Source organism: Pedobacter sp. V48, assembly GCF_000523515.1.
Lineage (GTDB): Bacteria > Bacteroidota > Bacteroidia > Sphingobacteriales > Sphingobacteriaceae > Pedobacter.
On sequence record NZ_AWRU01000032.1, the window covers coordinates 1 to 230,686 of the forward strand.

General features: G+C 37.3%; 210 protein-coding genes, 6 tRNA genes and 27 pseudogenes (1 of these 243 cut by a window edge). 83 read left to right on the forward strand and 160 right to left on the reverse strand.

The window, feature by feature from the left end; genetic code table 11:
• The first annotated feature begins 83 nt into the window (after positions 1 to 83).
• The 4 genes and pseudogenes from N824_RS21875 (at position 84) to N824_RS21890 (ending at position 2,899) form a co-directional block, all read left to right on the forward strand.
• A pseudogene (locus N824_RS21875) lies at positions 84 to 632 on the forward strand (RNA polymerase sigma factor).
• A 50-nt stretch (positions 633 to 682) separates the two neighbouring features.
• A complete protein-coding gene (locus N824_RS21880; protein WP_048907279.1) occupies positions 683 to 1,210 on the forward strand; it encodes a hypothetical protein in 528 nt (175 codons plus the stop codon).
• 13 nt (positions 1,211 to 1,223) lie between these two features.
• Positions 1,224 to 1,670, forward strand: a complete 447-nt coding sequence (locus tag N824_RS21885; RefSeq protein ID WP_048907280.1) for a hypothetical protein — start codon at positions 1,224 to 1,226, stop codon at positions 1,668 to 1,670.
• A 35-nt stretch (positions 1,671 to 1,705) separates the two neighbouring features.
• Complete coding sequence (locus tag N824_RS21890) at positions 1,706 to 2,899, forward strand: aspartate aminotransferase family protein (RefSeq protein WP_048907281.1); 1,194 nt, start codon at positions 1,706 to 1,708, stop codon at positions 2,897 to 2,899.
• On the opposite strand, the gene N824_RS21895 is transcribed toward N824_RS21890, so the two are convergent.
• The 4 genes and pseudogenes from N824_RS21895 to N824_RS21910 form a co-directional block, all read right to left on the reverse strand.
• Positions 2,896 to 3,816, reverse strand: coding sequence for a DUF58 domain-containing protein (locus N824_RS21895; protein WP_048907282.1), 921 nt, complete (start codon positions 3,814 to 3,816; stop codon positions 2,896 to 2,898). The genes N824_RS21890 and N824_RS21895 overlap by 4 nt on opposite strands.
• 64 nt (positions 3,817 to 3,880) lie before the next feature.
• Positions 3,881 to 4,201, reverse strand: coding sequence for a thioredoxin (gene trxA, locus N824_RS21900; RefSeq protein ID WP_048907690.1), 321 nt, complete (start codon positions 4,199 to 4,201; stop codon positions 3,881 to 3,883).
• Positions 4,202 to 4,351: 150 nt separating this feature from the next.
• Positions 4,352 to 8,786 (reverse strand): annotated as a pseudogene (gene dnaE, locus N824_RS21905) (DNA polymerase III subunit alpha).
• Positions 8,787 to 8,880: 94 nt separating this feature from the next.
• Entirely contained in the window at positions 8,881 to 9,363 is a 483-nt protein-coding gene (locus N824_RS21910) for a lipocalin family protein (RefSeq protein WP_048907283.1), read from the reverse strand.
• 148 nt (positions 9,364 to 9,511) lie between these two features.
• Between N824_RS21910 and mdh the strand changes: the two genes are divergently transcribed.
• Both mdh and N824_RS21920 read left to right on the forward strand, forming a co-directional pair.
• Positions 9,512 to 10,450 carry a malate dehydrogenase gene (gene mdh, locus N824_RS21915; RefSeq protein WP_048907284.1) on the forward strand — a complete coding sequence of 313 codons (939 nt, stop codon included), beginning with the start codon at positions 9,512 to 9,514 and terminating at the stop codon, positions 10,448 to 10,450.
• A gap of 24 nt (positions 10,451 to 10,474) precedes the next feature.
• Positions 10,475 to 10,897: a retropepsin-like aspartic protease gene (locus tag N824_RS21920; RefSeq protein ID WP_048907285.1), complete on the forward strand. Its 423-nt coding sequence runs from the start codon at positions 10,475 to 10,477 to the stop codon at positions 10,895 to 10,897.
• Positions 10,898 to 11,022: 125 nt separating this feature from the next.
• Here the strand turns inward: N824_RS21920 and gyrB are convergent, their stop codons facing one another.
• On the reverse strand, positions 11,023 to 12,981 hold the full coding sequence (gene gyrB / locus N824_RS21925) for a DNA topoisomerase (ATP-hydrolyzing) subunit B (protein WP_048907691.1): 1,959 nt from the start codon (positions 12,979 to 12,981) through the stop codon (positions 11,023 to 11,025).
• 214 nt (positions 12,982 to 13,195) lie between these two features.
• On the opposite strand from gyrB, the gene N824_RS21930 reads away from it, so the two are divergent.
• The 4 genes and pseudogenes from N824_RS21930 to N824_RS35895 all read left to right on the forward strand — a co-directional run bounded on the left by N824_RS21930 (position 13,196) and on the right by N824_RS35895 (position 15,143).
• The gene (locus N824_RS21930; RefSeq protein WP_048907286.1) at positions 13,196 to 13,792 is read left to right on the forward strand and encodes an OmpH family outer membrane protein; all 597 of its coding nucleotides are present in this window, start codon (positions 13,196 to 13,198) and stop codon (positions 13,790 to 13,792) included.
• 65 nt (positions 13,793 to 13,857) lie between these two features.
• Positions 13,858 to 14,340, forward strand: coding sequence for a nucleoside deaminase (locus tag N824_RS21935; protein WP_048907287.1), 483 nt, complete (start codon positions 13,858 to 13,860; stop codon positions 14,338 to 14,340).
• Positions 14,341 to 14,416: 76 nt separating this feature from the next.
• Positions 14,417 to 14,965: pseudogene (locus tag N824_RS21940) on the forward strand (EcsC family protein).
• The gene (locus tag N824_RS35895) at positions 14,943 to 15,143 is read left to right on the forward strand and encodes an EcsC family protein (protein WP_255327470.1); all 201 of its coding nucleotides are present in this window, start codon (positions 14,943 to 14,945) and stop codon (positions 15,141 to 15,143) included. The pseudogene N824_RS21940 and the gene N824_RS35895 overlap by 23 nt, the downstream one beginning before the upstream one ends.
• On the opposite strand, the gene N824_RS21945 is transcribed toward N824_RS35895, so the two are convergent.
• Positions 15,144 to 15,545, reverse strand: coding sequence for an RNA-binding S4 domain-containing protein (locus N824_RS21945; protein WP_048907288.1), 402 nt, complete (start codon positions 15,543 to 15,545; stop codon positions 15,144 to 15,146).
• A 129-nt stretch (positions 15,546 to 15,674) separates the two neighbouring features.
• On the opposite strand from N824_RS21945, the gene N824_RS21950 reads away from it, so the two are divergent.
• Positions 15,675 to 16,493 (forward strand): 2,3,4,5-tetrahydropyridine-2,6-dicarboxylate N-succinyltransferase, encoded by an 819-nt coding sequence (locus N824_RS21950; RefSeq protein WP_048907289.1) that lies wholly within the window; start codon positions 15,675 to 15,677, stop codon positions 16,491 to 16,493.
• 16 nt (positions 16,494 to 16,509) lie between these two features.
• Here N824_RS21950 and N824_RS21955 read toward each other — a convergent pair whose 3' ends face one another.
• Positions 16,510 to 17,670: a glycosyltransferase family 1 protein gene (locus N824_RS21955; RefSeq protein WP_048907290.1), complete on the reverse strand. Its 1,161-nt coding sequence runs from the start codon at positions 17,668 to 17,670 to the stop codon at positions 16,510 to 16,512.
• Positions 17,671 to 17,769: 99 nt separating this feature from the next.
• On the opposite strand from N824_RS21955, the gene N824_RS21960 reads away from it, so the two are divergent.
• The 4 genes from N824_RS21960 to miaA are packed head-to-tail and all read left to right on the forward strand — an operon-like array spanning position 17,770 to position 21,397.
• Positions 17,770 to 18,336: an L-threonylcarbamoyladenylate synthase gene (locus N824_RS21960; protein WP_048907291.1), complete on the forward strand. Its 567-nt coding sequence runs from the start codon at positions 17,770 to 17,772 to the stop codon at positions 18,334 to 18,336.
• Between the two features lie 26 nt (positions 18,337 to 18,362).
• A complete protein-coding gene (locus N824_RS21965; RefSeq protein ID WP_048907292.1) occupies positions 18,363 to 19,769 on the forward strand; it encodes a CCA tRNA nucleotidyltransferase in 1,407 nt (468 codons plus the stop codon).
• 57 nt (positions 19,770 to 19,826) lie between these two features.
• Positions 19,827 to 20,480 carry a hypothetical protein gene (locus tag N824_RS21970; RefSeq protein ID WP_048907293.1) on the forward strand — a complete coding sequence of 218 codons (654 nt, stop codon included), beginning with the start codon at positions 19,827 to 19,829 and terminating at the stop codon, positions 20,478 to 20,480.
• 8 nt (positions 20,481 to 20,488) lie between these two features.
• A complete protein-coding gene (gene miaA / locus N824_RS21975) occupies positions 20,489 to 21,397 on the forward strand; it encodes a tRNA (adenosine(37)-N6)-dimethylallyltransferase MiaA (protein ID WP_048907294.1) in 909 nt (302 codons plus the stop codon).
• Here the strand turns inward: miaA and N824_RS21980 are convergent.
• The 20 genes and pseudogenes from N824_RS21980 to rpsU all read right to left on the reverse strand — a co-directional run bounded on the left by N824_RS21980 (position 21,394) and on the right by rpsU (position 36,790).
• On the reverse strand, positions 21,394 to 21,708 hold the full coding sequence (locus tag N824_RS21980; RefSeq protein WP_048907295.1) for a DUF3467 domain-containing protein: 315 nt from the start codon (positions 21,706 to 21,708) through the stop codon (positions 21,394 to 21,396). The two genes, miaA and N824_RS21980, sit on opposite strands and share 4 nt — an antisense overlap.
• 85 nt (positions 21,709 to 21,793) lie before the next feature.
• Positions 21,794 to 23,791 (reverse strand): annotated as a pseudogene (locus N824_RS38865) (DNA-directed RNA polymerase subunit beta'); the annotation flags it as partial.
• A gap of 85 nt (positions 23,792 to 23,876) precedes the next feature.
• Positions 23,877 to 26,091: pseudogene (gene rpoC / locus N824_RS38870) on the reverse strand (DNA-directed RNA polymerase subunit beta'); the annotation flags it as partial.
• A gap of 89 nt (positions 26,092 to 26,180) precedes the next feature.
• The gene (rpoB, locus tag N824_RS38875) at positions 26,181 to 29,984 is read right to left on the reverse strand and encodes a DNA-directed RNA polymerase subunit beta (RefSeq protein WP_048907296.1); all 3,804 of its coding nucleotides are present in this window, start codon (positions 29,982 to 29,984) and stop codon (positions 26,181 to 26,183) included.
• Between the two features lie 154 nt (positions 29,985 to 30,138).
• Positions 30,139 to 30,236, reverse strand: a pseudogene (locus N824_RS38880) (ribosomal protein L7/L12); the annotation flags it as partial.
• A gap of 94 nt (positions 30,237 to 30,330) precedes the next feature.
• Positions 30,331 to 30,519: pseudogene (locus tag N824_RS38885) on the reverse strand (50S ribosomal protein L7/L12); the annotation flags it as partial.
• Positions 30,520 to 30,581: 62 nt separating this feature from the next.
• The gene (gene rplJ / locus N824_RS22000; protein WP_048907298.1) at positions 30,582 to 31,103 is read right to left on the reverse strand and encodes a 50S ribosomal protein L10; all 522 of its coding nucleotides are present in this window, start codon (positions 31,101 to 31,103) and stop codon (positions 30,582 to 30,584) included.
• Between the two features lie 2 nt (positions 31,104 to 31,105).
• Positions 31,106 to 31,804, reverse strand: a complete 699-nt coding sequence (gene rplA / locus N824_RS22005; protein WP_048907299.1) for a 50S ribosomal protein L1 — start codon at positions 31,802 to 31,804, stop codon at positions 31,106 to 31,108.
• A gap of 23 nt (positions 31,805 to 31,827) precedes the next feature.
• Positions 31,828 to 32,271 (reverse strand): 50S ribosomal protein L11, encoded by a 444-nt coding sequence (rplK, locus tag N824_RS22010; protein ID WP_008243137.1) that lies wholly within the window; start codon positions 32,269 to 32,271, stop codon positions 31,828 to 31,830.
• A 71-nt stretch (positions 32,272 to 32,342) separates the two neighbouring features.
• Positions 32,343 to 32,885, reverse strand: a complete 543-nt coding sequence (gene nusG, locus N824_RS22015; RefSeq protein WP_048907300.1) for a transcription termination/antitermination protein NusG — start codon at positions 32,883 to 32,885, stop codon at positions 32,343 to 32,345.
• A 9-nt stretch (positions 32,886 to 32,894) separates the two neighbouring features.
• Complete coding sequence (secE, locus tag N824_RS22020) at positions 32,895 to 33,092, reverse strand: preprotein translocase subunit SecE (RefSeq protein ID WP_048907692.1); 198 nt, start codon at positions 33,090 to 33,092, stop codon at positions 32,895 to 32,897.
• Between the two features lie 13 nt (positions 33,093 to 33,105).
• Positions 33,106 to 33,176: transfer RNA gene (locus N824_RS22025), tRNA-Trp, on the reverse strand.
• 117 nt (positions 33,177 to 33,293) lie between these two features.
• A complete protein-coding gene (gene tuf / locus N824_RS22030; RefSeq protein WP_048907301.1) occupies positions 33,294 to 34,481 on the reverse strand; it encodes an elongation factor Tu in 1,188 nt (395 codons plus the stop codon).
• A gap of 124 nt (positions 34,482 to 34,605) precedes the next feature.
• Positions 34,606 to 34,677: transfer RNA gene (locus tag N824_RS22035), tRNA-Thr, on the reverse strand.
• Between the two features lie 85 nt (positions 34,678 to 34,762).
• A tRNA-Gly gene (locus N824_RS22040) sits at positions 34,763 to 34,835 on the reverse strand.
• A 10-nt stretch (positions 34,836 to 34,845) separates the two neighbouring features.
• Positions 34,846 to 34,928, reverse strand: a tRNA-Tyr gene (locus N824_RS22045).
• An 8-nt stretch (positions 34,929 to 34,936) separates the two neighbouring features.
• Positions 34,937 to 35,009: transfer RNA gene (locus tag N824_RS22050), tRNA-Thr, on the reverse strand.
• Between the two features lie 209 nt (positions 35,010 to 35,218).
• Complete coding sequence (hpf, locus tag N824_RS22055; RefSeq protein WP_048907302.1) at positions 35,219 to 35,566, reverse strand: ribosome hibernation-promoting factor, HPF/YfiA family; 348 nt, start codon at positions 35,564 to 35,566, stop codon at positions 35,219 to 35,221.
• Between the two features lie 16 nt (positions 35,567 to 35,582).
• Positions 35,583 to 36,467 (reverse strand): tyrosine-type recombinase/integrase, encoded by an 885-nt coding sequence (locus tag N824_RS22060; RefSeq protein WP_048907303.1) that lies wholly within the window; start codon positions 36,465 to 36,467, stop codon positions 35,583 to 35,585.
• Positions 36,468 to 36,595: 128 nt separating this feature from the next.
• Positions 36,596 to 36,790, reverse strand: coding sequence for a 30S ribosomal protein S21 (gene rpsU, locus N824_RS22065; protein ID WP_008243148.1), 195 nt, complete (start codon positions 36,788 to 36,790; stop codon positions 36,596 to 36,598).
• A 156-nt stretch (positions 36,791 to 36,946) separates the two neighbouring features.
• On the opposite strand from rpsU, the gene N824_RS22070 reads away from it, so the two are divergent.
• Positions 36,947 to 37,318: a hypothetical protein gene (locus N824_RS22070; RefSeq protein ID WP_048907304.1), complete on the forward strand. Its 372-nt coding sequence runs from the start codon at positions 36,947 to 36,949 to the stop codon at positions 37,316 to 37,318.
• 102 nt (positions 37,319 to 37,420) lie between these two features.
• Here the strand turns inward: N824_RS22070 and N824_RS22075 are convergent.
• Positions 37,421 to 38,594 (reverse strand): annotated as a pseudogene (locus N824_RS22075) (acyl-CoA dehydrogenase family protein).
• A 197-nt stretch (positions 38,595 to 38,791) separates the two neighbouring features.
• Between N824_RS22075 and N824_RS22080 the strand changes: the two are divergent.
• Positions 38,792 to 39,841, forward strand: a complete 1,050-nt coding sequence (locus N824_RS22080) for an ATP-binding protein (RefSeq protein ID WP_048907305.1) — start codon at positions 38,792 to 38,794, stop codon at positions 39,839 to 39,841.
• Here N824_RS22080 and N824_RS22085 read toward each other — a convergent pair whose 3' ends face one another.
• The 5 genes from N824_RS22085 to N824_RS38895 all read right to left on the reverse strand — a co-directional run bounded on the left by N824_RS22085 (position 39,842) and on the right by N824_RS38895 (position 42,014).
• A complete protein-coding gene (locus N824_RS22085) occupies positions 39,842 to 40,579 on the reverse strand; it encodes a LuxR C-terminal-related transcriptional regulator (protein WP_048907306.1) in 738 nt (245 codons plus the stop codon). It abuts the gene before it with no gap.
• A 246-nt stretch (positions 40,580 to 40,825) separates the two neighbouring features.
• Positions 40,826 to 41,353, reverse strand: coding sequence for an adenine phosphoribosyltransferase (locus N824_RS22090; protein WP_048907307.1), 528 nt, complete (start codon positions 41,351 to 41,353; stop codon positions 40,826 to 40,828).
• A gap of 2 nt (positions 41,354 to 41,355) precedes the next feature.
• The gene (locus tag N824_RS38890) at positions 41,356 to 41,520 is read right to left on the reverse strand and encodes a helix-hairpin-helix domain-containing protein (RefSeq protein WP_161662351.1); all 165 of its coding nucleotides are present in this window, start codon (positions 41,518 to 41,520) and stop codon (positions 41,356 to 41,358) included.
• Positions 41,521 to 41,546: 26 nt separating this feature from the next.
• The gene (locus N824_RS22095; protein ID WP_048907308.1) at positions 41,547 to 41,804 is read right to left on the reverse strand and encodes a helix-hairpin-helix domain-containing protein; all 258 of its coding nucleotides are present in this window, start codon (positions 41,802 to 41,804) and stop codon (positions 41,547 to 41,549) included.
• A 54-nt stretch (positions 41,805 to 41,858) separates the two neighbouring features.
• The gene (locus tag N824_RS38895; RefSeq protein ID WP_161662352.1) at positions 41,859 to 42,014 is read right to left on the reverse strand and encodes a helix-hairpin-helix domain-containing protein; all 156 of its coding nucleotides are present in this window, start codon (positions 42,012 to 42,014) and stop codon (positions 41,859 to 41,861) included.
• Positions 42,015 to 42,398: 384 nt separating this feature from the next.
• Here N824_RS38895 and N824_RS34765 point away from each other — a divergent pair.
• From N824_RS34765 to N824_RS22105, 3 genes and pseudogenes are all read left to right on the forward strand, one after another.
• Positions 42,399 to 43,433, forward strand: a pseudogene (locus N824_RS34765) (lysophospholipid acyltransferase family protein).
• 28 nt (positions 43,434 to 43,461) lie between these two features.
• Entirely contained in the window at positions 43,462 to 44,151 is a 690-nt protein-coding gene (locus N824_RS34770; protein WP_235207267.1) for a GNAT family N-acetyltransferase, read from the forward strand.
• 222 nt (positions 44,152 to 44,373) lie between these two features.
• The gene (locus tag N824_RS22105; protein ID WP_048907309.1) at positions 44,374 to 45,576 is read left to right on the forward strand and encodes a hypothetical protein; all 1,203 of its coding nucleotides are present in this window, start codon (positions 44,374 to 44,376) and stop codon (positions 45,574 to 45,576) included.
• 3 nt (positions 45,577 to 45,579) lie between these two features.
• Here the strand turns inward: N824_RS22105 and N824_RS22110 are convergent, their stop codons facing one another.
• From N824_RS22110 to rpsT, 16 genes and pseudogenes are all read right to left on the reverse strand, one after another.
• Positions 45,580 to 46,119 (reverse strand): hypothetical protein, encoded by a 540-nt coding sequence (locus N824_RS22110; protein ID WP_152542442.1) that lies wholly within the window; start codon positions 46,117 to 46,119, stop codon positions 45,580 to 45,582.
• A 155-nt stretch (positions 46,120 to 46,274) separates the two neighbouring features.
• The gene (locus N824_RS22115) at positions 46,275 to 47,483 is read right to left on the reverse strand and encodes a hypothetical protein (protein ID WP_152542443.1); all 1,209 of its coding nucleotides are present in this window, start codon (positions 47,481 to 47,483) and stop codon (positions 46,275 to 46,277) included.
• A 1-nt stretch (position 47,484) separates the two neighbouring features.
• Complete coding sequence (locus tag N824_RS22120) at positions 47,485 to 47,808, reverse strand: hypothetical protein (protein ID WP_048907312.1); 324 nt, start codon at positions 47,806 to 47,808, stop codon at positions 47,485 to 47,487.
• Between the two features lie 187 nt (positions 47,809 to 47,995).
• The gene (locus N824_RS22125) at positions 47,996 to 49,456 is read right to left on the reverse strand and encodes a hypothetical protein (RefSeq protein WP_235207239.1); all 1,461 of its coding nucleotides are present in this window, start codon (positions 49,454 to 49,456) and stop codon (positions 47,996 to 47,998) included.
• 86 nt (positions 49,457 to 49,542) lie between these two features.
• The gene (locus N824_RS22130; RefSeq protein WP_084498422.1) at positions 49,543 to 52,338 is read right to left on the reverse strand and encodes a TonB-dependent receptor; all 2,796 of its coding nucleotides are present in this window, start codon (positions 52,336 to 52,338) and stop codon (positions 49,543 to 49,545) included.
• A gap of 112 nt (positions 52,339 to 52,450) precedes the next feature.
• The gene (locus tag N824_RS22135; protein WP_048907314.1) at positions 52,451 to 52,951 is read right to left on the reverse strand and encodes a DUF962 domain-containing protein; all 501 of its coding nucleotides are present in this window, start codon (positions 52,949 to 52,951) and stop codon (positions 52,451 to 52,453) included.
• A 103-nt stretch (positions 52,952 to 53,054) separates the two neighbouring features.
• The gene (rny, locus tag N824_RS22140; protein ID WP_048907315.1) at positions 53,055 to 54,608 is read right to left on the reverse strand and encodes a ribonuclease Y; all 1,554 of its coding nucleotides are present in this window, start codon (positions 54,606 to 54,608) and stop codon (positions 53,055 to 53,057) included.
• A gap of 274 nt (positions 54,609 to 54,882) precedes the next feature.
• The gene (locus N824_RS22145) at positions 54,883 to 55,173 is read right to left on the reverse strand and encodes a cell division protein ZapA (RefSeq protein ID WP_048907316.1); all 291 of its coding nucleotides are present in this window, start codon (positions 55,171 to 55,173) and stop codon (positions 54,883 to 54,885) included.
• A 33-nt stretch (positions 55,174 to 55,206) separates the two neighbouring features.
• Entirely contained in the window at positions 55,207 to 55,497 is a 291-nt protein-coding gene (locus N824_RS22150; RefSeq protein WP_048907317.1) for a hypothetical protein, read from the reverse strand.
• A gap of 53 nt (positions 55,498 to 55,550) precedes the next feature.
• A complete protein-coding gene (gene pheT, locus N824_RS22155; RefSeq protein ID WP_048907318.1) occupies positions 55,551 to 57,950 on the reverse strand; it encodes a phenylalanine--tRNA ligase subunit beta in 2,400 nt (799 codons plus the stop codon).
• A 77-nt stretch (positions 57,951 to 58,027) separates the two neighbouring features.
• Entirely contained in the window at positions 58,028 to 58,225 is a 198-nt protein-coding gene (locus tag N824_RS22160; RefSeq protein ID WP_048907319.1) for a hypothetical protein, read from the reverse strand.
• A 2-nt stretch (positions 58,226 to 58,227) separates the two neighbouring features.
• A complete protein-coding gene (locus N824_RS34775; RefSeq protein WP_235207240.1) occupies positions 58,228 to 58,620 on the reverse strand; it encodes a hypothetical protein in 393 nt (130 codons plus the stop codon).
• Positions 58,621 to 58,630: 10 nt separating this feature from the next.
• Positions 58,631 to 59,635: pseudogene (locus N824_RS22165) on the reverse strand (radical SAM protein).
• Positions 59,632 to 60,369: a prolipoprotein diacylglyceryl transferase gene (locus N824_RS22170; RefSeq protein WP_048907320.1), complete on the reverse strand. Its 738-nt coding sequence runs from the start codon at positions 60,367 to 60,369 to the stop codon at positions 59,632 to 59,634. Before N824_RS22170 ends, N824_RS22165 begins: the two are co-directional and overlap by 4 nt.
• A 6-nt stretch (positions 60,370 to 60,375) precedes the next feature.
• Positions 60,376 to 61,076: pseudogene (radC, locus tag N824_RS38900) on the reverse strand (DNA repair protein RadC).
• A gap of 72 nt (positions 61,077 to 61,148) precedes the next feature.
• Entirely contained in the window at positions 61,149 to 61,403 is a 255-nt protein-coding gene (rpsT, locus tag N824_RS22180; RefSeq protein ID WP_048907321.1) for a 30S ribosomal protein S20, read from the reverse strand.
• Positions 61,404 to 61,823: 420 nt separating this feature from the next.
• Here rpsT and purN point away from each other — a divergent pair, with 420 nt between their 5' ends.
• From purN to rodA, 7 genes are all read left to right on the forward strand, one after another.
• Positions 61,824 to 62,402: a phosphoribosylglycinamide formyltransferase gene (purN, locus tag N824_RS22190; protein ID WP_048907323.1), complete on the forward strand. Its 579-nt coding sequence runs from the start codon at positions 61,824 to 61,826 to the stop codon at positions 62,400 to 62,402.
• Positions 62,403 to 62,475: 73 nt separating this feature from the next.
• A complete protein-coding gene (purH, locus tag N824_RS22195; RefSeq protein ID WP_048907324.1) occupies positions 62,476 to 64,002 on the forward strand; it encodes a bifunctional phosphoribosylaminoimidazolecarboxamide formyltransferase/IMP cyclohydrolase in 1,527 nt (508 codons plus the stop codon).
• Between the two features lie 88 nt (positions 64,003 to 64,090).
• Positions 64,091 to 65,113 (forward strand): rod shape-determining protein, encoded by a 1,023-nt coding sequence (locus N824_RS22200; protein ID WP_048907325.1) that lies wholly within the window; start codon positions 64,091 to 64,093, stop codon positions 65,111 to 65,113.
• A gap of 43 nt (positions 65,114 to 65,156) precedes the next feature.
• Complete coding sequence (gene mreC, locus N824_RS22205; RefSeq protein ID WP_048907326.1) at positions 65,157 to 65,996, forward strand: rod shape-determining protein MreC; 840 nt, start codon at positions 65,157 to 65,159, stop codon at positions 65,994 to 65,996.
• Positions 65,986 to 66,501 carry a hypothetical protein gene (locus tag N824_RS22210; protein WP_048907327.1) on the forward strand — a complete coding sequence of 172 codons (516 nt, stop codon included), beginning with the start codon at positions 65,986 to 65,988 and terminating at the stop codon, positions 66,499 to 66,501. Before mreC ends, N824_RS22210 begins: the two co-directional genes overlap by 11 nt.
• Positions 66,501 to 68,444 (forward strand): penicillin-binding protein 2, encoded by a 1,944-nt coding sequence (gene mrdA / locus N824_RS22215; RefSeq protein WP_048907328.1) that lies wholly within the window; start codon positions 66,501 to 66,503, stop codon positions 68,442 to 68,444. Before N824_RS22210 ends, mrdA begins: the two co-directional genes overlap by 1 nt.
• Positions 68,437 to 69,705, forward strand: coding sequence for a rod shape-determining protein RodA (gene rodA / locus N824_RS22220; protein ID WP_048907329.1), 1,269 nt, complete (start codon positions 68,437 to 68,439; stop codon positions 69,703 to 69,705). The genes mrdA and rodA overlap by 8 nt, the downstream gene beginning before the upstream one ends.
• Here rodA and N824_RS22225 read toward each other — a convergent pair.
• Complete coding sequence (locus tag N824_RS22225) at positions 69,702 to 70,748, reverse strand: hypothetical protein (protein ID WP_048907330.1); 1,047 nt, start codon at positions 70,746 to 70,748, stop codon at positions 69,702 to 69,704. The genes rodA and N824_RS22225 overlap by 4 nt on opposite strands.
• A 98-nt stretch (positions 70,749 to 70,846) precedes the next feature.
• Between N824_RS22225 and N824_RS22230 the strand changes: the two genes are divergently transcribed.
• Positions 70,847 to 71,437: a thymidine kinase gene (locus tag N824_RS22230; RefSeq protein ID WP_048907331.1), complete on the forward strand. Its 591-nt coding sequence runs from the start codon at positions 70,847 to 70,849 to the stop codon at positions 71,435 to 71,437.
• A gap of 229 nt (positions 71,438 to 71,666) precedes the next feature.
• On the opposite strand, the gene N824_RS22235 is transcribed toward N824_RS22230, so the two are convergent.
• The 5 genes and pseudogenes from N824_RS22235 to N824_RS22255 form a co-directional block, all read right to left on the reverse strand.
• Complete coding sequence (locus N824_RS22235) at positions 71,667 to 72,197, reverse strand: ferritin (protein ID WP_048907332.1); 531 nt, start codon at positions 72,195 to 72,197, stop codon at positions 71,667 to 71,669.
• 101 nt (positions 72,198 to 72,298) lie between these two features.
• Positions 72,299 to 72,664, reverse strand: coding sequence for a hypothetical protein (locus N824_RS22240; RefSeq protein WP_048907333.1), 366 nt, complete (start codon positions 72,662 to 72,664; stop codon positions 72,299 to 72,301).
• A 393-nt stretch (positions 72,665 to 73,057) separates the two neighbouring features.
• Positions 73,058 to 74,473 (reverse strand): annotated as a pseudogene (locus tag N824_RS22245) (SusD/RagB family nutrient-binding outer membrane lipoprotein).
• A gap of 11 nt (positions 74,474 to 74,484) precedes the next feature.
• Positions 74,485 to 77,733, reverse strand: coding sequence for a SusC/RagA family TonB-linked outer membrane protein (locus N824_RS22250; RefSeq protein WP_048907335.1), 3,249 nt, complete (start codon positions 77,731 to 77,733; stop codon positions 74,485 to 74,487).
• Positions 77,734 to 77,869: 136 nt separating this feature from the next.
• Complete coding sequence (locus N824_RS22255; protein ID WP_048907336.1) at positions 77,870 to 80,206, reverse strand: glycoside hydrolase N-terminal domain-containing protein; 2,337 nt, start codon at positions 80,204 to 80,206, stop codon at positions 77,870 to 77,872.
• A 330-nt stretch (positions 80,207 to 80,536) separates the two neighbouring features.
• On the opposite strand from N824_RS22255, the gene N824_RS22260 reads away from it, so the two are divergent.
• From N824_RS22260 to N824_RS22275, 4 genes are all read left to right on the forward strand, one after another.
• Positions 80,537 to 81,439 (forward strand): AraC family transcriptional regulator, encoded by a 903-nt coding sequence (locus N824_RS22260; RefSeq protein ID WP_048907337.1) that lies wholly within the window; start codon positions 80,537 to 80,539, stop codon positions 81,437 to 81,439.
• Between the two features lie 124 nt (positions 81,440 to 81,563).
• Positions 81,564 to 81,636, forward strand: a tRNA-Phe gene (locus N824_RS22265).
• A 310-nt stretch (positions 81,637 to 81,946) separates the two neighbouring features.
• On the forward strand, positions 81,947 to 82,528 hold the full coding sequence (locus N824_RS22270) for a Crp/Fnr family transcriptional regulator (RefSeq protein WP_048907338.1): 582 nt from the start codon (positions 81,947 to 81,949) through the stop codon (positions 82,526 to 82,528).
• Between the two features lie 72 nt (positions 82,529 to 82,600).
• Complete coding sequence (locus tag N824_RS22275) at positions 82,601 to 83,032, forward strand: DoxX family protein (protein ID WP_235207241.1); 432 nt, start codon at positions 82,601 to 82,603, stop codon at positions 83,030 to 83,032.
• Between the two features lie 52 nt (positions 83,033 to 83,084).
• Here the strand turns inward: N824_RS22275 and N824_RS22280 are convergent, their stop codons facing one another.
• On the reverse strand, positions 83,085 to 83,450 hold the full coding sequence (locus N824_RS22280) for a helix-turn-helix domain-containing protein (RefSeq protein ID WP_048907340.1): 366 nt from the start codon (positions 83,448 to 83,450) through the stop codon (positions 83,085 to 83,087).
• Between the two features lie 88 nt (positions 83,451 to 83,538).
• On the opposite strand from N824_RS22280, the gene N824_RS35915 reads away from it, so the two are divergent.
• The 7 genes from N824_RS35915 (at position 83,539) to N824_RS22310 (ending at position 88,457) form a co-directional block, all read left to right on the forward strand.
• Complete coding sequence (locus tag N824_RS35915) at positions 83,539 to 83,787, forward strand: SDR family NAD(P)-dependent oxidoreductase (RefSeq protein ID WP_200869924.1); 249 nt, start codon at positions 83,539 to 83,541, stop codon at positions 83,785 to 83,787.
• Positions 83,762 to 84,280 carry an SDR family NAD(P)-dependent oxidoreductase gene (locus N824_RS22285; protein ID WP_200869925.1) on the forward strand — a complete coding sequence of 173 codons (519 nt, stop codon included), beginning with the start codon at positions 83,762 to 83,764 and terminating at the stop codon, positions 84,278 to 84,280. Before N824_RS35915 ends, N824_RS22285 begins: the two co-directional genes overlap by 26 nt.
• 210 nt (positions 84,281 to 84,490) lie before the next feature.
• Positions 84,491 to 84,736, forward strand: coding sequence for a hypothetical protein (locus tag N824_RS22290; RefSeq protein ID WP_048907341.1), 246 nt, complete (start codon positions 84,491 to 84,493; stop codon positions 84,734 to 84,736).
• A 41-nt stretch (positions 84,737 to 84,777) separates the two neighbouring features.
• Positions 84,778 to 85,470, forward strand: a complete 693-nt coding sequence (locus tag N824_RS22295; protein ID WP_048907342.1) for a uracil-DNA glycosylase family protein — start codon at positions 84,778 to 84,780, stop codon at positions 85,468 to 85,470.
• Between the two features lie 69 nt (positions 85,471 to 85,539).
• Positions 85,540 to 86,835: a 4Fe-4S dicluster domain-containing protein gene (locus N824_RS22300; RefSeq protein ID WP_048907343.1), complete on the forward strand. Its 1,296-nt coding sequence runs from the start codon at positions 85,540 to 85,542 to the stop codon at positions 86,833 to 86,835.
• A 31-nt stretch (positions 86,836 to 86,866) separates the two neighbouring features.
• Entirely contained in the window at positions 86,867 to 87,667 is an 801-nt protein-coding gene (locus tag N824_RS22305) for a (Fe-S)-binding protein (protein ID WP_048907344.1), read from the forward strand.
• Positions 87,657 to 88,457 (forward strand): MBL fold metallo-hydrolase, encoded by an 801-nt coding sequence (locus tag N824_RS22310; protein WP_048907345.1) that lies wholly within the window; start codon positions 87,657 to 87,659, stop codon positions 88,455 to 88,457. Before N824_RS22305 ends, N824_RS22310 begins: the two co-directional genes overlap by 11 nt.
• Here the strand turns inward: N824_RS22310 and N824_RS22315 are convergent.
• Positions 88,420 to 88,902, reverse strand: coding sequence for a hypothetical protein (locus N824_RS22315; RefSeq protein ID WP_048907346.1), 483 nt, complete (start codon positions 88,900 to 88,902; stop codon positions 88,420 to 88,422). The genes N824_RS22310 and N824_RS22315 overlap by 38 nt on opposite strands.
• Positions 88,903 to 88,953: 51 nt before the next feature.
• Here N824_RS22315 and N824_RS22320 point away from each other — a divergent pair, with 51 nt between their 5' ends.
• Complete coding sequence (locus N824_RS22320; protein WP_048907347.1) at positions 88,954 to 89,433, forward strand: hypothetical protein; 480 nt, start codon at positions 88,954 to 88,956, stop codon at positions 89,431 to 89,433.
• 17 nt (positions 89,434 to 89,450) lie between these two features.
• On the opposite strand, the gene N824_RS22325 is transcribed toward N824_RS22320, so the two are convergent.
• From N824_RS22325 to N824_RS22380, 11 genes and pseudogenes are all read right to left on the reverse strand, one after another.
• Positions 89,451 to 90,326, reverse strand: a complete 876-nt coding sequence (locus tag N824_RS22325) for a cyanophycinase (protein ID WP_235207243.1) — start codon at positions 90,324 to 90,326, stop codon at positions 89,451 to 89,453.
• Positions 90,323 to 91,348 (reverse strand): isoaspartyl peptidase/L-asparaginase family protein, encoded by a 1,026-nt coding sequence (locus N824_RS22330; RefSeq protein ID WP_084498423.1) that lies wholly within the window; start codon positions 91,346 to 91,348, stop codon positions 90,323 to 90,325. Before N824_RS22330 ends, N824_RS22325 begins: the two co-directional genes overlap by 4 nt.
• Before the next feature lie 10 nt (positions 91,349 to 91,358).
• Positions 91,359 to 92,762: pseudogene (locus N824_RS22335) on the reverse strand (RagB/SusD family nutrient uptake outer membrane protein).
• Between the two features lie 10 nt (positions 92,763 to 92,772).
• Positions 92,773 to 96,123: a TonB-dependent receptor gene (locus N824_RS22340; protein WP_235207245.1), complete on the reverse strand. Its 3,351-nt coding sequence runs from the start codon at positions 96,121 to 96,123 to the stop codon at positions 92,773 to 92,775.
• 47 nt (positions 96,124 to 96,170) lie between these two features.
• Positions 96,171 to 96,875: a FecR family protein gene (locus N824_RS22345; protein WP_306413928.1), complete on the reverse strand. Its 705-nt coding sequence runs from the start codon at positions 96,873 to 96,875 to the stop codon at positions 96,171 to 96,173.
• Between the two features lie 454 nt (positions 96,876 to 97,329).
• Entirely contained in the window at positions 97,330 to 97,881 is a 552-nt protein-coding gene (locus tag N824_RS22355) for an RNA polymerase sigma factor (protein WP_048907350.1), read from the reverse strand.
• Between the two features lie 43 nt (positions 97,882 to 97,924).
• Positions 97,925 to 98,671 (reverse strand): monofunctional biosynthetic peptidoglycan transglycosylase, encoded by a 747-nt coding sequence (gene mtgA, locus N824_RS22360; protein WP_235207246.1) that lies wholly within the window; start codon positions 98,669 to 98,671, stop codon positions 97,925 to 97,927.
• An 88-nt stretch (positions 98,672 to 98,759) separates the two neighbouring features.
• Positions 98,760 to 99,203: a 50S ribosomal protein L9 gene (gene rplI / locus N824_RS22365; RefSeq protein WP_048907352.1), complete on the reverse strand. Its 444-nt coding sequence runs from the start codon at positions 99,201 to 99,203 to the stop codon at positions 98,760 to 98,762.
• 10 nt (positions 99,204 to 99,213) lie between these two features.
• Entirely contained in the window at positions 99,214 to 99,477 is a 264-nt protein-coding gene (gene rpsR / locus N824_RS22370) for a 30S ribosomal protein S18 (protein ID WP_012780908.1), read from the reverse strand.
• Complete coding sequence (rpsF, locus tag N824_RS22375) at positions 99,477 to 99,836, reverse strand: 30S ribosomal protein S6 (protein ID WP_048907353.1); 360 nt, start codon at positions 99,834 to 99,836, stop codon at positions 99,477 to 99,479. Before rpsF ends, rpsR begins: the two co-directional genes overlap by 1 nt.
• Before the next feature lie 271 nt (positions 99,837 to 100,107).
• Positions 100,108 to 100,698 (reverse strand): hypothetical protein, encoded by a 591-nt coding sequence (locus N824_RS22380; RefSeq protein WP_048907354.1) that lies wholly within the window; start codon positions 100,696 to 100,698, stop codon positions 100,108 to 100,110.
• 164 nt (positions 100,699 to 100,862) lie between these two features.
• On the opposite strand from N824_RS22380, the gene N824_RS22385 reads away from it, so the two are divergent.
• Both N824_RS22385 and N824_RS22390 read left to right on the forward strand, forming a co-directional pair.
• Positions 100,863 to 101,735: an AraC family transcriptional regulator gene (locus tag N824_RS22385; RefSeq protein WP_048907355.1), complete on the forward strand. Its 873-nt coding sequence runs from the start codon at positions 100,863 to 100,865 to the stop codon at positions 101,733 to 101,735.
• A gap of 87 nt (positions 101,736 to 101,822) precedes the next feature.
• Positions 101,823 to 103,643 carry a DNA polymerase III subunit gamma/tau gene (locus tag N824_RS22390; RefSeq protein WP_048907356.1) on the forward strand — a complete coding sequence of 607 codons (1,821 nt, stop codon included), beginning with the start codon at positions 101,823 to 101,825 and terminating at the stop codon, positions 103,641 to 103,643.
• Here N824_RS22390 and N824_RS22395 read toward each other — a convergent pair.
• Positions 103,640 to 104,068, reverse strand: a complete 429-nt coding sequence (locus N824_RS22395; protein ID WP_048907357.1) for a hypothetical protein — start codon at positions 104,066 to 104,068, stop codon at positions 103,640 to 103,642. The two genes, N824_RS22390 and N824_RS22395, sit on opposite strands and share 4 nt — an antisense overlap.
• A gap of 175 nt (positions 104,069 to 104,243) precedes the next feature.
• Positions 104,244 to 106,468, reverse strand: a pseudogene (locus N824_RS38905) (NADP-dependent isocitrate dehydrogenase).
• Between the two features lie 192 nt (positions 106,469 to 106,660).
• Here N824_RS38905 and N824_RS22410 point away from each other — a divergent pair.
• Both N824_RS22410 and N824_RS22415 read left to right on the forward strand, forming a co-directional pair.
• Positions 106,661 to 108,733: a TonB-dependent receptor gene (locus N824_RS22410; protein WP_048907358.1), complete on the forward strand. Its 2,073-nt coding sequence runs from the start codon at positions 106,661 to 106,663 to the stop codon at positions 108,731 to 108,733.
• A gap of 57 nt (positions 108,734 to 108,790) precedes the next feature.
• Positions 108,791 to 109,336 (forward strand): annotated as a pseudogene (locus N824_RS22415) (DUF6141 family protein).
• Position 109,337: 1 nt separating this feature from the next.
• On the opposite strand, the gene N824_RS22420 reads toward N824_RS22415, so the two are convergent.
• The 3 genes from N824_RS22420 to N824_RS22430 all read right to left on the reverse strand — a co-directional run bounded on the left by N824_RS22420 (position 109,338) and on the right by N824_RS22430 (position 111,142).
• Entirely contained in the window at positions 109,338 to 109,898 is a 561-nt protein-coding gene (locus N824_RS22420) for an HPP family protein (RefSeq protein ID WP_048907360.1), read from the reverse strand.
• A 121-nt stretch (positions 109,899 to 110,019) separates the two neighbouring features.
• Positions 110,020 to 110,670: an NAD(P)-dependent oxidoreductase gene (locus N824_RS22425; RefSeq protein ID WP_048907361.1), complete on the reverse strand. Its 651-nt coding sequence runs from the start codon at positions 110,668 to 110,670 to the stop codon at positions 110,020 to 110,022.
• A gap of 61 nt (positions 110,671 to 110,731) precedes the next feature.
• Positions 110,732 to 111,142, reverse strand: coding sequence for an Rrf2 family transcriptional regulator (locus N824_RS22430; RefSeq protein WP_048907362.1), 411 nt, complete (start codon positions 111,140 to 111,142; stop codon positions 110,732 to 110,734).
• Positions 111,143 to 111,309: 167 nt separating this feature from the next.
• On the opposite strand from N824_RS22430, the gene N824_RS22435 reads away from it, so the two are divergent.
• Positions 111,310 to 112,158 carry a methylated-DNA--[protein]-cysteine S-methyltransferase gene (locus N824_RS22435; protein WP_048907363.1) on the forward strand — a complete coding sequence of 283 codons (849 nt, stop codon included), beginning with the start codon at positions 111,310 to 111,312 and terminating at the stop codon, positions 112,156 to 112,158.
• Between the two features lie 7 nt (positions 112,159 to 112,165).
• Here the strand turns inward: N824_RS22435 and N824_RS22440 are convergent, their stop codons facing one another.
• On the reverse strand, positions 112,166 to 113,068 hold the full coding sequence (locus tag N824_RS22440) for a DNA-3-methyladenine glycosylase (protein ID WP_048907364.1): 903 nt from the start codon (positions 113,066 to 113,068) through the stop codon (positions 112,166 to 112,168).
• A gap of 79 nt (positions 113,069 to 113,147) precedes the next feature.
• Complete coding sequence (locus tag N824_RS22445) at positions 113,148 to 114,809, reverse strand: glycoside hydrolase family 28 protein (protein WP_048907365.1); 1,662 nt, start codon at positions 114,807 to 114,809, stop codon at positions 113,148 to 113,150.
• Between the two features lie 185 nt (positions 114,810 to 114,994).
• Between N824_RS22445 and N824_RS22450 the strand changes: the two genes are divergently transcribed.
• Entirely contained in the window at positions 114,995 to 115,486 is a 492-nt protein-coding gene (locus N824_RS22450; RefSeq protein ID WP_235207248.1) for a hypothetical protein, read from the forward strand.
• A 1-nt stretch (position 115,487) separates the two neighbouring features.
• Here N824_RS22450 and N824_RS22455 read toward each other — a convergent pair whose 3' ends face one another.
• Entirely contained in the window at positions 115,488 to 116,174 is a 687-nt protein-coding gene (locus N824_RS22455; protein ID WP_048907366.1) for an RluA family pseudouridine synthase, read from the reverse strand.
• The gene (gene panB / locus N824_RS22460; protein WP_048907367.1) at positions 116,174 to 116,989 is read right to left on the reverse strand and encodes a 3-methyl-2-oxobutanoate hydroxymethyltransferase; all 816 of its coding nucleotides are present in this window, start codon (positions 116,987 to 116,989) and stop codon (positions 116,174 to 116,176) included. The genes N824_RS22455 and panB overlap by 1 nt, the downstream gene beginning before the upstream one ends.
• A gap of 321 nt (positions 116,990 to 117,310) precedes the next feature.
• On the opposite strand from panB, the gene carA reads away from it, so the two are divergent.
• The 5 genes from carA (at position 117,311) to eno (ending at position 122,696) form a co-directional block, all read left to right on the forward strand.
• Positions 117,311 to 118,423 carry a glutamine-hydrolyzing carbamoyl-phosphate synthase small subunit gene (gene carA, locus N824_RS22465; RefSeq protein WP_048907368.1) on the forward strand — a complete coding sequence of 371 codons (1,113 nt, stop codon included), beginning with the start codon at positions 117,311 to 117,313 and terminating at the stop codon, positions 118,421 to 118,423.
• Between the two features lie 94 nt (positions 118,424 to 118,517).
• Positions 118,518 to 119,288, forward strand: a complete 771-nt coding sequence (locus N824_RS22470) for an ABC transporter ATP-binding protein (RefSeq protein ID WP_048907369.1) — start codon at positions 118,518 to 118,520, stop codon at positions 119,286 to 119,288.
• Positions 119,289 to 119,296: 8 nt separating this feature from the next.
• Positions 119,297 to 120,388: an ABC transporter permease gene (locus N824_RS22475; protein ID WP_048907370.1), complete on the forward strand. Its 1,092-nt coding sequence runs from the start codon at positions 119,297 to 119,299 to the stop codon at positions 120,386 to 120,388.
• Positions 120,389 to 120,533: 145 nt separating this feature from the next.
• On the forward strand, positions 120,534 to 121,232 hold the full coding sequence (aqpZ, locus tag N824_RS22480; protein ID WP_048907371.1) for an aquaporin Z: 699 nt from the start codon (positions 120,534 to 120,536) through the stop codon (positions 121,230 to 121,232).
• Positions 121,233 to 121,400: 168 nt separating this feature from the next.
• Positions 121,401 to 122,696, forward strand: a complete 1,296-nt coding sequence (gene eno / locus N824_RS22485; protein WP_048907372.1) for a phosphopyruvate hydratase — start codon at positions 121,401 to 121,403, stop codon at positions 122,694 to 122,696.
• A gap of 82 nt (positions 122,697 to 122,778) precedes the next feature.
• On the opposite strand, the gene N824_RS22490 is transcribed toward eno, so the two are convergent.
• On the reverse strand, positions 122,779 to 123,765 hold the full coding sequence (locus N824_RS22490; protein ID WP_048907373.1) for a nucleoside hydrolase: 987 nt from the start codon (positions 123,763 to 123,765) through the stop codon (positions 122,779 to 122,781).
• A gap of 170 nt (positions 123,766 to 123,935) precedes the next feature.
• Between N824_RS22490 and N824_RS22495 the strand changes: the two genes are divergently transcribed.
• Positions 123,936 to 124,235 carry a septum formation initiator family protein gene (locus N824_RS22495; protein ID WP_048907374.1) on the forward strand — a complete coding sequence of 100 codons (300 nt, stop codon included), beginning with the start codon at positions 123,936 to 123,938 and terminating at the stop codon, positions 124,233 to 124,235.
• On the opposite strand, the gene N824_RS22500 is transcribed toward N824_RS22495, so the two are convergent.
• Positions 124,232 to 124,843, reverse strand: coding sequence for a trimeric intracellular cation channel family protein (locus N824_RS22500; RefSeq protein ID WP_048907375.1), 612 nt, complete (start codon positions 124,841 to 124,843; stop codon positions 124,232 to 124,234). The genes N824_RS22495 and N824_RS22500 overlap by 4 nt on opposite strands.
• Before the next feature lie 10 nt (positions 124,844 to 124,853).
• Positions 124,854 to 126,938, reverse strand: coding sequence for a VWA domain-containing protein (locus N824_RS22505; protein ID WP_048907376.1), 2,085 nt, complete (start codon positions 126,936 to 126,938; stop codon positions 124,854 to 124,856).
• Positions 126,939 to 127,021: 83 nt separating this feature from the next.
• On the opposite strand from N824_RS22505, the gene N824_RS22510 reads away from it, so the two are divergent.
• Positions 127,022 to 127,756 carry a murein L,D-transpeptidase family protein gene (locus tag N824_RS22510; protein ID WP_048907377.1) on the forward strand — a complete coding sequence of 245 codons (735 nt, stop codon included), beginning with the start codon at positions 127,022 to 127,024 and terminating at the stop codon, positions 127,754 to 127,756.
• Between the two features lie 65 nt (positions 127,757 to 127,821).
• Here the strand turns inward: N824_RS22510 and fabG are convergent, their stop codons facing one another.
• The 10 genes and pseudogenes from fabG to N824_RS22555 form a co-directional block, all read right to left on the reverse strand.
• Positions 127,822 to 128,565, reverse strand: coding sequence for a 3-oxoacyl-[acyl-carrier-protein] reductase (gene fabG, locus N824_RS22515; RefSeq protein WP_048907378.1), 744 nt, complete (start codon positions 128,563 to 128,565; stop codon positions 127,822 to 127,824).
• Between the two features lie 52 nt (positions 128,566 to 128,617).
• Positions 128,618 to 129,682, reverse strand: a complete 1,065-nt coding sequence (locus N824_RS22520) for an agmatine/peptidylarginine deiminase (RefSeq protein ID WP_048907379.1) — start codon at positions 129,680 to 129,682, stop codon at positions 128,618 to 128,620.
• Positions 129,683 to 129,691: 9 nt separating this feature from the next.
• Positions 129,692 to 130,567: a carbon-nitrogen hydrolase gene (locus tag N824_RS22525; RefSeq protein WP_048907380.1), complete on the reverse strand. Its 876-nt coding sequence runs from the start codon at positions 130,565 to 130,567 to the stop codon at positions 129,692 to 129,694.
• 75 nt (positions 130,568 to 130,642) lie between these two features.
• The gene (locus N824_RS29550; RefSeq protein ID WP_235207249.1) at positions 130,643 to 130,906 is read right to left on the reverse strand and encodes a cysteine-rich CWC family protein; all 264 of its coding nucleotides are present in this window, start codon (positions 130,904 to 130,906) and stop codon (positions 130,643 to 130,645) included.
• A gap of 234 nt (positions 130,907 to 131,140) precedes the next feature.
• Positions 131,141 to 133,519, reverse strand: a complete 2,379-nt coding sequence (locus N824_RS22530) for a ribonucleoside-diphosphate reductase subunit alpha (protein WP_048907701.1) — start codon at positions 133,517 to 133,519, stop codon at positions 131,141 to 131,143.
• A 106-nt stretch (positions 133,520 to 133,625) separates the two neighbouring features.
• Positions 133,626 to 134,602 (reverse strand): annotated as a pseudogene (locus N824_RS37680) (ribonucleotide-diphosphate reductase subunit beta).
• Between the two features lie 380 nt (positions 134,603 to 134,982).
• Entirely contained in the window at positions 134,983 to 135,390 is a 408-nt protein-coding gene (locus tag N824_RS22540; protein WP_048907381.1) for a septal ring lytic transglycosylase RlpA family protein, read from the reverse strand.
• Between the two features lie 136 nt (positions 135,391 to 135,526).
• Complete coding sequence (locus N824_RS22545; RefSeq protein ID WP_048907382.1) at positions 135,527 to 136,006, reverse strand: methionine-R-sulfoxide reductase; 480 nt, start codon at positions 136,004 to 136,006, stop codon at positions 135,527 to 135,529.
• 136 nt (positions 136,007 to 136,142) lie between these two features.
• The gene (gene sucD, locus N824_RS22550; RefSeq protein WP_048907383.1) at positions 136,143 to 137,015 is read right to left on the reverse strand and encodes a succinate--CoA ligase subunit alpha; all 873 of its coding nucleotides are present in this window, start codon (positions 137,013 to 137,015) and stop codon (positions 136,143 to 136,145) included.
• A gap of 67 nt (positions 137,016 to 137,082) precedes the next feature.
• Positions 137,083 to 137,655 carry a TMEM175 family protein gene (locus tag N824_RS22555; protein ID WP_048907384.1) on the reverse strand — a complete coding sequence of 191 codons (573 nt, stop codon included), beginning with the start codon at positions 137,653 to 137,655 and terminating at the stop codon, positions 137,083 to 137,085.
• Between the two features lie 96 nt (positions 137,656 to 137,751).
• Between N824_RS22555 and N824_RS22560 the strand changes: the two genes are divergently transcribed.
• The gene (locus N824_RS22560) at positions 137,752 to 138,183 is read left to right on the forward strand and encodes a hypothetical protein (RefSeq protein ID WP_048907385.1); all 432 of its coding nucleotides are present in this window, start codon (positions 137,752 to 137,754) and stop codon (positions 138,181 to 138,183) included.
• A gap of 6 nt (positions 138,184 to 138,189) precedes the next feature.
• Here N824_RS22560 and N824_RS22565 read toward each other — a convergent pair whose 3' ends face one another.
• Positions 138,190 to 139,014, reverse strand: coding sequence for a DUF1080 domain-containing protein (locus tag N824_RS22565; RefSeq protein WP_048907386.1), 825 nt, complete (start codon positions 139,012 to 139,014; stop codon positions 138,190 to 138,192).
• 44 nt (positions 139,015 to 139,058) lie between these two features.
• Positions 139,059 to 140,333 (reverse strand): C4-dicarboxylate transporter DctA, encoded by a 1,275-nt coding sequence (gene dctA / locus N824_RS22570; RefSeq protein ID WP_048907387.1) that lies wholly within the window; start codon positions 140,331 to 140,333, stop codon positions 139,059 to 139,061.
• A gap of 45 nt (positions 140,334 to 140,378) precedes the next feature.
• On the opposite strand from dctA, the gene N824_RS22575 reads away from it, so the two are divergent.
• The 3 genes from N824_RS22575 to N824_RS22585 all read left to right on the forward strand — a co-directional run bounded on the left by N824_RS22575 (position 140,379) and on the right by N824_RS22585 (position 141,725).
• On the forward strand, positions 140,379 to 140,645 hold the full coding sequence (locus N824_RS22575; protein WP_048907388.1) for a hypothetical protein: 267 nt from the start codon (positions 140,379 to 140,381) through the stop codon (positions 140,643 to 140,645).
• A complete protein-coding gene (locus N824_RS22580) occupies positions 140,646 to 141,218 on the forward strand; it encodes a Crp/Fnr family transcriptional regulator (protein WP_048907389.1) in 573 nt (190 codons plus the stop codon).
• A 72-nt stretch (positions 141,219 to 141,290) separates the two neighbouring features.
• The gene (locus tag N824_RS22585; protein WP_048907390.1) at positions 141,291 to 141,725 is read left to right on the forward strand and encodes a carboxymuconolactone decarboxylase family protein; all 435 of its coding nucleotides are present in this window, start codon (positions 141,291 to 141,293) and stop codon (positions 141,723 to 141,725) included.
• Here N824_RS22585 and N824_RS34785 read toward each other — a convergent pair.
• Together N824_RS34785 and N824_RS22595 are read right to left on the reverse strand one after the other, a co-directional pair.
• Positions 141,726 to 142,190: pseudogene (locus tag N824_RS34785) on the reverse strand (gluconate 2-dehydrogenase subunit 3 family protein).
• A gap of 184 nt (positions 142,191 to 142,374) precedes the next feature.
• Positions 142,375 to 144,108 (reverse strand): annotated as a pseudogene (locus N824_RS22595) (GMC family oxidoreductase).
• A gap of 267 nt (positions 144,109 to 144,375) precedes the next feature.
• Here N824_RS22595 and N824_RS22600 point away from each other — a divergent pair.
• The gene (locus tag N824_RS22600) at positions 144,376 to 145,032 is read left to right on the forward strand and encodes a DsbA family oxidoreductase (RefSeq protein WP_048907392.1); all 657 of its coding nucleotides are present in this window, start codon (positions 144,376 to 144,378) and stop codon (positions 145,030 to 145,032) included.
• Positions 145,033 to 145,317: 285 nt separating this feature from the next.
• On the opposite strand, the gene N824_RS22605 is transcribed toward N824_RS22600, so the two are convergent.
• Both N824_RS22605 and truA read right to left on the reverse strand, forming a co-directional pair.
• The gene (locus N824_RS22605) at positions 145,318 to 147,090 is read right to left on the reverse strand and encodes an ABC transporter ATP-binding protein (RefSeq protein ID WP_048907393.1); all 1,773 of its coding nucleotides are present in this window, start codon (positions 147,088 to 147,090) and stop codon (positions 145,318 to 145,320) included.
• Positions 147,091 to 147,093: 3 nt separating this feature from the next.
• The gene (gene truA, locus N824_RS22610) at positions 147,094 to 147,858 is read right to left on the reverse strand and encodes a tRNA pseudouridine(38-40) synthase TruA (RefSeq protein ID WP_048907394.1); all 765 of its coding nucleotides are present in this window, start codon (positions 147,856 to 147,858) and stop codon (positions 147,094 to 147,096) included.
• Positions 147,859 to 147,947: 89 nt separating this feature from the next.
• On the opposite strand from truA, the gene N824_RS38910 reads away from it, so the two are divergent.
• Complete coding sequence (locus N824_RS38910; protein WP_048907395.1) at positions 147,948 to 148,484, forward strand: DUF4293 domain-containing protein; 537 nt, start codon at positions 147,948 to 147,950, stop codon at positions 148,482 to 148,484.
• A 13-nt stretch (positions 148,485 to 148,497) separates the two neighbouring features.
• Positions 148,498 to 150,382, forward strand: a pseudogene (locus tag N824_RS38915) (DEAD/DEAH box helicase).
• Between the two features lie 63 nt (positions 150,383 to 150,445).
• Here the strand turns inward: N824_RS38915 and N824_RS38920 are convergent.
• The 4 genes from N824_RS38920 to N824_RS38935 all read right to left on the reverse strand — a co-directional run bounded on the left by N824_RS38920 (position 150,446) and on the right by N824_RS38935 (position 154,695).
• Positions 150,446 to 150,787 carry a hypothetical protein gene (locus tag N824_RS38920; RefSeq protein ID WP_048907396.1) on the reverse strand — a complete coding sequence of 114 codons (342 nt, stop codon included), beginning with the start codon at positions 150,785 to 150,787 and terminating at the stop codon, positions 150,446 to 150,448.
• 46 nt (positions 150,788 to 150,833) lie between these two features.
• Positions 150,834 to 151,832, reverse strand: coding sequence for an NAD(P)H-dependent glycerol-3-phosphate dehydrogenase (locus tag N824_RS38925; RefSeq protein WP_048907397.1), 999 nt, complete (start codon positions 151,830 to 151,832; stop codon positions 150,834 to 150,836).
• Positions 151,833 to 151,914: 82 nt separating this feature from the next.
• A complete protein-coding gene (locus N824_RS38930) occupies positions 151,915 to 153,255 on the reverse strand; it encodes an efflux RND transporter periplasmic adaptor subunit (protein ID WP_048907398.1) in 1,341 nt (446 codons plus the stop codon).
• Positions 153,256 to 153,324: 69 nt separating this feature from the next.
• Complete coding sequence (locus N824_RS38935) at positions 153,325 to 154,695, reverse strand: TolC family protein (RefSeq protein ID WP_048907399.1); 1,371 nt, start codon at positions 154,693 to 154,695, stop codon at positions 153,325 to 153,327.
• Between the two features lie 151 nt (positions 154,696 to 154,846).
• Here N824_RS38935 and N824_RS38940 point away from each other — a divergent pair, with 151 nt between their 5' ends.
• From N824_RS38940 to N824_RS38950, 3 genes and pseudogenes are all read left to right on the forward strand, one after another.
• Positions 154,847 to 155,464, forward strand: coding sequence for a polysaccharide deacetylase family protein (locus N824_RS38940; protein WP_048907702.1), 618 nt, complete (start codon positions 154,847 to 154,849; stop codon positions 155,462 to 155,464).
• Positions 155,465 to 155,950: 486 nt separating this feature from the next.
• Positions 155,951 to 156,560: pseudogene (locus N824_RS38945) on the forward strand (aconitase family protein); the annotation flags it as partial.
• An 84-nt stretch (positions 156,561 to 156,644) separates the two neighbouring features.
• Positions 156,645 to 158,042, forward strand: a pseudogene (locus N824_RS38950) (aconitase family protein); the annotation flags it as partial.
• Positions 158,043 to 158,109: 67 nt separating this feature from the next.
• On the opposite strand, the gene N824_RS38955 reads toward N824_RS38950, so the two are convergent.
• A complete protein-coding gene (locus N824_RS38955) occupies positions 158,110 to 160,074 on the reverse strand; it encodes a glycoside hydrolase family 97 protein (protein WP_048907400.1) in 1,965 nt (654 codons plus the stop codon).
• A gap of 197 nt (positions 160,075 to 160,271) precedes the next feature.
• Between N824_RS38955 and N824_RS38960 the strand changes: the two genes are divergently transcribed.
• Positions 160,272 to 160,709: a DoxX family protein gene (locus N824_RS38960; RefSeq protein ID WP_048907401.1), complete on the forward strand. Its 438-nt coding sequence runs from the start codon at positions 160,272 to 160,274 to the stop codon at positions 160,707 to 160,709.
• Positions 160,710 to 160,721: 12 nt separating this feature from the next.
• On the opposite strand, the gene N824_RS38965 is transcribed toward N824_RS38960, so the two are convergent.
• The 3 genes from N824_RS38965 to N824_RS38975 form a co-directional block, all read right to left on the reverse strand.
• A complete protein-coding gene (locus N824_RS38965) occupies positions 160,722 to 161,129 on the reverse strand; it encodes a DUF2007 domain-containing protein (protein ID WP_048907402.1) in 408 nt (135 codons plus the stop codon).
• A gap of 136 nt (positions 161,130 to 161,265) precedes the next feature.
• Positions 161,266 to 162,609: a GH1 family beta-glucosidase gene (locus tag N824_RS38970; RefSeq protein WP_048907403.1), complete on the reverse strand. Its 1,344-nt coding sequence runs from the start codon at positions 162,607 to 162,609 to the stop codon at positions 161,266 to 161,268.
• A 36-nt stretch (positions 162,610 to 162,645) separates the two neighbouring features.
• Positions 162,646 to 164,487 (reverse strand): DNA mismatch repair protein MutS, encoded by a 1,842-nt coding sequence (locus N824_RS38975; RefSeq protein ID WP_235207250.1) that lies wholly within the window; start codon positions 164,485 to 164,487, stop codon positions 162,646 to 162,648.
• A 64-nt stretch (positions 164,488 to 164,551) separates the two neighbouring features.
• On the opposite strand from N824_RS38975, the gene rlmH reads away from it, so the two are divergent.
• Entirely contained in the window at positions 164,552 to 165,025 is a 474-nt protein-coding gene (rlmH, locus tag N824_RS38980; RefSeq protein WP_048907404.1) for a 23S rRNA (pseudouridine(1915)-N(3))-methyltransferase RlmH, read from the forward strand.
• Positions 165,026 to 165,283: 258 nt separating this feature from the next.
• Here the strand turns inward: rlmH and N824_RS38985 are convergent, their stop codons facing one another.
• Together N824_RS38985 and N824_RS38990 are read right to left on the reverse strand one after the other, a co-directional pair.
• Entirely contained in the window at positions 165,284 to 165,823 is a 540-nt protein-coding gene (locus tag N824_RS38985; protein ID WP_048907405.1) for a DUF5606 domain-containing protein, read from the reverse strand.
• Between the two features lies 1 nt (position 165,824).
• The gene (locus N824_RS38990; protein ID WP_048907406.1) at positions 165,825 to 166,262 is read right to left on the reverse strand and encodes a peptidylprolyl isomerase; all 438 of its coding nucleotides are present in this window, start codon (positions 166,260 to 166,262) and stop codon (positions 165,825 to 165,827) included.
• Positions 166,263 to 166,480: 218 nt separating this feature from the next.
• Between N824_RS38990 and N824_RS38995 the strand changes: the two genes are divergently transcribed.
• The gene (locus N824_RS38995) at positions 166,481 to 167,662 is read left to right on the forward strand and encodes an asparagine synthetase B (protein WP_200869933.1); all 1,182 of its coding nucleotides are present in this window, start codon (positions 166,481 to 166,483) and stop codon (positions 167,660 to 167,662) included.
• A 37-nt stretch (positions 167,663 to 167,699) separates the two neighbouring features.
• On the opposite strand, the gene N824_RS39000 is transcribed toward N824_RS38995, so the two are convergent.
• The 3 genes from N824_RS39000 to lpxK are packed head-to-tail and all read right to left on the reverse strand — an operon-like array spanning position 167,700 to position 171,563.
• Positions 167,700 to 169,715, reverse strand: coding sequence for a putative porin (locus tag N824_RS39000; RefSeq protein WP_048907408.1), 2,016 nt, complete (start codon positions 169,713 to 169,715; stop codon positions 167,700 to 167,702).
• A complete protein-coding gene (locus N824_RS39005) occupies positions 169,715 to 170,530 on the reverse strand; it encodes a purine-nucleoside phosphorylase (RefSeq protein ID WP_048907409.1) in 816 nt (271 codons plus the stop codon). The genes N824_RS39000 and N824_RS39005 overlap by 1 nt, the downstream gene beginning before the upstream one ends.
• Entirely contained in the window at positions 170,502 to 171,563 is a 1,062-nt protein-coding gene (gene lpxK / locus N824_RS39010; protein WP_048907410.1) for a tetraacyldisaccharide 4'-kinase, read from the reverse strand. The genes N824_RS39005 and lpxK overlap by 29 nt, the downstream gene beginning before the upstream one ends.
• Before the next feature lie 113 nt (positions 171,564 to 171,676).
• Here lpxK and pruA point away from each other — a divergent pair, with 113 nt between their 5' ends.
• On the forward strand, positions 171,677 to 173,305 hold the full coding sequence (gene pruA, locus N824_RS39015) for an L-glutamate gamma-semialdehyde dehydrogenase (protein ID WP_048907411.1): 1,629 nt from the start codon (positions 171,677 to 171,679) through the stop codon (positions 173,303 to 173,305).
• Positions 173,306 to 173,381: 76 nt separating this feature from the next.
• Here pruA and N824_RS39020 read toward each other — a convergent pair whose 3' ends face one another.
• From N824_RS39020 to N824_RS39030, 3 genes are all read right to left on the reverse strand, one after another.
• Positions 173,382 to 174,053 carry a carbonic anhydrase gene (locus tag N824_RS39020; RefSeq protein WP_048907412.1) on the reverse strand — a complete coding sequence of 224 codons (672 nt, stop codon included), beginning with the start codon at positions 174,051 to 174,053 and terminating at the stop codon, positions 173,382 to 173,384.
• A 6-nt stretch (positions 174,054 to 174,059) separates the two neighbouring features.
• Positions 174,060 to 175,664 carry a SulP family inorganic anion transporter gene (locus N824_RS39025; RefSeq protein WP_048907413.1) on the reverse strand — a complete coding sequence of 535 codons (1,605 nt, stop codon included), beginning with the start codon at positions 175,662 to 175,664 and terminating at the stop codon, positions 174,060 to 174,062.
• 76 nt (positions 175,665 to 175,740) lie between these two features.
• On the reverse strand, positions 175,741 to 176,079 hold the full coding sequence (locus N824_RS39030) for a hypothetical protein (protein ID WP_048907414.1): 339 nt from the start codon (positions 176,077 to 176,079) through the stop codon (positions 175,741 to 175,743).
• 199 nt (positions 176,080 to 176,278) lie between these two features.
• Here N824_RS39030 and N824_RS39035 point away from each other — a divergent pair, with 199 nt between their 5' ends.
• Genes N824_RS39035 through N824_RS39055 form a run of 5 tightly spaced genes read left to right on the forward strand, consistent with a single transcriptional unit; the run spans position 176,279 to position 181,836 of the window.
• Positions 176,279 to 177,514, forward strand: a complete 1,236-nt coding sequence (locus tag N824_RS39035; RefSeq protein ID WP_048907415.1) for a porin — start codon at positions 176,279 to 176,281, stop codon at positions 177,512 to 177,514.
• A gap of 25 nt (positions 177,515 to 177,539) precedes the next feature.
• The gene (locus N824_RS39040) at positions 177,540 to 179,081 is read left to right on the forward strand and encodes an acyl-CoA carboxylase subunit beta (RefSeq protein ID WP_048907416.1); all 1,542 of its coding nucleotides are present in this window, start codon (positions 177,540 to 177,542) and stop codon (positions 179,079 to 179,081) included.
• Complete coding sequence (locus N824_RS39045) at positions 179,082 to 180,269, forward strand: MFS transporter (protein WP_048907417.1); 1,188 nt, start codon at positions 179,082 to 179,084, stop codon at positions 180,267 to 180,269.
• Complete coding sequence (locus N824_RS39050) at positions 180,250 to 180,669, forward strand: GNAT family N-acetyltransferase (protein WP_048907418.1); 420 nt, start codon at positions 180,250 to 180,252, stop codon at positions 180,667 to 180,669. The genes N824_RS39045 and N824_RS39050 overlap by 20 nt, the downstream gene beginning before the upstream one ends.
• Before the next feature lie 51 nt (positions 180,670 to 180,720).
• Entirely contained in the window at positions 180,721 to 181,836 is a 1,116-nt protein-coding gene (locus tag N824_RS39055; protein WP_048907419.1) for a M42 family metallopeptidase, read from the forward strand.
• A 73-nt stretch (positions 181,837 to 181,909) separates the two neighbouring features.
• On the opposite strand, the pseudogene N824_RS39060 reads toward N824_RS39055, so the two are convergent.
• Positions 181,910 to 182,154 (reverse strand): annotated as a pseudogene (locus N824_RS39060) (IS3 family transposase); the annotation flags it as partial.
• 67 nt (positions 182,155 to 182,221) lie between these two features.
• Between N824_RS39060 and N824_RS39065 the strand changes: the two are divergent.
• Together N824_RS39065 and N824_RS39070 are read left to right on the forward strand one after the other, a co-directional pair.
• A complete protein-coding gene (locus tag N824_RS39065) occupies positions 182,222 to 183,766 on the forward strand; it encodes a helicase HerA-like domain-containing protein (RefSeq protein WP_048907420.1) in 1,545 nt (514 codons plus the stop codon).
• Between the two features lie 103 nt (positions 183,767 to 183,869).
• A complete protein-coding gene (locus tag N824_RS39070; RefSeq protein ID WP_048907421.1) occupies positions 183,870 to 184,772 on the forward strand; it encodes a sugar phosphate nucleotidyltransferase in 903 nt (300 codons plus the stop codon).
• Positions 184,773 to 184,835: 63 nt separating this feature from the next.
• On the opposite strand, the gene dnaK is transcribed toward N824_RS39070, so the two are convergent.
• From dnaK to N824_RS39235, 33 genes and pseudogenes are all read right to left on the reverse strand, one after another.
• Positions 184,836 to 186,752: a molecular chaperone DnaK gene (gene dnaK / locus N824_RS39075; RefSeq protein ID WP_048907422.1), complete on the reverse strand. Its 1,917-nt coding sequence runs from the start codon at positions 186,750 to 186,752 to the stop codon at positions 184,836 to 184,838.
• Between the two features lie 164 nt (positions 186,753 to 186,916).
• Positions 186,917 to 188,107, reverse strand: a pseudogene (locus N824_RS39080) (SAM-dependent methyltransferase).
• A gap of 91 nt (positions 188,108 to 188,198) precedes the next feature.
• Positions 188,199 to 188,741, reverse strand: coding sequence for a 50S ribosomal protein L17 (rplQ, locus tag N824_RS39085; RefSeq protein ID WP_048907424.1), 543 nt, complete (start codon positions 188,739 to 188,741; stop codon positions 188,199 to 188,201).
• Between the two features lie 92 nt (positions 188,742 to 188,833).
• Positions 188,834 to 189,826, reverse strand: a complete 993-nt coding sequence (locus tag N824_RS39090; RefSeq protein ID WP_048907425.1) for a DNA-directed RNA polymerase subunit alpha — start codon at positions 189,824 to 189,826, stop codon at positions 188,834 to 188,836.
• A gap of 76 nt (positions 189,827 to 189,902) precedes the next feature.
• Positions 189,903 to 190,511: a 30S ribosomal protein S4 gene (gene rpsD, locus N824_RS39095; protein ID WP_048907704.1), complete on the reverse strand. Its 609-nt coding sequence runs from the start codon at positions 190,509 to 190,511 to the stop codon at positions 189,903 to 189,905.
• A gap of 65 nt (positions 190,512 to 190,576) precedes the next feature.
• Entirely contained in the window at positions 190,577 to 190,966 is a 390-nt protein-coding gene (gene rpsK / locus N824_RS39100; protein WP_048907426.1) for a 30S ribosomal protein S11, read from the reverse strand.
• A gap of 22 nt (positions 190,967 to 190,988) precedes the next feature.
• A complete protein-coding gene (rpsM, locus tag N824_RS39105; RefSeq protein WP_048907427.1) occupies positions 190,989 to 191,366 on the reverse strand; it encodes a 30S ribosomal protein S13 in 378 nt (125 codons plus the stop codon).
• Positions 191,367 to 191,449: 83 nt separating this feature from the next.
• On the reverse strand, positions 191,450 to 191,566 hold the full coding sequence (gene ykgO / locus N824_RS39110; protein ID WP_008244551.1) for a type B 50S ribosomal protein L36: 117 nt from the start codon (positions 191,564 to 191,566) through the stop codon (positions 191,450 to 191,452).
• Position 191,567: 1 nt separating this feature from the next.
• Complete coding sequence (gene infA / locus N824_RS39115; protein ID WP_048907428.1) at positions 191,568 to 191,786, reverse strand: translation initiation factor IF-1; 219 nt, start codon at positions 191,784 to 191,786, stop codon at positions 191,568 to 191,570.
• A gap of 71 nt (positions 191,787 to 191,857) precedes the next feature.
• A complete protein-coding gene (map, locus tag N824_RS39120) occupies positions 191,858 to 192,643 on the reverse strand; it encodes a type I methionyl aminopeptidase (RefSeq protein WP_048907429.1) in 786 nt (261 codons plus the stop codon).
• A gap of 11 nt (positions 192,644 to 192,654) precedes the next feature.
• Positions 192,655 to 193,989: a preprotein translocase subunit SecY gene (gene secY, locus N824_RS39125; RefSeq protein WP_048907430.1), complete on the reverse strand. Its 1,335-nt coding sequence runs from the start codon at positions 193,987 to 193,989 to the stop codon at positions 192,655 to 192,657.
• Positions 193,990 to 193,992: 3 nt separating this feature from the next.
• A complete protein-coding gene (rplO, locus tag N824_RS39130; protein ID WP_048907431.1) occupies positions 193,993 to 194,439 on the reverse strand; it encodes a 50S ribosomal protein L15 in 447 nt (148 codons plus the stop codon).
• 111 nt (positions 194,440 to 194,550) lie between these two features.
• Positions 194,551 to 194,730 carry a 50S ribosomal protein L30 gene (gene rpmD / locus N824_RS39135; protein WP_048907432.1) on the reverse strand — a complete coding sequence of 60 codons (180 nt, stop codon included), beginning with the start codon at positions 194,728 to 194,730 and terminating at the stop codon, positions 194,551 to 194,553.
• 4 nt (positions 194,731 to 194,734) lie between these two features.
• Positions 194,735 to 195,253, reverse strand: a complete 519-nt coding sequence (gene rpsE / locus N824_RS39140; RefSeq protein WP_008244566.1) for a 30S ribosomal protein S5 — start codon at positions 195,251 to 195,253, stop codon at positions 194,735 to 194,737.
• 18 nt (positions 195,254 to 195,271) lie between these two features.
• Positions 195,272 to 195,625 (reverse strand): 50S ribosomal protein L18, encoded by a 354-nt coding sequence (gene rplR / locus N824_RS39145; RefSeq protein ID WP_048907433.1) that lies wholly within the window; start codon positions 195,623 to 195,625, stop codon positions 195,272 to 195,274.
• Between the two features lie 5 nt (positions 195,626 to 195,630).
• On the reverse strand, positions 195,631 to 196,188 hold the full coding sequence (rplF, locus tag N824_RS39150) for a 50S ribosomal protein L6 (RefSeq protein ID WP_048907434.1): 558 nt from the start codon (positions 196,186 to 196,188) through the stop codon (positions 195,631 to 195,633).
• An 18-nt stretch (positions 196,189 to 196,206) separates the two neighbouring features.
• Positions 196,207 to 196,605, reverse strand: coding sequence for a 30S ribosomal protein S8 (gene rpsH / locus N824_RS39155; RefSeq protein ID WP_048907435.1), 399 nt, complete (start codon positions 196,603 to 196,605; stop codon positions 196,207 to 196,209).
• Between the two features lie 112 nt (positions 196,606 to 196,717).
• The gene (gene rpsN / locus N824_RS39160; RefSeq protein WP_048907436.1) at positions 196,718 to 196,987 is read right to left on the reverse strand and encodes a 30S ribosomal protein S14; all 270 of its coding nucleotides are present in this window, start codon (positions 196,985 to 196,987) and stop codon (positions 196,718 to 196,720) included.
• A complete protein-coding gene (rplE, locus tag N824_RS39165) occupies positions 196,987 to 197,553 on the reverse strand; it encodes a 50S ribosomal protein L5 (protein WP_048907437.1) in 567 nt (188 codons plus the stop codon). The genes rpsN and rplE overlap by 1 nt, the downstream gene beginning before the upstream one ends.
• The gene (gene rplX, locus N824_RS39170; RefSeq protein ID WP_048907438.1) at positions 197,553 to 197,891 is read right to left on the reverse strand and encodes a 50S ribosomal protein L24; all 339 of its coding nucleotides are present in this window, start codon (positions 197,889 to 197,891) and stop codon (positions 197,553 to 197,555) included. Before rplX ends, rplE begins: the two co-directional genes overlap by 1 nt.
• A 1-nt stretch (position 197,892) precedes the next feature.
• A complete protein-coding gene (gene rplN, locus N824_RS39175; protein ID WP_008244575.1) occupies positions 197,893 to 198,261 on the reverse strand; it encodes a 50S ribosomal protein L14 in 369 nt (122 codons plus the stop codon).
• Position 198,262: 1 nt separating this feature from the next.
• Positions 198,263 to 198,517 carry a 30S ribosomal protein S17 gene (gene rpsQ / locus N824_RS39180; RefSeq protein ID WP_048907439.1) on the reverse strand — a complete coding sequence of 85 codons (255 nt, stop codon included), beginning with the start codon at positions 198,515 to 198,517 and terminating at the stop codon, positions 198,263 to 198,265.
• A 13-nt stretch (positions 198,518 to 198,530) separates the two neighbouring features.
• Positions 198,531 to 198,740: a 50S ribosomal protein L29 gene (rpmC, locus tag N824_RS39185; RefSeq protein WP_048907440.1), complete on the reverse strand. Its 210-nt coding sequence runs from the start codon at positions 198,738 to 198,740 to the stop codon at positions 198,531 to 198,533.
• A 74-nt stretch (positions 198,741 to 198,814) separates the two neighbouring features.
• Positions 198,815 to 199,237, reverse strand: a complete 423-nt coding sequence (rplP, locus tag N824_RS39190; RefSeq protein ID WP_048907441.1) for a 50S ribosomal protein L16 — start codon at positions 199,235 to 199,237, stop codon at positions 198,815 to 198,817.
• Positions 199,238 to 199,275: 38 nt separating this feature from the next.
• Positions 199,276 to 200,124: a 30S ribosomal protein S3 gene (gene rpsC / locus N824_RS39195; RefSeq protein WP_048907442.1), complete on the reverse strand. Its 849-nt coding sequence runs from the start codon at positions 200,122 to 200,124 to the stop codon at positions 199,276 to 199,278.
• Between the two features lie 5 nt (positions 200,125 to 200,129).
• Entirely contained in the window at positions 200,130 to 200,492 is a 363-nt protein-coding gene (rplV, locus tag N824_RS39200) for a 50S ribosomal protein L22 (protein ID WP_037442604.1), read from the reverse strand.
• A gap of 7 nt (positions 200,493 to 200,499) precedes the next feature.
• Positions 200,500 to 200,766, reverse strand: coding sequence for a 30S ribosomal protein S19 (rpsS, locus tag N824_RS39205; protein ID WP_008244581.1), 267 nt, complete (start codon positions 200,764 to 200,766; stop codon positions 200,500 to 200,502).
• Positions 200,766 to 201,590 carry a 50S ribosomal protein L2 gene (rplB, locus tag N824_RS39210; RefSeq protein ID WP_048907443.1) on the reverse strand — a complete coding sequence of 275 codons (825 nt, stop codon included), beginning with the start codon at positions 201,588 to 201,590 and terminating at the stop codon, positions 200,766 to 200,768. The genes rpsS and rplB overlap by 1 nt, the downstream gene beginning before the upstream one ends.
• 23 nt (positions 201,591 to 201,613) lie before the next feature.
• Entirely contained in the window at positions 201,614 to 201,904 is a 291-nt protein-coding gene (rplW, locus tag N824_RS39215) for a 50S ribosomal protein L23 (RefSeq protein WP_048907444.1), read from the reverse strand.
• Between the two features lies 1 nt (position 201,905).
• Positions 201,906 to 202,535 carry a 50S ribosomal protein L4 gene (gene rplD / locus N824_RS39220; RefSeq protein WP_048907445.1) on the reverse strand — a complete coding sequence of 210 codons (630 nt, stop codon included), beginning with the start codon at positions 202,533 to 202,535 and terminating at the stop codon, positions 201,906 to 201,908.
• 4 nt (positions 202,536 to 202,539) lie between these two features.
• Positions 202,540 to 203,157, reverse strand: coding sequence for a 50S ribosomal protein L3 (gene rplC, locus N824_RS39225; protein ID WP_048907446.1), 618 nt, complete (start codon positions 203,155 to 203,157; stop codon positions 202,540 to 202,542).
• Between the two features lie 180 nt (positions 203,158 to 203,337).
• Entirely contained in the window at positions 203,338 to 203,730 is a 393-nt protein-coding gene (locus N824_RS39230; RefSeq protein WP_048907447.1) for a DUF1634 domain-containing protein, read from the reverse strand.
• Positions 203,727 to 204,563, reverse strand: coding sequence for a sulfite exporter TauE/SafE family protein (locus tag N824_RS39235; protein WP_048907448.1), 837 nt, complete (start codon positions 204,561 to 204,563; stop codon positions 203,727 to 203,729). Before N824_RS39235 ends, N824_RS39230 begins: the two co-directional genes overlap by 4 nt.
• A gap of 130 nt (positions 204,564 to 204,693) precedes the next feature.
• Here N824_RS39235 and N824_RS39240 point away from each other — a divergent pair, with 130 nt between their 5' ends.
• Positions 204,694 to 205,302, forward strand: coding sequence for a hypothetical protein (locus N824_RS39240; protein WP_048907449.1), 609 nt, complete (start codon positions 204,694 to 204,696; stop codon positions 205,300 to 205,302).
• Between the two features lie 83 nt (positions 205,303 to 205,385).
• Here the strand turns inward: N824_RS39240 and rpsJ are convergent, their stop codons facing one another.
• The 5 genes from rpsJ to N824_RS39265 all read right to left on the reverse strand — a co-directional run bounded on the left by rpsJ (position 205,386) and on the right by N824_RS39265 (position 209,321).
• A complete protein-coding gene (rpsJ, locus tag N824_RS39245; protein ID WP_008244591.1) occupies positions 205,386 to 205,691 on the reverse strand; it encodes a 30S ribosomal protein S10 in 306 nt (101 codons plus the stop codon).
• A gap of 59 nt (positions 205,692 to 205,750) precedes the next feature.
• Complete coding sequence (gene fusA / locus N824_RS39250; protein WP_048907450.1) at positions 205,751 to 207,865, reverse strand: elongation factor G; 2,115 nt, start codon at positions 207,863 to 207,865, stop codon at positions 205,751 to 205,753.
• A 17-nt stretch (positions 207,866 to 207,882) separates the two neighbouring features.
• The gene (rpsG, locus tag N824_RS39255) at positions 207,883 to 208,350 is read right to left on the reverse strand and encodes a 30S ribosomal protein S7 (protein ID WP_048907451.1); all 468 of its coding nucleotides are present in this window, start codon (positions 208,348 to 208,350) and stop codon (positions 207,883 to 207,885) included.
• Positions 208,351 to 208,366: 16 nt separating this feature from the next.
• Positions 208,367 to 208,780, reverse strand: a complete 414-nt coding sequence (gene rpsL / locus N824_RS39260) for a 30S ribosomal protein S12 (protein WP_008244597.1) — start codon at positions 208,778 to 208,780, stop codon at positions 208,367 to 208,369.
• Positions 208,781 to 209,063: 283 nt separating this feature from the next.
• On the reverse strand, positions 209,064 to 209,321 hold the full coding sequence (locus N824_RS39265) for a VF530 family DNA-binding protein (protein ID WP_373419295.1): 258 nt from the start codon (positions 209,319 to 209,321) through the stop codon (positions 209,064 to 209,066).
• A 12-nt stretch (positions 209,322 to 209,333) separates the two neighbouring features.
• Here N824_RS39265 and N824_RS39270 point away from each other — a divergent pair, with 12 nt between their 5' ends.
• The gene (locus N824_RS39270) at positions 209,334 to 209,975 is read left to right on the forward strand and encodes a hypothetical protein (protein WP_048907452.1); all 642 of its coding nucleotides are present in this window, start codon (positions 209,334 to 209,336) and stop codon (positions 209,973 to 209,975) included.
• Between the two features lie 100 nt (positions 209,976 to 210,075).
• On the opposite strand, the gene N824_RS39275 is transcribed toward N824_RS39270, so the two are convergent.
• The 3 genes from N824_RS39275 to N824_RS39285 all read right to left on the reverse strand — a co-directional run bounded on the left by N824_RS39275 (position 210,076) and on the right by N824_RS39285 (position 213,294).
• Positions 210,076 to 212,040 (reverse strand): M1 family metallopeptidase, encoded by a 1,965-nt coding sequence (locus N824_RS39275; RefSeq protein WP_048907453.1) that lies wholly within the window; start codon positions 212,038 to 212,040, stop codon positions 210,076 to 210,078.
• A gap of 75 nt (positions 212,041 to 212,115) precedes the next feature.
• The gene (locus N824_RS39280; RefSeq protein ID WP_048907454.1) at positions 212,116 to 212,853 is read right to left on the reverse strand and encodes a hypothetical protein; all 738 of its coding nucleotides are present in this window, start codon (positions 212,851 to 212,853) and stop codon (positions 212,116 to 212,118) included.
• 93 nt (positions 212,854 to 212,946) lie between these two features.
• A complete protein-coding gene (locus tag N824_RS39285; protein WP_200869926.1) occupies positions 212,947 to 213,294 on the reverse strand; it encodes a Spx/MgsR family RNA polymerase-binding regulatory protein in 348 nt (115 codons plus the stop codon).
• 147 nt (positions 213,295 to 213,441) lie between these two features.
• Between N824_RS39285 and N824_RS39290 the strand changes: the two genes are divergently transcribed.
• The 6 genes and pseudogenes from N824_RS39290 (at position 213,442) to N824_RS39315 (ending at position 221,726) form a co-directional block, all read left to right on the forward strand.
• Positions 213,442 to 214,944 carry a sensor histidine kinase gene (locus tag N824_RS39290; RefSeq protein WP_048907456.1) on the forward strand — a complete coding sequence of 501 codons (1,503 nt, stop codon included), beginning with the start codon at positions 213,442 to 213,444 and terminating at the stop codon, positions 214,942 to 214,944.
• A gap of 85 nt (positions 214,945 to 215,029) precedes the next feature.
• Positions 215,030 to 215,716: a LytTR family DNA-binding domain-containing protein gene (locus N824_RS39295; RefSeq protein WP_048907457.1), complete on the forward strand. Its 687-nt coding sequence runs from the start codon at positions 215,030 to 215,032 to the stop codon at positions 215,714 to 215,716.
• A 90-nt stretch (positions 215,717 to 215,806) separates the two neighbouring features.
• Complete coding sequence (locus tag N824_RS39300; RefSeq protein ID WP_048907458.1) at positions 215,807 to 219,280, forward strand: response regulator; 3,474 nt, start codon at positions 215,807 to 215,809, stop codon at positions 219,278 to 219,280.
• 1 nt (position 219,281) lies between these two features.
• Positions 219,282 to 220,106: a protein-glutamate O-methyltransferase CheR gene (locus N824_RS39305; RefSeq protein WP_048907459.1), complete on the forward strand. Its 825-nt coding sequence runs from the start codon at positions 219,282 to 219,284 to the stop codon at positions 220,104 to 220,106.
• A gap of 25 nt (positions 220,107 to 220,131) precedes the next feature.
• Positions 220,132 to 220,656, forward strand: a pseudogene (locus tag N824_RS39310) (two-component system response regulator).
• Between the two features lie 26 nt (positions 220,657 to 220,682).
• Entirely contained in the window at positions 220,683 to 221,726 is a 1,044-nt protein-coding gene (locus N824_RS39315) for an ATP-binding protein (protein WP_235207251.1), read from the forward strand.
• On the opposite strand, the gene pth is transcribed toward N824_RS39315, so the two are convergent.
• From pth to N824_RS23020, 3 genes and pseudogenes are all read right to left on the reverse strand, one after another.
• Positions 221,716 to 222,276 (reverse strand): aminoacyl-tRNA hydrolase, encoded by a 561-nt coding sequence (gene pth / locus N824_RS39320; protein WP_048907460.1) that lies wholly within the window; start codon positions 222,274 to 222,276, stop codon positions 221,716 to 221,718. The two genes, N824_RS39315 and pth, sit on opposite strands and share 11 nt — an antisense overlap.
• A gap of 109 nt (positions 222,277 to 222,385) precedes the next feature.
• Positions 222,386 to 222,969: pseudogene (locus tag N824_RS39325) on the reverse strand (50S ribosomal protein L25).
• Between the two features lie 60 nt (positions 222,970 to 223,029).
• Complete coding sequence (locus N824_RS23020; protein WP_048907461.1) at positions 223,030 to 223,971, reverse strand: ribose-phosphate pyrophosphokinase; 942 nt, start codon at positions 223,969 to 223,971, stop codon at positions 223,030 to 223,032.
• Positions 223,972 to 224,540: 569 nt separating this feature from the next.
• Between N824_RS23020 and N824_RS23030 the strand changes: the two are divergent.
• Positions 224,541 to 227,567 (forward strand): annotated as a pseudogene (locus N824_RS23030) (DUF2723 domain-containing protein).
• 268 nt (positions 227,568 to 227,835) lie between these two features.
• On the opposite strand, the pseudogene N824_RS23035 reads toward N824_RS23030, so the two are convergent.
• The 3 genes and pseudogenes from N824_RS23035 to N824_RS23045 all read right to left on the reverse strand — a co-directional run.
• Positions 227,836 to 228,803 (reverse strand): annotated as a pseudogene (locus tag N824_RS23035) (acetyl-CoA carboxylase carboxyltransferase subunit alpha).
• Positions 228,804 to 228,902: 99 nt separating this feature from the next.
• Positions 228,903 to 230,312: an MFS transporter gene (locus N824_RS23040; RefSeq protein WP_048907463.1), complete on the reverse strand. Its 1,410-nt coding sequence runs from the start codon at positions 230,310 to 230,312 to the stop codon at positions 228,903 to 228,905.
• Positions 230,313 to 230,361: 49 nt separating this feature from the next.
• Positions 230,362 to 230,686: the end of a glycoside hydrolase family 65 protein gene (locus N824_RS23045; protein ID WP_048907464.1), read on the reverse strand. The gene runs 1,994 nt beyond the window's last position; only the last 325 of its 2,319 coding nucleotides appear in the window; its start codon lies beyond the right edge, outside the window; the stop codon is at positions 230,362 to 230,364.

Genomic DNA, 230,686 nt, shown 5'->3' on the forward strand with positions numbered 1-230,686 from the left:
GATTCAATTAATATTATTGAAGCAGCTCAAAAAGTAATTAAAAGAGCAAAAAAATAATATCACCTACAACCAAAATAGAATAAATGAAGCAGGTTGAAGACTCAGAGATTTTAGAGAAGTTCTCAAACACAAAAACTCGCGATGAAGCCTTTAACCTGCTTTTAAATAAATATCAACAAAAAATTTACTGGCACATCCGACGCCTAGTAATTGATCACGACGATGCGGATGATCTGGTGCAGGATGTGTTCATTAAGGTTTGGAAAAATCTCGATTCTTTCCGCAGTGACTCGCAGCTTTATACCTGGATCTACAGGATTGCTACCAACGAATCTATCACCTTTCTCAATAAAAAGAAACAAAGAAACAATACTCCTTTAGACGAGGTATCTGATGAACTGGCAGAGACCCTGGTGGCTTCATCTTATTTTAATGGGGATAAAGTACAGCTAAAACTACAGCAGGCATTATTAACTTTACCTGAAAAACAAAGACTGATATTTAATATGAAATATTTTGATGAACTTAAATATGAGGAAATTTCAGAKWTMAMWRRYWSCARKSYARRWGSTTTAAAAGNSTMWTKTCNWCATNKYWGYAWAAAAAMTTSAANNKTTTTTANWGCTAWRTGAAGACATTACCTTTTAAACCTTTTGGCAATTAATGCATCAATACATTTGTAATGAAACAAGATTTTGAAAACGATGAATGGATGAAGGGAGTTCGGGAAACCGGGTTTACTACTCCTGCGCATTATTTTGATGAATTGAGCGAAAGTATCAATGCCAGAATTAGTGCTGAAAAATTAAAATCTGTTATTCAAAATGACGGGCATATTGTACCAGATCATTACTTTGAAAAATTGCAAGCCAATATTTTAGCAAAAACAGTAGGTGAAACAAAACCAATTGCAAAACCTAAAGTTATACGCTTATGGAATTCCAATCTCGTTAAGTATGCTTCGGCAGCCTGCTTTTTATTAATAACTGGAGTAGGTTTGTATTTCAACCAACAACAAAGCCCTGCTCAACAAACAGTTTCTTCAGATTTGGCGACAGAGCAAATGTTATACGACATTGATGAGCAAGTAATTATAGATCATATTAGCAGTACCGATATTACACAGCCTAAGTCGACAGTGGCTGATACTGATTTAGAAAATTATATACTAACTAACTATTCGCAGAATGAGCTTGCAACAAGTTTATAATTTATAGAAAGAAATGAAAAATTTAACCATTATAACATTCCTTTTCGCATTTCCATTTCTTGCAATGGCACAAAAGCCAGATGACAAGAAACGCGAAGAAATTGAGTCTTATAAGATTACTTATTTAACCCAAAAACTTGAGCTTTCGGCTGAAGAAGCTAAGATCTTCTGGCCAATCTACAATGATTACCAAAAAGAACAAGCCCAGCTGCGCAAAGAGCGTGGACAAAAAATGATCAGTTTTAGAAAAATGCCTGAAATTGATGAACTATCTGATAGCGAAGTACAAACACTTATTGTTAATGATTTTAGCTTTAAACAAAGAGAACTAAACCTCGACAAGAAATATTACGCAAAACTAAAAGCGAGCTTACCGATTAAGGTTATAGGAAAATACTATAGGGCACAGGAAACCTTTAAACGCGAACTACTATCAAGGTACCGTAATAAAAGGCCTTAAAAAGGTGTGTAGCGAAATAATTCTTACCTTTGTGCATGCTTACACAACGTCAGTTATTTCTTCACCATAACGCTCAAACCACATTAGAGCCTCTTCTTTTAGAATTCAATAAAGCCAGCGGAATGTATCTTTATGATACTGAGGGCAAAAAATATCTCGACTTAATTGCCGGCATTGGCGTTAGCAATGTTGGTCATTGTCATCCTGCCGTTGTGAAAGCAGTAAAAAATCAGGCCGAAAGTTACATGCATATCATGGTATATGGTGAGTTTGTTCAAAGTCCACAAGTCAATTTTGCCAAAGCCCTTGCAGATGTTCTTCCTGCCAATTTAAATTGCACTTATTTTGTAAATTCTGGGGCAGAAGCCGTTGAAGGCGCAATGAAGCTTGCAAAACGCTATACAGATCGTACAGAAATTATTTCCTGCAACAATTCCTATCATGGCAGCACTCAAGGTGCTTTAAGTTTAATGGGAAATGAGGAGTTCAAACAAGCTTATCGCCCGTTATTACCTCATATTAAATTTATTGAATACAACTCTCTACCTGATCTGGATCTCATCACTACAAATACCGCAGCAGTATTTATTGAAACCATACAGGGTGAAGCAGGAATTAGAATTGCCGATAAAGCCTATTTTAAAGCGCTTAGAGAGAAATGCACTGCTACAGGCACCTTATTAGTGCTTGACGAAATACAATGCGGTTTTGGACGAACTGGCAAGCTATTTGGTTTTGAACATTTTGACATTGTGCCTGATATTCTTTTACTGGCCAAAGGTATTGGTGGCGGGATGCCTATCGGTGCATTTATCAGTTCAAAAGAGATTATGATAGCACTGGCAACCAACCCGATACTTGGCCACATTACAACCTTCGGCGGTCACCCTGTTAGCTGCGCTGCTGGTCTGGCAACATTACAGGCCATTCTTCACGAAAATATTGTTGACGGAGTAACTGAAAAAGGTGAGCTGTTTAAGAAATTACTGGTACATCCGGCAATAAAGGAAGTGCGTGGTAAGGGTTTAATGATTGCGATCGAGTTTGAAAACTTCGAAACAAACAAAAAGATCATTGATGCTTGCATTGCTGATGGCGTAATAAGCGACTGGTTTTTACATTGTAGCAACTCTATGCGTGTAGCCCCTCCACTAATTATTAGCAGCGAGGAAATTGAATACGCCTGTTCTGTTATTTTAAAGAATACCGAACTGATAACAAATTCTTAGCTCATCTTTTGTCTTTTAATGAGGTAGGCCTGCAATATGGGATTGAACCCGGCAGAGATATCGGCATCAATCATATCGATCTTATATTGAGTACACTTAAGCTGAATGGATTGTCTGTAACTACTCATTTTTAACAGATATGCTTCTTTTACTTTGGACGTATGCGCCTTAAGAGTGGCACCGGTTTCCATATCTACAAACTCATAGGGTCTGTTTTCAAAGCCGAAATCTACTTCCTTTGATTTATCGGTAACATTAAAAATAATTACTTCGTGCTTGTTAAACTTTAAATGTTGCAGTGCAGAAAACAACGCTTCAGTTTCATTCTCATCCTGCATGGTATTCAGCATATCACTGAAAACTACCACTAATGAGCGTTTATGAATCAGTTCCGCTATCTGATGCAATGCCTGATCAACATTAGTTTTTACATCCATCTTTTGAGATTTCAATATCCCTTCCAGATGTGTAAATAAATATTTTTGATGTGTTGTAGTAGATTTTGCCGGAGTATTTAATAACAAATGATCTGTAAAAAGACTAAGGCCAAAGGCATCACGTTGCCGTTTTAATAAGTAAATTAATGCTGCAGTGGCTTGTATTGAAAAATTAAGCTTATTGTATTCGTTTATTGGGAAATACATAGAAGATGATACATCTATGATAAACTGGCACCGAAGGTTGGTTTCCTCTTCGTACCTTTTACTGAACAGTTTATCTGTTCGGGCAAACAATTTCCAATCAATATTCTTAACACTATCGCCTACATTGTAAAGCCTGTGTTCTGCAAATTCAACGGAAAAGCCATGAAACGGACTCTTATGAAGACCGGTAATAAAGCCTTCTACCACCTGTCGGGCAAGAAGTTCTAAATTACTGTTAAAGTGTAAGGCTTGTTCATCAAATGGCGACTGCATAGTGTAAATATAAAAAAAGCGTTCATAAGTTATGAACGCTTTTTTTAAACTAGTATATGTTGAGTTATAATAACTGCTTATCTAATTTCTGTGCTAATACAGATTTTGGAACTGCACCAACTTGCTTATCTACAACCTGACCGTCTTTAAAGTACAACAATGCAGGAATGTTGCGGATTCCGAACTGAGTTGAGATCTGAGGGTTGTTGTCTACATTCACTTTACCCACGATTGCTTTTCCTTCGTATTCTTTTGAGATCTCATCTACTGATGGTCCAACCATGCGACATGGACCACACCATTCTGCCCAAAAATCAACCAAAACGGGTTTATCTGATTTTAATACAACTTCCTCGAAGTTTGCATCTGTAATTTCCAAAGCCATAATTCTTATTTTTATTTTATTTTTTTCTATTGAAATCAACGGTTAAAAGCCTGTGACATAAACTCTGTGAGTATAAACTTATCAGGCTATTGCTGATGCAAATATATAATCAATTGTAGTGCCATCTACTTTACTAATGCCAAAATGACATTAGTTCAACTTAGGGTGAACATCCAAACTCTGTAATTGTTCTAAAAGTTGATTACTAGGATTGATTTTAACCGACTTAGAAGGCATTTTAATGTTCACATTCTGTTCCCTATCATAAACCTCAAAAAGTAGCTGGCAATTTTGCTGATCAGTATTGGCCTTATTGTCTTCTAATATAGCATTAATTTGAGTCATAAAGTCATCGTCTATCCTTTCAAGTGGCACCTGAATGGTGACAGACTTGGCCAACTTATCTCTTAATTCCGAAAGCAAGTTAATCGAAGTGATCTTAAACTCCCAGTCTCCCTCTTTTCTAAACCGTTCTCCAACCCTCCCGCGAATCTGCAGAAAATAGCCATCAGTAAGAAACTGCTTAAATTTAATGAAATCATCACCAAACAACGCAAGCTCACAACTGTCATCATAGTCTTCAAAAACCATAGTTCCAAAAGGCTTTCCGGTTTTAGTCATCCTTTGAGCCGCTACCACTACTAACCCTCCTACAACCAGTTCCCTGTTCTTTATTCCTTCAAACTCTGCAAGTACCTCTTCGTTTGTATCGCCGGTTCTTATCTTGTTAACCACAGAAAGGTGTTTAACCTTTTGCTGGCAAAATTCTTTTAATTCTAAACGGTAATTGTCAAGCGGGTGACCACTCAGGAATATCCCAATGGCATCCTTTTCAAATTTCAACCGATCAATTAAACTCCATTCCGGTGCAACCGGAAGCGATGGTTCTGAAATCATATCGGCAACCGAACCTCCAAATAGAGACGATTGAGACGAGGATTCATTATTCGAAAAATCATTGGCAAACTTGATAAGCTTCTCAATACCGTTCATTTTCTCANNTNAACCCRCANNRWRAARTNNRTTKTGSYYKANNTGRTAWYMRARGMSWTNSWRATRMRSCAYTGKAWRCAAARSYCTCSYATGCTTTTTTATTTACTGTCCGGGTATTAGATCTTTTGGCAAAATCATGAACATCTTTGTACATCCCATTAACATTACGCTCTTCAATGATACTTTCTACCGCCTTATCACCAACTCCTTTAATACCAGATAAACCAAAACGGATTTCACCCTGCGGGTTTACAGAAAACTTAATATCCGACTCATTGACATCCGGACCTAGTACCTGAACCCCCATTTGCTTACACTCTTCCATAAAAAAGGCAACCTGTTTAATGTCACTCATATTATTTGACAGTACTGCAGCCATATATTCAGCAGGATAATGAGCCTTTAAATACGCCGTTTGGTAAGCGATCCATGCATAACAGGTGGAGTGAGATTTGTTGAAGGCATAGGATGCAAAGGCCTCCCAGTCTTTCCAAATCTTTTCAAGCGTAGCAGGGTCGTGTCCTTTCTCTGCAGCCTGGGCTACAAATTTGGGTTTCATCTTATCCAATACGTCCTTTTGCTTTTTACCCATGGCCTTACGCAAAACGTCAGCCTCACCTTTGGTAAAACCCGCAAGTTTTTGCGATAAAAGCATCACCTGCTCCTGATATACGGTGATACCGTAGGTTTCCTTTAAATATTCTTCGCAGGCATCAAGGTCATACTGAATCTCTTCCTCTCCGTTTTTCCGGCGTACAAAGCTTGGAATATACTCCAAAGGTCCGGGGCGATACAGTGCGTTCATAGCAATTAAGTCACCAAAAACGGTAGGTTTCAGCTCCTTCATGTATTTCTGCATTCCATTACTCTCGTACTGGAAAATACCTATGGTTTCACCGCGTTGGAAAAGCTCATATGTCTTTTCATCATCGATAGGGAAATTATCAGGAYYWWKRTCKMMWMMAYGSCCWAGTTTTACAAGCTTTACCGTATCCTTAATAAGGGTTAGCGTTTTTAACCCCAAAAAGTCCATCTTTAACAAACCAGCACTTTCTACAACAGAGTTATCGAACTGTGTTACATAAAGATCAGAATCCTTAGCTGTAGAAACAGGAACGAAGTTCGTAATATCATCAGGCGTAATAATTACCCCACAAGCATGTATACCTGTGTTGCGTAAAGATCCTTCCAGAATCTGTGCCTGCAGGATGGTTTCGGCACTTAAGTTTTTAGCCTCAGATAATACCTTTAATTCTAAAACCTTTTCGTATTCGTCTGCCCTTAAAGCCCCTTTTAAGGTCTTTTCGTCAAGCGTAAATATCTTGGCCAACTTCATGTTGGGTATGAGCTTGGCTATTTTATCAGCTTCAAAAAGTGGCAGATCCAGTACACGTGCAGTATCTCTGATAGAAGATTTTGCAGCCATGGTACCATACGTAATGATCTGCGCAACCTGGTTTGAGCCGTATTTTTTAATTACATAGTCCATTACCCTACCACGGCCCTCATCGTCAAAATCGATATCAATATCGGGCATGGATACACGATCCGGATTCAGGAAACGCTCAAAAAGGAGGTCGTATTTAATGGGATCTATGTTGGTGATCCATAAGCAATAGGCAACAACCGATCCCGCAGCAGAACCACGGCCCGGCCCAACAGAAACATCAAGGTTTCTGGCCTCAGCAATAAAATCCTGTACAATAAGGAAGTAGCCTGGATAACCTGTTTTTTCGATCGTCTGCAGCTCGAAATCAAGTCGCTCAGTAATTTCAGGCGTAAGCTCGCCATAGCGTTTTTTAGCACCTACATAAGTAAGATGGCGCAGGAATTTGTTTTCTCCACGTTTTCCTCCATCTTCTTCATCCTCGGCAACTAAAAACTCTTCCGGGATATCGAACTTAGGTAAAAGCACCTCACGGGCAAGTTTATAGATCTCAATTTTATCTACAATTGACTGTATATTTAAGATTGCTTCGGGAAGATCAGCAAAAAGTGCCTTCATCTCATCCGAAGATTTGAAATAGTATTCCTGATTAGGCAAACCATAACGAAAACCCCGGCCACGACCTATTTGTGTAGCTTGTTTCTCGCCATCTTTTACACAAAGTAAAATATCATGCGCATTTGCATCCTTTTTACCAATGTAATAGGTATTGTTGGTAGCCACCATTTTCACTTCATGCTTACGTGCCAGAGAAACAAGAGAGACATTTACAATATTCTCATCATCCTGGTTGTGACGCATCAACTCGATATAAAAATCGTCGCCAAATTGTTCTTTCCACCATAGCAAAGCTTCTTCTGCCTGGCGCTCTCCAATATTCAGCAATTTGCTGGAAATCTCTCCGTAAAGGTTTCCGGATAGTACAATAATATCTTCCTTATATTGCTCTATCACCGCCTTATCTATCCTTGGCACATAGTAAAAACCTTTGGTATAGGCAATGGACGACATTTTTGCCAGGTTATGATAGCCATTTTTATTCTTGGCCAGCAATACCATCTGATAACCATCATCTTTACGTTTTTTATCTTCGTGGTTTTCACATACAAAAAACTCACATCCAACTACTGGTTTTAAAATAACATCAGTAGGTTCCTCTCCTTTTTCTAAAGCAGCAGCATTTTTAGCCTCAATAGCTTTATTATGATTGAGTACCTGAGTTACAAAATGAAAGGCCCCCATCATATTTGCATGATCGGTCATCGCAACAGCAGGCATTTTCTCTGCAGCCGCCGCCTTTATAAGTGCAGGAATATTGATGGTCGACTGTAGAACAGAAAACTGCGTATGGTTGTGTAAATGTGCAAAAGAGGCAGTTTTAAGCTCTTCTTTATTACCTGCAAGTTCCTGTTTAGAAGGTCCACCGCTGCTTTTTTGCAACCTTTTTCTGATATCATCAGAGGCCGACTTAAGGTTTATATGTGTTAAACCGATGCGGTTTATTACTCCAGGGTTCTTTTCTTTAAAAAGCCGTAAATAGTTCTGGTCTGCCTGTAACTGATCAGGTCTGAAGGTATCAATTTTCAGAAGTTGAAAAAAGCAACGTGTAGTTGCCTCTACATCGGCAGTAGCATTGTGTGCTTCCGAAAATGGCTCACCAAAAAGGTATTCATGAAGTTCAGTTAAATTAGGTAATTTAAACCTGCCCCCTCTACCACCTGGAAGACGCAACAGCTCGGCCGTAGTTTCTGTGCAGGTATCAAGAACAGGCATCTGTGTCATCGGACTTTCTACCCCCATCCTATGAAACTCACAGCCCATAATATTAACATCGAAACCAATGTTTTGACCTACAATAAATTTTGCCTTAGAAAGTGCAATATTAAATTTACCTAACACTTCCTGCAGCTCAACACCTTGCTCCTGAGCAAGTTCAGTTGAAATGCCGTGAATACGCTCGGCATCATATGGAATATTAAATCCGTTCGGATTTACAAGATAATCCTGGTTTTCGATTAGATTACCAAACTCATCATGAAGCTGCCAAGCAATTTGAATACACCTGGGCCAATTATCAGTATCAGTAATCGGGGCATTCCAATTGCGTGGTAAACCTGTAGTTTCGGTGTCAAAAATCAAATACATATTGTAATTAAATTACTCGTTTCGGAATTCAAGAATGGAAGTCCAAAAATACGTATTTTTTGCCGGCGATGTAAGGTGTTTCTAAATTTTAAGATCAGGCCAGTGCGGTATCAGCAGAAGAAAGAATGTGATGTTCCTGAGAAACAAGCTTTGAGGTATCATAACCACGCCGCCCACACCTGTCAATAATTTCTGCAAGTAGTTTATCAGCCATGCCTGGTTTACGCGATAGAATAGAAAGATGCCTGTGCTTAGGATGCCCAACTACAGCATACGAATAATCATCGGCCAGTTCCACTACCCAATAATCAACCTTAAAAGGCCAAACATATTGAGCCTTTAAAATAGCATTATTACTGCCCCTGGTTACAAAAAGTTTTGATCGGGTATATCTTTGCTCATCAGTTCCAACAACCTTATATGTAGTAAATACAGCGTAGTAACCATCGGGGTGTATTACATAAGTTTCCGTAGTTTGATACCAGTCTTTATCCATAATAGTAGGTATGGAACATAGCGAATACCATTTGCCTGCATAAGACATTATATCAACTTTTTGTACTGGTATATTTTCCATAAGCCCCCCTATTTTTTCACTCGATTAGCAAATGTAAATTCTTTATCATAAAACCAGCAATAAAGAATAAAGTTTTAAAAACCATTTTTTAAACTCATGTATTTTTCTAACTTCGAAGGTAAGGTAACATATGTAAAAAACTATATTTATGAAGATAACGGTTGTGGGTGCAGGTGCCGTTGGCGCTACTTGTGCAGATAATATTGCCAGAAGAGAATTAGCTGAAGAGCTAATTTTACTGGACATTAAAGAAGGTTTTGCAGAAGGCAAGGCAATTGATATGATGCAAACGGCCGCTCTATTAGGCTTTGACACTAAAATTACCGGTGTTACCAACGATTATGCCAGCACGGCAGGATCTGAAGTTGTGGTTATAACTTCGGGCTTACCGCGTAAGCCGGGAATGACCCGTGAAGAGTTAATTGGCATCAACGCCGGAATTGTAAAGGGTGTTGCCGAAAATATCTTAAAATACTCTCCGGACACCATTATCATCGTGGTTTCGAACCCAATGGACACCATGAATTATCTGGCCTTAAAAACTTCAGGACTACCTAAAAACCGTGTAATAGGAATGGGTGGTGCTTTAGATTCATCAAGGTTTAAATATTACTTAAGTCAGGAATTAAGCTGTTCTCCAGCTGATCTGAATGCCATGGTTATTGGCGGTCATGGAGATACGACTATGATTCCTTTAATTAACCATGCCACCTGGAATAGCATCCCTGTTACCCAATTCTTAAGCAAAGAGCAACAAGAAAAAGTTGTTGCCAGCACTATGGTAGGCGGCGCTACTTTAACTAAACTAATTGGCACATCTGCATGGTACGCGCCCGGTGCAGGTACTGCTGCAATGGTTGAAAGCATTGTACGGGACCAGAAAAAACTGATCTCATCTGGGGTGTTCCTGGAAGGCGAATACGGACAAAAAGATATTTCATTAGTTGTTCCGGTAATTCTTGGTAAAAACGGTGCTGAAAAAATACTAGACATTCAATTAAGTGATACTGAACAAGCCACCTTTAACAAAAGTGCTGATGCTGTTCGTAACATGAATGACGTACTTCATGAGATGAAACTCGTTTAAACTAGGGTATACAGATCTGCTTAAATGAGACCAATCTCAATACCCTTAATATTAATAAGCTTACAAGACGACGGTTTCCACCTACTGGTGGAAATTGTTGTTTTTGGACAAAAATTATTTGCAGTCGTTGATACAGGGGCATCCAGATCGGTTTTTGACAAAACCTTTGTTAAAGAACACCTAAAGGAACTGGAACACAGCGAAGAGACACAGGCGACCACATTATTCTCTACCTCAAGTACATTACAGGCGATAATACCAACTATAAAAATTGGCAGCCTTGTATTAAAGGATTATGAAACTGTAGCACTAGATTTGGAAACAGTAAACCAGGCTTACGAAAACCTTGGGCACCCACCCATTATAGGCATTCTAGGCAGTGATTTACTCTTGAAATATCAGGCAGTAATTAACTATAAAAAGATGAAACTATACCTTTATAGATAAGTATATCTAATATATGTATAAGATTTCCAACCTTAGCCGGGAACTTAAAAACAGTCTACAAAAAAAGGGTGTATCATAAACTTTTTTATGATACACCCTTTTTAGTATTCTTGAAAGCTTAAAAATTAAGCATCAATTTTAGCATATTTTGCGTTTCTTTCAATGAACTCTCTTCTTGGAGCAACATCATCGCCCATAAGCATAGAGAATGTATGGTCGCACTCTGCAGCATTTTCAATTGTTGCCTGCATTAATGTACGTTTTGCCGGATCAAGAGTTGTGTCCCACAGTTGTTCTGCATTCATCTCTCCCAAACCTTTGTAACGTTGAATATGTACGCTTTCTTCTTTACCAGCACCTTTTAAACGCTGTACCGCAGCATCACGTTGCTGATCATTCCAGCAATATTCAAATTCTTTACCTTTTTTAACCTGATACAACGGGGGAGCAGCGATATAAACATATCCAGCCTCTATCAATGCTTTCATATACCTAAAGAAGAAGGTAAGAATAAGCGTAGTGATGTGAGATCCGTCGATATCCGCATCCGTCATGATTACGATTTTATGATAACGAAGTTTGGTAAGATTTAAGGCTTTATCATCCTCTGGAGTACCAATACTTACGCCAAGAGCAGTAAACATATTTTTGATCTCATCATTTTCGTAGATCTTATGTTCCATTGCTTTTTCAACATTCAGGATCTTACCTTTTAGAGGTAGGATAGCCTGAAAATTACGATCTCTACCTTGTTTGGCAGTTCCACCTGCGGAGTCTCCCTCCACCAGGTATAGTTCACATTTTTCCGGATCGCTATCTGAACAATCGGCAAGTTTACCTGGAAGGCCTGAACCTCCCATAACACTCTTGCGTTGTACCATTTCGCGAGCTTTACGCGCCGCAGCACGGGCAGTAGCCGCAAGAATTACTTTATTAACAATTGATTTAGCTTCTCTGGGATATTCTTCCAGGTAAATACCAAGGGCCTCACCCACAGCAATATCAACCGCACCCATAACCTCAGAGTTACCTAATTTGGTTTTGGTTTGGCCCTCAAACTGAGGCTCCTGAACCTTCACAGAAATTACTGCAGTTAAACCTTCTCTAAAGTCATCACCTGTGATTTCAAATTTAACTCCTTTAAGCAATCCTGATTTATCAGCATATGCTTTTAATGTTCTGGTTAAACCTCTTCTAAAACCGGCAATGTGTGTACCACCCTCATGTGTGTTAATATTGTTTACATAAGAGTGAACGTTTTCTGCGTAGCTGTCGTTGTACTGCAAAGCAAGTTCAACAGGAATACCATTTTTGATTCCTTCAACATAAATTGGTTCAGCAATTAAAGACGGGCGGTTACCATCAAGAAACTGAACAAATTCTTTCAATCCACCTTCAGAATGGAAAAGTTCTGTACGGAAAGTTCCATCATTATTTACTTCACGCTCATCAGTAAGTGTTAAACTGATGCCTTTATTTAAGAAAGATAGCTCCCTTAATCTTGAAGCCAGGGTATCATAACGATACTCTGTTGTTTGGGTAAATATGGTAGCATCTGGTGTAAAGGTTACTATGGTACCGCGTTTATCGGTATCACCGATAGATTTTACTTCGTATAGCGGTTTACCAATATTGTATTCCTGTACCCAGATTTTTCCTTCCCTATGTACTTCTGCTCTTAAATGGGTCGACAATGCGTTTACGCAACTTACCCCCACACCGTGTAAACCACCAGATACTTTGTAAGTATCCTTATCGAATTTACCACCTGCGTGCAGAACTGTCATTACAATTTCTAGTGCAGATTTCTGCTCTTTTGTGTTAATTCCTGTTGGAATACCACGTCCGTTATCTTCAACTCTTATCGAGTTATCTTCAAGAATATTTACATAAATGGTATCGGCGTGTCCTGCCAATGCCTCATCAATCGAGTTATCTACAACCTCATACACCAGGTGATGTAAACCTTTAACTCCTGTATCGCCTATATACATCGAAGGGCGCTTACGCACCGCTTCTAAACCTTCTAAAACCTGTATATTATCTGCCGAATAATTTGAATTAGGATCCTTTTCTTCGCTCATATTTTTAAATAAAACAATTAGACTCAAATTTAACCATTTATGGCCAATTAACGGCAAATGTGGATAACTATTTGACTTAAAACAGCCAAAAATCATCCGAAAAAAAACAGTTCTTTAGGATACTAAATTTGAAATTTTATATTTGTTGAAATTTATCACTCAGAAATGGGCAAGAGGATAGGTTTATAACCCAGAAAAAACAAATTAAACACTAATGAAAACAAAATCAACATTAGGCAGTATAGCTACTGCTGTAGCCATAGTTTCTTTAATGGCATCTTGTCAGAATAAAGAAGAGAAAGCTGGCGCAGCTATTAAATCTGAGCCAACTACTGTTTCAAATAACGAGAAAATCGTTTACGTGAACTCTGATTCATTGCTAACAAAATATCAGTATTTTAAAGACATTAAAGTAAAATTAGAAGCAAAATCTAAAACAGCTCAAGCTGATCTTGGATCTAAACAACAAGCGTTTCAACGTGAAGTTGCTGCTTATCAACAACAGGCAAATACTTTACCTGCTGATCAAAGAGCTAAAACTGAAGAAAGATTAGCACGTAAACAACAGGAATTACAGGCTTATCAGCAAAATGCAGGTGCTGCACTTCAAACTGAACAGGCTACTGAAAACGAAAAACTTTACGACAAAGTTGCTGATTACCTGAAAGGTTATGCAAAAAAGAAAGGTTATAAAATGGTGTTGACTTATTCTAAAGGAAACAGCGCAATTTTATTTGCTGACGAAAGTTTAGATGTAACCAGTGAAGTTATTATTGGATTAAACGATACTTACAAACCAGCAACAAAATAATGCCGGTTTATTAACATACAAGGTGCCCCGAATTATCGGGGCATTTTTTTTGCACCACAATTTATATGGAAAAATTAAAAGAGCACGAAAAATTCATGAAGCTGGCAATTCAGCTTTCTGAAGAAAATGTTTTAGAAAAGATGGGTGGACCTTTTGGTGCCGTTGTAGTAAAGAACGGGAAAGTTATTGCGAAAAGTGCCAATATGGTTACCGCAAGTAACGATCCTACTGCACATGCAGAGGTTGCTGCGATAAGGCTGGCCTGCAAAAAACTAAAAACATTTGATTTAAGTGGATGTGTGATCTATACCAGTTGCGAGCCATGCCCGATGTGCCTGAGCGCTGTTTACTGGGCAAGGATTGATACCATCTATTACGCAAATACAAAAATAGATGCAGCAGATATAGGCTTTAGCGACAAATTCATTTATGATGAAATTCATAAATCTATGGCCGATCGTGTACTTCCTTTTAAGCAAATGCTTAGAGACGATGCGCAAAGAGCCTTTAAGCTTTGGAGTAAAACTGCAGAGAAGACAGAGTACTAGCCTTTTCTGTAACTTATGACTGCCTTGTCACGTCTTATATTAAACAACGTAACGACAATGCATAAAACCCTGCAGAATGGATAATTATAAGCAAAAAGTAGAGATTGAACTGGAGTTTTGGAAAAGGGATATTCTTAAAAAACCATCTGTTTTGAGCAAGGTTACAGATGGCATTCAGAAAAAGATAAACACTTATATTCCCGACAAGGTTCATAATGCAATTACTGCTGCCATTAAGGGAATGACAAAGGCCGTTCTTTTTGGTTCTACTTATACTACTTCTTCCATCCCTCCAATGGGAATGAGTTTGATTCATAGGGAAGCCCTGGTGCGCGAAAAAATAGACAGTTACTGTAAAACCGGAGCTGCTGAAGGTGGTATAACCGGGGCCGGAGGTTTTTTAATGAGTATGGCCGACTTTCCAATTCTTGTCGGCATAAAGATGAAAATGCTTTTTGAAATAGCTTCATTATATGGTTTCGATGTGAAAGATTTTCGGGAACGCTTATACATCCTTTACATTTTCCAATTGGCTTTTTCAAGTAAGGAAGGCGCTGCTAAGGTATTTCTGCATAWGCNARGAYYGGGATCAAAAATTAATTGTGCTACCAGAAAGTTCCGATAATTTCGACTGGAAAACGTTTCAACAGGAATATCGTGATTATATTGATATTGCTAAGCTGGCTCAGTTGCTACCCGTAGTAGGTGCCGCCGTTGGGGCCGTTGCCAATTATCAGCTGATTAAAAAATTAGGGAAAACGGCCACCCAGGCTTATCGGATGCGTTTGATAAAAAAGGAATAACTATTCTTCTGCTTTAAACATCCCCCCTATCAAATCATCGGTTTCGCGCCTATCCTTTTTAGTTGGTCGGCCAGATCCTCTGTCTCTTTTTAATGCAGGAGCATGGAACATGGATTTGAATGCATGCGTTTCTTCGACCGGGGTGATGTCTTTGTATTTAGTTACGGCAATTTTAGATTCTACCCTGTTATACAAAAGTTCCACTACCTCTATTAATTTTTTTTCTATCCCTTTTGATACCTGATAAACATCACCCGGTTTTACAATAGCAGAAGGCTTAAGATTTTGGCCATTAAATTTAACGCGGCCTGCTTTACAGGCCTCTGTGGCTAAACTTCTGGTTTTAAATAATCTTATTGCCCACAAGTATTTATCAATTCGTAATTTTTCCTTTTCAGTCATAAAAAATCAAAAATACATAAGAACCATCAGGAATTGATAAATACGAATAAAAAAAACAATAATTATATGGCAAAAAACAATGCGCTATACATAAAATTCATTTATTTTGTCAAAAAATAAACAAACAACATGATAGCAGAATTAAAAAAGTTAGTAGAAGCCGCTTGGGAAGACAGAACTTTATTAGAATATACGGAACATTGTGAAGCAATTGAAACCGTAGTTATGCAGTTAGATAAAGGTGAATTGCGCGTGGCTGAACCTATTCTAAATTCATGGGGTGTAAATGAATGGATCAAAAAAGCTGTTATTCTTTACTTCCCCATCAGACAGATGAAAGTAACTGAAACAGGACCTTTTGTGTTTCATGATAAAATGAAACTAAAAACCAATTATAAAGAACTTGGAGTACGAGTAGTACCTGGTGCTAGTGCACGTTATGGAGCTTATCTTGCTAAAGGTGTAATTATGATGCCTTCTTATGTAAACATTGGTGCTTATGTAGATGAAGGTACTATGGTTGATACATGGGCTACTGTTGGTTCATGTGCTCAGATTGGAAAACATGTTCACTTAAGTGGTGGTGTTGGTATTGGTGGCGTTCTTGAACCTATCCAGGCTGCACCGGTGATTATTGAAGACAACTGCTTTTTAGGATCAAGGGCTATAGTTGTTGAAGGTGTTCGTGTTGAAAAGGAAGCTGTATTGGGAGCTAACGTAGTGCTAACTGCATCTACAAAAATTATAGACGTTACCGGAAGCACTCCGGTTGAGTATAAAGGTATTGTACCGGCTCGCTCTGTAGTTATTCCGGGAACTTATGCTAAACAATTCCCGGCCGGTGAATATCACGTTCCATGTGCTCTAATTATTGGCAAACGTAAAGAATCAACTGATAAAAAGACTTCGCTTAATGATGCATTAAGGGAAAACAACGTTTCAGTATAAGAAGGTTAAATTTATATTAAGAGCCTGTATCATTGAAATTTTGATCAGGCTCTTTTATTATAGCCTGATAGGTTTTCATTACCTGTTCTGCGCAATTTTTATTGCTGAACTTTTCGGCATGTACAAATCCTTTTTTGATCATGTTCTGTACTTCCTCTCCTCCCTTTAATATCTTTAACATGCAATCTGCAATTTCAGCATAGCTATCAGGATTAACGTATAATGCTGCATCGCCACCTGCTTCCGGCAAACAACTAACTGAAGAGGTAATAACGGGCACACCTACGCTTAAAGCCTCTAGCACCGGGATACCAAAACCTTCAAAATAAGAAGGATAAACTAATGCCTCCGAGAGGCTGTATATTGCAGGCAGATCAGCAGAGCTAATATCAGAAAGGAAGGTTATTTTATTACTCAGTTTGTTTTTTTCAATAAAACTGTCAACCTCGTTTTTATATTTACCACTCCCTTTTCCAACCACAATTAAATTAATTTCCGTATCCTTTGCTAACATCTGAACCGCTTTACAGATATTGAGCAGGTTCTTTCTTTCTATAATAGAGCCGACGGAAAGGAAAAACTTTTCTGGCAGGCTAAATTTATCAGCTACTAATCGCTTATGCTTATCCGAAATTGATGGGTTAAAGCTGTTATCGCAACTTTGGTAACAAACATCTATTTTATTTGGATCTGTTTGATAAAAGTTAACGATATCTCTCTTGGTTTGCTCACTAATAGCAATTACCCGGTCCGAATGCTGGCAGGCATGTTTAAATTTTCTTCGATAGATTTTAACATCTAAAAGGTTATGCTGTTCAGGGAAGTGCTCATAAATCAGATCGTGTATGGTAACTACCGATTTAATACGCGTTTTATCAATACCTACCGGAATTTCGTGACTTAGTCCATGATAAAGCTCGATACCAAGATCCAGTAAATCCTTTATCATCCATTTGCTCCTCCATAACGATGAAAGTTTTTGGGAGAAAAATCCTTCAGGTAAAACCTGATGTATATTATTATTTTCTAAAGAATACGCTTTTGAGGGTTTAGGGTTGAACAAAAAATATTCATTATCAGGATAAAACTGAGACAGATCCTGGATCAATGTCCTGCTATAATTTCCTAACCCTGTATTGTTATGATAGGCTCTCTTTGCATCGAAGGCAATTTTCATATCACATTTAAAATTGAGGCGAAATATACAACAAATTAAAAACTGAGGTCAATAAAAAACGAAATTTGCCTACTTTTATGGGCTAAAAGAGACTCATATATGTTAAATGATCAGATTAAACGGGCACTGGCTGTACTAAAGGATGGTGGTGTAATCCTTTATCCTACCGATACAGTATGGGGTTTGGGCTGTGATGCTACCAATGAGCAGGCTGTAGAAAAAATAAATGCAATTAAAGGGCGTAGCAATGATAAGAGTTTTATCATCTTATTGGATACTGATGCTAAACTACAGAGCTATGTTACTGAAATACCTGATGTTGCATACGATTTGATTGAATATGCTGAAAGTCCGCTAACTATTATTTTTTCAGGTGCAAAAAACCTGGCGAAGAAAGTAATTAATGTTGATGGAAGCGTAGGGGTAAGAGTTGTGAAACATGATTTCTGTGAACAGTTAATACAACGCTTCCGTAAACCCATCACCTCCACCTCTGCCAATATATCTGGAGAACCTACTCCGAAGTTTTTCGATGAGATAAGTGATGAGATTAAGGAGGCGGTTGATTATATTGTTGACTGGGAGCAAGACCTAAACGTTGATAAAAAACCATCAACCATAATGAAATTAGCTCCCGGAGGACAGTTTTCCTTTATTAGAAGGTAAGTTTTACTACTTTTGCAAACTCAGTAATGGAAAAACACCTACAACATCCTGTTTTTAAAGTTCTTGCAGACATAGCTGCGAAGCACAACATTGAAGCTTATGTGATTGGCGGATATGTACGCGATATTTTCTTGCAAAGGCCATCAAAAGACATCGACGTAGTTGTACTTGGAAATGGAATCAATTTTGCCGAATTAGTAGGTGCACAACTGAAAACTAAAGTAGCTGTTTTCAAGAATTTCGGCACGGCAATGCTTAAATTTCAGGATCTGGAAATTGAATTTGTAGGTGCAAGGAAAGAATCTTACCGCGCAAATTCACGCAAGCCTATAGTAGAAAATGGTACAATTGAAGATGATCAGCTCAGACGTGATTTTACCATAAATGCACTGGCAATTTCTTTGAACAAAGGTAATTACGCAAGTCTGATTGATCCTTTTAACGGCACAGTAGATCTTAAGAATAAATTAATCAGAACTCCTCTGGATCCTGAACTTACTTTTTCTGATGATCCTTTGCGTATGATGCGTGCCGTCCGTTTTGCCAGTCAGCTGGGTTTTAGTATTGATGAGGCTGCAATAAACGCAATCAAAAAACAAAAAGAACGTATTAGTATCGTTTCAAAAGAACGTATTACGGATGAACTTAATAAAATCATTTTATCTCCTTTACCCTCAATAGGCTTTAAGTATTTATTTGATACCGGTTTATTACATCTGATATTTCCTCAAATGGCCAACTTATATGGAGTTGATCTCATTAACGGGAAAGGGCATAAAGATAATTTTTACCATACGTTACAGGTACTCGATAATATTTGTACCGTAACTGATGATCTTTGGTTGCGCTGGGCTGCAATTCTACATGATATTGCCAAACCGGCAACCAAACGCTTTGAAGAAGGTCATGGCTGGACTTTTCATGGTCATGAAGACAAGGGCGCACGTATGGTACCTCAAATCTTTGGTCAGCTTAAACTACCTCTTAATGAAAAGATGAAGTATGTTCAAAAGCTGGTCCAACTGCACCTTCGCCCTATTGTGCTGGCCCAGGAGGTAGTAACCGACTCGGCAGTTAGAAGGCTTTTATTTGATGCCGGAGAGGATATTGAGAGTTTGATGCTTCTCTGTAATGCTGATGTAACCACCAAAAATGAGTACAAGGTGAAAAAGTATAGAAACAACTTTGAACTGGTTAAGCAAAAGCTCAAAGATGTTGAAGAACGCGACAAGATCAGAAACTGGCAGCCACCAATTACAGGAAATGACATTATGAAGGCATTTGGTCTGGGAGCAGGAAAAGAAGTAGGAATCATCAAAAATGCCATTCGTGAGGCCATTTTGGAAGGAGAAATAACCAATTCCTACGAGGAAGCGCTACAGTTTATGCTTAAAAAAGCAAAGGAACTGGGGCTTTTACCAGTAACTCATTAATACAATTATATAAAGTATATTTTATTTTTTAATTTTATAGCTAGAAAATAAGCTCAAATGGCAATTTATAGATTTAGAATAAGTTTCGAAGATTTCGATGAAGTAGTAAGGGAAATAGATATTAAATCGACCCAAACATTTGAAGATTTGCATAAAGCAGTTCACCGCTCTACGGGGTATTCTGCTGAAAAATCTTCTTCCTTTTTTGTGAGTACAGATAATTGGATAAAAGGCGATGAAATAGCTTATTTACCTAATCAGCGTAAAACTGATCGCGGTGTAGCTTTAATGGAAAACTCCAAATTAAGCAGCTTTATTGAAGACCCGCATCAAAAATTCTATTACATATATAATTTTGACCGCCCTTTTGATTTTCATGTTGAACTGATAAAGATCATCCTGGAAACAGATCCTAACATCGAATACCCATACCTTGTTAAAAGTACCGGAGAGGCTCCTAAAATTATCGACAAGAATAATTTTGGGTCGGTTGCCGTATCTTCGAATCCGGTGTCTACAGATTTCGATTTCTTAAATGAAATGGATTTTGTACCTGAAGACACAGATGAAATCGAAGCAATGGGTGGCAGAGGAATTAACACTGAAGAGAAAGATGAGGATGCTGAAGAGGAATCGGAAGAAGGAGCAGATGAATTCTCTGATAATGACAACTACGAAGACGAAGAATACAATAGCAAAGAGGATTATTAGTGCCGGCTATGGCATCAGGTAAAACCTTAATTGTTATTGTAGGCCCAACGGCAATAGGTAAAACTGCTTTAGCTATCGAAATAGCTAAACAGTTTTGTACCGAAATAATTTCTKCAGACTCCAGACAATTTTTTAAAGAAATGGAAATTGGTACAGCTAAACCTTCTGCCGAAGAATTAGCTGCCGCGCCACATCATTTCATCAATTCACACAGTGTAAATACATTATTTAGTACCGGCGACTTTGAAATACAAGCGCTTAAATTAATGGATGAATTGTTTAAAAAGCATGATCTTTTGGTTATGGTTGGAGGTTCTGGTCTTTATATAGATGCTGTATGTAAAGGTTTGGACGATCTTCCAGCAACTGATATTAACATTCGTGAACAACTCAATCGACAACTTGCAACAGAGGGGATCGAAGCAATAAAAGATCAGTTAAGCAGGAATGATCCTGAATATTATGCTAAAGTGGATCAATCTAATCCCCAACGAATGATAAGGGGATTGGAATTTTTCCTTTCAACCGGAATGAAACTATCGTCTTTTCTTACCAACAGTAAAAAAACAAGACCTTTTAATATCATTAAAATTGGATTAAATACAGACCGTGCAATGCTTTACAATAGAATCAATTCAAGGGTTGATCTGATGATGGATGCAGGTTTACTGGATGAAGTAAGGGCTTTAATGGATTATAGAAGTTACAATGCTTTAAATACCGTAGGCTATTCTGAACTTTTTGCGTATCTGGACGGAGAAATTGATCTGGAACAGGCAGTAGATAAGATCAAACAAAATACACGGCGCTTTGCCAAAAGGCAATTAACATGGTTCAGAAGAGATGACCACACCACCTGGTTTGAACCAAACCACACTGATGAAGTCATCACTTACATTAAACAGGCATTGGCTTAAGCCTGAGCCGTTGGCCCACCAAAGTTCATGGGAAAACCCGGAGGCTCTTCCTGAGTCTTAATACGTCCGTTTATAGCCTCATATTTTTCTATATTGTCCTGCATTGCCGCCAATAATCTCTTTGCATGCTCTGGGGTAAGAATAATACGTGACTTTACCCTTGCTTTAGGAACACCCGGCATTACTCTTATAAAATCGAGCACAAACTCTGTATTTGAATGAGTAATAATAGCCAGATTAGAAAATATACCCTCTGCTATTTCTTCAGAAAGTTCTATGTTTAGTTGGTTCTCGTTATTTTGTTCTTCCATATAACAAACTTAGATATTTTTTATAGTATAAAAAAAGTCCCCCGACTTTTAAAGAAGGGGGACTTGTGGATAAAATGTATTAAAATTAAGCTTCTATTTCTTCTTGTTTAGAAGCTAATAATTTATCGTATTCTTCCTGAGAACCAACAATGATACGCTCATATCCACGTACACCAGTACCTGAAGGGATTAAATGTCCAACAATTACGTTTTCTTTCAGTCCAAGCATACTGTCACGTTTACCAGCAATAGCTGCTTCGTTCAATACTTTTGTTGTTTCCTGGAACGATGCTGCAGAGATAAATGATTTCGTACCTAATGATGCACGTGTTATACCTTGCAGAACTGAACTCGCAGTTGCAGGTCTTGCATCACGAACTTCAATTTGTTTCAAATCTTTACGTTTCAATTGAGAATTTTCGTCTCTTAGTTTACGTAAAGAAAGAATCTGACCAGGTTTAACTGTGTTTGAATCACCAGCTTCTACAACAACTTTTTTGTCATAGATCTCATCATTTTCGATCATAAAGTCCCAACGATCTACAGAGTTATTCTCTAAGAAACTGGTATCACCCGGATCTTCGATATGTACTTTCTGCATCATTTGGTGCACAATAACCTCAAAGTGTTTATCATTGATTTTCACACCTTGTAAACGGTAGACCTCTTGAATACCATTAACAAGATATTCTTGTACAGCTGCAGGGCCTTTAATTGCAAGGATGTCAGCAGGCGAGATAGAACCATCAGATAATGGCATACCAGCTTTCACAAAATCGTTATCCTGAACAAGGATGTGTTTAGACAATGGAACAAGGTATTTTTTAATCTCTCCGTCTTTAGATTCGATGGTCATCTCACGATTACCACGTTTCACACCACCTAAAGTTACCACACCATCAATTTCTGTTACTACAGCAGGGTTAGATGGGTTACGTGCTTCGAATAACTCAGTTACACGTGGTAAACCACCCGTAATATCCCTTGTTTTTCCAGTTGCACGAGGTATCTTAACTAGGATCTGACCTGTTTTAACAGCATCACCTTCGTCAATTGCAATGTGAGCACCTACCGGGATGTTATATCCTCTGATTAGTTCACCTTTTTTATCAACAACTCTTACAGAAGGGTTTTTAGTTTTATCACGTGTATCTATAATTACTTTTTCACGGTGACCAGTTTGCTCATCTGACTCTTCACGGAAGGTTACACCTTCAATAATTGCATCAAATTCAATCTTACCGGCAAATTCCGAGATAATTACAGCGTTATATGGATCCCACGAACAAATCCTGTCACCTTTAGTTATTTTAGCTCCATCCTCTACGTACAAGAATGCACCGTAAGGAATATTGCTGGTCATGATAATTTTATTTGTTTCCGGCTCAACAATTTTGAACTCTCCTGAACGGCCTAAAACAATTTGTTTTACTCCATCTTCAGTATCATTCTCAACGGTACGAACGTTTTCAAATTCGATAACACCATCAAACTTCGCCATAATCTGAGATTCAGCAGCAATGTTCGACGCAGTACCACCCACGTGGAATGTACGTAGTGTTAACTGAGTACCAGGTTCACCGATTGACTGTGCAGCAATTACACCCACAGCTTCACCTTTTTGAACACGTTTACCAGTTGCTAAGTTACGTCCATAACAAAGGGCACAAACACCTCTTTGATTTTCGCAGGTTAATACGGAACGTATTTCAATACCTTCCAGCGGAGACTCTTCGATTGTTTTAGCAACCTCTTCGTCTATGTCCTGTCCAGCTCCTACTAATAATGCTCCATCCAATGGATTGAATACATCATGTAGAGAGATACGTCCTAAAATTCTGTCATATAATGGCTCAACGATATCTTCATTGTCTTTCAATGCAGTAGTATACATACCTCTCAATGTACCGCAATCCTCAGAATTAACGATCATATCCTGTGCCACATCATGTAAACGACGTGTCAAGTAACCAGCATCGGCAGTTTTTAACGCCGTATCCGCCAAACCTTTACGAGCACCGTGAGTAGAGATAAAGTATTCTAGTACCGACAATCCTTCTTTAAAGTTAGATAAGATCGGRWKWKCNRTMRTSTMRSSANMAGANWSYAGATYTYKGWGGNNTYGCCNNATCAWWMMAMRMAWAMMGYACAAYWGRMKAWYCTNNGTWCTWTCGAACCACGGGCACCAGAATCCAACATCATATATACAGAGTTAAATCCTTGGTTATCGTTCGATAACTGATTCATCACGAATGATGTTAAACGGTTATTGATACGAGTCCAGATATCGATAATTTGGTTGTAACGCTCGTTGTTGGTAATGAATCCCATGTTATAGTTATTCCTTACCTCTTCAACTTCTGCAGAAGCTTGTTCCAATAAAGTATGTTTCTCAACAGGAATGTTTACGTCTTGTAAATTAAACGATAAACCTCCTCTGAACGCCATTTGGAAACCTAATTCTTTAATATCATCAAGGAATCTTGATGCACGAGCCATACCAGTGATTTTAACAACTTCACCAATAATGTCTCTTAAAGATTTTTTAGTTAACAGCTCATTGATATAACCAACTTCTTCCGGAACCATTTGATTAAAKWGYANCAMGNTYCMNYWGWTGWTNTYWRWSAATTNNKWTTMMMWATRGNRTYCANSMKCTATTTTAACATTTACTTTAACTTTAATAAATGCGTGAAGATCAATTCTTTTCTCATTGTAAGCAATGATTACCTCTTCAGGAGAATAGAATATAGAATCTTGTCCTTTAACGACACGTCCTTCGTCGGTTCTACGGCCTTTAGTAATATAATAAAGACCCAAAACCATATCCTGTGAAGGCACAGTAATAGGAGTACCGTTTGCAGGGTTTAGAATGTTGTGTGCAGCAAGCATTAATACCTGTGCTTCTAATATTGCAGCGTGCCCTAATGGTAAGTGTACTGCCATCTGGTCACCGTCAAAATCCGCGTTAAATGCGGTACATACTAACGGGTGTAATTGAATTGCTTTACCTTCAACCAATTTAGGTTGGAAAGATTGTATACCCAATCTGTGCAACGTAGGTGCACGATTCAGTAATACAGGGTGTCCTTTTAAAACATTTTCAAGAATATCCCAAACTAATGGATCTTTTCTATCTACAATTTTCTTAGCAGATTTTACTGTTTTAACGATACCTCTTTCTATCATCTTACGGATGATAAACGGTTTAAATAGCTCAGCAGCCATATCTTTAGGCAAACCGCATTCATGTAATTTAAGGTTAGGGCCTACAACAATTACCGAACGAGCAGAATAATCCACACGTTTACCTAATAAGTTCTGACGGAAACGACCTTGTTTACCTTTCAGAATATCTGAAAGAGATTTCAAAGCACGGTTACCTTCAGTTTTTACTGCGTTTACTTTACGTGAGTTATCAAATAACGAGTCAACCGCTTCCTGTAACATACGTTTTTCGTTACGTAAAATTACTTCCGGAGCTTTGATCTCGATCAAACGCTTCAAACGATTGTTACGGATAATCACACGGCGATAAAGATCATTTAAATCTGAAGTCGCAAAACGACCACCTTCAAGAGGTACTAACGGACGCAATTCTGGTGGAATAACCGGAACGATCTTAATGATCATCCACTCTGGATTATTCTCAATACGTGATCTTGAACCACGGAATGCTTCAACAACCTGTAAACGTTTTAATGCTTCGTTTTTACGTTGTTGAGAAGTTTCATTAGCAGCCTGGTGACGTAAGTTATATGATAATGTATCTAAATCAATACGTTTTAATAAATCTTCTAATGCTTCAGCACCCATTTTGGCTACGAATTTATTAGGATCTTTATCATCCAGATATTGGTTCTCTTTAGGTAATTTATCAAGAATATCTAAATATTCTTCCTCAGTAAGGAAATCCATATACTGAATACCTTCCTCAGCCATTAAACCTGGTTGAATTACTACATAACGCTCGTAGTAAATGATCAGATCTAATCTTTTAGTAGGCAAACCTAATAAGTAACCGATTTTATTTGGCAATGAACGGAAATACCAGATATGCGCAACAGGAACTACCAGGTTGATATGTCCCATACGCTCTCTACGTACTTTCTTTTCAGTTACCTCAACACCACAACGGTCACAAACAATACCTTTATAACGGATACGCTTGTATTTACCGCAATGACATTCGTAATCTTTTACAGGACCAAAAATACGCTCGCAAAACAAACCATCACGTTCAGGTTTGTAAGTACGATAATTGATGGTCTCAGGTTTCAACACCTCACCACTTGAGCGCTCTAAAATAGCCTCAGGCGATGCCAAACTAATGGTGATCGATGTGAAATTGCTTTTTAATTTATTATCCTTTTTGTAAGACATAGCTCTTTTGTTTGAAAGTTGAAAAATTTAAAAAGTTGAAGTGTTTTTCTGACAAGCATCTGAACACTCCAACAAAATAACTTTCAACATTAGTCTAACGTAATATCTAAACCTAATCCTCGTAACTCATGTACCAATACGTTGAACGATTCTGGTACACCCGGTGTAGGAAGGTTTTCGCCTTTTACAATCGCTTCGTAAGTTTTAGCTCTACCGATAACATCATCCGATTTAACAGTTAATATCTCTTGTAGAATGTTGGCAGCACCAAATGCTTCCAATGCCCAAACCTCCATCTCACCAAAACGCTGACCACCAAATTGAGCTTTACCACCCAATGGTTGTTGTGTAATTAATGAGTATGGTCCGATAGAACGAGCGTGCATCTTATCATCAACCATGTGTCCTAATTTCAACATGTAGATAATACCTACAGTTGTTGGCTGATCAAATTTCTCGCCTGTTAAACCGTTATTTAAGTAGGTTCTTCCAGAAGCAGGTAATCCAGCCTTAGCGATCCAGTCCTCAACCTCATTGTGCTTAGCACCATCAAAAATCGGAGTTGCAAATTTAACACCCAATTCTTTACCGGCCCATGCCAATACAGTTTCATAGATCTGACCAAGGTTCATACGTGAAGGTACACCCAGTGGATTCAACACGATATCGACAGGAGTTCCATCTTCTAAGAATGGCATATCTTCATCACGTACAATACGAGCTACAATACCCTTATTACCGTGACGACCAGCCATCTTATCACCCACTTTTAACTTACGTTTTTTAGCTACATAAACCTTAGCCATCTGAACAATACCTGAAGGCAGCTCATCACCCACACTAATCGCAAATTTATCACGTTTGTAAGCACCAAGTTCTTCATTTACACGAATACCATAGTTGTGCAATAACAATTTGATCTGCTCATTCTTGTCATCATCAGTAGTCCATTTGTATGGATTAATGTGCGCATATTCTAAATCAGCTAAACTCTTTTGAGTAAACTTAGCTCCTTTAGGGAATAATAATTCCTTATAAACGTTGTATACACCTTGAGATGTCTTACCGTTTACAATCTGGAATAATTTATCTACAAGCTCATTTTTAAGATTTGTTGTAGCAAGTTCATATCTCTTGTCTAATTTCTCTATTGCTGATTTTTCCTCAGCTTTAGTAGTTTTCTTAGCTCTAGAGAATAACTTAGTGTCAATTACAACACCTTTAATAGATGGAGGAGTTTTTAATGATGCATCTTTAACATCACCAGCTTTATCTCCAAATATCGCACGTAGTAATTTCTCTTCTGGTGAAGGATCAGATTCTCCTTTAGGAGTGATCTTACCGATAAGAATGTCGCCCTCCTTAACTTCAGCACCGATACGGATAATACCGTTCTCATCTAAATCTTTAGTAGCTTCTTCAGAAACGTTAGGGATATCTGGTGTTAATTCCTCTTCTCCACGTTTCGTATCACGTACTTCCAATTCAAACTCTTCAATGTGTAAAGAAGTAAAGATATCTTCACGAACAATACGCTCGTTAATTACGATCGCATCCTCAAAGTTATATCCTTGCCAAGGCATGAAAGCAACTTTTAAGTTTCTTCCTAATGCCAACTCACCATTTTCAGTAGCATAACCTTCACAAAGTACTTGTCCTTTAACAACTTTCTGACCTTTCTTAACAATTGGTTTCAAATTGATACAAGTATTCTGGTTCGTTTTCTTGAATTTGATTAATTTATAAGTTTTGCTATCACCTTCAAACGATACTAAACGATCTCCATCGTTTCTTACATATTTAATAGTGATCTCATTTGCATCAACATATTCAACAACACCATCGCCTTCAGCATTGATCAAAGTTCTTGAATCGCGGGCTACGCGACCTTCCAAACCTGTACCAACGATTGGAGCTTCAGGACGTAACAAAGGTACGGCCTGACGTTGCATGTTCGATCCCATCAAAGCCCTGTTCGCATCATCATGCTCAAGGAAAGGAATCAATGAAGCAGCGATTGAAGTAATCTGATTTGGTGCCACGTCCATTAAGTCTAACTTCTCAGGCTCAATAATTGGGAAGTCACCCTCATAACGCGCTTTTACACGAGGAGTAGTGAAATTACCTTTATCATCATACTCGGCATTTGCCTGTGCAATTGTTTTACCATCCTCATCCTCAGCAGAAAGGTAAATAACCGGTTCATCAACAGACACAACACCATTATCTACTTTTTTATAAGGGGTTTCAATAAAACCTAAGTTGTTTATTTTCGCATGCACACAAAGAGACGAGATCAAACCGATGTTTGGTCCCTCTGGAGTTTCAATTGTACATAAACGACCGTAGTGAGTATAGTGAACGTCACGCACCTCGAAACCAGCACGCTCACGTGAAAGACCACCTGGGCCTAAGGCTGACAAACGACGCTTGTGCGTAATCTCTGCCAAAGGATTTGTCTGGTCCATGAACTGAGACAACTGGTTAGTACCAAAGAAAGAGTTAATAACCGACGATAACGTACGGGCATTAATTAAGTCTGTTGGAGTAAACACCTCGTTATCACGAATATTCATACGCTCACGGATAGTACGCGCCATACGTGCTAAACCAACACCAAATTGAGCGTATAATTGCTCACCTACTGTACGAACACGACGATTCGACAAGTGATCAATATCATCCACTTCTTCTTTAGAGTTGATCAACTTGATCAGGTATTTAACAATAGCAATAATATCAGCTTTTGTCAAAACCTTTACGTGATCAGGAGTATCCATTTTCAACTTACGGTTGATACGGTACCTACCTACATCACCTAGATCATAACGTTTATCCGAGAAGAACAAACGCTCGATAATACCTCTTGCAGTTTCCTCATCAGGTGGTTCTGNWTKACGCAAAGCACGATAGATGTTTTCAACAGCCTCTTTTTCAGAGTTAGAAGTATCCTTTTGTAATGTATTATATATAATGGTATAATCAGCCTGGCTTGCACCATCATCTTTAGATAAGATAATAGTTTTAACACCAGCATCAATGATCATATCAATATGGTCATCTTCTAAAACAGTATCCCTGTCTAAGATCACTTCATTACGATCTATAGAAACTACCTCACCAGTATCTTCATCAACAAAATCTTCAACCCATTTTCTTAATACTCTTGCAGCAAGCTTACGACCGATATATTTCTTCAATCCCGATTTGCTAACCTTAACCTCATCAGCTAAGTCAAACAATTCAAGGATATCTTTATCAGAATCGTAACCAATGGCACGCAATAAGGTGGTAACCGGGAACTTTTTCTTACGATCGATGTATGCATACATGACGTTATTTACGTCGGTAGCAAACTCAATCCAAGATCCTTTGAAAGGAATTACACGGGCAGAATAAAGCTTAGTTCCGTTAGTGTGACGGCTTTGACCGAAGAACACACCCGGAGACCTGTGTAACTGAGAAACAATTACACGCTCTGCGCCGTTAATCACAAAAGTACCTTTAGGAGTCATATAAGGTATGGTTCCTAAATATACATCTTGAATGATCGTTTCAAAATCTTCGTGTTCAGCATCATTACAAGAAAGCTTAAGCTTTGCCTTTAATGGAACACTATAAGTTAACCCACGGTCAATACACTCAGGTATATCATAACGTGGTGGGTCAATAAAATAATCAAGGAACTCAAGAACAAAGATGTTTCTTGAATCGGTGATTGGGAAGTTTTCAGCAAACACCTTAAATAAACCCTCAGTGTGACGGTTATCTGAAGTTGTCTCGATCTGAAAAAATTCTCTGAATGATTGCAACTGCACATCTAGAAAATCTGGGTAATCTATGATATGCTTACTACGTGCAAAATTTACTCTTTGGTCGACTTTATTTGCCAATGGACTAAAGTTAATTTACTTTAAGAATAAACTATTTGTTTGGTTAGCCGTTAAACAATTCCACCAACCAAACAAGATGAAATGTTTATAAACAGGTATAGACTCCGACTATACAGTCGGAGTCTATGGTTAAAGTTATATTAAAATTAAGTGATTACTTAATTTCAACTACAGCTCCAGCTTCTTCTAATTGTTTTTTCAAAGCTTCTGCTTCGTCTTTAGCAACACCAGCTTTTAATTCTTTAGGTGCRCNCWTCNNAWCTWAGNCNTWAGNNWMKYTMAARMCTWARYYRRTKRWGYMYYTWAMSAATTWAANNCWRSTGYTNRYTWMWGACNMASCAGMWKCTTTCAAGATTACATCGAAAGTTGATTTTTCTTCAGCCGCAGGAGCAGCATCACCAGCAGGGCCTGCAACAGCAACTGCAGCAGCAGCTGGTTCAATACCATACTCGTCTTTTAAGATTTGAGCTAATTCGTTAACTTCTTTAACTGTTAAGTTTACCAATTGCTCAGCAAACGCTTTTAAATCTGCCATTTTTATAGATTTTAAAAATTTACGTAAAAATAATTTGTTTAATATGAACTTTTAAGGTGTCCTTAACCTTCTCTTTCTTGAAGAGTTTTAACAATTCCTGCAATTTTGTTACCGCCAGACTGTAAAGCCGAAATAACGTTTTTAGCTGGTGACTGTAATAATCCAATGATATCTCCAATAAGCTCTTCTCTTGATTTCAAGCTTACTAAAGTATCTAATTGGTTGTCCCCAATAAATACCGTTGAATCGATATATGCAGCTTTAAGCTGAGGTTTATCAGATCCTTTTCTCAGGGCTTTGATCAGCTTAGCTGGACCATTACCTACTGTTGAGAATAATAATGCTGATTGGCCTTTAAGCGCAACAAAGATCTCTGATGCATCGCCTTCTAATCCTTCAATCGCTTTTCTGATTAAAGTATTTTTAGCAACCTGCATTTCAATCCCACTTTCGAAACATTTGCGACGGATACTGTTTACTTTCTCAACAGATAAGCTTGATGTATCGGCAATATAAAAATTACCGAATTCCTGCATCTTCACTTGAAGAGCCGAAACGACTTCGTGTTTTTCTTCTCTGTTCATAATTAGATCCCCGCTACTGATTTAGTTTCGATTGCAATTCCAGGACTCATAGTTGAAGAAACATGTATGCTCTTAAAATAAGTTCCTTTTGCAGCAGATGGTTTTAGCTTAGAAATTACTTGAAGAACTTCTAAAGCATTTTCATATATTTTATCTGCTGGGAATGATACTTTTCCTACTGAAGCGTGTATAATACCACTTTTGTCAACTTTAAAATCAATCTTACCGCCTTTTACGTCAGTTACTGCTTTACCAACTTCGTTAGTTACAGTACCTGATTTCGGGTTTGGCATAAGGTTACGTGGACCTAAAACGCGGCCCAGTTTACCTACTTTTGCCATACAAGCAGGAGTAGTGATAATAATGTCAACATCAGTCCATCCACCTTCAATCTTGGCTACATATTCGTCTAAACCTACAAAATCTGCGCCAGCCGCTTTAGCCTCTTCTTCCTTATCAGGAGTACAAAGAACTAAAACACGAACAGTTTTACCTGTACCGTGTGGTAAAGTTGCAATACCACGTACCATTTGATTGGCTTTACGTGGATCTACACCTAAACTAACATCGATATCAACCGATGCATCAAATTTAGTAGTAGTTATTTCTTTAACCAAAGCAGCCGCATCCTTTAAAGAATACGTTTTACCAGATTCTAGTTTAGCATGTGCCTTTTTTTGATTTTTTGTTAATTTAGCCACTGTTGTAAACTGTTATTTGTTAATTAATTTGTCCAAGGTGCATCACCGCTAACGGTGATTCCCATACTGCGTGCTGTACCGGCAACCATACTCATTGCCGATTCGATAGTGAAAGCATTTAAATCAGTCATTTTATCTTCAGCAATTGACTTAACCTGATCCCAAGTCACCGAACCAACTTTCTTACGGTTGGGCTCAGCAGAACCACTCTGTAATTTAGTAGCATCCTTTAACTGGATAGCAACCGGAGGGGTTTTGATGATGAATTCGAAAGACTTGTCAGCATAAACAGTAATTACAACAGGTAATACTTTACCAGGCTTATCTTGGGTACGAGCATTGAATTGTTTGCAAAACTCCATTATGTTCACCCCCTTAGCACCTAAAGCAGGTCCTACTGGTGGCGATGGATTTGCAGCTCCACCCTTGATCTGTAATTTAACAAGTGCACTGACTTCTTTTGCCATTTTCTGTTTTTGTTAATTTGTAATACTCAATGTTAAAATGTTGGAAGCATGTAACAATTAAGATCTTTATTCTATTCCTTTTCTACTTGCATATAATTAAGTTCTAACGGAGTTTTTCTTCCGAAGATCTTAACCATAACCTTTAATTTCTTTTTCTCTTCGTTAACCTCTTCGATAACGCCGGTAAAACCGTTAAACGGTCCGTCCATTACTTTAACGTTCTCTCCAACATAATAAGCAACATTCATGATTTCGCTTTGTTGGCTCATCTCATCAACTTTACCTAAAATACGGTTAACTTCCGCCTGGCGCATAGGAACAGGATTTCCACCCTTATCTCCTAAGAAACCAATAACGCTATTAACATTCTTAATAATATGCTCTAACTCACCATCTAAAATAGCTTCAATCAAAACATAGCCAGGATAAAAATTGCGCTCTTTTGCAATCTTTTTCCCGTCTTTCATTTGGTAATATTTTTCCATCGGTATTAAAACCTGAGGAACCAAATGTGAAAACCCTAAACGGCTAATTTCAGAATCAATATACTGTTTTACTTTCTTCTCTTTTCCACTAACGGCCCTAACTACATACCATTTCAACTGATCGTTCATTTAGCTATATTAATTAGAAAGTGATTTATAAAAAGTATCCAAAACGAATGTAGAACCCTTATCCATTGCAAAAACAACACATGCAATAATAAGCGAAGCTACCAAAACCAACACTGCAGAATTTTGCAATTCTCCCCATGTAGGCCAGGTAACCTTCTGGGTCATTTCTTCATATGATTCTTTAACAAATTGAACTACTTTAGCCATAATTAATTTTTTGCACGGGAACAAGGATTCGAACCCTGATCAAAGGTTTTGGAGACCTCTATTCTACCGTTGAACTATTCCCGTGTATAATTTCCGCTCTTCCAAGCGAATCGTTTTGCTATTAGAACAAAGTACTCAGGCTATTAAAGCCCAAGTACTTTGCTTTATAAATTTGTCCGATATCTTTTGGATACCTAAGAACTATTTTACAATTTCAGTTACCTGACCAGCACCTACCGTTCTACCACCTTCACGGATAGCGAAACGTAGACCTTTTTCCATTGCGATTGCGTTGATCAATTTAACATTGATAGTAACGTTATCACCCGGCATAACCATTTCAGTTCCTTCAGCTAGTGTAATCTCACCAGTAACGTCTGTAGTACGGAAATAGAATTGTGGACGGTATTTGTTAAAGAATGGAGTGTGACGTCCGCCTTCTGCTTTTGATAATACATAGATCTCAGCTTTGAAATCTGTGTGAGGAGTTACTGAACCTGGTTTACAGATAACCATACCACGACGGATATCAGTTTTCTCAATACCACGTAACAATAAACCTACGTTATCACCTGCTTCACCATAATCAAGGATCTTACGGAACATCTCAACACCTGTTACAGTTGATTTAAGATTTTCTGCACCCATACCCAAGATCTCAACTGGATCTCCAGAGTTGATTACACCACGCTCAATACGACCAGTTGCAACAGTACCACGACCAGTGATCGAGAATACGTCCTCAACAGGCATTAAGAATGGAAGATCAGTTAAACGTGGAGGAATTGGAATGTAGCTATCAACAGCATCCATTAATTCCATGATTTTAGCTACCCATTTCGGATCTCCGTTCAAACCACCAAGAGCTGAACCTTGAATAACAGGAATATCATCACCAGGGAATTCATAGAATGATAACAATTCACGAACTTCCATCTCTACTAATTCTAATAACTCAGGATCGTCAACCATATCCACTTTATTCATGAATACTACCAACGAAGGAACACCTACCTGACGAGCCAATAGAATGTGCTCACGAGTTTGTGGCATTGGACCATCTGTAGCAGCTACAACAATGATAGCTCCATCCATTTGTGCAGCACCAGTAACCATGTTTTTCACATAATCCGCGTGACCTGGACAGTCAACGTGTGCGTAGTGACGGTTAGCAGTTGAATACTCAACGTGTGCTGTATTAATGGTGATACCTCTTTCTTTTTCCTCAGGAGCTGAGTCAATTGAATCAAATGAACGCGCCTCAGATAAACCAGCATCAGATAGCACTTTAGTGATAGCTGCTGTTAAGGTTGTTTTACCGTGGTCAACGTGACCGATTGTGCCGATGTTTAAGTGCGGCTTGCTGCGGTCAAACTTTTCTTTTGCCATGTTTTTATACTTATTAGTAGGTTATAACTTTTTATTTATTTATTGTTTTGATACAATTCAATACAAAAAACCTTGTTCACCCTGCGTTTAAACAGATTCAACAAAGCCTATTTTTATTTTTTTGAGCCAAAGATGGGACTTGAACCCACGACCTCTTCCTTACCAAGGAAGTGCTCTACCGCTGAGCTACTTCGGCTTTTAATCTCTAGCAGCTTATTACTTAATTCTTTTTAGAATCAATTTTCACAATCCCTGCCGACTGCCCACCTTTTTCCATTTAGAGCGGAAGACGAGGTTCGAACTCGCGACCTATAGCTTGGAAGGCTATCGCTCTACCAACTGAGCTACTTCCGCTTCTTTATTGTGGGGGGAGAAGGATTCGAACCTTCGAAGTCTTGCGACAACAGAGTTACAGTCTGTCCCATTTGGCCACTCTGGTATCCCCCCAAAAAAAGAGCCTCCTATCGGGATCGAACCAATGACCTACTGATTACAAGTCAGTTGCTCTACCAGCTGAGCTAAGGAGGCTTATATCATATGCTGCTTATAAATGAAGCAACAAATTTTATAATATTAATCTTTCATAGAACATTCCATTTTAGTTGTTGAGGTAACGCCCTCTCTGAAATGGAATGCAAATCTACAAGAATTTATGATAGACGCAAAATTTATTTCAAAAAAAAATTGGCGAAACTAACTCCGCCAATTCAATATTAAAATATCGCTAAAATATGTACCTAATAATCAGATACTTCATTCGCGTTTAAAATTGCCTTATGTTCACTTAATTTTATTCTCGTCTTGTCTTTATGTTTGGTGATTTGCTTTCTTAACGACTCAATTGCTAAATCTGTGGCCTCTTCAAATGATTTACACTGTTCCTTTGCGAACATTGTTCCGCCCGGTACGATCAATTTTATCTCACTTATTTTATTGGCTTCATCATCTACATTCTCTAATTTTAAATAAACTTCGCCACTAATAATCTGATCAAAAAATTGATCTAGCTTATCTACTTTCTTTTGAATGAAATCTAATAACTTCTGGTCTGCATTGAAATGGATCGATTGAACTGTAATTTTCATATTTTCCTCCTCTTTTTTATGCCTTTGGATGGGCTTGTTTATATATTGATTTTAATCTTTCTACTGAACTGTGGGTATAAACCTGAGTAGCAGCCAGGCTTGCATGCCCCAACAATTCTTTTATTGCATTTAAGTCTGCCCCCCTATTCAACAAACTGGTGGCATAAGAATGGCGCAATACATGCGGACTTTTCTTATCCTGTGTTGAAATGAAACTTAAATAACGCTGAACTATTCGGTATATCAATTTAGGATATGCATCCGCTCCTTTATCTGTAACGAATAAGCCTCCCGTTTTGTTATCAAATTTTTGTAATGTTTTTAACTCCATGTAGGTTCTTAACTGATCCTCAAGCGGTTTGCTTATCGGAACTATCCGCTCTTTATTTCTTTTCCCCAAAACCCTGATATTTGAGTCATAAAAGTTAATATCGGATTCCTTCAATGCCAACAGCTCTGCAAGTCGCACACCCGTTCCAAATAAAGCTTCAATAACCAATCTGTCTCTTACTGACGAAAAGCTTCCATCAAAAAATTCTTCAGAATCAAGCAACAGATCTAACTTCTGGTCATCTACAAATACAGGAATACGTTTGGGGACTTTAGGAGCTTTTACAAGCGTCATTGGGCTCGATTGAAGTATTTGCTCGCGAACAAGATATTTGTAGAAACTGCGCAAGGTAGATAGCTTCCTTCCTATAGAATTCTCAGCAACACCTTCCTCCATCAGCCAAACCATAAAATTCCTTACGTGAATATAAGCTGCATCATTAAGCTGCAGTTCAAATGTCTCGAGCATAAAATCTCTAAACTGAATCAGGTCGGTTCTGTAGGACTGGACTGTGTGTGGAGAATATCGCTTCTCGTGCTGGAGATATGTTAGAAATTGGTCAACAGTCATAGAAACTATTTGTATTGCTCGATAGAGTGAATATACAAAACATTATCTTAACAATTCCTTTTTATTTGAACAAAAAAAAGCCATCAAACAATTGATGGCTCTAATGTTATTATGTTAAACTACAAGAACTATATTGTTCCTTCTAGTTGCATATTTTGCTTATAAATAGCGTGTTTCACTAACGTACGACGTGCTACAGATTTTTTCTCGTAAGCTTGGCGGCTACGTAATTCTCTTAACACTCCTGTTTTTTCAAATTTCTTTTTGAAACGTTTTAACGCTTTATCTAGTGATTCACCGTCTTTAATATTAATAATGATCATAACGTAAAATACCTCCTCTCGTTGTTTTTAGGACTGCAAAGATAGGCATTTCATTTGATAATCAAAACACTATGTTTAATTTTTTATTAATAATATTGGATTGAAAATACATGGTACACTTTTTATACTTATTTTTAATATAAAAACAACTCTATCATGAAATCTAAAAAGCCGCTGTTTATTACTCTTGCTATAATAATTGTTATCCTATCGGGATTTATTTATTATCGTTATTATTTTGTGTTTGGCGATGGCGTTAAAGCCGGTGAACTGAACTATGTGGTAAGAAAAGGTTATGTATTTAAAACCTACGAAGGCAAACTGATCCAAACAGGGCTTCGATCCAAGCAAACCGGCACCATACAATCAAATGAATTTGAATTTTCTGTGGACGACAAGGCCATCGCCGAAAAAATGATGATGAACAGCGGAAAGACATTCGAGCTGCACTATAAAGAATACGTAAGTACGCTTCCATGGAGAGGCTACAGTCCTTATGTAGTAGACCGTATCATATCCATTAAATAGAGCTATAGCCCTTTAAAAACAAAAATCCGGCATATTTAAATATGCCGGATTAATTGGTTTTATATTTGGTTAGAATATTCTCTTTTATTTTGTTACACTAATCTAATGTTTTAAAACTTCTCTTGCAATAACTATTTTCTGAATTTCTGAAGTTCCTTCTCCAATAGTACATAATTTGCTGTCTCTATAGAATTTTTCTACTGGAAAATCCTTAGTATAACCATACCCTCCAAAAATCTGCACTGCCTCAGTTGCCGTCCTTACTGCAACTTCCGAAGCAAAATATTTGGCCATAGCCGATTCTTTGGTCATAGGTAAACCACGGTTCTTTAAATCAGCTGCCTGTCTAATCAACAGCTCCGCTGCCTCAATCTCAGTAGCCATATCTGCCAGCTTAAAACTAATGCCTTGAAAACTTGCTATTGGCTGTCCGAACTGATGTCGTTGCTTGGCATAAGCAACAGCCGCCTCATAAGCACCTTTTGCAATACCTAACGCCAATGCGGCAATGGAGATCCGTCCGCCATCTAAAAMYTKSATTRCYYRTNKTAAARCMCCCACCTATAGTCCCTAAAAGATTTTCTTTTGGAATACGGCAATTGTCAAATATCATTTCGGTTGTTTCAGAGGCTCTCATACCTAATTTATTCTCCTTCTTGCCTGCTGCAAAACCTGGCGTTCCCCTTTCAACAACAAAAGCCGAAATGCCATTAGAATCTCCTTTTTCTCCAGTTCTTGCCATAACAACCGCAATATCTCCTGTTTTACCATGAGTAATCCAGTTTTTAGACCCGTTAATAACATAATCATCTCCATCCAATGTAGCAACGGTCATCATACCCAAAGCATCAGACCCTGTATTTGCTTCAGTTAAGCCCCATGCTCCTATCCATTCTGCTGTTGCTAATTTAGGCAACCATCTCATTTTTTGTTCCTCATTGGCAAAAGCAAGGATATGACCAGTGCATAAAGAATTGTGAGCGGCTAACGAAAGACCTATTGAACCGCAAACTTTGGATACTCCAACAATCACATCTACATATTCCTGATAGCCCAAACCAGATCCACCATAAACCTCAGGAACTAGAACTCCCATCAGACCTAATTCACCAAGTTTTTTAAAAACTTCTATCGGAAAATGCTGTACTTCATCCCATTCCATTACATTTGGACGAATATTCTTCTCCGCAAAATCATGTACCACCTTTCTTATCATTTCCTGATTTTCTGAGATGCTAAAGTTATAGCCTACAGAATTATCCATTGTTTCTAACATAATTTTATCGATTGAATCCCGACAATTATAAACAAATAAAATAACAGAAACACAAGTTTAAATTTGCAGAATACTAGAACGAAATGGTATTTAGTTCATTAACCTTACCTCCTTATTTTAAGTAAGTCAAATACGCTTAAAACTTTTTTTATTTTTTTTAGCTTTACCCCCTTAGAACTATCTAAATAAAGCATCTCATGAAGTCCATTACCGTAAAAGCTCTTGTCGCTCAATTAAAGAACGACCTCATAGGCAAAGATTCTTACAGAGGAGTAACGCTTACTTACTCCTGGCTGGCAAACCAGTTTGGTCACTTTTCTTTAGGTTTTATTCCAACAATACTGCTTTACAATGTACTTAAAGCAAAGACTAATATGTCTCAGCCTGAATTGTGGGCGGCATTTGGTGTTTGGGCTGGCTGGATTTTGTTTGAACTTTTTAATTTCCTATGGCCGTTATTGTTTAAAACAGAATCAATACGTAAGGCTCTTGGAACAGGCAAATACACATTTCAACCAGCGTGGACAAATGTTGCGTTCGATACTTTAACAGATCTGGTTTATTTTGGAATGGGTGCACTTGCTGCAAGTCTGATCTGTGAGTTTCACCAAGGTATGTTAATTGGTCTTATTGTGTTAGTATTATTGGTTATTTACCCCTTCTACTATTGGTACACTACAAAAATGTTTATCCAAAATGCCGATTATCCTTTTCAGTTACGACTAAGTCAATGGAACCAACAAATAAAAGAAGACAACAAAGCATTGATTTTAGACTTCCTAAAGCATAATGAACCCGGAAAACATATGTTACTATTTGGCTCCAGAGGCAGTGGTAAAACAATGCTATCAGTCGGAATTGCAACAGAGTCATCTATTAAAAATAACAGTTGCAGTTACATTACAGCCGTAAAATTACTTTGTTTGTTTTTTGAGGATGAAGACAACCCGCCAATTACAAAACCCGGAGCCTGGTCGTGGCGAAACTCTTCATTACTGGTAATTGACGATATTAATCCCGGTGGAAATGTACAAGATGACATTTTAAGTGCAAAACAATTCTATACTATACTTAATAATTTAAGCTGTGGCGAATTAAATAAAAAAGCTATTAAAGAAAAAAGTATTATCTGGGTTATGGGTAATGACGACCCAGATAGACAGGCTGAAGAACGCTGGGAAACATTATTAGAAAATATAGGTGTAGAGAGATCAAATATTACAACCGTAAACCTCGATGCAGTTTAATTAAGGAAGTATGTTATTGTCATACGCAAAGCTTACCAGGTGTGTTAAACTTTTAACATCAAAGCGCTTGTACAGTGGAATTATCCTTTTTTCAATTGCTGAGTGCGAAACACCCAATTCATGCGCAATTTCTTTGAAGGAGTAGCCTTTTGCCACAAGCGAAAGTGCCTCCTTCTCTTTATTGGATATAGCCAGATGGTAAAACAATATCTTGTTTAATTCCTCTTCAAATTTTTCCTTATCAGGGCCATAAGCCGCATATCTCATTATTTTTCCAAAAATAAGACTCCTGTTAATTTGAAAACGACCGATAATGGATTCGATTTTACCATTCTCAGAACTAAAAACGCCTACTCTTGCCGAGATAGGAACTTCCTGACCATTTTTATGAATCTTTTTAAGCTCTATAGTAAAGCTATACTTCTCCAGGTCTTTTGACTTGTTATGAATAAATTTGAGTGCCTTATCATTAAGATCATGTGAGAAAGGGGCAAATTCAGGTGCCGACATATTTACTATTGCCAGCATATTTATTTCATCATCTGTATATCCAACAACCTCTTCCCAGCCGCTGGCAAAAATCATTCTGTTCTCTTTAAATGAATAGATATAAATGGCTTCTTCAGCAAACCTCGGAATAGTTTGCTCAAAGAACAATGCTTGTTCACTCTTTAAGTCGGCTGGAACATCCGTAATAAAGTTCCTTGAATAGTCTCCAAAATTCCCTTTCGATTTCATTTTATATCAATTTTGAGAAATCCTTTCAATAAAACCTGCGTATTTACTCAGTTGATTTTAATTAAAAGCACTGCTAATTTTGCAACAAGTTTAAAAAAAATACCTCTCATTTCAGCATACAAAAAAAAGCTGCAAAATTATGCCTAGTCTTACTCCTCGCTTTTCTATTCTAATTTTAAAATTGATTGCAATTTCTCTGTTAATCTTGTGCTTATATCAAGCCAGCAATTTAATCGTTTAAGAAAACTAGTAAGAGGCTAAAGAAAAAACCTCATTTCCATATGGGGTTAATCGCTCCCTACCATTTAAAAAATCTAACGATATAATAAAAGAATAAGCTACTACTGTTGCTTCCATCTGCATAACAAGTTTAGATGCGGCTACAACTGTGCCTCCTGTAGCCAGTAAATCGTCATGAATTAAAACCCTTTGCCCCTTAAGCAATGCGTCCTGATGACATTCTATCGTTGCGCTGCCATATTCTAGATCATATGATTCCTGCACAGTTTTGTAAGGCAACTTACCTGCCTTTCTAATTGGAATAAAAGGTACATTTAACACCTGAGCCAACGATGGACCAAACAAAAAGCCCCTGCTCTCTATACCTGCAACCACGTCAATCGCCACATTCGAAAGTTGCATAGCCAAGGCGGCGGTAATATCAATGCATAAGCCCGGGTCCTTTAGAATCGGAGTGATATCTTTAAAAATGATCCCCGGCTTTGGAAAATCATGTACATCGCGTACAGTTTGTTTTATTCTGGATTCTATCATGACTAAAAAGTAAGGTAAGGTACCAAGCGTCCCACCGTTTCCGGATCTAAAATAGCAACCTTATTTAAGTCAGCAATATTACTATAATTTCCGTGTTGTTTTCTATACTCAATAATAGCATTTACCTGTTTATACCTTATAGATGGATGTCCTTTAAAATCCTCCAACCTTGCAGCGTTAACATTAATCCTTTTTAATCTTGATCATCCGCAGAAACCTGATTTCTGATCTCGTCATATTTTACTGAATCCAGTCCAAATACTTCAAGCAACTGCTCCTTTTTGTAAAAGCCTCCAATCCGTTCCCTGTATTTTATTATCCTCCTAGCAAAAGCCCACCCAATTACTTCTACCTCAATAAGCGCCGCACTATCAGCCCCCTTTAATTCAATTATTTTATGCTCCCGGGAAACTGGGCTTTTAGCATTACTCTTAAAATTTTTCTCCGGCACTTTTATGTTTCCGGCATACTTATCTTCAATTCTTACATAGGGAGATAACCTTTCTTACATTTTCTCAGTAATCGTATACATCTTCTTTAAATCTTCAGTTTTTTTAAACTTCCCTCCTTTCTCTAAATACTTCAAAATAGCTGCAGATTGTTTAAAAGACAAGCCCAACCTTTGCCAATCATCAACGCTTATGGTATTCGGATCAAACACGAACAACGAATAATGATTCTCTTTTTAGCATTGCACTTTAATTTCACATTATTAAAAATGGCAGACTTTTTAACCGGTAGTATTAACCTTTTGATGGCTAATTGTTCAGCTACAAAATTATCCGGTTCGGTTTTCACAAATCTTTACGGGCAGGGAACAGTACTAATTAACACGAAAAGCACTATTAAAACTAAAAGGCCATTAAATTCCTGTTTACTAAAATTAAAATAAGCATTCAACCATTTTCTCATTGCCTAATCTATAGCAGAATATTACAAATACCAACCACAATAGCAATAGTATTATATTTTAGTATGTCGCCAACGATTAAAAATATAAATCTTACTTTTGAGGTTGGATAATGTTTCACAAACTGGAATTTAAATGAAGATCATAACTACCCAAGAGTTTGCAAAAGCTACTAAAATAGATAAACTGGGCGTACCCGGACTTGCTGCTTTACTCATGGAGATGATGAAACTTAATGACATCAACAAAGTTTTTTCGCAGAATGAGCACTTTAGTGGTTTAGAATTTGTCGATAAGATTTTAGAAACCATAGGCGTCAGTATCGACTTTGACGAAGACGACCTTAAAAACATTCCCAAAACCGGAGGTTTTATTGCAATAGCTAACCATCCTTACGGTGGTGTTGAAGGCCTTGCCCTTGTAAAATTACTGTGTACTGTAAGGCCCGAGGCAAAGGTGATGGTTAACTTTATACTTAAAAAGATCCCTAATCTAAGTGAGTTCTTTGTAGCAGTAAATCCTTTTGAGAATGTTCAGCACACCTCAAGTATCAGTGGTCTAAAAGCTACTTTCGATCTTCTTCAAAGCGGCACACCAATAGGAATATTTCCAGCAGGTGAGGTTTCAACCTTTAGTTTAGATAAGCAGGAAATTACAGATAGGATATGGCACCCGGTAGTAGGTAAATTAATTGCCAGGGCTAAATTACCTGTAGTACCAATCTATTTCCATGGCAACAACGGGGTTTTATTCAATATCCTTAGCTTTATCCATCCTACGTTAAGAACAGCTAAATTACCTTCAGAATTTTTAAACAAACAAGGTTTAAAAATAAAAGTAAGAATTGGTAAGCCTATTAATATAGAAGATGTTTCTTACAGAAATAACACCAATAAACTACTTGATTTTCTTAGGGCACGTACCTATGCCCTTGGAACCGGTTTAGAACAAGAAAAGAAATTGTTCAACCCAATCAATCTGTTTAAAATAAAGAAAAAGCCAGAAGAAGTTATTGTTGAAACGGATAGGAATAAAATTGTAGAAGAAGTTGATCAGCTCGAAAACTTCAGGGTATGGCAAGAAAAGAACTACGAAGTATATATTGCTCCTACAGTAGCCAYTCYWMMKATNTTTAAGGGAAATTGGCCGTTTAAGGGAAATAACTTTTAGAGAAGTTGGTGAAGGAACAAATAAAAAGATTGATCTCGACAACTACGATATTTATTATAACCATCTTTTCATCTGGGATAAAGACCTGCAAAATATCGTAGGTGCTTATCGTATCGGTAAGGGAGATGAGATTTTAAATACCATGGGCAGACGTGGGTTCTATCTATCAGAACTCTTCAAAATCAAAGAGCCTTTTTATCCGATCTTAAGACGTGGAATTGAATTAGGCAGATCGTGGATCCGAAAAGAATATCAGCAGAAACCACTTCCTCTTTTCTTGTTGTGGAAAGGTATTTTAAAATACCTGCTGGATAATCCTCACTATCGCTACATGTTTGGCCCGGTAAGTATCAGCAATAATTTCTCAAAGTTCTCCAAGTCCTTAATTGTAGACTATATTACAAAGAACCACTTCGATTATGAGCTGGCGCATTATGTAAAGCCTAAAAATAAATTTAAAGCAGATCTTTCTGCGATTGATAAGGATCTGTTAATTGAAAGCAGTGATTCCTTAAAAGACCTTGACAGCTTAATATCTGACATTGAGAACTCTCACATTAAGATACCTGTATTACTTAGACAGTATATGAATCTTAATGCCAAAATCATTTGTTTCAATATTGATCCTAAATTTTCTGATTGTCTTGATGGCTTTTTAGTAGTGGATATGCAAAATATCCCACCTGAAATGCTAGAGAAGATTGGTAAGAATTTTTAATAACAAAAGCCCTGACATCCATCGGGGCTTTTTGTATCAACTAAACCTAAACGTATATAAATACTAACCAAATATTTATGCCACAAAAGTACTGGCGTGATGTTAAGTGCTTGTTAACTATTGATTACTATATAATTTTTTAACGCCGAAAACTTAATATGCAAATACTGTTAATTCTGTGTATATTTAATGTTACCATAATATTAATTAATCTACAGAGTCATGGGCCGTTTGCTAAAAATATTCGGTACACTAATTTTACTACTGGCTACGCAACTTGCGTACAGTCAGAATAATAGCTACAATATTAGTTTTGAGTTTTATAATGACACCTTCAACCTTGAAGTCGATTCATCTATAATTGTAAATGCTCCAACAGAACTCTCAGAACAGTACATTAAATCGAGCTATAATAAAGTAAACGCAGGTAAGTACTCATCTATAATAAAAACGCTTACTACCTACAAAACGAAATACCAGCTAAACGATTGGCTTTATTATCAACTAATCAGAAAAACAGCTCAGCAGATTAGCCCTAAAAAAGACAACTATGAGCGCTATACTTTTTACAAATGGTTTCTTTTAGGTAAATCGGGATACGACGCCAGACTTACCATTGCAGATAACCGGATCATATTCTATGTTTTTAATGATGAGGATATTTCTGATATACCTTTCGTCATGTTCAAAAACAAAAAATACATGTGCTTAAACCATCATGATTATGCATATGCAGATTTAAATAAGGTACCTCCTCACGATATGATCAGCATCCCTGAAGCTAACGAAGCCTTTTCTTACAAAGTAACCAGAATGCCCGATTTTAAGCCTGAAGACTATTATGAAAAACAGATTCAGTTCAGCTATAAACATAAAACCTATCATTTCAACATTAAGCTAAATCCTGATGTAGAAACTATTTTTGCCAACTACCCGGTGGTTGACTTTGAATCGTATTTTAATATCCCCCTTAGCAAAGAAACTTATGGCTCCTTAATTCCCCTCCTTAAAAAAAATGTGAGTGGAATGAAACAAAAAAAAGGAATCGATTATCTGATGCGTTTTACCAGATATGCATTCTTATATGAAAATGATGAAGAAAACTTTGGAAAAGAGAAGCGGCTCTCTCCAGAAGAGACACTCTTCTCTAAATATAGCGATTGCGACGACAGGGCAGCTTTGTTTTTTTATCTGGTAAAGGAGATCTATAACGTACCGATGATTGCTCTGCTGTACCCTACCCATATCACTATGGCAGTTCAGTTTGACACACCTGTAGGCGGCGACCCTATAGTTTATAAAGGCAAGACCTATTCTATTTGTGAACCAACACCACAGAAAGAGGATCTTGGTATTGGGAAAATGTCTGCCAAACTAAAAAAAATCCCTTACCAGATTGTTTACGCTTATGAACCTAAGCATTAAAGTTTAATTAAAAACAAAATTTGGATCAAAATACTGTTTTACATGCAAGGTATCCCTCTTTGCTGGCTGTCCGATTGCTTCCAAAATAATCTCTGCCTCTAATAACCACCTTGTTTGGTCTGCTTGTTTATCGGGTCTTAAATTAATTCCTTTAACATATCCATCTTCTATTAGCCTAAACGGTGTCATCAGGCAAGCTGCACAACTCCTGGTTAACTTTACTTTTCCATCTAAAATAGCCTGCTTGTTAAATGAAAAAGATTTACCTTCCATTGGCGCTTTTATGTAGAGCGTTGTCCTAATACCTGGGGTCTGTATATCTGCCCAAAATAATCGATAAGGGCCAGTTATTAATCCTGAACCAGCTTCGTTTAAATCTGCATTTTCAGTAAATAGATATTGGCAATTTGCATTTTTGGGACAAGGGGTTAGATTTTTTTCATCTATTTCTTCCTTAATAATTTTTCCTTTGTCTTTAGAGCAGGAAACACCGATCAAAATGGTTGTCATTACGATCAACAGTTGAATAGTTATTTTTCTCATAATCTTATTGTTTACAACTATACGTTCAGCCACTTATTACCGCTACAGAAGTGGTGTTAAGTTTATGTTAAATAAAAAGGTCCTTTTGCAGTGCGAAAGGACCTTCAGTGCCTGAGCTTCTTCAAACACATTTACCACTTATATTTCAAGATAAATTAATCAAACCAATGGTGAAATACTTCCGAATAACCAAAACTAGAGGGGTTCTCAACGGAAGTTATTTTAAACTGATAGAAATATGGATTCCCTCTCGGAATAGTATTATCAGGCGGTCTTATAAAATGACCATTATTAGGAACTGAGTTAGCTAGTCGTTTGAAAAAATTACCTTGATCATCATATAAATCTATCGATACATTAGATGCATTAATTCTATTAACAAGCCAATCAACGACAAGTTCACCATATCCAGAACCGGAACTATCAGGTCTAAAAATCCAGAAAGCATTAGGGAATGCATTAGGAAGATCTGATTGCCAAAGCATAGGATGATCATTAACAAAGCAAAACAAACCGCTTTTTCCGTACTTAGTCCCAAAAACTTCTTTTATTCTTATATAATACTTGGAATTATATCCATACCCTGCCATTAAAGCCGAAAAAATATTAAGAGTAAATCGATTATTATTGTTAGTATTATCGATTTGAACTGCGGAAAAATCAAAAATAATACTGCCATTATTAGGAACATTAGTCTTCTCAACAATTAAATTAGAGGAAGCATCATAAAGAGCAATATTTACTAAGCTTGAAGTTAGTTTTGAATTATTCCATTTGAATTCTAAATCTTCATTTGGAAGCTTAACTCCTATTTCAAATTGATTAGGAGAAGGATATGAAACAAGATCAGCAACAAGAACAGGAGGTTCATTATAATATACCCCTATAGAATTATTTGACATGTATTCTGTTAACATCTTTTGCTGATCGCTATTATAATATGTAAATTTTATTATCAATACACCTTTTGTAATGTTAGCTGGCAATTTTGCATCTAATGTCAAATTTGAAAAACCAGAAGGATGACCAAAATTGTCCTTATAATCAGCCTCAATAACTGCTCTGGGTGTAGATATTTCTTGATATGAGGGATCAGTACAGCTATTACAAACCGCATACATAAGTGTAATTGTACATGAACCATCTTCATTGCCTCCAGTAGACAACAATTGTCTGCTTAAAGACACTTGGAACTTGAATGGAGTAACTACATTCGGATTTGCAACATTCAACTTACCAGAAACTAAGTAAGCTGGTAAAACCTTAAAGCCCGACAGTTGAACATCAGCCTTAGCTACTAGAAAATTGGCGAGTATCAACAATAACACCAAATAGATCTTTTTATTTATTATGAAATCTTTCATCCTATTCACCATATTTTGATTGGTATACATTTGCATCAGCATAAATTGCTTCTATTGATTCTCTACTATATTTTTGATCTCTGATTAAAAATTCGTCATTAATCTTATTGTAAATAATCTCGTCTTTTCCAACCCCCAAGGATATTGACAAAAACTTAACTAGTTTCTCATTTCTTACAACAGTATCCGTTTTTATCGATTTAGTGTGCTCCTTATCATTTTTAACTGTTTCTTCTTTTGTACAAGCAGAGATTATCAATGAAAATACTAGCAGTAATGCCGATAGCTTAATTAAGCTATTTTTTGGAATAATTTTTTTTTTCATAGTTTATTTTTTGCCTTGAAGATCCTCTGCTAGTATTACTCAAGCGTTAAGAAAATATTATCATACATCGAAATTACTTATCAAAAAAAACAAAAAGGAGGATATCGATGATATCCTCCTTTTTGTTTTAGCGAATCGATTGCTTGATCAATTACAAAGTTGATTCAAATTTCATAAACGAGTGATCTTATTTTACTGCCCCAGGAGTTGTATAAGGCAATACCTGAGGATTATAATTAGCCCAGCCAGCAGTCCAATCAGTTGTACCGAAAGCACCTCTATAAGCAACTTTCTCGAAAAAAGCATCAGCAACTTTTACATTTGTGTACAAAGCTCCGTTAGCAGCGGCAGAACCTGCAACTACAGTAAAGTTAGGAGTACCTTGTTTAGCTGCAGCAACTAAATCAGGTGAAAACTTGTAAGGATCAGTAATAACTGATGAAGCATAAGCATCAGGAGTAAAAGTATTATTTGAAGTCAAAGAAGTAGTTAATGCAGCCAATATACCAGCAGCACCTTTAATTTGATTTGATTTACTATTACTTCCTAATACTAGATTATTAGCAAATACAGATTTACCTGCGACAAAGGTAGCATAAGTAGCACCAGCTGTAGTAACCTTTGTATCATCATAATAAACACCCTCTGTATATCCAGCTAATACTGAATTAAAGATGCTTATTGACGAGTTACGACGAATTTGAGCAGCATGTTGATAGTTAGCATTTATATTTCCAGCACCAGCTACGTCAACAGGACCTAATATAGTTACGTTAGAAAAAATAGCAGATGTTTGAGGAACATTATTTGATCCATTTCCATCATTATCAGATTCAAAACCATTTGAGCCAGAGAAGTCAGCAATTGTAGCCACACGTTGTGCTAAAGCAAATTGAACCTTTCCAGAATAGCCATTATCAGTATCAAAATCATCATCCCATGTTCCAACTGAAAGTAAGTGTTTTGCATTTACTGTTCCACCGAACCATTCAAAAGCATCATCTCCTGAACGATAAATCTGAACATAATCAATAGTAGTACCTGAACCAACGCTTCCAAAAGTAAGACCGTTGATTTCATTGTCAGGACCTAAGGCAATACCAGCATATTCAATACGAATATATTTCAGAGTTCCTGAATTATCAGCATCATCAGTACCTCCGTGTAGTGCCTTATCAGTAGCATCAGCAATACCTTCTATTTTAACACCTGTACCGATATTGTTTTTTGCTTTTCCTAATAAAACTAATCCACCCCAATCACCTTGAGCACGACCACCAGCAGGTTGATTTGAAGTAAATACAATCGGCTTGTCAACTGTACCTACAGCCTCGATTTTAGAACCACGTGTAATAACTAATGAACCTTTAGAAGCTTTATCACCTTTAATGATTGTCCCTGGCTGAATAGTAAGAGTTGCATTTCCAGTTACATAAACATTGCCTTTTAAAAGATATATTTTATCAGCAGTCCATGTAGTGCTTGTAGCAACATCTCCTGTTACGGTAACAACTCCTTCTGTAGTTGGAGGATTTATGATTCCTTCATCTGAATCATTCTTTGAGCAGCTTGCAAAAAAAACAAGCACACTTAAAGCTGATATTAATAACTGTTTTTTCATTTCTTTATTTTTAATTTGTTGTTTCAAAGATATTAAGCGTGATTTACCTGTATATTACTATATGTTTAAATAAACATTAAGCATTATTAAAGTCAATTAACAATGATTTAACATTAAAGCGTGTAAGAGAAAGACAAGGAGTAATTGCTACCCAATTTATATCTATTGATTGTTTCATCCTCTCCATTCATTTCATACTTCTTGTTCATGTTATTATCGTAGTATAAAATATTATTGTTGTTTAGGATATCTCCGGCATTGATTTTAAATTCACCCTTATTTTTAAATACCTTCATTCCTAATTGTAGATCTAAAACATTTCTTGGTGCTTCCCAGATGCTAGGGAATCTAGAACCCCCAGCTGCTATAATTCTACGGCCTACCTTGTTATACAAAATATTGAAGTTCATTTTATTATTAAGAAAAGCATGTTGCAAGCCAGCATTTATAGTATAAGGAGCCTGTCCTACCATTTGGCGACTTTTTTCTAAATAAACTACCCCTGTATTTTCCGGATTTGTTACTTTAGATTTAATCAAAGCTAAATTGGCATAGGCAGTAGTATTTTTCATAAATTCATTCTCTGCTATAAAATCAAGAGACTTTCTAACTTCAAACTCTAACCCATAAACATCCGCCTTATCAGAATTGAAATAAGTAATTGTTCTTGTAGAATTGTAATCCTCATTTAGAGATTCAATGGCATTATTAAATTGCTTATAAAATGCGGATACAGAAATAATCTGACCTGCCGAAGGATATAGTTCAAAACGAATATCTGCATTATTAACCTGAGCACGCTTCAGATTTGGATTTCCTTGCTGAAAGGCAAGTTGTTCATAATCATAATATTGAAATGGGGCAAGTTCTCTAAATTCAGGACGTGCCAATGTACGGTAATATGATGCCCTTAAATTTATTTTTTCCGTTAGGCTATAAGTAAAATTCAATGAAGGTAAAACGTCAAAATAATCCTGTTTAACTGGTTTATTACTTGGGTCAAGTGTTTTTAAGTTTACATTGAACATCTCCGTTCTTACTCCCCAAACTAATCTTGCCTTCTCGCCAAATTTATTATCTAACATAGCATAGCCTGCATTCGTAAGCGAATTAGCTGTATAGATATCTCCAGAGTTTGGAATTTCACTTAGCGTATAAGCACCACTCTCAATTAAATCCTTGCCAAATAATGTTTTTAGTGGTCTTGCTCTTATGGCCTCAACATTTTCGTTATTGAACCCTAACTGTAACCCAAGGAAGCGAACATCAAAATTACGATCACGGTAAGATGAAGCTAGTCCAACTTTAAGTGTCGATGTCTCTTTAAATAAATTAACGGGTAAAGAATAATTTACTGAACCAGTGTATCCATTCTCTTTTAGGGTAGAGAACAATCTTGTGTTTTCTTTACCAATATTTAAAACGTTAGCTGTGTAAGCAATTTCAGGTTTATCCAGATCAGAAATATTTTTAGAATAATTGATCTTACGTTGATCTGGTTGATCATTTAATACGTTACTGAAGCCGACTGACCAATTAATCTTTGCATTTCTTGCCCCTAGCTGATGATTACCTTCTAGTGTTGATTTGAATAAAGATTTCTGAATTAGGTCAAAAGCAAAAAATTTGTTATCTGTTCCAGAACTTCCATTGGTTCCAGTTCTACTAGTATATTGGTCGTCAAATATTCTATTATAAATATTTTTGAAGGTAATTTTACTCTTACCATAAGTGTATGCAAAATTAGCAAGGGCACCTACGTTTGTAGAGAATTTATAAGAATTATCCAAATAATTATACTCATAAAAATCACGTACAGCATCTCTGGTTATGCTTTGCGCATTACGATAAGTTAATGAAACTATAGCTCCGAATTTCCTATTATCCTTTAAATCCTTAACCCGACCTAAAGTAAACTGATAGTTTTGAGTTGGCAATGCGGTCATGTTATAGATCGACCAGTCTTGAGGAAGCGTTCTTATCGCTTTGATATTTTGCTCATAAGTAAGGCCTGCTGCTAGTCTATTTGTAGAAGGAAAACTTGATTGTAGCTTTCTTTTACCATCATCAAAACCAAAATAATCGGTTGCATTTCGAGGGCCACTAAAGAAGTCTTTAAAAGTCGATGCTGTATTATAGCCAACCCCACCACTTAATGTAATATAATTCTGATCAGGTATATCTTTAGTAGTAATCTGAACAGCTCCACCGGTAAAATCTCCTGGAAGATCTGGTGTGGCTGTTTTACTAATAATTAGATTATCTACCAAGTTCGAAGGCACAATATCAAACGAAAAAGCCTTTCTATTTGGTTCAGTACTTGGCAATGAAGCTCCATCAAGCATTGCAGTGTTATACCTATCACTTAAACCACGGATAACAACAAATTTATTATCCTGAATTGTAGCTCCACTTACCCTTTTTAGAACATCCGAAGTATTTTTATCTGGAGAGCGTTTAATTAATTCTGATGAAATACCATCAGAGATTACCGCGCTATTCTTTTGCTGAGCATAAAGTGCATTTACACTTTCCTTTTTAAAACTCCCCTGAATAACTACTTCATTCAGGTTTTGACCGCCTGCTTCATCAAGGATTATATCGAATATTGTATTTTTTCCAGAGGTTACTTCAACATCACTGATCTCTTTTCCATTGTAACCAACATATTGAAATATTAAAGTGTATTTTCCAGTAGCCAATCCTGTTAATGAATATTTACCATCAACATCTGTAGCCATACCTTTGGGGGTATTTTTTATCTTAACCGTAACACCAATAAGTGTTTCACCGGTTTTCTTATCAGATACCTTTCCTGAAATTTTGCCCGTTTGTGCAAATACTGCTGTGCCGATAATTACAAATAAGGCCGTAATTATTGCCTTTTTAAGATTTAGTTGTGATTTCAATTTGCCGTATATTAATTTCCAGCAAAGCTATTACCACAATGTTAGGTATATGTTAGGTGTAAATTACCATTCGTTTACCAGAGTGTTAACCCTATGTTAAGTAGCATTAGGCTCAGTATCTTAGCCCTACTTTTTTGCAAATAAAGTGCAATAACCAAATCGGTCCGATTAATAGAAACTTAACATCATCTAAAAACGAAGGCTTCTTTCCTTCGATCTTATGTCCTATAAACTGCCCTATCCATGCAATTACAAAAATCACCAAACACACTAGCCACAATGCTGGTCCACCACTGGTCTCCCATTTCTCTAGCTGAACAATGATCATACTCATTCCAAAAATGAGCAACAGCATCAGGTACGACAATACAGGAGAAAGCTTTAAATAGTAATAAACAGAAAAGGCGATTAAGAACGAAGCCCAGTTCAGGTATCCATTGTACCTTCCCAAAAATCCGATATGCGGAAAAGGAATGGCCCAAACCAAACCTAATAAACTAAACACAATTAGAGGAACACAAATCCAGTGAATAATTTCATTTGAAGGGTTTTGATGACTTTCCGCATATTTATCAAAAAGGACATCTACCTCACTTCTTTGCTCCGTTTTCATATCGTTATAAGTTTACTGAGTAAAAATAAAAAAAGCGACAGAATAAACCGTCGCTTTTATAAAATATTAATAGCCTGCAGTAATAATTGCAGGTTCACTTATGCTATTTCGCAAAAGAAACCGATCTGGTCTCTCTTATTACAGTTACTTTAATCTGACCTGGATAAGTCATTTCTGTTTGAATGCGGTTCGAAATATCAGCTGCCAATAGTTCCGCTTGCTGATCAGTTACCCTTTCACTTTCAACTACAACTCTAAGCTCTCTACCTGCCTGTATCGCAAATGTTTTCTCTACACCCGGATAAGAAAGCGCAAGCTCTTCTAACTCTTTTAATCGTTTAATATAGCTTTCAACTACCTCACGTCTAGCACCCGGACGTGCACCTGATATGGCATCACAAGCCTGTACAATAGGAGATATCATTGAAGTCATTTCTATCTCATCATGGTGAGCTCCAATAGCATTACAAATTTCAGGATGTTCCTTATACTTCTCAGCCAGTTGCATACCTAAAATAGCGTGAGGTAATTCTGGATTATCATCTGGCACCTTACCTATATCATGCAACAGACCTGCACGTTTTGCCATTTTTGCATTTAAACCAAGTTCTGCCGCCATAGTAGCACAGAAGTTAGCAACCTCACGTGAGTGATGTAATAAATTTTGTCCGTAAGATGAACGGTAACGCATACGACCAACCATTCTGATCAATTCAGGATGTAACCCGTGGATACCCAAATCAATTACAGTACGTTCTCCTATCTCTACAATTTCATCCTCAATCTGCTTCTTGGTTTTAGCAACAACCTCTTCAATACGGGCCGGATGAATTCTACCATCAGTTACCAAACGGTGTAAAGCCAAACGCGCTATCTCTCTTCTTACCGGATCAAATCCTGATAAGATAATTGCTTCTGGTGTATCATCTACAATAATCTCAATACCTGTTGCCGCTTCCAAAGCACGTATGTTACGACCTTCTCGTCCAATAACACGTCCCTTGATCTCGTCACTCTCGATATGAAAAACGGAAACTGTATTCTCTATAGCCGCCTCAACTGCTGTACGCTGTATGGTTTGTATAACAACTTTCTTTGCTTCTTTTGTTGCAGTAAGCTTAGCTTCGTCAACAATATCCTTAACCTGGATCATCGCTTGTGTGCGTGCCTCCTGTTTCATTGTTTCAACCAACTGACTTTTTGCTTCATCAGCGCTTAAACCAGCAATAGTCTCTAATTGCTTAACGTGTTGATTTTTCAGCAATTCAACTTCTTCCTGTTTCTTTAATGCAATTTCAGTTTGCTTTTCCAGGTTCTTTTTATGATTGTCAAGTTCCTGATCTTTGCGGGTAGCATTTTCAAGCTTCTGGTTTAAAGACTGCTCTTTTTGTTTTAATGTATTCTCTCGTTGATTGATCTGGTTATTTTTGGAATTTACTTCTTGCTCGTGTTCAGATTTCATTTGCAGGAATTTCTCTTTTGCCTCTAGCAACCTATCCTTCTTTAAGATCTCAGCGTTACTTTCCGCATCCTTAAGTATCTTCTTTACCTTGCTCTGAACTGCAATTTCCTGCTTCTTAAGCAGGCTACGCAGCAGATATCTGCCTATTAAAATGCCGATTACTAATCCGGCAAGTACGTATCCTAATATTTCCATTCTATTTTTCTATATAAATCAGCTCATACACGCTGCATCACTGTTAAAAATTCATTTTAAAAAAAAACCGCAACTAACTTTATTGAGTCCCAAAGTTTTAAAAACCTCAACTAATTATAATTAGGATTTAAGTCATTTTCAGGTACATAAATGCAAATGAAATACACCTTCTTAATCCTATAAATATTGAAGTGTTAAGTTTTAAAAATAATGAAACTCAAAAACCTAGCTGCGGCTAATATCTTTGTTATCTTAACTAATATAAAGAACGATCCTATTTCGAAAAAAAATCATTTAATAAACTATCCAATTCTTCCACCTTCTCGGTCACAGCAGTATCCTGATCCTGGACTTTGTTTTCTACTCTCAATACTGCCGTTGCATAGTGCAGTACTGCCATAGAAAGCAAATCCTGTTTATCGCGAACTGCATAATTTTCCTGATAATCTTTTATGCGCTCGTTAATAATCTTGGCTGCTCGCCTTACAATTTCTTCCTCTTCTGTATTAACCTTTAAGGGGTAGATACGATCGGAAATAGTTATTTTTATAGAGATTTCTCCCATTTTTTAGCTTTGTTTCACTTTTTCAAGTATTCCTTATTTTTTAAGTAATACAACACACTTATCTATTTCACGCACAAAATCGTTAATTTTTTGCTTTATATCAAGTGTCTTTTCACTTGTTCCTTCAATACTTTTCGCAAGCTTCAAAACTCTAAGCTTTTCCTCAAGCTCAGTGTTCTTGTTTTTTGATGTATCAAGGGCAACTTTTACTGACTGGTTCTCAAGCTTTAATAAGTCATTTTCTTCCTGCAAAGCATTACAAAGCTCTATTAAACGAGTTGTTTTTTGCAATACTGAATTTAACTGATCTGCTACAGAAGACATTCTACTAAAGTTGTTTTTTATTTAAAAATATTATTTTTTCAGAAAATATTAATCTATTTTCTGATTTCTGCTTTCGCTGTTTGCGCTAAGTTAGATATAATCTTTTGCATAACGGAATCAATCTGCTTATCAGTTAATGTTTGCTCTTCATCCTGAAGGGTAAAATTAAGTGCGTATGATTTCTTTCCTTCAGGTAATTTATCTCCAACGTACACATCAAACACCTGTACGTTTTTAATCAGTTTCCGCTCTGTTTTGAATGCTATGGTCTTTAAATCATCAAAAGTCACATTGGTATCTACCAGCATAGATAGGTCTCTTCTTACTGACGGATACTTAGGAACTTCTTTATTTATAATTTTATTTTTCTTTATAATATCTAAAAGCTGTGCCCAATCAAAATCTGCATAATAAACATCTTTATCAATATCAGCTTTCTTTTTATCAGCAGCTGTTGCAGCTCCAAAAGTTACAATTGCTTTATCACCTCTAAAGTATTTTAAACCAAAAGCAAAGCTTTCGTTTTTAACTTCTTCAGTTTGATAGTTTGTTATGCCAAGCCGGCCAATAACTGCATCAACGGCGGCTTTTAGGTTATAAAAACTTACCGGAGAGGCTTTATGGTTCCATTGCTCAGATTGATTAGAACCTGATAACACAATTAATAAGCTTGGGCGCTCTACATATTTCTCATTTATCAAATGGTAGGTTTTACCAAATTCATAAAATTTAATGTCAGCAGTTTTCCTGTTTAAATTATAAGCAACACTCTCAAGGGCAGGCAACAGCAATTCCTGGCGCATTACATTTAAATCTGAACTTAATGGATTTAAGATCTGCACTGCTTCTTCAGGCACTTTTGAATAAGCTCCCTTTGTTAATGAATTACACCAGATCTCTAAAAAGCCGTTAGCAGTTAACATATCAGCAATCACATGCTGTGTTTGCTCTTTGTCTGGCTTAGCGCCATAAGATAGTGATGCATTTATTTTACTAGGAATCTCAATATTATTATAGCCATAAATCCTTAAAACCTCTTCAGTAACATCGCATTCGCGGGTTACATCAACTTTAAAGCTTGGCACTTTAAGTTCCAAGCCTTCGGTTGTTTCTTTGGCTACTTCAATCCCTAATGCTGTAATTATACTTTTAATTTCTGCATCGGGAATATTAGCTCCAATTAATTTATTGATGTTCTGATAGCTAACTTCAACATCAAAAGGCTTTATAGGATTAGCGTAAACATCTGAAACCGACGAAGCGATTTCACCACCTGCCAATTCCTGAATTAATAGCGCTGTACGTTTTAAAGCAAAAGTTGTTATTTCTGGATCAGCACCACGCTCATACCTGAACGAAGCATCTGTTTTTAAACCATGGCGTTTAGATGTTTTACGCACAGAAACAGAGTCGAAATAAGCACTCTCTAGGAATACATTTTTAGTGGCTTCAGTTATTCCCGAGGTTTTGCCGCCAAAAACACCTGCAATACACATAGGTTCTTCCGCATTACAGATCATCAAATCTTCTGCAGAAAGCTTACGCTCAACTCCATCGAGCGTCACAAAAGGTGTTCCCTCAGCACATTTCTTAACAAAAACTTTAGCACCTTTTACCTGATCAGCATCAAAAGCATGAAGCGGTAAACCCAGATCATGTAAAACATAATTGGTTATATCTACAATATTATTGATGGGTCTGATGCCGATTACTTTTAATTTATTCTGAAGCCAGTCCGGAGAAGCTTTGACAGTAACTCCACTTATGGTAACACTGCTATAACGCGGACAAGCACTCGTATCTTCAACCTTAACTTCAATTTTAAGGTTTTCATTATTCGTTTTAAAGCCAGAAACATCAGGCATCTGAATATGTGTACGCAAATAAGCAGCTAAATCTCTTGCCACACCTAAGTGTGAAGCAGCATCTGCCCTGTTAGGTGTTAAACCTATTTCAAAAAGATAATCGTCTTCCAGTTTAAAATATTCTTTAGCAGAAATACCAATTGCAGTATCAGCTGGCAAAACAAGTATTCCGTCATGAGAAACGCCCAAACCAATCTCATCTTCTGCACAGATCATCCCTTCGGATACTTCTCCTCTTATTTTTGATTTGTTGATTTTAAAAGGCTCCCCTTCATTTGGGTAAACGGTAGTACCAACAGTTGCAACCACAACCTTTTGGCCCTGAGCTACGTTTGGAGCACCACAAACAATTTGTAAAATATCTGGTCCGCCAACATCAACGGTTGTAACACGAAGACGGTCTGCATTAGGATGTTGTACGCAAGTTAACACATGACCTATAACCAATCCAGCTAAACCACCAGCAACAGGCTGTACGGTTTCTAAGCTTTCTACTTCCAGTCCAATATTTGTTAATATAAGAGAAAGTTCCTGAGGTGTTTTATCAGTTTGTATGAATTGTTTAAGCCAATTGTATGATATCTTCATTATCTGGTATCTAGTATGAAATACTGGGAAAACGCAAAGATAATATTTTAAAGGGGAATGCTAAAAGAGAAATGCCATTAATGCATACCTCCCAATCCTGATAACATAATGGCACATGCTCCTGCCCCTATTACCAACAAGATAACCGATAGAATAACCAGTCTGAGGCCTGGCTTTACAGGTTTGTTATTTGCTGTTGCAACAATCATCATGATAATACCAACTATGAATATGATGGCAACAGCCGCCCAATACAACAAAAGAAGTGCAATCATAATTACTGCATTAATTTAAAACGTTCGTTTAACTTTTCTCTGATAACATCGATTTTATTATCTCTGTAAAAAATATTCATTGTTTCAAATGGGATGATCTTCATTTTATCACTCACAATATGAACACATGATTTTTTTACTGCCCTCACATCAAAATCCAAGGGATCCATAAAGTTCATTATAATGATGCGAAACAGGTTATTATAATTCAAATGATCTGATTTTACCCTTGGCAGACAACACATAAGCTCTCCAAACTCTCCCTCTGCACAATCAACAGATATTCCTGTACTAAATAGATTCAGCAGATGCTCCTTCAGTTTCTCATCATGTTCAAAAACGATGGTGTTTTTTGAATTATTCAGCAAATCTTCTGGATTAATTAAATGTGTCATGGGTATTACCTCATCCCCAATTTTTAACGCWTANAGMSRTWCRWAGWRMAWYAKRMKWRCNANGTACCSSWWKYWKAYCCTNTGGSNNARACAASRSRTAMNGCTCKYMWAWYTYTCYMYSWRCCTCTGTAAGCGTTATCCTTCCCTGCTGATCGTTATAGTTGTCATTTCTACCTGCTACCTGGGTTGGCTGAAATGTTACTCCACGCACGCATTTTTGTTTTAAAGCGTAATCTAGAATATCACCAATTTCATGGTCATTCAAACCTTTTTGTAACGTTACCACCAATGTGGTCGAAACATTAAACTTATTTAAATTATCTATCGCCTTTTTTCTTACTTCTGTAAGGTCTTCCCCTCTTAACTTTGTTAAAACGGCTGCGCTAAAACTGTCAAACTGAAGATAAATTTCAAAATCAGGCATATATGAGGCCAGCTTTTCAACAAAATTAATATCCTTTGCAATTCTAATCCCATTTGTATTTACCATTAAGTGCTTAATGGGCTTACTCTTTGCAAGATCAAGAATTTTAAAAAAGTCGGGATGCACAGTTGGCTCGCCCCCGGAAATTTGAACCACATCAGGCTCCCCTTCATTCTCTACTACCGTATCCATCATTTTATTGATTTCCTCAAGAGTTCGGTGCCTGCCATAACTTGGAGAAGACATGGCATAACAGGTTGGGCAACTTAAATTACATCGGTCTGTTACTTCTATTATTGTTAAACACGAATGCTGTTCATGATCGGTACATAAACCACAATCATACGGACAACCATAATGCACTTTGGTATTAAATTTCAGCGGCATCTCTGACTGTTTATTGTAATTTCTGATCTGCTTATAATACTCTACATCGTCGGCAATCACAACTTTACTATCGCCATGGCTTTTACAATGCTTTAGCATATAAACCTTTTCATCCTGAAAAACAATTTTTGCATCTATTAGCTCCAGACATTCCGGACACAGGCTTTTTGTATAATCGTAGTAGATATAATCTCTTATTTTCATTTGAGGAGGCTGTTTGAGATGCGAAGAATAAATTTGTAATAATAGATGAATATAAACAATGAAATCCAATGGATCACACTTAAATCCAAAAACAATGGATGATACGGTTTAATAAATTCTACCAGAAATCGATATAAAAAATATAGAACCATAAACAATTTAAAGCGATCGCCATTGATCAGGCTCTTTTTCAAAGAAATAAAGAATAGGAATAGAAACACCATGTAGATCATTTCATAAAGTGCCACCGGATGTCTTTTTAAACCATCACCCAGATCCATCCCCGAAAAAAAATGTGTTTCAACACCAAAAGTGGGCTCATCAATACCCATTAAAAAGCAACCTATGCGTCCAATAAACAATGCAATTATAATTGGTATTACGTACAGATCACCAGAGGCAATCTTTACACCTATAACTTTCTTAATAAGCTCTACGCCAAACAAGCCCCCAAGGAAACCTCCTGCAATGGTTTTATTACTAAAGAAAACCAGCAAACTTAAATATTTTATTGATTCCGGATCTTCAAGCGCAGCAATGACCCGGGAGCCAATAAGTGCACCAATCATTGCCCCCAGCATAATCCACAACCTGTTTTCATCAGAAATAGGATCAATTACCTTTTTCTTCAAAAAATAATAAACCCTAATACCAATAAGAAAGGCTAGTGTTTCAAAAATATAATGCCAATGATATAACTCACCAAAAAGCTCAAAGCGGGCGGGAAAATTCATGTTTTATCAGATTAACCCTTGATCCCCGAAGCTATAATATCCCTTATCCGTAAGAATAAGGTGGTCCAATACTTGTAAATCAAGCATCTTCCCTCCCTCTACCAGTTTCTTTGTAAGCTGTAAATCCTGAGTGCTGGGCTTCAGATTTCCTGAAGGATGATTATGAGCAAGAATAATAAAAGCTGCATTATGCTCAAGTGCGGTTTTAAAAATAATTTTTGGGTCTGCCACCGTGCCTGCCAACCCACCTTTGCTAATAATCTGCTTTCCGATTACCCTATTTGCAGTATTTAAGATCAAGATCCAAAACTCTTCATGATTTAAGTCGGCAAAAACCGGCATCATTATTTCAAAGGCAYSMYKYKMTKMYGMTMTWWGCNRSYGSSTYKGYWGSYMCSGTRKCMKWYCYMMWAMKKMYYWKTWMWAMYGCNSKYRASYATANCTATTGCTTTTGCTTCTCCAATACCTTTAAATTTAGAGAGGCTTTTAACAGAAACTTTACCTAGTGCATCCAGATCATTTCCATATTCGGCAAGTATTCGCCTACTTAGGTCAACAGCACTTTCATTTCTGTTTCCAGAACCAATTAAAATAGCTATAAGCTCGGCATCGGTTAAATGCCTGCGGCCGTTAAGTAATAGCTTTTCGCGAGGCCTATCTGCCTCTGCCCATAATTTTATCCCCAGTTTTGGTTGATATGGTTTCATTGGAACGCTTTTTTGAACATAAAAAAAGGGATATGCAATGCATATCCCTTTTACAATATTGTAAAGCTATGTTTATTTTAAGCTATTAACAAACTTAGTTAATTTAGATTTGTTGTTAGCTGCTTTATTTTTGTGAATAACGCTTTTTTTGGCTAAACGATCTAACATAGAAACTACTTTAGGAAGTAATTCTAGTCCTGTTTTTTTATCTTCAGCAGCACGCAGTCTTTTAATAAACGTACGAGTTGTTTTTGCTTGATATCTATTACGTAAACGTTTAGTTGCGTTTGCTCTAATTCTTTTTAATGAAGATTTATGATTTGCCATTTTTTGTTATTAAAATATTTTATGTTGAGACCAGCTCTTTTATTTCTTCTTATTTTTCGGACTGCAAATATAGAACTAATGTTTTTAAAATGCAAAACCAGAACATAAATATTTTTTTTAATCTTCTCCAACATAAATACTTGTATCAACAATATGCCCTATTAATACCTGTTGGATATTAGATAAATCGGATTTAGAGCACAGATTGTTCAGAAAAAGTACCTTTTTTGTGAATCACTGCCAAACCATTGTCGAAGAAACAACGTTCTAATGCAGAACCACACACTAATAGCAGCTATATTTATCCATCAAAAAACCGAATTAAAAGCTTTCATTAAACGCTTAAAATGCTATTTTTGGACATAATGATAACATTACTACCTTTGAAAAAGAATAAATAGCCTCAATTTATATTGCCCCATGAAAAAACGTATAGCCATATTTGCCTCAGGGTCAGGATCTAACGCCCAAAAGCTAATGGAGCATTTTAAAAATAACCCTGAAGTAGAAATTGCATTGGTGCTTACAAACAACCCTGATGCCTACGTATTACAGCGGGCGGATAATTTTGAAATCCCTTCTCATATTTTCGACAGACATGAATTTTATCAAACCGATCATATTATTGATCTGCTAAAAAATCTGGATGTTGACCTGATTGTATTAGCAGGATTTTTATGGCTAATCCCTAAAAATTTAATTAATGAATATCCTGGACGTATTGTAAACATACACCCTGCTATATTACCTAAGTTTGGCGGAAAAGGAATGTATGGAGATCATGTCCATAATGCGGTGATGGCTGCCAAAGAAACTGAAGGCGGAATAACAGTACATTATGTTGATGAAAATTACGACGAAGGAGAATATATTTATCAGGCAAAATATCGCATTGACAAAGACGATAATTTGGAAATGATTAAGTTTAAAGGCCAGCAATTAGAACACCTGCATTATCCCCGTATCATAGATGGGATTATTAAAAAGATAAAAAAATAGTATATTTTTATTATTTTGGCATACTAATTTCTCGGTTAAAAAAACTAATTTTGCGGCTCAAAATTTTTCTCTAATGAGTCAATCGATAAAGATCAAAAACGCTTTAATTTCAGTTTATTACAAAGATGGTTTAGAGCCTTTAGTTCGCCTACTGGCAAAACAAGGTGTTCAATTGTTTTCTACCGGAGGTACAGAACAGTTTATTAAAGATTTAAATTTACCTGTTACCGCAGTTGAAGACCTTACGGGCTACCCTTCAATTTTAGGAGGAAGAGTTAAAACTTTACACCCTAAAGTTTTTGGTGGTATTTTAAACCGCAGAGCTTTAAGTTCAGATCAGGAACAAATTTCTCAGTATGAGATTCCTGAAATAGATCTTGTTATTGTTGATTTATATCCTTTCGAGGAAACACTAAAATCTGGTGGTTCTGAAGAAGAAATTATTGAAAAAATAGACATCGGTGGTATCTCACTGATCAGAGCAGCAGCTAAAAACTTTAATGACGTAGTAATCCTAGCTTCTAAAGATGATTATTCAACTTTACAGGAGCAACTGGAAAATCAGAATGGCGAAACTACTTTAGCCCAACGTAAGGCATACGCAAAAAAAGCATTCCATACTTCTTCTAACTACGATACCGCTATCTTCAATTATTTCAATACTGAAGAGCCGCTTAGCGTATTTAAACAAAGTATCAGCAAAGCACAAATCCTAAGATATGGCGAGAACCCACATCAACAAGGTGTGTTTTATGGCGATTTAGATGCAATGTTCACTAAATTAAATGGCAAAGAGCTTTCTTACAACAACCTTGTTGACGTTGACGCTGCTGTTGCTTTAATTGACGAATTTGAAGCACCTACATTTGCAATTTTAAAACATACAAACGCTTGTGGTGTAGCTTCAAGAACAAATCTTTTAGATGCCTGGAATGTGGCTTTAGCTTGTGATCCGGTTTCTGCATTTGGTGGTGTATTAATTGCCAATAGAGAAATTGACCTTGCCACAGCAACTGAAATCAATAAATTGTTTTTCGAAGTATTAATTGCCCCTTCTTATCAGCCTGAAGCTGTTGAGCTTTTCCGCGCTAAAAAGAATAGAGTAATTTTACAGAGAAACGATGTAGAACTGAGCAAAAAACAATTTAAAACTTTGTTAAACGGAGTAATTGAGCAGGATAAAGATTTAGTTATTGAAGGTCCGGATCAAATGACCGCTGTAACAGAAAAAGCACCTACTTCCCAGGAATTAATTGATCTGCATTTTGCTAATAAAATTGTAAAGCATACAAAATCAAATACCATCGTATTTGTTAAAAACGATCAGTTATTATCTAGTGGTGTTGGTCAGACTTCAAGAGTTGATGCATTAAAACAAGCAATTGTAAAGGCAGAGGCTTTCGGTTTTGACTTAAAAGGCTCTGTAATGGCTTCAGATGCGTTTTTTCCGTTCCCTGATTGTGTAGAAATTGCTGCTGAAGCAGGAATTACTGCAGTTTTACAGCCAGGTGGCTCTATTAAAGATGCTGATTCTGTAAATATGGCTAATGAAAAAGGTATAGCGATGGTTACTACTGGTATCAGACATTTCAAACACTAACTTTATTTGTCTCTCAATACAATAAAAAGACGTAGTTTTACATTACTATAGTACACAGAATTTTTAATACTTAAATTATCACCTATAAATGGGTCTATTTAATTGGTTTACACAAGAGGTTGCTATCGATTTAGGTACGGCAAACACCTTGATTATACATAATGACAAAGTAGTAGTTGATGAACCTTCAATTGTTGCTTTTGACAGACAAACAAATAAAATTATAGCAATTGGCAGGCAGGCCATGCAAATGGAGGGTAAAACCCACGATAACATCAGAACAGTAAGGCCCCTTAAAGATGGCGTTATTGCTGATTTCAATGCAGCTGAAGCCATGATTAAAGGTATGATCCGCATGTTAAATGGCGGTAAAGGCTGGATGTTTCCTTCGTTAAGAATGGTAATTTGTATCCCGTCTGGTATTACCGAAGTTGAAAAACGTGCAGTAAGAGATTCAGCGGAAATTGCAGGTGCCAAAGAGGTTTACCTGATCCATGAACCTATGGCTGCTGCTGTAGGTATCGGTATTGACGTGGAAGAACCAATGGGCAACATGATCATTGACATAGGTGGTGGTACAACTGAGATCGCGGTAATCGCTTTATCAGGTATTGTGTGCGATCAGTCTATCCGCGTGGCGGGAGATAACTTTGACTCTGATATTGTAAACTACATCCGTCGCCAGCACAACATTATGATTGGCGATCGTACTGCTGAAAAAATTAAAATTGAAGTTGGTGCTGCATTACCTGAATTACAGGATCCACCAGCTGATTTTGCTGTACAGGGAAGAGACTTGATGACTGGGGTTCCTAAACAGATCACCGTATCTTATACTGAGATTGCGCATTGCTTAGATAAATCAATTTCAAAAATCGAAGAGGCTATTCTTAAGGCTTTAGAGATTACTCCACCAGAGCTTTCTGCTGATATTTACCAAACAGGTATTTATTTAACAGGTGGTGGTGCATTGCTTCGTGGTTTAGATAAACGTGTAGCTGCTAAAACGAAATTGCCGGTTCACGTTGCAGAAGATCCTCTTCGTGCAGTTGTACGTGGTACGGGTATCGCCTTAAAAAACATTGGCGGTTTCAAATTTTTAATGCAATAATTAAATGAAGATAAACTAAGGGCTTCCCTCTTATATTTAGAATATGCGTAACCTTTGGATTTTTATAAGCAGATATAACGCATTTTTCTTCTTCATCATTTTCTTTACTGTAGGAGTTGTTCTTACCGTAAGAAACAACTCCTACCAACGAAGTGTAACCATTAACTCGACAAATAAAGTTGTTGGTGATGTGTACAACAACCTTAATGTATTAAAAAAATACATTAACCTGGGTTCTGTAAATGATAGCCTGGCAGGAGAGAATGCGAAACTGAAGACGGAGATACTTGCCCTTAAAAATATAGACACGGCTAAGGATGTTATAGTAAAAGACACGGCCGGAGTACCTCAATACACTTATCTTTCGGCCAGGGTTATTAAAAACTCCATTACCAACCGGAATAACTTTATCACTATTAACCGTGGCAAAGCCGATGGTATGGAAACTAATATGCCTGTCATTTCGCCAGGAAGAGGCGTTGTGGGCTTTGTACAGGATGTTTCTGAGCACTTAGCAACTGTACGTTCACTACTACATAAGGACACGCACATTAGCGTAAGCCTAAAGAGAAACAATGCGGTAGGCTCGTTAGTATGGGGCGACAGAAATTCCGATTACAGAAAGGCTTATATTAAGGATATTCCTAACCACTTTAAAGTAAGTTTAAAGGATACGGTAGTTACATCGGGGTTCTCATTTTTTCCTTCGGGCATTCCTGTGGGTACAGTTAGTAATACTGGCATCTCCACCGGAGATAACTTCATGACCATTGAAATCAATCTGTTCAATGATTTCAGTACCTTACAATACGTTTACGTCATTAAAAATAAACTAGCAAAGGAACAAACAGAATTAGAAGCGAAATTACCCAATGAGCAGTAGATTAGTATTAACAAACGTAGTCAGGTGGTTTATACTACTTTTATTTCAAATCCTTTTACTAAGGAATTTGAGTTTCTACAATATGGCAACTCCTTTTGTTTACATCTTGTTTTTGCTATTGCTTCCATTTGGAATTCCAAACCTGTTACTTTACTTAATCGCCTTTGTTACCGGTTTAACTCTTGATGCATTTTATGATACATTGGGTGTTCATACCGCAGCTTGTGTAGCTTTAGTTTTTGTAAGAATACTATTTATTTCTGTAACGGTAAGCAGGGATGGCTTTGATGAACCGGAACCTACTCTGGGAAATATGGGCATCAAATGGTTTCTGCTATATGCTTTTTTATGCACTTTTGCACATCACATTGTGCTGTTCTTTTTAGAAACATTTAGATTAACTGAATTTTCATACACGCTACTAAAGTGTCTCTTAAGCGGAATTTTCACACTGTTTCTTGTTACCTTAATCGAGTTTATATTTTATAACAGAAAGGTACGCTGATGGATAATCTGTTTAACCGAAAATATATTGTACAGGGATTATTCATTGTTGTTTCATTGATATTATTAGGTACACTTTTTTATATACAGGTATTTAGCGACAAATATTTCCTTTCTGCAGAGAGTAATGTGTTGCGGAAGCTCTACACTTTTCCGGCCCGTGGGGTTATTTTAGACAGAAACGAAAAGATTCTTGTACAGAATGAGCCGGTATACGATTTAATGGTTATACCTAACGACGTAAAAGAATTTGATACGCTTGCACTTTGTGGCATTATTGGTATTGATACCATAAAATTTAAAAAGAATTTTAAGAAAGCTTTAAACCAGTCTAGATACCAACCGAGCATATTTGAAAAACAACTTTCCGTAAGTATTTATCAATCCCTGTCAGAAAAACTATACCGTTTCCCTGGCTTTTTTGTACAAAGCAGAACGATAAGGCAGTATCCTGATAGCATAGCCGGTCACTTTTTAGGGTATATAAAAGAGGTAAGTCCTACCGATATTGAAAGATCTGAAGGCTATTACAGACCTGGGGATTACATAGGAAAAACGGGTGTCGAGAAAGCTTATGAAACTGCGCTAAGAGGTGAAAGGGGTGTAGTAAATATGCTTTATGATGCGCATAACGTACCAAAGGGTAGCTATGCGGAGGGGAAATTCGATACTTCGGCGGTTTCAGGAGAGCAATTGATATCTTCACTGGATGTAAGAATCCAGAAACTAGGTGAAGAATTACTGAAAAATAAGGTAGGGAGCATAGTAGCAATAGAACCTGCTACTGGCGAAATCCTAGCTTTTGTAAGTAGTCCGGGTTATGATCCGAATTTAATGGTTGGCCGCCAACAGGGCAATAATTATATGGATTTACTTAAAAATCCAAACCGTGTCCTTAACATTCGTCCTATACAGGGTTATTATTCGCCAGGATCTTCTTTTAAGCCATTAGATGCGCTGATTGGGCTACAGGAAGGGGTTATTGATGAGAACACCACATTTAACTGTCCAGGCTATTTCCGTGTTGGAAACCACACCACTAAATGTGAGCACGTTGACGGAAATATCGCGTTGCGAAGGGGGCTTGCCAGATCATGTAATACTTATGCATGTTATGTATTCCAGAAACTATTAATGCAGAGAAAGTTTAAGAATCAGAGAATAGCATATGATTACTGGCAAAAGAAAGTAAAGTTGTGGGGCCTTGGCGATACCCTTGGTATAGATTTACCGGGAGAACGTAAGGGAAGGCTATACGACGCTTCTTATTATTCAAAAAAATATAGCAAGTCTTGGGGCTATTCAACTGTAATTTCGTTAGCCATTGGGCAAGGTGAGATGGATGCGACCCCTTTACAGATGGCCAATATCATGGCGGCCATCGCAAACAAAGGATATTATATAAAACCTCACCTGGTTAAATCTATCGGAAAAGATCATGTGATTAGAAAGGAATATCTAAAGAGGAACTATGTTGGTGTTGATGCAGCACACTTCGGGCCTGTAATTGATGGGATGCAGGAAGCAGTTAATTCGCCTTGGGGTACTGCTTTGGCTTCGAGAATAGATGGAATTATAATGTGTGGAAAAACAGGGACTGTACAAAATCCACGTGGCAAAAACCACTCGGTATTTATTGGCTTTGCCCCTAGAGATAATCCAAAAATTGCCATCGCAGTTATTGTAGAAAATGCTGGCTACGGGGGTACCTATGCAGCGCCAATTGCAAGTTATATCACAGAGAAGTATCTTAAAGATAGTATACCTCCAAACAGAAGAGGTGGAGTAGAATGGATGAAAAAACAAGTTATTCTTCCTGCGCTACCAAAACCAAAAGTGAAAACCAAAGCAGCCCTTATTGATTCTGCTAAAAAAGCGGATTCTCTTAAAAAAAGTATTAATGCAATTGAGCCTAAAAAAGTGATAGATAAAAAAAATGACTAATCAGCAAAGCAACAGATTCTTCTTTAATGTAGATTGGATTACTATTCTAATCTATATTGCTTTGTGTGCGGTTGGTTACGTAAACATCTATGCTTCGGTACATAACACTGCTGATTCTTCTGTGTTTAATTTTAGCAGCAATTACGGAAAACAATTGATCTACGTTATTGCGGGTCTGGTGCTGGGTTTTTCAATTTTGCTATTGGATGCCAAATTCTTTAGCGTCTTCTCGCCTATTGTTTACGGCGTTACCGTACTACTACTCATTATTGTTTTGGTGGTAGGTAGAAATGTCGGTGGTAACCAGGCCTGGATATCACTAGGTGGTGGGTTTCGATTGCAACCCTCTGAGTTTGCGAAGTTTGGTACGGCTCTATTGCTCGCACGGTATATTAGCAGCTTCAGTCCTAAATTCAGAGATTTAAAATCTATAGCCTTTGCAGGACTGATTATGGGCATTCCTCTTGTGCTTATTATGCTTCAGCCTGATGCTGGATCTGCTCTTGTGTTTTTGGCTTTCATGTTTCCGATGTACAGAGAAGGCTTGTCTGGTTACTTTTTGCTGATCTTTTTAGGAATGATTGTGTTATTTGTAGCCGACTTCCTTGTTCCATTAAAGGTGTTAATTCCCACTATTCTGATTATTGGGGGTTTCTTTGTTTATCAAAACAAGCGAAAACAGAAGGTTATGTTTTCGGCGATTCTTGTAACAATAATTGCAATTGCTTATTTATTTGTGGTAAAACTAGCCTACGAGAAGGTTTTGAAACCGCATCAACGTACAAGGATAGAGCTGATATTAGGATTAAAGATAGATCCAAAGGGTGTTGGTTATAATGTAATACAATCTAAAATAGCTATCGGTTCGGGCCAGCTTACAGGTCGTGGTTTTTTACAGGGAACCCAAACTAAATATGGTTATGTTCCAGCTCAGAGTACTGACTTTATTTTCTCTACAATCGGAGAAGAATGGGGGTTTGTAGGTTGCTTTGTAGTGATCGGATTGTTCTTATTCCTCTTACTTCGCTTAATTAACCTTGCCGAGCGACAGCGATCTACATTCTCCAGAGTATATGGTTATTGTGTTGCCAGTATCCTGTTCTTCCACGTATTCATAAATATTGGTATGGCCATAGGCATCGTGCCTGTAATTGGTATACCCCTACCCTTTATCAGTTACGGTGGATCATCGCTTTGGAGTTTTACGATATTGTTGTTTATATTCCTTAAGCTCGACTCAAACAGAATGGGCTTTATCTAAGCCTGTGAAAAACGCTGATTTAGCAATTCGTAAAATTTATCTACAGTAGTCTGTTTTGAGGCCCAGTTGTTCTTCTCTGCATAGTTATTTTTCAGGAACGTATCAGCAGTTTTTAGATCTGGCATTTTATTGATCAGGTCTATAGCTTCGGAATAAGCCAGATTATAACCGTTAAACAAATCCTTAATGTATAATAGTTTTTCATTAAGGGTTATCCCTTTTTTAAGATCTGTTATTGTTGGCTTGTGGCTCTCCAAATTCAAATTAACAGAACTATTATTGTTCTTACCCGCCAGAATATCGTTTAAGGTAGGCCTTACATTACCCACAGGCTCTTGTTGTATTTGTTCGGGTGTAGTTTCATTTACAAAAACTTTAGTAGGCTCAGGGGCTTTAAAAGCAACAGGTTCAGGAGCAGGTATTTGAGCAGGTTCTGGCGCTTCTGATTCTTCCTGTACTTGAACAAATGGTTCTTCTTTAAAAACAATGGGTTCCTGAATTGGTTCTGGCTCCTCGTCGATTGTTGCTTCTTCAATTCCATTAGTTACAAGAGAAGGTTCCTGAGTTACTCTCTCGATCGGCTGCTCATCAGTTGTTTCCAACTGTGACTTGCTCTCCATTAATCTTTGCTTTTCAGCAATAATACGCTCTTCTTCTTTACTTAAAGGTCTGTCGAAAATACTATTAACAGACTTTTCTTCAAAGTCAAATTTATCAATTGATGAATTATCATTTAAAATAAATTCAAAAGACTGAACGGTGTTCTTAACTTCCTGAACATCCTCTGGTTCTTGAGAAATTAAAGGTCCTTCTTTTTCTACAACTGCATCTAAAGTATGTTCAGGTATTTCCTTTACAGGTTTATTGTTATTTAACTTCTTTACAATTTGAACATGATCCGACAAAAAATTCGCATTTGCCATAAACAGTTCCAGTTCTAACTCATTCAATTGCTCCGGATTATGAGCTAAAAACTCGTATTGATCTTGGAGTTCGTTTAGTATTTGTCCTATTTTTTTGAAAATATCACCTTGGTTCATCATAACTTAATAACGGAAGAATTGACTTTTTATGTTGGTAACTTGCCATTCAAAAGTACTACAAAATTCTGATATTAGCAGGCTATAAGTACTACAATACGATGTTATTCAGCGAACAAAATTACAGAAGAGGAGAGTTTTGCGGTAGCATAGAGGTAATTTGCGGCTCTATGTTTTCGGGCAAAACAGAAGAATTATTAAGGAGATTAAGAAGGGCCCAAATTGCTCAGCTGAATGTTGAAATCTTTAAACCTAAAACAGATACCAGATATGATGAAAATGCAGTGGTATCTCACGATTTAAATTCAATTCAATCAACACCGGTTGAAACATCATCTTCAATACTACTTCTAGATGCCAATACTCAAGTTGTTGGTATTGATGAGGCACAGTTTTTCGATGAAGACCTGCCTGATGTATGCAACAAACTTGCTCAAAAGGGAATAAGGGTTATTGTGGCAGGGTTAGATATGGATTTTCTTGGTAAACCTTTCGGTCCAATACCAGCGTTAATGGCTATTGCAGAATTGGTAACAAAGGTAAATGCAGTTTGTGTTCGTTGTGGTAGTCCGGCGATGTACTCTTTCCGTAAAGTAGCCAGCGAATCGAAAATATTATTAGGCGAAAAGGACAGTTATGAGCCTCGTTGCAGACGGTGCTATCATTTGGCCGATAACGTTATCCTGAATTAAAAAAGCATGAGGGATTACAAAGCTAAGCCAGGGGACAATTTTTACATCGTTTCCCTCTAAGGTATTTCTCACAGCAGTCTTTTTTCTTTTTATCCTTTTTTTCCTGCTTAGAGTGTTTATTCTTTTTATGTTTCTTTGACATGGCCTATATTATCAATAAACAAAAAAAGGTACATACTGTTTGATCAGTATGTACCTTAAAATACCAGGGTAAACTGGCTAAATTAGATTAAGCCTCGCTTTCGTATTTAATCTGGCCAACATGTTTGTCAATCTGCCATCTTCCAGTTCCTTCTTCTCCGATTACATCAAACAATTCAAGTGCACGACGAGCTTTATATTCTTCTTCTCTTTGTTCTCTAAAGAACCAGTTTAAGAACTCAAGAGTTACATAATCCTGTTCTTTATGACAACGAGCTGCAATGTTTTTAATAGATTGGGTTACGCTAATCTCCTGATCCAAAGCTTCTTCAAAAACCTCTCGGAAAGAGTTGTATTCAATTTTGATATTTGTTATATCAGGAGAAATTGCTGTACCACCCATATCTAAAATATATTTATAGAATTTAAGCTGATGCATTCTCTCTTCTTCGGCTTGCTTGAAAAAGTAATCAGATGAAAAATCGTATCCATTGCGATTACACCAGGACGCCATCGAAAGATAAATAGCTGATGAGTGGGCTTCTTTTTTTATTTGCTGGTTAATAAGTGTCTCTACATCTGATGAGAGTAAGCACTTTGCGCGAATGATATCTTTCATAATTACTATCGTTTTAATGATATTGTAACATCAAAAATAATGCAATAAATTAAGAATAGATAATATTAGAGTAATATGGAAAGATTCTAATTCTAAGTTAATCAGGCAACTATACGATGCAAACGATCGAATATGATGTGATTAAGCTCTAACATTACAAATGTACCTTGTAATAGCTCTTTTAAAGCAATAATTTCCAGGATAGAAAGTACATAGCAATGATCGCAAGCGCAGATAAAAATGATTTCAAGATCTGGTGCTTTGGTGCTATTTAAAAGCAAATTTTCTATATCGATCTGATAAACTGCTTTTTTAAGTTTAAGTAAGTTACGATAATCGAAACGAGCAAGTTTACCGGCAAAATCTATATACCAGCAGTTCTCACTGTCTGATTGATAGATGGCTCCTTTGTTAGTATTAAATACTTCTGTAAAATTAATTGAAGGTAGTATTACTAAATCCTGCATGTTCACATTTAAACTCTTGATATTGCAAAGGTTACTATTATTTAGAATTAATCCAAATCGTTTGGTTATTTATTTTAAAAAAAATGTTCGCCCCACAATATACTTCCGTCTTTTTCAGCCTGGCAGTAGGAGAAATATAGGTCGTCATTTCGACGATCGCTTTAAAAACACTTTGTTACTGCTGATTTATTTCAGAATGACAATGCCACTGAGGAAAATGGCATTAAAAAGATGAAACCATCATAAACAGCCCTTTTAAGGTACTGTTTACGATGGTTTCTTATTCAGGTTTGGCTTGTGTCTCGGTTAATTCAAAGAACGGATGAATTGCTTACAAAAAGATTTACCTAATTGTCTAAATGTTAAGCGATTTTGACATAACCAATTAGCATATTAAGGCTTATCCCACCATAACCGTCCAGTTAAATCGTCGGCACCATTAAACTGACGCTGAACGGCTTCAGAATAATGTGCCTTATTATTAGATGACTCTTCTGTTGGATAGGCTTGCCTTCTTGGAATTGCTTTAGTTGGATTACCTACAGGTGAACTCAATTGAGGATAACCTGTCCTTCTCCACTCAGCCCATGCTTCAAAACCGTTCATGAATAAATGAACCCAGCGCTGGTAGGCAATTTGTTTAAGGCCATTTGCAGGATTATATTGAATTTCGGCATGTGCTTTCATTTTTGCCAGACCACTAACATCATCATTGTTCCATTGCCGAACGGACTGTTCAATTCCCATGTCGTAATTTGTTTTAGCTTCGACATCTGCCCCAGGAATCCAGTTCATTTTTGCAGCTTCAGCTTTTGCAAAAAGAGCCTGAGCAAAAGTAACCAGGTAAACMGGAGCATCCTGTTTACGAACAGTTAATCCCAGTAACGAGGGATCCTTTTTATCAACGCCTTCTACAAGTCCAAACTCCAGTCCTGTATAATCTCCAGCTTTATTCGCATCTCCATAAATTTTAAGCCTTGGGTCGTCAAGCGGTTTTATATAGTCTACCAATGGTTTACTTAAAGCCCACCACTTACGGTTTTGATTTGAAACCTGATCGTACCAATAGTTTTCGTTAGCCGCGTTCGCCAAATGTTTATAGACAAGATTGTCTTCATTGGATTCCATAATTCCTCCTGTCAAAGNSWTMYYKMRTTMCTCTTTTCCCTTGTTCGGATCTATCTTTGAAAGTCTGAGTGCCATTAATAAGTGAATGGTATTTCCCAGCTTTTTCCATTGCCCCATGTTTCCATTGTAAACAATATCGTTTGAGATATCACCTGCGACAATTTGTGAATTTGCTTCATCGAGTAATTTGAAGAGACTGCTATAAATTGATTGTTGTGTATCGTAAGCAGGAGTATAATTATCTTTCCCTTTTAAGGCTTCAGTAAATGGAACATCCCCCCATCTATCTGTTATATGCCAAAAGAAATAAGCCTTTAATATCTTTGCAACCGCAAGCTGATTACTTACCGGCCCCTCTGATGGCACTAAAGACGGAGAAGTTAAAACCGACTCCAAATTCTGTAGTGGGCCTGTATACAATGTATAAAAGCTGAAGTTGACGTTATTATAAAGAGAGAGATCCGGATATAATGCTTCTGATAGAAATTGCGCATAATATTCCCCCTGAGGCGACGAGCTCAAAGTAGGCAGACTAAGTTCTGAGTTTGCTATTAATTGGGTACCAGAGGCAACAGTTGGATTATTTGTATCTCTGTTTATTGATTCGTCGAATTTATTACAACCAGAAAACAAGAACAAGGTTGCCGTTACGAATAATACTGATTTATTTATCTTTTTCATGACTACCTATGTTAAAAGTTAATATTCAAATTAAGCCCATATGAACGAACGGTATTCAACCCTCCCGTTTCAAGCCAGCTAATGGATGAGCTTCCGCTTGACAATTCTGAAGGATCCAGTCCTTTTGGTGCTTTTTGCCAGATCATAACAGGATTACGGGCAATAAAGGCGAGCTTGAGTGATCCGAAGGGGAGTTTAGAGAACGATTTTTTATCGAACGTGTACCCTACACTTAGCTCTCTTAATTTAACATATGAGGCATCATATAAATACTCTTCATAAACATTGGTTCCAAGTGTGTTTCTGTAATATGCCCTTGCCTCAACATAAGGACTGGCTTCCTGTCCACTAACATCAGTGCCATTTATTACAGTGCCTGGAGCATACACGCCATTAATCTTTATCCCCCCACCTTCCGCTACAGCATCACGAATGTTATGTCCCTTGTCGTTCATAGCGGCGGTTTCTTCTGCTTGTCCTGATTTTTGAGCAAGCATTTTGGACCAGCTAAAGAATCGGCCTCCTTTTTGAAAATCAATCATTGCGCCTATACTAAACTTCCAGAGGTTAAATGTATTTAAGAATCCACCAGTATATTGGGGCAATACTGTTCCAAAATTGTGGGTAGCGGGCGTGTAAAGTGGCATATTATTGGCCCCTAGCAGAATTTTACCAGTTGCAGGATCACGTTGGTAAGCCTGTCCAATAAGGCTTCCATATGATCCGAGTTCATAAGAATTAAGAAACACTGATTTACCGGCATAGGTATTTGAACTAATTGGATAAACTTTTGAATCTGTGCCCAGTTTTTTAATTAGATTTTTACTGTGTGCGAAATTAAAAGCTGCATCCCATGAGAAGTTTTCAGATCTAACTGGTGATCCATTTAAGGTAAGTTCTACTCCTTTGTTTTCTATCTCACCTGCATTAATTATAGTAGTATTAAATCCGGTCGTACCCGAAACTTTTAACTCAATAATCTGATCCTTATTTTGCTGTTTATACAGTGTAAAGTCAACTCCGAAACGATTATTCAAAAACTTCAAATCGAGACCGGCTTCGTAAGAATGCGCAAATGATGGTTGTAAATCTGGATTTTTAATATCATCAGGAACATAAATAGTATTTATAGTTCCTAAGGGACCATCGTAGATACCACCAATTCCATACACAAATGATGTTCTATAAGGACTAACATTTGATCCGGCTATTGCATAACTAAGTCGTACTTTTCCATATGAAAGTGGCTTCCATTTCAACAATTCACCAAAAACAATACTGCCCGAAACCGATGGATAGTAATAAGAATTATTCTTTTCAGGTAAAGTGGATGTATTATCGTTTCTAATTGACGCATCCAAATAATAGATGTTTTTATACCCAAAAGATGCCATTGCATACAAACTTCTTATTTGTTGCCTAAGCAGGTAAGATGTAACGGTAGGGCGGTCCTTTGAGGCTGCAATATTATAAAAATCGGGACTAATTAACCCACCTTCGGTTTTTTCCAGTAAGTAGTTATACTTGCGAGTATAAATATTAGAACCAACATTGGCGGCTAATGAAAAGTCGTTCCACGTCTTAGTATACTGACCAAGAAATTCATAATTCATTTCTTTGTTTTGGTATTTGCCGGTAGAGAATGAACTTAAATAACGGCCTCCTACGGCAGACCGTTCTTCAATATTCTGAATATAACTGTCAGTTCTGACAAAGCCACTTAATTTCAATTCAGGCAACACCTGATAGGTTAAGCCAATATCGCCAAATATGCGATCTCTATCATCGTTATTTAAGTTCTCATTCGCTTCAAAATATGGGTTATTCCAATACAAAGGCTGGTAGCTATCTAACGAGCCATCAGAATTAGGCACATCCAAATTCCAGTGCAGAAACGTGCCGTCAGCATATTTGTAATCCTTCAAGCGCTTCATGTCTATATTCCTCTGAAACCACTGCACAAAGTTTCTTGAGCCTCCATCATATCCTTGTGCCGGTCTTTGACCTTTATTACCTGCATAATTTATATTAGCAGATGCAGTTAGCTTAGTTGTTAGATCAAGGGAAGTATTTAGTCCTAGGTTATTTCTTCTGAGCCAGGTATTTGGTTCAATTCCATTTATATTTCCGTTGGTATAACTTAGCCTGAATGTAGAATTTTCGCCACCTCCAGAAACAGATATACTGTTAACCGCATTGTTTCCTGTTTCAAAGAAATCCTTAATATTACTAGAATGAGGGACAAAGGGAGTTTCTTGTCCGTAGGTAGGGTCCTGAGGATAGAAACTAAATACCTGTCTAACTGGAGTGCCATCCATTTTTGGACCCCAGCTCTCATCATAGTCCATCTGGACATATTTCTGGCCATTATCAAGGGTATTCCAGGTCTGTTTAGAGCCTGCACCATATAGATTTTGCATCGGCATCAGATTCCCTACCTTTTCAATTGAAAATGCAGAACTAAATTGAACATCGACTTTTTTAGGTCCTTTGGCTCCCTTTTTTGTAGTGATCATTATAACTCCGTATTGCCCGCGTAATCCATAAAGTGCTGATGCAGCCGGCCCTTTTAATACGTTCACAGATTCAATATCGTCAGGATTTATATCCTGAGCAACGTTTCCGTAATCGGCACCGGTATAACTTCCATCACTACCTGATGCGCCTCCACCACCATTAGAGAAATTACTGTTGGATATTGGCGTTCCATCAATCACTATTAATGGTTGATCTGAACCTGCAAGGGAGTTAACCCCACGGATTTTAATCTTTTGGGTACCTCCCATACTAGCTCCAGATGAACCCACAACTTGCACCCCTGCAATTTTACCAGCAAGAGAACCAATTACATTTTGTTCCTTGGTAAGCGTTAGGTTATCACCTTTTACCTCCTGAGTGGAATAGCCCAGAGAGCGCTCACTTCGTTTAATACCAAGGGCGGTTACTACCACTTCTGATAACGATTCAGAATCTTGCATCAATGCGATATCAATTTCAGTACGGCCATCAATGACTACCTCCTGAATAATAAACCCAAGATATTTGACAACAAGGGTTGTCGCATTTGCCGGGACTGAAATACTATAAGAACCGTTGGGTTGGGTTGAGGTGCCAGTTGAAGCACCTTTAACGAGCACACTTGCACCCGGAATTCCTGTTCCATTACTTGCATCTGTTACCTTGCCCCTGATAACTTGTTGGGCAAAACCATAAAATGCGAGAAAAAAGACACAGGAAAAAATTAGGAAAAATTTCTTCATGTCGGTTAGTTTTTAGGTTTGTTAGAGAAAAATACTAAAAAAATGAAGAAAATAAGACTAACCAGTCGAATTCAGCTCAAAACAGGGTTAGCTTGTATGAAAAGATACCACTAATTGCCGGAAGCCATTAACTTTATTACAATCTTGACGCTATTATTTCACTGATCTTTCCATTTACCTTAACTTTTACCTTCTTTGGATTACTTGAGCTAATGCGATAGCTCATAATTTTGCCATCATTCCAACTCATATCAACTGTAAAATTCCCTCTTGCTCTTAGACCTTTAATCGATCCGTAAGCCTTCCAGGCATCAGGTACAGCAGGTAAAAGATCAATAAGGCCGTCATGGCTTTGTATTAGCATCTCTGCAATTCCTGCAGTTGCACCAAAGTTTCCATCAATTTGAAAAGGAGGACCTGCCGAAAGCATATTAGGATAAACACCCCCACCTGCACCATAGTTGATATCAGTTCTCAAGGTGGGTTTTAAAATCTCTTTAAATAGCTTGAATGCACGATTCCCATCGTGTAACCTTGCCCAGAACAATAATTTATAAGCGATGGTCCAGCTAGGCCCATCATCACCTCTTACTTCAAGTGTTTTTTTTGCAGCCTCGGTAAGATCAGGCGTTGAGAGAGGCGTAATTAAAGACGCTGGGTATAAACCATATAAATGTGATATATGACGGTGCTGTAAATCTGTTTCATTATAATCCTCTATCCATTCCTGAATCCTTCCATCTTTACTGATCACTCCAGGCGGAGGAACGGATTTCAGTTTTTCCTGCAGCTCGTTTCTAAATTCAGCATCTACATTTAAAAGCTTTGAGGCTGTGATCACATTGGTAAACAATTCTCTTACAATCTGATTATCAATGGTAGGCCCCATTGATATACTTGCTGTTTTGCCGTTTGGAAGGTAGAACGTGTTTTCTGGCGATACAGATGGCGAGGTTACTGACCAACCTGTTTTGGGATCCTTTATCAGTACACTTTTATAGAATTCAGCAGAGCCTTTTAAAACCGGATAAATGCTTTTTAAATAATTAATATCTTGACTAAAAGCATAGTGATCCCACAAATTATTACACAACCAGCCTGATCCTGCATTGGTTGCCCCCCAAGAGGCACTCTCTCCTGGTTCTGTAAAGCCCCATACGTTGGTAATAACATGTGCAATCCAGCCATCGGCATTGTAATATGCTTTTGCAGTTCTCTCTCCTGGTTTTACAAGACTCTTCACAAGTTCTGCCAATGGCAAATTCAATTCTGAAAGATTTGATACCTCAACCGGCCAATGGTTCATTTGCACATTCACATCTAAATGGTAATCGCCATTCCATGGCGTATTGATTTGGTTTGCCCATAGGCCCTGAAGGTTTGGGGGAAGCAAGCCTACTCGGGTACTGCTTATGCTTAAATATCGGCCAAACTGAAAAAATAAGGCAGGTAAAGATTTGTCATCGGCAAAGTTCTTATAAAAAAGTTCTAATCTTTTGTTGGTTGGAAGCTTTGCAGATTTACCCTCTCCTAAATCAATGGTTACTCTTTCAAATAGCTTGGTGTAATTTGCGACATGTTTGTTTTTTTGGATTTCATAAGGAGTTTTCAAAGCAGCAGACAATAATTGCTTTGTTTTCTCTTTAAAAGCAAATCCTTTAAAATCTGTCGCAGCAGAAATGTAAATGACCAATTCTGTTGCATTTTTTACAATAAGCGTATTCTTATCTGCTGTAACTTTTCCTCCCTTTAACTTAGGGACAACTCTAGCCTGATATTGCATCCCCTTGCCATCAGTCCCATTATCAAGTTGACCATACATTTGGAGTTCAGTTCCCTCAGTTCTTACTGCTGATTTTTCTGATCGGCCGATAGATATTTTGCAATTTAACTTTCCAGGTTTATCAGCAGTTACTCTAATCACATCAATGTCGCCACCAAAACTTGTAAAATACTCTCTTTTATAGTTTATGCCATTTACCCGATAACTACAGCTGGCAATCGCTTTATCCAGAGATAATTCTCTATGATATGCTTCAGGAGTTACTTCAGCAGGCTTTAGGTTTCCGTAGCTAAAATCAATCTCAAGCTCTCCCAGCACCTGGTATTTACCCCATTGCACACCTCCAGACCCTGGCCCTTTACAAACAAAATCTTTGTTTACAAGATCCTGTGCTTCATCATTTTTTCCTTGAAGTATCAACTCTCTTATCTTCGGCAAACTTTTGTAAGCCTCGTAATTATTAGCATCCTGAGGCCCCCCAGACCAAAGTGTAATGTCGTTTAATACAATTTTCTCTTTCGATATCCCGCCATCAGGAGTCATGCCTAATCTTCCGTTACCGAGAGGTAAGGTTTCTTCCCACATTTGTGCAGGTTTATCGTACCATAATTTTAATGGTTTTTGCTGTGCACTGATATTTAAAGTAGCAAAGGCTAATAAAAAAAATAGCGAAAATAGTTTTTTGATCATTCGGTTTGATATACTTGGTTGTTATGTGAAGGTAAAAATAGCTGACATTGATTTCTTTTAAAATGCACAAACTTTGAAAAAGAATGGATTAAACTATCTTATTCTCTACTGAAAAAAGTTACGGTATTAAGCAAAAATAGGTGAAGATCCCAAATAAAAAAATAGTAGATACATTCATCATCATGAACTATTCACTCACCAGCAACCTCTTCACATACTAAGAATTGGCAAATAAAATAGCATTCCAAAATTAAGTATGATTAATCCAATCAAATAACGGAATCAAACAAATAAGAGGAATAATCCTTATACTTGTTAGATACACAGCGTATGAACGAGAAAAAAATACAGGATGGATTTGAGGGAGAAAAGTACATCAGTATCCCGGCATCAGCATGGAAAAGCGCAATTAAAGGTAATCCCATAATGAATCAGCTTTATGTTACCTACATAGGCTATTTCCCTAAAGCAGCCTACCATTACAGAGAGAGGCCTGAAGGCTGTAGCGATAATATACTGATCTATTGTACCAGAGGAAAAGGATGGTTCATCATTAACAACAAACGCTTAGATGTTGGACCGAATGAGTTTATTATTGTACCCGCTACAAAAGTACCGATGAGCTATGGGGCAGATATAAATGATCCGTGGACAATCTATTGGGTACATTTTAGCGGTAAGGATATTGATTCCTTTAACAAGGGATTTAACATCAATCTTTATGATGGTGCACAACAAATTTTATTAAATGAAAAGGGCATTCAGATTTGGGAATCCATGTACCAAAATTTAGAACTTGGTTATAGTAAAGAAAATTTAACAAACACAAATCTATGCATGTATCATCTTCTGGCTACTTTTCTTTATCCCGATAAGCATAGTAACGTTAAAGTTCAGGACGAGAAAAATATGATAAAAGAAACTGTAGCATATATGAAGAGCAATTTAAGCGGGAAACTTACAGTTGAAGACCTCGCGAATAAAAACAATTTGTCCACTTCACATTTTTCAAAAATGTTTAAAAAGTCCACAGGCATGTCTCCTATGGATTATCTGATTCACCTAAAATTACAGAGGGCATGTGTACAGCTATACAATTCAGAAACTAAGGTAAAAGAGATAGCTGCGTCTCTTGGTTATGATGACCCTTTTCATTTTTCACGATTATTCAAAAAAAATATGCGCATTTCCCCAAATCAATACCGAATCAACAGAAGAAAAAAGCTTGAATAGAGAATAATGAAAAAAAATAAACACACAGATAATCAACCACTAATACACCAAAATGAAATTATTTTAAAAAAAGATTTTGTCATCCAAAAAAAGACACTACATTTGCAATCCCAAACGGGAAGTAGGTACGGTAGCTCAGTCGGTAGAGCAATGGACTGAAAATCCATGTGTCGCCGGTTCGATCCCGGCCCATACCACTACTTAGAAAAGCTCAGTTTCATAACGAAATTGAGCTTTTCTGCTTTAAAAGCATTTTTCACTCCAAATTCATATCAGTTTTGGGATCAATCCCAAAACTTGTGGAGCAGAGGTTAAAAATATAGCTTTGCATTTTTATACCATTTTATATTTATGTCATCAGCTACTGCATCGTTGCTCAGATTATTTACTTACTCAAATGTTAATGCTTAATTCCCGAAATCTAAATATAGTTATTACATTTAATGGTGAAAAGTAATTTCACACTTTCAAGGATTCTGCATTTCATACTTGCTTAGGAGATAAATTATGGGAATTCATTTGATCCTACAAAATATTACTAACTATATTCAACTCGATAAAACAGAGGCTGACTTCTTTGTTTCTTTACTTCAATTAAAAACATTAAAAAAAAGAGCCTATTTACTGAGACAGGGTGATATCTGCAGGACCGAAAATTTCATTACAAAAGGGTGTTTGCGTGTTTACAGTATAGACGAAAATGGTGCTGAACACATTGTGATGTTTGGAATAGAGAACTGGTGGATAAGCGATCTATACAGCTTTTTGACACAAGTACCTGCTGATTACTTTATTGAAGCCTTAGAAGACAGCGAAATTCTGCAAATCACAAAAGAAAATTTAGAGCGGCTATATGAAAAGGTCCCGAAATTTGAACGCTTCTTTAGGATTATTCTTCAAAATGCATTTATAGCCCAACAAAATAGAATCAGGGAATACCTTTCCAGCTCTGCTGAGGAAAGGTATTTGTATTTTATAGAAAGATACCCCCAGATCGCACAGCGGATTTCTCAGAAACAGTTGGCCGCATATTTAGGCATTACTCCTGTCTTCCTAAGCATGCTTCGCAGAAAACTGGTAAAAAAGTAATTTTATTAAACTAGTTTAATTTTTAAACCCTCGTATTTCATTTTTTTTGTAAGAAAAAGCAAAATGAAGCACATGATTTTTAAAACAGATAACGATTGGACAGGCCTAATCACACGTTTGACAATCGGATTGGTAATGTTTCCACATGGAGCACAAAAAGTTTTTGGTTGGTTTGATGGTCCGGGATTTTCAAAGGAGATGGGCTTCTTTACCGAAACCTTGCATTTACCTTGGTTAATCGCTCTTCTCGTCATTATTATTGAGTTTTTCGGTGCTGTCTCACTCATCATTGGTTTTGCCTCTCGTCTGTGGTCCATGGCTGTGGTGATGCTTTTTATCGGTATTATTTTCACAGAACATCTGCAAAATGGGTTTTTCATGAATTGGTTTGGGAGTCAGAAAGGTGAAGGGTATGAATATCATTTATTGATTATTGGTCTATCAATTGCTACATTCATAAATGGAAGCGGTAAATTTTCAATAGATAAGCAAATTACCACCTAAGTATATGGCTCGGCACCAAAATTTTTAAGTCATGAATACTGAGCAGAATTAATTAAGATGACGAGTTTGTGTCGGAACGATGTTTACCACCCCAAATACTTAGTTGTTTAAAAATAGGACCAAATTCAAGTGCCATTTCAGTCAGCTCATATTCAACTTTCGGTGGAATTTCGGCATAAACCGTACGCTTAACCAGGCCATCCTTTTCTAATGCTCGCAGTTGTAGCGCAAGCATCCGCTCTGTAATAAAGGGTAGCTCTTTCTTTAATTCACTGAATCTATGAACTTTGCTTTCCAGCTTGCTTATTATCAGAATTTTCCACCTCCCTCCGATCTTGTTAACAGCATAGGTCAAATCACATTCAATGATCCATTTTTCATTGCTGCTATAAGTCGAGTTTTCTTTTCTTGTTGCCATTACTTACATGTTTGTTAGTACCGTACAATTGGTTGCACAAGCTGTAAAAATAGATGCTGCTATCTAATTTTGCAAGGAAAGAAAAGTTATGGACCTATATTTAAAAGGAAAAACCGCGATAGTAACAGGTGCCAGTCAGGGAATTGGCAGAGCAATCGCAAAAGAATTGGCTTTGGAGGGCGTAAAAGTCTTGGCCGTGGCTAGAAACGAAGATTTACTTAATAGTCTCAAAGAAGAAGTGAATACTTCCGGAGGTATAGAACCTATCACCCTCATTCAGGATATCCTAGAAGTCGGAGCTCCGCGAAAGATTGGAGCTGAGGGAAGGACATGTTGATATTCTTATCAATAATGCCGGCCGTAGTCGTCCGGTTGATGTGGTTGGGTCTGAAAAGGTGTGGATAGAATCAATGGCCTTGGATTTTGATCGACCCAGACAATTAACGCAAGAGCTTCTACCTCATTTTATGACTCGTAAACAGGGGTCTATCCTAAACTTGGCTAGCAGTTATGAATTACGAGCGGTTAATGTATCGGCAGTTGCCAAAGCATCTATTGTCATGTGGTCTAAACAACTCTCGGTGCAAGTTGGCCGCTATGGCATTACAGTAAACTGTTTGCAACCAGGTCTCATAGATACCGAAAATATTCGCCCCTTCTTTGTTGGCGATGAGCGTAGGAAATTTGCCGACCGCGAGATTCCGATTGGCGATTTCGGCGAGCCCCAGGATATGGCCAACATGGCTGTTTTCTTAGTATCTCCTCGTGCGCGATACATAACCGGTACGGTAGCGGTTGTAGATGGTGGAATGCGGCACCACCCATTTTAAATAGCCTCAATATCATTGTAACCTACCGTGCAAATGGAGATATTCAATAAATATCCATAGTCCTAATACGCTTTAACTCTTAATTTTATTAACAATTAGCTATTGAAATATTGATCAAAGTCAGAACAGTTTATCTTTAGAAGGAATGGTTATCGAAAAATATAGTCCAACAGTTTTTGTGAATTGCTGTAAATCTCTAGTTTTGTATTTATGAACGCGTATAAGAAAGAATGGATTGATCTGCTTTTAAAGCAAAACTACCCAGGTTGGCTGATAGCCGATGATCGGAATAATATTTTTATAAATATTCCTGAAGATCAGGATCTGGAAATTGCAATGACAGAGTTCAAGAAAAAAATCCGCTCATTAACCCTAAAAATCAAGAGCAAACCCGACAAATTAGGTTTCTTCATTGGAAACAGTAAAGACAGTAGATTTTACGAGTTAAACGCTTAAGGTTTTGCAGTTTTAAATTACCGCTCCTTATCTTTACCTCCATGACAACCTTTGCCGATAGGATTATTGCATTTAATAAGCAACTGGATTTTCATGGTTCCCTGCCCGATGACATTCGGATAATGAATCCTTATAAGGAAAATCCGCTGGCACTAGCCTGCTCGTCTGCCTTTTACAAAAAATATTACAACGATAATGAACCCAGACACCTCATTTTGGGCATCAATCCCGGTCGTTTTGGTTCTGCAATGACGGGCGTGTCATTTACTGACCCTAAAAGGATGGTAGGTAAATGCGATATACCATTTCCAGGACAAATGACACACGAGCCTTCATCAGAATACGTTTACGAAATGATTGCAGCTTATGGAGATATACAAGCGTTCTACAGTAAGTTTTATATTCATTCAGTTTGTCCTTTAGGCTTCACCATTAAAAGCACCAAAAGCAAAGAGGTTAATTACAATTACTACGACAGCGCTGAACTTTCAAAAGCGGCATATGCATTTATAATTGAAAACCTGGAGAAACAAATTGCCATAGGCTTCGAAACCGATATTTGTTTTTGTTTTGGAACAGGAAAAAACGAATCATTTTTAAGAAAACTTAACAACGAAAAAAGATACTTTAAAGAGATCATTGCATTGGAACACCCCAGATACATAATGCAATACAAATCAAAAAACAAATCAGACTATATCAAAAAGTACCTTGAGGCGTTCAAAAAATTCTAAATTTATGCATGCATAGTAATTTATTTTGGCATATTTATTTTTAACTTAGCAACACTAATAGAAAATCAAATGGTGGCACAAATCATATTTATAGCAATTACACTGGCCGCAATAGCCCTGTTTAGCTATAATATCAAAAAAGTTATCCGAAATATACAATTGGGAAAGTCGGCCGATAGATCGGATCAGTCTCAAAAAAGGTTTATGACGATGCTTAAAGTAGCGCTTGGCCAAACAAAAATGTTTTTCAGACCAATCCCAGCTTTTCTGCATTTGATAGTTTACGTAGGCTTCGTTATTATCAATATCGAAGTTCTGGAAATTTTGATAGATGGAATATTCGGCTCTCACAGAATATTTTCTGGAGTAGGCTTTATTTATGATTTCCTAATAGGCTCATTTGAAATATTAGCCCTTGGTGTATGGGTCGGTTGTGCTGTCTTTTTAATAAGAAGAAACATCCTTAAACTTAAGCGGTTTAGTGGCATAGAAATGACTAAATGGCCTAGATCAGATGCCAATTACATCCTAATATCCGAGATTTTGTTAATGACAGCATTTTTACTAATGAATGCCGCTGATGCAAAACTTCAGATTCTTGGATCCCAACATTATACAAACGCCGGAGCTTTTCCTGTAAGTCAGTATCTACAAAATCTTTTGCCAAATTCAGAGGCAACCCTTGTCGCCATTGAAAGAGGTTGCTGGTGGTTTCACATCATTGGAATACTTATATTTTTAAATTACCTGCCCTATTCTAAGCACTTCCATATCCTGTTTGCATTCCCTAATACTTATTTCTCTAATTTGGAGCCGAAAGGAGAATTTACAAACATGAAGAGTGTTACAAATGAAGTAAAAGCCATGCTTGACCCATCATTTACTCCAGAAGAAGCAGAATCAGGACGCTTTGGAGCTAAAGATGTGAATGACCTTACATGGGTAAACCTAATGAATGCTTATACTTGTACTGAGTGTGGAAGGTGCACTTCAGTTTGTCCGGCAAACATTACCGGCAAGCTGCTTTCGCCCCGCAAAATAATGATGGATACCAGAGACCGAATGGAAGAGGTTGGAAAAAACATCGATAAAACGGGCAATGGTTTTGATGATGGCAAATCTTTGATTGATAGCTACATCAGCAGGGAAGAAATATGGGCCTGTACAAGCTGTAATGCCTGCACAGAGGCTTGTCCTATAAACATAGATCCTCTTGCAATTATTACAGAACTGAGAAGGTATGCGGTAATGGAAGAATCTCAATCACCGGCAAGTATTAATGCAATGCTTGGTAATATTGAAAATAATGGCGCCCCGTGGAAATATTCTCCGGCCGACAGGTTTAACTGGGCAAAAGAAAGTTAATTAAAGTATTTAAATCTATTATAGCTTAAAGATGAGCGAGCAACTAAATTTTGAAGTGCCTACAATGGCAGAAATGATAGCCAAAGGCGAAGACCCTGAGATATTATTCTGGGTAGGTTGCGCAGGCAGTTATGACGAAAGAGCACAAAAAACAACTCGCGACATCTGTAAAATCCTCCACCATGTAGGCATGAAGTATGCTGTTCTAGGTACTGAAGAAAGCTGCACCGGAGACCCTGCAAAACGGGCCGGAAATGAGTTTCTTTTCCAAATGCAAGCCATGACTAATATTGAGGTTTTAAATGCCTACAACATAAAGAAAATAGTGACAGGCTGCCCTCATTGCTTTAACACCATTAAAAATGAGTATCCGGGTTTAGGGGGAACCTATGAAGTTATTCACCATACACAGCTAATCCAACAGTTAATTGACGAGGGTAGGCTAAAAGCCGAAGGAGGAGAAAGCTTTAAAGGTAAAAAGATAACTTATCATGACCCATGTTATTTAGGTCGTGGAAATGGAGTTTATGAAGCTCCGCGTAAGGCTTTAGAGGTTTTAGATGCGCAGCTGGTAGAAATGAAACGCTGCAAGTCTAATGGATTATGCTGCGGTGCAGGCGGTGCACAGATGTTTAAAGAACCCGAAAAAGGCAGTAAAGACATTAATATTGAACGTATTGAAGAGGCCCTTGAAACACAGCCAAATATTATAGCTGCCGGTTGCCCTTTCTGCATGACGATGATAAGTGATGGTGTGAAGCTGAAAGATCAGGACAAAAACGTACAAGTATTGGATATTGCTGAAATTACAGCTCGCGCAAATGGCTTGTAACAAGCTACATATTGCCTCTTTAAATTCCGGAAGCAACGGAAATTGCTATTATATTGGAAATCATCAGGAAGCCATTCTTGTAGATACAGGAATCTCTTGCAGGGAAACTGAAAAGAGAATGTTACGTTTGGGTTTATCAATGCATAACGTTAAAGCGATTTTCATTTCTCATGAACATACAGATCATGTTCGCGGACTGGCTACCCTCTCTTCAAAATACAACTTGCCGGTATACATAACACAGGGAACTTTAAATGGATGCAGATTTAATATTCGTGAAGACCTCATAAGAGTATTATATAGCACCCAAACAATATCTGTTGGAAACTTAGAAGTAACCAGTTTTCTTAAAATACATGATGCATCTGAGCCACATAGTTTTATGATTTCTTGCGGAGGCACCAAGGTCGGTGTGTTTACAGATATTGGAGCGGCTTGTGATCAACTTATTTTTCATTTTAAACAATGCCACGCAGCATTTCTTGAAACGAACTACGATGATGATCTATTAAGTAAAAGCCCATATCCGTATTTCTTAAAGCAACGTATCAGTGGAGGTAAGGGTCACTTATCCAATAAGCAAGCCTTAGACCTCTTTATACACCATAGGCCATCATATATGACCCATTTATTGTTATCGCACTTATCCAAAGACAATAACAATCCTCAGTTAGCACATAGTTTGTTTAGCGAGCATGCCGGAGAAGTTGAAATTGTTGTCGCCTCTAGGTTTGGTGAAACTGAGGTCTACACTATTTTTGAGCAAGTAAGCGAGCATTCGTCTTTCTAATCTGTTCAGAAAGCGCCGTAAGATCCTGAGTATTCATGTTTTTTACAGGTATCGACATGTAATTCGCCATTGTGTCTACATCCTCTTCATTTTTATCATTATAAGTTTGCACAATTACATCATCACCCCTGGTGTATAAATATAAGTCGCCAATCGTATCTGTTCCCTGATAATCAAGATCTTTGAACTTCATCAAATTGAAAGAGAAATATTCAATCTTACCACTCTTAAAAAATCGCTTGTATCTGCAAAAACCACTGTTAGTAACATTAAGTTCATAATGCTTTATTTGCGATGTTTCGAGCTCCTTATTATAGTGACCGACAAGCAATTGCTGGATATAGTCGGTTTGTTCATCAAGTAATTTGAGCTTAGAAAATCCCATGAAAAGAAGGCACATTGCTAATGTGAGGCATATTTTCAAGTTTAATGTAAACTTTTTCATGGCGTTAAGTATTTAACATAATCAAGTTAAATATTTTTGTATTTTTGATCTATGAGTTTTTCTCCACAATCCAGAATTTGGATATACCAGAGTAACCGCGCATTTACAAATGACGAGGTACAGGCGATACAGGAAAGATTAAATGATTTTACTGTACAATGGAAAGCACATGGCCATCAGCTAAATGCAAAGACACAAATACTATACAATTTCTTTATTGTGTTTTTTGTTGATGAAGCTTCTGCAGGGGTTACAGGTTGCTCTATAGATTCATCCGTTAGGATAATGAAAGAAATTGAACAAGAATATAATGTAGATCTGTTTGACAGGTTTAATATGGCTTACAAGTTAGAAGACAAAGTTATTGTTACCAACAAAGAAGATTTTGAAACATTGGTAAACATAAAAGCAATAGGTCCACAAACTATTGTGTTTAATAACATGGTACAAACATTACAGGAATTTGAAACCAAGTGGCAAATACCATTTGAACAAAGCTGGCACAGTAAAGTGTTTGCACATTTACTGTAACCGACATTCAATATCAATTATTTTACATAAAACACATCGCCTTCTGTAAACATATTAAAGCGAAGGCTCTCCATTTTTATATGTCCTGTTTCTGTGACCTTTAAGTTTTCAGGATCTGCTATTCTTAATACCTGACTATCTCCTGCAACCTCAATCTTTTTCCCTTTTACAATTATTGCCGTCCCTTCATCGATACCTACGCAGTCAAAAGTAGGGTGCGCTGCCAATGCAGAAAGAAGCCTGTTAAACCTGCTTCTTTTAATAAAATGCTGATCAATAATAACTGAAGTAAGCAACCCCAAACCTTGCTCAAATTCAATATTCTTATCAATTAGTTTATTAAAAGTTTCCCTATAAGTGGTGTCTCCTGCCAACTGATTGCCAGTAATCATATACTTACTCATCACTGCAGCCCCTGCGCTTGTTCCTGCTACTGTTGCGCCCTTGTTATAAGCCTGATGAATGGCTTTATATATGGGTGTATTTAACACAACCTTCATAAAACGGCTTTGATCGCCACCCGTAATAAAGATCAGTTTTGCTCCTGACAAAGAATCCAGTAATTTCTTATTATTAGCACTTTCAGTAGTAAAATTAAGATAACCAATGCTATTTTCAGCCTGAGAAGAGAGTTCTTCCTTAATGGCATTAAAAGAAGCCACAGGATCACCGCTAGACATAGGAAGAACAATCATATAATCCTTTGAACTCAGATTGGCAGTTTTAATTAGTTTCTGCAGCAATTCCGGAGAACGGGAACCGCCTCCAATAATAAACAAACTTCCCTTTGGCAAAGACCTTTGCTGCGCAATTGAAGAATAGGCAAACAGCATAAGCGCAAAAAAAAGAATCTGCCTTAACCCAGATTTATGTAATATATTTAAGATCATCATTTATAAATCAATACTTCTATTTTACCATCTTCTGTTACTGTGCCTCTATACATTCCTTCTGTATTAAATGGCATCGCTACATTCCCATTTTTATCAAGTGCTATCAACCCACCGTCTCCACCAAGCTTTTCCATTTTGTCTAGGGCCGTTTTCGAAGCATCTGAAACAGAAAGATTTTTATATTCCATCATAGCCGAAACATCATACGCTACAACACTTCTGATGTAAAACTCGCCCCAGCCAGTGCAGGAGATTCCGGCTGTTAGGTTATTTGCATAAGTTCCTGCGCCGATAATTGGAGAATCACCAACTCGGCCGTACTTCTTATTTGTCATTCCACCTGTTGAGGTTCCTGCTGCAAGATTACCCATCTTGTCAAGCGCCACTGCTCCCACTGTACCGAATTTATAATCTCTATTTATAGTTCCAAGTTTCATGGATTTCTTATTACCATGATCAAGTACAGCCTTTACTGAATCCTCTTTTATAGCCTGCTGAAGCCCGTCCCAACGCTCTTTTGTATAAAAATATTTGGGATCAACTATTTCAACTCCACACTGCTCAGCAAACTGCTCAGCTCCCCTGTCCACCATCATTACATGTTCAGATTTTTCCATCACCGCCCTTGCAGCGGTAATTGGATTACGGATTACAGTTACTCCGGCAACAGCTCCTGCTTTTAAACTTTTGCCTTCCATAATTGCAGCATCCATTTCATTTTTACCATCGTGTGTAAAAACGGCTCCCTTACCGGCATTAAAGAGTGGCGAATCTTCAAGTACATGTATAGCTGCTTCAACCGCATCCAGACTCGTTTTACCTGATTTAATAGCATCATAGCCATGCTGTAAAGCCTTTGTTAATGCTGCAGTATATGCGGCCTCCTTTTCCGGGGTCATGCTCTTCTTTAGAATTGTTCCGGCACCTCCATGCACAACTAATACATATTTCTTTTGTGCCTGTAAATTCAAAGATGTAAGCAGCAGTAAAATAGAAAAGTAATAATTAAGCTTATAGTTCATAGTATTCCGTTTAATATAATGGGTTTTGTTTAACGTTTGAATTGGCTTTAATTTCTGCGTTAGGAATAGGATAAGCGTATTCTTTATTTCCAGAGGTTAAATTGATTGCACCCAAAGCATTAATTGCATCCGCAGGCTCACGAGTTATTGGTAAATTGTTTCTTCTTAGGTCAAAAAATCTATGCCCTTCAAAAGCAAGTTCTTTGTATCTTTCTAAAATAACCGCCGTTAACAAAGTTGATTTATCTGCAAAGGATACATCTGCATAATTCTTAATTCTTGCCTTCCTTAGTGCATTCAAGTCTTGTGCCGACAACTGAATGTTATTTTTTTCAGCATAAGCCTCAGCTCTAATCWRAKAYMKKWMGMSMGTTCTGTAAAGTTTTACATCAGTAAGATTTGGCAAACCGGAACTTCCTTCAAGATATTTGTTTACGCTGTATTTAGACTTACCCGCACCACGCGTATCATCAAATTTCACATAGGCAGAGTACCTTACATCATTATTCTTATCGTAAGTATTTATCAATTCAAAAGCGGGGGCATATACAATGATATTTTTGATATCATAATAGAAATCTCCAATACGGCTATCTCCTGCCACTCGTTTCAATTTCCATATTACCTCGTCGTCAGTTTCATCTTTCCAGATATCTCCAAAATCATCAATACTTGTCAAAGGTGCAGCACTGATTACCTCAGAGCTATATTTAATAGCGTCCTCCCAATTCTTCTCATACAATGCAACCCTTGCCTGTATAGCAGAAACTGCATTTAGTGTTATCCTTGTGTTGTCTTCAAAATCTGAAGGGATTAGTCCTTTAGCTGCCAAAAGATCAGATTTGATTTTATTTATCGATTCTCCAAAAGTTAATCTGGATGGACTAGAAACTTCTGATACCTCCATATATGGCACCCCCATTGCAGAAGCCTCATATTTAGAAGCAAAGTTTCTAAGTAACTCAAAATGACAGTATGCTCTAAGCGCTAATAATTCTCCTTTGTATTGACTTTTAAGTACTTCTTCTGATGATTTTGACTTTACCTTATCTACATAGGTAAGCACCCTGTTCACTCGGTCTATAGAAATGTAGTTGCTTTCCCAGCCCGCAGTAATGGTACCATTACTTCCATCATACTGCCAGCGATAGGTAGACACCCCTCTACCGGTGCTATTTTCACTTGGCAGGGTACATTCATCAGAAGTAAGGGATACATTGGTTATTGTTGTTGCATCCAATGAAGCATACACGCCAACTAGCCCCCCGTTAAGATCCGAAACAGATTGAAATGCTTTTGAATCATCAATTGTATCAGATGGTTTCAGATCCAGTTCTTTGGTACAGGAGACTGCTAAAAAGGCCAATAGAAAAATGGCACAAAGAGAAAGTTTATTGCTATAATATTTCAACATGATTGTACGATTAGAAGTTAACATTTAAACCAAAAGTGTATGTTCTGGAACTTGGATAATCAAACATAGCTTCGCCATTATTATCCTCGGGATCAAAACCTTTCCACTTTGTCCAGGTAACAAGATTACTTGCTTGAGCGAAAACAGTTACACCACTTATGAATTTAGTACCGGCCAGAAATGTTTTTGGCAGTGAATAATTTAAATTCACATTTCTAAGTCTTATATACGAGGCGTCTTGAATGTCTTTAGATGAATAGCTTCTTTTGGCATCATACCTGGGTAAAAGTGCCTGATCACCTTCTTTTTTCCATCTATTATAAAGCATCCTTACCGATTGTCCGCTTGTACCAAAACTTGGATTTTCATTGTAATAGTCTTCATTATTATATCTATATACATGATTCGCAAAACTAAACAGCGCTGTTAAATTAATTCCCCTATAGGTTAAAGAGGTATTAAATCCTCCAGTAAAAGGTGGGTAAAGACTGCCAAATTCTGCCACACTCATTGTTGTAGCATTATAATCTGAGGTTTTGGTTCCATCTGGATTATAATATAATGGATCACCCGTTTTTGGATTGACCCCTGCCCATTTAGGTGCATAGTGAGACCCGTAAGGTAATCCTTCTCTTACAATCTCGGTTGTATTTTTCTCGAATCCCTCAGAACCAGCAAGTGAAGTGATTTTATTTTTGTTGTAAGCAAAGTTTAGCCCCACATTCCATTTTAATGATTCATTTCTAATCACATCTACCCTAAGTTCAGTTTCTATACCTCTGTTACGCATTGAACCCGCATTTAATGGTAACGCTCCGACACCGGAAGTAAGTGATACCGGAAGGTCCAAAAATAGATTCGCTGTTTCCTTATTATAAATATCACTTACCAAATGTACCCTGTTATTCCATACGTCCAGATCAAAACCGATATTCAAATCCTTAGCGTACTCCCAATCATAGTTTGCACTACCATAAGCATAAGGATAAATTCCGCTGTTACCTCCATAAGAAGTAGTAGCAAAGGTAGGCAGGTAAGTAAAATTACCCGGGAACGGACTGGCAGTAGTACCATAACTGGCACGAAATCTTAAATCGCTGATGAACTCACTGTTGGCAAGGAAGTTTTCTTTTTTAACATTCCATGCAAAACCTAATGAGTAAAAGCCATGCCATCTATTTTTGGCAGGCAATGTCGAAGATCCATCATACCTATAACTTGCATTAAGTGTATATCGATCATCAAAAGTATAACGACCAAGTGCTATATAAGAGATTAGTGCATTTCTTGTTCTTCCACCATTAAATTCAGGAATAAACGAATTCTCATCAGAACCGGGAGTTGCACCTGCCGGTGTTTCAGGCAATCTTGGATCTATGCCAAAAGCAGTATACCCAAAGCTTCTGAAATGCTGCTTTGTAATCTCATAAAGTCCGGTTACTTCAAAATTATGTTTATCAATAACCTTTGAATATGTTATTCCTGAGGTAGAGATCATTGAAAAGTTACGTCGTAAATTCTCTCCAAAACTTCCTTTTTCTCCATTTTCATTTGATCCGGAGTATGAATCAGGCCTAATAAACCGCTCATCGGTAGATTCTCTAAAATCTACGCCCAATCGAGTTTTAACAGTCAAATCGTCGGTGATTTTATAGTTTAATGATCCGCTTAAAATCGTTTTGTACTGATTGGTTTTATTAGTGGTATTTAACAACCTTTCTAAAGCGTTACTCCCCTCACGTTGGTCATAAATTTCATAATCATCTGAATTACCGTAATGAACTAATGTTCCATCAGAAGCATAAGGATATTCATACGGAAGTGCATAATATACTGCTGACAATGGATTACTTCCGCTGCTGGATCCTTCACGTTCAATAAAGCTCGATTCTGAATAACCTAAACTTGTGTTTATAGAAGCTGAGAATCTGCCGGCATTAAAATCAACATTATTTCTTAAAGAATAACGTTCCATACCAGATCTAACTGCAATCCCATCCTGTTTATAATAATTTAAAGAGCTATAAAACCTAACATTTTCATTACCCCCGCTTGCATCCACCTGTTGTTCGGTAAACTTCCCGGTTCTAAAGAAAATATCTTTCCAATCCGTATTTATTTTTCCAATACTATCTAAAATAACACCCGCCCTGTTTTGTTCTGCAGAGCTCATACTGGCATATTCCGGATTCTTTTTCGAGAATGTCCAGCCCGGCCCAATTTCTGATCCTGTTTCCAATCCTATTTCTTCTTCAAACTGCAGCCTTTGTGCGGTATTCATCATATTAAACTTAGGCGAAGTTAGCTTGGAAATACCATATTGAGACTTATAATTGAACTGAATCTTTCCAGATTTACCTTTTTTTGTTGTAATCACAATTACACCGTTAGCACCTTTAGAACCGTACTGCGCTTTTGAAGTAGCATCTTTTAAAACAGTAACACTTTCAAAATCGGATGGATTTAAGGTTTGAAAATAAGCATCCTCAACTGGTATTCCATCTAAAACATACAATGGAGAGGTGTTCCCGTTTATTGTCCCTATTCCTCTTAGAATAACCTGAGCACTGGTACCTGGCTGACCAGATCCTGAAGACACTTGTAACCCAGCCACCCTGCCTTGCAAAATCTGATCGAAAGTTGAAAGTGGCACCTGGCTCATGTCCTTACCTGAAACCACAGATGATGCACTTGCAGATTGTTGTTTTGTGTAATTCGTATAGCCTGTTACTGTTACTTCCTGCAGATTCTGACTATCGGTTTTCAGTGCTATATTTATCACTTTTCTATTTCCTACACTAACAAGTTGTTTTGCGTAACCTACAAATGAAAACTCAAGATTAGAGGAATTATCAGGTACGCGAATATTGTACTCCCCGTTAGCATCTGTTATCGTAGCTATTGTCAAGCCCGAAACTTTAATCGAAACCCCTGGTATTGGTAACCCTGTATCATCAACAACTTTCCCTGTGATAACAATGTCTTTTCTATTAGTCAACACAGTGGGGTAAATTACTACCAAATTGCTCTCCTTTAACGCATAGGTAAGTTTGGTATCTTTCAAAATCTGGCTCATTGCCTCATCTAATGATACATCCTGAACATTAAGAGAATTCTTATTACTACTGGAAATTGTATTGTTACTGTATACAAAACGATATTCTGTTTGGTTCTCAATTGCTTTAAGCAATTCCTTAATGCTTAGCCGGCTGGCATTAATTGTAATCTTTTGCTGGGCAAACCCGGCAGCAGAAACCTGCATACATAAAACAAGTAAGATAAATCCTGTAATTTTCATACTCAATAAGATCCTACCGGTAAAGGAATAGCTACAATGTTCTAAAAGTACATATTTTCTCATATTTGTTGGTTTAGGTTGTTTTTATCTGTTTGATAGCCTGGTTATAGCTATTTTTTTATAGTGATTATATTATTTTCAATCTCAAACTTAAAGGGATAAGATAGTTGTAAAGCTTCCAGTGTTTTAACAACAGTCTCATTTTCAAATGTTCCTGAATAGCGGTAGTCCTTTACCTGTTCATCAGCTATCAAAACTTCTATGCCATACCAGGCCTGAAGTTTCTGGGCAATGGCGGACAATGGCAGGTTATCAATATCTAGCCTGCTTCTTATCCACTTAGTTTCTTCGGGTTTCTTGGAAAAAGAATCCGTTTGCAATACAGAAACCTTGTACTCTCTAGTAACAGATTCATCCTTTGTTTCCGATTGATTATTGCTTACTACTTTTTGATTGGGTTTTAAAATCACAAAATTGCCAGGATTACTTTTAGAATCTATACGAACACTTCCATGTATTAATGATGTCTCCGTTGTTTTTGAATTAGGATAAGCCTTTATATTGAAAGTGGTTCCCAGAACTTTTACATCGTTAAAAGAAGTATGGACAATGAATGGATGGGCTGTATCGTGTTTTACATCAAAAAATGCTTCGCCGGTAAGCCACAACTCTCTTTTTCCGGTATCAAATGCATCATATAACTGAATTGAGCTTTCTTTTGCCAGCGTTATTACAGTACCGTCGCTTAGTATGAWGGTTTNTGYKTACAGCCATTMSYGACGWGTWATGCTTAAAAATATTGGGAGKGWTTTTATCTTTTAAATATGGATTTGTATAAAAGTATAAAAATAAGACCGCTACAATAGCCGCAGCTACCCCTATGGTATACTTTAGATATGCTCGTTTATGATTAAGGTCAGGTTCAGTGCCAAGTTCAATTTTTTCAACAAATGCATTACGGTATTTTATTCCCTCTTTTAACTCTTTGATCTGACTTAAACGACTGCCTTGTTTAACATTTAAGATGTTAACTATTTTTTTTGCTTCTTCAAAATCAGCTTTTCTATGTGGAATCTTATCAATCCATTCATCCCATAGAAGTTGATCGGCAAGGCTGGTGCCAAGGCAATATTGCTGAAAGGATTCACAGCAAATTAGTTCTTCAATACAAAAATCATCCTTAAGCCCTACCATAGCAATTACTTTTACTATACAGACGATAGAAATGACTTCTTTTCCTAAGAAATTCTATAATATTTTCTAAAACAATTACTTTAAGAGCTTCTTCAACATCTTAATCGCATCGTAAATTGTATTATAAGCCGTTTTCACAGTTTGAGAGCTGCGCTCGGCTATTTGTTCGTATGTTAAACCTTCGAAAAATTTCAACTGAATCAACTCCATTTGTCGCGGAGTTAGTTGTTTAATTGCCAGTTGTAGTCTATGCTTCAACTCGTCATCCTGTTGCACAGCAATCATAATCTCCTCGTACGATAGTTCAGCATGCTCTTTTTCTGCCCCCATCCTGCTAACTGCCTCATTCATTTTATCTGTGTATGCCAATTGATCAAGCATACATCTTTTTAAGGAAGTCATCAGATATGACTTCACATTATCTACAGCGTTCAGTCGAGATCTTTTATCCCACAAGTTCAAAAACACTTGATTAACACAATCTTTCACCAGTTCATCGTCTGCATTTATTTTTAATCCAAACCGGATCAAATGAAAATACATGTTACTGTACAATTCAAATAGCGCTTGTTTATCCCCAAGGCGCATTTTATCCCAATAGCTTCTAACGTCTTCCTCGAACAGCATAGTCAAGGCTTAATATAGGGGTTTTATGAGAAATACCTGGAAATTAAAAATCCAAGGGGCCTAATCTTCTCATATTTTTCAAAATGAGAAATTGTCTGTGTCTGATATATTGAGTAGCTTTTTTAGGAGTCCACCTTCTTGGATTAGGGAAACAAGCGGCGATTAGTGCTGCCTGAGCCCTGCTTAATTTAGTGCAGGACTTACCAAAGTAAGATTGGGCTGCAGCCTCAGCTCCGTAGATTCCATCTCCCATTTCAATTACATTTAGATACACCTCCAATATTCTTTCCTTGCTCCAAAGCATTTCTATCAGTAGTGTAAAATAAGCTTCAAACCCCTTTCGAATCCATGAGCGACCAGGCCATAAGAATACGTTTTTGGCAGTTTGCTGAGAAATTGTACTTCCACCCTTTATTTTTTTTCCATTCTTATTTGAGGCAAAAGCTTTTTCAATAGCTTTTAAGTCGAATCCAATGTGTTTAAGAAATAGCTGATCCTCTGCAGATACAGCTGCCCGTTTCATATTCTCGGAAATATCTTCAAAGTCAACCCATTTCTTCTCCATTTTAAATGACTTATCATGAGAACTACGCTCCAGATTTCTTTGGATCATTAAGAGTGTAATAGGAGGATTAATAAATCTGTAAACCAACACCCAAAGCACTGTAACCATTAAGAACCAAAGAAATACCTTGGTAACAATGGTTGTAATTTTCTTAAATAAGGGAGATTTTGAGTTTATTCTACTGGTTGCTCGTTTACGCTTTGCCATCGGCCAAAGGTAAGTCATAAGCCGATAATTTTAAAGCCTCCAGGAAGATTGTATGCAAAAAAAAGCGTCCCTGTTTGGACGCTTTTTAATATCAGAAGACAAATGATTACTCAGCTACAACTGCGAAAGGAACTTTAACTTTCACTTCTTTGTGTAAGTTTAAGTTGGCAATATAATCACCAACAAATTTAGGCTCAGTTTCGAAAGTGATACGGCGACGGTCAACATCAAAACCTTGTTGTTTTAATGCATCAGCAATCATGATCGTGTTTACAGCACCAAAAATCTTACCTGTTTCACCAGCTTTAGCACCGATAGATAACTTAACGTCGGTTAAACGCTCAGCAATACCTTCAGCATCTTTCTTAATTTTATCTTGTTTAAAAGCAGCTTGCTTTAAGTTTTCTGCTAATACTTTTTTAGCTGAAGGAGTAGCTAGCTGTCCAAATCCTTGCGGGATCAGGTAGTTACGGCCATATCCTGGCTTTACAGAAACGATATCGTCTTTTTCCCCTAGGGATTTGATATCTTGTTTTAAAATAATTTCCATCTCTCAGCTCCTATTTTAATTGGTCAGCAACGAAAGGCAACAAACCGATGTGGCGAGCGCGTTTTACCGCTTGAGCCACTTTACGTTGAAATTTCAATGAAGTACCGGTTAAACGGCGAGGTAAAATTTTACCTTGATCATTGATAAACTTCAATAAAAAGTTTGCGTCTTTATAATCAATATATTTAATACCGTTTTTTCTGAAACGGCAATATTTTTTCCTGTTATCGTCCACTTTTGGAGCAGTAACATATTGTATTTGATCCTTTGCCATTATACTGCAGCCTCCTGTTTAGGTTTTTTGTTAAAAGCACCACTGCGTTTCTTTTCATTATATGCAACCGCATGACGGTCTAATCTAATGGTTAAGAAACGTAGAACACGCTCATCGCGTTTTAGTTCTAATTCCAATTTACTAATTACTTCACCTGAAGATTTGTACTCTGTAAGGTGGAAGAATCCGCTTGCTTTTTTCTCAATCGGATACGCTAATTTTCTCAAACCCCAATTGTCCTCTTGAACAATTTCGGCTCCGCTATCAGCTAAGATCTTGCTGTATTTGGCAATAGCCTCTTTCGCAATTTCTTCTGATAACAACGGGGTTAGAACGATAACAGTTTCGTACTGATTCATTGTTATTATTTGTTTTTTTAATTAATCCGCTCTTAATGCGGGATGCAAAAGTAACAATAAATTTCTAATAATCAAATGATTTAGCGTTTATTGAACAACTAATCCAGCTCCGCTCGCATTCACTACTTTACAATATTAACCTGTGTGCAGCCTTTAATAGATATCAGGGTTATATCCTTCATATCAAGGCCGAAAATTTCCTGCTCTTTCCAAATAAAAAAAGGTTGACCAAAAGGACAACCTCTGTAAAAACAACACTTATTGTACTTACTTAGTACATTTGAACGGTCTTTGTAAAAACCTGGTTTGCCGATCTAATGATAAAGGTAAGCTCTTTCAGACCATGCGCAACGTCAAATCTCTTAACAAACTTTGCCTCTCCCTCAAACACACGTTCATATACAGCATCATTATATCGGTCTAAAATTTGAATTTCAAGAGGCCCCTTCGGAGCATTTTCAAAATTTAAAGTAATAATCCCGTTTTCTTTCGTTAAGACTGGCCGAACCACATCAGCGACTAACGGATCTGAAACAGAAGCCTTACCGTCCTTAAGCTGTATCTTATACTCCGCCGTATTAGATTCTGTTTTCAGTTGAAATCTATAGCTCCCATCAGGAAGTGAATTCAAATCATATGTCTTTGTAGAACCTTTTACTGCATTTATCTTTTTCCCATATACAACTTCATTGTTAGCATCATATAAAGACACTTCAACAACCTGCGTTTCATTAATAAAAAAAGTAACTGATTTTTCGTTTACATCCTTAAGTTTAATCGAAAAATTGCCTTCACTTGCATACAAACCAACAGAATTAATTAATAAAACTGCGATCAAACTGATTTTTATAAAATTTTTCATATCAAAACTATTTAAATTGAACAATTAATTTATAGATCAAAATTACCTCTGTTTTCAATCAAAAATTTATTGCATATTTCCATATATCTATGCTATATTAACCTTCAATTTGACATTAACTTCGGAAATCATATTTTATTCACTAAAAAACGAATAAAAAGAAAATGAGGAATACAAAACCAGGCTTTGAAATCATTGAATCTTCTTTCGGAAGCTCCTTTTACTATTCAAAATATGCAGAGAACCTAAACAATAAGGCACATGTATGGCATTACCACCCCGAAATAGAAATGGTCTTTGTAAACGGGGGATCCGGTAAACGGCAAATCGGGAGTCACCTTTCTTATTATACAGATGGGGATTTAATACTAATAGGCAGCAACCTGCCCCATTGTGGTTTCACGGATACCAATACAGCCAACAAGAATGAAACGGTTATTCAAATGAAACCAACCTTCCTGGGTGCTGATTTTCTAAAACTACAGGAAACAAAATACATCTCAGACCTCTTTAATAAAGCAAAGGGAGGTATTGCTTTCGGAGCTGAAACGAAAAAAACCGTTGGCAAAAGAATAGAAAGTATGGATAACCAACAACCTTTTGATAGACTTCTGACATTATTAAGTGTTTTAAAGGACCTGGAAAATGCTAAAGACTACAAAATTTTAAATGCCTCAGGTTTCTCTATGGAAATGCAAGTTCAGGACAATGACAGAATTAACATGATTTTTAATTACATTAAAGATCATTTTCAGGAAGAAATTAACCTGGCGGCCACAGCGGAGATGGCCAGCATGACGACCCCATCCTTTTGCAGGTATTTTAAGAAAATAACAAAAAAAACTTTTACCAGATTCGTAAATGAATATCGGGTGGTACATGCCGCCAAGCTTTTAGCAGAGAAGCAGATCAGTATCGCAAATATCAGTTACGAAAGCGGGTTCAATAACTTCAGCCATTTCAATAAGCTATTTAAAGAGTTCACAGGAAAAAGTGCATCAGAATACAGAAAAGAACTGAAATCCGTTTTCAAGTAAGCAGCTCTCTACTTTTACAGTCAATTTTTCAACATTTCCAACTTACCACATTCCAACCTCAACAAAAATTCATATTTTCGTTGGCGAATGGAAAATTTTATAGTATCAGCCCGTAAGTACCGCCCGGCAACGTTTGAAACCGTTGTTGGACAGCACCATATTACAGGCACGCTAAAAAATGCCATTAAGAACAATCAGTTAGCCCAGGCATTTTTATTCTGTGGACCCAGAGGTGTAGGTAAAACCACCTGTGCCCGTATTCTAGCTAAAACTATAAACTGTACTAATCTAACTGAAGATCAGGAAGCTTGCGGAACATGTGATTCATGTGTTTCGTTTCAAACTGGTCATTCATTTAATTTTCATGAGCTTGATGCTGCATCAAACAACTCTGTTGACGATATTCGCAGTTTAATTGAGCAAGTGCGTATCCCCCCACAGGCTGGGAAATATAAAATCTACATTATAGATGAGGTACACATGCTGTCTGCAAATGCATTTAATGCTTTTCTAAAAACGCTCGAAGAACCACCATCTTATGCTATTTTTATATTAGCAACAACAGAGAAGCATAAAATACTACCGACTATCCTTTCAAGATGTCAGATTTTTGACTTTAACAGGATCCAGGTTGATGATATATCCGGCCATCTGAATAAGATTGCACAACGTGAGAATATCTCAGTTGAGGCCGATGGATTACACATTATAGCCCAAAAGGCTGATGGCGGCTTAAGGGATGCGCTGTCAATGTTCGACCAGATTGTAAGTTATACTAATAAAAACCTAACCTACAAATCTGTAATAGACAACCTGAACATTCTGGATTACGACTATTATTTTAAGCTTACTCAAAACTTGACCAGTGCAGATGTTAGTAACGCATTAATCTTATTTGACGAGATTTTAAATAATGGTTTTGATGGCAATAATTTCATAAATGGACTGGCAGGTCACTTACGTAATCTATTGGTGGCTAAAGACCCTCAAACCACAAAACTTTTAGAAGTAAGTGAAAATATTAAACAGAAGTACATTTCGCAAAGTCAGCAAACACCTGTTTCATTTATACTTACTGCGCTAAATCTCGCCAATCAATGTGATCTTAATTATAAGAACAGTAAAAATCAACGATTACAGGTAGAACTGGCTTTAATCAAAATGTGCCACATCCCTTCGGTACTTCAACTCGCCCAGCACCCTAATAATAACTCCGCCACTGACACAGATCAGATTAAAAAAAAAACTAATGTAAGTTCGTCTGCACCTACAAACCCAGCCCCTGCAGAGACTCCGGTTAAAGCAGCTGAACCAATTAAACTTCCTGAACTAGCAAAAAAAACTGAACAGGATTCACCTGGCCTGCCATCGATTCCTGCGGCAAAAATAGCCAGCCCGGCACCGGCCACGAAGATTGCACTGAAACCTCTCGCCGACGCTAAAAAAGTAGCGACATTAATACCATCACTAAATGACATTGGACGTGTAGCCGAGGGAGAGGAAGGCGACGAGCGGAAATACATTAGCGGAGATGCAAGAGAGGCCTTTACCTATGAACAACTATCAGCCTTATGGACCCAATATGCAAATAAGGCAAAAGATGATGGCAAAATAAACATATACACCTTGCTTAGCAGTTCAGCTCCAATACTTGATTCTCCTGAGGAGATTACTGTACACGTAGAACACAAACTACAGGAAGGATTATTACAGGAAGAAATGATAGATTTCCTTAATTTCTTAAGGCCAAATCTGAAAAACTTTAGCCTAACTATTAAGACTAAACAGGTAGCAAGAACTGTAGTCAACAGACTTTATACCAATACTGAAAAATACCAGTACCTGATTGAAAAGAATCCTAAACTGGAAGAAATGCGTAAGCGCTTTAATCTCGACGTTAATTCTTAATGAGGTTTCACGGGTGGCGTGTCATTAACAGGATAACCCTCTTCATCCAAATCATCCCTTTCATCCTCAGGAGTGCGGGCCAGCAACTGATCTTCCGGCTCAAGCTCAAGGCTCTCTAAGGTATCAATATGCATGGCAGCACTTTCCAGGTTTTCTCCAACTTGCTGATCTTCGTCATAAGCTGAACCATTGTATGGATTTGCTTCATCATATGTAGAAATACTATCCTCACCATTTGGCGCAGAGGTATCATATGGCAATGGATGATCATACTCACTATCTTCCCCCCTTACATCAAATTCGAAACTGTTTCGGCTCTTATCGTATGATAAATTATTAAAGTCTTTAGTTTCTCCTAATTCGGTAGGGTGAAGTTTGTCGAGTGCTTTTCTTGCTCCGGGAACATTGTTTTGGTCTGCGCTCATAATGATAATTTTTATATAAACTTAGATAAAATTGTTTTTATATACAATAAAGCCTTCATGGTANATRAWRWGTAAATAAAACCTAAAAAAACCTTGAATTGTTTTCGGTTTTTAAGTTAAAATAAGAAGCCCGTTTGCATTCACAAACGGGCTTCTTATTTTAACTTTTTTTATCTTATAAATTTGCCAAAGCAGCATTAAATGTTTCACTTGGGCGCATTGCTTTAAATGCTAAATCGTCATTGGGGTGATAGTACCCTCCAATATCTTGTGGTTTACCCTGTGCGCCTATCAATTCTCCTGAAATCTTTGTTTCATTTTCAGTTAAAGCCTTAGCTAATGGGGCAAATCTAGCTTGCAACTCTGTATCCTTAGTTTGTGTAGCTAAACCCTCTGCCCAATATAAAGCCAAATAGAAGTGCGAACCTCTATTGTCTATCTGGCCTACTTTACGAGCTGGAGATTTATCATTGGCAAGGAACTTCTCAGTTGCCAAATCTAAAGTTTCAGCAAGTACCAAAGCTTTTGAATTATTTTGAGTTTGCCCTAAATGTTCCAGGGAAACAGCTAATGCTAAAAACTCTCCTAATGAATCCCAACGTAAATAACCCTCATGAATGAACTGCTCAATATGTTTTGGTGCTGAGCCACCTGCTCCTGTTTCGAATAAACCACCTCCGTTCATTAATGGTACTATAGAAAGCATTTTTGCTGATGTACCTAATTCCAAAATCGGGAATAAATCAGTTAAATAATCACGCAAAACATTACCAGTTACTGAAATGGTATCTTCTCCTTTACGAATTCTGTCTAGCGTAAATTTAGTTGCTTCAATTGGAGATAAAATACGGATGTCTAAACCAGTAGTATTATGATCCAATAGGTACTTATTTACCTTTGCAATAATCTCTCTATCATGAGCCCTATTTTCATCTAACCAGAAAACTGCAGGCGTAGCCGATAAGCGAGATCTGTTTACAGCAAGTTTTACCCAGTCCTGAATCGGTGCATCTTTGGTTTGACACATCCTGAAGATATCTCCTTTTTCAACTTTTTGATCAAAGAAAACTTTACCATTCGCATCTGTCACACGGATTATCCCGTTGGCTGTTGCCTGGAAAGTTTTATCGTGAGAACCATATTCCTCTGCCTTTTGTGCCATTAAGCCTACATTAGGTACAGAACCCATTGTAGTAACATCAAAAGCACCATGAGCTTTACAATCATCAATAGTAGCGGTATAAACACCAGCATAGCAGCGATCTGGAATTACAGCAATCGTATCTTGTTGTTTGTTATCCTTATTCCACATCTGACCTGAAGTACGGATCATAGCGGGCATAGAAGCATYYAMRATWRMATYWGWAGNNACMYSRMKSYYMKTRAWTNCTKKATNTGRMTTTWSCATRRYTMTTRMCSGSYYWTKTTSMWYTRCNMTGRGCAWTWKCGKCNCTMAANNCTKSTGNMWGTTWWSGRTNKTYCTGCAATTTTAGCATAAACATCTCCTAAACCATTACGGGTATCTATATTTAGTTCTTTAAATAAATCCGCGTATTTAGCAAAAACATCTGCAAAGTAAACTTCAACTATAGCCCCAAAAATGATAGGATCGGAAACCTTCATCATTGTAGCTTTTAAATGCGCCGAAAGTAGAACTCCAGCTGCCTTTGCTTCTTCTATAGCTTTAGCCACGAAAGATTTTAATGCAGAAAGACTCATTGCAGAACTATCGATAACTTCACCAGCTTTTAGTGACGATAATCCTTTTAGTTCAGTAACAGATCCATTAGCATCTACAAATTCTATCTTAAATTGAGTGGCTTCTGTTACGGTAACTGATTTCTCAGATCCATAAAAGTCACCTTCACTCATACTTACAACTTGGGTTTTCGAATCTGCAGACCACGCTCCCATTGAATGTGGATTGGCTTTTGCATAATTCTTAACCGCTTTTGGTGCTCTACGATCAGAGTTACCCTCACGTAAAACTGGGTTAACTGCTGAACCTAAAACTTTTGCATATTTTGCTTTGATTGCTTTTTCTTCCTCTGTTTGTGCATTATCAGGATAATTAGGAATAGCAAATCCTTGCGATTGCAATTCGGTAATCGCACCAACCAATTGTGGAATAGAAGCCGAAATATTAGGCAATTTGATAATATTAGCTTCCGGTGTGGTTGCAAGCTGGCCCAATTCTGTCAACGCATCTCCAACTTTTTGGTCTTCCTTTAAAAATTCAGGAAAGTTTGCCAAAATTCTTCCGGCCAAAGAAATATCTCTGGTTTCTACATCAATACCTGCTGAGGCTGTAAAAGCTTGTACAATTGGTAATAATGAATAGGTTGCCAACATTGGCGCTTCATCTGTTTTGGTATAGATAATTTTTGATGTATTTGACATATTTTTATAAATACGATTATATGAATAAAAAAAATAAAGCAGTATTGTTTATGATAAACGTGCTTTCTATTAAAATCGCCTAAAGATATAATAAACAGATGGATTTCACGGTGTTTAACTGAATATATTCCAGAGAAAATAGCCAATAGATGATGGTAATTATTAGCCGGTAAATTTTAGCTTTGTTAAAGAATGAAAACATTTTTAACAGGACTATTTGCCCTCATAGGAGTTACAAGCTTTGCTCAGGCACAACAGGATTCTACCAGAAGATTAAATGAGGTTACCATAAGACCTTATTTTTCTACCCAATCTTTAATCAGATCTACAGGTACAATTGGCCTGATTGATAGTACTACCCTTACTAAACAATCTGGCAACTCATTTGTCTCAGCTATAAATACAATTCCGGGGGTTAGAATGGAAGAACGTTCTCCCGGAAGCTACCGGTTATCTATAAGAGGCAGCTTACTAAGATCGCCTTTTGGAATAAGGAATATTAAAATTTATCTGGACGACTTCCCATTAACTGATGCAGGAGGGAATAGTTATCTGAATGCTCTTGATGTTGCAGGTGCATCACAACTTCAAATTTTAAAAGGCCCGCAGAGCAGTATCTATGGGGCTAACTCTGGTGGTGTCATTTTGATACAACCCCAAGGCACTAACGCGCCAATGGATAGCACCTTTGTTTCATTAAAACTCGAAGGGGGATCATTTGGAGCTTTTCATCAAAATGCACTGTTACAGCATCAATCAGGAAAGTATAAATTAAGCATTACCCAAGCCTACCAGCGAAGCGATGGCTATCGTGATCACAGCAATATGGACCGCAAGTATTTTCAAGCGCTGCAAAAGTGGGATTATACAAAAAAAGCGAACTTAAAAGCGTTGTTATTCTATTCCGACCTACACTACAATACTCCTGGTGGACTAACCGAGCTCCAATACAAACAAGATCCAAAATTGTCTCGTCCGGCAGCTGGCCCGATCAAAAGTGCAATAGACCAGAAAGCAGGTATCTATAGCAAAACCTTATATGGTGGCATCTCCAACAATTGGATAATCAACGGTAATTTCAAACACGTAATTTCTGTATTCTCATCTTACACAGATTTTAAGAACCCTTTTATAACCAACTATGAAAAGCGGAAAGAATTTACTTTGGGGCTCCGTTCTTATCTGGAATACACAAGAAACTCATCTGATGTAGAATGGAAGTTTAACCTGGGCTTGGAAAGCATGAAAACAGGTACCGATTTTGATAACTATGATAATAATTACGGTCAGCGGGGTGCTGTTCAGGCATCTGATAAACTAAACGCAAATTCCAACTTCGCATTTGCCCATTTAAGTATCGACCTTCTTCAAAAACTGCTCGTTGAATTATCTGCCAGTGCCAATCTCTATGAATACAACTATAAGAGCATCGCTCCAGTCGCCATCCCAAAAAAAACGAACAGGTTTGATATCCAGTTCATGCCAAGGGTAGCTTTGTCCTATAAAATAGATGATCAATTATCTTTAAGAAGCTCCGTRAGCAAAGGATATTCTCCCCCAAGTCTTGCTGAAGTAAGGGCATCAGACAATGTAATTAATCTTGATTTACAACCTGAATATGGTTGGAATTATGAGACTGGAGTAAGGTATGAAGGTGTGAACAAAAGGTTATTTATTGATGTAACCGGATTTTATTACAATCTTAAAAATGCAATTGTTAGGCGCACCGTGTTGGTTAATGAAAAAGAGGCAGAATACTTTATAAATGCTGGAGGCACAAAACAATGGGGGCTTGAAAGTTCTTTAGCTTTTTGGATCATTCCTCTCAATAATATACATTTTGTTAAAGGTTTGCAGTTAAGGAATTCATATACACTTAGTCATTTTAAATTTGATCAGTATCTGGACAAGACCAATGATTTCTCTGGAAATGACCTTACCGGAGTTCCTAAAACAACAATTGTTAGCAGCGCCGATATACAACTACCGAAGCACTTTTCTGTGTTTTTACAGCACAACTACACCTCTAGTATCCCACTTAATGATGCAAATACAGTTTACGCAAGGAAATATCACCTGGTGCAAGCTAAAATTGGGAAAAAGAACTTATACATAGGAAATGTTCCTTTTGAAATCTACATAGGAGCAGATAACATATTAAACGAAAAATACAGCTTAGGCAACGACTTGAATGCACTCGGTGGCCGGTATTTTAATGCCGCAGCAACAAGGAACTTTTATGGCGGGTTGTTAATATGTTTATAACTAGTTAATAACTATTTTTTCCTCATCTTTCATTTTAAATTAAATGTTTGTAATTTGTTGTTAGACMWTWYSMWACAYGNAYSCTNMYWMCGANNWWMKCTATTTTCAGAAAAGCAGCGATTTGGGCAAAAATGGATTTGGGCAATCCTTATTGGAGCTAACTTAATATTCTTTTACGGCGTATTTTATCAGGTTTTTCAAAGAAAATCATTTGATGACAACTCTATGAGTAACATGCAGTTGCTAATAGCCTCGGGCTTAATGCTAGTGTTTACACTTGCAGTTTTAACATTAAAACTAGAAACCTATATTAAGAAGGACGGCATTTATGTACGCTTTTTTCCCTTCCATTTAACATTAAAAAAATATTCCTGGGATAATATTCAAAGATTTTCTGTGAGGCAATATGATCCTATTACCGAATATGGTGGCTGGGGATTTAGGTTTGGCTTCCTAACGAAAGGAATGGCATTTAACGTTTCCGGGAACAAGGGGATACAACTTGTTTTAAAAAATGGATCCAGACTGTTAATTGGGACTAATAAACCAGATGAAGCATCAGAAACACTAAAGAAACTGGAACAACGGTCTGTATTTAATTAGTCTATTTTTTAACTATGCTCTGAATAGGATATCTTCTATGTCTTAAATTATTAAATATCAACGCTACCAAAAATAGAATCATTATGCCCGATAATACTGGAGATAATACATACATATAGCCCAGAGCCTTAATCTTTTCGCTGCCAATTACGGCTATTAATGCTGTTGCTCCACCCGGAGGATGTAATGTTTTGGTAATTTGCATTGCAACTATTGATAATGAAACAGCTAAGGCACAAGCCAGCCAACTCTCGCCAGGAAAAAATTTAGCAACGGTTACGCCAATTATTGCCGAAATCAAATGGCCACCTATTAAATTTCTTGGTTGTGCCAGGGGACTATTAATAATGCCATAAATAAGCACAGAAGAAGCGCCAAAAGAGCCTATCAGATACAAATTATCATTGGCTACCAGGTATTTGCTATTTAACAATCCTATTAAGCCTATACCTATAAATGATCCAATAAAAGTCAAGATGTGTTCTTTGGCATCAATTAAAGTTTCACGATATAGTACATACCTTGCCCTACGATAGTGCTTCCTAATTCTCTTTCTCGGCATTGCTCTTTAAAATATGGCGCAAAAATAAGATTATATCTAGTCATTTACTAGTCATTATCTAAATATCACTACATCTTATAAACTATAAGGTGAGCAAAAAAAGCTCACCTTAGGTTTTAAATTAGTAGCCCGCAGTAAAACGCTGACGAGGATGTTTATTGTTTTCTAGTTCATCAACAATTGCCATTGCCAAATCCTGAACCGACAAAATACTTCTCCCATCTTCATTAAACACAGGGCTATTTGTACCTAAACGATATTTACCCGTACGACCTGTTGTAATACCAGGGTGCATTTCAATAGCCGGACTAAAGAAACTCCACTCCAACCCCTGCTCTTGTTTAAGCGTGGTTAAATAATCTCTGGCCGCTGTAGCACCCGCTTTATATTCGGCAGGGAAATCTGGTCCATCCACCAATTGTTTGCCGTCAATTTCCAGGCTACCTGCACCACCAACAACGATTAAACGATCAACACCAGATGCTTTAACTGCTTTTTGAATGGCCTCAGAACCTGCTACAAAATCATTATACAAATTAGGGTTTGCCCACCCACTATTGTATGCACTGATTATTGCATCATTTCCTCCCAATACATCTGTTAAAGCCAACGTATCATTAACATCAACCCCCTTAACAGTCAATTTATTACTTCCAATTTTAATCTTTTCAGGACTGCGTACAATAGCTGTAACCTCATGCCCTCGATTAAGTAATTCTTTTAAAATGGCCGTTCCTACGAAACCACTTGCGCCAATTAATGCTGTTTTCATATCCTTATTTATTTTTAAATATTATTGTAACAAATTTTATTACAGTTATGCGTAAAAAAAATCAATCAAAACGATTGCTGAAATCCGCAAGGGTTTGAGAGGAAAGTTCTTTTAATAATGCCTGCTCTGTCGAATTATATAAGTTATTCAAATGTGTATTCATTTGTTTACCTACAGAACATTGCGGATTAGGTGTATTCTTTGAAATACCCAGCAAATTATTCTGTTTTACTGCCTTATAAATATCCGCCAGATTAATTTCTTTTGCTGATTTACTTAGATAACTCCCTCCATTTTTTCCCTCTTTACTGTCAACAAATCCATGATTTCGTAAATTACTTAATTCCTTTCTTACCAATACTGGATTAATATTTATGCTTCCAGCCATAAATTCTGATGACAACAATCCACCCTTAGCCCTTTCAAGCAAAGTAAGTATATGTAAAGAAATAGCAAATCTTGAGTTACTCATACTGTAATTAAAATTATTACAGTACAAAGGTACCCTAATAAATGTAAATTCCAAACACCAAATGTGCTATTACTGGTTATAGAAACCGTCCTAATTTAATGATTAGCAAGTTTCGGGTTTTATTGTATACCTCATCAGTGTAATTTTGTTATATTAAATTAAAGATCATGGAAACATTAAGTCAAATTGATTACAACAGAATTGCAGAGGCGATAGCGTATTTAAAACTAAATTTTAAACAACAACCATCATTAGAAGACATTGCTGAGCATGTAAACCTGAGTCCATTTCATTTTCAGCGCATGTTTAAAGAATGGGCTGGTGTTACCCCCAAGAAATTCCTCCAGTACCTTTCTATTGAATATGCAAAAAACATACTTAAAGATAAAGACACGACCTTGTTTGATGCAGCCTATGAGACAGGGCTATCCGGTACCAGTCGCCTGCACGACCTTTTCATAAATATAGAAGGAATGACTCCGGGTGAATTTAAAAATGGAGGGGAGCAGCTTGCCATAAATTATAGTTATGCAGAAAGCCCTTTCGGATCTCTAATAGTCGCATCAACAAAAAAAGGAATTTGTTATATGGCTTTCGCTGATGATCAACTCGAAGCATTAACGATGTTAAAAAACACATTTCCTAATGCCAAATACTGTCAACTATTAGATATGATACAGCAAAGTGCACTTTATATCTTTACTCAAGACTGGAGCAGGTTAAACGAGATTAAACTTCATTTAAAGGGCACAGCTTTTCAAATAAAAGTATGGGAAACTTTGTTAAAGGTTCCGATTGGAGGATTAACTACCTATGCTTCCATCGCTTCAGCAGTTAAGAATCCAAAAGCGAACAGAGCAGTTGGTTCAGCTATAGGGAATAATCCGGTTGCTTTTTTGATTCCATGCCACAGAGTCATCAAATCCACAGGAGAATTTGGACAGTATCACTGGGGCAATTCTCGTAAAACAGCAATTATAGGATGGGAAGCAGCAAAAACAAATTCACAAGAATAAAAAGACCTTATTCTTTATTTGCAAGACTTCTCCAAAGATAAAATACCAGATAACTCTCCCATCCTGAATAGTCTTTAAAAAATGTTTGAATTTCTATATGTTGCTTTTTATCTGTAATGATATTATGGTTTAACAATGAATTTAGAAGACCCGCATCGCCATAAGGAACACATGAATGTTCCTTTAAAGATTTCATAAGGGCATAGTTAGCAGTCCACACACCTATTCCCTTTATGTTATTTAATGCTTTTTGTCTTGCGTTAAGATCCGGCAACGCAAGTAAATTATCTTTACTCATTTCTCCGTTAGCAAATGCTTTAGCAATTATAATCAGATATTCCGCCTTACTTCTTGAAAATTGCATCTCTTTCAGATCGTCAGCACAAAGGCTTGCAAGTACATCACAACTTGGAAATACATAATAATTAACGTCATTAAAAGACATATAAGTTCCATACTTTTCTACAAGCCGTCTTTTTAATTTGTATGCAAAAGTAAGATTGATCTGTTGCCCTATTATTGCCCAACAAATAGCTTCGAATAAATTAGGAATTCCTATTAATCTTAACCCGCTATATGCTGTTACCATATAAGCTAACCTTTCATCCTTTTTCACTAATCGATAAAAGGATTCCATATCTTTCTCAAGGTCAAACCAATCAGATATAAATTGTTTGATTTTTTTTACATCGCTTTCTTCCAAATCTCCCACAAGTACTTCGATCTGCAAATTACCTTCATAAAAGGCCACACTAATCAATAACTGGCGACCTTCAATTTCAAAAACCTTTATAACCTGATCTGCATCTACCTTATGCATGCAATCGTCAAAGTTCCTATCCAGGAACCATAAACACTCTTGAAAATCAAAATTCGTAGGAGCTTCAATTGATATGATCGGTTTATTCATATCTCAAAAGTATTCATTTGTTTATACAATAAAATCTGATTCTTGCTTAATAAGTAACACCTACAGAATCCCGAGTTCCTTATATCCTTACTTTCACTGATTTTTCATTTGCCCCGTTAAGGTAAACTACCTGCTGTTTTGCTTTTGTTAATTCGCCCCCATCTATGTTAACAAACTCGTTACCTGTCCCTTCCAGACTAAGCAATACTTTACAAGGGGTTAAAACACGGACACCAGCAAGCAATATATCTTTGGAATTTGTAACCCTAAGCAATGATGGAGCATCTAAACTGCCTTGTAAACTTAAGCCATTTATAGAAGCATCCTGAACATTATCAAAAACTATAGCAGGCCGAAGGTCATTCTTCTCAAACTCAAACCGCACATTATGTAAGCTTAAACCTTTAACGTTTCGGGCATACAAGCCATAAGCTGGTGGCCCACCTGGTGTTTTATCCCAAACGCCAAAATACTCAGCAGCTATATTTGGTACGTCTCGTTTTTCCGCCTGCTCAGCAGTTCCCCCTCCCGCATATTTTATACGAACATCGGTAAAACTGACATCTTCAATATAATATTCCCCCATTGCATTCAATGTAATGCAGGAGTTTTTTTCGCCCTCCCATGTATGTAACTCAAAATGAATATCGGGATGAGGAACCGGCAATGCCACAACATTAGCCCTTATATTATTAAACGAAATATTTCGGAGATAGGATTTCCTCGCAGGTTGACTATTTCCAGTACTTTTACCACTATTTACCCCGCTGAAACCAATACCGATTGGACCGGTTACATTTTCCATAACTATATTTGAGAAGCTAAAGTTCTGTATACCGGCAACACCGGCGCTGATCTTAATTGCGCAACCATAGGTATCATAAATAAGACAGTTTGTAATGGCAATATTTTGTGATTCACCACCCCCAAAACGAAATATTGACCAGCGCGTACTGAAACTGCAATTAGTTACCGTAACGAATTTATTGCTCCCAAATAAGGCACAAGCATCGTCCTGGCACTGAACATCACTGTTAATCAAATGGACATATTGACAGCTATTAAAATGAAAGCCATCATTATTCTTATTTACACGGTTGTAAATCCTTACGCCATCGATATAAACATGTTTACATTGTAATAATCGCACGCAATGATATGCGCTGGCAACCATAAAAACATCATCCATACGCAGGTTAGCACACTGATAAAATATCAACAGATGGGGCCTATCAAAATTACCGTTTACTCCATTTTGTCCAGGTCCAGTATTATCGCCCTTTCCAGTATAAAACGCCAGACCATTTCCATCTATTGTCCCCTTACCCTCTATACTAAGTCTTTCAGCATTTACTGCATATAAGAATACAATATTCCCGTTTCCTTCAGGAATTCCTTTTCCTGCAGTATAATCTTCTCTTCTAGGACTTCCCAAAAGTTTTGCTTCCGCAGACAGATGTAAAGTTACATTAGATTTAAGCTCCAGAGTTCCCGACAGAAATACCCCGGCAGGGACCATCACTACACCTCCTTTGTTATTATTACAAGTATTTATAGCATCCTGAATAGCCTTTGTATCGAGCACTTTACCATCGCCCTCCGCACCAAAATCTCTGATATTATAAACATCTGTTCTATTCTCTGCCTGAGGTATCTTTCCGCTAATTAATGAGGCTCCAGCTACTGAAAGAGCAGGCACAGAAACTCTTCCTAGCCATTTACGGCGGGATAATTGATCCATATTGTAGTTTGATTTATAAATTTCCTATCATAAATATACGGACGACGAAAAAACAATAACTCTCCCCAATAACCTAATTGATCAGCCGGATTGGCTTTTTCTATAAAAGCAAATTCCCTCTCTGCGCCATTTAGTTCTCTTTTGGCAAGGCTATTGTAGGATAAAATGTATCAACCAATATCATTATGAAAAAATCACTGCTACTTTTAACCGCCATTGCAATGTTTGCCACTGCTTGCAATAGCAGCAATACTGATGATAAAAGTATCGACAGTACATCGGTAACATCAATTGATACTTCTCTAACACCATCCGTACCTGTTCATGAAAAAATATCTGAGTGCTATATCTATGCTAAAAACCAAGATACCGCCAAGCTTAAAATAAATACAGAAAATGATGAATTGACCGGTGACTTGAGTTATAATCTATTTGAAAAAGATAGTAACAAAGGAACCATTTCAGGAGAGGTTAAAGGCGATACGATTCTAGCCGAATACACTTTTGATTCGGAAGGGATGCGCTCAACTAGAGAAGTTGTATTTTTAAAAAGAGACAGAAAACTATATGAAGGCTTTGGCGAAGTAGAAGAGAAAAATGGAAAAACTGTATTTAAGGACAGAACAAAATTAAAATTTGAAGACGCAATAGTATTTTCTTTAACAGATTGTAAATAGCTTAAAAATTTTCAAAGCGTTCCCAAAAACCATCAACTGGTAGCTTAGCAAAAATATTTACAGGCTCTTTTTTTACTGGATGAACAAATTGCAATCTACGCGCGTGTAAGCAGATACTACCTTTTCGACTTCCTCTGGGGTAACCATATTTATTATCGCCAACAATAGGACATCCTAAAGTAGATAGCTGTACTCTTATTTGATGAGAACGCCCGGTAAGCGGATCAACTTCAATCAGGTAGTAGCCGCCAAGTTCCCCTATTAACCTATAACTTAATTCCGAACGCTGACTTCCGGGAACTTCGACAATATGTGGAGTAACCACATTTTTTTGAGGGTTTTTCACTAGCCAATGAACAAGTGTACCTGAAGATTTAGCAGGCTTATTTCTAACAATGGCCCAATACGTTTTTTTTACTTCACGATTTTTGAATACTGCATTCATCCGCTCTAATGCCTTACTTGTTTTAGCAAAAAGTATTACTCCGCTAACAGGTCTGTCTAAACGGTGTACGACACCCAAAAAAGCACTATTGGGTTTATTATACTTTTTAGCAAGATATTTCTTAACCTGCTCGTCAAGAGGCTCGTCTCCAGTTTCATCAATCTGCACAATGTCACCCGCGCGTTTCAATACCGCTATAAGGTGATTGTCTTCGTAAAGTACATCTTTATCGGTTACCGGCATTAATACTGCTCTTTTTCGTTCGGAAAATCTTTTGCTTTCACATCTTTAATGTACGACTGTGCAGCGCCCAATATACCATCATACAGATTTACATATTGGCGCAAGAAGCGAGGTTTAAAACCTTTTGTTAAACCAATCATATCATTAACAACTAGCACCTGACCATCGCAATCCGGGCCCGCACCAATACCTATAGTAGGAATTTGTAAACTTTCAGAAACTACTTTGGCTAATTTCGCCGGTATCTTTTCAAGCACAATAGCAAAACAACCAGCTTCCTGAAGTGCAATTGCATCGGTTTTTAATTTCTCTGCTTCATCTTCATCTTTTGCTCTAACAGTGTAAGTTCCAAACTTATAAATAGACTGAGGCGTTAACCCAAGATGTCCCATAACAGGAATTCCGGCTGTAATGATACGCGATACTGATTCAGCTATTTCTGTTCCACCTTCAAGCTTTACGCCGTGTGCACCAGATTCTTTCATAATCCTAATTGCAGAATTAAGTGCCTCTTTGGAATTGCCTTGATAACTACCAAAAGGCAGATCAACTACAACGAAAGCCCGTTTTGCCCCTCTAACTACACCTTGGGCATGATAAATCATCTGATCAAGTGTGATAGGTAAAGTGGTTTCATGTCCGGCCATTACATTTGATGCTGAATCACCAACTAATAATACATCCAAACCGGCATCATCAAGAATTGTGGCCATCGAATAATCGTAAGCGGTTAACATGGCTATTTTCTCTCCACTAGCCTTCATTTCCTGAAGTATATGTGTGGTTATGCGTTTAACCTCTTTGTTTACAGACATAGTTCTATAGTTTTGTAGCGACAAAATTAGTTTTTACATTCGAAATAAAGACAGTTTTATCGTTTTTGTGACATTTTGTTAATGCCTTGCTAAGTTTGCACATACGACTACATAATAATAGAGAGATGTACAATCGTTGAATGTTATACAAAACAATCTAAAAAAAATTCTTGATTTAAATCCTCAAAAACGTATCTTTGTATCCCGAAATGAAGGGGTCACTTAACAGCACATTTGTTAACTACAAAAACGGCATCAAAGCCGCGCTAGAACCATCATTTTTTCCTTTTTTTATCCCAATAATTTCTCTTAATAATTACCATGACTAATTACACCAAGTTACCTGCAATCTTGTTACTGGCTGATGGCACAGTTTACCACGGTAAAGCCGCTGGAAAAATAGGCACAACAACAGGCGAGATCTGTTTTAATACAGGTATGACAGGATATCAGGAAATTTTTACGGATCCTTCTTATTTCGCTCAGATTATGGTAACCACCAATGCACATATTGGAAATTATGGTATCCACAAAGATGAAACTGAATCAGAAAGCATAAAAATTGCTGGTTTGGTTTGCAAAAATTACAACATCGGTTTTAGCCGTAAAGAAGCTTCTGAATCTATACAGGATTATTTTCAGAACGAAAATATTGTAGGGATCTCTGATATTGATACACGTGCTTTGGTTCGTCACATCAGAAATAAAGGAGCGATGAATGCAATCATTTCTTCAGAAATCACTGACCTTGAAGAATTAAAAAGCAAATTAGCTGAAGTACCATCTATGGATGGCTTAGAATTATCTTCTAAGGTTTCTACCAAAACACCTTATTTCTACGGCTCACCTGATGCTACCTATAAAATAGCAGCACTAGATTTGGGTATCAAGAAAAACATTTTACGCAACTTCGACGACAGAGATATTTATGTTCAGGTTTTCCCTGCTAAAACCACTTTCGAGGAAATGGACAAATGGGGTGCTGATGGTTATTTCATTTCTAATGGCCCTGGTGATCCTTCGGCAATGCCATACGCTATTGAAACTGTCACAAAAATATTAGCTGCTGATAAACCTCTTTTTGGAATATGCTTAGGCCATCAACTGCTTGCAGAAGCAAACGGAATAGGTACTATGAAAATGTTTAATGGCCACAGGGGCTTAAATCACCCGGTTAAAAATATCATTAAAAATCATTGCGAAGTAACTTCACAAAACCATGGTTTTGGAGTTATCCCTGAAGATGTAAGAAAATCAGAGAAAGTAGAGATTACCCATATCAATTTAAATGATCAATCTATTGAGGGTATTCGAGTGAAAGGCAAAAAAGCATTCTCAGTACAATACCACCCTGAGTCTTCTCCAGGCCCACATGATTCTCGTTATCTTTTCGATGACTTTATAAATATGATCAAGAGCGAATTAGCCTGGTAATATTCACCGGTTCAAAATTATCATTTTACCGACATTTTAGAAGGTTTAGCAGAATAGCGTTTTCTATTCCTCTAAACCTTCTTACATTTATAACATGGATAAAACAAATGCCATTATCAGTGTAAAAGAACTGGTAAAAAAGTATGACGATTTCACTGCAGTTAAAGGTATCAGCTTTGAAGTTTATGAAAATGAGATATTTGGTCTTTTAGGACCAAATGGCGCAGGAAAAACCACCACACTCGAAATTATTGAAACCCTTCGCGAAAAAACTTCAGGAGAGATCATTGTTGATGGCTATTCTGTTGACAAAGATGCCAACAAAATTAAAAGGATTATAGGTGTACAGTTACAGGCTGCCGGTTATTACCCAAACCTAAATTTGGTTGAGTTAATGGAACTGTTTTCTGGCCTTTATGGTGTAGACATCAAACCGATGGAGATGCTTGAAAAGGTAAATCTTCAGGACAAAGCGAGAGCTAAGTATAAAGCGCTTTCAGGTGGACAAAAACAACGGTTTTCTATAGCCACCACTCTCATTAACTCTCCCAAAATTATTTTCCTTGATGAACCTACTACCGGATTAGATCCTCAGGCACGCCGCAATTTATGGGATTTAATTATTGATATAAGAAATAACGGAACAACAGTAGTGATCACCACACACTATATGGACGAAGCAGAACAACTTTGTGATCGCGTTGCTTTTGTTGAGCGGGGCGAGATCATCGCTTTAGATACGCCTGATAATCTGATAGACAATCTTATCAATAGTGGCTTTGAACGCACTAAAGAAGTTAAAAAGGCCAACCTGGAGGACGTTTTCATAAACCTGACAGGCAAAGAATGGCGCGAGGATAATTAAAAAAGAAAATGAGCAAACCCTATAATAATACAAAAGCTACGTTGGCCCTTGCAAAAGCAAGTTTCCGTTCTATTATGCGTAGCCCATCAGCAGTTGTTTTTACACTTGCTTTTCCGCTAATCTTCATTCTTGTTTTTGGCTTTTTAGGCCGCGGAGGTGTTAAGGTTGACTTAGCTATTGCCCCTGGATCAGATTTACAAAATCCTATTGTTAAGGCACTGGAACAAATCAGTGTTGTTCATATCATCAAAGATAAAGATCCTGCGGAATTAAAAACAGGACTTGAGAAAGGAAACATAGACGCTGTTATTAACGTTCAAAAAAACATTCAGGATGCGCCAGCTTACCTTGCCAATGTTCAATACACATCTGCTTCTATAGACAAGGGAACTATACTTAAATCGGTGTTGAACAACCTTATGTATACTTTAAATTCAAAAGATATAAAACCTAGCATAGCGCAATTAAATGAAAGCACTGTTCAGGGTAGGGTTTACCGCACTATTGATTTTATCCTGCCTGGACAACTCGGCTTTTCTTTATTGAGCACGGGCGTATTTGGAACAGCATTTGTATTTTTCAGTTTAAGACAAACCTTAGTCATTAAACGCTTCTTTGCAACACCAGTTAGCAGAGCTAGTATTGTATTTGGCGAGGGAATTGCAAGAATAGGTTTTGCGCTTTGTGGTGCAGTATTTATTATACTTATTGGACATTTCTTTTTCCATTTCACCTTAATTCACGGTATTATCACGGTGTTGAATATGCTTTTACTTGCAATCATAGGCCTCATTGTTTTTATGGGCTTTGGTTTTGTAGTTTCCGGAATAGCAAAAAGTGAAAGTACTATACCTCCTATTTCAAATATTATAACATTGCCTCAGTTTCTGCTGTCAGGCACTTTCTTTTCTATAGATGCATTTCCGTCATGGCTTCAGCCAATAAGTCGTGCTTTACCTTTAACTTACCTTAATGATGCTATGAGAAAGGTAGCTTTTGAGGGAGCTGGCTTGTGGGATGTAAAACATCAGATTCTTATTATGATAATTTGGGGCATCGGTGTGTATGCTGTTGCTGTCAAAGTATTTAAGTGGGAATAACCCTCTGACAATCTGCATTTTCCTCTAGGAAAATTGAATAATTGTTTTTAAATTTCATTATAAAAACAAACATTCTTCTATTAATTTACTAACCAAGTAGTGAAAAAACCAAACCTTCATTACCACTAAACTAAATTAAACTCCTATGAAAAAACTAGCAGCAGAATTTATCGGTACATTTTGGCTCGTGCTTGGCGGTTGCGGTAGCGCCGTTTTAGCTTGTAACTATCCAGGCGCAGGCATTGGCTTTGCGGGGGTAGCACTCGCTTTTGGACTAACAGTAGTAACTATTGCTTATGCTCTTGGCCATATCTCCGGGGCACATCTAAACCCAGCAGTTTCAGTCGGTTTATGGATCGGCGGACGTTTTGATGGAAAGGATTTGGTGCCCTATATTATTTCACAGGTTCTTGGTGGCATAGTTGCTGCGGGCGTATTATACGTTATCGCTACTGGAAATGGAAACCCTATTGGTGGATTTGCTACCAATGGCTATGGAGACTTATCACCCGGGAAATATAGCATGACAGCAGCGTTGGTTACCGAAATTGTAATGACCTTCATTTTTTTAATCATTATATTGGGTGCAACAGATGATAGAGCACCCAAAGGATTTGCCGGTTTAGCGATTGGACTTGGGCTTACACTAATACACCTGATCAGCATACCTGTAACCAATACTTCAGTTAATCCTGCAAGAAGCACAAGTCAGGCGCTTTTTGTTGGAGGCGAAGCATTAAGTCAACTTTGGTTATTCTGGGTTGCACCTATAGTTGGTGCCATTTTAGCGGGAATAGTATACAAAGCTATCTTTGCAGCTAAGAGCGAAAACACACAAACTTAACTGACTAAAATACAGATTCATAACAACAAAAACATTAAATATTCAGCAATGAAAAAGTCGTAATTAAATTAATTACGACTTTTTTGCGTTTAATTTTTAACTTTGGATATCGCCTTAGTAATTGTAAATTTTACACTAAGGGTTATTTACAAATAAAAACCAATAAAAATGAGTTTAATAATTGATGTTCATGCGCGGCAAATACTTGACTCCCGCGGCAATCCTACGATCGAAGTAGATGTAATTACAGAAAATGGTATCCTTGGTCGTGCGGCAGTACCATCAGGAGCTTCTACTGGTATGCACGAAGCTGTGGAGTTAAGAGATGGTGATAAAAAAGTTTACTTAGGTAAAGGTGTTTTAAAAGCCGTTGCCAACGTGAATGATAAAATTGCTGATGAATTAAAGGGTATTGATGTATTTGAACAAAATGCTATCGATAGCTTAATGATCAAGCTTGATGGAACAGAGAACAAAGGAAATCTTGGTGCTAATGCTATTTTAGGTGTTTCTTTAGCCGTTGCTAAAGCTGCAGCTCAAGAAAGCCGCCAACCTTTATACCGTTATATCGGAGGTGTTAATGCTAACATTCTACCTATCCCGATGATGAACATCGTAAACGGTGGGTCTCACTCTGATGCTCCTATCGCTTTTCAGGAATTTATGATCATGCCTGTTGGCGCATCTTCATTCTCTGAAGCGTTAAGATGGGGAACTGAAGTATTTCACAACTTGAAAGCTATTTTGCATGACAGAGGTCTTTCAACAGCTGTAGGTGACGAAGGTGGATTTGCTCCAACTTTTGATGGTACTGAAGATGCAGTTGAAACTATTATCAAAGCTATCGAAAAAGCAGGATACAAAGCTGGTGAGCAAATCTTTTTAGCATTTGACTGTGCTGCTTCTGAGTTCTACAAAGACGGCAAGTACGACTATACTAAATTTGAAGGTGATAAAGGAGCTATCCGCACAAGTGCTGAGCAAGCTGATTATCTTGCATCTTTAACCGAAAAATATCCAATTATCTCTATTGAAGATGGAATGGATGAAAACGATTGGGATGGCTGGAAAATGTTAACTGATAAAATTGGCGATAAAGTTCAGCTTGTAGGTGATGATTTATTTGTTACAAATGTAACTCGCTTGCAATCAGGAATCGACAAAAAAACTGCGAACTCAATCTTAGTTAAAGTAAACCAAATCGGTTCATTAACTGAAACTATCAATGCTGTTTCTTTAGCTCAAACTAATGGCTATACCTCAGTAATGAGTCACAGAAGTGGTGAAACTGAAGATACTACCATTGCAGATCTTGCAGTTGCATTAAACTGTGGTCAGATTAAAACAGGTTCAGCTTCTCGTTCAGACAGGATTGCAAAATACAATCAATTGTTACGTATTGAAGAAGAATTGGGTGCTGCTGCACGTTTTATTGGTAAAGACTTCAAATTCTTAAAGAAGTAAAAACACTTATCTTAAATCTTTAGGATAAAAATTCAATAGCAAACAACCCCATTACAGCAGTATTGGGGTTGTTTTGTTACTATCAGTTACCAGGTTCATATAGCATTAAATCTTCTATTATTGCGGAAATCTTTTCATAAGGATACTTATGGGACAGAAAATAATGTCCGGCATTAATATCTGCATCCCATCGATTAGATCCATCTTTATTTACGATAAACTTCCCTGGACCGTTTACGTAAAAATATTTTTCAGGATTTCTGACCGCACATAAAACTGCTGTTTGATCCCAAGATGGCCTATTGCTTAGTAGATTTTTATCATAGGTTGCCAAATTATATTGATATGCCCATGCGGCAGGATTTTTACTAATATTTTGCTTTGCCACTTTTCCTCCTGTGAGTATCTTATCTCCAATTTCAAAACCACTCAGCAATATCGGCTTCGGCCATCTACTAAAAGCTTCATAAGCCGCTTCCTTATGTTCATGTACATTAAATTCAATTCCATTTGGTATAATTCCAGCCATTGCGACCCAATTTTTTACTTTCTTTTTAACAAGGTCCATTCCCGAAAGATTGGAAAATTTATCAGGCGTTGAATTGAGCAGCTCTGCTATATTAGAGGTAAAGCCAACTGTAACTATCGTAACGCTATTGTCTTCCTGCCTGGCCAATACTTTTCGATAAACCTCTAAAGCATTTGGATATTCAGTGGGCTTTTTCTTAAGAAAATGTAAAACCAGCGAATCATTCCAGTTATTATGGGCTATGAAGTCCGGGGCTTTTGCGGATGCTATACCTATCGGAATATTGGGTTTGCCAAAATATTGGTTAAAAACTTCTATTGTCGGCGCAACAGAAGCATGGTTATCACTGGATACTGTAGCAAGTATCTCACATTCGTCTCTAGCAGCCAATGCGTGCAAAACTGTTATTGCGCCTACATCATCAAAATCCGGCCCCATATCTGTGTCGAAGATGATTCTCGGTTTTCTATCCGCTTTACCGTGTTCAACGGTCAAGCCACTAACAATGCAAAAAACCAATGAGCAGAGAATTACTTTCATATCTATGTCAATTAACCCTATGCAATATCTGATCTTTTATCTAATACCTCACTATTGAAACACATAAATTACGACCAGCTAAATCCAATATGTTAATAAGTGGAGAATACACATTTGAATAAGAGGCAAAGGTTTTAAATCTTCGGGTGTTATTTTATATATTTGTCCATATGAATCGTTTTCTAGAACTTTTACGTAACAAATACCTCCTAAGCATAGCTGCATTCGTAGTATGGATGTTATTTTTCGATAAAAACGATGTAATAGCACAATACGAATACAGATCACAAGTAAGCAAACTTCAGGAAGAAAAGGACTTTTATGTGAAGGAAATTGCTAAGGTGAAGAAAGATCTTAACGAATTAAATACAGATCTGAATACAGCAGAGAAATTTGCCCGCGAAAAGTACTTTATGAAAAAAGATAATGAAGATGTTTTTGTGATCATCAATGAAGCCCCAAAAGACTAATAGCCAAACTTAGGCAACGTTACTTTATACCTTACTACTACTATTCTTACAGTAAAAATAAATGCAATCACAGCAACCTTTGCCAGATCTTCTTTCAAGTTAAAATATAGAAGTGTAAAATATAATATTCCCCCCATAATGCAGGCGGTGGCATAAACTTCTTTTCTGAATATTACAGGGATGGTATTTAATAGCGTATCTCTTATTATACCTCCAAAACATCCTGTAATGGTACCAAGGGCGATACAAATACCCGGACTTAAACCAAAAACAATTCCTTTCTGGATACCCAGCATGGTAAAAAGACCAAGTCCTAAAGAATCGAACAAAAAAAGGGTTACTTTAAACTTCTTGATATGTGTTTTAAAAAAGATTGTAGCAATTGAAGTCAACAAGATTAACAAACAATAATTTACATCCCTCATCCATGCAACAGGGGTATCGCCTAGCAATAGATCGCGAACAGTTCCTCCACCAATAGATGTTACAAAAGCAATGATCAGTACCCCGAAAGGATCTAATCTTCTTTGCATGGCTGCAAAAGAGCCCGATATCGCAAAAGAGATAGTCCCCAAGATCTCAATGGCATCCATGGTATTTATTTGCATACTTTTGCGCTTAAATTTCTCCGTTTCTTTTTCTTAAAAACCACTCCAGTGTAAGCAACATAACTATCAATGCAAACACCCACTTAAAGTTAATCAATTCCTCATATTTACGATCTTCGTAACTCAGGGTTTTTACCTGTTCATTGGCTTCAATATCTTTTAAAATCTGCGATAAATTCTGTGGCATATACATCTTACCGCCCGTTTGCATAGCCATTGTATTAAGCAGCTGATGATTTGCGATTGTTTGCTGATATTCTGCAACAAGAGTATTTACATAGAAAACTCCTTGTGCAGTGTGTTTTTTACTACCAAGATTAGTTGTTGCTGTATAAGTATAATTTCCCGCAGGCAACACCCCTGCATCAAGCTGATAGGCTGTTTCTGTTCTGGAGAATAGAAAATTATAAACTTTCCCCTCTTCGTTTTTTATCTGAATACTCACATCCGGCGTATTTACCGAAACATAACTATCGTTGTAAAGGACTGCATTAATCGGCACATTTTCATTTTCATCAAAAGTGTTCTTGGCCGTGTAAACCTTAAACTTACGTTTATCATCCTTTGCAGAAACATATTGGACAGCATTTGAAATTAAAGTATTAAAAGCATTTGACTTCTGTTCATTTTGAGCCTCTGCCAGTCTCCAGCGCCATATACCTTCTCCTATTAAATAACCTGTTTTTTTTCCCTCACCGTTCATAAAAAACAATTGTGGCGATTCAGTCTTGATCTTGCCTATTCGCTGCTTCAATGCCACTAATGCTGTTCCGTTTATTCTTACCTCCCCAAAAGGTGCTTGAAGAGGATCAAATCCTTCAATTTGCTTATCGAATGTCGCGCTCATTTCAAAGGCAGTAAAGCCAGCATTAACAATAGCAAAAGCCTCTTGCAAAGTATTATTACTTCCATTAAAATTCACAGCACTTTGCATCTTATTAAATGCATATAAATTACTCTGAGCGCCCAAAATATACCACAACGGCACATTACTTTGCTGAACCTTATTAATAAATGCCCCACCGTCATTTTGAAGAGTCGGAAGCTGGTACAGAATAATTAAACTATAGTCCTTTGGATTAATCACATTCAGATCCTCTCCCAAAGCAATTTTCAAATCATAATGTTTGTTTACGGAAATGGCCTGTTTTAGTGCTGCAATGTCGGGATGTGGACCAGCAGAAGCAATCAATATTTTTTGCCTTGCATCAATTACCTCTATAAAAATACTTTGTGCATTGTTACGTTCCGATATCTCATTTTTTAACGGGCTGAGTTGAATGGTATATTTTTGAAGTCCTAACTTCGAAGCCTTTAACTTGATAGGGATGTTCTTCACAAATGCATTTGAATTAATCTGAACCTGCTCATCATAAATCTTTTTGCCCCTCTCCATAACTAAAACCCTCGACATTTCACCTTTACTTTCAAAGGCTTGTGCCTGAACCTCAAGGGTAAATTCATTATCAAGATAAACCAGGCTGTTGTGATTTACATTCGAAATCATTAAATCCTTTTTCGGAATCGTATCCCCTAATGCAATGGTATAAACCGGAGCTTTAAATTTGTTTAAATCGTAAAGTGGGCTCCCTCCACGATTAAAAATACCATCTGAGGCCAAAATAACTGACCCGACATTTCGATTTAATAATTCATCATTTAATTGATTGATGAACTTTGAAGCATTACTTACCTGCCCCTTATTTTTGAAATCATAGCCAGATTTCACGCTATCACTGAAATTATAAACTTTGACTTCATACTTCTCAGACAGCTTATCTGCTAAGGACTGCATATCCTTCTCAAAATGCTGCCTATTAAAGCCATTAGGCTCAATCGCTCCAACCGACAGTGAATTATCCTGCCCAATAACAATAACCGGTTTTTCGAGGTTATAAGAGATGCTTCTTACCAAAGGAAAGAATAGCAATGCAGCTATTACCGTTACTGCAACTGTGCGTAAAACGAATAATCCATAACGTAGCCGTTTATCTAAATGTTCCGTTTTACGGTACAATAACCAGGCAAAAAGAATACCTGCAAGCAAGCATCCCAGTAAAGCCAATAAAATGTATAAGCTAAAAGAATCGTTCATACGTATTTGGGTAAAGATGCTAAATTTTAAAATGCTCGCACAATTTTATATAAGTTTGTTCATAGTAAAACTAACGTCCTACAATGAAAAGCTATTTTTACATTATTTTTCTAACGATTATGTCTACATCTGTACTGGCCCAGTCTAATTTCAAAGCACAGCAATTAACATTTGAGCGCGTTAGACAAGCCTATGGTGAGAAGTGGAATAGTTTGCAAAAAGAGCTTAAAAAAGATCAGATAACCGGAAAATTCAGTTTATATATAGCCGCGTATAAAGCTGAAGAAAAGTTAGAAATTTGGTTAAAAGAGGGTAAGCAAAAACAATACAAGTTGTTCAAAGTATACCCATTTTGTCAGCACTCAGGTATTCTAGGTCCCAAATTAAAGGAGGGAGATCTGCAAATCCCAGAGGGGTTCTATTACATTACCGCGTTTAATCCTCTAAGCAATTTCCATTTGTCTTTAGGAATAAATTACCCTAACAGCATTGATTTGTTAAGAAGTAGGAATGAAAAACCGGGTAGCGACATTTACATTCATGGAAAATGCGAGACTGTTGGATGCATTCCTATAACTGACGACAAGATAAAAGAGGTTTATATACTAGCCATTGAGGCACGAAATGGAGGGCAAAATCAAATCCCGGTTCACGTCTATCCGTTCAAAATAACTGATACTAATCTCAATAAATACATAGCACAATTCCCACAACACAAAGCGTTCTGGACAAACCTTCAGCTAGGGTATAACTATTTTGAAAAACACAAGCGAGTACCACAGGTTATAGAGCTTACTAACGCCTATCAATTTAAATAAAAAGGGTGTCGGAATTGACTTTCCGACACCCTTTTAGATCTCTATCGACTATTCATATCTTAGATTTACAACATTCCGCCGCAAACTGACAATACCTGTCCGGTAACATAAGAACTCATATCAGATGCAAGGAATACGCATGCATTCGCTACATCCTCAGTCTCACCTGCTCTTTTCAAAGGAATACCATCTTCCCAACTTTGTACCACTTTCGGATCTAACACATCTGTCATTTCCGTGCGGATAAATCCAGGAGCAATAACATTGGTACGTATATTACGTGACCCTAGTTCCTTAGCCAGCGACTTAGAGAATCCAATTATTCCTGCTTTAGATGCAGCATAGTTAGCTTGCCCAGCATTTCCCTGAACACCTACTACAGAGCTCATGTTAATGATAGATCCCTTGCGTGCTTTCATCATCACCTTAGAAGCTGCTTTAGACACATTAAATACAGATTTCAAGTTTACATTAATTACCTCATCCCAGTTCTCCTCACTCATCCGCATCAATAAACCATCTTTCGTTATACCTGCATTATTTACTACAATGTCTAATGCCCCAAAATCAGCTACAATATCATTGATCAGTTTCTCTGCCTCATCAAATTTAGAAGCATCAGAACGATATCCCTTTACTTTTGTGCCGAAATTTTGCAACTCCTGCTCTAAAGCCTCACCCTTTTCTACTGATGACAAATAAGTAAAAGCCACATTAGCTCCATGCTCTGCAAACTTTTCCGCTATTTTGCGGCCAATTCCTTTAGATGCACCTGTAACAAGTGCTGTTTTTCCTTCTAATAACTTCATCTGTATTTCTTGTTTGGTTATATTCAATTAATTATATCAATTATAAAAGCGATTAGATTGCCGGTTCTTGTTGACTAAGGCAATGAAAACTTCCTAATCCCCAAATAATATCTGTAGAGTCAATTCCTACAACTTTTCTATCCGGGAAAACGCCTCGTATAATTTCTAAAGCTTTTTCATCATTCACATCTCTAAACGTGGGCACAATTACCGCTGCATTTGCAATATAAAAATTTGCATATGATGCAGGTAATCTAGTATCCTCGTGTATTACCGGCGAAGGCATTGGCAATTTCACAATATTCAAAGGTTTCCCGTTTAATAATTGTAAAGTCTTTAGCGTCTCAAGATTCTCTTGTAACAGCAGATAATTTTCATCCAGAGGATTACTCTCCACAACCGTTAAAACGGTGTCCTCGTTGACAAAACGGGTAATGTCGTCAATATGGCCATCTGTATCATCTCCAACTATTCCATCTCCCAACCACAATACTTGCACAGCACCATAAAATTCTTTTAGGTACTCTTCAACCTGCTCCTTACTTAAATGAGGGTTTCTGTTTTCATTTAACAAACATGCCGTTGTTGTAAGTATTGTTCCTGCCCCATTAAATTCAACAGATCCACCCTCCATCACAATATCAGGATGATAAACAGATAAATTAAAATGCTCAGCTATTTTGGTGGGAATTACGTCATCAAGATCATACGGAGGATATTTACCTCCCCACGCATTATATCCCCAATCCACAATTGCTTTTTTCCCGGTTGCCCTATTTAATAAAAAAGCCGGTCCATGATCTCTGCACCAGGCATCATTGCTTGGATTAAAATAAAACTCTATCTGACTTAAATCAGCACCCACCTTTTCCAACTCAGAAATAGCAAAAGCTTTAGTCTCCTCATTGTTGATATTAATCCTAACTTTTTCACCTGTTGCCACAATTTTAATAAACTGGCAATAAGGTTCATATATAGTTTCAATCTTCCCTGGCCATGATTCTTCCTTATGGGGCCAACTTAACCATGTTGCATCATGTTTTTCCCATTCAGCAGGAAAGCTAAAGCCTAGTTTTTTCGGACTGCTGTTAAATATTACTTCGTTAAATGATGACATTTTTAAATCTTAATCTTCGTCAATAAATCTTTTAGTAATTGGCTGATAAGAATCTATTCTACGATCTCTTAAAAAAGGCCAATGTTTACGGAAAAAATCAGACTCAGATAAATCCAATTCTACTACTTTAGTTTCTTCATTATCATGTGAACCCAAATAAAGCAATTTACCCTGAGCATTTGTTGCAAAACTTCCACCCCAGAACTTCATAGCTCCATCTTGTTCAAGTCCAACACGGTTTACACTCACTACAGGTACCCCGTTGGCAACAGCGTGAGAACGCTGAATAGTCTGCCATGCGTTATATTGATCCTTATTTGTTTCCTCATCCTGATCTGTAGCCCAACCTATAGCTGTTGGATAAAACATAATCTCTGCACCCATCAAAGCAGTAATACGTGATGCTTCGGGATACCACTGATCCCAGCAGATTAAGATACCGACTTTAGCAAATTTTGTTTGAAAAACCTTATAACCTAAATCACCTGGAGTGAAGTAAAACTTCTCATAAAAAGCAGGATCATCAGGAATGTGCATTTTGCGGTACTTGCCAAGATAAGTTCCATCAGCATCTAAAACAGCTGTTGTATTGTGATACAGGCCTGCCGTGCGCTTCTCGAATAAAGAAGCAATAATCACTACACCCAATTCTTTAGCAATGACTTTTAAAGCATCTGTGGAAGGACCGGGAATAGCCTCAGCCAAGTTGAAGTTGTCATAATCTTCAACATCACAAAAGTATAGGGAAGTAAAAAGTTCTTGCAAACACACAATTTGTGCGCCTTTTGCTGCTGCTTCCCTGATTTTTAAAATTGCTTTATCTAAATTTTCTTGTTTATTACTGGTACAGCTCATCTGCACCAATCCAACTTGTACTTTTGCCATTCTTTGTTAACAAATAATTTGACGCAAAGTTAGCCAAAAAAAATAAAAGATAGGACGTTCAAAACCGGCTAATACTTACGAGGCAACGGCATCCCTGTACTCCTGCTGAAGCTCAAAAAGACATTTAGCACATAAACAACCATCGTGTAATTCGCTAATGTACTGTACCTCATTTAAGTCCAGCTGTACAACACTACACTGGCATTTAGTGTACGAGTTAGCTTTACACTCTATTGGTGTACCACAACGTTCGCAGGGTATGATTTCGTGTTTAGCCATTGACCACAAAGATACAAGATCATAAACTAATGACTCCTGATTACCTGTTAAAAATGACAAATAGAATATTAAACATAAACCCCATTGCAGATTATATTAAGAATGAAAAAAGAATTTTGTTCGACAATAGTCTAACCAAGTCTAAGAAGAGTCTGACCTGAGCTTGAGGTGAGTCTTACCTGTTTGCATCTCCAACTAGATTCCTTCATGGTTTATTAAATGAATCTGGATGAGGGAGCACAAAAAAAAAGAGCAGGTACCTGCTCTTTAAATATATTAATTATTAAATAGTTATTAACCTGAACAGCTGATGCAGCCTTCTTCCATCGAGCAAACCGGCCCTTCAACAATCTCTTCTGCACTTTGTTCAATATGCTCAGGAATTACCGGTTCCATGTTTTTACCTGCCTGGTTCTCCACTGTAAATTTAACAGCTTGAGAAGCAGCTTGAGTACGCAGATAATACATACCAGTTTTTAATCCTTTTTTCCAAGCATAGAAATGCATTGAAGTTAATTTAGAAGTATTTGGTGCATTAATGAATAAGTTTAAAGATTGAGATTGGCAGATGTAAGCACCTCTGTCAGCAGCCATATCAATAATGCTACGCATTTTTATTTCCCAAACTGTTTTGTATAATTCTTTAATGTAGTCAGGAATCTCAGCAATGTCCTGAATAGAACCGTTAGCTAAAATAATTCTGTCTTTCATAGCCGGAGTCCATAAACCTAAAGCTACAAGGTCTTTTAATAAGTGCTTATTAACAACAATAAACTCACCGCTCAATACCCTTCTGGTATAAATATTAGAAGTATATGGTTCAAAACACTCATTGTTACCCAAAATCTGAGAAGTAGAAGCTGTAGGCATTGGAGCAACAAGCAATGAATTGTAAACACCATCTTTAACCACTTTCTCACGCAAAGTTTCCCAATCCCATCTGCCACTATCTGGTTTCACATTCCAAAGGTCGAATTGGAATTTACCTTCAGATAAAGGAGATCCTTTAAATGTTTGGTAAGGACCATTTTTAACCGCAAGATCATGGGAAGCAGTCATTGCAGCAAAATAAATTGTTTCAAAGATTTCTTTGTTCAATTCACGCGCGCCTTCACTTTCAAAAGGCAGACGCATTAAAATAAAGGCATCAGCTAAACCTTGTACACCTAAACCAATTGGTCTGTGGCGCATGTTTGAATTTTTAGCCTCTTCTACCGGATAGTAGTTATAATCGATGATCTTGTTCAGGTTTAAAGTAGCCTGATAAGTAACATCATATAATTTTTGGTGATCAAATTCACCATTAATTACATATCTAGGTAAAGCTAAAGATGCAAGATTACAAACTGCGACTTCATCTTTAGATGTATACTCAATAATTTCTGTACAAAGATTAGAGCTCTTAATTGTACCCAGGTTTTGTTGATTAGACTTACTGTTCGCAGCATCTTTATACAACAAGTAAGGCGTACCTGTTTCAATTTGCGAATCAAGGATAGCAAACCATAATTCCTGAGCTTTTATAGTTTTACGTGCTCTTCCTTCTTTTTCATAACGCTCATATAAAGCATCAAATTCTTCACCAAAGCAATCAGCTAAACCGGGTGCTTCATGCGGACAGAACAAGCTCCAGTCGCCATTCTCTTCCACACGTCTCATAAACAAATCACAAACCCACAGTGCATAGAACAAATCACGCGCACGCAATTCTTCTTTACCATGGTTTTTACGCAAGTCTAAGAAGCTAAATACATCAGCATGCCAAGGCTCTAAATAAATTGCAAAAGCGCCTTTACGCTTACCTCCACCTTGATCTACATAACGTGCAGTATCGTTAAATACCTTTAGCATTGGTACAATACCATTACTTGTTCCGTTAGTGCCACCAATGTAAGATCCAGTAGCACGAATGTTATGGATGCTTAACCCAATACCACCGGCACTTTGAGATATCTTAGCTGTTTGTTTCAATGTGTCATAAATACCTTCAATACTATCGTCCTGCATGGTTAACAAGAAGCACGATGACATTTGAGGCTTAGGAGTAGCGGCATTAAATAAGGTCGGTGTAGCATGTGTAAACCAACGCTCGCTCATCAGGTTATAAGTAGCTATAGCACTTTCAATATCACCTTTATGGATCCCCACAGACACACGCATAAATAAATGCTGAGGGCGTTCAACTATCTGCCCGTCTACCTTTAACAGGTAAGATTTCTCAAGTGTTTTGAAACCGAAATAATCAAAACCAAAATCTCTGTCATATATAATTGTGCTATCAAGCGTGTCAGCATTTTCCTTAATTACTTCCCAAACATCATCAGCAATAAGAGATGCCGATTTACCTGTTTTAGAGTCAATATAATTATACAACATCTCCATCGTTTTAGAGAAAGATTTAGTTGTATTCTTATGAAGGTTAGATACAGCAATACGTGAAGCCAGTAAAGCATAATCTGGATGTTTGGTTGTTAAAGAGGCTGCGGTTTCAGCTGCAAGGTTATCCAATTCAGAAGTTGTAACCCCATCATATAAACCTTCAATCACCTTCTTGGCTACATCTATCGGATCTACAAGTTCAGCATTAAAACCATAGCATAACTTTTCAATACGGGCAGTTATTTTATCAAACCTTACCGCTTCCTTGCGGCCATCTCTTTTTATTACAAACATATTTTTCAGGTATTTATGGTGCATATTGGATTTGTGATGAGCAAACCCAGCATCGGCACCGAATTAATTATTTATTTATATTACTTATCGCCTAACCCGATAAGTTTTAAAAATCATCGTCTAAAGAGAAAGCCGCAGCTTTATCTTCTGTAGAAGTTAATACACCACTTTTCTGGTAATCACCAACTCTTTTCTCAAAGAAATTCGTTTTACCCTGTAGTGATATCATCTCCATAAAATCAAATGGATTGGTTGCATTATAGATCTTAGTATAACCAAGCTCTTGCACCCATCTGTCTGCAACAAACTCAATGTACTGCGACATCAGTTTTGCATTCATTCCAATCAGTGCCACAGGTAAGGCATCTGTAATAAATTCTTTTTCTATNTTCTRSWKMANNWWWAAYGMKRNCNTKAAYKYSWKSYTYARYAWKCNSTAYTSWTAAGCATACCATACAACAAACAAGCAAATTCGCAATGTGAACCCTCATCTCTGGAGATCAACTCATTACTGAATGTTAAACCTGGCATTAAGCCGCGTTTTTTTAACCAGAATATAGAACAGAAACTTCCGCTAAAGAAAATACCTTCAACAGCTGCAAAAGCTACTAAACGCTCAGCAAAATTACCACCTTCTATCCAACGTAACGCCCATTCCGCTTTTCTTTTAACACAAGGAACAGTCTCTATTGCGTGGAACAATCTATCCTTTTCATCAGGATCTTTTATATAAGTATCAATTAACAATGCATAAGTTTCTGAGTGGATGTTTTCCATCATGATCTGGAATCCGTAAAAGCAACGCGCTTCAGGCAACTGAACTTCACTCATAAAATTTACTGCAAGGTTTTCGTTTACAATACCATCACTGGCAGAGAAGAAAGCCAAAATATGAGAAATAAAATGTCTCTCGCCGTCATTTAGGTTATCCCAATGTTTCTGGTCATCAGAAAGATCAATTTCTTCTGCCGTCCAAAAACTAGCCTCACTCTTTTTATACATCTCCCAAATTGCCGGATATTTAATCGGTAAAAGAACAAAACGRYMTTTKWTTTCTYWTAWTNNTWCTTCTTCTTCTTGCATAAGCCTTTGTTTAACGTAGTGAATGATTGAACTATGAAAAACCCTTAATAAACGCTAACAGTCGACAAAACCATACTTAATTTAAAGATTTTAAAAGACTTGAATTTCTCTGACAACCTTAATCAACTAAATATTAAACCTTTAACTGAAAATCTACGTGTGATTTATTAAAGAATTTTACTTAAACAAATATAAAGTATGAGGCCTTTTTCGCAGAACAAAGTTGTTAACACGTTGTTAGATTTGGCTGTTTAAAAGATCAGATTTCAGTCATAATCAACCACCAAAAAAGCTAATTATTTCTTTTTAAGGGGATAGTAAAAACTTTTGAATGTTAATAATTTAAAAAAGCTGACTTTATATCCCCTAAAGTTTAAAAATTACTCGGTATCTGGCAGATAGGTAATTTCAAGTTTAGCAACCCCTTTTCCATAAAACCCAAGCTCTTTCGCAGCACCTTCAGAAAGGTCTATTTTGAATTTTCTGGAGTGCGGACCTCTGTCATTTATTTCCACATCCACAGATCTACCATTTGTTGGATTAGTAACCGTTACAATTGTCCCAAATGGCAAGGACATGTGAGCGGCAGTCATTTTTTTACCCCGATACCTTACACCGCTTGTAGTTCTTCGTCCTTCAAACTTCTTGGCGTAATATGTAGCGTAAACGGTTTTAGAGATTAATTTAGAAGATAGATTGGATGACGATCTTGCTGTTGTTTCAGGGGCCGATTCTGATGTCGTTCCGTCTGAAATATCTTGGGAAAAACCCATAAAAGAAATCAGCATACCGCATAACAATAAACAATACTTCATATTTACTATAGTTGGTGAACGTGCAAACATAAGTAAACTAAACACTTATAAACAAGTAATGCCCGACAAGTTATCATCGGGCATTATACTTATGTCATTCCAAAAGATTTTATTTCTTATCGGGCACAAAACTCATAGAAATCGAGTTCACACAGTTTCGTGTATTTTTAGATGTGAAGCCTTCTCCCAAAAACACATGACCCAAATGTGCTTTACAATTTGCACATACAATTTCTGTGCGTTGTCCATCTGCATCAGGTATCCTTAACACTGCCCCTTTTATTTCATCATCAAAACTTGGCCATCCGCAATGCGATTCAAATTTTGATTCTGAGCGGTACAATTTAGCATTACATCGTCTGCAGATATAGGTTCCTTTTTCTTTGTTATTCAACAACGCTCCGGTTCCCGGATATTCAGTACCCTTACGTACCATTACATCCTCTTCTTCTTTAGTTAATTTATTCCACTCCATATTATTGGTTGTTTTTTTGACTTCTTCTTTTTTGGGCTTTTGGGCACACGCTACAAAACTAGTTATCACTAACAAGCCCGCTAGCATAAATGTTTTATTGATTAAAGCTTTCATTTGCGTATTATTTAATACAAGGTACGAACTAAAGCTTCCTGCGGTTTCATAATTGAAGTAATAATAATGTCAGTTATAAAAAAAGCTCCGATGAATGATATCACCAGAGCCTTTGCACTATACAAGAAGATCTTTATTATTTCTTTAACAAGGCAGCCATAGCTTCCCCGATTTCAGCAGGACTTGCTACAACGTGAATACCGCATTCTGCCATGATTTTCATTTTTGCAGCAGCAGTATCATCTGCGCCACCAACAATTGCACCAGCATGTCCCATTCTACGTCCAGCAGGTGCAGTTTGACCAGCAATAAAGCCTACAACAGGTTTGGTACCATTTTCTTTAATCCAGCGGGCTGCTTCAGCTTCCATACCACCACCAATTTCACCAATCATGATGATACCTTCAGTTTCCGGATCGTTCATCAACAACTCAACCGCTTCTTTAGTAGTAGTGCCAATGATAGGATCACCACCAATACCAATAGCAGTAGTAATACCTAAACCTGCTTTTACTACCTGATCAACAGCTTCGTAAGTTAAAGTACCAGATTTAGAAACTACACCAACAGTACCTTTTTTAAAGATGAAACCTGGCATAATACCAATTTTAGCTTCATCAGCAGTGATAACACCTGGACAGTTAGGACCGATTAAACGACAATCTCTGTCAGAAATATATTCTTTAACCTGAATCATATCCTTAGTAGGAATACCTTCAGTAATACAAACGATAACTTTAATACCCGCTTCTGCAGCTTCCATAATAGCATCTGCAGCAAACGCAGGGGGAACAAATATAATAGATACATTAGCACCGGCCTTATCAACCGCATCCTTTACAGTATTAAATACTGGTTTATCTAAATGAGTTTGGCCACCTTTACCTGGTGTAACACCGCCAACAACGTTCGTTCCGTACTCAATCATTTGAGAAGCATGATAAGTACCCTCATTTCCTGTAAAGCCTTGAACAATAACTTTTGAATCCTTATTTACTAAAACACTCATGTATCTTTATTTTTTTGTGCAAACTTAGATAAAATAGTTTTCAATTACAATTTTATCCGCCTCTCCGTTAAGCTATCTTTTTTTCCACTCTTCTTTCAGGTATAAACCAGATTATTGCAATGAAAATATAACATGCTATGCCTACCCACGGGGTTATAAAACTGCCTCCAATTGCAACTACGTAAGCTAAGCAGGAAATAGTGTCCTTTATCGTTGTGCCAAATGTATTCGCAAACTCAGAATCTAGCCCATGTAACTTTTTTAATGTAGTTTCCAGAATAAAATAAGCCATGGCTGCCATAAACATTACACAACCATACATTACCACTGGCCAGGTTTCATAATGATTCTCTCCCATCCATGCGGTAGCAAAGGGGAACAGTGAGAGCCAGAAAAGCAGATGCAGGTTAGCCCACAATACCTTTCCATTAACCTTTTTAGCCAGCTGCATCATATGATGATGGTTGTTCCAATAGATACCAACAAAGATAAAGCTGAGCACATAACTCATAAAAATAGGAATGAGTGGCGTTAACGCCTGCAAAGAACTTCCATGGGGAACTTTCAGTTCCAAAACCATAATGGTGATAATGATAGCTAAAACGCCATCACTAAATGCTTCTAATCTGCTCTTATTCATAAATTAAAGATATATTAATTCAATATTTTTTCAAACTACGCCCAAATACTCATTTATTTGTAAGGCTAAGATCAACCTTATCGCAAAAAACACAATATGAAAACGCTTAAAATTTATTTTAAAATTCTGCAATCAGGAAATGGAAAATACCTCAAAACCAAAAGTGAGGTAAACAATCTTATTGTTGATGTGATTGACAGAAACCCAACCAAATCATCATCTGCAATAAGGGAAATAGCTATCGAGGACTTTAAAAATAATGATAAAGCTCAAAGAATATTATGTACAAGCGCCCGCTTCTTTATTCAAAGCATTTCTGACATTGAAGTTGCCATCACTTTCTTACCGCAGGAAAAATTAGCACAGGAGCAATTTTACACTCAATGGAGATATGTTCAAAAATCTGAACCGTACAGGCTTGTACAGTATTTAGATGAAAACAGGCTTGTGGTATACAGCGAAAAAACAAAAGTGCTGCATACCGTAAAGCTCGACAAAGATGTTTCTGTAATAGTTGAAGAAGAATAACTCTTTTTAGTTCTTAGCAGGTCTCTTTACCCCGGACAAATCTTTTATTTCGATGTTTTTAAAGTCAACAGGCTGGCCTTCGCTTTGCAGAGCGATAAAGCCACTGCTTAATAGTTTACCATCTATTTTGATTTTAGGATCATATCCATTTGCTACGCCTCCACCGATCTGGGGTTTAGAGTATTGCAATACTGTATCACCATTAATAATATGGGTGATTAAAGAATCGCCAAGAACAATCAACTCTCCTCGTACCCACTGATCGCCATCATATGTTTTTGACGTAGAGTTTAAGCAGTGTGAATCTGCTATTTTTCCTTTATAAACCACATTGGTTCCCGGTGAGCACATATTACCCGTAGGTCTTGGATTTCCATCACCCAGGCCAGCAAGAAGTTGCATCTCGATAGAGATTGGCCAATCCTGCTCTTTTAACATTGTTCTCGGATCCTGCGAATGAAACATTACACCGCTATTTAATAAAGTATAATCAGGGGCGCCTTTTTGCAATTTTCCTACAAAACGATATTCAAATTTCAAGTGATAATAGGAGAAGGGTGTTTTATAATACAGGTGTGCAAACTGATCATTAAAATCTCCATATTGATCATAACGTACCTTGATAATACCATCTTCAACCCTAAAAGTATTTCCAAAATTCACGCCAAATTCATGATGATGCACCTTTACAAACCAATCCTTAATATCTTTACCATTAAACAAAGGAACCCAACCTTTTTTGTCATCAGATTGGTTTGAGCTTTGCTTAATCCCTCCGCAGCCGGCAAAGATAAAACAAGAAATCAGGGCTATAAATGTGCATTTTTTCATATTGCGTGTGGTTTATTTAGTTGCAGGCAAAATACAATAAAAAATTAAATATCCGATTCCTCCATACTTTCAATGGAAGCAGGTTGAATTGCAAGCTTATATTTCTCTTCATCAAATTCGTTTTCGCTTTTGGCAATTACAATCGTTGCAATTCCATTTCCAATCATATTTGTTATAGCCCTGGCCTCAGACATAAACCTATCTACTCCTATTAAAATCCCTATATGTTCAACCGGCATTAGTCTCAAAGCGGTTAAGGTAGACACTAATACAATAAACCCACTGCCAGTAACTCCGGCAGCTCCTTTTGATGTGACCATCAAAACTGCAAGCACCCCCAGCTGTTCTCCTATGGAAAGATTTACATTAAAGACCTGACACAAAAATATAACTGCCATAGAAAGATAAATTGCTGTTCCATCCAGATTAAAGGAATAACCGGTGGGTATAACCAAACCAACAACAGATTTATCACAACCAATGGCTTCCATTTTCTTCATCATACTAGGTAAAACAGACTCAGAAGAGGAAGTACCTAAAACAATCAGAATCTCCTGTCGGATATATTTCAAATACTGCAATAAGCTAAATTTATAAAACCTGCAGATGGCGTTTAATACTACAAAAATGAATAAGAAACAGGTTAGGTAAACGGAGCCCATTAGCTTCGCCATAGGCAACAGCGTTTTTAATCCATAGGTACCTATGCTAAATGCCATCCCTCCAAAGGCGCCCAATGGAGCAAGCCGCATCACTATCTTCATGATATTAAAAAACACCTTTGCCATTTTATCAAAAAAACTAAGCAATGGCTGGCCACTTTCGCCAAGCTTGTTTAAGCCATAACCAAATAAAATGGCAAAAAAGAGTATCTGTAAAATATCTCCTTTACTAAAGGCCTCAAAAACATTATGAGGTATTATGTTGGCAAAAAATTCTAACCAATTAATTTTACCGGCTTGTTCAGTATATGCTTTTATTTTACTCACATCTCCGGTTGCAGGGTGAACACCGATTCCTGGCTTTAATAAATTTGCAACCACCATTCCAATTAAAATGGCTACAGTAGTAACCACCTCAAAATATAAAAGGGCTTTCCCTCCAACACGTCCAACTTTCTTCATATCGCCCATATGGGCTATGCCCAGAACTATTGTTAAAAATATGATGGGGGCAATGAGCATACTAATCATTTTAATGAAACTCTGGCTTATAAGTTCAGCATGCGGGGCGAAATCCGGGAAAAAAGTACCGACAATAATGCCCAAAGCAATCGCCACTAAAACCTGAAAAGTAAGATTCGAAAGGATAGATTTCATTATACTATAATAGTGAAATTTTGTTTAATGTATTAGCTTTATGGCATGGAAAGCGAAAACAAAAATCCCTACGTCCAGTTCAACGGTAAAATCCTAAAGGACTGGAAAGACAATGGAGTAAAATACATCAAGCTCGTGGAGCTGGAAACTGACCTTACTATTAAATTTTTCGAGCTTATTCCGGATTCTGAAATTCCTGATTCGGGCGAAACCATATATCACATAGAATCAGATGATATTACCGAGCTTTTAGAACCGGTAACTAAAGTGAAATTTCTAGTACACGAAATCTATCTTGAAGAGGAGGAGTAAATGTATCCTGAACTTTTAGCCCACATTAAAAGATATATCAAGCTTGAGTTAAATGAAGAGCAATTGTTATGCAACAGCATCGAGCTTAAAATACTTAAAAAGAAAGAGTATCTTCTGGAAGCGGGTAAATTATGCAAGGGAGATTATTTTATTATCAAGGGCTGTTTAAGGCAATTCTATATTAATAAAAAACTGAACGAGCAGATTATAAACTTTGGTCTAGAAAACTGGTGGATAGCAGATCAGGACAGCCTACTGAATAAACAACCATCTACAACCAATATCCAGGCTATAGAACCTTCAGAACTTTTGTTTCTGAGTGAAAAGAATAAAACCGTCTTGTTCGAAAAAATACCTCGATTGGAAAGCTACTTCCGCATAATGATGCAAAAAGCATTTGTTGCTTCACAACGCCGGGTAGGCTATATTTTTAACCAAACTGAAGAGGAACGCTACAGACATTTCTCAAGTTTATTCCCTGATTTCATGCAACGCGTACCACAATACATGTTAGCTTCATATCTCGGCTTTACTCCGCAATTTCTTAGTCGCTTAAGAGCTAAAAAGCAGTAAGTTTTCTTAACCACAGTTCATTTTTATGAGGCACTTTATTGCTCAACTTTGGTAAAACAAAAACAAATAGTTATGAGTAATAGAATTAGAATTAACCAGGTAGAGCCGGCGGCTTACAGAGCAATGTTGGCCTTTGATAGCTATGTAGAACAAAGTAATCTTACAACTAAACACAAAGATCTCATCAAAATAAGGGCCTCACAAATTAATGGATGTGCCTACTGTATTGATCTGCACACCCGCGATGCACGCAAAGCAGGTGAAACAGAACAAAGAATTTATGCCCTTAATGCATGGAGAGAAACTCCATTTTTTGATGAGCAAGAGCGTGCCTTGTTAGCACTTACAGAAGAAGTAACCTTCATTAGCAACAAAGTATCTAATGAAACCTACAATAGTGCGGCTACAGTTTTTGACCATGTTTACCTTGCTCAGATAATCATGGCCATAATTAGCATCAATGCATGGAATAGAATTGGGATCAGCACCGGAATGGAGCCGAAATAACTACACCCCTTCCATACCATATTGCTTCAGCACATCAGCCGGCACACCTTCCCAACGGTTAGGTACATTGCCAACATAACCGAGATCCTTAATACCGATCTCGGTTGTAAAGAAGCCTGAAGCAGTAAGGTCACGCATCAAACTAAAGAAAGCCACGCCTTGCTGCATTCCTGGTTTTACTTTCTTTGGATATGCAATATCATCAACCATCTCAATTTGCTGAGTTGAAGATGCGTCTTTAAAAGTTTTCTGATAACGGTTTAAGCATTGCAGATCAAGCCACTTTAGCCCACCACGCATCGGAGTTTGATGTCCTGGCATATCCTTAACAATAAACTCAATAAAATCAGGGACTTTTGCATCCGAAGCGCTTCCTGACTTGTCATCCTTAGGAATAATAATATCCGCTAAAAGCGTTATTGTTNKYCMTNWKSATGWYMMGTMARRAASYKCMATGAATTTAATTTTTTATCACGTTCTACTTCAAACTCCTGTCTCCCAGGCTGGGCTTCGCCATCAGCACCTTTGGCAACAACTTCCGGTTCTTTTCCCGGTTTACAGGCTTCAAGTACCACACCTGCGCTAATTGCAGTAAGGCCCAAAGCTTTTAATGAATCACGTCTGTTCATATGTATCGATTTGAGATCAGCTAATGTTTAAATTTTTMYKYTSTTCNMRAWYKTANCTCAGCAGTACGCATAGAAAGGGCAAGAATTGTCCAGGTAGCATTTTTATCACCTTGTTGTACAAAAGGAGCAGCATCTACTACAAAAAGATTTTTACAATCATGAGCCTGACACCATCTGTTTAATGCAGATTTTTTAGGGTCATCGCCCATTCTTACTGTACCAACTTCGTGGATAATTTTACCGGGCGCCTCTAATCCGTAGTTTGTTTCTGCACCAGGAGGCTCAGAGGCTACAGCTCCCATTGCATGCATAATTTCTTTAAATGTTTCCTGCATGTGCTTGGCTTGTTTTACCTCTTCAGGGGCCCATTTATAGTTAAATCTAAGTACAGGTATTCCGTATTTATCAACTACACTTGGGTCTATTTCGCAATAATTACTTTCTCTGGCGATAGCGGTTCCCCTGCCTGCCATCCAAACTCCGGTTCCATAAAAACGTCTATAGTCATCTTTCAACCCAGCACCATATCCACCGGCTTCTTTCATTTTACCATCCCTGCCAGGTATAGACCCATTCATACCCTCTATTCCCGAGCCAAATCCGTAACCAGGCATATCAAGTCCACCACCATATTCTATGTGATACCCTCGGGGGAAATCAAGTTTTTTATTATCAAGCCACCATGGGGAATAGATATGTATACTCCCTGCACCATCTTCATTATATCTTTTACGATCTACCAGCTGAGGCAGATATCCACCCATACTAGCTCCGGTAGAATCATGCAGGTATTTACCAACTATCCCACTACTATTTGCCAATCCATCCGGATGGGCAGCAGATTTAGAGTTAAGTAACAATCTTGCAGACTCACAGGCACTCGCCCCCAGAATAACGGTTTTGCCGTTTACCTGATATTCTTGCATATCCTTTGTATTTACATAAGATACTCCCGTTGCTTTCCCGCTCTTATCAGTTAACACCTCTCTTACCATCGCATTGGTAATAACAGTTAGATTTCCTGTTTTTACTGCGGGAATTACCAGGCAAGACGATGATGAAAAGTCGGCATAAACTTTACATGATCTTCCGCACTGGCCGCAATAAAAGCATTGCCCCCGATCTTTATTGTCTTTTAATCCTTCGGTAAGCACAGAACCTCTACCAGGGATTACCGTTACCCCAACTTTTTGAGCAGCTTTCTTTATAAATAACTCGTTAAGCCTTGGTTTTGGAGGCGTCATAAATATCCCATCTGGCTCACTTTCTATACCCTCCACTGTACCATAAAGGCCAATCATTCTATCTACCTTATCGTAAAAAGGTTTTAGCTCCTGGTAAGTAATAGGCCATGGATCAGTAAGTCCATCTTTAGGTTTAAAATCATCCGGTCCCATTCTCAAAGAGATACGACCCCAGTGATTTGTTCTTCCACCAAGCATTCTGGAACGAAACCAGGCAAACTCCGAATTATTCTTCTGAGTATAAGGTTCTCCATCTAGTTCCCATCCGCCATAAGCAGCATCAAAATCACCAAAGTGTCGGGTAGTACCCGCCCCTCTTCTTGGCGATTCCCATGGCCACTTCAGTTGTTGAGAGTCTATTCTCGGATCAAAATAAGCACCAGCTTCCAGCATTAAAACTTTCAAACCTGCATTGGCAAGTACATATCCGGTCATACCTCCTCCGGCGCCTGATCCTACAATGACAGCATCATATTCGACGCCCGATTTCTTGATTTCAAATTCGCTCATTTATAATTTGATTTTTTTTAAAATAACGATTTACGGGGCATTTTATTCCCAAAACCATCGTCTGTAACAACAATAATGGCTTAGGCTAAAATAAGCTCTTAATAATAAGTAATATACAAATTTTAACAATCCACAGAAAAATTAGAACTTATTTATAACCACTCTAATTAAAGTCCGCCATAATTCATCGAGCTAACATTAATCATACAAAACTCATAATTAACAACATAACTCTATAAATAAATCCATATGTCTAAATTTGCTACAATGAAAGTAGATATTTGGTCGGACGTGCGTTGCCCGTTCTGTTATATAGGAAAAAGAAAATTTGAAGCCGCTCTGGAACAATTTGAGCATAAGGATAATGTTGAAGTTGAATGGCATAGCTACGAACTTGATCCACATGCTGAAACTGCTCCGGAAATTAGTTCTTATGATCATCTTGCCAACAGATATGGCAGGTCAAGAGAATGGGCTATAGAAACTCATGAGCATGTAACAGAAACCGCTGCTGCAGTAGGTTTAGATTTCAATTTTGACATCTCGGTTGTAGCAAATTCTTTTGATGCCCACAGATTAATTCAACTCGCAAAGTCAATTGGACTGGGCAATGAAGCCGAAGAACAATTATTTAAAGCCCATTTTACAGATGGCATTAATATCAGTGATCATCAATCACTAATTGAAATAGGCGAAAAGATTGGTCTCGACAAATTCTCTGTACAAACTATGTTGAACGGGACCGATTTTACAGACGAAGTAAGATATGATGAAAACGCAGCCCAAACCATCGGGATTAAAGGGGTTCCGTTTTTTATATTTAATCAGAAACTAGCTGTATCAGGAGCACAATCACCAGAAACATTTTTAGGTGCATTGACTCAGGCATTTCAAAATAATACCGAAAATAATATTGAAAAATAAGCATTCTCTTCAAAGTCTGGAATCTTTTGCCCCTGAAAAAGGGACAAAATTTCCTAGGCCTTTTCTGAGAAACTGATTTTTCAGGAAAACCCACCGTCTATTTAGCGAGGCCACAAACACTTCCAATACTTTATTTTAAACCTACTCGCATATAGCCATATTGCATAGCTAGTACATCTTGCATAACTTATTTTCCAGAAAAAATCCTTGTTCTTCCAAGACATCCAGGTTTTTTCCCTTCAAAAATCTGAGGATGAGAAGAATCAAGAATTTTTTCCTCTTGTTTTAAACAGAGGTAGAAATGCCGGTAGAGTTAAATTGCAAATCGTACAATTTCTTGTAATACCCATCAAGTTTAAGTAATTGCTGATGTGTTCCCATTTCCTTGATCTCGCCCTTCTCCAATACAAGAATTTTATCTGCTTTCTGTATAGTTGACAGGCGGTGTGCAATCACAATAGAAGTACGTCCCTTCATTAAGTTCTCAATAGCTCGTTGAATAAGCATTTCCGTTTCCGTATCTACAGAGGATGTAGCCTCATCAAGCACAAGAATAGCTGGATCGTAAACCAGCGCTCTGATAAAAGAAATCAATTGTGCCTGCCCAGCAGATAATGTTGCACCACGCTCCATCACATTGTACTGATAGCTACCCGGTAATCGTTCAATAAAATCATGAGCCCCTACTTTTTTTGCGGCATCAACAACCTCTTCCATCGTAATCGCATCATTATTGAGCGTTATATTATTAAAAATAGTATCCGAAAAGAGGAAAACGTCCTGCAACACAGTAGCAATTTTATTCCTTAAATAACTTAATTCATAATCTTGGATCCTTGTCCGATCAACTTTAATCTCTCCTTTTTGAATTTCGTAAAAACGGTTCAAAATATTTATTGTCGAGGATTTCCCGGCACCGGTTGCTCCAACTAGTGCAACTGTCTTACCTGCTTCAACTTCAAAAGATATATCTTTCAATACATAATTCTCATCATTATACGCAAACCAAACCTTTTCAAAAGAGATATTACCTTTCATGATTTCAGGAGCATAAGTACCTTTATTCTCTGTAACCTCATTCGTGTCCAAAACCTTAAATACACGTTCGGCACCAACCATACCCATTTGCAGGGTATTAAACTTATCCGCGAGCTCACGGATTGGTCTGAAAAGCATACCGATGTACATAATGAACTCCGTAATAATACCCGGCTTAATTGTTGGATTGCTAAGGATCGTTCTGGCTCCATACCATACTAACAAACCAAGCGACATAGCAGAAATAATTTCCACTACAGGAAAAAATATGGAATAATACCAGTTAGAGCGAATGTTCGCATCGCGATAGCGGCCATTAATTTTCAAAAACTTATTATACTCTTGTTTCTCTCTGGCAAAATATTGAATAATTGAAACCCCGGTAATATGTTCTTGCAGATAGGTATTCAAGTTAGATACTTCCGTTCTGATTTCCTGAAAGGCAGATTTAATTGCTTTCTGAAAAATTGAAGTAGCGATAATGAGTAAAGGCATTGGTAGTAAAACCACAAGTGTTAAGGCCCAATCCTCATATACCATCACGCCTATGATCACAATCACCATTAAAATATCGCCGATAATTACAATTAAACCTTCCGAGAAAATTTCGGCAATGGTTTCGAGATCCGAAACCGTCCGGGTAATTAACTGACCAATAGGTGTATTGTCAAAGTACTTCAATCGCAATTTGGTAATATGATTAAACACATTTATCCTTAAATCACGAATTGCCGACTGCCCCAGCGTATTTGTAAGTAGGGTGTGACTATACTGTACCCCGGTTTGAACAACAAGCAGGATAAGCATTAGTATAGTCATATTTAATAACCCGATGTAATCTCCCGTAACAATATGATGATCCAGTGTGTACCCAATAAGAATTGGTCTTAATGGCGCAAGTACGGCAAGGAGTATAGTAAGGATTACCGAAATTATAAAGATGCGCTGATACGGCTTTACATATTGAAAAACCCTTTTCAACAACCCTACATTAATTACATCACCGGTTATTTTAGACATATTTTATTTTACAAAGGGGTAGATTACGCTTACAAGATACAAACCACATGCAGGTACTGACTGTCCGGCATTACTTCTGTTCTTGCTTTCTATTATTTCTTTAAACTGTTCCAGGTTAATTTCGTTTTTACCAATCCGCACCAAGGTACCAACAATTGCGCGAACCATATTTCTTAAAAAGCGATCTGCTCTGATGGTAAACAATAAAGAATCATCCTTTACCTGAAAATGTGCTTCGGTAATTTTACAATTATTGGTAAATGTTTGAGTATTAGATTTACTGAAACAAGAGAAATCTGTATGTTTCAACAAAATTTCTGCGGCCTCATTCATTGCAGCAACATCAAGATCTCCTCTATATAGCCACGACCTATCTAGCTTAAATGGATCTTTATGAAAATGTATATGATAGTGATAAGCTCTTTCTGTTGCACCAAAACGCGCATGGGCCGCATTTTCAACCTCAAAAATACGTTTCACTGATATTTGGTATGGCAATAGAGAATTTATACCAATAACAGAACGCTCAAAATTTAGTGGTTTAACCTCATTCGTTTTGTCATCTTGTACGATATCAAAGTGCGCATAAAATTGGGTAGCGTGTACACCTGCATCTGTCCGGCCGCAGCCAAGTGTACTTATAGGTTGCCTAAAATATGTGGACAGCGCCTTGTCCAGGCATTCCTGTACAGTAACGGCATTAGGCTGTACTTGCCAGCCATGATAACTTGTTCCGTTGTACGACAATTCAATAAAATACCGTTGCATATTCAATTGTACAAAATTATCTTTTTAATCGGATATCGGATTGGTTACTATTTGCCTTTTAATATATTTGTTGAAATTATTGAACTGATATGATACAACGCATACAATCTATATGGCTGCTCTTGGCTGCACTCACCTTAATCTGTCTGTTTTTCATTCCTTTAATAACTAAAAGTGTGAATAACACAGAATATCTTTTATATCTAGATGGTCATCAACAATCAATTAAAGAGGCAAATGACACCACTACCGATATGACCCCCTTGGGAGCAATGATCATAAATGGAATTGCAGTTTTAGTGTGCCTTATTTGTATTTTTCAGTTTAAGAATCGCGCTATGCAAAAGCGACTGATCATGATCAATATTGTACTGATCGTCGTTACAGCCATTTTATCAGCTTTAAATGCTTCACTTTTACCGGGAGGAATAAACGGTTCGTCTATCCATTTCGGTTCTTCGTTATTCGTTCTGGCTATAATATTTTGTCTACTTTCAATACGCGGAATCCGAAAAGACGAGCAATTATTAAGGTCGGCCGACAGACTAARANMWKYAATTNNCNCATTTNTKANTYANTTRCKYMWCTGTAAAATACCAAATATTAAGCTTACCTTTGCGGCTTAATAAATTATTATACATGATAAACCCATTTAGTAAATTGGGGATAAGTGATGACGTTGTTAATGCTGTAAAGGATTTAGGTTTCGAAAATCCAACACCTATTCAGGAACAAAGTATTCCTGTGCTGTTAGAGGGCAATAACGATTTTGTTGGTTTGGCCCAAACAGGAACAGGAAAAACAGCCGCATTTGGTTTGCCGCTGTTAGAATTGATAGACTTTAAAAGCAATAAGCCTCAGGCATTGATTTTATGCCCTACAAGAGAGCTTTGCTTGCAGATTACCAGCGACATCAAGAATTTCTCAAAAAACATCTCTGGTGCTAATGTAGTTGCCGTTTACGGTGGTGCAAACATTATGCAACAGTTGCGTGAAATTAGAAACGGTGTACAAATTGTAGTGGCTACACCCGGCCGTATGTTGGACATTATTGGCCGTAAGGCTATAGATTTCAGTAATGTGAAATTTGTAGTTTTAGATGAGGCTGATGAAATGTTAAACATGGGCTTCCAGGAAGACATCAACGACATCTTGTCAACAACTCCTGACGACAAAAAAACATGGTTATTCTCTGCAACTATGCCTCCAGAGGTTAGAAGAATAGCTAAAAATTACATGGATCAGCCGGTAGAGCTAACCATGGGAACAAAAAACACAGGTAATGTAAACATTGAACACGAATACTATATCGTTCGTGCAAGAGATAAATACGCTGCCTTAAAACGTATTGTAGATTTTAATCCTGAAATTTTTGCAGTAGTATTCTGCAAAACCAAATTGGATACTCAAGACGTTGCTGAACACTTAATTAAAGATGGCTACAATGCTGATGCATTGCATGGAGATCTTTCTCAGCAACAACGTGATAAAGTTATGCAACGTTTCCGCGATCGTAACATGCAGTTGCTTATTGCTACTGACGTTGCTGCACGTGGTATTGATGTAAATAACGTTACTCACGTAATCAATTACTCTTTACCTGACGAAATTGAAAGTTATACTCACCGTAGTGGCCGTACTGGTCGTGCAGGTAAAACAGGTATTTCAATCTGTATCGTTAACTCTAAAGAGATTGGTAAAATCCGTCAAATTGAAAGAATCATTGGTAAACAGTTTACTAAAGCTGAGCTACCTACAGGTTTTGATGTTTGCGAAAAACAATTATTTGCATTAGTACACAAMGWTCRYAAYRNTGMAGTTRMYKAWWRCYAMNTNGANCRKTRCNTGCMNCGTRKTAYKRATGNARWTWRYTGWWYTWMGCAARSATSARRWSMTKWARNGTTTTGCATCTTTAGAGTTTAACCGCTTTTTAGAGTATTACAAAAATGCACCTGATCTTAATTCATCTGCTGATGACAGAGGTGAACGTGGTGAACGTGGTGAACGTGGAGAAAGAAGTCATAGAGGTAGCGAAGGTTACACCCGTTTATTTATAAACCTGGGTTCTGTTGATGATTTTACAAGAGGTGATCTATTATCTTTTGTATGTAATAACGGTAAAATCAGCGGAAAAAGCATTGGTAAAATCGACCTTAAAGGTGTTTATTCATTCTTTGAAGTTGAAAATGCAACTGTTGAGTCTTTATTCAACAACTTTAAAGGAGTTGAATTTAACAACCGTGGTGTAAGGATTGAAAAAACTGCCGACAGCGATGGTGGCGGTCGTAGTCGTGGTGGTTCAGGCGGTGGCAGACGTGAAGGCGGAAGTTACGGCGGTGGAAGACGCGAAGGCGGAGGAGAGAGAAGAAGCTACAGTGGTGGCGGTGGAGGAAGACGTGAAGGCGGAAACAGCAGCGGTGGTGGTGGTGGTTTCAGAGATTTCTCTGGAAGAAGCCGGGAAGACAGAGGCGGAAGTGGAAGTGGAAGACGTGAAGGCGGAAACGACAGAAAACGCAGATCTTAATTACAGATCTTCTTTATAAAAAAAGCCCCCCAGAAAATTCTGGAGGGCTTTTTTTATACGCGTTTAAGGTTTTACTGGTCTGTCTTTAATCTGAGAAGCTTTAAGATACACCTTAGCTCCTTTTTTATTAATATAGTACTTCTTATTCTTACCGTCAATATATACATCTGTGCCATCAGGTGCCATTTTCCCTTTATAGGTCTGATCAGCAACTTTAGCACTACCTTTTACAGCTACTTCAGCAGTTTTGTTTCCTACCTTTTTCGCTGTTTTGCCTATTGCTTTACCAGTTTTATCGAGTGCTCCCCCTACTGTTTCTTTTTTCTTATCCTGTGCTTTACTGTTAAAAGAAACGCTTGTGCATAGCGCCAGAGCTAATAAGCCCATCGCAAATTTTGTTTTCATAGTTCTCTATTTATATAAAAAACAACTATATCCACATTTTGTTTACTTAATTGAGCTGCTCTGTAAGCAAGCGCATTTCAATATGGGGCGAATGCTTTTCGTATAGAATAGCATAAACAGCCCTGCTAATTGGCATATCAACCTTATATTTCTTGTTTACATGGTGCATGGAATTTACCGCATAATAACCTTCGGCTACCATATTCATCTCTAATTGCGCTGATTTTACAGTATAACCTTTGCCAATCATATTGCCAAAGGTCCGATTACGGCTAAACTGAGAATATGCCGTAACCAGCAAATCTCCAAGATAGGCCGACTCTTTAATATCCCTCGAAATGGGATGAACGGCATCTACAAATCTTTTAATCTCCCTGATAGCATTAGATATTAATACCGCCTGGAAATTATCTCCATACCCTACGCCATGGCAAATCCCACTGGCTACAGCATAAATATTTTTCAAAACAGCAGCATATTCAGTACCAAAAATATCATCCGAAATATTGGTTTTAATATATCTTGTGCTCAACAGCCTAGCAAAGACCGCTGCAAGCTCCAAATTGGTAGAAGCAATAGTTAGATAAGACAATTTCTCCAAAGCAACCTCTTCTGCATGGCAAGGCCCACTTATAACTACAATATCCTCATACGGCACACTATATTTCTGGTTTAGAAATTCACCAATGATTAGATTTTCATCAGGCACAATGCCTTTAATTGCAGAGATGATCTTCTTGCCCTTTAATTGTTCCGGACTCACACCGTCCAGCGTTTCCTTTAAAAATGCTGCCGGCACATTTAAAATGATGTACTCTGCCTTTTCAATAATATCAGAGATATTGTTGGATATATTATCTTCAGGAATTCTGATTTCAACAGAACTCAGATAATTCGGGTTATGCTTATATTTCTGCAAATGCGTTATCGATTCCTGATTGCGCATCCACCAATAGATTTCCTTAGCAGTAAAATTATCTGAAAGCATTTTTATGATTGCAGTAGCCCAACTACCGCCACCAATCATTGCAACTTTAGGTATCATAACTTATAAATAAAAAACCCCGGTTTATTGTTTTAAACCGGGGGCAATTTACTTATTTTAAATGACTGATATTGCTTACTTTCTATTTGGGAGCAGCAAACAATTGATCCTTAGTGGTTTTTTCTACTTTCATACCATCCTTTAATCTGTTTTGAATTGCCGAGTAAGGACCTGTTACCACTTCCTGATTCGCCTTAAGTCCGGATTTAATAATGATGTATTGATCATTTTGAATTCCTGTCGTAACTTCAACACGCTTTACTGTGCCATTATTAAACACATACACATACTGCTTAATGGTTTTATCAGAAAGCTTAGATTTCTGTTTGTCTGCATTTTGATCATTATCAGCAGGCTTTTCAGCTTTAGCCTTATCTTCTGTAAATACAGATTGAATAGGAATTGCTAAGCCTTTTAAAGATTCACTTTCGATATCCACTGTTGCAGACATTCCTGGTCTGAATGGAGATGGAAGATCTTTTGCTCCTCCTTTAATATTACTGTATGATTCAGCTAAAATACGAACCTTAACGTTGAAATTCGTTACCTGATCCACAGTGCTTGTTGCAGTACCCACATCTTTAGATGAACTTGCTATTTCAGTTACAATGCCTTTAAATTTTGTGTCCGCAAAAGCATCAACTTCTATAATAGAGCTATCACCTACATTTACTCTGTTAATATCATTCTCATTCACATCTACGTTTACTTCCATAGATGACAAGTTAGAAATACGCATAATTTCTGTACCTGCCATTTGAGCTGTACCAAGAATACGATCTCCCAATTCAACTGATAGTTTAGAGATGACTCCATCAACCGGAGCGTATATAGTAGCTTTAGCAAGGTTAGCACCTGCTTCTTTAACATTGGCACCACCCTCTTGCAAACTGTATTTTGCACTGGTAACCATAGCTTTCAGTCTGGCAATATCAGCTAAGGCACCAAAATATTGCGCTTTAGCTGCATCAAATTCTGAGGCTGAGATCACTTTTTTATTAAAAAGCTCCTGACTTCTTTTATAGCTGGCTTCAGTATTATCAAAGTTTGCATTCGCTTGTTTCAGCTGTTGCTCTGCAGCAACTACCTGGGCTTTTTGAGTATTATTTGAAGCGACGGCTCTTTCAAATCCTGACTGAAGTACATCTGGTCTAACTTTAATCAGCAATTGGCCTTTTTTAACCACATCACCTTCTTTAACCAAAAGTTCAGTAACCTCACCCGATACTTCAGAGCTTAGTTTTACTTCAGTTTCAGGTTGTACTTTTCCGCTGGCAGTAACCGTTTCAACAACTTTTCTGTCAGCCGCCTTTTCAATCGTCACCTTCTCGGTTTTATCTGCTCCTATTAAGCCGGTAAATTTTGCTACCGCCAATAATACGAGAATAACTCCTATTGCAATTAGTATGGGTTTTAGTTTCATTTGAATTTATTTATTTTTTATCATTTATAATCAAGGGGCAATAAATTGTGCGAATTTATGATGCTGCTCCTAGAAAACTATTTGTTTGCCTAAGTAATAGTCAATCACCTTTGCTTTAAAAAGCAAATCGTACTTAGCTCTGATCATGTCTATTTCTGCTTTATTCTTATTTGTTAAGGAAGTGTTGTAATCTAAAGAGTTAACTAAACCAACATTATAACGTTGCTCAATTACCGAAAACGCCTCTTTTCTTGCATTAAAAGTATTGGTTGTAGATTCGTATGTACTTTCCGCTGCTTTTAAATCAGCAACAGCCTGATAAATAATTTTATTTAAGTTGTTTTTTGTCAACTGTTCATCAGCCTGAGTCTGCAAAAAGTTAATTCTGGCTTTCTTTACACCTATTCTAGATTGTAAGCCATTGAATATTGGAATACTCAAACCTATACCAACTCCTTTCGAAACATTATTCTTTATCTGATTGCTAAAAGACAGATTCTGAATATTTGCCGGAAGATTATAATTATAGTTATAGAACGACCCATAACTTCCACTTAAAGTCAATCTTGGGTATAAACTACCTTTTGCTACATCTATCCCCTTTTTCGCAGAAGCAGTTTGAAGTGCAGCCAGCTTAATATCCGGGAAAAGATTTATTGCATCTGAATATACCTGCTCGGCATTATAATTTACAGATGGCTTATTGAATTCAGCTAGTACTGGAGCCTGTACATCGTATCTTGTCGAAGAAGGAATATCCATTAGCTGAGCCAGAGTCAAAAAAGAAATGCTAAGTGCATTTTCTGCAGTAGTAACATCCAACTGAGCAGTAGCAGTTTGCGATTTAGATTCAGCTAAATCAGCAAGTGTTTTATTTCCAACATCCAAAAGTTCTTGCTGCTGTTTCTGTTGCTGCTGTGCTACAGATAATTGTTGTTTTGCAGCAGATAAACGATCTTTATTATACAAAATCTCCATATAAGAAGTAATTACCTGAAGGATTAAATCATTCTTGATTTTATCCGTATTGGCTTTTCCTGCCTCAAGAAGTATTTTATTTTGCTTGATCTGGTTTATTTTTGAAAGGCCATTAAACAAATCAAGACCTAAACTTGCACCCGGACTAAAACTATAATTCTGCGTATTTTCATAAATACCCGTATTACCAAGATTATTACGCCCCCAACCCATATTCTGATCAGCACCTGCATTCAATGTTGGATATAAGGCTAATTTTGACTGCTTCAAATTTTGACCGGCAAGATCCTCACTCAGCTGTGATTTCTTTACCTGGAGGTTATTATGTAAAGTTTCTTCTATTGCTTGTTGTATGGTAATAATCTCTTGAGCGTTAGATTTTTGCACAAAACCCGTAATAAAGATAAGAGAGAGTGCTAAGGTTAATTTGGGCAATGTACTATAAGGGTTAATTTTTTTCATAATTTAGTTTTCACAATATTAATATAAACAACTTATTCGTTTTGTAAATTTTCAGGTACAACAATTGCATTTTATTGCCTCTTCTCTTCCTCTATTTTCTCTTAAGGCTCAAAAGAAGCCAATAAAATTAAAATTTTCTCTAAGTTTGGGCATGTACCTGATAAAATCCCCGCTTTTATTAAAATGGTATTACCCATCATTAACCTGGCATAAGAACCGGGATCAAAAAGTTATTTATTTAACCTTTGACGATGGACCCATACCAGATGTTACAGACTTTGCATTAAAAACTTTAAAAAGCTTTAACGCAAAAGCAACATTCTTTTGCATCGGAGATAATATTCACAAGCATCCTGATATTTTTGAGAAGATAAAGAACGAGGGTCATCGCATCGGCAACCATACTTTTAACCATTTAAAAGGATGGAAAACGCCGGATGAAATATACACTAAAAACTTCCAAAAGTGTCAGGAATTAACTAACACGAATTTATTTCGTCCACCTTACGGCAGAATTAAAAAATCTCAGATCACCAACATTCGCGCAATGAACCCGAAAACTCAAATCATTATGTGGGATGTACTTAGCGGCGATTTTGACGTCAACCTGGCACCTCACAAGTGCTTCAACAATGTGATTAAGCATACTGGAAACGGATCTATTGTAGTTTTTCACGACAGTTTGAAAGCCTACGACCGAATGCATTATGCGTTACCAAGAGTGTTGAAACATTTTTCCGAACTGGGTTATCGTTTCGATTCTCTTTAATTTTTCATGATCTGAACAGCTAAGGTTAGGCCAAAACACAAAATGAACTCAACACACTAAAAAACAAATGATTACAAGCGATATAAAAAACAGAAGTGTTCAAAAATGAACAGCAGTGTTCAGAAATGGTCGCAACTATTTTGCAGATAGTTAAGCCATTAAGCCCTTTGCATTATTTAGAATAGGTATAAATAATATAATGATATGCAGATGATGTCCTACCCCTGTTTTTTTTTGTRMWTKYRMTNCAWWWKWWTWWKARTRWSTTRMSYTYWTWWYRYRTWTTRKCMWWRSCTTWYGRYNNAGAAWTRAWMAAWMNNAGRTSWMNNCAAMMTTYGSSCMMYGMRYYNGARRMSKCMMRTMAWTTWGTRKKYWGRCCNNTAACMYTMKCWGWWMARATYMTKWAMRMYYAMMKWNNGRATSGAAAYNAYAAMYNCMGYTYRSAMAANAKGTWNTSAWYAYNNAGMTWWNGMTCSKNNGASCGTNGTGKMSNNGSAAGATGCTACTGCACAAATGGCTTTATTGCAATTTATGCAGGCAGGCAGACCAAGAGTTGCTGTTCCTTCTACAGTTCATTGCGATCACCTGATCACTGCAAAGAATGGTGCTGAAATTGACTTACCAGCTGCAAACACTGAAAGCAAGGAAGTATTTGATTTCTTAGCTTCGGTTTCAAACAAATATGGTATTGGTTTCTGGAAACCAGGTGCAGGTATTATTCACCAGGTTGTTTTAGAAAACTATGCTTTCCCAGGTGGAATGATGATAGGCACCGACTCGCACACTGTAAACGCAGGTGGCTTAGGTATGGTTGCCATAGGTGTTGGTGGTGCTGATGCTTGTGATGTAATGGCAGGATTACCTTGGGAACTAAAATTCCCTAAATTAATTGGCATCAAACTTACCGGCAAATTAAGTGGATGGGTATCTGCAAAAGACGTAATCCTTAAAGTTGCAGGCATTCTTACTGTAAAAGGTGGAACAGGTGCAATTGTTGAATATTTTGGCGAAGGCGCAACAAGCATGAGCTGTACCGGTAAAGGAACCATTTGTAATATGGGTGCTGAAATTGGTGCTACAACTTCAACGTTTGGKWACRAKKAAARCNTKGAWNGYYNCCWACNGNWKYTRMMWKMMSWGCTRARRWTSCNTSAYGYTGMAWRSNGYAAYRAAWSWRCWCTTAACCGGTGATGCTGAGGTATATGCAGAGCCTGAAAAATACTTCGATCAGTTAATCGAAATTAACTTATCTGAACTTGAGCCTTATTTGAACGGCCCATTCACTCCGGATTTAGCTACTCCTATCTCTAAAATGAAAGAAGTTGCTGCAGCCAACGGATGGCCAATGAAAATCGATGTAGGATTGATCGGTTCTTGTACCAACTCATCGTACGAAGATATTTCCCGTGCAATCAGTATCGCTAAACAAGTATCAGAAAAAGGCTTAACTGCTAAATCTGAGTATTGTATCAACCCCGGTTCTGAGCAGATTCGTTACACCATTCAACGTGATGGATTTTTAGACGTATTCAAAAGCATAGGTGCTAAAGTATTTACAAATGCCTGCGGACCATGTATTGGTATGTGGGACAGAGTTGGTGCTGATAAACAAGAGAAAAACACTATTGTACATTCATTTAACCGCAACTTTGCAAAACGTGCTGATGGTAACCCGAATACTTTTGCCTTTGTTGGTTCTCCGGAATTAGTAACAGCTTTAGCTATTGCAGGCGATTTAAGCTTTAACCCATTAACTGATACTTTAACAAACGATAAAGGGGAACAAGTAAAACTTGATGCCCCAACTGGATTTGAATTACCTACTAAAGGTTTTGCAGTTGAAGACGCAGGCTACCAGCAGCCAGCCGAAGATGGAAGTAAAGTAACAGTACTTGTTTCTCCAACTTCACACAGGTTGCAACTACTTGATCCGTTTACTCCTTGGGAAGGTACAGACCTTAAAGGACTTAAATTGCTGATCAAAGCAAAAGGAAAATGTACTACTGACCATATCTCAATGGCTGGTCCATGGTTAAAATTCCGCGGTCACCTTGATAACATTTCCAACAACATGTTAATTGGTGCTGTAAACTACTTTAACGACAAAACTGATTCAGTTAAAAATGAGCTTACTGGCGAGTATGGTCCTGTACCAGCAACCCAGAGAGCTTACAAAGCTGCCGGATTAGGATCCATCGTTATCGGTGATGAAAACTATGGTGAAGGATCAAGCCGTGAGCACGCGGCTATGGAACCTCGTCATTTAGGCGTACGTGCTGTATTGGTAAAATCATTTGCCCGTATCCACGAAACCAACCTTAAAAAACAAGGTATGCTTGGTTTAACCTTTGTTAACAAAGAAGATTACGATAAAATATTAGAAGATGATGTTATCGATATCATCGGATTAACAACATTTACACCTGATGTTCCACTTACTTTAGTGTTAAACCACGCTGATGGAACTAAAGAAGAGATATCTGTTAATCATAGTTACAACGAACAACAAATCGAATGGTTCAAAGCAGGTGGTGCATTGAATATCATTCGCAGAGAGGCCGCAGCTAAAAACGCTTAGTAGCTTACGTCTCGATATAAAAAAGGGGTTGATAAAATCAACCCCTTTTTTATATCGTTGCTTTTATTTACATAATTACCGCAGCCCATCCGCCATTGCGAACCATCTTAATATCAATCTTGTCTCCTGATTTAACCTGTACTGTTTTCTTTCTATAATCCATTGCCTGACGGCCAGCATTAATTCCATCCTCAAAATAAGTCATTGTATATGTTTTGCCTTTTTCAAGGAAATCGAAATTTAACGAAACAGTTCTCTCTTTTTCCTTGCCATTGGTTATTGCCCCTACAAACCATTTGTCTTTTTTGCGCTTAGCTACTACAGCAACCTCACCCATTTTAGCCTCTAGTGCTTTTGTTTCATCCCAGGTAGTTGGTACACTTGTGATAAATTCAGTGCAATCCAGATTCCTGTAATAAAGCGTGGGGTTATCAGCCAGCATCTGTATTCCACTTTCAAAAACAACGAACAGTGCCAATTGATAAGCGCGTGTACCAATACTTGCTGCATTTGGCCTCTCGGCTCTATAAGCATCAGGCTGCATACTTATCATAGCACCGGGAGTATAATCCATTGGACCAACAGCATTACGCATAAACGGGAGATATAAACTATTATCCGGATAACATCCGCCCATTTGCTCCATTCCTCTAACCCCTTCGTAAGAAATCACGTTTGGATACTTATACTCCAGACCAGCAGGTTTAAATGCACCATGGAAATCGACAAACAATTTATGTTTAGCCGCCTCTTTTGCAACGTCCTCATAGTAATTAACTATCCATTGATCACTGCGGTCCATAAAGTCTATTTTAACCCCTTTTACCCCCCATTCCTGGAAAGTCTTAAACAACTCCATGTTCTTATGAACAGTTAGCCAGGTTAACCATAATACAACCCCTACATTTTTCTCTTTACCATAGCGGATCAGCTCATGCACATCAACATCCGGATTTGGCGTATAAGGATCAGTAGTACTCTTTGCCCAGCCCTCATCCATAATAATATATGGTATACCAAATTTAGCAGCAAAGTCTATGTAATATTTATAAGTGGCCAGGTTATAACCCGAAATAAAATTCACATCCGGTCCATAAGGCGCCGCATCATTCCACCACTCCCAGCTTGCCTGCCCTGGTTTAACCCAACTAGGGTCTTTAAGTACACTTGGCGAAGCTAATTTTAAAGTCATCGTATTCTCAAGCAGTTGCTTATCGTTAGATGTGACCACAAAATATCTCCACGGAAAATTACGTGTACCCGAAGTTTTGGCAATATAATCTGCCTCCTTAAGTATTTTTAGACTCCGATCGCCATCATCACCAAATTCCAGCGGGACTTTAGGAAAAGCTGATGACATACCATTATTCCCAGTTCCCTTAAGAAACAAACAAGGATAGTCTGTCAAATCTGATTCGCTTATCAATATCTTATATTTTTTCTTTGTATCTATAAGAACTGGAAGGGTCGACATTTTATTTTCAGGCTTCCAATCCTTTGATCGCACTTGCGAGTACAGCTCTTCATAGGCAGTTTTAAATCCGCCTGGTTGTTGCAAATGAAGCATATAATCTCCTGGGAAGTTCACCGAAAATTCCTCATTCATCACCTCAACACTTCCTTTCTTACGGGTAATAAAGCGATAAGCAATCCCATCATCAAAAGCACGAAACTCCACAGCATAATTACCTTTAAAATTAAATGTCAGAGCATTATAGTTACTTTTTACAGTAGAAAATTTCAAAGAAACATAGGGTGTAATGATTTCATTACCCTGCCCTTTTTTGCTGCTGGTTAGTTTTGGATTTTGCCCTAAGATTTCATTTCTGAGGTTCATCTGTAGGTGGTTATTCTCTAACAACAGATCTTCTCCGGAGAAAATGGAATAATATATTTTGTCGGATATATTAATGGAAACTTTCAATCCCCCATTAGGAGACTTAAGCTCAATACCTTTAGTTTGAGCCTTTGAAACCGCCGATAATCCAAACACGGCTACAATGATTAGTACGAGTTTATTAATAAAATTCATGAAAATAGTGGTTTAATCTATAAGGTTAGGTTTTTGTGATTACAATATATGTGGTTCAGGTTTGTCAAATTAAAGGTAATAATTTATATGCTAAAACCATTTACTTCATCTACCCAAATCGTAAAGTCTTTGTTTCATGCAATCCTGTTCCTTTTTACTTTTTTTTATGTAAATTCATATAACCAAAATTCAAGATTATGAACGTGCTCACAAAAATTCAAAATTGGGGTAATCGTCATCACCCAAAATGGCTCGACTATTTTAGAATACTTTTAGGTTTAGTACTCATTTGGAAAGGTATTGCATTCGCCTCAAATCTTCATGCCTTTACCAATATGATGAAAGATGCAATGTTGGGTGTAGCAGTGTCAATTAGCTTACTGGCGCACATAATTATAGTGCTTCACATCATCGGTGGACTCCTCATCGCTGTCGGCTCGCACACACGCCTATTTTGCCTGCTCAATTTGCCCATCCTTATTGTAGCAGTGTTCTTTGTTAATTTGAGAGCAAACATATTTAGCCCATATGCAGAGTTCTGGGTTTCTGTGATTGTACTTATCGGCCTGATTTGTTTCTTGATTGAGGGTAATGGAGTGCTATCTGTTGAACGGGATAAAAAGGCGGTAGTTTAATTTTAATTGAGGCTAAAATTCGTACTCGCAATCAAAGCAATGATGGGTTTTCTTTGCATAAAAAGGATAGATCATTAGCGCGAAAGAAACGATCATAGTTAATAAGTTAAATCTCTTTTTTGTAGCCTGCACATATCCTACGTGATTAGAGCCACAGTTAGGACAAATCTCAACGCCCAGTTCAGACTTTTCCTGAGGTAACTGAATATTTTCATCCTTAAGAATGTCCTTTACCAAAGGGATGTCCTTTTCAAAAATATGCAGCTTAACGCCGCCAAGTGCCTGAGTATACAAGGGGTTTATGGTAATTGTATTTTCATCTGATAAAAAACATTGAACACCACTATCCATTAATCTTGCTTTCACAATATTGGCCTCAATTGGGTTATAAAAAGTTTCAAATACTACAATCTTATCCATTTAATAGCTTTGGTTATAAATATACTAAAAAGCCTTGAATTGTAACCTTTACAATATCAGGTGAGATTTGTCTGGTGCCAGGGCGTTGACCGGGCCCTGATAAAGCACAACCAAGTGGAGCGCTATTCTTGCTAATTTATAAATCGGATGCCAAAAACTGCTGAAACCAGAAACCTGAATCTTTTATGGTTCTGTGCTGAGTTTTAAAGTCTGTATGTACTAAACCAAAACGGGCATTAAAACCCTCGGCCCATTCAAAATTATCCATTAATGTCCAGGCCATGTAGCCTGTAATATTTAACCCTTCATTTTTGGCTTTTAGCAGGGCTGTCAAATAAAGCTGAAAATAAGCTATGCGTTCCGGATCATGAACATGATTACCCGATATCTTATCGTGATAAGCTGCACCATTTTCAGTAATCATTAATTTCTTAATGCCCGGATAGGAAGCGAATTGCTTGATGATATTGTAAAAGCTATCAGCATTTATTTCCCATCCCATTGCAGTATGTGGTTTTTTCCTGCTTTTTGCTTTAACTTCCCATGCCTGCAGAACAGGTATAAAGGCATTGTACTTTACAGTTAAAGGGAAATAATTTTGCAGACCAATAAAATCGAAATCAAAAGTTAGCCGCTTAGTGTGTCGCCAGGTAGAATGCTGAATAGAAAATTTCTCCATCAAATCCCAATCTGCACCTGGATACCCCATTCCCAGCGCGGGTTCAATGAATAATCTGTTCATCAAACAATCAATTCTTTTAGCTGCAGTTATATCGGCATCGCTTTGCGTATACGGAATAACTTCAGAACAAGAGAAGGTTGTTCCAATGCTGGCGTTGGGCACTTCGGCTCTTAGTATCCGGCCGCCATCAGCTTGTGCTATTGCGGTATGATGAACGGCAGAAAAGAAATTGGTTAATCCTGTTTTTCCCGGCGCATGTACGCCCAGCATGTATCCCAGGGAAGTAAAGCCGAAAGGCTCATTTAAAACAATCCAGTTCTTAACCTTATCGCCATATTCTTTGGCGCATGTAGATACAAAGTTATTGAAGGAATCGTTGATACTATAAGCTGTCCACCCGCCTTCATCTTCCAGGGCATCGGGCAAGTCCCAGTGGTAAAGTGTTACATAAGGAATTAGTCCATTAAGAAGACACTCATCTATCACCTTGTGATAGAAAAGAATTCCTTCTTTATTCTTGGCTCCTTTGCCATAAGGAAGAATTCTGGACCAGGCAATTGAAAATCGAAAAACGGAGAAACCAAGGGTTTTAACAAGTGCGATGTCTTGTTTGTACTTATGATAAAAATCACAGGTATGGGTAGGTTGATGTCCTTTCTTTATTTTGCCAGATCTTTTAGAAAAGGTATCCCAAATAGATGGCCCCTTTCCATAAGTATCAGAAGCACCTTCAATCTGGGCTGCGGCTACCGCTACACCCCATAAAAAATCATCACCAAAATCAGATGCTTTAATCATACCTGCAGTTCTTAAAGGCAATATGGCATTATGCTATTAACTTAATGTTAAGCCTATTTGTTTGAGTAGCAGGGCTGCATTAAAAGTTTTGCAAGGACCCTGTTTCAACTTATAATCAAACTCCATTTCATCCTGTGCTATTTGAATATCGAAATGATAGTTCCTTACATCATCGCCATGATCTGCTTCCATTTCTGAGAGTTGTAAGTCGTGGGTTGCAAACAGCGCTGGTGTGCTTTGTGTAATGAGTTTCTCTATAAACACTTTAGATCCAAGGTATTTATCCTTACTGTTTGTGCCCCTAAGCATTTCATCAATCAGCACAAATGAATTTGCGGAAACATTGATGGCATCGAGTATCATTTTTAGCCTGTTGAGCTCTGCTTTAAAGGTTGAGGTATGATCGTTCAAAGAGTCTTTGATGCGCATGTAGGAAAGTACTTTAAATATAGAAAGTGACATTTCTTTAGCGCAAACGGGTGCGCCGGAAAATGCGAGCACCATGTTAATACCCACTGTACGCAGAAATGTACTTTTCCCTGCCATATTTGAGCCTGTAACAATATCAACCGTGGGATAGTCGCCCAGATTAAAATCGTTTACTACACGTTCTCTTTCGTGAATTAACGGATGCCCTAATTCAATGCCCTTTAAGTTAAAGTTATCAGCAATTGCTGGGAAGTTCCAGCCTGGTTGGTTGTGGGTAAGTGTGGCAAACGAAATCAGCTCTTCGAACTGACTGATCCTATACAGGCCGCCTACCAGGTTAGTTGATGATTTTACATACCATTTATTTAAATCGAAGGAGCACTTTAAATCCAAGAGCAAAAACAGGTTTAAAAAAAAGCCTACAAATGGGTTAAGCCTGTTATCAAATGCTTTAATGATGGAGGATAGCTGTTTGATTTGTTTACTTACAGGATCGTTTGTTAGGCTATCGCTATCATTCCCCTTAAAAAAGTCCTTAATATAGGGGCTCTTCCAGTTAATCTCCTCTGTCCACTTTATTGTGCCTGAAAAGGAGTCTAATAAATTTGATCCCCCTGTAAATCCATAATAAACCAGGTTGATGTATTTCAGATTGAAGAAAATGAGTGCCATATTAAATAAGGCTACAAGGCCAAATATTTTCCATACATAACCACCGAATATTGCGCCAAGTATAAGCACTCCGAAAGTAATAAAAGGCCCTATTTTTACATATAACTGAAGGGTTTTATTGTGAGTAAACTTTAGCTGATTGGGTAGCTGATGCTCCAACTTATCCTTAATAACGTCAAGCTGGCCGGGTTTGTGGTTTTGTAATTCGGCCCGGAAGTGAAAAGTTTTGTCTATATGCTCGGTCATTTCGGTAATAGCTTCTTGTCGCTGCAAAATGACGTCCTTTTCATTTGGCCGACCAAGATTTTCCGCAAGGATATTTAAGCCATTATTTGTATTGCAGCGATTGATGTAAGAGAACAAAGTGCCTTGCCCGTAAATGTCCAAATCTGATGAATATGGATGATACTCGTCGCTATAATTTTCTCCATCGCTGTATCCATTGATATTTGAAGTAATATGATTCACTTCATTTTGGTAAACCCACAAGAGTTGCTCGGCATAGGTTAACTCTTGTTGTACTGCAACTTGTTTTTGAACCAAAACCATAAAAAAGATTACCGGGATAGCGGTTATCACTATTAACACCCACGAAAAGCCAATATTTATGATGAGCGCTATTATTATTATTTCGGCAATAAACAGACCCAAACGGGAGAATGATATTTTATTAAGCTTGCTCTTGAGGCCATCAATCTGAGTTTGCTGGCTTGCTACATTATTTCTGTAATCGTTTAAAATGCTATCTTTTGTTCTTATCATTGTATTTTTCTCCATTGAACTGTTTTGCTTCGGCCCAGTTTGATAAATATAGGGAATTGATTATTACGCCGCTAATTAGATGAAGATTACACTACTTGTTACAGGAAAAACAGAAGAAAAATATCTTATTGAAGGTATTGAGAAGTATTTAAACCGGCTAAAACATTATATAGGGTTTAATATGATCGTTATTCCTGACGTAAAAAACACTAAGAATTTAAGTGAGGCACAACAAAAGGCAAAGGAAGCTGAAATGATGTTAAAACACATCAGCAATCCAGATACTGTAATTTTGCTTGACGAGAAAGGAAAAAAATATACCTCTGTACTATTTTCAAATTATTTGAACAAACAGATGATTGGAAGTGTTCAGCATTTGGTATTTGTAATAGGTGGACCATATGGGTTTGATGAATCTGTTTATAAAAGAGCCAACGGAAGTATGTCGCTTTCTGATATGACCTTCTCTCATCAAATGGTACGCTTATTTTTTGTAGAGCAGTTATACAGGGCTTTTAGTATATTAAAAGGAGAACCATATCACCATGAATAATCTGTATTAATTTTATGGAAATTTAATCCCGCTCTCATCATTATTTAAAAGGAGATTTATTATGCGCTTACCATCAGAATATAAAAGAAATTATAAGTTTAAAAGCGACAGAGGAAAGGATCGTTTAAGCTATATTATTGCCATAGTTATATCGGCAATTGCGTTCTTACTGATCTGGTATTTGGCTTAAAATAATAAAGGGCCCGATCTACATTAAAATGTAGATCGGGCCCTTTATATAATATTGCAGTTCGCTAACTACACGCCTTTTTTACTGGTCATGCTTGCTTTCTTAGCTGGCTGTGATGTTTTAGCCGGCGCTTTTGCATTTGCTGGTTTTGGCGTAGCTTTTGGCTTTTTATCGATCTTTTCATCAGCCTTTAAAGCTTCCTGTTCTGCACTTACTGATGGGGCTTCCTCTGAAAACAAAGGTAACTCTTTTAATAAATGGAACCAGGTAACAATCTTTTTCATGTCTGAGGTATATACTTTTTCCTCATCATGGTCTGGAGCAACTTCTTTAAAGAATGCCTTTAAAGCATTTGCGTCTGTTTTTGCATCAGGAACGTTTCCTTTCGCCGCAGCAATGTTAGCCAAAACATCCACAAGCTTCAGATCCTCATCTTCGCCATAAATGGTAATGTCTTCTAATGATGCAAGTTTGGTTGTAGTAATATTGGCTACAATTTTAACTTTTTGAGCATCAAGGCTCTCAAGAACGTATCCGCCTTTATTTTGCCCTACTAGTTTAAATAGCCCCGGTCTCCCAGATACTGCTACTATTCCTCTTAAATTCATATTAATCCTCTATTACTTCTATTCCTAAAATCTTGTCACCTTGTTTAATATCATCAACAATATCGACATTTTCTACTACTTTACCGAATACGGTATGATTTCTATCAAGGTGAGCAGTATTATCTCTGCTATGGCAGATAAAAAACTGTGATCCTCCTGTGTTTCTGCCAGCATGTGCCATTGACAAAACACCACGGTCATGATATTGGTTCTCGCCAGTAAGTTCACAATCAATTTTATAACCCGGGCCACCTGCACCAGTTCCGGTAGGATCTCCACCCTGAACCACAAAATTTGGTATTACTCTGTGAAATATAACCCCATCATAAAATCCCTCGTTAGCTAATTTTTTAAAGTTAGCAACTGTATTTGGTGCATCCTGATCATAAAACTGAACAGTCATGTTCCCTTTCTCTGTTTTAATTATTGCTTTACTCATGTTGTTTTTTGTAAACGCCAAACTTAGATAAAATAGTTTTTATATGCAATTTATACTAAAAGCGTTATATGTACATTATATTTTATATTGGTATGCAAAAAATATACATTCGTACTCACTGATTAAACCATATGATTTTAAGCTTGAAAAGATTTGGCCTTCTGTTTTTTTTACTTGTAGTTACAATAGCTGCTAAGGCATCGTCTATTCTTATTTACATGGATGAGGATCAAAAAAATCATTTGAAAGCTTATGGTATAGCCTATTGGGGCATTAAGCAAAAAGCGGATGTTAGCTGGCTCTTAAATTACAGGGGAGGCAGTTTTCTAATTGGCTACAATAAGGCTATTGAGGACGAGTGTAAAACCAGGGGCGTTTCTTATCAGATACTTGCCGACGGAAAGGTTACATCTATTTTAAATGAGATTAGCGACCCACAGGTAAACATGGAAATGGTAAAGCTTGAAAAAGCTCCAAAAATTGCAGTTTATTCGCCTAAAAGTAAATTACCATGGGATGATGCCGTAACTATGGTGCTTACCTATGCTGAAATTCCTTACGATGTAGTTTATGACGATGATGTTTTAAAGGATAAACTGTCGGCATATGACTGGCTGCACCTGCACCATGAGGATTTTACCGGCCAGTATGGTCGTTTCTGGAGCGCTTTTAGAAATGCGACTTGGTATCGTGAGGATGTTAAAAATCAAGAGGCTACTGCAAAAAGAAATGGTTTTACTAAGGTGTCCCAATTGAAGCTTGCCGTAGCTAAAAGGATAAAGGAGTTTTGTACTGGAGGCGGGTTCCTTTTTGCCATGTGTTCGGGTACTGATAGTTTTGACATTGCGTTGAGCGCCGAAGGTGTTGACATTTGCGAAAGTATGTTTGACGGCGACGGGGCCGATCCGCAGGCTCAAAGTAAACTTAACTTTAATAACACTTTTGCTTTTAAGGATTTTAGGCTTGACGAGAACCCCAACAATTACGAATTTTCTGATATAGATGCTACTCAGACCAGAACACTTACGCAGGCAAATGATTTTTTTACGCTGTTCGATTTTTCTGCAAAATGGGATCTTGTGCCAACAATGCTCACCCAAAACCATGATAAAGTGATTAAAGGTTTTATGGGCCAAACCACTGCATTTAAGAAACGTTTTGTAAAACCAAGTGTTACGGTTCTTGGTGAAAATAAAGGCGCCGAAGAAGTACGCTATTTAAACGGTGAGATTGGCAAAGGGCAGTTTACTTTTTATGGCGGACATGATCCGGAAGATTATCAGCATGCTGTTGGGGATCCGCCAACTGATCTAAATCTACATCCTAATTCGCCGGGCTACAGGCTAATTTTAAACAATGTTTTATTTCCAGCCGCTAAAAAGAAACCACAGAAGACTTAGTAATGACAATGTTTAATAGCACTTCGTCATCCCTAGTTTAATCGTAGAAATTCCAGCTTACACCAAATTTGAACAATAAACGGTCTGGCATTGGATAGCGGTCAACTGTATAATATCCTTTATAAAGTAAACCTTGGTTTACATAGTCGCATTTCACAAAAAGATTAGCTCTTCTTAAGCTTGCTTTAACCCATACATCTACAATTGGAGTGGTATCAAACGTTACATCTTTACCAATATAAAACTGGCCGGTTGCAGTTGAATACGAATATGCTTTGTATGGCGTGTTGTAACGTACATCAAAACCGACATTTGTTTTTAACACCTTGAAAAAGGTATGATCCAAATAAAAACTATTGAAGGTATAAACTTCAGGAGTACGTAACTTATCAGGATTATCTGTTTTTTGATAAACAACATAGCTCTCCAGATTAAACTTACCAAACCTGAATTTCTTACCGGCAGTTATTTTAAAGAGATTAATAGAAGAACCTAACTGAAGTGGTTCGATTCCACCCTGATCATCCTGACCAAAATACAGGTACTTATCTATTAAATAGTATTGTGCACCTGCATCAAACCCAAATTTTTCGTTGATAAAATTAAAGGAAAGATTGATGGTTTTAGTACGATCGAAATTATTTTCCCAACGATAATGGTTGCCAAAGTAATTGGTATAAGTCTCTTCAGGTGATTTGTTTTGGAAATAAGCACCTAGAACTATGCGGCCAACTGATTTACTTAACAGAACGTTACTTTTGGCTTCATATAAAAAATCGCCTACGTTTCGTCCCTGAAAGATTTGTTGTAAATCGACATTAAAGTCTATTTTATTGCTTAAACGGTAGCCCGCATTACCTAACAGGGTAACGTTTTGAAAAGTAGCTGAATAATCATAAAACCTGGTACGGTCCCTGTAAAGCACCATCTGGTTATAATTATAAAAGTCGTGTTTTATACCTACATCGAGCTTTAGCTCATTTTTGATAATTGAACTCCCCTTTGCCCTAAGGAAAAAGCTGTAGATAAATTCATTCTGTATGTGGGTATATCTTGTACTATCATTAGTAAAAGTAGTATCTGCCAAGCCAATTCCATTTGGGAAAACAGATTCCCTGACACTTGCATCAGTAAAACTCTCATCTTTTTGGAATGCGTAAGAATTTGCATCATACTTTAAAGTATAAGATATCTTGTTTGTTGGGAGTATTTTTTTTGTTATTTCCTGGGCAACACTATCTATCCGTCCCACAAAATAGGTTTGCTTAAGCATAAAGCCAGTTTGCCGCCATATTCGTTTACCAGTTTGCAGCCTTACGGGTTCTGTAAGCTTATCTACGGTATTGTTCGTACCTGTATAAATAGATTCATTAAGAATAGATCCATTTTCTTGAGTTTTAAGGGTATTAAACACTACACTGGCCCACAGATTATATCTTTTGTTTGGTGATTGGTACCAGCTAAAGAGTGCTCCATTCAGGTCGTCTCCCCTTTGCCTTCTGTAATAACCGTTTGCTCCTATTCTATTAAAATTAAGTCCAACATTAAAGTTCGGCTTAATATTTTGAGAGTGTATAACTTTAAAAACTTGCTCTGCCTCACCTGCACTAACATAATAAAGACTGGTAAATGGTGTTCTTGCCTGGTAATACCTGACATCGTCGTGCGTCATAGCATAATAATCTAGCGAGTGTAAACCGATGTCAAAACCTATAGTTTTAGAAGGCTCAAAAAGCATTGATCTGGCTGCCAGACCTAAGTTACCAACCCCTACTGTTGGTGTTCTTGGTTGTATAAGTATGTTGAAATTCTGAAAGCCTGTTAATGTTGTATCCAGAGGTATTGTTTGTATACTATCCTTTGTAAGTTTAAGGGTCGTATACCTGATAAATCTTGAGGTGAATACTATTGAATCTCTTCCTTCCTCTTCTTTTTTCCTTAAGGAATCCATCTCCTTGTTGTCATTAACGGTAGTTTTTAAATCCTGCGCAAACAATTGTACACCACCGAAGATGACAAAGCAAAAAACAAGAAAGGCAATGTTTTTATACATTATAAAGTTGAAATTAACTGGCTCAATATTTTTGTCATTTTAGGTTCGGCTATCTTTGCTGTCTCTATTATTTCTTCAAGACTAACCGCTTCAAGTACTTCAGGGAATCCCTCGTCCGTTAAAACTGAAATTGCAAATACTGGGATGCTCATGTGGTTGGCTACTATAACCTCTGGCACGGTACTCATCCCTACAGCATCACCTCCAATAATTCTCAAATAATTATATTCTGCTTTCGTTTCTAAATTGGGTCCTGTTACGGCAATGTAAACGCCTTGATGGCACTTAATGTTGTTGTCGTTGGCAATATTAATTGCTTGCTTTATTAACACTCTGTTATAGGGCTGGCTCATGTCAGGAAAGCGAGGTCCCATATCCGAATCGTTACTACCACGTAAGGGACTCTCTGGCTGCAAATTGATGTGATCGTTGATCACCATTAAGTCACCCTTTTTAAATTCCGGGTTTAACGATCCAGCAGCATTTGAAACAAATAAGTGGGCTATCCCTAAAGCTTTCATTGCCCTGATCGGGAAGGTAATTTGCTGCATGGAATAGCCTTCGTAATAATGAAGCCTTCCTTGCATTGCAATTACTCTTTTGCCATTGATCTTTCCAAAGATCAGCTTTCCGGTATGAAATTCCAGGGTTGATATTGGGAAATTAGGAATGTTAGAATACATTAACTGGTATTCAACTTCAATATCATTAACAAGACCACCAAGGCCAGTTCCTAAAACAATTCCAATTTCCGGAAGGAAATTATCAGTTTTTCGTTTTATATATTCAACGGTTTCGTGTAGTGCTTGAAACATAATCTAAAATCTTTTGATCAAATGTAGTTTTATCTTCTTCTTGTAATGTTATTTTAACAGGCAAATAAAAGACAGGCAAATTTAAAAGTAATTCTTTTAATACATCATCGAATAAACGTTGTGCGTCTTTTTCTGTTGTTATTATTATTTTTTCTTCTGAAGGATCGTTCTTAAAAGCATTTACAAGTTGCTGAATATTTTGCACAGTAAAGCGATAATGATCAGGATACTCATGATGATCTATCCGCTGCGTATATTTCTGCAACTGAGTTAACAAAGGCAGAGGGTTTGCTATCCCGGTTAACAAGAATACAGAAGTAACACTTGAAATTGAGGCTAAAGGCCGCTGTTCTTTTGAAATAAGATGCGTAAGACTACCATAAGTTAGAAAAGAAAATGCCAGCTTTTCTTTTACTGTGGTATCAAACCTATTTAAGCAAGCTTGCTTTTGAAGGGTATCTATCTTTTCTGGCCCTTTTGTAACCAGTAATGCCTGTGCCCGATGATATCCTTTAAAAGGCTCTCTTAAATTTCCGGCAGGAAGCAAAAATTGCGGCCTCAATAATTTTTGATATTCAAAAAGAAGGATGCTAAAACCGGGTTTTACGCTTCTATGCTGGAAGGCGTCGTCCAGTATTATAATATCGTGATTGCTTTTTAAAAGATTAATCCCGGTTACCCTGTCTTCGCAAACTGCAACTGTAACGTTTGGGAACTTGTTGTAAAACTGCATTGGTTCGTCGCCTATTGTTTCTGCATTTGCGCTTGCATCTGCAAGGACATATCCCCTAGTTTTACGGCCATATCCCCTGCTTAGGATGGCAATACGCTTATCAAATAATAGATTTACGAGGTACTCTGTTACAGGACTTTTACCAGACCCCCCAACAACAAGGTTCCCTACACAGATCACCGGTAAGTCAAAATTTGTTTGCTTAAACACACCTGTATCATATAGCTTATTTCTGATGAGAACTACTAAGCCATAGAGGACAGAAAACGGAAGTAATAATAATCTGAGGTATTTAATCATGTGCCGTTTCAAAAATAAGAATTATTACCTCGCATTTTATCACGTTTATACGGATTGCCATTTACCTGTGTAATAAATAAAAGTTTACCTTTGTAAAAATAACTTATTATAACATGCTTAAAGGATTTTTTAACGTACCCGCTCCTATAAATGAGCCCATTTTGGGTTATGCACCTGGAAGTAAAGAACGTGAACTTTTAAAGGCCGCTTTAGCCGATGCCCGTTCCAAACAAATTGAAATACCGATGTATATTGGTGTTGAGGAAGTGCATACAGAAGTTAAAGGTAAGGTTACCCCTCCACACGATCATCAACATGTATTGGGTAAATATAGTATTGGAAATAAAAACCACGTAAAGCAAGCTATTGATGCTGCTTTGGCAGCTAAAGCTGATTGGGAAAATTTGGCTTGGGAACATCGTGCTGCAATTTTTCTGAAGGCTGCCGATTTAATTGCAGGTCCGTATCGTTATAAATTAAATGCTGCAACAATGCTTGGGCAGTCGAAAAATGCTTACCAGGCCGAGATTGATTCGGCATGTGAGCTAATTGATTTCCTTCGTTTCAATGTTAGCTATATGGCTGAAATCTATAAGCAGCAACCTCCCGTTTCGCCTAAAGGATCATGGAACAGAGTTGAACAACGCCCGTTGGAAGGTTTTGTGTTTGCTTTAACTCCATTTAACTTTACTGCTATCGCGGGGAATCTTCCTACATCAGCAGCCATGATGGGGAATGTTGTGGTATGGAAACCAGCAGATACTCAAATTTTTGCGGCTAATGTTTTAATGCAGATATTTAGAGAAGCCGGATTACCTGATGGTGTGATCAACCTTGTTTATGTGGACGGACCTGAGGCTGGCGAAGTGATTTTTAGCCACCCTGACTTTGCCGGAATTCACTTTACTGGTTCTACTGCAGTTTTCCAAAACATCTGGAAAACTATTGGCAATAACATTCATAAATTTAAAACCTATCCGCGTATTGTCGGAGAAACCGGTGGAAAGGATTTTATCCTTGTTCATGGTTCTGCAGAACCGGAAATATCTAGTACAGCAATTATTCGTGGTGCTTTTGAATATCAAGGTCAGAAGTGTTCTGCTGCTTCTCGTGTGTATGTTTCGAAAACGGTATGGCCTGAGATCAAGGATTTAATGATTCGTGATCTGGCTACCTTTAAAATGGGTGGAACTGAAGATTTCAGTAATTTCATTAATGCCGTTATTGACGAGAAATCTTTCAATAAGCTAGCTAAATATATTGATGAAGCCAAGCAAGACAAATCTGTAGAGATTATTGCAGGTGGAAATTACGATAAATCTAAAGGTTACTTCATTGAGCCTACGGTTCTTGTTGTTAAGGACCCAAAGTACACCACAATGTGTGAAGAGCTTTTTGGCCCAGTATTAACAATATATGTTTATGAAGATAAAGATTTTGATAAAGTTCTGGACATTATAGATACTACTTCTATTTATGCCTTAACAGGTGCTGTTATTGCTCAGGATCGTTACGCGATAGAAAAGGCTACTCAGCGTTTAAGAAACGCTGCCGGTAATTTCTATATTAATGATAAATGCACCGGTGCTGTTGTTGGACAGCAGCCTTTTGGTGGTGCCAGAGGATCGGGTACAAATGATAAAGCGGGATCAATGATTAACCTGTTGCGCTGGGTTTCTCCACGTACTATTAAGGAAACTTTTGATCCTCCAAAAGATTATCGCTATCCTTTTTTAGGATAGATACCAAAAAAAGCTCCTGGTTCATCGCCGGGAGCTTTTTTTAGTGATTAAATCAGCATTCTGCGTGATCGAACAGTTATCTTTCTGTATTCATTTTAAATACAGGAGAAATATCCTCAGCACTTGAAGAACTTACCTTCATGTCAGAAATCAATCCTGTTTTCAAGCTGTAAACCCAGGCATGAACAGCAAGCTCTTGTCCGGACGCCCAGGCATTTTGCACGATTGAAGTGCTCATCACATTTGCAGCGCCCTCTATGGCATTCAACTCCACCAGACGGTCGGATCTCTTTTGTGGATCTTTAATGGTCGACATTTCACGCTCGTGTATGCGAATCACATCTTTAATGTTTCTTAACCAGTTGTCAATTAACCCCACTTGTTTATCTCCAAGTGCGGCATTCACACCCCCACAGCCATAGTGACCACAAACAATGATATGTTTTACTTTAAGAACATTTACTGAATAATCAAGAACACTTAACAAATTCATATCTGTATGCGTAACCACGTTGGCAATGTTACGGTGTACGAAGATATCACCAGGCAAGGTGTTAGTAATCTGATTAGCGGGTACACGACTGTCTGAGCAACCTATCCACAATACAGGCGGAGCCTGGCCTGCCGAGAGGCGTTCAAAAAAAAGAGGGTCTTCTTTAAGAGTTGCAGCAACCCACTCTTTATTTCCATTTAATAAGCTATCATAAGTAATCTGATCTGTCTGTTGTTTTTCTAATTTCGCGCACATAATAATTTAATTATTAATTTCTTCAATGATTTTATTGTTCAATTTTGGCACGGTATATTGTTCTTTAATATTTTCTAAAATTACAATAATACCCTTAGTATAAGCATTGTGCTTATAATTAAAAATGGTTTCCAATACGTCGGGATCTATATACCGTGAATTGGATCCATCAATGATCACGTTAGTTTCTTTAGGTATTTTATTTAATACCACCTGAATGGCTGCCTTGTTTAAGAAAGATACTTCTTCGGCCAATTTTATTCTCAAGTTCTTTTTATTACCCTCTTCCTGTATTTTGTAGAAGTATGGATTACGCATATTGGTACGTAATAAATAGAATATTGAGAACAGCATACCTATTGCAACGCCTTTTAACAAATCTGTTAACAAAACAGCTACAATAGTAATTACAAACGGGACAAACTGATCCCAGCCTTTGTGGTACATATGTTTAAAAAGCTCTATACGTGCTAATTTATATCCTGTTACCAATAGAATTGCAGCCAGACATGCCAAAGGAATCATATTGATAATACCTGGTATAAAAAGCAGGGATAAAAGCAACCATACTCCATGAAAAATAGCTGACATCTTTGTTCTTCCACCTGCATTTACGTTTGCAGAGCTTCTTACAATTACCGATGTTAAAGGCAATCCGCCTAACAACCCACTAACCATGTTTCCTGTACCCTGAGCAACCAGTTCCCTATTTGTAGGGGATACACGCTTAATTGGATCTATCTTGTCTACTGCTTCAATACTTAATAGCGTTTCAAGACTGGCAACCACCGCAATTGTTGCAGCAACAACCCAGACTTTTCCATTCGTTATCTGTGAAAAATCTGGTGCGGCAAATAAACCTGTAAATTCCGACCAGCTATTCACAACTGGAATCTCTACCATTTGTTTTGCTTCCAAAGCATAATTCCCGCCATGAAAAACAATTGTAAGCACAACTCCTATTACTACCACTACCAGGGGAGCGGGAACAACACTTAATTTTTTAAATTTTGGCCAAAAGACCAAGATTAAAATTGACAATACACTTATTACAATAGCAGCCAGACTAAAATGGCCTAATGCCCCACTAATGGCTGAAAATGTATTTTCATTATCTTTTTGGAAGAAACTTTCATCACCAAAAAAATCTGAATCTACCCCAAGCGCATGAGGAAGTTGTTTAAGTATCAAGGTTAATCCGATTGCGGCAAGCATCCCTTCAATTACACTTGAGGGGAAGTAATTACCGATAGTTCCGCCCTTTAACAATCCAAGTATTATCTGAATTACACCTGCCAAAACTACTGCAAGTAAAAAGGTCTGATAAGCGCCCAATTGGCTGATAGCTCCCAGAACGATTGCGGTTAATCCAGCCGCAGGTCCACTAACACTTAATTGTGATCCGCTTAAGCTGGCAACTACTACGCCACCAACTATTCCTGTTATAAGACCCGCAAACAGAGGTGCGCCTGAAGCTAAAGCTATCCCTAAACATAGGGGGAGGGCAACAAGAAATACCACAATACTGGATGGCAAATCACGCTTCAGATTCTTTTTTAATATATATTTCTTCACTTCCAATCTTGAAAAGATCGAGTTTCCACTTTGCATAAAACTATGTTTTAATCTTTTAAACTAATTTTTAAAAATTGCATACCGCTCCCTTTGGGGGGTAACACATGGTAAATTAGCTCAGGTTAGGAGGCGGTGTGGGTACAGACGGATGGAATGGATCGAAATACCGTTTGAAATTATCTATAAAGCTATTCTTTATACCGTAAAGATGTAGGACAGATGACCATACGTAGTCGTGCTGAAAGTCAATCTTATAATCAAAGAGCTTTACTTTTGCCTTTCCCGGATCTCCATCACTGCTATGTTCGGCTTCGATTTGCATGATTACAGAAATCATGATGTTCTTATCAATATGACTAAAAAATACAGGCGCACCGGAAATTACCATCTTCGCCGAGAAGATACTTAAGAAGGTAATAACTATTAATATACGGTACTTTCTTAGAAACATTTATTTTTATTCTTTCACCTAACTCTCCAAAAATAGCTCCAAACATTACTTATTTACAAATTATCATGTAAAAAAAATGTAATTTAGTTGTTGCTTTATCACATTTTGGACTTCCATTTTTTAAAAATCTGAAGCCATTTTAAAGAAAAATGCTTCATTAACCGTAATTTAGGCGATCAAAATTCTTTTTTACTCATTCATGAAAAAAACACTGTTAAGCCTGATATTTCTTTATCCGGTTGTCCTTTTTGCCCAAAGTAATAATGCTCCCTCAACTTATGACCCTCATGAAATTGCGATAACAGGCTATTTGCAAACACAATTTCAAAAAGCTCAATCTGGTGGCATTTCCTCCTTTTCGGGCGGAGATTTCTCAAAAAACTCCGATAGTCGTTTCATGATTCGCAGGGGTAGATTGAAAATTGACAGGGCTGATAAGTATTCGAGCATTGTTTTCCAAATAGATGCTACGCAAAATGGCATTCAGTTAATGGACGCCTTTATACAATTGCATCAACCTGATTCAAAGGAACTATTGTTAACTGCTGGTTTGTTTAACCGCCCCTTTGGTCACTCTATAGTTTACTCTTCCGGGTATAGAGATTTCCCTGAAAGAGCGAGAGTTTTCCAAACATTGATGCCAAGAGAGCGTGATATTGGCGCCATGGTTACCTATAATCCCAGTAAAATATTTAATTTTCTGACAGCAGAGTTGGCTGTAATAAACGGAAGTGGCTACAATGCCAGAGATTATGACTCAAGAAAAGATATCATAGGAAACCTTGGTTTTAAATTCGACAGTTTGGCAAATAAAAAGCTTCATATAGGCTTTGGAGCATCTATCTATGAAGGTTGGGTACGTAACGATACTGAAAGTTATTATTCTTCTACAGAATCTGGATTTCAAAAAAACACAGCCCCCGACAATGTTGGTTACTTTGGTAAACGCGAATATTATGGAGGTAACTTACAGCTTCAATACGACAATACTTTTGGCCGAACCATATTTAAAGCTGAATATCTTCAAGGAACACAACCTGGGGTAGCTGCTACTGCCAGCATATTAGGTCCAGTCGCCAGTACTAGTTTCTCTGCACAACCAGCAACAGATTTATATTTACGCCAGTTTTCTGGTTATTACTTATGGTTAACCCAGCAGATTGCAAAAAGTAAGTTCACTGCGCTGGTATCTTATGATGTGTACGACCCAAACAGAGAAATAAGTGAATCGGAAATTGGCATTGCAGGCAACAATACTTCAGCTGGTGATATTAAATTTAGCACCCTTGGTTATGGCCTGACCTATCTAATAAATTCAAGATTTAAACTTACATTGTACAACGAGCACGTGGTTAACGATGCGACTAAGTTGCCAGACTATACGGCCGACTTAAAAGATGATGTGTTTACTACCAGATTACAGTATCGCTGGTAAATAATTAAAATTATTAGTGTTTAAAATGAAGAATAAAATAGATGTACTTCAGGACAAAATAAAAAAAGCGAATGAAGGTGGCGGTGCAGCGAGAATTCAAAGTCAGCATAAAAAAGGCAAACTAACGGCCAGAGAGCGCATCCATTTTTTATTGGATGAGAATTCCTTTGAGGAAATTGGCATGATGGTAACCCATAGAAGTGTCGATTTTGGCATGGAACGGGAAAAATATTTAGGAGATGGTGTTGTAACTGGCTATGGAAACATAAATGGCAGGCTGGTTTATGTGTTTTCACAGGATTTTACCGTTTTTGGCGGCTCTCTTTCTGAAACACATGCCGAAAAGATCTGCAAAATAATGGACATGGCCATGAAAAACGGAGCTCCCCTGATTGGCTTAAATGATAGTGGTGGTGCGCGGATACAGGAAGGTGTGGTTTCTTTAGGCGGTTATGCTGATATATTTTATAGAAATGTTCAGGCATCCGGAGTTATCCCCCAACTTTCAGCAATAATGGGACCTTGTGCCGGGGGCGCAGTATATTCGCCTGCCATTACCGACTTTATTTTAATGGTAGAGAATACCTCGTACATGTTTGTTACAGGGCCAAATGTTGTTAAAACTGTAACCCACGAAGAGGTAAGTTCTGAAGAACTTGGTGGTGCATCTACTCATGCTACAAAATCGGGAGTAACTCATTTTGCCTGTTCAAATGAATTAGATGCCATCAATCATGTTAAGAGATTACTGAGTTATATGCCTCAGAATTGTGAAGAGATCCCATTGCAATTACCCTATAATTTAAGTGATGAAAGTCGTTTATCTCTTAATGGCATTATGCCCGAGAATTCGAATCAGCCTTATGATGTAAGGTCGGTAATAAGCGAAGTGGCCGATACGGACAGCTTTCTTGAGGTACACAAAGATTATGCAGAAAATATTGTGGTCGGATTTATCCGTTTGGCAGGAAGAAGTATAGGTATTGTTGCCAATCAGCCCGCTTACCTTGCTGGCGTATTGGACAATCACGCTTCAACAAAGGCGGCCAGATTTGTACGCTTTTGCGATTGCTTTAACATTCCGTTGCTTGTTTTTGAGGACGTTCCCGGTTTTCTGCCTGGCACAGACCAGGAATGGAATGGAATTATTACCAATGGCGCTAAATTACTATATGCTTTTAGTGAAGCAACTGTACCTCGTATTACTGTAATTACAAGAAAAGCCTACGGTGGTGCATATGATGTGATGAACTCTAAACATATTGGAGCCGACTTAAACTATGCATGGCCTACTGCTGAAATTGCAGTTATGGGTGCAAAAGGTGCTGCCGAAATAATTTTCAAGAAGGAAATTACCAGCGCAGAGCACCCTGAAGAAAAATGGTTGGAGAAAGAAAAGCTCTATTCAGATATTTTTGCCAATCCTTACAGAGCCGCAGAACGTGGCTTTGTAGATGAGGTTATAGAACCTGCTCAAACCAGATCTAAACTAATAAAGGCTTTTAAAATGTTAGAGAACAAAGTTGTAAACAGGCCTCGTAAAAAACACGGAAACATCCCTCTATAAATGAAACTTAGTCGTACTGATGTGCTATTGATGGCCTTTTGTACAGGGCTTATCGTGGCAAATATTTATTACTGCCAACCTCTGGTGATTTTAATCGCTCAAGAGTTTGGTTTAACAGAGAGCCACGCCGGTAAAATCACATACCTAACACAAGCTGGCTATGCCCTAGGACTATTTCTATTGGTTCCTTTGGGTGATATGTTTGAAAGGAAGAAACAAATACTTTTAATAACATGTCTTGCTATTGGGGCATTGCTGTTGGCAGCTTTTGCCCACTCCTTCTTATTATTGGAAATTGCTTGTGTATTAATTGGCGCAAGCTCCATTATTCCTCAGCTTGTTTTACCAATGGCTGCAAATCTTAGTTCAGACGAAGATCGTGGTCCTACGGTAGGTATAATTATGAGCGGCTTACTTATTGGCATCCTTGCATCAAGAGCAGTTAGTGGAAGTATAGGATTTTTATGGGGATGGAGAACAGTTTATTTTATGGCTGCTGGCATATGTTTCCTTTTATTGCTGCTTATGGCCAGGCGGTTTCCACAAAGCAGACCGTCATTTAAAGGGACTTACAGTGAGTTAATGTCGTCAATGTGGCATTACATAAAAACTGAACCCATACTTCGCGAAGCTTCTATTATAAACTTTCTGGCATTCTCTATACTCAGCGCGTTCTGGACAACGATGGTATTATTCCTTGCCAATCCCCCGTTTAATCTTCAAACGCTACAGATAGGCCTTTTCGGCATTGCTGGTGCTGCAGGAGCTTTAGCCGCGCCATTAGTTGGAAAGTTTAGTGGTGGCCAAAACCCTCGTAAGAATCTGCTGGTCGGGTTAATTCTCCAATTACTTAGCATTGCTGCCTTTTACTTTACCGGCAGCCACCTTTACCTATTTGTAGCTGGTATTATTTTAATAGATATTGGTCAGCAAGCTATCCATGTAACCAATCAAACCCGCATCTATGCTATACTACCGGAAGCTCGTAATCGTTTAAACACTGTGTTTATGTCTGTGAGCTTTGTTGGAGCATCTTTTGGTTCCGCCTTAGGTTTATGGCTTTGGGAACAGGGTAAGTGGCCATTATTCTGCTGGGGATGCGGGGCGGTTATTGTTCTAAACATTTGCATATACAAGTTTTATAGTGGTAAAATAAAGAATAACATTGATGCGGGAAATTCAAATTGAACAAATCAGACCTGATTTAACCTGGAGGATAAGACATGAAGTTATGTACCCAGGCTTACCTCTTGATGCTATAAAATTGGCTAATGATAATGATGGAATCCATTTTGGGCTATTTGCCAATAACCAATTAACTTCTATAGTTTCCTTGTTCAATTCGGGCAATGTTTATCAATTCAGAAAATTCGCAACAATTGTGGAGTCGCAGGGAAAAGGATATGGATCATTATTATTGGATCATATAATTAACTATGTTAAATCCTTTGGAGCTGCAAAGCTATGGTGCAATGCGCGCGTTTCGGCCATTCCTTTTTACAACAAATTCGGCTTCGTTCAAACTGACAAATTTTCTATAAATAACGGTATCGACTTTGTCATTATGGAGTTAGAACTCAATAATTAACTTGGTGCTTAGGCAGTAGTTTCTATATTTGTTTAGAATAAAAAATATACAATGGCAAAGAAAAAAGAAGATAAAAAGAAACACGTAAGTGTAGTAAATAAAAAATCGCTTCAATTTTTTGAAAAATATATCAATAACCCATCTCCAACAGGTTTCGAATACCCTGGTCAAAAATTATGGCTAGATTATTTAAAGCCATATATAGATGAAAGTTTCATCGATAATTACGGGACTGCAGTTGGTGTGATTAATCCCAAAGCAGATTTCAAAGTAGTTATTGAGGCTCATGCCGATGAGATCTCCTGGTTTGTTAATTATATCACTCCCGATGGCTTAATTTATGTAATCCGCAATGGAGGATCAGATCATCAGATAGCTCCTTCTAAGCGCGTAAACATACACACCGACAACGGTTTGGTTAAAGCCGTATTTGGATGGCCTGCTATTCACACCCGTAGCGGTGGCGAGAAAGAGGAGGCTCCGGCGTTAAAAAACATCTTCCTTGATTGTGGATGTACATCTAAAGAAGAAGTTGAAAAACTTGGTATTCATGTAGGTTGCGTAATTACCTATGAAGATGAATTTATGGTATTAAACGACCGCTATTATGTTGGCCGTGCGCTGGATAACAGAGCCGGTGGATTTATGATTGCCGAGGTTGCCAGACTGCTTCAGGAAAATAAAAAGAAATTGCCTTTTGGGCTTTACATTGTAAACTCGGTACAGGAAGAAATTGGATTAAGGGGAGCCGAAATGATAGCTCACAGAATTAAACCTAACGTAGCCATAATTACTGATGTTACTCATGATACCACTACGCCAATGATCAATAAGATCACGCAGGGAGATTTGGCTTGTGGTAAAGGCCCGGTAGTTTCATATGCTCCTGCTGTTCAAACAAATTTAAACAAATTGCTTATTGAAACAGCTGAGAAGAATGATATCCCTTTCCAACGTCAGGCATCATCTCGCTCAACTGGTACAGATACTGATGCTTTTGCCTATTCAAACGGAGGGGTTCCATCTGCATTAATTTCTTTGCCATTAAGATATATGCATACTACAGTTGAGATGATTCATAAAGAAGATGTTGATAATGTGATCAACCTCATTTATCATTCTTTATTGAACATTAAAAAAGATCACGATTTTACTTATAAGAAGTAATTCTGAATAACCTTATTTTTAAGAGGTGCATCATTGTGATGTGACCCCAWSWAKWYRGASAGATTAACAAAAATTAAGTTTTTTGTACAAGAGCTCGGTATTGCACCGGGCTCTTTCCATTTAACCTGTTTTTTATTCTTTTATTGTTATAATAGGGAATGTATTCTTTTAGTGAAAGGATAAACTCCAAAAGTCTGTCTGTATAGCAATTCTGTCTTCATGATCCCAAAAAAGTTTTCGGCCAGGGCATTTATCTAAGCGGTTTCCCTTTCTAGACATGCTCTGTATAATTCCTTGTTTCTCTAAAGCCTTGATGTATTACACCTCTTTTCTTTTGTTTGTATTTCGGGTGCTTTTCTTACTTTTATAAAAACTATCTTTTCCTATGAGTGATCAATCTGCAAAATTTACAGAAAAAATTAAGGCCTCTTATACCCCAAATGGTTCGTACATATATCTCGGAGCTGGTATTCTTGATGGACAAGTAATCGCCGAAGCCGAAGTTAATTTGTCTTTAAAAATGATGAATAGACATGGCCTTGTAGCGGGAGCAACAGGCACAGGAAAAACCCGAACATTGCAACTGCTATCAGAACAACTGTCTGATGCAGGTGTACCGGTGTTTATGCTTGATGTAAAGGGTGATTTATCAGGACTTAATCAGCCAGGGCCAATCAATCCAAAAATAGAGGAAAGAGCAGGTCAACTCGGCAAGCCTTTCAATCCTTCGGGATTCCCTGTAGAGATTTTTTCCTTATCTGGCAAATTAGGTGCGCAAATGCGGGCCACTGTTCTTGAATTTGGACCTACTCTGCTGTCTAAAATCCTTGATCTAAATGATACACAAGCAGGCGTTCTAGCTGTGATCTTTAAATATGCTGATGATAGCAAACTATCAATTATTGACCTTAATGATCTTAAAAAATTAGTTTCTTATCTGGCCGAAGGACAGGGTGCTGAAGAGATTAAAAGTTCTTATGGTAAGATATCTACTGCCACCTCAGGAACCATCTTAAGAAAGATCGTTACCATTGAGCAGCAGGGACTGAGCGCCATGTTTGGCGAACGCTCATTTGACATCGAAGATCTTTTTACCAAAACCGACGGTAAAGGAGTAATCAGCTTACTCAATATCTCCGATGTACAGAATCAACCTGTGCTTTACTCTACCTACCTGTTAAGTTTACTTGCAGAGATTTTTTATAACATGCCCGAAGTTGGAGATTTAGATAAACCTAAATTGGTTTTCTTTTTTGATGAGGCACATTTGTTATTTAAAAATTCGTCAAAAGCTTTTCTGGAACAGATAGAAACTATTATCAGACTGATCAGATCAAAAGGTATAGGTGTATTTTTTTGTACTCAAGCCCCTAGTGATGTCCCTGAGAGTGTGTTATCCCAATTGGGAAATCGTGTTCAGCATGCTTTGAGAGCATTTACACCAAATGACGTTGATGCACTTAAAAAGACTGTAAATACTTATCCAAGATCCGAATTCTATGAGATCGATAAAATGTTGACTTCATTAGGAACGGGACAGGCTTTGATAACAGTACTGAACGAAAAAGGTATCCCTACAGAAGTGGCAGCAACCATGCTTACACCACCAAGGGCAATCATGGGACCACTCAGTGCAGCGGATTATAATAATCTCGTCCAATCAAGTGAGCTTACGGCCAAATACCAGGAATCAATTGATCCTGAGAGCGCCTATGAAATCTTAACGAAACGTGTTAATGATAAATTAACCGAGGAAGAAGAGACAAAACAAGAAGAGCCCCCTAAAAAAGGTGAGAAGAGTTTAGTTGAACAGGTAATGGGTGCAACTATAACCAGACAGATAGGGAAAGAAATAGTGCGGGGATTATTTGGTATGCTTACAGGGAAAAAACCTCGCAGCAGTGGCGGAAAGGGAATATTTGGGTTTTAACTACCTCAATATCCATGCGATACATTGAGAAATGTTATCAGACTAATGAAAAAACTATCTTACTTTTTACATTGAATATAAATTGAATCATTATTTTCGCTGCATGAAAAAACCTACCTTATTAATATTAGCAGCTGGTATGGCAAGTCGCTATGGCAGTATGAAACAGATTGATGGCTTTGGCCCCAATGGAGAAACAATTATTGATTATTCTATATACGATGCAATTAAAGCTGGGTTCGGCAAAGTAGTCTTCATCATCAAAGAAGAATTTGTAGAAAACTTTAAAGCCATATTTGAACCTAAACTAAATGGTAAAATTGAAACTGATTATGTATTCCAAAATTTCGATTTGAAACAATTTGGCATTGAAGAGGAAATTTACCGTGAAAAACCATGGGGAACTGCTCATGCTATTCTATCTGGCAGAAATGCAATTAAAGAGCCTTTTTGCGTAATCAATGCCGATGACTATTATGGTTATGATGCGTTTAAAAAAATGGTAGACTTTTTAAACAATGAGGCAACTGATAGCAACTATTCCATTGTTGGTTACCAAATTGGGAAAACGCTATCTGATTTTGGATCTGTATCTCGTGGGGTTTGCAAGACCAATGAGGCTGGATTTCTTGAAGAGATTACTGAGCGTACTCAGGTTTATAAAAAAGATGGTGGAATTGTATATGAAGAAAATGGATCTGAATATCCATTAGAATATAACACTCCGGTTTCGATGAACTTTTGGGGCTTTACTCCGGCTGTCTTTAAATTAACTGAAGACTTATTTAGAGTATTTGCTTTAGAAAATAAAGACAAGCCAAAAGCCGAGTTCTTTATCCCTTTGATTGGCGAAAACCTTGTAAGAAGTGGTGCAGCCTCTTTCAAAGTTATACCTACAGATAGCCAATGGTTTGGAGTAACTTATAAAGAAGATAAACCTTTTGTACAGGAATGTATAGATCAGCTAGTAAAAGACGGGACTTATCCTGCGAATCTTTGGAACTAGTGAAGCAATAAAAAAAGCCCCTTGGTAAATTACCAAGGGGCTTTTTTTATTGCTCTTAAAAGACTATTTTTTATCGTCTTTTACTTCTTCAAAATCAACATCAGTAACGTTATCGCCACCATCAGCTGACTGAGGTCCATCTTGCGCTTGAGCGCCACTTTCTGGTTGTGCACCGTCTTGTCCTGATTTATACATCTCTTCTGAAGCTGCATTCCATGCATTTTGCAATTCTGCTTGTGCTGTGTCAATATCAGCAAAGTTTCTTGCAGCATGTGCATCTTTAAGTTTTTTCAAACCCTCTTCAATAGGAGCTTTTTTATCAGCAGATAGTTTTTCTCCGAATTCTTTTAATTGTTTCTCAGTTGAGAAAATTAAAGCATCAGCACCGTTGATTTTTTCTGCTTCTTCTTTAGCAGTTTTATCAGCTTCCGCATTTTTCTCAGCTTCATCTTTCATTCTTTTGATCTCTTCATCAGTTAAACCTGAAGAAGCTTCAATACGAATCTTTTGCTCTTTACCAGTTGCCTTATCTTTAGCACTTACATGTAAGATACCATTTGCATCAATATCAAATGCCACTTCAACCTGAGGAACTCCACGAGGTGCTGGTGGAATACCATCTAATATAAAACGACCAATAGTGCGGTTTTGAGCTGCCATAGGGCGCTCTCCTTGTAAGATATGGATCTCTACTGAAGGCTGATTATCAGCTGCTGTAGAGAAAGTTTCTGCTTTTTTAGAAGGTATGGTTGTGTTAGCTTCAATTAATTTAGTCATTACACCACCCATTGTTTCGATACCTAGAGAAAGAGGTGTTACATCTAATAACAATACATCTTTAACTTCTCCTGTTAAAACACCACCTTGGATTGCAGCACCAATAGCAACTACCTCATCAGGGTTTACACCTTTAGACGGTTCTTTACCAAAGAAAGCTTTTACCGCTTCCTGGATGGCAGGAATACGTGTAGAACCACCAACTAATATAATCTCATCAATATCACTTGTTTTTAAACCTGCATTTTTCAAAGCTGATTTACAAGGATCAATTGTACGTTTAATTAAATCGCCAGCTAATTGCTCAAATTTAGCACGCGTTAATGTTCTTACCAAGTGCTTAGGGCCTGTGGCATCAGCAGTGATGTAAGGCAAGTTGATCTCAGTTGAAGTTGTGCTTGAAAGCTCAATTTTAGCTTTTTCAGCAGCTTCTTTAAGACGTTGCAAAGCCATTGGATCCTGATGAAGATCCATGCCGTTTTCATTTTTAAATTCAGCAGCTAACCATTCAATAATGATATGATCAAAGTCATCACCACCTAAGTGAGTATCACCATCAGTTGATTTTACTTCAAATACACCATCACCTAATTCTAATACAGAAACGTCATGAGTACCACCACCGCAGTCAAACACAACAATTTTCATATCCTTATGTGCTTTATCTAATCCATAGGCTAAAGCAGCTGCAGTTGGCTCATTAATAATACGTTTAACGGTTAAACCTGCAATTTCTCCAGCTTCTTTTGTTGCCTGACGCTGAGCATCATTAAAATAAGCAGGAACAGTAATAACCGCTTCAGTTACTTCATGACCTAAGAAATCTTCTGCAGTTTTTTTCATTTTCTGCAAAATCATCGCAGAAATTTCTTGTGGTGTATATTTACGGTCGTCAATTTCAACCCTTGGAGTATTGTTATCACCTTTAACCACCTTGTACGGTACACGTGATGATTCTTTAGAAACTTCAGCAAAGCTGCTTCCCATAAAGCGCTTTATTGAAGATATTGTTTTTGTTGGGTTAGTAATTGCCTGACGCTTTGCCGGCTCACCTACTTTACGTTCTCCATTTTCTGCAAAAGCAACAATGGAAGGTGTAGTACGTTTACCCTCGCTGTTGGCTATAACTACAGGTTCGTTACCTTCCATTACGGCTACGCAAGAGTTTGTTGTTCCTAAGTCTATACCAATAATTTTTGACATGCTATTTTATCTATGTTTATGTTTATGAAATCTTATTATTTACATCTGTTCAACAAGCAATGTGCCAATAGGGTTTTGGCAGAAAAAATAGTTTTTCTGTAAGATTTTCAATATAAAATTGTCCGAATTACATCATAAAAATGTGACAGTATGACAGAACGCTGTTACATTTCGTCTTCTAGGAGTTTTTCCAAATGGTGATAACCAATTCCGAAATAACTCTTAGTCTGCTGTATCTGAGCTAGTATTTCGGTTTTTCTACTCTTAGCGATCTCTCCTTTTATACCAACTACCAAAACATTCTTTGGAGTATGAACATCTGAAATGAATTCAAATATTTTAGTTTTATAACCAAAATACTCAAGTACCAGTGCCCTAATTCCGTCAGTTATCATTTCAGCCTGACGCTCCATGAATATTCCATATTTGGTTAAAAAAGAAACATCGTTTTTAGCTTTGCCTTTTTCCATTTCTCTTCTGATCTGCTTATGGCAGCAAGGCGCAACAACAATTAATTCAGCATTAGCCTTTATTCCTTTATAAATAGCATCATCAGTAGCCGTATCACAAGCATGTAGGGCAATTAACAGATCAATTGAACCAGCGTTATAATTATCAATGCTACCTTCAACAAACCTCAACTGATTAAAGTTCGATTTTTCAGCAATGCCATTGCATAACTGTACCATGTCTTCTCTAAATTCAACGCCTATCATGTTTACATTTTGATTAAGTACATTATGTAAATAATCATAAAGGGCAAAAGTAAGATAACCCTTACCCGACCCCATGTCTACAACATTTCGGACTTTAGCATTTGGCAGTTCTTTAATCAACGAACTTAAAATTTCAATATATTGATTAATCTGCCGGTACTTATCCTGAGCATTTTTAAACACATTCCCTTCCTGATCAGTAACCTTTAGCTCTTGTAAATACGTTTTTCCGGCTGGCTTTATAATTCTTTTCTTCTCTTTATCATGGGCTAAATTTGGTTTAATGTTAGAAGCATTTTGTCTTTCCCTTAAGGAAATGGCTCCCTTTTTCCCATGCTMTATAATTACTTCTTTATCAGCAGTGAAAACTGTACAAATTCTAAAATCATTACTGATCAAATTCWTMAKKAAGKSMGTCCCATCCTGTATGCTTAAATTCTTAAATATATCCCGGGTTTTATAACGATAATTAAAAGAAAGCATCTCAACTCTCTTAATCTTTACTCTTCGAACATAGATATTCTTAAGCTCTTTTTCATTCCCCTGGTAATTTCCTAAAGATGCTTTTAGAAATAGATTTAAAGAAATACTTTCTGATAATTGATCCAGAAATTGTTGGATACTAAGTTGATTCGACATGAAATATTATTACAGTACAAAGATAGGTTTTGAAAAGCAAAAAAAAAGTCGGTTCAAATTGAACCGACTCCTATATTCTGATTGGGGAATATTATTCTCCCTTATCTTCTTTTGTTTCTTCAGTAGCTGGTGCTTCTTCTACAGCTTCTTCAGTCTTAACCTCTTCAGCTTTAACTTCTTCTGTCTTTGCTGCAGGAGCATCAGATTTTTTAGCTTTGCTTCTACCACGACGAGTAGTTTTCTTTTCAGCTGAATCTGCTTCTTTACCGTAAACTTCGTTATAATCAACTAATTCGATTAATGCCATTTCAGCATTATCACCTAGACGATTGTTTAACTTAATGATCCTGGTGTAACCACCTGGACGGCTAGCAACTTTAGCTGCAACATCACGGAACAATTCAGTAACAGTTTCTTTATCTTGTAAGTAACCGAAAACAATACGACGAGAGTGCGTAGTATCAGTTTTTGATTTAGTGATAAGAGGTTCAACATACATACGCAAAGCTTTTGCTTTTGCTAAAGTTGTTGAGATTCTCTTATGTTTAATTAACGATGAAGCCATGTTAGCCAACATCGCCTTACGATGTGAATCTGTTCTTCCTAAGTGATTTACTTTTTTACCGTGTCTCATTTTTAAATTTATTCAGTGTATACCGTCTCTATGAAATTAATCTGAGGGAATTACACACTATTAACAATATTATAATTTATGCTTGTAGCTTATTATTCCTCGTCCAATTTGAACTTCGACAAGTTCATTCCAAAAGATAAACTTTTAGATTTAACAAGCTCTTGTATCTCTGTTAAAGATTTTTTACCGAAGTTTCTGAATTTTAACATATCAGCAACATCATAAGAAACCAAATCAGCTAAAGTACGAATATCAGCTGCTTTTAAGCAATTCAATGCACGAACTGATAAATCTAAATCAACTAATTCAGTTTTTAAGATCTTACGCATATGCAAGATTTCTTCATCAACTTCTTTAGTTTCTTCTTTAGCTTGAGATTCTAATACCAAATTCTCATCAGAGAACAACATGAAGTGCTGGATTAAGATCTTAGCAGCCTCTTTTAGTGCCTCCTCAGGATGGATAGATCCATCTGTAGAGATATCTAATATTAATTTTTCGTAATCTGTCTTTTGCTCAACACGATAGTTTTCAATCGTATATTTTACATTTTTCATTGGAGTGAAGATCGAATCTATCGCTATAACTCCAACTACAGCATCATTAATTTTGTTCTCTTCTGCTGGTACATAACCACGTCCTTTATTAATGGTCAATTCCACCTCTAAAGTAACAGATTTCTCCATGTTACAGATAACGAAATCTGGATTAAGAACCTCGAAGTTATTAGAGAATTTAGTAATGTCTCCTGCAGCAAATTGCTCCTGGCCATTTACTACAATAAAAACCTTCTCAGAATCGCCTGAATCACCAACTTTTTTAAAACGCACTTGTTTTAAATTAAGGATAATTTCAGTCAAATCCTCTACAACACCTTTCATTGTAGAAAACTCATGAGATACGCCAGAAAAACGAATACTTGTAATGGCATAACCTTCTAAAGAAGAAAGTAATATTCTTCTTAAGGCATTACCAATTGTTACACCGAAACCGGGCTCTAAAGGACGAAATTCAAATATACCATCGAAATCAGTTGATTTCTGCATGATTACCTTATCGGGTTTCTGAAATGCTAAAATTGCCATTTATAATGTTTTTAGATCGTTATTAAAATTATGCAACGTAAAAAATTAATTGCCCGTAGGCAATTAATTAAATATATTACTTAGAGTATAACTCTACTATAAGGTTTTCTTTGATGTTTTCTGGTATCTCATCACGATTAGGATAAGCTAAAAATTTACCAGTTAACTCATTCGCATTCCAATCTAACCAATTGAATTTATTGATTACTCTTCCTGCTACAGAATTAGTGATTGCTTCTAATGTTTTTGATTTCTCGCGAACTGCAACAACATCTCCAGCTTTTAATTGATATGAAGGGATATTTACTACTTCACCGTTAACTGTTACGTGTTTATGGCTAACTAACTGACGAGCAGCTGAACGTGTAGTAGCAATACCTAATCTGTATACTGTATTATCTAAACGAGCCTCTAATAATTGCAATAAGTTATCACCTGTAATTCCTTCGCGAGAAGACGCTTTGGTAAACAAGTTACGGAACTGACGCTCCAATACACCATAAGTATATTTAACTTTTTGCTTTTCCATTAATTGAACTGCGTATTCAGATTGTTTTCCTCTTCTTTTTGAGGCACCGTGCTGCCCAGGAGGATAATTTTTTCTATCTAATACTTTATCAGGGCCAAAAATTGGCTCTCTGAATTTACGCGCGATTTTGGACTTTGGTCCTGTATATCTTGCCATTGCTTTTTGTTTTAAAGTATCATGCAACCTGAAGCTGCAGACTCTTAGCTTTAAAAATTAATAAATTAAACTCTTCTCTTCTTAGGAGGACGACATCCATTGTGTGGAAGCGGCGTAATATCTTTGATAGAGGTTACTTCGATACCTGAAACCTGCAATGTTCTAATTGCAGACTCACGACCTGAACCTGGACCTTTAACAAAAACCTCTACTTTACGTAGCCCTAAATCAAATGCTACTTTACCGCAATCAGATGCAGCTTGACCTGCTGCATATGGAGTGTTCTTTTTAGAACCCTTGAATCCCATTTTACCTGCAGAAGACCATGAAATAGTTTGACCGTTGTTATTTGTTAGGGTAACAATGATATTGTTAAAAGTAGCATTGATGTGCGCCTGACCAACAGGCTCAATAACAACAATACGCTTTTTGGTAACTTTTTTACTCTTAGCCATAATTATTATTCAGTACTAATTTTTATTTAGTAGCTTTTTTCTTGTTCGCAACTGTTTTTCTCTTGCCTTTACGTGTACGAGAGTTGTTTTTAGTACGCTGACCACGCACAGGTAAACCTTTTCTGTGACGTAAACCACGGTAACAACCAATGTCCATTAAACGTTTGATGTTTAATTGAACCTCTGAACGTAAAGCTCCTTCAACTTTTACGCCGTCGTTTATAATGGTACGGATTGCTGATAATTCATCATCAGACCAGTCCTGTACTTTTTTGCTTAAATCGATACCTGCCTCAGTTAATATACGTTGTGCAGTTGATCTACCTATTCCGAAGATATAAGTTAATCCAATTTCGCCTCTTTTGTTTCTTGGTAAATCAATACCTGATATCCTTGCCATATTTGTACTAAATGTTTGATTATTTGATTAAACGACAGATTGAGTAACCTGTACATTCAATCCAATCATACTTCAATAATTTCTTAACCTTGACGTTGCTTAAACTTAGGGTTTTTCTTGTTTATAACGTAAAGTTTACCTTTACGACGAATAACCTTGCAATCAGCACTACGTTTTTTAATTGATGACCTAACTTTCATTTTATTTATATCTATAAGTAATCCTGCCCTTTGATAAATCGTAAGGCGACATCTCTAATTTTACTTTATCTCCGGGTAAAATTTTGATGTAGTGCATCCTCATCTTCCCCGAAATATGAGCTATTATCTCATGTCCATTTTCTAGTTCAACTCTGAACATGGCATTCGATAATGCTTCTTTTATTACACCGTCTTGTTCAATTGAGGCTTGTTTAGCCATATAATATTGATTTTTACTTAATTAGCTGCTATTAAACAGGGTTGCAAAATTAAATAAAAAATTTTAATTATTTACTTTTTTTCTATTAAAACTTCTTCAATTAAAGAAAAGGTTGATAAAACATCTGCTTTTCCCTTTTTTACAGCCACTGTATGTTCAAAATGTGCAGAAGGTCTATTGTCATTACTGGTTACTGTCCAGCCATCAGACCAAAACTTCACTCCGGCAGTGCCGGCATTTATCATTGGTTCTATTGCTATAACCATCCCCTCTTCCAGCTTAATCCCACTACCACGTTTACCGTAGTTAGGAACCTCTGGCTTTTCATGCAATTTAACCCCTACTCCGTGCCCTACCAGCTCTCTTACTACACCAAAACCATTCTTCTCTGCCAGGTCCTGAACAGCGAAACCAATATCTCCGATTCTGGAACCTACAACTGCCTTTTCTACAGCCAGTCGTAAACACTCCTGAGTTACTTCAACCAACTTCCTTTTCTCTGCACTTACTTCTCCAATTGAAAATGTATATGCCGAATCACCAAAATAGTTGTTCTTAATAACCCCGCAATCCACTGAGATAAGATCACCTTCCTGAATCACATAATCACTCGGAAATCCATGAACAACTTGTTCATTGGGTGAAATACAAAGCGAATACGGAAAGCCGTTATAATTCAAAAAAGCAGGTATTGCGCCATGATCCTTAATAAAAGTCTCAGCCAGCTGATCTAACTTTTTGGTTGTAACACCTGGCTGAATAACTTTTGCTACTTCAGCTAGTGTTTTTGACACCAGCAAAGAGCTTTCTCTTATTAATTCTATCTCCTCAAGGGATTTATAATAGATCTTAGACATTCTTTCTTCTACTATATCACTGCATTGCTTCCGCTAGCAGCAGGAATTCCTGTTCTTCCAGTAACGCGACCTGTTTTCATTAATCCATCATAATGACGCATTAACAAATAACTTTCGATCTGTTGCAATGTATCCAAAACTACACCTACAAGAATTAACAAAGAAGTACCGCCATAGAAATGAGCGAACTCAGATTTAATTCCAAACTTAACAGCAATTGAAGGAAGAATAGCGATGATAGCTAAAAAGACAGCACCTGGAAAGGTAATCTTTGAGATCACATCGTCTATAAAAGATGATGTAGACAACCCAGGTTTAATACCAGGAATGAACCCACCGTTCTTTTTCATATCGTCCGACATCTGAGTAGGATTAACTGTAATAGCCGTATAGAAAAACGTAAATGCGATAATTAAAAAAGCAAATGTTAAGCTATATGCTAATGAAGTATAATCACTAAACTGAATTAGCCATGTATTTTGTAGTGAAGGAAAAAATTGCGTTAAAGTTGCCGGAATAAACATTAATGCCTGAGCAAAAATGATTGGCATTACACCTGCAGCATTCACCTTTAATGGTATGTACTGTCTTACGCCACCAAATTGTCTGTTACCAACAATTCTCTTGGCATATTGAACCGGTACTTTACGTACGCCCTGTACAATCATAATAGTGAACATCACCACTGCAAAAAGCGCAACTATCTCAATAACTAAAGCGATAAGTCCACCATCACCTACAAATCTAGAGCTAATCTCTTGTTGTAAAGCGATAGGTAAACGAGCGATAATACCAACCATGATGATTAGTGAAATACCATTACCGATACCTTTATCAGTAATTTTCTCTCCTAACCACATTACAAATAATGTACCTGCGGCCAATACAAACGTAGCCAGAACAAAGAATAATGTATGATTAATGATAATTGCCTCTGGCGGAACCTGAGTTTTTACATAACCAACTGCTTGTACAGCTGTAATAGCAACAGTTAGATAGCGTGTAATTTGATTCAGTTTATTTCTTCCACTTTCACCTTCCTTTTGCATTTTCTGAAACGAAGGTACAGCAATACCTAATAGCTGAACTACAATTGATGCAGAAATATAAGGCATAACTCCCAAAGCAAGAATAGATACTCTGGAGAATGATCCCCCAGCGAACATATCCAAAAGACCCAAAAGGCCAGACTTCTCATTATCGCCTAAAAGAGTCGCATCAACACCTGGTAAAACCACATGAGATACAAATCTATATACCAAAAGAATCATGAGCGTAAATACTATACGCTCTTTCAATTCTTGAATTTTCCAAATATTACTTAAAGTAGTAAACAGCTTCTTCATTAATTACAATTTTTCGATTGAGCCTCCAACAGCCTCAATAGCTTTTTGTGCAGTAGCAGAAAAAGCATGTGCTTTAACTTCTAATTTAGATTTAACCTCACCACGACCTAATACTTTTACCAGATCATTTTTTGAAGCCAATCCGTGTTCTTGCAAGATAGCAAAATCAATGCTTGTTAAGTTAAACTTCTCAGCCAAACCTTGTAAAACATCTAAGTTCACACCTACATATTCAACACGGTTAATTGGTTTGAAACCTACCTTAGGCACACGACGTTGTAACGGCATTTGACCACCTTCAAATCCAATCTTAGTTGAATGTCCTGAACGTGATCCAGCACCTTTATGTCCACGTGTCGAAGTTCCACCACGACCAGAACCAGTACCACGACCTATCCTCTTACTATTTTTAGTAGAACCTGCTGCAGGTTTTAAATTACTTAAGTTCATTTTTAAAACTTATTGTGTTGCCCTTCGCTTTCACTAATCAGGGACAACGGTTAAACAATATACAAAGGTTGCAAATGTAGTCATATAACTCACATTTGCAACCTTAAATAATTATATACTCTCGATAGCTATTAAGTGATTAACTTTTCTTACCATTCCAATAATGGCAGCAGTTGCTTCTACTTCTACACTTTGGTTCATTTTAGTTAAACCTAAAGCTTGCATCGTTCTTTTTTGGCGTTCGCTTCTATCGATAATGCTTTTTACCTGGGTTATTTTGATCTTCGCCATAATATTATCCGTTAAAAACTTTATTTAAATCTACACCACGTTGCTGAGCTACAGTATAAGCATCACGCATCTTAGTTAAAGCATCAACAGTTGCTTTTACCACGTTATGTGGATTAGATGAACCTTTTGATTTTGCCAATACGTTATGTACTCCGGCACTCTCTAATACAGCACGCATTGCACCACCAGCAATTACTCCGGTACCTACTGCAGCTGGTTTGATTAAAACAAAACCACCTGAGAATTTACCAATTTGCTCGTGAGGAACAGTACCATTTAACAAAGGAACTTTTACCAAGTTCTTCTTTGCATCATCGATACCTTTTGCAATTGCTTCTGTTACCTCTTTAGCTTTACCCAATCCGTAACCTACGATTCCGTTTTCATCTCCAACAACTACGATTGCTGAGAAGCTGAAAGTACGACCACCTTTGGTTACTTTGGCTACACGCTGTATGCTAACTAAACGATCTTTCAATTCGATTTCGCTAGTCTTAACTCTTTTTATATTGATAGTTGACATTCTTATCCTATTTTCAGATTAAAATACTAAACCAGCTTCGCGAGCACCTTCTGCCAACGATTTTATACGTCCGTGGTATAAGTAGCCGTTTCTATCGAAAACAACTTCTTTAACACCAGCTGCGATTGCTTTTTCTGCAACTAATTTACCTACAGCTACAGATTGCTCCGATTTGTTTCCAGTACCTGAAAAATCTTTAGATAAAGATGAAGCTGATACAATTGTACTACCGGTTACGTCGTTAATGATTTGAGCATAAATTCCTTTATTGCTTCTATAAACCGATAAACGTGGACGGCTTTCAGAACCTGTTAATCTTTTTCTGATTCCTTTTTTTATACGATCTCTACGAGATAATTTTTTCCCTGCCATGATGATTATTTTTTAGAAGCTGATTTACCTGCTTTTCTTCTTAACACTTCTCCTACAAACTTGATACCTTTACCTTTATATGGCTCTGGTGCACGTAACGAACGGATTTTCGCTGCTACTTGTCCTATCAGTTGTTTATCAATACTTTCCAAAATAATTTTTGGAGTCTGACCTTTTTCTGAAGTTGTCGTTACCTTAATTTCTTCCGGTAATTGGAATACATAGTGGTGAGAATAACCTAAAACAAGATCCAAAGTATTTCCTTGGTTAGTAGCACGGTAACCCACACCTACTAATTCTTGTTGAATTTTATAACCTTCTGTTACACCAACAACCATATTATTTAACAGAGAACGATACAAACCGTGTAACGCTTTGTGTCTTTTTTGTTCTGAGGGACGTTGTACAGTTAATACACCATCTTCTTGACTTATTGTGATATCTGAATCTACTGCTTGAGTTAATTCACCTTTAGGGCCTTTAACAGATACTACGTTATCTTTAGATACAGTAATTGTAACACCTGAAGGGATACTAATTGGGGCTTTTCCTATTCTTGACATTTTGCTATCCTCCTTTAATTAATAAACGTGACACAAAACTTCGCCACCAATGTTTAGTTTAGCAGCTTCTTTATCAGTCATAACACCCTTAGATGTAGATAAGATCGCGATACCTAAACCGTTTAATACTCTTGGCATATTCTCTACGCCAGCATATTGCCTTAAACCTGGTTTACTGATACGTACTAATGTACGAATTGCAGGTATTTTCGTAATAGCGTTATATTTTAAAGCTATCTTGATTGTACCTTGAGCAGTAGTATCCTCAAATTTGTAATTGGCAATGTAACCTTTATCAAAAAGTACTTTAGTAATTTCCTTTTTAAGGTTTGATGCAGGAATCTCTACAATTCTGTGATTTGCCTTAATGGCATTTCTTACCCTTGTAAGATAATCTGCTATTGGATCTGTATTCATTTTTTATATAGTTGTGATAGTGGTTTCCTTCCTGACCTATTCGGGACGACCTGCCATCGGTTAATATTTATTTTCTACTCAAGGGAAAAACCTTGAGTACAAAGAAGCTGTATTACCAGCTTGCTTTTCTAACTCCAGGTATTTTACCTGCTAAAGCCATATCACGGAAAAGTACCCTTGATATACCGAAAGTACGCATATAACCACGAGGACGTCCAGTCAATTTACAACGATTGTGTAAACGTACAGCAGATGAGTTTTTTGGTAACTTATCTAATCCTTCATAATCACCAGCAGCTTTAAGTTCAGCACGTTTGTCTGCATATTTAGCTACTAATTTCTGGCGCTTAACTTCGCGAGCTTTTACTCCTTCTTTTGCCATTATAGATTTGTATTTTGATTTTTAAACGGTAATCCAAATTGTTTTAAAAGTTCCAATGCTTCAACATCAGTAGTAGCAGTAGTTACAAAAGTAATGTCCATACCTAAAATCTTGCTGATTTTGTCGATGTTGATCTCTGGGAAGATGATTTGTTCGGTAATACCTAATGTGTAGTTACCTTTTCCATCAAAACCTTTATCATTGATACCTTTGAAATCACGGATACGTGGCAAAGCTACGGAAATTAAACGATCTAAAAACTCATACATGTTATTATCACGCAAAGTAACACGTACACCTACAGGCATACCTTTACGCAATTTAAAGTTTGAGATATCTTTTTTAGATTTTGCTCCAACTGCCTGCTGACCTGAAATAGTGCTCATCTCTAAAATAGAGCTGTCCATTATTTTCTTATCAGTTACAGAGAAACGCCCAACACCTTGGTTAATAGCGATTTTCTCTAACTTAGGAACTTGCATAACGCTCTTATAATTGAACTTATCTTTAAGTGCAGTTACAATTTCCTCTTTATATTTACTTTTTAATCTTGGTACGTAAGCCATTATTTGATCTCCTCTCCTGATTTTTTACTAACCCTAACTAATTTCCCATCAGCATTAAGCTTTCTGCCAACGCGTGTTATATCACCTGATTTAGGATCTATTAACGCAACGTTAGAAATATGAAGAGCAGCTTCTTTTTTAATGATACCACCATTTGGGGTAGCAGCATTTGGTTTTGTATGTTTTGATACAAGGTTAACACCTTCTACAAGGATTCTGCTTTTAGTAATTAATACTGAAAGAACTTTACCTTGTTGGCCTTTTGAATCGCCAGCTATAACCTTTACTAAATCTCCTTTACGGATTTTTACTTTTGGTGTAGTTACTTTATTTTTCATTTTATAATACCTCCGGTGCTAATGATACAATTTTCATGAATTGTTTTTCACGCAGTTCTCTTGCTACCGGGCCAAAAATACGTGTACCACGCGGCTCATCTTGTGCATTTAATAATACTGCTGCATTGTCGTCGAAACGGATGTAAGAACCATCTTTACGTCTGATCTCTTTCTTTGTTCTTACAACAACTGCTTTAGAAACGGTTCCTTTCTTGATGTTTCCAGAAGGCAATGCACTTTTAACGGTAACAACGATTTTGTCACCAATAGAAGCATATCTTTTTCCAGTACCACCAAGGACACGGATAACCAATACTTCTTTTGCGCCGCTATTGTCGGCTACGTTTAATCTTGATTCCTGTTGTACCATGTTATTTAGCCCTTTCTAAAATTTCCACTAATCTCCAGTTCTTGTTTTTACTCAGCGGACGAGTCTCCATGATCAGTACTGTATCACCAATACCGCAATCGTTTTTCTCGTCATGAGCCATAAATTTGGTAGTTTTCTTAACAAACTTACCATAGATCGGGTGTTTCACTTTACGCTCTACCGCTACAACAATAGATTTATCCATCTTGTTGCTTACCACTAACCCGGTTCTTGTTTTTCTTAATTGTCTTTCCATTTCGACTCTAAAGTTATTTAGTTTCAGTAGCTGACTGAGCTTTACGCTTAGTCACTTCAGTATTTAATCGGGCGATATCTCTTCTTACCTTTTTAATGCGGGTAGGATTCTCTATAGCCGAAATTGTATGCGCAAATTTTAACTTTACTAAGTTTTCCTTTTCTTCTGCAATCCTGACTACTAGTTCTTCTTGTGAAAGCCCTGTGATTTCTGAGTTCTTCATTTTATTAATTTTTATGTTGTGGGCCTAGCGGTTGTAATAACAAGTTACTTACAACATTCAACCCATAACTTTTCTTATGCCTCTACGTAATCTCTACGTACTACAAATTTTGTTTGGATCGGTAATTTTTGAGCTGCCAATCTCATAGCTTCTTTAGCCACTTCTAAAGGAACTCCTTCGGCTTCAAAAATAATACGTCCTGGTCTAACTACGGCTACCCAGTATTCCGGAGCACCCTTACCTTTACCCATACGTACTTCGGCTGGTTTCTTAGTTACCGGTTTGTCCGGGAATATTCTAATCCAAACCTGACCTTCACGTTTCATGAAACGAGTCACGGCAATACGGGCTGCCTCTATCTGACGACTGGTAATCCATGTCGACTCTAAAGATTTAATCCCGAAAGATCCGAATGACAATTCAGCACCACGAGTTGCTAAACCTTTCATTCTGCCCTTTTGCATCTTTCTGAACTTCGTTCTTTTTGGCTGTAACATTTTATTTTAATATTATCGTTAAACGATCTGTTAACTAATTATTTACGAGGACCTCTATTCTGAGTATTTCCGCCTCTATTATCTCTTCCTGCACCAGGACCGCCTTGACCAGGGCCTCTTCCGCCACGACCTTTGTCGTTTCTTCTGTCGCCACCGCCACGGTTATCTCTGTCTCTACCACCACCTGCAAAAGCACCTTCTGGTCTTCCACCTTTGCCTGGAGCATTGCTCGTAGCACCGATGTTTGGAGAAAGATCACGTTTACCGTAAACTTCACCTTTACAGATCCATACTTTAACACCTATTTTACCATAAGTAGTCAAAGCTTCTGCTAATGCATAATCAATGTCAGCACGGAAAGTATGCAAAGGAATTCTTCCTTCTTTATACTGTTCGCTACGAGCCATCTCAGCACCACCTAAACGACCAGAGGTCATAATTTTGATACCTTCAGCACCCATACGCATTGTTGATGCAATAGTAGATTTCATTGCTCTACGGAATGAAATCCTTGCCTCTAATTGTTTTGCAACACCTTCTGCTACTAATTGTGCATCAAGCTCAGGGCGTTTAATTTCAAAGATGTTGATCTGAATTTCCTTTTTAGTCAATTTTTTCAACTCTTCTTTAATCTTGTCAACTTCCTGTCCTGCTTTACCTATCACAATCCCCGGACGAGCTGTATGAATAGTAACAGTGATACGTTTTAACGTACGCTCTATTACCACTTTAGCTACACCGCCTTTTGCGATACGTGCTGAAAGGTATTTTCTTATTTTTTCGTCCTCAACTAATTTATCAGCATAGTTGTTGCCACCGAACCAGTTAGAATCCCAACCTTTGATGATTCCTAACCTGTTACCTATTGGATGTGCTTTTTGTCCCATTTCTGTTAATTAGTTTGAGTTTCAACGTTTTTACTATCTACTATCAAAGTTACGTGGTTTGAACGTTTACGTATTCTGTAACCGCGTCCTTGAGGTGCTGGTCTTAATCTTTTTAACTGACGACCACCGCCTACCATTATCGTTTTCACGTATAATTGGTTTTCTTCAGGGCGAGAACCTTCATTTTTAGTTTCCCAATTTTTGATAGCCGATAATAATAGTTTCTCAACTCTTATTGCTGCTTCTTTATTGGTAAACTTTAAAATATGTAAAGCTTTCTCAACACGCTCACCTCTGATAAGATCTACAACCAAACGCATTTTACGTGGTGAGGTTGGACAATTGTTTAATTTCGCTACTGCTTCCATCTCTTAATTATTTTTTCTTTTCAGAGTGACCCCTAAATGTTCTGGTTGGAGCAAACTCTCCCAGCTTATGACCAACCATGTTTTCTGTTACGTATACCGGTATAAATTTATTACCGTTGTGTACTGCAAATGTATGACCCACAAAATCTGGTGAAATCATTGATCTGCGTGACCAAGTTTTAATTACAGACTTCTTGCCTGAATCATTCATAGATACTACTTTCTTCTCTACGTTATGGTCAATATAAGGTCCTTTTTTTATCGAACGAGCCATTATTTCTTCCTTTTCTCTATGATGAAACGATTTGAGTATTTTTTAAGTGTACGGGTTTTGAAGCCTTTAGCATACATACCGTTCCTTGAGCGAGGCTGACCTCCTGATGAGCGACCCTCACCACCACCCATAGGGTGATCGACTGGGTTCATCGCTACTGGACGTGTTCTTGGACGACGTCCCAACCAGCGGCTGCGACCTGCTTTACCTAATACCTCATTTGCATGATCTGAATTGGAAACTGCTCCTATTGTAGCCAAACATGCAGTCAAGATTAATCTTGTCTCGCCTGAAGGCATTTTCAATGTAGCATATTTACCATCACGAGCTGCTAATTGTGCATAAGCACCTGCACTACGTGCTAATTGTGCTCCACGGCCTGGATGAATCTCTACATTGTGCACAATAGATCCCAAAGGAATATTGGCCAATTTAAGAGTATTTCCTACCTCTGGAGTAGCTGTTTCTCCCGAAACTACTGTTTGTCCTACTTGCAACCCTTCAGGTGCAATAATGTAACGCTTCTCGCCGTCTGCATAATGTAATAATGCAATACGCGCGGTACGGTTAGGATCGTATTCAACAGTAGCTACTGTTGCAGGAATATCAAATTTCTCACGTTTAAAGTCAATTAAACGGTAAGATTTTTTGTGACCGCCACCCATGTAGCGCATAGTCATCTTTCCTGTATTGTTACGTCCTCCCGATTTCTTAGAAGATACAACCAATGATTTTTCGGGCTTGGTTGCTGTAATCTCCGTAAAACTGGCACCAACTCTAAAGCGGGTTCCCGGAGTAACTGGTTTAAATTTTCTTAAGCCCATAGTTATAAATAATTCAATTCTTATTAAATATTCGCGTAATAATCTATTGTTTCACCTGCTTTCAAGGTTACAATAGCTTTTTTATATTTCGGGGTACGACCACTAACTAATCCACCTTTAGTATTTCTAGATTTAACTTTACCATTTACCACCATAGTATTGATAGCCAAAATGTTAACGCCATACATCTTTTCAATAACTTGCTTAATTTGCAATTTATTGGCTTTATGATCTACCTGAAAAGTAAAGCGGTTAGATTTTTCTGTTAATGCCGAAGCTTTTTCTGTTAATATTGGTTTTCTTAAAAGTTCCATATTACTTGGCAAATGCCTCCTCCAATGTTTTAAGAGATTCAGTAGTCAACAAAAGCTTACCACAATTTAATACATCATAAGTATTCAATTGATCTGCAGTAATTACTTTAGCTTTCTGAATGTTTCTGCTTGATAAATAGATATTGTTATTTTGCGAAGGTAAAACCAACAATGTCTTTTCGCCAGCTAAATTTAATGCGCTAACTAAATTCAAGTAGTTTTTAGTTTTGATTGAATCAAAAGTGAAACCTTCCAAAACCACAACACTTTGATCTTGTGCTTTGTATGATAATGCGGACTTACGAGCCAACACTTTCAGTTTCTTGTTCAATTTAAAACTATAATCGCGTGGTTGAGGACCAAATACACGACCACCACCATTAAACAATGGAGATTTAATACTTCCGGCACGAGCACCACCAGTACCTTTTTGTTTATATAATTTACGGGTTGAACCGGCAATCTCATTACGTTGTTTAGACTTGTGAGTACCTTGACGTTGATTGGCCAAATACTGTTTAACATCTAAATAAATTGCGTGGTCAACAGGCGTTATGCCAAATACCGACTCAGGAAGCTGCACCTTGGCACCTGTCTCTTTTCCTGAAATGTTTAATACTTTAACTTCCATCTGCTTACTTATCTAAGATTACGTAAGAACCCTTAGCTCCTGGTACGGAACCACTAACTACAACTAGATTTTGATCAGCATAAACTTTCAAAACTTGTAAGTTCTGAACTTTTACTCTGTCTCCACCCATTCTTCCCGCCATACGCATGCCTTTAAATACACGTGAAGGATAAGAAGCAGCACCTAATGAACCTGGCGCACGCATTCTGTTATGCTGTCCGTGAGTTTGACCACCAACACCGCCGAAACCATGGCGTTTAACAACACCTTGGAAACCTTTACCTTTTGATGTACCAACTACATCCACAAAATCTCCTTCGTTAAAGATGTTTACCGTTACAGTATCACCTAAATTCAACGATTCTTCAAATGGCTCAAATTCAACCAATTTACGTTTTGGAGTGGTGTTTGCTTTCGCAAAGTGCCCTTTTAGAGGCTGAGTGGTGTTTTTTTCTTTAGCTTCGTCGAAACTCAACTGAACTGAAACGTAACCGTCTTTTTCTTCGGTCTTTACCTGTGTAACTACACAAGGCCCAGCTTCGATCACCGTACAAGGAATATTCTTTCCTTCGGCGTCGAAAATGCTGGTCATTCCTACTTTTTTTCCAATAATACCTGACATTTTCTATTTTAATTTAACACCCATCGAAGCAGTAGGGCTTCGTTCAAGGTGGATACACATCCCTATTAAGGGAGGGCAAAAATAAGAAAGAAATCTTAATTTTCAAATAGTTAGCTCATTATTTTTTCAAATAAATGCAAAAAAATAATTACATGGGGTAACGTGCGATTAAAACAACATTTACCCAACCAACTTATTACTTAAACTAAAGAGAATTACACATAAAACGAATGCTCCAATCAAAACGTATAAATAATCACGTTCAATTAAGAAGCTAAAAATCGAAAAAACAACCCGCATGATTGGTGTAAATATCAGCAAGAGGACTCCAAACTGAATAATAGCACTCCCTTTTAAATGCCCCAATCCTATAAAAATATCAGAGACTGTAGAGAACCCTGCTTTAACAGAATCAAAATGGCTGTAGTTTACCATTTCAGAATGATTAAAGGCAAGGTATACCAAGCCTCCTATAAAAACCACTGTCATAGAAGCAATTACACCAACCCTAAGTAATGTCCCAAGGATCACCTGAATATCCCTGTCTGCAAAGAAATTCTTCTCTTTACTCATAATCTACCTGTTAATCCATTATAAATCATTTGCAGCGCTAAAAATGCCACAACAACAGCAAAGATAATTTTAAGCTTATCCGTTTTAGTCTTTACCAATATTTTGGAACCAACCGTTGCGCCTGTTAAAACGCCTAGTGCTACAGGCATCGCAATTCCCGGGTCAATCTGTCCTCTATGTAAATATACGATAGCACTGGCCGCCGCAGTAACCCCCATCATGAAATTACTTGTTGTAGTAGAAACCTTAAAAGGAATACGCATTATATTATCCATTGCAATCACCTTTAATGCTCCTGAGCCAATTCCAAGCAATCCGGAAATTATACCTGCAACAAACATCATCAAAAAACCACCAATCACATTGTGTACTGCATAATTTTGCATACCGTTTTCTGTTGGATAGGTACCGTTCAATTTTAAGAAAACAGCTAATCTCCCCGAAGTATCATTATCAGAATGGTCAATTTTTTTCCTTATCATCATTGCAGCTGAGAACAACAGAATGAGACCAAAAATTATTGCAATATAACTAGGGTTAATATATACTGTAACAACTGCACCTATAATTGCGCTTATAGTAGTGGCAATCTCCAGGAACATTCCGATTCGAATATTGGTGATCCCCTCTTTTACATAAGCGGCCGCAGAACCTGATGAGGTAGCTATAACCGAAATGATTGAAGCTCCTATTGCATAATGAATATCAACTCCCAATACCAGGGTCAATAATGGGATGATAATCACCCCGCCGCCCAAGCCGGTAAGGGATCCAACTAATCCGGCTACGAAAGCTCCCAGCAAAACAATAATTGTAAATAGTAATACCGACATTGCTGCAAATATACTATCTCCGAACAAAACACAATAAAATTAAAATATGAATGTTAAATTAGGGGTGAATCACTTGTGAAACCCCAAACTGAATAAACAACTACCAATATTTAAAAACAAAATACCATCAATGAGAAAAATCTTACTACCATTCATCACTATTCTATTAATTAATTTTACTGTTCAAGCGCAGTTAAAAGCCGATACAAGTAAAATTGATCCTTCTTTAAGAGGGCAGTACCAGCTTCTGTTGTCAAAATCTAAAACCTTAAATGGATATAAATTAGTAAATCCATCCAGGTTATCTGTATTCTGGCAAAATGTTAGAGACAGTTTAAACACAGATCGCAAGCAATTAGTGGTAACAAGGAAAAAAATCGAGGATCAAGGAAAAGAGATTTCAGAACTAAAAAAACAAATTTCTGGCACAGAATCATCACTTGCTAATTCAAATGCTAAATTAAATGAGATCAGCTTTCTTGGAATAGGTTTTACCAAATCAAACTATAACCTTATTGTATGGGGCTTAATAATTGCCTTAGCTGCAGCCCTGGCGATCATCATCCTAAGATCAGCGAAGCATATCCATGAAGCCAAATACAGAAGTACCTTATATGATGAGATATCACAAGAGTATCAAAACTATAAAGTAAAGGCTAATGATAAAGAGAAAAAGCTAGCCAGGGAGCTACAAGATGAGCGGAATAAACTAGACGAGCTTAAGAATCGCGGTAAATAATAAATAAACAGATTACTGCAATACCAACAAAAAAGCCCGTGAAAATTAATTTCAAGGGCTTTTGTGTTAACGTTAAAATATAGTTATACTTTAATTTCTACTTCAACACCGCTAGGTAATTCAAGTTTCATTAAAGCATCAACTGTTTTAGAGTTAGAGCTATAAATGTCTAACAAACGTTTGTATGCGCATAATTGAAACTGCTCACGTGCCTTTTTGTTCACGTGTGGTGAACGCAAAACTGTGAATATTTTCTTTTCTGTTGGCAACGGAATCGGTCCGCTAACCACCGCACCCGTAGGTTTAACAGTTTTTACGATTTTCTCAGCAGATTTATCCACTAAGTTGTAATCGTAAGATTTCAATTTAATTCTGATTCTTTGGCTCATGGTATTTATTTAATTAAGGCACCGGTTAGAGCTATTAATAACCGGCTGCCAATTTATTTTTATTCTACAGATTTAATTCTGCCTTTTGATTTAGCAATTACTTCGTCCTGAACGTTTTTCGGAGCTGGCTCGTAGTGATCAAACTCCATTGTAGAAGTTGCACGACCAGAAGTAATGGTACGTAACTGAGTTACATAACCAAACATCTCAGAAAGAGGTACAGTTGCTTTAATTACTTGAGCACCATTACGTGTATCCATTCCTAAAAGTTGACCACGACGACGGTTCATATCACCGATTACATCTCCCATGTTTTCTTCAGGAGTAAGGATCTCGATTTTCATGATTGGCTCCATCAATACCGGGTTACATTTAGGTAACGCCTCACGATATGCCATTTTAGCTGCAAGTTCAAAAGATAAAGCATCTGAATCGACTGCGTGGAATGAACCATCAATTAAGCGAACTTTCATGTCTGGTAGTGGGTAACCAGCCAATACTCCGTTAGCCATAGATGCAGCAAATCCTTTTTCTACAGACGGGATAAATTCACGAGGAATTGAACCACCAGTAATTTCGTTAACAAACTGCAATCCACCTTTTTCCCAATCAGCATCGATAGGAGAAATAACAACTTGGATGTCCGCAAATTTACCACGACCACCAGATTGTTTTTTATAGGTCTCACGATGTTGAACGGTTCCGTTAATTGCCTCTTTGTAAGCAACTTGTGGAGCACCTTGATTAACTTCAACTTTGAACTCACGTTTTAAACGATCAATCAAAATATCTAAGTGAAGCTCACCCATACCAGAGATTACAGTCTGGCCAGTTTCCTGATCAGTTTGAACTCTAAAGGTAGGATCCTCTTCAGCTAATTTAGATAAGCCCATACCTAGTTTATCAATATCAGCTTGAGTTTTAGGCTCAATTGCTAAACCAATAACCGGCTCTGGGAAATCCATTGATTCAAGAACAATTGGATGTTTCTCATCACAAAGTGTATCACCTGTTTTGATGTCTTTAAATCCAACCACCGCAGCAATATCACCAGCACCTACATTAGGAATTGGATTTTGCTTGTTAGCGTGCATTTGGAAGATACGAGAAATACGCTCTTTGTTTTCAGAACGTGCATTATAAACGTATGAACCAGCTTCTAAGTTACCTGAATAAACACGGATAAAGCACAAACGACCTACGAAAGGATCCGTTGCAATTTTAAATGCTAAAGCCGCAAAAGGCTCGTTAATGTCTGGCTGACGAGTTACTTCCTGACCAGTTTCTGGGTTAGTACCTGTGATACCATCCACATCCATTGGCGAAGGCAATAATTCCATTACCAAATCAAGCATGGTTTGAACACCTTTGTTTTTGAAAGATGAACCACATACCATAGGAACAATTTTAGCATCTAAAGTAGCTTTACGCAATGCATCAAGAATCTCACGCTCAGTGATTGAACTTGGATCTTCGAAGAATTTCTCCATCAAAGACTCATCGTAATCAGCAACAGCTTCTAATAAATTCTCTCTCCACTCAGCAACCTCATCAACCATATCAGCCGGAATTGGAACCTCAGTAAAGGTCATACCTTTATCGTGCTCATTCCAAACGATACCACGGTTATTGATCAAATCAACAACACCAGTAAAGTTATCTTCAGCACCGATTGGTAACTGCAAAGGAACAGCATGACTGCCCAACATATCTTTAACCTGTTTAACAACTTTTAAGAAGTCGGCTCCAGAACGGTCCATTTTATTAACGAAACCAATACGAGGAACTGCATAGTTGTTAGCTAAACGCCAGTTAGTTTCAGATTGAGGCTCAACACCATCAACTGCTGAAAATAAAAATACCAATCCGTCAAGTACACGCAATGAACGGTTTACCTCTACGGTAAAATCCACGTGTCCAGGAGTATCGATAACGTTTACCTGATATTTATTACCACGGTAAGGCCAGAATACAGTTGTTGCGGCAGACGTGATTGTTATCCCGCGTTCAGCTTCCTGTACCATCCAGTCCATGGTTGATGCACCTTCGTGTACCTCACCAATCTTGTGGTTTACCCCAGCATAATAAAGGATACGCTCTGTTGTTGTAGTTTTACCTGCATCAATGTGAGCTGCGATCCCGATATTTCTAGTAAATTTTAAATCTCTTGACATTATAATAATTTCAAATATTAGAAACGGAAATGTGAGAACGCTTTGTTAGCCTCGGCCATTTTATGCGTATCTTCTTTCTTTTTCACTGCTGCACCTTCACCTTTAGCTGCTGAAACAATTTCACCCGCTAATTTTTCTTTCATGGTTTTTTCACCACGTTTACGAGCGTAAGAAATTAACCATTTCATGCCTAAAGCAATCTTACGGTCTGGTCTTACTTCTGTAGGTACCTGAAAGTTAGCACCACCAACACGGCGTGACTTAACCTCTACTGCAGGCATTACATTCGCTAAAGCACGTTTCCATACTTCTAAACCGTTCTCACCAGCTTTTTTCTCAGCTAATTCAACAGCATCATAAAAAATATCATATGCGATAGATTTTTTTCCATCGTACATCATATTATTTACAAATCTCGTCACCTGAACATCGTTAAATTTTGGATCAGGAAGGATAATTCTCTTTTTTGGTTTTGACTTTCTCATTTTTCTTTCCTCCTAATTATTTCTTTTTACCTTTTGTTGGTGCCGCTGCTACTTGTCCTGGCTTAGGACGTTTAGTACCATATTTTGAACGACGTTGGTTACGACCAGCAACTCCTGAAGTATCTAATGCTCCACGGATGATGTGATAACGTACACCTGGTAAATCTTTAACACGTCCACCACGTATCAATACGATTGAGTGCTCCTGTAAATTGTGACCTTCTCCAGGGATGTAAGCATTAACCTCTTTACCATTGGTTAAACGTACACGTGCAACTTTACGCATTGCTGAGTTTGGTTTTTTAGGGGTAGTGGTATATACACGTGTACATACACCTCTTCGCTGTGGACAGCTGTCCAACGCCGGAGACTTACTCTTGAACTCCAGTGCTACTCTACCTTTTCTAACTAATTGTTGAATGGTTGGCATTGTTCTTTTTTGTTTTTCTTATTTTATGTTTAAAAACTTTACCCCTCAATAAGGGACTGCAAAGGTAAGACAATACATTTTATAAATCAAGGGGTTAACACAAAATTATTCAAACCATAAGATTCACGGAATAAATAATATGTGTTCAATACAATGTATCCGGGTTCGGAATCAAAGCAGAGTAAGGATTGGTACGCGATCCCTTTGGTAAACGGCTACTTTTTTCAGAAGTATCCTCAGATAAACCTCGAAGCAGCGTCGAACCTGTCTTAAAGCAATCTTGTTAATGAAAGGTGTTCAAGTATAATTTCTCCACTTTTTTCCTGGCCCAGTCAGTCTTACGTAAAAACTTAAGGCTTGAATTCATAGTGGGATTATTATTAAAACAGGCAATTTTAACAAGAAGGCCCAATTCTTCCCAGCCATAGTGCCATACAAGTTGTTTTAGAATAAATTCGAGTGTTTTTCCGTGCAATGGATTATTTTTCTGCTCATCTATGGCCATGCCACAAAAATAATAAGAATAACTAAATTTGGACATAAATAAAAATATATGAATTTCAAACTAGGAGACTTTGTTCGTTTTGTTGACGAGAATTTAGAAGGGTACATTACCAGAATTATCGACAAAGATACCATCGGCGTTACTGATGCCAATGATTTTGAGATACCGGTTTTGGCATCTAAAGTAACATTAGTACATGGTGAAATTATAGACAATGACGTTGTTACCAACCGTCCTACCCCTGTTATACCTCAGGCAGAGTTTATTAAAGATGGTGTGTTTCTTGCCATTGTAACAGATCAGCATAGTAATTCTGTTGCACACTTTCATATCGTGAATGAAACGTCTTTCCAATTACTTGTTAGTTTAACTACTGAAAAAGGTGGAAATTTTAAAGGTGAATTTGCAAGCATTTCGGCTCCTCATTCAGCTAAAAAGATCTACTCAGATCAACTTGGTGATATACAAATCTGGCCTAAGTTTAATATTGAAGCATTGTTCCATACAACAGCTAATGTTGAGCCTAAACCTCCTATTATTATAAATAGAAGTATAAAAGGCAAGGATCTTTCTGTTGCTAAAGAAGATATTAATTTGCTAAAGCAAAAAGGATGGTTGATCCGCCTCGATGAACCTGAACCTTTAATTGATGCTCAAAAGCTGAAAGAAAGTTTTTTCAAAAGTCATTAACTAAAATTAGCCAGGCTATGCTAAAGCACCAACCATCATCTTCTTTGGTTAATCAAAGAAGATGATGGTTACTTTAAAAACAACCCGTTATTATTAGTTACTAGTTTTTCCTCCATTTATTGTTGTCGTTATTCACATCTGGCAATAGATTCTCCGGATCTAAAATAACCGACACCACCTCCTCAGTTGTAGGGTAAGGTACGGTCCATACATTATTCCGCATCCAAACATCTACCGGGATTTTTACATGATCAGTTTTACCACTTTTGGTTTTAATCTCCAAAATAATTGGCATTGGCATTTTTTCAAGATTGGCAACAATTATGTTATAGCCCCTGGCTTCATCCCTGTTAGATTCTGTTACACTAACAATGGCCTGATCCATCTTCCAGTTTTCAAGGAACCACCCTCTCCAGAACCACGAAAGATCTTCACCTGAACCATTTTCGATAGAACGGAAAAAATCGTCGGGCATTGGGTGCTTAAAAGCCCAATGATCTATATATTGTCTAAAAGCATAATCAAAGCGATCTGCACCTAGTATTACGTTTCTCAATATATTCAATCCCTGAGCAGGTTTATAGTATAAATTCTCTCCAATATTGCGTTCCCTCATAGCATCCGGGCTCAGCATTATATATTCTACCTCCGGATTTTGGAACTTGTTGGCAACTTTGTGCATATCATCAGGAGTTTTTTTATATTCACCATTATTAAATGCGGCTGATGATATTCCATTAATAAAAGTATTAAAGCCTTCGTCCATCCAGCCATATTTACGTTCATTACTGCCTACAATCATAGGAAACCAGGTATGTCCAAATTCATGGTCTATAACTCCCCAGGTGCTTCCTTTTTTAGCTTTCCAGCCGCAAAAAACAATCCCTGGATATTCCATCCCACCAACATTACTAGCAACGTTTACCGCCATGGGGTAGGGATATTCAAACCATTTATCGGAATAATGCTCTATTGACGTTTTAACATATTCAACCGCTCTACCATAACCATCACTCCCGTTACTTTCAACCGGATGAGCGGAAACAGCTAATGATTTCTTGCCACTAGGTAAATTGATACGTGCAGCATCCAAAATAAATGCTTTTGATGATCCCCAGGCAACATCCCTGGCATTTTTAATTTTAAATTTCCAGGTGAGTTTATCTTTAGCAGGACGTGATTTTGGATCCTTAACTTCAGATTCAGATCTTATTGAGATTGTTTTATCACTAGCTTTCGCTTCATTCCATCGTTGTAATTGTACAGGCGTAAAGACCTCTTGTGGGTTCAACAACTCACCTGATCCCATAACAATATGATTTGCAGGAACGGTTACCGCAAAATCAAAATCGCCATACTCACAGTAAAACTCTCCTGCTCCCCAATAAGGTAAGGTATTCCATCCTAGAACATCATCATATACACACATGCGAGGGAACCACTGTGCTATAGAGAATATTTCGCCATTCTTAGTTGTTAAGTGTCCCATACGATCAGACCCATTAATAGGAATGATAAAAGAGAAATTCATTTTTATTGTAACTACATCTCCGGCAGCGGCCATTGGTTCGGCTAGTTTTATCTGCATACGGGTATCCTCTATCAAAGAGGTAAACTTAACTTCTTTCTGTTTTTGTAATATAGTTAAGCCTTCTATTTTATATCCGCCGTTTAGCTTCTCGCCCCTGGCTCCATATCTGCTTCCGGCAGCAATAAGTGCATTTCCTCTAGAATCGGATGCAAATAGATTTTGGTCTAGCTGTAGCCATAAATAAGGTAATTTATCAGGACTATTATTTTTATATGTAATGGTAACCGTACCAGTTATTTTATTAGTTGTTTCATCAAGATCTGCAGTAATAGAATAATCAGCATGATTCTGCCAGTATTTTGGTCCCGGATAACCACTTGCGGATCTGTATTCGTTTCCATTTTTAGTATAAAACAGTGGACTGAATGCAGCATGCGCATCGTAGTTACCAGCATTTGGATCTGTTTGCTGCGCCAAGGTAGTCAAAGCAAATGCGCACAACAATACCACTAGTATGGTTGACTTGTAAGACATATAAAAGTTTAAGTTTAAAGATTTCGAAATAAAGGTATAAAATACAACCTATCCCCTGGTAATGTAACGACTTTATTAGTTTTTCTTTAACCTTGGTACCTGAGGCGGTTTTCTTTGAGAAGGGGGTAATTTTAACCACTTATGGTAGGCCTGCACAGTATAATATTTGTAATCAAACGGTCTGTTGCTTTGAACTGTTGCAACAGGCGGCCTGTACATGGTCATAAAATCTTTTAATTCCTGTCCCCTTAATTTTACCAGATCTGAAACATAAGCTTCAGTAAAAACACTTTTTATCTCATTTTCGTATTCATCTTTCTCTTCCAGATCCTTTATTTTGGCCTGCTTCTCTTTATACTTACCATACCCCAGGTTCAATTTAAGCCCACCTGCTTTTGAAACATTCGGTTTACCCTTATAATCATCAGCCTCAACCCGTTTAAATTCTTTTGCTTCAGGATCCGGGGCTAAAATTGTGGGGTTTATTTTTGCGCTCAAGATCTTTACTTCCTTTAAACTGGTTGAACTTCCCGGAAGAAATACTGTTTTTGGAGAAAGATTTGTAAGATAAAGTGTGTCCTTATGATAACCATTTAACGAGAACTCTAACACATCGCCGATCTTGGCTGCAAGCGAAAAATTGCCTGAAGCTTTTGTTTTTGTACTTTGATTGTTGTTAAAATTCTTAACATTTACCTCTTGAAGCGGCAAAGTCTTTATCTCAAAATCATACACAGTTCCCGAAACAACGTCTTGCGCCCAAAGTGATAGAGGAGCCATTAAAATCAATGCAAACAAAAGTTTCTTAAGCATATTCAAATATAACGCTGTTTAAGTGCCACGTTAACTATTTAACAAATATTAACAGCAAAATGTTCCTGCTGTAAGATGAATTTTTTCGAAATACTATTTTAAAGCATCTTGGTAATTTTCTTCACTAAAGCTTATTAGAATCGGTTTTCCATCAACTTCTATTATTGGGCGTTTAATGGCGCTGGTATAAACCATTAAAACCTTAATAGCGCTTTCCTTACTATTTACCTCTTGCTGTTCTTCGGTACTCAGTTTTTTCCAGGTAGTCCCTTTTTTATTCAATACATTTTCCCAACCAAATGCATCGCACCATGTATTTAATTTTTCGCCACTAATCCCCTTTTTTTTAAAGTCATGAAACTCGGGTTTAAATCCATTTTCAGTTAACCAGGTCATGGCTTTTTTTACAGTATTGCAATTTGGTATTCCGTATACGATCATAATGGCAAACTTAAAAAAAAGAATTCAAATCATAATTCGTCACATTTTTTAAAGGTTTCATCACATTTTAAATTTTGTAACCCTTAGTCATTGTACTATTGCATCAACAAAACGTATTGAAAATCAAAAAGTATTAATCAGCAACAAATGAAATTATCAGAATTAACGAAGGTTGAATTTTGGATAGCTACGAGCCTTTATGGATTTGCCATCCTCTTACTAGTTTCAAATTCAGGAGACAGCACCCCAAGTCACCTTGAATATCTAGCCAAGGGTGCCAACATGCAATATTCTTATGTTTCGAATTATCTTATCCCCGAACTGTTTCGTTTTTCTATACTGTATTTTAGTTTTCTCCTATTGAATTTCTGCATTATACCTGCTCTTTTTAAACCAAATAGCAGAGCCTTGTCGTTGGTCATTTTAATCGGCTTGTTTCTGGGAATCGGATTAATTACCAGTATCACCTATACATATAGTAAGGTTTATATCTTCCCCGATTTTAATAGCACTCAGGATGCCTACAACCACTTCTTTTTTAAAGGGTTTACATATTCTGCATGGCTGATTTTAGTCATCACCATCTATGTGGCCCTTAAAAAACTGATTATTAACATCAAGGAAAATGAGCATGCAGGCAATGACCCATATAACCGCACTAAGTTAGAAGCCGTATTTGGAGCCGCCTTCTGGTTTGTGGGCCTGCTTTTACTAATAGCCACATCATCGCCATTCGAGGTTATAGTATGCTGGACGCTTGTGATTTGTTCAACAATAGCTTTGGTTATCTTTTCTTTATATTATCTTATCCCTCAGGTCAAAGAATCTGGAAAGCGCTTTTGGAATTATTTCTGGAAAATATTTTTCATTACCATTGCATCTTGTCTCCCACTTGCGCTGATTGCATTAATGTTTAGCAATCATGGCGAAATGGCTGGTGTTGTAATAGCCTTCCATATACCTACCCAACTCATTATAAGTGCACCATTATCCTGGTATATTTATAAAAAAAGGAACGATTCCAATATAGAGCTTAACAGTTTAAAAACTGAACTTGGAAAATCCGATGCAAGTTTAAGTTTCCTACGGTCTCAAATTAATCCGCACTTTTTATTTAATGCACTGAACACACTATACGGAACTGCTTTGCAAGAAAAAGCAGACCGTACTGGCGAGGGGATTCAGAAATTGGGTGATATGATGCGATTTATGCTTCAGGAGAACCTTCAGGATAAAATTTCCCTGACCAGAGATGTGGATTACCTTAATAATTATATTGCTTTACAAAAGTTAAGGACTTCACGCTCAGCTTCAATTTCAATAGAAACACAAATTGAAGAGCAGCTAAACAATCAACAGATCGCTCCAATGCTACTCATTCCCTTTGTAGAAAATGCTTTTAAACATGGGGTTAGTTTACAGCATCCATCGCATATAAAAATCACACTACAGACCAAAGAGAACACCTTGTATTTTGATGTGAATAACAGCATCCACATTAAACCTGATAATGACCCCGAGAAACTTAAAAGTGGCATTGGCTTACAAAACGTAAAACAAAGACTTGCATTGCTATATCCCCGGAAGCATGAATTAATTATCAGGGAAAGTGCCAATGAGTTCTTTATTCATTTAACACTACAATTATAATAATTACTAGAAGCAAACTTATTCAAGATATCTTATATTGTGCCAACAAACGCTTCTACTACTAGATAACAAACGATATTAAAAAATGCTGGCAATAGCAATTGATGACGAACCGATAGCACTTGATATAATTGAGTCGCACGCGTCTAAAGTTCCGTTTATTGAGCTCAAAGCTACATTTGTAAATGCTTTTGAGGCTATTTCTTATCTACAAAACAATAAAATCGATTTAATTTTCCTTGACATAAAGATGCCCGATATTAGTGGCATTGATTTTTTAAATAGCCTAACGAACCCTCCGATGGTTATTTTTACAACCGCATATTCTGAGCATGCAGTTAAGGGTTTTGAACTAGATGCTATTGATTATTTATTAAAACCATTTTCACTTGCCCGTTTTTTAAAAGGTTGTAACAAAGCGCAGGAGTTCTATAACCTTAGAAATAAGACAGAAAATGAGGAACAACCTGCTGCCATTTTTATTAAAGATGGTTACGAACAAATAAAAGTACAAATTGAAGATATACTATATATAGAGGCTTCGGGTAACTACACCCTTATACACCTAGTAAACAGTCCACTTCTTAGTACCAGAATCCCAATAAGTGAAATGCTCTTATTGCTTCCGGCAAAATCATTCATTAGAACACACCGCGCTTTTATAGTATCAAAGGACAAAATCACTAAGTTTGATCGTACTCAAATCTGGATTGGTGAGCAAATTATCCCAATCGGGGTAACTTATAATCAATGTTTAAGGGAATTACATTAAATTTATCTTCCAATAGTTAGTCAACTTGTCTTAACAAGTACTATCATTGTATTTATTTTTTAAGAGCTTCAATATTTATTAACTTAATATATGTTTAAATTATCTTTTAAACAACAAGTGTTAACAGGATTTGCTGTATCCTTGTTATTTGTTTTGGTATCAGCAATTACATCCTATCTCAGTATTGATAAGCTAAATCAAGATACAAAATGGCAAAGCCACACTTACGATGTCATCAATCTGGTAAAAGACATCGAATTCCAGGTCTTAAACTCAGAAACCAGCATTAGGGGATTTGTTTTGTCCGGCGACAAACAATACCTTAAGCCTTACAATGCCAATGCCTCAAAGATCCTTCCTACAATAGCAGAATTAAAGAGGTTAACAAATGACAACGCTGAGCAACAGATCAGAATTGATTCTCTAAACCAGTATGCACACGCTAAAACCGAAGAGATGAAAGGGGTTCTTAGCGCGTATGAATCAAATGGAAAAGAAGCCGCTGCTTCACGTGTAATGGCGGGGCTAGGCCAGCTTTATAAAACTCAAATCTTAAAAACAGGCAACAAAATAATTGAAACCGAGCTTAAACTCCTCGCCAAAAGAAAAGCCGCAATTGTAAATAGTAGCAAGCAAAGTGAAGGAGTGGTTATGATAAGTGCGATAATCATTTTTTGTTTAATCTTGTTCTTATTCTCATATATCAGAAGAACGTTTGACCAGCAAAAACTAACAGAAAATCAAATTAGAGATTCCAATATTGAGCTGGAACGGATTTCGGCCGAAAACGAACAAAAAAACTGGTTGCTATCTGGCGCAACAGCTGTAAACGAGGCTATGCGTGGAGAACAGGGGGCCGATGAGCTGTGCACAAAAATAATAACTTCTATATGTAATTACATAAATGCACCGGTAGGTTCTATATTTCTGGTTAATCGTTCTAAAAAAACGATCAAATTTATTGGTGGCTATGCATTTGAAAACGCAAAAGGAAGTCTAAAAGAATATCAGTTTGGTGAAGGATTGGTTGGGCAGACAGCTCTTGAGCAGCAGTCCAAGTTGCTTAACAAAATTCCTTCAGATTATATAAAGATTCAATCGGGATTAGGCAGCACCCTTCCTAGCCATATATTTCTGCTTCCAATACTATTTGAAAATGAAACACTCGCTGTAATAGAGTTAGGTTTAAATAAAGGGCCGGACTCATCTACGTTATTATTCTTAAATACAATTGCCGAAAGCATTGGTGTAGGAATAAACAGTGCAGTAGCACGCGTAAAATTAAGGGCCCTGTTTGAACAAACTCAGCAACAGGCCGAAGAACTGGAAAGTCAGCAAGAAGAACTTCGCACAACAAACGAAGAACTGGTATTTAAATCAGAACAATTACAGGCATCAGAAGAAGAACTTAGGGTACAGCAAGAGGAACTTCGCCAAACCAATGCCGAACTGGAAGAAAAAGCCCAGCTACTTGAGGAACGTAATATCCTGGTAAATCAGGCTCGAGAGGCAATGAGTTTAAAAGCAGAAGAACTGGAAGTCTCAAGTAAGTACAAATCCGAGTTTTTAGCCAACATGAGTCATGAGTTAAGAACTCCTTTGAATAGCATATTGATTCTGGCAAGAATATTAAAAGAGAACAGACCCGAAAATTTAAACGAAGACCAAATTAAATATGCGGGTGTTATACACAACGCAGGCTCCGATTTGTTAACGCTTATTAACGACATTCTTGATCTTTCAAAAATTGAGTCGGGCAAAATAGATCTGACAATAGAACACATCCAGCCTAGAGCCATTCAACAAGACATGGATGCATTGTTTAGTGAATTGGCCAGAAGTAAGAAAATTAATTTCAAAACTACGCTTGAACAGAACTTACCCGAATCCATACTCACTGACCAGGCAAGGCTTGAACAAATTGTAAAGAACCTCCTTTCTAATGCCTTTAAGTTCACACCAGAACACGGAGAGATATCCGTAAATATAAGCAATGCTTCAAAAGAGACCAGGTTCTATTCTGAGCAGTTAAGAAGCTCCAATAAAAATGTAATAGCCATAGTTGTAAAGGATTCTGGAATTGGAATACCGGCAGATAAACAGAAGCTCATATTTGAAGCATTTCAACAGGCAGACGGATCTACTAGTAGAAAATATGGCGGCACCGGCCTGGGTTTATCTATTAGTAAGGAACTTGCATATATACTTGGTGGCGAAATTCAGGTAATAAGCGAACCTGGCTTAGGAAGTACATTTACTCTTTTTATACCTGAGGAAAATACTGCAAATAGCCCAAAAGAAATAATTGACCAAATAACAGAAGAGGCTAAAATTGTCCCTTTAATTCCTGAACCGGTATTACTTCCGGTTAAGAATGGTACGGTTCAAACATTACTAATAGTAGAAGATGATGTTGTATTTGCAGATGTACTAAATGATTATGCCATAGAAAAAGGATTTAAACCTCTTCTTGCACATAGTGGAGATGTTGGATTGGAAATGGCAATATCTGAGCTTCCTGATGCAATTGTTCTGGATATTATGTTGCCCGTTATGGACGGATGGACAATACTTAAAAAGCTAAAAGAAAATCCAAAAACAAAACACATTCCTGTACACATGATGTCGGCAGGTAATGAAAAGGAAAGTAAGGCAAAAAAAGAAGGTGCCATAGGCTTCCTCAAAAAGCCTATTGAAAAGGATAGGCTTGATGAGGCATTTGAACTATTGAGCTCTGCTTATATAAAGTATAATTTTAATACCGTTTTAGTAATTGAGGACCAAGAACTTCATAGTAAAGTTTTAACCCAGCAACTTACCGATAAAGGTGTTGATGTAAAGCAAGCGTTTACTGGTAAAGAGGCATTAGAATTTCTTGAAAAACATACATTTGATTGTATTATCCTTGACCTAAAACTCCCTGATATTTCCGGATTTGATCTACTAGATATGATTAAATCGAAGCCGGGCCTTGTTCATGTACCTGTAATTATTAACACAGCGATGGAATTAAGCGATGAAAAAATGGCTCATATTATGAGATATACTGAAGCCATGGTTCTGAAATCAAACAAATCAAATGACAGATTAATTGATGAAGTAAGTCTTTTCATGAACAAGCTGAAACAAAGCGACAGATCCATTATTCAAACACCAAATAAAAGTAAGGGCGTATCCACTATTGAAAAAGCACTAAAAGACAAAACCATTCTAATTACCGATGATGATATGCGTAATATTTTTGCCCTCTCAAGCGCCTTGCAACTCTACGATATGAATATTATAATTGCAAACAATGGAAGAGAGGCGCTTGAACGATTGGCCGAAAATGAGGAGATTGATTTGGTTCTAATGGATATTATGATGCCTGAAATGGATGGATACGAAGCGATGAAAGCAATTAGAAGTGAGAAACGCTTTTCAAAACTTCCAATCATTGCTTTAACTGCAAAAGCCATGAAAAACGATAGGGAGAAATGTATAGAGGCAGGCGCTAATGATTATATATCTAAACCGGTAGACATGGACAAACTGTTATCAATGCTGAGAGTTTGGTTAAGTTAATATGGATCAATCATCAGACACAATAACATACGAACAACTAACGGATCTGGTAGATTTTATCAGAAATGTGCATGGTTTTGACTTTGGAGATTATTCTGCTGCTTCTCTAAAAAGAAGGGTTACCAGAATTATGCAGCTTCAAAAGCTATCGCTATTTGACTTACGCATATTATTAACAAATGACCCTGATTACTTTGAAAATTTTTTAATTGAGGTTACAGTAAACGTAACTGAAATGTTTAGGGACCCTTTATTTTACAAATCTGTAGCCACGAATGTAATCCCTTATTTAAGATCATATCAAAGAATCAAAGTTTGGAATGCTGGATGCTCTACTGGAGAAGAGCTTTATTCTTACGCCATACTCTTTTCAGAAGAAAACTTGTACGAACGATGTTTTTTTTATGGAACAGATATCAATGTAGATGTTTTGGAATATGCCCGGAATGGAATCTATGATTTACAAAAAATGAAACAATATTCTGAAAACTTCCATAAAACCGGCACAATACATACGTTGTCTGATTATTATACGGCAAAATATGATGCTGCAAAGATTAATCATTCTTTAAAGAAAAATGTATTGTTCTCAGTTCATAATTTAGCTTCGGATGGGGTATTCAATGAGTTTCAAGTCATATCCTGCAGGAATGTACTTATCTACTTCAATACTGAATTGCAAAAAAGAGTAATTGAATTATTTTACAATAGTTTAGCTAATTTTGGGTTCTTATGTTTAGGATCAAAGGAAACACTAAGAAGTACCGAAATAGGTAGATTTAAAATCATAGACAAGAAAAACAACATTTACCAGAAAATAGGTTAACATTAACACTCAGATAAGATAAAACATGGAGAAGATTAATATATTGATTGTTGATGACAGACCTGAAAATATAATAGCGCTTGAGGCACTATTACAGAGAAATGATATTAATATAATCAGTACCACAAATCCAAATGAAGCACTTAGAATTTCCTGGGAAATGGATATTGCAATTGCTTTAGTTGATGTTCAAATGCCAGAAATGGATGGGTTTGAACTTGTTGAAATACTAAAAAGTAATCCTCGAACTAAAGACATATTAATCATATTTGTAACAGCAATTTCTAAAGAAACAAAATATGCAGTTAAAGGGTTAAACTCCGGTGCTGTCGACTATCTTTATAAACCATTAGACCCATTCATTACTTCCGCAAAGGTTGATTCGTTCATACAGTTCATAAGAAATCAACGTGAAATAAAGACAAAAAATAAAGAGTTGGAAGCTTATCAAAAGGAACTGATAAAAGCTAAAGAAGAAGCTGAACAGGGTAAAAGAATAAAAGAAAATTTTCTTGCMMRKANTNKARCCMCGAAATCCGTACTCCTATAAATGGAATTATTGGTCTGGCCCATCTGTTGGAAAGAACCAATTTAACGGAAGAGCAAAGAGAGATGATTTCTCTGCTTGAAATATCATCTAGTTCGCTGTTGGGTGTTATTAATGATATATTAGATTTATCAAAAATTGAAGCTGGTAAGTTTAAAATTAATAGAACTCCAACTGATATCATAAACGTATGTAATTCAGTTATTAATCTTTTACGCATAAGAGCAAAAGAGAAAAAACTGAGCCTAGAAATGGAATTAGACCCTGAGTTACCCGCTCATGTACTTGCAGATTCATTGCGCTTAAACCAGATTTTAATGAATCTGATCGGGAATGCGATTAAGTTTACATCTCAGGGCAGTGTCACTTTAAGGGTTGAAATCCTGAACAGCAAGGGAAATAATATTCAGGTTAAATTTTCTGTAATTGATACCGGTATTGGAATAGCTTCGGAAAATATTGAGAAAATATTCGAGACCTTTGAGCAGGCCGATGAGCAAACTACTGTAAAGTTTGGTGGTACCGGCCTAGGTTTATCTATAGTAAAAAACCTTGCTAAACTTAAGGGCGGTCATCTTGAAGTCTTTAGTGAAGAAAATAGGGGAAGTACGTTCTGTTTTACAAACTGGTATGAAATTGTAAAAGAAGCACTACCTATTCAGAAAGTAGCTAAAGAGAATTTCACCCCTTTTAATAACGTCAAAATTCTTGTAGCAGAAGATAATCCAATCAATAAGTTTCTTATCGTAAAAATATTAAAGGATTGGATGATTGATGCCGATGTTGTAGAAAATGGGAAAGATGCAATAAATAAGCTAAGAGAAAATCATTATGATCTTATCCTTATGGATACCTTTATGCCTGTTTTAAATGGCCTAGATGCAATCAGAATGATTAGGGAAGGCTATGCTAAAGGGAAAGAGAATATCCCCATAATTACGTTTTCGGCTGCAGTTATGGAAACAGATACTAAAACAGCTATGGATGCTGGGGCAAATGATGTGATAAGCAAACCCTTTGAACTTGCTACCTTACATGAGAAAATAACAAAATATGCTACAGCTACTTATTAAAAGCAGTCATAGTTTCTGCAGGCCCAATAGTTACAAAGCTTTTAATTAATTCTACGCTGGTATCTATCAATGCTGGTAATTCTGGTTGTTCTTCTTTATAGAAGTTTGAAAGGACGTAATCGGCTTGCCTACCTTTAGGAAAATCATCACCAATACCAAAACGTAAGCGAGGATATCCTTGTCCGCCGCACAAACCTTCAATACTTCTTAGGCCATTGTGTCCGGCACTACTGCCTTGCATCTTTAAACGTAATTTACCCAATGGCAACGCAAGATCATCAACAATAACCAGAACATTTTCCAAAGGGATACGCAACTCCTGCATCCAATAATTTACAGCCTTACCACTTAAATTCATAAAAGTGGTTGGCTTTATTACGTGTAGCTTTTTGCCTTTAAATGAAACCTCCGAATAATAAGCAAGTCGTAAATTAGAAAAAGTACCACCAAGCTGCTTAACCAACTCATCAGCTATGTTAAATCCAATATTATGCCTGGTATAAGCATATTCAGGTCCTATATTCCCTAAACCAACTATTAAGTATTTCATTGCTGCAAAGATAATAGTTTACTTGACATGCATTTTCGGTAATTCTATTTTCACAAAAAAGCAGCACTAATTATCTTAGTGCTGCTTTTTTATGTTTAGCTAATTCGAATTATTTCTTGTTAGCTTCTTGCTCTGCTTGTTTCAATGCTCTTGACATACCTACAGAAACGATAGTATCTTCAGGAGTGTTAGTAATAACGTATTCACCTTTTTGAAGGTCACGAACACGGAATAGGTTACCAACTTCTAATTTCGCAATACTTACTTCCACAGTTTGCGGCATATCTTTAGGCAATGCTTTAACGCGAAGTTTACGTAATTTTTGAACTAGTTTACCACCCATTTTAACACCTGGAGAAGTTCCGGTTAATTTAACAGGGATTTCCATTAGAATTTCTTTGTCATCAAAWAASTNAAKMWMAWCWAMGTNTARYWWYWRGTSWRTWAATGGGTGRNAAWYNTARTTCWWNNNTKAYRWWARCTTYGMNTTWWMKYAYYRCCTAAAGTAATCTCAACAAAGTTAGCTTCTGGTGTATAAATAGCATCTTTTAATTCAGTTGTTACTACAGCAAAATGTGCTTGTTCTTTACCACCATACAATACTGCAGGAACTTTGCCTTCATAGCGAAGCTCTTTAGCATCGCGTTTCCCTACGTTCTCTCTTGGAGAACCGCTAATTGCGATTGTTTTCATTTTTTTCTTGTTTAAATGTTTTGAAACCTTAATGGCCTCGTTATATATAATTATTAAATATTAAACGTTAAAAAGATCACTAATTGATCCATGCTCATTTACATTAGCAATTGCTTTTGCAAATAATGGAGCTGTTGAAAGCACTCTTATTTTTGGGCTATCTTGTTTTAAAGGGATTGTATCCGTTACAATCAATTCAGTTAACATCGAATTTTCAACAGTTTCATATGCCTTACCTGATAATACCGGATGTGTACAAACCGCTCTAACACTTTTTGCACCTTTTTCCATAATTAAAGCTGCCGCTTTAGCTAATGTACCTGCTGTATCGCAAATATCATCAATAAGCACAACATCTAACCCTACTACATCTCCAATTATAGACATCGATTCTATTTCATTGGCACGTTTACGGCGTTTATCGCAAATCACTACCTCAGCATTAAAAAATTTAGCAAAGGTACGTGCACGATAAGAACCACCCATATCTGGTGAGGCTATGGTTAAATTTTCAAGCCCTAAACTCTTTATGTAAGGAACAAAAATTACTGAACCATCAAGGTGATCAACCGGAATATCAAAAAATCCCTGAATCTGAGCTGCATGTAAGTCCATCGTCATGATTCTATGAATACCCGCAGATTTTAAAAGATTTGCTACTAATTTAGCCCCGATCGCTACTCTTGGCTTATCTTTTCTATCTTGTCTGGCTAATCCATAATAAGGAACAACCGCAGTGATGTAATGTGCAGACGCTCTTTTTGCAGCATCAATCATTAATAACAGTTCCATTAAATTATCAGAAGGCTGATAGGTTGATTGGATAAGAAATACATCACACCCCCTCACAGTTTCATCATAAGAAGGCTGAAACTCACCATCGCTAAACTTACTTAAGGTTACACTACCAAGAGGCTTGCCGTAACTTTCGGCAATTTTATGTGCTAAATCTTTAGTGCCGGTTCCGGCAAAAAGTTTAACTGGGTTAAATTGCAATGGCATTATTGAAAAGTTTCAATACTGGTTAAAAAAAATCGGATTGCGGTTTAATTCACAATCCGAATATTGTTTAGTTGTCCGACCTGGATTCGAACCAAGACAAACGGTACCAAAAACCGTTGTACTACCCTTATACTATCGGACAATCTTCCATCAAAAAGGTTGCTTTGAAATGGAATGCAAATCTACGCACATTTTTCAATTTTGCAAGGGACAAATAAAAAAAATATAAAATAATTTATATCAAATAGATTCCTCTGCTTATTACTCCCAATAAATCAATCAGTTAATCCGATCATATTTTATAATTATTTTTTTACTCAACCAACATTATTTCAAACAATGTTAATACAATAGGGCACACACAAAGGAATAACGCCCTGTTTTAAGTTGATCGTGCATTTTTTCAATCACTATATACATACAAATTAGTGTATACTATATAAAGTAATTGTCTTAGGCAATAACGTTAAATTTGTTAAACACAGCTTTAGATTATACGATTATCAATCTTATTCTTTATTTTCGGACGCAATTAATTGCCTTTACATTAGTAACTACTTGATAACGAAATGAATTATTCAAAAATCAATAACATTACCGGCTGGTTCTGTTTTGCCATTGCCACCTTAACCTATATTTTAACACTAGAGCCCTCTGTTAGTTTTTGGGACTGCGGCGAATTCATAGCCTCTGCTCTAAAAATGCAGGTGGTGCATCAACCAGGAGCCCCTTTATTTTTAATGATCCAGAGATTCTTCTCTTTACTTGCTCTTGGCGATGTTACTAAAGTGGCATATTTCATGAACGTAGGCTCTGCAGTTGCAAGTGGTGCCACTATATTATTTTTGTTCTGGACAATTACTGCCCTAGCCAAAAAGATCTTAATAAAAGACAAAGAAGAAATTTCTAAAGCCAACTTAATCTCAATTATGGGAGCGGGTGTTGTTGGTGCTCTAGCCTATACCTTTTCCGATAGTTTCTGGTTCTCGGCAGTTGAATCTGAAGTATATGCTTTATCTTCATTATTTACAGCTATAGTTTTCTGGGCCATATTGAAATGGGAAGCACATGCCGATGAACCTCGTGCTGACAGGTGGTTATTATTTATAGCCTACATTATGGGGCTTTCGATAGGTATACACTTACTAAACCTGCTGACCATACCTGCTATTGCTTTCGTTTACTACTTTAAGAAAACTAAAAAAGCAACCACTTCAGGTATTGTAAAAACGGGTTTAATTGGTATTCTAATTTTAGCATTTATCCAATACGGCATCATTCAATACCTGGTTTCTTTCGGTGCTTATTTCGACTTGTTTTTTGTAAATACTTTAGGCTTTGGCTTTGGGTCGGGAGTTATTWKCTWWGMWMKRWWRWKAATAGGCGGTATTATATGGGGTATTAGATATTCAATAAAACACCAAAAGAAAATCCTGAACCTGGCATTATTATCCACCGTATTAATCATATTCGGATATGGATCTTTTGCAATGATCATTATCCGTGCTAAGGCAGACCCTAATCTAAATAATAGTGATCCTGATAATGCTTTCTCATTTCTAGGGTATCTTAATAGGGAACAATATGGTGATAGACCACTACTATTTGGACCTAACTATAACTCACAAAAGGTAGATATTAAACAAGGTAAAACCCTTTACAGAAAAGGTGCTGAAAAGTATGAAGTTGCGGGAAGAAAAACTGATTACGAGTACGATAGAACTACACCTTTTCCGAGGATGTATAGTGATGATGCACGACATATAGGCTATTACAAGGACATGATGGGCTTTGATGATGCCCACTTCCCTAACCTTATAGATAACATTGGATTCTTTTTTGGCTATCAGACCGGCCAGATGTACATGAGATACTTTATGTGGAACTTTGTTGGTCGGCAAAATGATGATCAGGGTCAGGGAAGCTTATACGAAGGCCAATGGCTAAGTGGGATTAAACCCATAGATGCTGCTCGCTTGGGCGATCAAAGTCACCTCCCTCCAACTATAACCGACAATAATGCATACAATAGATTCTTCTTTTTACCACTCATATTAGGGCTACTGGGAGCAATATGGCATTTTCAGCGTAATCAAAAAGATGCAGGTATAATAGCATTGCTATTCTTCTTTACAGGTATGGCTATTGTATTATATCTTAATCAAAAGCCTATGGAGCCAAGGGAGCGGGATTATGCCTATGCCGGATCCTTTTATGCCTTTGCTATATGGATAGGTCTGGGAGCGCTGGCTTTAAAAGAGTGGCTATTTAAGAAGGTCACCCCTGCTACAGGCGCTGTTCTGGCAACAGTTGTCGGATTGTTTGCAGCACCTGTAATCATGGCTGCCCAGGGATGGGATGATCATGATCGTTCTACTAAACTTGTTGCTCATGATATAGCAGTTGATTACTTAGAATCCTGTGCACCAAATGCAATTCTATTTACCTATGGTGATAACGACACCTATCCACTTTGGTACATACAGGAAGTTGAAAATGTTAGGCCGGATATCCGTCTTGTAAACCTAAGCTTATTTGATACGGATTGGTATATAAATGGAATGAAACGTAAGCAAAATGAATCTGAGCCATTGCCGATAAGCATGAAAGAATCTCAATATGTACAAGGCAATAGAGATGTAATGTATTACCAGGATTATAAAATTGCGGGTTCAATTGAACTGAGTAAGATTTTTGAGGTGTTAACTTCTGACAACGATGAAGATAAACTTCCTCTAAATGATGGCACTAAAGAAAACTTTATCCCAACCAAAAACTTTAAACTTACAGTAAACCGTGCTGATGTTATTAAAAATGGAGTAGTTAGCGCTGCTGATTCAGCTAAAATTGTTCCGGCTCTTGAGTGGAAATTTAACAAGAACTACGTTACTAAAGGCACTTTAGCAATGTTTGACATCCTTGTTCACAATAACTGGAAACGCCCTATTTATTTTGCTAGCACAGTACCTTCTGAGCAATACAATGGCCTAGACAACTATTTATATAACGAAGGGCTTGCGATACGCCTGATGCCTTTAAAAATAGATAGTGCTAGTGGAAAAAGTGACTTAGTAAACACTCCTGTTCTATACAATAACCTGATGAATAAATTCAAATGGGGCAATGTAAAGAATGCTCGTTATCTTGACACGCAATCATCAGACGACATCTCTATTTTCACAAGCATGTTTAACAATGCCATTACCGGCCTTGTTAAAGAAGGAAAAATTGAAGATGCAAAAAAAGTTGCGAACCGTTATTTCGAAGTAATGCCTGATAAGTTCTATGGTATGCGTTCTATGATGGGAGCCTATTTTATGGCGGAGAACCTGTATACTTTGAATGACAGCAAGAGAGCCAATGCTCTAATCGAAAAATCTGCAGCCTATATAGAAAAGGAACTTACTTATCTTGCCGATGTATCTAAGAGCAAAAACAAATTTATTGGTGGGCAGAACGTACAGCTAGGCATGTCGTTTCTAAATCAAATGGCAAAAATAACTGAAGCAAATAAGGAAACTAAATTAAGTCAAAGTTTGACAAAACAATTCAATGAGTTAGAAGGAAGATTTTCACAGTATTTTGCACAACAATAATAGGTAAGCTCGCATTCTGCGAACCGGCCTACCGAACAAATCAGGAAATAGAGTGAATTGATTAGCCTAACTCCTGATGAATATTTAAAAAATTAATGATGAACATAACAGAAAAAGCCCCGATAAAATTTCGGGGCTTTTTCTGTTATTATGAATTCAACTAGATGATATTTTTATTGTAGGAAGCGAGTTTTCTGCGAACCAGCCTAGCGTTCATTTGGCTCTTTTTCTGAGCCAATTTAATGCAGCCGAAGAGCAGAATGCGAGCTTACGCTTCTACAACAACTCCCATCGCGCAGAATTTATCAATCCTGGTGGCAATCATTTTCTCAGTTTTCTCCTTAGTAAGCGTTTTCAAATCATCAAGAATCTGTTTTTTAATAGTTCCAGCCATTTGTTCTGGATTTTGATGTGCACCACCAAGAGGTTCTTTTATAATGCCATCAATAAGTTTATTTTTGAACATATCATCAGAAGTCAGCTTCAAACATTCCGCGGCTCTTTCTTTATAATCCCAACTTCTCCATAGAATTGAAGAACAAGACTCCGGAGAAATCACCGAATACCAAGTATGCTCKAMNCWYWTMCNAYYTTATNTCCAATACCAATACCCAAAGCACCCCCGGAAGCGCCTTCGCCCACTACAAAACAAAGAATGGGCACTTTTAGTATTGACATTTCTAATAAATTTCTGGCAATCGCCTCTCCCTGACCACGTTCTTCAGCTTCAAGGCCAGGGTACGCACCCATAGTATCAATGAAGGAAATAACAGGTTTATTAAACTTCTCAGCTAGTCTCATTAGGCGAAGTGCTTTTCTATAGCCTTCAGGATTAGCCATTCCGAAATTACGGTATTGACGCTCTTTTGTGTTTTTTCCTTTCTGATGGCCAATAATCATTACCGTTTTACCATCAATAGTAGCAAACCCACCAATAATTGCTTTGTCGTCTCCTACAGTCCTGTCGCCATGCATTTCAATAAAATCATCGCAGATCATGCTGATGTAATCTAAAGTCTGAGGCCTTTCCGGATGACGAGACATTTGAACCTTCTGCCAACCTGTTAGGTGGCTGTAAAGCGTCTTCTGTGTTTGTTCCAATTTTTCTTCAAGCTCTGCTAAGGTAGCAGACATGTCTACTTTTGTCTTATCAGCAACCTGTTTAACCTTTTCAATTTGCTGAACAAGCTCAGCTAAAGGTTTTTCAAAATCAAATGATGTTTTTATCTGTTCCATAAGCGGGCTGTAAAAATAGGTATTTTATTTTACCTGTTCAACTCCTTTTTATTGTAGATACAAGTTTACGGTAAGTTTATAATCACGTCAACCTTTATGTTATAAATCTGTACTTACATGTTTAATAACCTTTGGATCAGTAATTAGAAAATTAGCTAGCCCTCCGATAATTAAAGAGGTACCTGCGAGTAACATGGCATTAATGGCTTCCTTACCAAAAATTAAATGATAAAGAAAATTTAGCCCCCCAGTAGCCGCTATAATTTGTGGAATAACAATAAACATATTAAAGATCCCCATATACATACCCATTTTTTTTGCATGTATCGCACTTGAAAGCATCGCGTAAGGCATAGATAGTATACTACCCCATGAAACTCCAATTAATATAAAGGAATAAATGAGGTACTCCGGATCACTAATAAAGTACATCGAAATAAACCCAATCCCCCCTGCCAGCAAACTAATCATATGGATATATTTTCTATTGATATCTCGCTTTGCAGCATATAGTGTTAATATCAAGGCAAAAGCCATCGATGATAAACCATACATCCCCATATAAGAACCTACAAGATCAGCCGCATTGTTATATGCCTTACTGGCATCGGCAAACAGTGTATTTGATGCAGCATCACTCATATTATAGGCTTGTTCCAAAGGCAATGGTGCTTTAAAAACATGATCAGTTAATGCCGGTGTAGCCAAACTCCACATGGCAAAAAAAGCGAACCAGCTAAAGAATTGTATTACCCCAAGAAGTGCCATAGTTTTTGGCATGTTGGATATACTTTGAAAAATCTCCTTAACTCCGTTTAAAAGCCCCTTACTCTCGTGGTTTGATTTCTTTAGTTCTTCAATATCTTCCGGAGGATATTCTGAGGTAGTAAAAATGGTATATAATATTGATAAAAGAAATACTGCTCCACCTATGGCAAATGCTATTTTAATTGAAAGAGGAACTATACCGGGATCCGAAACGTTTGACACGCCTAATTTACTTACCAACCAGGGTAAATTACTTGCAATCCATGTGCCTACACCGATAATTAAAGTTTGCATTACGAAACCGTAAGACCGTTGGGATTCAGGCAGCTTATCGGCTACAAGCGCTCTAAAAGGCTCCATACTTATATTTATAGATGCATCCAGAACCCACAAGCATCCTGCAGCAACCCAAAGCACAGGAGAATGCGGTAAAAAGAACAATGTTAAGGTACTTAAAATGGCTCCTATCAAAAAGAAAGGCTTCCTGCGGCCCCACGTTGGGTGCCATGTCCTGTCACTTAAATAACCGATTATCGGCTGGACAAGTAAACCTGTTAAGGGCGCAGCTACCCAAAGCATTGGGATTTCGCCTTCGCTTGCCCCTAGGGTTTGGAAAATTCTTGACATGAAACCACCTTGTAATGCAAATCCAAATTGTATTCCCAAAAATCCAAAGCTCATATTGAAGATATTCCAAAAGGACAATTTTGGTTTAACTAGTTTAACGCTACTCTTTTCCATATTAAAAATTCAATCATTTGTGCAGATGAAGACATAACTTTAACCCTTATTATGCCAATGTTCCATTATAAGAAATCACCTTTTCACCCTTGGGGATACTATATGATTCATTGAATATAAGTACTTCAAGGGTTTGTTCTGAATTATTGGTGATGATAATTTGACCTGTAGTTATCTTTATTTTTAATTGTACCCCTCTAAAACCAATGGTAAAAGAAAAAGCATCCCACTGCTTGGGTAAAAACGGGCTGAACTTTAGCTGGTTGTTTCTTACCCGCATTCCGGCAAATCCTTCAACAATGCTCATCCAGGTACCTGCCATAGAAGTGATATGAAGACCGTCTTCCGTATCATTATTATAATCATCCAGATCC

Bases quoted from the DNA above. Each gene is read 5' to 3' on its own strand.
- N824_RS21880 (WP_048907279.1), top strand. From the start codon at position 683: ATGAAACAAGATTTTGAAAACGATGAATGGATGAAGGGAGTTCGGGAA.
- N824_RS21885 (WP_048907280.1), top strand. From the start codon at position 1,224: ATGAAAAATTTAACCATTATAACATTCCTTTTCGCATTTCCATTTCTT.
- N824_RS21890 (WP_048907281.1), top strand. From the start codon at position 1,706: ATGCTTACACAACGTCAGTTATTTCTTCACCATAACGCTCAAACCACA.
- N824_RS21895 (WP_048907282.1), bottom strand. From the start codon at position 3,816: ATGCAGTCGCCATTTGATGAACAAGCCTTACACTTTAACAGTAATTTA.
- trxA (WP_048907690.1), bottom strand. From the start codon at position 4,201: ATGGCTTTGGAAATTACAGATGCAAACTTCGAGGAAGTTGTATTAAAA.
- N824_RS21910 (WP_048907283.1), bottom strand. From the start codon at position 9,363: ATGGAAAATATACCAGTACAAAAAGTTGATATAATGTCTTATGCAGGC.
- mdh (WP_048907284.1), top strand. From the start codon at position 9,512: ATGAAGATAACGGTTGTGGGTGCAGGTGCCGTTGGCGCTACTTGTGCA.
- N824_RS21920 (WP_048907285.1), top strand. From the start codon at position 10,475: ATGAGACCAATCTCAATACCCTTAATATTAATAAGCTTACAAGACGAC.
- gyrB (WP_048907691.1), bottom strand. From the start codon at position 12,981: ATGAGCGAAGAAAAGGATCCTAATTCAAATTATTCGGCAGATAATATA.
- N824_RS21930 (WP_048907286.1), top strand. From the start codon at position 13,196: ATGAAAACAAAATCAACATTAGGCAGTATAGCTACTGCTGTAGCCATA.
- N824_RS21935 (WP_048907287.1), top strand. From the start codon at position 13,858: ATGGAAAAATTAAAAGAGCACGAAAAATTCATGAAGCTGGCAATTCAG.
- N824_RS21945 (WP_048907288.1), bottom strand. From the start codon at position 15,545: ATGACTGAAAAGGAAAAATTACGAATTGATAAATACTTGTGGGCAATA.
- N824_RS21950 (WP_048907289.1), top strand. From the start codon at position 15,675: ATGATAGCAGAATTAAAAAAGTTAGTAGAAGCCGCTTGGGAAGACAGA.
- N824_RS21955 (WP_048907290.1), bottom strand. From the start codon at position 17,670: ATGAAAATTGCCTTCGATGCAAAGAGAGCCTATCATAACAATACAGGG.
- N824_RS21960 (WP_048907291.1), top strand. From the start codon at position 17,770: ATGTTAAATGATCAGATTAAACGGGCACTGGCTGTACTAAAGGATGGT.
- N824_RS21965 (WP_048907292.1), top strand. From the start codon at position 18,363: ATGGAAAAACACCTACAACATCCTGTTTTTAAAGTTCTTGCAGACATA.
- N824_RS21970 (WP_048907293.1), top strand. From the start codon at position 19,827: ATGGCAATTTATAGATTTAGAATAAGTTTCGAAGATTTCGATGAAGTA.
- N824_RS21980 (WP_048907295.1), bottom strand. From the start codon at position 21,708: ATGGAAGAACAAAATAACGAGAACCAACTAAACATAGAACTTTCTGAA.
- rplJ (WP_048907298.1), bottom strand. From the start codon at position 31,103: ATGAACAGAGAAGAAAAACACGAAGTCGTTTCGGCTCTTCAAGTGAAG.
- rplK (WP_008243137.1), bottom strand. From the start codon at position 32,271: ATGGCAAAAGAAGTCAGTGCACTTGTTAAATTACAGATCAAGGGTGGA.
- nusG (WP_048907300.1), bottom strand. From the start codon at position 32,885: ATGAACGATCAGTTGAAATGGTATGTAGTTAGGGCCGTTAGTGGAAAA.
- secE (WP_048907692.1), bottom strand. From the start codon at position 33,092: ATGGCTAAAGTAGTTCAATTTGTTAAAGAATCATATGAAGAAATGACC.
- tuf (WP_048907301.1), bottom strand. From the start codon at position 34,481: ATGGCAAAAGAAAAGTTTGACCGCAGCAAGCCGCACTTAAACATCGGC.
- hpf (WP_048907302.1), bottom strand. From the start codon at position 35,566: ATGAAAATTACAGTTCAATCGATCCATTTCAATGCAGACCAGAAGTTA.
- N824_RS22060 (WP_048907303.1), bottom strand. From the start codon at position 36,467: ATGACTGTTGACCAATTTCTAACATATCTCCAGCACGAGAAGCGATAT.
- rpsU (WP_008243148.1), bottom strand. From the start codon at position 36,790: ATGATCATTATTAATATTAAAGACGGTGAATCACTAGATAAAGCGTTA.
- N824_RS22070 (WP_048907304.1), top strand. From the start codon at position 36,947: ATGAAATCTAAAAAGCCGCTGTTTATTACTCTTGCTATAATAATTGTT.
- N824_RS22080 (WP_048907305.1), top strand. From the start codon at position 38,792: ATGAAGTCCATTACCGTAAAAGCTCTTGTCGCTCAATTAAAGAACGAC.
- N824_RS22085 (WP_048907306.1), bottom strand. From the start codon at position 40,579: ATGAAATCGAAAGGGAATTTTGGAGACTATTCAAGGAACTTTATTACG.
- N824_RS22090 (WP_048907307.1), bottom strand. From the start codon at position 41,353: ATGATAGAATCCAGAATAAAACAAACTGTACGCGATGTACATGATTTT.
- N824_RS22105 (WP_048907309.1), top strand. From the start codon at position 44,374: ATGGGCCGTTTGCTAAAAATATTCGGTACACTAATTTTACTACTGGCT.
- N824_RS22110 (WP_152542442.1), bottom strand. From the start codon at position 46,119: ATGAGAAAAATAACTATTCAACTGTTGATCGTAATGACAACCATTTTG.
- N824_RS22115 (WP_152542443.1), bottom strand. From the start codon at position 47,483: ATGAAAGATTTCATAATAAATAAAAAGATCTATTTGGTGTTATTGTTG.
- N824_RS22120 (WP_048907312.1), bottom strand. From the start codon at position 47,808: ATGAAAAAAAAAATTATTCCAAAAAATAGCTTAATTAAGCTATCGGCA.
- N824_RS22135 (WP_048907314.1), bottom strand. From the start codon at position 52,951: ATGAAAACGGAGCAAAGAAGTGAGGTAGATGTCCTTTTTGATAAATAT.
- rny (WP_048907315.1), bottom strand. From the start codon at position 54,608: ATGGAAATATTAGGATACGTACTTGCCGGATTAGTAATCGGCATTTTA.
- N824_RS22145 (WP_048907316.1), bottom strand. From the start codon at position 55,173: ATGGGAGAAATCTCTATAAAAATAACTATTTCCGATCGTATCTACCCC.
- N824_RS22150 (WP_048907317.1), bottom strand. From the start codon at position 55,497: ATGTCTTCTGTAGCAGATCAGTTAAATTCAGTATTGCAAAAAACAACT.
- pheT (WP_048907318.1), bottom strand. From the start codon at position 57,950: ATGAAGATATCATACAATTGGCTTAAACAATTCATACAAACTGATAAA.
- N824_RS22160 (WP_048907319.1), bottom strand. From the start codon at position 58,225: ATGATTGCACTTCTTTTGTTGTATTGGGCGGCTGTTGCCATCATATTC.
- N824_RS34775 (WP_235207240.1), bottom strand. From the start codon at position 58,620: ATGACACATTTAATTAATCCAGAAGATTTGCTGAATAATTCAAAAAAC.
- N824_RS22170 (WP_048907320.1), bottom strand. From the start codon at position 60,369: ATGAATTTTCCCGCCCGCTTTGAGCTTTTTGGTGAGTTATATCATTGG.
- rpsT (WP_048907321.1), bottom strand. From the start codon at position 61,403: ATGGCAAATCATAAATCTTCATTAAAAAGAATTAGAGCAAACGCAACT.
- purN (WP_048907323.1), top strand. From the start codon at position 61,824: ATGAAAAAACGTATAGCCATATTTGCCTCAGGGTCAGGATCTAACGCC.
- purH (WP_048907324.1), top strand. From the start codon at position 62,476: ATGAGTCAATCGATAAAGATCAAAAACGCTTTAATTTCAGTTTATTAC.
- N824_RS22200 (WP_048907325.1), top strand. From the start codon at position 64,091: ATGGGTCTATTTAATTGGTTTACACAAGAGGTTGCTATCGATTTAGGT.
- mreC (WP_048907326.1), top strand. From the start codon at position 65,157: ATGCGTAACCTTTGGATTTTTATAAGCAGATATAACGCATTTTTCTTC.
- N824_RS22210 (WP_048907327.1), top strand. From the start codon at position 65,986: ATGAGCAGTAGATTAGTATTAACAAACGTAGTCAGGTGGTTTATACTA.
- mrdA (WP_048907328.1), top strand. From the start codon at position 66,501: ATGGATAATCTGTTTAACCGAAAATATATTGTACAGGGATTATTCATT.
- rodA (WP_048907329.1), top strand. From the start codon at position 68,437: ATGACTAATCAGCAAAGCAACAGATTCTTCTTTAATGTAGATTGGATT.
- N824_RS22225 (WP_048907330.1), bottom strand. From the start codon at position 70,748: ATGATGAACCAAGGTGATATTTTCAAAAAAATAGGACAAATACTAAAC.
- N824_RS22230 (WP_048907331.1), top strand. From the start codon at position 70,847: ATGTTATTCAGCGAACAAAATTACAGAAGAGGAGAGTTTTGCGGTAGC.
- N824_RS22235 (WP_048907332.1), bottom strand. From the start codon at position 72,197: ATGAAAGATATCATTCGCGCAAAGTGCTTACTCTCATCAGATGTAGAG.
- N824_RS22240 (WP_048907333.1), bottom strand. From the start codon at position 72,664: ATGCAGGATTTAGTAATACTACCTTCAATTAATTTTACAGAAGTATTT.
- N824_RS22250 (WP_048907335.1), bottom strand. From the start codon at position 77,733: ATGAAGAAATTTTTCCTAATTTTTTCCTGTGTCTTTTTTCTCGCATTT.
- N824_RS22255 (WP_048907336.1), bottom strand. From the start codon at position 80,206: ATGATCAAAAAACTATTTTCGCTATTTTTTTTATTAGCCTTTGCTACT.
- N824_RS22260 (WP_048907337.1), top strand. From the start codon at position 80,537: ATGAACGAGAAAAAAATACAGGATGGATTTGAGGGAGAAAAGTACATC.
- N824_RS22270 (WP_048907338.1), top strand. From the start codon at position 81,947: ATGGGAATTCATTTGATCCTACAAAATATTACTAACTATATTCAACTC.
- N824_RS22275 (WP_235207241.1), top strand. From the start codon at position 82,601: ATGATTTTTAAAACAGATAACGATTGGACAGGCCTAATCACACGTTTG.
- N824_RS22280 (WP_048907340.1), bottom strand. From the start codon at position 83,450: ATGGCAACAAGAAAAGAAAACTCGACTTATAGCAGCAATGAAAAATGG.
- N824_RS35915 (WP_200869924.1), top strand. From the start codon at position 83,539: ATGGACCTATATTTAAAAGGAAAAACCGCGATAGTAACAGGTGCCAGT.
- N824_RS22290 (WP_048907341.1), top strand. From the start codon at position 84,491: ATGAACGCGTATAAGAAAGAATGGATTGATCTGCTTTTAAAGCAAAAC.
- N824_RS22295 (WP_048907342.1), top strand. From the start codon at position 84,778: ATGACAACCTTTGCCGATAGGATTATTGCATTTAATAAGCAACTGGAT.
- N824_RS22300 (WP_048907343.1), top strand. From the start codon at position 85,540: ATGGTGGCACAAATCATATTTATAGCAATTACACTGGCCGCAATAGCC.
- N824_RS22305 (WP_048907344.1), top strand. From the start codon at position 86,867: ATGAGCGAGCAACTAAATTTTGAAGTGCCTACAATGGCAGAAATGATA.
- N824_RS22310 (WP_048907345.1), top strand. From the start codon at position 87,657: ATGGCTTGTAACAAGCTACATATTGCCTCTTTAAATTCCGGAAGCAAC.
- N824_RS22315 (WP_048907346.1), bottom strand. From the start codon at position 88,902: ATGAAAAAGTTTACATTAAACTTGAAAATATGCCTCACATTAGCAATG.
- N824_RS22320 (WP_048907347.1), top strand. From the start codon at position 88,954: ATGAGTTTTTCTCCACAATCCAGAATTTGGATATACCAGAGTAACCGC.
- N824_RS22325 (WP_235207243.1), bottom strand. From the start codon at position 90,326: ATGATGATCTTAAATATATTACATAAATCTGGGTTAAGGCAGATTCTT.
- N824_RS22330 (WP_084498423.1), bottom strand. From the start codon at position 91,348: ATGAACTATAAGCTTAATTATTACTTTTCTATTTTACTGCTGCTTACA.
- N824_RS22340 (WP_235207245.1), bottom strand. From the start codon at position 96,123: ATGAGAAAATATGTACTTTTAGAACATTGTAGCTATTCCTTTACCGGT.
- N824_RS22355 (WP_048907350.1), bottom strand. From the start codon at position 97,881: ATGCTGTTCGAGGAAGACGTTAGAAGCTATTGGGATAAAATGCGCCTT.
- mtgA (WP_235207246.1), bottom strand. From the start codon at position 98,671: ATGACTTACCTTTGGCCGATGGCAAAGCGTAAACGAGCAACCAGTAGA.
- rplI (WP_048907352.1), bottom strand. From the start codon at position 99,203: ATGGAAATTATTTTAAAACAAGATATCAAATCCCTAGGGGAAAAAGAC.
- rpsR (WP_012780908.1), bottom strand. From the start codon at position 99,477: ATGGCAAAGGATCAAATACAATATGTTACTGCTCCAAAAGTGGACGAT.
- rpsF (WP_048907353.1), bottom strand. From the start codon at position 99,836: ATGAATCAGTACGAAACTGTTATCGTTCTAACCCCGTTGTTATCAGAA.
- N824_RS22380 (WP_048907354.1), bottom strand. From the start codon at position 100,698: ATGAAAAATTTTATAAAAATCAGTTTGATCGCAGTTTTATTAATTAAT.
- N824_RS22385 (WP_048907355.1), top strand. From the start codon at position 100,863: ATGAGGAATACAAAACCAGGCTTTGAAATCATTGAATCTTCTTTCGGA.
- N824_RS22390 (WP_048907356.1), top strand. From the start codon at position 101,823: ATGGAAAATTTTATAGTATCAGCCCGTAAGTACCGCCCGGCAACGTTT.
- N824_RS22395 (WP_048907357.1), bottom strand. From the start codon at position 104,068: ATGAGCGCAGACCAAAACAATGTTCCCGGAGCAAGAAAAGCACTCGAC.
- N824_RS22420 (WP_048907360.1), bottom strand. From the start codon at position 109,898: ATGCCGAGAAAGAGAATTAGGAAGCACTATCGTAGGGCAAGGTATGTA.
- N824_RS22425 (WP_048907361.1), bottom strand. From the start codon at position 110,670: ATGAAAACAGCATTAATTGGCGCAAGTGGTTTCGTAGGAACGGCCATT.
- N824_RS22430 (WP_048907362.1), bottom strand. From the start codon at position 111,142: ATGAGTAACTCAAGATTTGCTATTTCTTTACATATACTTACTTTGCTT.
- N824_RS22435 (WP_048907363.1), top strand. From the start codon at position 111,310: ATGGAAACATTAAGTCAAATTGATTACAACAGAATTGCAGAGGCGATA.
- N824_RS22440 (WP_048907364.1), bottom strand. From the start codon at position 113,068: ATGAATAAACCGATCATATCAATTGAAGCTCCTACGAATTTTGATTTT.
- N824_RS22445 (WP_048907365.1), bottom strand. From the start codon at position 114,809: ATGGATCAATTATCCCGCCGTAAATGGCTAGGAAGAGTTTCTGTGCCT.
- N824_RS22450 (WP_235207248.1), top strand. From the start codon at position 114,995: ATGAAAAAATCACTGCTACTTTTAACCGCCATTGCAATGTTTGCCACT.
- N824_RS22455 (WP_048907366.1), bottom strand. From the start codon at position 116,174: ATGCCGGTAACCGATAAAGATGTACTTTACGAAGACAATCACCTTATA.
- panB (WP_048907367.1), bottom strand. From the start codon at position 116,989: ATGTCTGTAAACAAAGAGGTTAAACGCATAACCACACATATACTTCAG.
- carA (WP_048907368.1), top strand. From the start codon at position 117,311: ATGACTAATTACACCAAGTTACCTGCAATCTTGTTACTGGCTGATGGC.
- N824_RS22470 (WP_048907369.1), top strand. From the start codon at position 118,518: ATGGATAAAACAAATGCCATTATCAGTGTAAAAGAACTGGTAAAAAAG.
- N824_RS22475 (WP_048907370.1), top strand. From the start codon at position 119,297: ATGAGCAAACCCTATAATAATACAAAAGCTACGTTGGCCCTTGCAAAA.
- aqpZ (WP_048907371.1), top strand. From the start codon at position 120,534: ATGAAAAAACTAGCAGCAGAATTTATCGGTACATTTTGGCTCGTGCTT.
- eno (WP_048907372.1), top strand. From the start codon at position 121,401: ATGAGTTTAATAATTGATGTTCATGCGCGGCAAATACTTGACTCCCGC.
- N824_RS22490 (WP_048907373.1), bottom strand. From the start codon at position 123,765: ATGAAAGTAATTCTCTGCTCATTGGTTTTTTGCATTGTTAGTGGCTTG.
- N824_RS22495 (WP_048907374.1), top strand. From the start codon at position 123,936: ATGAATCGTTTTCTAGAACTTTTACGTAACAAATACCTCCTAAGCATA.
- N824_RS22500 (WP_048907375.1), bottom strand. From the start codon at position 124,843: ATGCAAATAAATACCATGGATGCCATTGAGATCTTGGGGACTATCTCT.
- N824_RS22505 (WP_048907376.1), bottom strand. From the start codon at position 126,938: ATGAACGATTCTTTTAGCTTATACATTTTATTGGCTTTACTGGGATGC.
- N824_RS22510 (WP_048907377.1), top strand. From the start codon at position 127,022: ATGAAAAGCTATTTTTACATTATTTTTCTAACGATTATGTCTACATCT.
- fabG (WP_048907378.1), bottom strand. From the start codon at position 128,565: ATGAAGTTATTAGAAGGAAAAACAGCACTTGTTACAGGTGCATCTAAA.
- N824_RS22520 (WP_048907379.1), bottom strand. From the start codon at position 129,682: ATGTCATCATTTAACGAAGTAATATTTAACAGCAGTCCGAAAAAACTA.
- N824_RS22525 (WP_048907380.1), bottom strand. From the start codon at position 130,567: ATGGCAAAAGTACAAGTTGGATTGGTGCAGATGAGCTGTACCAGTAAT.
- N824_RS22530 (WP_048907701.1), bottom strand. From the start codon at position 133,519: ATGTTTGTAATAAAAAGAGATGGCCGCAAGGAAGCGGTAAGGTTTGAT.
- N824_RS22540 (WP_048907381.1), bottom strand. From the start codon at position 135,390: ATGCTGATTTCTTTTATGGGTTTTTCCCAAGATATTTCAGACGGAACG.
- N824_RS22545 (WP_048907382.1), bottom strand. From the start codon at position 136,006: ATGAAAGCTTTAATCAATAAAACATTTATGCTAGCGGGCTTGTTAGTG.
- sucD (WP_048907383.1), bottom strand. From the start codon at position 137,015: ATGAGTGTTTTAGTAAATAAGGATTCAAAAGTTATTGTTCAAGGCTTT.
- N824_RS22555 (WP_048907384.1), bottom strand. From the start codon at position 137,655: ATGAATAAGAGCAGATTAGAAGCATTTAGTGATGGCGTTTTAGCTATC.
- N824_RS22560 (WP_048907385.1), top strand. From the start codon at position 137,752: ATGAAAACGCTTAAAATTTATTTTAAAATTCTGCAATCAGGAAATGGA.
- N824_RS22565 (WP_048907386.1), bottom strand. From the start codon at position 139,014: ATGAAAAAATGCACATTTATAGCCCTGATTTCTTGTTTTATCTTTGCC.
- dctA (WP_048907387.1), bottom strand. From the start codon at position 140,333: ATGAAATCTATCCTTTCGAATCTTACTTTTCAGGTTTTAGTGGCGATT.
- N824_RS22575 (WP_048907388.1), top strand. From the start codon at position 140,379: ATGGAAAGCGAAAACAAAAATCCCTACGTCCAGTTCAACGGTAAAATC.
- N824_RS22580 (WP_048907389.1), top strand. From the start codon at position 140,646: ATGTATCCTGAACTTTTAGCCCACATTAAAAGATATATCAAGCTTGAG.
- N824_RS22585 (WP_048907390.1), top strand. From the start codon at position 141,291: ATGAGTAATAGAATTAGAATTAACCAGGTAGAGCCGGCGGCTTACAGA.
- N824_RS22600 (WP_048907392.1), top strand. From the start codon at position 144,376: ATGAAAGTAGATATTTGGTCGGACGTGCGTTGCCCGTTCTGTTATATA.
- N824_RS22605 (WP_048907393.1), bottom strand. From the start codon at position 147,090: ATGTCTAAAATAACCGGTGATGTAATTAATGTAGGGTTGTTGAAAAGG.
- truA (WP_048907394.1), bottom strand. From the start codon at position 147,858: ATGCAACGGTATTTTATTGAATTGTCGTACAACGGAACAAGTTATCAT.
- N824_RS38920 (WP_048907396.1), bottom strand. From the start codon at position 150,787: ATGAAAACAAAATTTGCGATGGGCTTATTAGCTCTGGCGCTATGCACA.
- N824_RS38925 (WP_048907397.1), bottom strand. From the start codon at position 151,832: ATGATACCTAAAGTTGCAATGATTGGTGGCGGTAGTTGGGCTACTGCA.
- N824_RS38930 (WP_048907398.1), bottom strand. From the start codon at position 153,255: ATGAAACTAAAACCCATACTAATTGCAATAGGAGTTATTCTCGTATTA.
- N824_RS38935 (WP_048907399.1), bottom strand. From the start codon at position 154,695: ATGAAAAAAATTAACCCTTATAGTACATTGCCCAAATTAACCTTAGCA.
- N824_RS38940 (WP_048907702.1), top strand. From the start codon at position 154,847: ATGTACCTGATAAAATCCCCGCTTTTATTAAAATGGTATTACCCATCA.
- N824_RS38955 (WP_048907400.1), bottom strand. From the start codon at position 160,074: ATGAATTTTATTAATAAACTCGTACTAATCATTGTAGCCGTGTTTGGA.
- N824_RS38960 (WP_048907401.1), top strand. From the start codon at position 160,272: ATGAACGTGCTCACAAAAATTCAAAATTGGGGTAATCGTCATCACCCA.
- N824_RS38965 (WP_048907402.1), bottom strand. From the start codon at position 161,129: ATGGATAAGATTGTAGTATTTGAAACTTTTTATAACCCAATTGAGGCC.
- N824_RS38970 (WP_048907403.1), bottom strand. From the start codon at position 162,609: ATGATTAAAGCATCTGATTTTGGTGATGATTTTTTATGGGGTGTAGCG.
- N824_RS38975 (WP_235207250.1), bottom strand. From the start codon at position 164,487: ATGGAGAAAAATACAATGATAAGAACAAAAGATAGCATTTTAAACGAT.
- rlmH (WP_048907404.1), top strand. From the start codon at position 164,552: ATGAAGATTACACTACTTGTTACAGGAAAAACAGAAGAAAAATATCTT.
- N824_RS38985 (WP_048907405.1), bottom strand. From the start codon at position 165,823: ATGAATTTAAGAGGAATAGTAGCAGTATCTGGGAGACCGGGGCTATTT.
- N824_RS38990 (WP_048907406.1), bottom strand. From the start codon at position 166,262: ATGAGTAAAGCAATAATTAAAACAGAGAAAGGGAACATGACTGTTCAG.
- N824_RS38995 (WP_200869933.1), top strand. From the start codon at position 166,481: ATGGATGAGGATCAAAAAAATCATTTGAAAGCTTATGGTATAGCCTAT.
- N824_RS39000 (WP_048907408.1), bottom strand. From the start codon at position 169,715: ATGTATAAAAACATTGCCTTTCTTGTTTTTTGCTTTGTCATCTTCGGT.
- N824_RS39005 (WP_048907409.1), bottom strand. From the start codon at position 170,530: ATGTTTCAAGCACTACACGAAACCGTTGAATATATAAAACGAAAAACT.
- lpxK (WP_048907410.1), bottom strand. From the start codon at position 171,563: ATGATTAAATACCTCAGATTATTATTACTTCCGTTTTCTGTCCTCTAT.
- pruA (WP_048907411.1), top strand. From the start codon at position 171,677: ATGCTTAAAGGATTTTTTAACGTACCCGCTCCTATAAATGAGCCCATT.
- N824_RS39020 (WP_048907412.1), bottom strand. From the start codon at position 174,053: ATGTGCGCGAAATTAGAAAAACAACAGACAGATCAGATTACTTATGAT.
- N824_RS39025 (WP_048907413.1), bottom strand. From the start codon at position 175,664: ATGCAAAGTGGAAACTCGATCTTTTCAAGATTGGAAGTGAAGAAATAT.
- N824_RS39030 (WP_048907414.1), bottom strand. From the start codon at position 176,079: ATGTTTCTAAGAAAGTACCGTATATTAATAGTTATTACCTTCTTAAGT.
- N824_RS39035 (WP_048907415.1), top strand. From the start codon at position 176,279: ATGAAAAAAACACTGTTAAGCCTGATATTTCTTTATCCGGTTGTCCTT.
- N824_RS39040 (WP_048907416.1), top strand. From the start codon at position 177,540: ATGAAGAATAAAATAGATGTACTTCAGGACAAAATAAAAAAAGCGAAT.
- N824_RS39045 (WP_048907417.1), top strand. From the start codon at position 179,082: ATGAAACTTAGTCGTACTGATGTGCTATTGATGGCCTTTTGTACAGGG.
- N824_RS39050 (WP_048907418.1), top strand. From the start codon at position 180,250: ATGCGGGAAATTCAAATTGAACAAATCAGACCTGATTTAACCTGGAGG.
- N824_RS39055 (WP_048907419.1), top strand. From the start codon at position 180,721: ATGGCAAAGAAAAAAGAAGATAAAAAGAAACACGTAAGTGTAGTAAAT.
- N824_RS39065 (WP_048907420.1), top strand. From the start codon at position 182,222: ATGAGTGATCAATCTGCAAAATTTACAGAAAAAATTAAGGCCTCTTAT.
- N824_RS39070 (WP_048907421.1), top strand. From the start codon at position 183,870: ATGAAAAAACCTACCTTATTAATATTAGCAGCTGGTATGGCAAGTCGC.
- dnaK (WP_048907422.1), bottom strand. From the start codon at position 186,752: ATGTCAAAAATTATTGGTATAGACTTAGGAACAACAAACTCTTGCGTA.
- rplQ (WP_048907424.1), bottom strand. From the start codon at position 188,741: ATGAGACACGGTAAAAAAGTAAATCACTTAGGAAGAACAGATTCACAT.
- N824_RS39090 (WP_048907425.1), bottom strand. From the start codon at position 189,826: ATGGCAATTTTAGCATTTCAGAAACCCGATAAGGTAATCATGCAGAAA.
- rpsD (WP_048907704.1), bottom strand. From the start codon at position 190,511: ATGGCAAGATATACAGGACCAAAGTCCAAAATCGCGCGTAAATTCAGA.
- rpsK (WP_048907426.1), bottom strand. From the start codon at position 190,966: ATGGCTAAGAGTAAAAAAGTTACCAAAAAGCGTATTGTTGTTATTGAG.
- rpsM (WP_048907427.1), bottom strand. From the start codon at position 191,366: ATGGCAAGGATATCAGGTATTGATTTACCAAGAAACAAAAGAGGCGAA.
- ykgO (WP_008244551.1), bottom strand. From the start codon at position 191,566: ATGAAAGTTAGGTCATCAATTAAAAAACGTAGTGCTGATTGCAAGGTT.
- infA (WP_048907428.1), bottom strand. From the start codon at position 191,786: ATGGCTAAACAAGCCTCAATTGAACAAGACGGTGTAATAAAAGAAGCA.
- map (WP_048907429.1), bottom strand. From the start codon at position 192,643: ATGTCTAAGATCTATTATAAATCCCTTGAGGAGATAGAATTAATAAGA.
- secY (WP_048907430.1), bottom strand. From the start codon at position 193,989: ATGAAGAAGCTGTTTACTACTTTAAGTAATATTTGGAAAATTCAAGAA.
- rplO (WP_048907431.1), bottom strand. From the start codon at position 194,439: ATGAACTTAAGTAATTTAAAACCTGCAGCAGGTTCTACTAAAAATAGT.
- rpmD (WP_048907432.1), bottom strand. From the start codon at position 194,730: ATGGCGAAGATCAAAATAACCCAGGTAAAAAGCATTATCGATAGAAGC.
- rpsE (WP_008244566.1), bottom strand. From the start codon at position 195,253: ATGTCAACTATCAATATAAAAAGAGTTAAGACTAGCGAAATCGAATTG.
- rplR (WP_048907433.1), bottom strand. From the start codon at position 195,625: ATGGCAGGGAAAAAATTATCTCGTAGAGATCGTATAAAAAAAGGAATC.
- rplF (WP_048907434.1), bottom strand. From the start codon at position 196,188: ATGTCAAGAATAGGAAAAGCCCCAATTAGTATCCCTTCAGGTGTTACA.
- rpsH (WP_048907435.1), bottom strand. From the start codon at position 196,605: ATGAATACAGATCCAATAGCAGATTATCTTACAAGGGTAAGAAATGCC.
- rpsN (WP_048907436.1), bottom strand. From the start codon at position 196,987: ATGGCAAAAGAAGGAGTAAAAGCTCGCGAAGTTAAGCGCCAGAAATTA.
- rplE (WP_048907437.1), bottom strand. From the start codon at position 197,553: ATGGCTTACGTACCAAGATTAAAAAGTAAATATAAAGAGGAAATTGTA.
- rplX (WP_048907438.1), bottom strand. From the start codon at position 197,891: ATGAAAAATAAAGTAACTACACCAAAAGTAAAAATCCGTAAAGGAGAT.
- rplN (WP_008244575.1), bottom strand. From the start codon at position 198,261: ATGGTACAACAGGAATCAAGATTAAACGTAGCCGACAATAGCGGCGCA.
- rpsQ (WP_048907439.1), bottom strand. From the start codon at position 198,517: ATGGAAAGACAATTAAGAAAAACAAGAACCGGGTTAGTGGTAAGCAAC.
- rpmC (WP_048907440.1), bottom strand. From the start codon at position 198,740: ATGAAGAACTCAGAAATCACAGGGCTTTCACAAGAAGAACTAGTAGTC.
- rplP (WP_048907441.1), bottom strand. From the start codon at position 199,237: ATGTTACAGCCAAAAAGAACGAAGTTCAGAAAGATGCAAAAGGGCAGA.
- rpsC (WP_048907442.1), bottom strand. From the start codon at position 200,124: ATGGGACAAAAAGCACATCCAATAGGTAACAGGTTAGGAATCATCAAA.
- rplV (WP_037442604.1), bottom strand. From the start codon at position 200,492: ATGGAAGCAGTAGCGAAATTAAACAATTGTCCAACCTCACCACGTAAA.
- rpsS (WP_008244581.1), bottom strand. From the start codon at position 200,766: ATGGCTCGTTCGATAAAAAAAGGACCTTATATTGACCATAACGTAGAG.
- rplB (WP_048907443.1), bottom strand. From the start codon at position 201,590: ATGGGCTTAAGAAAATTTAAACCAGTTACTCCGGGAACCCGCTTTAGA.
- rplW (WP_048907444.1), bottom strand. From the start codon at position 201,904: ATGGAACTTTTAAGAAAACCAATATTAACAGAAAAAGCTTCGGCATTA.
- rplD (WP_048907445.1), bottom strand. From the start codon at position 202,535: ATGGAAGTTAAAGTATTAAACATTTCAGGAAAAGAGACAGGTGCCAAG.
- rplC (WP_048907446.1), bottom strand. From the start codon at position 203,157: ATGTCAGGTATTATTGGAAAAAAAGTAGGAATGACCAGCATTTTCGAC.
- N824_RS39230 (WP_048907447.1), bottom strand. From the start codon at position 203,730: ATGAGTAAAGAGAAGAATTTCTTTGCAGACAGGGATATTCAGGTGATC.
- N824_RS39235 (WP_048907448.1), bottom strand. From the start codon at position 204,563: ATGTCGGTATTACTATTTACAATTATTGTTTTGCTGGGAGCTTTCGTA.
- N824_RS39240 (WP_048907449.1), top strand. From the start codon at position 204,694: ATGAGAAAAATCTTACTACCATTCATCACTATTCTATTAATTAATTTT.
- rpsJ (WP_008244591.1), bottom strand. From the start codon at position 205,691: ATGAGCCAAAGAATCAGAATTAAATTGAAATCTTACGATTACAACTTA.
- fusA (WP_048907450.1), bottom strand. From the start codon at position 207,865: ATGTCAAGAGATTTAAAATTTACTAGAAATATCGGGATCGCAGCTCAC.
- rpsG (WP_048907451.1), bottom strand. From the start codon at position 208,350: ATGAGAAAGTCAAAACCAAAAAAGAGAATTATCCTTCCTGATCCAAAA.
- rpsL (WP_008244597.1), bottom strand. From the start codon at position 208,780: ATGCCAACCATTCAACAATTAGTTAGAAAAGGTAGAGTAGCACTGGAG.
- N824_RS39265 (WP_373419295.1), bottom strand. From the start codon at position 209,321: ATGTCCAAATTTAGTTATTCTTATTATTTTTGTGGCATGGCCATAGAT.
- N824_RS39270 (WP_048907452.1), top strand. From the start codon at position 209,334: ATGAATTTCAAACTAGGAGACTTTGTTCGTTTTGTTGACGAGAATTTA.
- N824_RS39275 (WP_048907453.1), bottom strand. From the start codon at position 212,040: ATGTCTTACAAGTCAACCATACTAGTGGTATTGTTGTGCGCATTTGCT.
- N824_RS39280 (WP_048907454.1), bottom strand. From the start codon at position 212,853: ATGCTTAAGAAACTTTTGTTTGCATTGATTTTAATGGCTCCTCTATCA.
- N824_RS39285 (WP_200869926.1), bottom strand. From the start codon at position 213,294: ATGATCGTATACGGAATACCAAATTGCAATACTGTAAAAAAAGCCATG.
- N824_RS39290 (WP_048907456.1), top strand. From the start codon at position 213,442: ATGAAATTATCAGAATTAACGAAGGTTGAATTTTGGATAGCTACGAGC.
- N824_RS39295 (WP_048907457.1), top strand. From the start codon at position 215,030: ATGCTGGCAATAGCAATTGATGACGAACCGATAGCACTTGATATAATT.
- N824_RS39300 (WP_048907458.1), top strand. From the start codon at position 215,807: ATGTTTAAATTATCTTTTAAACAACAAGTGTTAACAGGATTTGCTGTA.
- N824_RS39305 (WP_048907459.1), top strand. From the start codon at position 219,282: ATGGATCAATCATCAGACACAATAACATACGAACAACTAACGGATCTG.
- pth (WP_048907460.1), bottom strand. From the start codon at position 222,276: ATGAAATACTTAATAGTTGGTTTAGGGAATATAGGACCTGAATATGCT.
- N824_RS23020 (WP_048907461.1), bottom strand. From the start codon at position 223,971: ATGCCATTGCAATTTAACCCAGTTAAACTTTTTGCCGGAACCGGCACT.
- N824_RS23040 (WP_048907463.1), bottom strand. From the start codon at position 230,312: ATGGAAAAGAGTAGCGTTAAACTAGTTAAACCAAAATTGTCCTTTTGG.